General features: G+C 65.4%; 204 protein-coding genes, 1 tRNA gene, 6 rRNA genes, 4 pseudogenes and 3 riboswitches (1 of these 218 cut by a window edge). Of the genes and pseudogenes, 108 read left to right on the forward strand and 107 right to left on the reverse strand.

Annotation, left to right across the window (positions count from 1 at the left end):
* Positions 1 to 54: 54 nt before the first annotated feature.
* The 3 genes from AC3IT0_RS20585 to AC3IT0_RS20595 are packed head-to-tail and all read left to right on the forward strand — an operon-like array spanning position 55 to position 2,791.
* Positions 55 to 1,389, forward strand: coding sequence for an FAD-binding oxidoreductase (locus tag AC3IT0_RS20585; RefSeq protein WP_489321498.1), 1,335 nt, complete (start codon positions 55 to 57; stop codon positions 1,387 to 1,389).
* A 37-nt stretch (positions 1,390 to 1,426) separates the two neighbouring features.
* Positions 1,427 to 2,296, forward strand: coding sequence for a DUF4031 domain-containing protein (locus tag AC3IT0_RS20590; protein ID WP_489321499.1), 870 nt, complete (start codon positions 1,427 to 1,429; stop codon positions 2,294 to 2,296).
* Positions 2,297 to 2,356: 60 nt separating this feature from the next.
* The gene (locus tag AC3IT0_RS20595) at positions 2,357 to 2,791 is read left to right on the forward strand and encodes a VOC family protein (RefSeq protein ID WP_489321500.1); all 435 of its coding nucleotides are present in this window, start codon (positions 2,357 to 2,359) and stop codon (positions 2,789 to 2,791) included.
* Here the strand turns inward: AC3IT0_RS20595 and AC3IT0_RS20600 are convergent.
* The 3 genes and pseudogenes from AC3IT0_RS20600 to AC3IT0_RS20610 all read right to left on the reverse strand — a co-directional run.
* Entirely contained in the window at positions 2,788 to 3,189 is a 402-nt protein-coding gene (locus AC3IT0_RS20600) for a YccF domain-containing protein (RefSeq protein ID WP_489321501.1), read from the reverse strand. The two genes, AC3IT0_RS20595 and AC3IT0_RS20600, sit on opposite strands and share 4 nt — an antisense overlap.
* 89 nt (positions 3,190 to 3,278) lie before the next feature.
* Positions 3,279 to 3,878: a phosphoribosylanthranilate isomerase gene (locus AC3IT0_RS20605; RefSeq protein WP_489323856.1), complete on the reverse strand. Its 600-nt coding sequence runs from the start codon at positions 3,876 to 3,878 to the stop codon at positions 3,279 to 3,281.
* A gap of 138 nt (positions 3,879 to 4,016) precedes the next feature.
* Positions 4,017 to 4,670, reverse strand: a pseudogene (locus AC3IT0_RS20610) (aminoglycoside phosphotransferase family protein); the annotation flags it as partial.
* Between the two features lie 72 nt (positions 4,671 to 4,742).
* Here AC3IT0_RS20610 and AC3IT0_RS20615 point away from each other — a divergent pair.
* From AC3IT0_RS20615 to AC3IT0_RS20645, 7 genes are all read left to right on the forward strand, one after another.
* Positions 4,743 to 5,393, forward strand: coding sequence for a HutD/Ves family protein (locus AC3IT0_RS20615; protein ID WP_489321502.1), 651 nt, complete (start codon positions 4,743 to 4,745; stop codon positions 5,391 to 5,393).
* A gap of 85 nt (positions 5,394 to 5,478) precedes the next feature.
* Positions 5,479 to 6,009: a ferritin gene (locus AC3IT0_RS20620; protein ID WP_489321503.1), complete on the forward strand. Its 531-nt coding sequence runs from the start codon at positions 5,479 to 5,481 to the stop codon at positions 6,007 to 6,009.
* Between the two features lie 149 nt (positions 6,010 to 6,158).
* Positions 6,159 to 6,224: riboswitch (guanidine-III (ykkC-III) riboswitch) on the forward strand.
* Between the two features lie 9 nt (positions 6,225 to 6,233).
* Entirely contained in the window at positions 6,234 to 6,557 is a 324-nt protein-coding gene (locus AC3IT0_RS20625) for a DMT family transporter (RefSeq protein WP_489321504.1), read from the forward strand.
* Positions 6,557 to 6,922: a DMT family transporter gene (locus AC3IT0_RS20630; protein ID WP_489321505.1), complete on the forward strand. Its 366-nt coding sequence runs from the start codon at positions 6,557 to 6,559 to the stop codon at positions 6,920 to 6,922. The genes AC3IT0_RS20625 and AC3IT0_RS20630 overlap by 1 nt, the downstream gene beginning before the upstream one ends.
* 9 nt (positions 6,923 to 6,931) lie before the next feature.
* Positions 6,932 to 7,639, forward strand: coding sequence for a nucleoside/nucleotide kinase family protein (locus AC3IT0_RS20635; protein WP_489321506.1), 708 nt, complete (start codon positions 6,932 to 6,934; stop codon positions 7,637 to 7,639).
* A complete protein-coding gene (locus tag AC3IT0_RS20640) occupies positions 7,636 to 8,631 on the forward strand; it encodes an aldo/keto reductase (protein WP_489321507.1) in 996 nt (331 codons plus the stop codon). Before AC3IT0_RS20635 ends, AC3IT0_RS20640 begins: the two co-directional genes overlap by 4 nt.
* A 10-nt stretch (positions 8,632 to 8,641) precedes the next feature.
* Complete coding sequence (locus AC3IT0_RS20645; protein WP_489321508.1) at positions 8,642 to 9,292, forward strand: MBL fold metallo-hydrolase; 651 nt, start codon at positions 8,642 to 8,644, stop codon at positions 9,290 to 9,292.
* Between the two features lie 141 nt (positions 9,293 to 9,433).
* Here AC3IT0_RS20645 and AC3IT0_RS20650 read toward each other — a convergent pair whose 3' ends face one another.
* A complete protein-coding gene (locus AC3IT0_RS20650) occupies positions 9,434 to 11,392 on the reverse strand; it encodes a DEAD/DEAH box helicase (RefSeq protein ID WP_489321509.1) in 1,959 nt (652 codons plus the stop codon).
* A 324-nt stretch (positions 11,393 to 11,716) separates the two neighbouring features.
* On the opposite strand from AC3IT0_RS20650, the gene AC3IT0_RS20655 reads away from it, so the two are divergent.
* Positions 11,717 to 12,442, forward strand: a complete 726-nt coding sequence (locus tag AC3IT0_RS20655) for a class I SAM-dependent methyltransferase (RefSeq protein ID WP_489321510.1) — start codon at positions 11,717 to 11,719, stop codon at positions 12,440 to 12,442.
* Position 12,443: 1 nt separating this feature from the next.
* On the opposite strand, the gene AC3IT0_RS20660 is transcribed toward AC3IT0_RS20655, so the two are convergent.
* Positions 12,444 to 13,826 (reverse strand): MFS transporter, encoded by a 1,383-nt coding sequence (locus AC3IT0_RS20660; RefSeq protein WP_489321511.1) that lies wholly within the window; start codon positions 13,824 to 13,826, stop codon positions 12,444 to 12,446.
* 1 nt (position 13,827) lies between these two features.
* Positions 13,828 to 15,168: an MFS transporter gene (locus tag AC3IT0_RS20665; protein ID WP_489321512.1), complete on the reverse strand. Its 1,341-nt coding sequence runs from the start codon at positions 15,166 to 15,168 to the stop codon at positions 13,828 to 13,830.
* Between the two features lie 124 nt (positions 15,169 to 15,292).
* Here AC3IT0_RS20665 and AC3IT0_RS20670 point away from each other — a divergent pair, with 124 nt between their 5' ends.
* Positions 15,293 to 15,688, forward strand: coding sequence for a hypothetical protein (locus AC3IT0_RS20670; protein WP_489321513.1), 396 nt, complete (start codon positions 15,293 to 15,295; stop codon positions 15,686 to 15,688).
* 109 nt (positions 15,689 to 15,797) lie between these two features.
* On the forward strand, positions 15,798 to 16,721 hold the full coding sequence (gene trmB, locus AC3IT0_RS20675; protein WP_489321514.1) for a tRNA (guanosine(46)-N7)-methyltransferase TrmB: 924 nt from the start codon (positions 15,798 to 15,800) through the stop codon (positions 16,719 to 16,721).
* Positions 16,722 to 16,793: 72 nt separating this feature from the next.
* Here the strand turns inward: trmB and AC3IT0_RS20680 are convergent, their stop codons facing one another.
* Entirely contained in the window at positions 16,794 to 17,240 is a 447-nt protein-coding gene (locus AC3IT0_RS20680) for a hypothetical protein (RefSeq protein ID WP_489321515.1), read from the reverse strand.
* A gap of 63 nt (positions 17,241 to 17,303) precedes the next feature.
* Positions 17,304 to 18,893 carry a hypothetical protein gene (locus AC3IT0_RS20685; protein WP_489321516.1) on the reverse strand — a complete coding sequence of 530 codons (1,590 nt, stop codon included), beginning with the start codon at positions 18,891 to 18,893 and terminating at the stop codon, positions 17,304 to 17,306.
* Between the two features lie 179 nt (positions 18,894 to 19,072).
* On the opposite strand from AC3IT0_RS20685, the gene AC3IT0_RS20690 reads away from it, so the two are divergent.
* Positions 19,073 to 19,960: a DUF1206 domain-containing protein gene (locus AC3IT0_RS20690; protein ID WP_489321517.1), complete on the forward strand. Its 888-nt coding sequence runs from the start codon at positions 19,073 to 19,075 to the stop codon at positions 19,958 to 19,960.
* A 208-nt stretch (positions 19,961 to 20,168) separates the two neighbouring features.
* On the forward strand, positions 20,169 to 20,651 hold the full coding sequence (locus AC3IT0_RS20695) for a type II toxin-antitoxin system RatA family toxin (protein ID WP_489321518.1): 483 nt from the start codon (positions 20,169 to 20,171) through the stop codon (positions 20,649 to 20,651).
* On the opposite strand, the gene AC3IT0_RS20700 is transcribed toward AC3IT0_RS20695, so the two are convergent.
* Both AC3IT0_RS20700 and AC3IT0_RS20705 read right to left on the reverse strand, forming a co-directional pair.
* Positions 20,638 to 21,303 (reverse strand): anti-sigma factor family protein, encoded by a 666-nt coding sequence (locus AC3IT0_RS20700; protein ID WP_489321519.1) that lies wholly within the window; start codon positions 21,301 to 21,303, stop codon positions 20,638 to 20,640. The two genes, AC3IT0_RS20695 and AC3IT0_RS20700, sit on opposite strands and share 14 nt — an antisense overlap.
* On the reverse strand, positions 21,300 to 21,800 hold the full coding sequence (locus AC3IT0_RS20705) for a sigma-70 family RNA polymerase sigma factor (RefSeq protein ID WP_489321520.1): 501 nt from the start codon (positions 21,798 to 21,800) through the stop codon (positions 21,300 to 21,302). Before AC3IT0_RS20705 ends, AC3IT0_RS20700 begins: the two co-directional genes overlap by 4 nt.
* A 217-nt stretch (positions 21,801 to 22,017) precedes the next feature.
* Here AC3IT0_RS20705 and AC3IT0_RS20710 point away from each other — a divergent pair, with 217 nt between their 5' ends.
* Positions 22,018 to 22,542 (forward strand): COG4315 family predicted lipoprotein, encoded by a 525-nt coding sequence (locus tag AC3IT0_RS20710; protein WP_489321521.1) that lies wholly within the window; start codon positions 22,018 to 22,020, stop codon positions 22,540 to 22,542.
* 44 nt (positions 22,543 to 22,586) lie between these two features.
* Here AC3IT0_RS20710 and AC3IT0_RS20715 read toward each other — a convergent pair whose 3' ends face one another.
* The 3 genes from AC3IT0_RS20715 to AC3IT0_RS20725 form a co-directional block, all read right to left on the reverse strand.
* On the reverse strand, positions 22,587 to 23,381 hold the full coding sequence (locus tag AC3IT0_RS20715; protein WP_489321522.1) for a hypothetical protein: 795 nt from the start codon (positions 23,379 to 23,381) through the stop codon (positions 22,587 to 22,589).
* Positions 23,374 to 23,952, reverse strand: coding sequence for an RNA polymerase sigma factor (locus AC3IT0_RS20720; protein WP_489321523.1), 579 nt, complete (start codon positions 23,950 to 23,952; stop codon positions 23,374 to 23,376). Before AC3IT0_RS20720 ends, AC3IT0_RS20715 begins: the two co-directional genes overlap by 8 nt.
* A 141-nt stretch (positions 23,953 to 24,093) precedes the next feature.
* Positions 24,094 to 24,762 (reverse strand): protein tyrosine phosphatase, encoded by a 669-nt coding sequence (locus tag AC3IT0_RS20725; protein ID WP_489321524.1) that lies wholly within the window; start codon positions 24,760 to 24,762, stop codon positions 24,094 to 24,096.
* Between the two features lie 153 nt (positions 24,763 to 24,915).
* On the opposite strand from AC3IT0_RS20725, the gene AC3IT0_RS20730 reads away from it, so the two are divergent.
* Entirely contained in the window at positions 24,916 to 25,509 is a 594-nt protein-coding gene (locus AC3IT0_RS20730) for a DUF5655 domain-containing protein (protein WP_489321525.1), read from the forward strand.
* A gap of 57 nt (positions 25,510 to 25,566) precedes the next feature.
* Here AC3IT0_RS20730 and AC3IT0_RS20735 read toward each other — a convergent pair whose 3' ends face one another.
* Positions 25,567 to 26,418: a DMP19 family protein gene (locus AC3IT0_RS20735; RefSeq protein ID WP_489321526.1), complete on the reverse strand. Its 852-nt coding sequence runs from the start codon at positions 26,416 to 26,418 to the stop codon at positions 25,567 to 25,569.
* A gap of 191 nt (positions 26,419 to 26,609) precedes the next feature.
* Between AC3IT0_RS20735 and AC3IT0_RS20740 the strand changes: the two genes are divergently transcribed.
* Positions 26,610 to 30,059: a DEAD/DEAH box helicase gene (locus AC3IT0_RS20740; protein ID WP_489321527.1), complete on the forward strand. Its 3,450-nt coding sequence runs from the start codon at positions 26,610 to 26,612 to the stop codon at positions 30,057 to 30,059.
* Positions 30,060 to 30,073: 14 nt separating this feature from the next.
* Here the strand turns inward: AC3IT0_RS20740 and AC3IT0_RS20745 are convergent, their stop codons facing one another.
* Positions 30,074 to 30,532 (reverse strand): HNH endonuclease family protein, encoded by a 459-nt coding sequence (locus tag AC3IT0_RS20745; RefSeq protein ID WP_489321528.1) that lies wholly within the window; start codon positions 30,530 to 30,532, stop codon positions 30,074 to 30,076.
* A 156-nt stretch (positions 30,533 to 30,688) separates the two neighbouring features.
* Between AC3IT0_RS20745 and AC3IT0_RS20750 the strand changes: the two genes are divergently transcribed.
* The 3 genes from AC3IT0_RS20750 to AC3IT0_RS20760 all read left to right on the forward strand — a co-directional run bounded on the left by AC3IT0_RS20750 (position 30,689) and on the right by AC3IT0_RS20760 (position 34,377).
* Positions 30,689 to 31,741 carry a tyrosine-type recombinase/integrase gene (locus tag AC3IT0_RS20750; RefSeq protein ID WP_489321529.1) on the forward strand — a complete coding sequence of 351 codons (1,053 nt, stop codon included), beginning with the start codon at positions 30,689 to 30,691 and terminating at the stop codon, positions 31,739 to 31,741.
* Positions 31,742 to 31,928: 187 nt separating this feature from the next.
* Positions 31,929 to 33,809, forward strand: a complete 1,881-nt coding sequence (locus AC3IT0_RS20755) for a tyrosine-type recombinase/integrase (RefSeq protein WP_489321530.1) — start codon at positions 31,929 to 31,931, stop codon at positions 33,807 to 33,809.
* Positions 33,796 to 34,377 (forward strand): DUF6262 family protein, encoded by a 582-nt coding sequence (locus AC3IT0_RS20760; RefSeq protein ID WP_489321531.1) that lies wholly within the window; start codon positions 33,796 to 33,798, stop codon positions 34,375 to 34,377. Before AC3IT0_RS20755 ends, AC3IT0_RS20760 begins: the two co-directional genes overlap by 14 nt.
* A 173-nt stretch (positions 34,378 to 34,550) precedes the next feature.
* On the opposite strand, the gene AC3IT0_RS20765 is transcribed toward AC3IT0_RS20760, so the two are convergent.
* From AC3IT0_RS20765 to AC3IT0_RS20780, 4 genes are all read right to left on the reverse strand, one after another.
* Positions 34,551 to 35,108, reverse strand: a complete 558-nt coding sequence (locus tag AC3IT0_RS20765; protein ID WP_489321532.1) for a hypothetical protein — start codon at positions 35,106 to 35,108, stop codon at positions 34,551 to 34,553.
* A gap of 18 nt (positions 35,109 to 35,126) precedes the next feature.
* Positions 35,127 to 35,702 (reverse strand): hypothetical protein, encoded by a 576-nt coding sequence (locus tag AC3IT0_RS20770; RefSeq protein WP_489321533.1) that lies wholly within the window; start codon positions 35,700 to 35,702, stop codon positions 35,127 to 35,129.
* 334 nt (positions 35,703 to 36,036) lie between these two features.
* Positions 36,037 to 36,870 (reverse strand): HNH endonuclease family protein, encoded by an 834-nt coding sequence (locus AC3IT0_RS20775; protein ID WP_489323857.1) that lies wholly within the window; start codon positions 36,868 to 36,870, stop codon positions 36,037 to 36,039.
* Positions 36,870 to 37,259 carry a hypothetical protein gene (locus AC3IT0_RS20780; protein WP_489321534.1) on the reverse strand — a complete coding sequence of 130 codons (390 nt, stop codon included), beginning with the start codon at positions 37,257 to 37,259 and terminating at the stop codon, positions 36,870 to 36,872. The genes AC3IT0_RS20775 and AC3IT0_RS20780 overlap by 1 nt, the downstream gene beginning before the upstream one ends.
* Before the next feature lie 232 nt (positions 37,260 to 37,491).
* Between AC3IT0_RS20780 and AC3IT0_RS20785 the strand changes: the two genes are divergently transcribed.
* Both AC3IT0_RS20785 and AC3IT0_RS20790 read left to right on the forward strand, forming a co-directional pair.
* A complete protein-coding gene (locus AC3IT0_RS20785; protein ID WP_489321535.1) occupies positions 37,492 to 39,081 on the forward strand; it encodes an HNH endonuclease signature motif containing protein in 1,590 nt (529 codons plus the stop codon).
* Between the two features lie 91 nt (positions 39,082 to 39,172).
* The gene (locus tag AC3IT0_RS20790) at positions 39,173 to 40,201 is read left to right on the forward strand and encodes a glycoside hydrolase family protein (protein ID WP_489321536.1); all 1,029 of its coding nucleotides are present in this window, start codon (positions 39,173 to 39,175) and stop codon (positions 40,199 to 40,201) included.
* Here the strand turns inward: AC3IT0_RS20790 and gdhA are convergent.
* The 3 genes from gdhA to AC3IT0_RS20805 all read right to left on the reverse strand — a co-directional run bounded on the left by gdhA (position 40,194) and on the right by AC3IT0_RS20805 (position 44,162).
* Entirely contained in the window at positions 40,194 to 41,531 is a 1,338-nt protein-coding gene (gene gdhA, locus AC3IT0_RS20795) for an NADP-specific glutamate dehydrogenase (RefSeq protein ID WP_489321537.1), read from the reverse strand. The two genes, AC3IT0_RS20790 and gdhA, sit on opposite strands and share 8 nt — an antisense overlap.
* Positions 41,532 to 41,678: 147 nt before the next feature.
* Entirely contained in the window at positions 41,679 to 42,113 is a 435-nt protein-coding gene (locus tag AC3IT0_RS20800) for a hypothetical protein (RefSeq protein WP_489321538.1), read from the reverse strand.
* Positions 42,114 to 42,134: 21 nt separating this feature from the next.
* Positions 42,135 to 44,162, reverse strand: a complete 2,028-nt coding sequence (locus AC3IT0_RS20805) for a primary-amine oxidase (RefSeq protein WP_489321539.1) — start codon at positions 44,160 to 44,162, stop codon at positions 42,135 to 42,137.
* 122 nt (positions 44,163 to 44,284) lie between these two features.
* Here AC3IT0_RS20805 and AC3IT0_RS20810 point away from each other — a divergent pair, with 122 nt between their 5' ends.
* Both AC3IT0_RS20810 and AC3IT0_RS20815 read left to right on the forward strand, forming a co-directional pair.
* Positions 44,285 to 44,875, forward strand: coding sequence for a TetR/AcrR family transcriptional regulator (locus tag AC3IT0_RS20810; RefSeq protein ID WP_489321540.1), 591 nt, complete (start codon positions 44,285 to 44,287; stop codon positions 44,873 to 44,875).
* 148 nt (positions 44,876 to 45,023) lie between these two features.
* Positions 45,024 to 45,983 (forward strand): AraC-like ligand-binding domain-containing protein, encoded by a 960-nt coding sequence (locus AC3IT0_RS20815; protein ID WP_489321541.1) that lies wholly within the window; start codon positions 45,024 to 45,026, stop codon positions 45,981 to 45,983.
* Positions 45,984 to 46,046: 63 nt separating this feature from the next.
* Here AC3IT0_RS20815 and AC3IT0_RS20820 read toward each other — a convergent pair whose 3' ends face one another.
* The gene (locus tag AC3IT0_RS20820; RefSeq protein WP_489321542.1) at positions 46,047 to 47,522 is read right to left on the reverse strand and encodes an APC family permease; all 1,476 of its coding nucleotides are present in this window, start codon (positions 47,520 to 47,522) and stop codon (positions 46,047 to 46,049) included.
* Positions 47,523 to 47,817: 295 nt separating this feature from the next.
* Here AC3IT0_RS20820 and AC3IT0_RS20825 point away from each other — a divergent pair, with 295 nt between their 5' ends.
* Complete coding sequence (locus AC3IT0_RS20825; protein ID WP_489321543.1) at positions 47,818 to 49,230, forward strand: aldehyde dehydrogenase family protein; 1,413 nt, start codon at positions 47,818 to 47,820, stop codon at positions 49,228 to 49,230.
* Positions 49,231 to 49,333: 103 nt separating this feature from the next.
* Complete coding sequence (locus AC3IT0_RS20830; protein ID WP_489321544.1) at positions 49,334 to 50,191, forward strand: prephenate dehydratase; 858 nt, start codon at positions 49,334 to 49,336, stop codon at positions 50,189 to 50,191.
* A gap of 9 nt (positions 50,192 to 50,200) precedes the next feature.
* Here the strand turns inward: AC3IT0_RS20830 and betT are convergent, their stop codons facing one another.
* Both betT and AC3IT0_RS20840 read right to left on the reverse strand, forming a co-directional pair.
* Positions 50,201 to 52,480: a choline BCCT transporter BetT gene (gene betT, locus AC3IT0_RS20835; protein ID WP_489321545.1), complete on the reverse strand. Its 2,280-nt coding sequence runs from the start codon at positions 52,478 to 52,480 to the stop codon at positions 50,201 to 50,203.
* 60 nt (positions 52,481 to 52,540) lie between these two features.
* Complete coding sequence (locus AC3IT0_RS20840) at positions 52,541 to 54,442, reverse strand: FAD-binding monooxygenase (protein ID WP_489321546.1); 1,902 nt, start codon at positions 54,440 to 54,442, stop codon at positions 52,541 to 52,543.
* Positions 54,443 to 54,628: 186 nt separating this feature from the next.
* Here AC3IT0_RS20840 and AC3IT0_RS20845 point away from each other — a divergent pair, with 186 nt between their 5' ends.
* From AC3IT0_RS20845 to AC3IT0_RS20885, 9 genes are all read left to right on the forward strand, one after another.
* On the forward strand, positions 54,629 to 55,354 hold the full coding sequence (locus AC3IT0_RS20845) for an IclR family transcriptional regulator (RefSeq protein ID WP_489321547.1): 726 nt from the start codon (positions 54,629 to 54,631) through the stop codon (positions 55,352 to 55,354).
* Between the two features lie 90 nt (positions 55,355 to 55,444).
* Positions 55,445 to 56,932 (forward strand): fumarylacetoacetate hydrolase family protein, encoded by a 1,488-nt coding sequence (locus tag AC3IT0_RS20850; protein ID WP_489321548.1) that lies wholly within the window; start codon positions 55,445 to 55,447, stop codon positions 56,930 to 56,932.
* Entirely contained in the window at positions 56,925 to 57,599 is a 675-nt protein-coding gene (locus tag AC3IT0_RS20855; protein WP_489321549.1) for a GntR family transcriptional regulator, read from the forward strand. The genes AC3IT0_RS20850 and AC3IT0_RS20855 overlap by 8 nt, the downstream gene beginning before the upstream one ends.
* Positions 57,600 to 57,623: 24 nt before the next feature.
* Positions 57,624 to 59,138: a 5-carboxymethyl-2-hydroxymuconate semialdehyde dehydrogenase gene (hpaE, locus tag AC3IT0_RS20860; RefSeq protein ID WP_489321550.1), complete on the forward strand. Its 1,515-nt coding sequence runs from the start codon at positions 57,624 to 57,626 to the stop codon at positions 59,136 to 59,138.
* A gap of 38 nt (positions 59,139 to 59,176) precedes the next feature.
* Positions 59,177 to 60,262 (forward strand): 3,4-dihydroxyphenylacetate 2,3-dioxygenase, encoded by a 1,086-nt coding sequence (gene hpaD / locus AC3IT0_RS20865; protein WP_489321551.1) that lies wholly within the window; start codon positions 59,177 to 59,179, stop codon positions 60,260 to 60,262.
* Positions 60,263 to 60,264: 2 nt separating this feature from the next.
* Positions 60,265 to 61,050, forward strand: a complete 786-nt coding sequence (gene hpaH / locus AC3IT0_RS20870) for a 2-oxo-hept-4-ene-1,7-dioate hydratase (protein WP_489321552.1) — start codon at positions 60,265 to 60,267, stop codon at positions 61,048 to 61,050.
* Positions 61,035 to 61,841, forward strand: a complete 807-nt coding sequence (locus tag AC3IT0_RS20875) for an HpcH/HpaI aldolase family protein (protein ID WP_489321553.1) — start codon at positions 61,035 to 61,037, stop codon at positions 61,839 to 61,841. Before hpaH ends, AC3IT0_RS20875 begins: the two co-directional genes overlap by 16 nt.
* Before the next feature lie 58 nt (positions 61,842 to 61,899).
* A complete protein-coding gene (locus tag AC3IT0_RS20880) occupies positions 61,900 to 63,417 on the forward strand; it encodes an NAD-dependent succinate-semialdehyde dehydrogenase (RefSeq protein WP_489321554.1) in 1,518 nt (505 codons plus the stop codon).
* 70 nt (positions 63,418 to 63,487) lie between these two features.
* Positions 63,488 to 64,888: an MFS transporter gene (locus AC3IT0_RS20885; RefSeq protein WP_489321555.1), complete on the forward strand. Its 1,401-nt coding sequence runs from the start codon at positions 63,488 to 63,490 to the stop codon at positions 64,886 to 64,888.
* A gap of 51 nt (positions 64,889 to 64,939) precedes the next feature.
* On the opposite strand, the gene katG is transcribed toward AC3IT0_RS20885, so the two are convergent.
* From katG to AC3IT0_RS20925, 8 genes are all read right to left on the reverse strand, one after another.
* The gene (gene katG, locus AC3IT0_RS20890; RefSeq protein ID WP_489321556.1) at positions 64,940 to 67,234 is read right to left on the reverse strand and encodes a catalase/peroxidase HPI; all 2,295 of its coding nucleotides are present in this window, start codon (positions 67,232 to 67,234) and stop codon (positions 64,940 to 64,942) included.
* 153 nt (positions 67,235 to 67,387) lie between these two features.
* Positions 67,388 to 67,759 (reverse strand): hypothetical protein, encoded by a 372-nt coding sequence (locus AC3IT0_RS20895; protein ID WP_489323858.1) that lies wholly within the window; start codon positions 67,757 to 67,759, stop codon positions 67,388 to 67,390.
* Between the two features lie 116 nt (positions 67,760 to 67,875).
* Positions 67,876 to 68,301: a heat shock protein transcriptional repressor HspR gene (locus tag AC3IT0_RS20900; protein ID WP_489321557.1), complete on the reverse strand. Its 426-nt coding sequence runs from the start codon at positions 68,299 to 68,301 to the stop codon at positions 67,876 to 67,878.
* A 15-nt stretch (positions 68,302 to 68,316) separates the two neighbouring features.
* On the reverse strand, positions 68,317 to 69,291 hold the full coding sequence (locus tag AC3IT0_RS20905) for a DnaJ C-terminal domain-containing protein (protein ID WP_489321558.1): 975 nt from the start codon (positions 69,289 to 69,291) through the stop codon (positions 68,317 to 68,319).
* A 95-nt stretch (positions 69,292 to 69,386) separates the two neighbouring features.
* Positions 69,387 to 70,058 (reverse strand): nucleotide exchange factor GrpE, encoded by a 672-nt coding sequence (locus tag AC3IT0_RS20910; RefSeq protein ID WP_489321559.1) that lies wholly within the window; start codon positions 70,056 to 70,058, stop codon positions 69,387 to 69,389.
* A gap of 2 nt (positions 70,059 to 70,060) precedes the next feature.
* Positions 70,061 to 71,941 carry a molecular chaperone DnaK gene (gene dnaK, locus AC3IT0_RS20915; RefSeq protein ID WP_489321560.1) on the reverse strand — a complete coding sequence of 627 codons (1,881 nt, stop codon included), beginning with the start codon at positions 71,939 to 71,941 and terminating at the stop codon, positions 70,061 to 70,063.
* 222 nt (positions 71,942 to 72,163) lie between these two features.
* Positions 72,164 to 72,388, reverse strand: a complete 225-nt coding sequence (locus tag AC3IT0_RS20920) for a hypothetical protein (protein WP_489321561.1) — start codon at positions 72,386 to 72,388, stop codon at positions 72,164 to 72,166.
* Positions 72,389 to 72,502: 114 nt separating this feature from the next.
* A complete protein-coding gene (locus AC3IT0_RS20925; RefSeq protein WP_489321562.1) occupies positions 72,503 to 73,234 on the reverse strand; it encodes a TetR/AcrR family transcriptional regulator in 732 nt (243 codons plus the stop codon).
* A gap of 127 nt (positions 73,235 to 73,361) precedes the next feature.
* On the opposite strand from AC3IT0_RS20925, the gene AC3IT0_RS20930 reads away from it, so the two are divergent.
* The 7 genes from AC3IT0_RS20930 (at position 73,362) to AC3IT0_RS20960 (ending at position 80,348) form a co-directional block, all read left to right on the forward strand.
* Positions 73,362 to 74,291 (forward strand): NAD-dependent epimerase/dehydratase family protein, encoded by a 930-nt coding sequence (locus AC3IT0_RS20930; RefSeq protein WP_489321563.1) that lies wholly within the window; start codon positions 73,362 to 73,364, stop codon positions 74,289 to 74,291.
* Between the two features lie 65 nt (positions 74,292 to 74,356).
* The gene (locus tag AC3IT0_RS20935; RefSeq protein ID WP_489321564.1) at positions 74,357 to 75,178 is read left to right on the forward strand and encodes a methyltransferase domain-containing protein; all 822 of its coding nucleotides are present in this window, start codon (positions 74,357 to 74,359) and stop codon (positions 75,176 to 75,178) included.
* Positions 75,179 to 75,252: 74 nt separating this feature from the next.
* Positions 75,253 to 75,732, forward strand: a complete 480-nt coding sequence (locus AC3IT0_RS20940; RefSeq protein ID WP_489321565.1) for a hypothetical protein — start codon at positions 75,253 to 75,255, stop codon at positions 75,730 to 75,732.
* 177 nt (positions 75,733 to 75,909) lie between these two features.
* Positions 75,910 to 76,533 (forward strand): LysE family transporter, encoded by a 624-nt coding sequence (locus tag AC3IT0_RS20945; protein WP_489321566.1) that lies wholly within the window; start codon positions 75,910 to 75,912, stop codon positions 76,531 to 76,533.
* Positions 76,534 to 76,609: 76 nt separating this feature from the next.
* Positions 76,610 to 77,551 carry a bile acid:sodium symporter family protein gene (locus AC3IT0_RS20950; RefSeq protein WP_489323859.1) on the forward strand — a complete coding sequence of 314 codons (942 nt, stop codon included), beginning with the start codon at positions 76,610 to 76,612 and terminating at the stop codon, positions 77,549 to 77,551.
* Between the two features lie 128 nt (positions 77,552 to 77,679).
* A complete protein-coding gene (locus AC3IT0_RS20955; RefSeq protein ID WP_489321567.1) occupies positions 77,680 to 78,240 on the forward strand; it encodes a low molecular weight protein-tyrosine-phosphatase in 561 nt (186 codons plus the stop codon).
* Positions 78,237 to 80,348 carry a chorismate-binding protein gene (locus AC3IT0_RS20960; RefSeq protein WP_489321568.1) on the forward strand — a complete coding sequence of 704 codons (2,112 nt, stop codon included), beginning with the start codon at positions 78,237 to 78,239 and terminating at the stop codon, positions 80,346 to 80,348. The genes AC3IT0_RS20955 and AC3IT0_RS20960 overlap by 4 nt, the downstream gene beginning before the upstream one ends.
* A 12-nt stretch (positions 80,349 to 80,360) precedes the next feature.
* Here the strand turns inward: AC3IT0_RS20960 and cls are convergent, their stop codons facing one another.
* Entirely contained in the window at positions 80,361 to 81,800 is a 1,440-nt protein-coding gene (cls, locus tag AC3IT0_RS20965) for a cardiolipin synthase (RefSeq protein ID WP_489323860.1), read from the reverse strand.
* Between the two features lie 129 nt (positions 81,801 to 81,929).
* Here cls and AC3IT0_RS20970 point away from each other — a divergent pair, with 129 nt between their 5' ends.
* From AC3IT0_RS20970 to AC3IT0_RS21045, 16 genes and pseudogenes are all read left to right on the forward strand, one after another.
* Positions 81,930 to 82,871 (forward strand): aminodeoxychorismate lyase, encoded by a 942-nt coding sequence (locus AC3IT0_RS20970; protein ID WP_489321569.1) that lies wholly within the window; start codon positions 81,930 to 81,932, stop codon positions 82,869 to 82,871.
* A gap of 367 nt (positions 82,872 to 83,238) precedes the next feature.
* Positions 83,239 to 84,987 (forward strand): GMC oxidoreductase, encoded by a 1,749-nt coding sequence (locus AC3IT0_RS20975; protein ID WP_489321570.1) that lies wholly within the window; start codon positions 83,239 to 83,241, stop codon positions 84,985 to 84,987.
* Positions 84,984 to 85,388: a PAS domain-containing protein gene (locus AC3IT0_RS20980; RefSeq protein WP_489321571.1), complete on the forward strand. Its 405-nt coding sequence runs from the start codon at positions 84,984 to 84,986 to the stop codon at positions 85,386 to 85,388. The genes AC3IT0_RS20975 and AC3IT0_RS20980 overlap by 4 nt, the downstream gene beginning before the upstream one ends.
* On the forward strand, positions 85,381 to 85,944 hold the full coding sequence (locus tag AC3IT0_RS20985) for a cupin domain-containing protein (RefSeq protein ID WP_489321572.1): 564 nt from the start codon (positions 85,381 to 85,383) through the stop codon (positions 85,942 to 85,944). Before AC3IT0_RS20980 ends, AC3IT0_RS20985 begins: the two co-directional genes overlap by 8 nt.
* 88 nt (positions 85,945 to 86,032) lie before the next feature.
* Positions 86,033 to 86,497 (forward strand): NUDIX hydrolase, encoded by a 465-nt coding sequence (locus AC3IT0_RS20990; RefSeq protein WP_489321573.1) that lies wholly within the window; start codon positions 86,033 to 86,035, stop codon positions 86,495 to 86,497.
* A gap of 1 nt (position 86,498) precedes the next feature.
* A complete protein-coding gene (locus AC3IT0_RS20995; RefSeq protein ID WP_489323861.1) occupies positions 86,499 to 87,041 on the forward strand; it encodes a GNAT family N-acetyltransferase in 543 nt (180 codons plus the stop codon).
* A 132-nt stretch (positions 87,042 to 87,173) separates the two neighbouring features.
* Entirely contained in the window at positions 87,174 to 88,370 is a 1,197-nt protein-coding gene (locus tag AC3IT0_RS21000) for an acetyl-CoA C-acetyltransferase (protein ID WP_489321574.1), read from the forward strand.
* Between the two features lie 203 nt (positions 88,371 to 88,573).
* Positions 88,574 to 89,617 carry a LacI family DNA-binding transcriptional regulator gene (locus AC3IT0_RS21005; RefSeq protein WP_489321575.1) on the forward strand — a complete coding sequence of 348 codons (1,044 nt, stop codon included), beginning with the start codon at positions 88,574 to 88,576 and terminating at the stop codon, positions 89,615 to 89,617.
* Positions 89,614 to 90,588 (forward strand): ABC transporter permease, encoded by a 975-nt coding sequence (locus AC3IT0_RS21010; protein WP_489321576.1) that lies wholly within the window; start codon positions 89,614 to 89,616, stop codon positions 90,586 to 90,588. Before AC3IT0_RS21005 ends, AC3IT0_RS21010 begins: the two co-directional genes overlap by 4 nt.
* A 7-nt stretch (positions 90,589 to 90,595) precedes the next feature.
* A complete protein-coding gene (locus tag AC3IT0_RS21015; protein ID WP_489321577.1) occupies positions 90,596 to 91,555 on the forward strand; it encodes a carbohydrate ABC transporter permease in 960 nt (319 codons plus the stop codon).
* A 108-nt stretch (positions 91,556 to 91,663) separates the two neighbouring features.
* Positions 91,664 to 93,271, forward strand: a complete 1,608-nt coding sequence (locus AC3IT0_RS21020) for an ABC transporter substrate-binding protein (RefSeq protein WP_489321578.1) — start codon at positions 91,664 to 91,666, stop codon at positions 93,269 to 93,271.
* Positions 93,272 to 93,406: 135 nt separating this feature from the next.
* On the forward strand, positions 93,407 to 94,915 hold the full coding sequence (locus AC3IT0_RS21025; RefSeq protein WP_489321579.1) for a glycoside hydrolase family 32 protein: 1,509 nt from the start codon (positions 93,407 to 93,409) through the stop codon (positions 94,913 to 94,915).
* A gap of 129 nt (positions 94,916 to 95,044) precedes the next feature.
* Positions 95,045 to 95,521 carry a glycoside hydrolase family 32 protein gene (locus tag AC3IT0_RS21030; RefSeq protein ID WP_489321580.1) on the forward strand — a complete coding sequence of 159 codons (477 nt, stop codon included), beginning with the start codon at positions 95,045 to 95,047 and terminating at the stop codon, positions 95,519 to 95,521.
* Positions 95,497 to 95,796: pseudogene (locus tag AC3IT0_RS21035) on the forward strand (ABC transporter permease); the annotation flags it as partial. The gene AC3IT0_RS21030 and the pseudogene AC3IT0_RS21035, both read left to right, overlap by 25 nt.
* Positions 95,793 to 96,587, forward strand: a complete 795-nt coding sequence (locus AC3IT0_RS21040) for an ATP-binding cassette domain-containing protein (protein WP_489321581.1) — start codon at positions 95,793 to 95,795, stop codon at positions 96,585 to 96,587. The pseudogene AC3IT0_RS21035 and the gene AC3IT0_RS21040, both read left to right, overlap by 4 nt.
* A gap of 80 nt (positions 96,588 to 96,667) precedes the next feature.
* Positions 96,668 to 97,609 carry a carbohydrate kinase family protein gene (locus AC3IT0_RS21045; RefSeq protein ID WP_489321582.1) on the forward strand — a complete coding sequence of 314 codons (942 nt, stop codon included), beginning with the start codon at positions 96,668 to 96,670 and terminating at the stop codon, positions 97,607 to 97,609.
* Between the two features lie 2 nt (positions 97,610 to 97,611).
* On the opposite strand, the gene AC3IT0_RS21050 is transcribed toward AC3IT0_RS21045, so the two are convergent.
* Entirely contained in the window at positions 97,612 to 98,106 is a 495-nt protein-coding gene (locus tag AC3IT0_RS21050; protein ID WP_489321583.1) for a hypothetical protein, read from the reverse strand.
* Between the two features lie 125 nt (positions 98,107 to 98,231).
* Positions 98,232 to 98,347: riboswitch (SAM riboswitch) on the forward strand.
* Positions 98,348 to 98,360: 13 nt separating this feature from the next.
* Between AC3IT0_RS21050 and AC3IT0_RS21055 the strand changes: the two genes are divergently transcribed.
* Genes AC3IT0_RS21055 through AC3IT0_RS21065 form a run of 3 tightly spaced genes read left to right on the forward strand, consistent with a single transcriptional unit; the run spans position 98,361 to position 100,233 of the window.
* The gene (locus tag AC3IT0_RS21055; RefSeq protein ID WP_489321584.1) at positions 98,361 to 98,618 is read left to right on the forward strand and encodes a DUF1737 domain-containing protein; all 258 of its coding nucleotides are present in this window, start codon (positions 98,361 to 98,363) and stop codon (positions 98,616 to 98,618) included.
* A complete protein-coding gene (locus AC3IT0_RS21060; RefSeq protein ID WP_489321585.1) occupies positions 98,615 to 99,028 on the forward strand; it encodes a rhodanese-like domain-containing protein in 414 nt (137 codons plus the stop codon). Before AC3IT0_RS21055 ends, AC3IT0_RS21060 begins: the two co-directional genes overlap by 4 nt.
* Complete coding sequence (locus AC3IT0_RS21065; RefSeq protein ID WP_489321586.1) at positions 99,025 to 100,233, forward strand: O-succinylhomoserine sulfhydrylase; 1,209 nt, start codon at positions 99,025 to 99,027, stop codon at positions 100,231 to 100,233. The genes AC3IT0_RS21060 and AC3IT0_RS21065 overlap by 4 nt, the downstream gene beginning before the upstream one ends.
* A gap of 206 nt (positions 100,234 to 100,439) precedes the next feature.
* On the opposite strand, the gene AC3IT0_RS21070 is transcribed toward AC3IT0_RS21065, so the two are convergent.
* A complete protein-coding gene (locus tag AC3IT0_RS21070; RefSeq protein WP_489321587.1) occupies positions 100,440 to 101,354 on the reverse strand; it encodes a LysR family transcriptional regulator ArgP in 915 nt (304 codons plus the stop codon).
* A gap of 69 nt (positions 101,355 to 101,423) precedes the next feature.
* On the opposite strand from AC3IT0_RS21070, the gene AC3IT0_RS21075 reads away from it, so the two are divergent.
* Complete coding sequence (locus AC3IT0_RS21075) at positions 101,424 to 102,047, forward strand: LysE/ArgO family amino acid transporter (protein WP_489321588.1); 624 nt, start codon at positions 101,424 to 101,426, stop codon at positions 102,045 to 102,047.
* Between the two features lie 95 nt (positions 102,048 to 102,142).
* On the opposite strand, the gene AC3IT0_RS21080 is transcribed toward AC3IT0_RS21075, so the two are convergent.
* Positions 102,143 to 103,369, reverse strand: coding sequence for a glutamate--cysteine ligase 2 (locus AC3IT0_RS21080; protein ID WP_489321589.1), 1,227 nt, complete (start codon positions 103,367 to 103,369; stop codon positions 102,143 to 102,145).
* Positions 103,370 to 103,520: 151 nt separating this feature from the next.
* Positions 103,521 to 105,044, reverse strand: a complete 1,524-nt coding sequence (locus AC3IT0_RS21085) for a UDP-N-acetylglucosamine 1-carboxyvinyltransferase (RefSeq protein WP_489321590.1) — start codon at positions 105,042 to 105,044, stop codon at positions 103,521 to 103,523.
* Between the two features lie 251 nt (positions 105,045 to 105,295).
* On the opposite strand from AC3IT0_RS21085, the gene AC3IT0_RS21090 reads away from it, so the two are divergent.
* Positions 105,296 to 106,069, forward strand: coding sequence for a glycoside hydrolase family 25 domain-containing protein (locus AC3IT0_RS21090; protein ID WP_489323862.1), 774 nt, complete (start codon positions 105,296 to 105,298; stop codon positions 106,067 to 106,069).
* 34 nt (positions 106,070 to 106,103) lie between these two features.
* On the opposite strand, the gene AC3IT0_RS21095 is transcribed toward AC3IT0_RS21090, so the two are convergent.
* From AC3IT0_RS21095 to AC3IT0_RS21105, 3 genes are read right to left on the reverse strand one after another with little or no spacing between them, the layout of a single operon-like run.
* A complete protein-coding gene (locus AC3IT0_RS21095; protein WP_489321591.1) occupies positions 106,104 to 106,898 on the reverse strand; it encodes an energy-coupling factor transporter transmembrane component T family protein in 795 nt (264 codons plus the stop codon).
* The gene (locus tag AC3IT0_RS21100) at positions 106,895 to 108,508 is read right to left on the reverse strand and encodes an ABC transporter ATP-binding protein (protein ID WP_489321592.1); all 1,614 of its coding nucleotides are present in this window, start codon (positions 108,506 to 108,508) and stop codon (positions 106,895 to 106,897) included. The genes AC3IT0_RS21095 and AC3IT0_RS21100 overlap by 4 nt, the downstream gene beginning before the upstream one ends.
* Positions 108,508 to 109,158, reverse strand: a complete 651-nt coding sequence (locus AC3IT0_RS21105; RefSeq protein ID WP_489321593.1) for an ECF transporter S component — start codon at positions 109,156 to 109,158, stop codon at positions 108,508 to 108,510. Before AC3IT0_RS21105 ends, AC3IT0_RS21100 begins: the two co-directional genes overlap by 1 nt.
* Before the next feature lie 65 nt (positions 109,159 to 109,223).
* Positions 109,224 to 109,365: riboswitch (TPP riboswitch) on the reverse strand.
* A 57-nt stretch (positions 109,366 to 109,422) separates the two neighbouring features.
* Here AC3IT0_RS21105 and AC3IT0_RS21110 point away from each other — a divergent pair.
* Together AC3IT0_RS21110 and AC3IT0_RS21115 are read left to right on the forward strand one after the other, a co-directional pair.
* The gene (locus AC3IT0_RS21110) at positions 109,423 to 109,965 is read left to right on the forward strand and encodes a heme-degrading domain-containing protein (RefSeq protein ID WP_489321594.1); all 543 of its coding nucleotides are present in this window, start codon (positions 109,423 to 109,425) and stop codon (positions 109,963 to 109,965) included.
* A gap of 41 nt (positions 109,966 to 110,006) precedes the next feature.
* The gene (locus AC3IT0_RS21115) at positions 110,007 to 110,270 is read left to right on the forward strand and encodes a DUF4235 domain-containing protein (RefSeq protein ID WP_252568651.1); all 264 of its coding nucleotides are present in this window, start codon (positions 110,007 to 110,009) and stop codon (positions 110,268 to 110,270) included.
* A gap of 30 nt (positions 110,271 to 110,300) precedes the next feature.
* Here the strand turns inward: AC3IT0_RS21115 and mnhG are convergent, their stop codons facing one another.
* Genes mnhG through AC3IT0_RS21145 form a run of 6 tightly spaced genes read right to left on the reverse strand, consistent with a single transcriptional unit; the run spans position 110,301 to position 116,732 of the window.
* Positions 110,301 to 110,723 (reverse strand): monovalent cation/H(+) antiporter subunit G, encoded by a 423-nt coding sequence (mnhG, locus tag AC3IT0_RS21120; RefSeq protein WP_489321595.1) that lies wholly within the window; start codon positions 110,721 to 110,723, stop codon positions 110,301 to 110,303.
* Positions 110,713 to 110,991 (reverse strand): MrpF/PhaF family protein, encoded by a 279-nt coding sequence (locus AC3IT0_RS21125; RefSeq protein WP_056341351.1) that lies wholly within the window; start codon positions 110,989 to 110,991, stop codon positions 110,713 to 110,715. The genes mnhG and AC3IT0_RS21125 overlap by 11 nt, the downstream gene beginning before the upstream one ends.
* Positions 110,988 to 111,533 (reverse strand): Na+/H+ antiporter subunit E, encoded by a 546-nt coding sequence (locus AC3IT0_RS21130; protein ID WP_489321596.1) that lies wholly within the window; start codon positions 111,531 to 111,533, stop codon positions 110,988 to 110,990. Before AC3IT0_RS21130 ends, AC3IT0_RS21125 begins: the two co-directional genes overlap by 4 nt.
* Positions 111,530 to 113,137 (reverse strand): Na+/H+ antiporter subunit D, encoded by a 1,608-nt coding sequence (locus tag AC3IT0_RS21135; RefSeq protein ID WP_489321597.1) that lies wholly within the window; start codon positions 113,135 to 113,137, stop codon positions 111,530 to 111,532. Before AC3IT0_RS21135 ends, AC3IT0_RS21130 begins: the two co-directional genes overlap by 4 nt.
* Entirely contained in the window at positions 113,134 to 113,727 is a 594-nt protein-coding gene (locus tag AC3IT0_RS21140; RefSeq protein ID WP_489321598.1) for a Na(+)/H(+) antiporter subunit C, read from the reverse strand. The genes AC3IT0_RS21135 and AC3IT0_RS21140 overlap by 4 nt, the downstream gene beginning before the upstream one ends.
* Positions 113,724 to 116,732: a Na+/H+ antiporter subunit A gene (locus AC3IT0_RS21145; RefSeq protein ID WP_489321599.1), complete on the reverse strand. Its 3,009-nt coding sequence runs from the start codon at positions 116,730 to 116,732 to the stop codon at positions 113,724 to 113,726. The genes AC3IT0_RS21140 and AC3IT0_RS21145 overlap by 4 nt, the downstream gene beginning before the upstream one ends.
* A 192-nt stretch (positions 116,733 to 116,924) precedes the next feature.
* Here AC3IT0_RS21145 and AC3IT0_RS21150 point away from each other — a divergent pair, with 192 nt between their 5' ends.
* The 3 genes from AC3IT0_RS21150 (at position 116,925) to AC3IT0_RS21160 (ending at position 120,177) form a co-directional block, all read left to right on the forward strand.
* The gene (locus AC3IT0_RS21150) at positions 116,925 to 118,328 is read left to right on the forward strand and encodes an MFS transporter (protein ID WP_489321600.1); all 1,404 of its coding nucleotides are present in this window, start codon (positions 116,925 to 116,927) and stop codon (positions 118,326 to 118,328) included.
* Positions 118,329 to 118,507: 179 nt separating this feature from the next.
* Complete coding sequence (locus AC3IT0_RS21155; RefSeq protein ID WP_489321601.1) at positions 118,508 to 118,990, forward strand: cation:proton antiporter regulatory subunit; 483 nt, start codon at positions 118,508 to 118,510, stop codon at positions 118,988 to 118,990.
* A gap of 5 nt (positions 118,991 to 118,995) precedes the next feature.
* On the forward strand, positions 118,996 to 120,177 hold the full coding sequence (locus AC3IT0_RS21160; protein WP_489321602.1) for a cation:proton antiporter: 1,182 nt from the start codon (positions 118,996 to 118,998) through the stop codon (positions 120,175 to 120,177).
* 37 nt (positions 120,178 to 120,214) lie between these two features.
* Here AC3IT0_RS21160 and dcd read toward each other — a convergent pair whose 3' ends face one another.
* Positions 120,215 to 120,790: a dCTP deaminase gene (gene dcd, locus AC3IT0_RS21165; RefSeq protein WP_489321603.1), complete on the reverse strand. Its 576-nt coding sequence runs from the start codon at positions 120,788 to 120,790 to the stop codon at positions 120,215 to 120,217.
* A gap of 171 nt (positions 120,791 to 120,961) precedes the next feature.
* Between dcd and AC3IT0_RS21170 the strand changes: the two genes are divergently transcribed.
* Positions 120,962 to 122,662 (forward strand): CAP domain-containing protein, encoded by a 1,701-nt coding sequence (locus AC3IT0_RS21170; protein ID WP_489321604.1) that lies wholly within the window; start codon positions 120,962 to 120,964, stop codon positions 122,660 to 122,662.
* Between the two features lie 3 nt (positions 122,663 to 122,665).
* On the opposite strand, the gene AC3IT0_RS21175 is transcribed toward AC3IT0_RS21170, so the two are convergent.
* Positions 122,666 to 123,109 (reverse strand): SRPBCC family protein, encoded by a 444-nt coding sequence (locus AC3IT0_RS21175; RefSeq protein ID WP_489321605.1) that lies wholly within the window; start codon positions 123,107 to 123,109, stop codon positions 122,666 to 122,668.
* A 252-nt stretch (positions 123,110 to 123,361) separates the two neighbouring features.
* On the opposite strand from AC3IT0_RS21175, the gene AC3IT0_RS21180 reads away from it, so the two are divergent.
* The 3 genes from AC3IT0_RS21180 (at position 123,362) to AC3IT0_RS21190 (ending at position 124,894) form a co-directional block, all read left to right on the forward strand.
* Positions 123,362 to 123,435: transfer RNA gene (locus AC3IT0_RS21180), tRNA-Gly, on the forward strand.
* A 170-nt stretch (positions 123,436 to 123,605) separates the two neighbouring features.
* Positions 123,606 to 123,743: a hypothetical protein gene (locus AC3IT0_RS21185; RefSeq protein WP_489321606.1), complete on the forward strand. Its 138-nt coding sequence runs from the start codon at positions 123,606 to 123,608 to the stop codon at positions 123,741 to 123,743.
* Entirely contained in the window at positions 123,740 to 124,894 is a 1,155-nt protein-coding gene (locus tag AC3IT0_RS21190; RefSeq protein ID WP_489321607.1) for a N(5)-(carboxyethyl)ornithine synthase, read from the forward strand. The genes AC3IT0_RS21185 and AC3IT0_RS21190 overlap by 4 nt, the downstream gene beginning before the upstream one ends.
* A 53-nt stretch (positions 124,895 to 124,947) precedes the next feature.
* Here the strand turns inward: AC3IT0_RS21190 and AC3IT0_RS21195 are convergent, their stop codons facing one another.
* Positions 124,948 to 126,336 (reverse strand): MFS transporter, encoded by a 1,389-nt coding sequence (locus AC3IT0_RS21195; protein WP_489321608.1) that lies wholly within the window; start codon positions 126,334 to 126,336, stop codon positions 124,948 to 124,950.
* A 156-nt stretch (positions 126,337 to 126,492) separates the two neighbouring features.
* On the opposite strand from AC3IT0_RS21195, the gene AC3IT0_RS21200 reads away from it, so the two are divergent.
* Both AC3IT0_RS21200 and AC3IT0_RS21205 read left to right on the forward strand, forming a co-directional pair.
* Positions 126,493 to 127,347, forward strand: coding sequence for a LysR family transcriptional regulator (locus AC3IT0_RS21200; RefSeq protein ID WP_489321609.1), 855 nt, complete (start codon positions 126,493 to 126,495; stop codon positions 127,345 to 127,347).
* 156 nt (positions 127,348 to 127,503) lie between these two features.
* Complete coding sequence (locus AC3IT0_RS21205; protein WP_489321610.1) at positions 127,504 to 127,818, forward strand: hypothetical protein; 315 nt, start codon at positions 127,504 to 127,506, stop codon at positions 127,816 to 127,818.
* 133 nt (positions 127,819 to 127,951) lie between these two features.
* Here AC3IT0_RS21205 and AC3IT0_RS21210 read toward each other — a convergent pair whose 3' ends face one another.
* Together AC3IT0_RS21210 and AC3IT0_RS21215 are read right to left on the reverse strand one after the other, a co-directional pair.
* Positions 127,952 to 131,437: a proline dehydrogenase family protein gene (locus AC3IT0_RS21210; protein ID WP_489321611.1), complete on the reverse strand. Its 3,486-nt coding sequence runs from the start codon at positions 131,435 to 131,437 to the stop codon at positions 127,952 to 127,954.
* A gap of 358 nt (positions 131,438 to 131,795) precedes the next feature.
* Complete coding sequence (locus AC3IT0_RS21215; protein ID WP_489321612.1) at positions 131,796 to 133,259, reverse strand: amino acid permease; 1,464 nt, start codon at positions 133,257 to 133,259, stop codon at positions 131,796 to 131,798.
* A gap of 154 nt (positions 133,260 to 133,413) precedes the next feature.
* Between AC3IT0_RS21215 and AC3IT0_RS21220 the strand changes: the two genes are divergently transcribed.
* The 3 genes from AC3IT0_RS21220 (at position 133,414) to AC3IT0_RS21230 (ending at position 135,852) form a co-directional block, all read left to right on the forward strand.
* Positions 133,414 to 134,340: a LysR substrate-binding domain-containing protein gene (locus AC3IT0_RS21220; RefSeq protein ID WP_489321613.1), complete on the forward strand. Its 927-nt coding sequence runs from the start codon at positions 133,414 to 133,416 to the stop codon at positions 134,338 to 134,340.
* Positions 134,341 to 134,448: 108 nt separating this feature from the next.
* On the forward strand, positions 134,449 to 134,874 hold the full coding sequence (gene panD, locus AC3IT0_RS21225; protein WP_489321615.1) for an aspartate 1-decarboxylase: 426 nt from the start codon (positions 134,449 to 134,451) through the stop codon (positions 134,872 to 134,874).
* Between the two features lie 51 nt (positions 134,875 to 134,925).
* Positions 134,926 to 135,852 (forward strand): AEC family transporter, encoded by a 927-nt coding sequence (locus tag AC3IT0_RS21230; RefSeq protein ID WP_489321616.1) that lies wholly within the window; start codon positions 134,926 to 134,928, stop codon positions 135,850 to 135,852.
* Between the two features lie 88 nt (positions 135,853 to 135,940).
* On the opposite strand, the gene AC3IT0_RS21235 is transcribed toward AC3IT0_RS21230, so the two are convergent.
* From AC3IT0_RS21235 to AC3IT0_RS21260, 6 genes are all read right to left on the reverse strand, one after another.
* A complete protein-coding gene (locus AC3IT0_RS21235) occupies positions 135,941 to 138,580 on the reverse strand; it encodes a trehalase-like domain-containing protein (RefSeq protein WP_489321617.1) in 2,640 nt (879 codons plus the stop codon).
* A gap of 269 nt (positions 138,581 to 138,849) precedes the next feature.
* Positions 138,850 to 139,935 carry a glycoside hydrolase family 130 protein gene (locus AC3IT0_RS21240; protein ID WP_489321618.1) on the reverse strand — a complete coding sequence of 362 codons (1,086 nt, stop codon included), beginning with the start codon at positions 139,933 to 139,935 and terminating at the stop codon, positions 138,850 to 138,852.
* A 3-nt stretch (positions 139,936 to 139,938) separates the two neighbouring features.
* Positions 139,939 to 140,871: a carbohydrate ABC transporter permease gene (locus AC3IT0_RS21245; RefSeq protein WP_489321619.1), complete on the reverse strand. Its 933-nt coding sequence runs from the start codon at positions 140,869 to 140,871 to the stop codon at positions 139,939 to 139,941.
* Between the two features lie 3 nt (positions 140,872 to 140,874).
* Entirely contained in the window at positions 140,875 to 141,840 is a 966-nt protein-coding gene (locus AC3IT0_RS21250; protein WP_489321620.1) for a carbohydrate ABC transporter permease, read from the reverse strand.
* A 12-nt stretch (positions 141,841 to 141,852) separates the two neighbouring features.
* Positions 141,853 to 143,154, reverse strand: coding sequence for an extracellular solute-binding protein (locus tag AC3IT0_RS21255; protein WP_489321621.1), 1,302 nt, complete (start codon positions 143,152 to 143,154; stop codon positions 141,853 to 141,855).
* Between the two features lie 57 nt (positions 143,155 to 143,211).
* Complete coding sequence (locus tag AC3IT0_RS21260; protein ID WP_489321622.1) at positions 143,212 to 144,249, reverse strand: LacI family DNA-binding transcriptional regulator; 1,038 nt, start codon at positions 144,247 to 144,249, stop codon at positions 143,212 to 143,214.
* A 278-nt stretch (positions 144,250 to 144,527) separates the two neighbouring features.
* Between AC3IT0_RS21260 and AC3IT0_RS21265 the strand changes: the two genes are divergently transcribed.
* Positions 144,528 to 145,550, forward strand: a complete 1,023-nt coding sequence (locus AC3IT0_RS21265) for a DUF808 domain-containing protein (RefSeq protein WP_489321623.1) — start codon at positions 144,528 to 144,530, stop codon at positions 145,548 to 145,550.
* A gap of 70 nt (positions 145,551 to 145,620) precedes the next feature.
* Here the strand turns inward: AC3IT0_RS21265 and AC3IT0_RS21270 are convergent, their stop codons facing one another.
* Entirely contained in the window at positions 145,621 to 146,610 is a 990-nt protein-coding gene (locus AC3IT0_RS21270; protein ID WP_489321624.1) for an LLM class flavin-dependent oxidoreductase, read from the reverse strand.
* A gap of 275 nt (positions 146,611 to 146,885) precedes the next feature.
* On the opposite strand from AC3IT0_RS21270, the pseudogene AC3IT0_RS21275 reads away from it, so the two are divergent.
* Positions 146,886 to 147,870: pseudogene (locus AC3IT0_RS21275) on the forward strand (ABC transporter substrate-binding protein).
* 212 nt (positions 147,871 to 148,082) lie between these two features.
* Here the strand turns inward: AC3IT0_RS21275 and AC3IT0_RS21280 are convergent.
* Both AC3IT0_RS21280 and AC3IT0_RS21285 read right to left on the reverse strand, forming a co-directional pair.
* Positions 148,083 to 148,286, reverse strand: coding sequence for a hypothetical protein (locus AC3IT0_RS21280; protein ID WP_489321625.1), 204 nt, complete (start codon positions 148,284 to 148,286; stop codon positions 148,083 to 148,085).
* Between the two features lie 46 nt (positions 148,287 to 148,332).
* Positions 148,333 to 148,929, reverse strand: coding sequence for a hypothetical protein (locus AC3IT0_RS21285; protein WP_489321626.1), 597 nt, complete (start codon positions 148,927 to 148,929; stop codon positions 148,333 to 148,335).
* 72 nt (positions 148,930 to 149,001) lie between these two features.
* Here AC3IT0_RS21285 and AC3IT0_RS21290 point away from each other — a divergent pair, with 72 nt between their 5' ends.
* A complete protein-coding gene (locus AC3IT0_RS21290) occupies positions 149,002 to 149,448 on the forward strand; it encodes a MarR family winged helix-turn-helix transcriptional regulator (RefSeq protein WP_489321627.1) in 447 nt (148 codons plus the stop codon).
* 645 nt (positions 149,449 to 150,093) lie between these two features.
* Here the strand turns inward: AC3IT0_RS21290 and AC3IT0_RS21295 are convergent.
* Both AC3IT0_RS21295 and AC3IT0_RS21300 read right to left on the reverse strand, forming a co-directional pair.
* Positions 150,094 to 150,240 carry a hypothetical protein gene (locus AC3IT0_RS21295; RefSeq protein WP_489321628.1) on the reverse strand — a complete coding sequence of 49 codons (147 nt, stop codon included), beginning with the start codon at positions 150,238 to 150,240 and terminating at the stop codon, positions 150,094 to 150,096.
* A gap of 27 nt (positions 150,241 to 150,267) precedes the next feature.
* Positions 150,268 to 150,534, reverse strand: a complete 267-nt coding sequence (locus AC3IT0_RS21300) for a methyltransferase domain-containing protein (RefSeq protein ID WP_489321629.1) — start codon at positions 150,532 to 150,534, stop codon at positions 150,268 to 150,270.
* 166 nt (positions 150,535 to 150,700) lie between these two features.
* Here AC3IT0_RS21300 and AC3IT0_RS21305 point away from each other — a divergent pair, with 166 nt between their 5' ends.
* The 4 genes and pseudogenes from AC3IT0_RS21305 (at position 150,701) to AC3IT0_RS21320 (ending at position 155,193) form a co-directional block, all read left to right on the forward strand.
* Positions 150,701 to 151,855, forward strand: a complete 1,155-nt coding sequence (locus AC3IT0_RS21305) for an FAD-dependent oxidoreductase (protein ID WP_489321630.1) — start codon at positions 150,701 to 150,703, stop codon at positions 151,853 to 151,855.
* A gap of 303 nt (positions 151,856 to 152,158) precedes the next feature.
* Positions 152,159 to 152,347 (forward strand): annotated as a pseudogene (locus AC3IT0_RS21310) (GNAT family N-acetyltransferase); the annotation flags it as partial.
* Positions 152,348 to 152,351: 4 nt separating this feature from the next.
* Positions 152,352 to 154,070 (forward strand): helicase HerA-like domain-containing protein, encoded by a 1,719-nt coding sequence (locus AC3IT0_RS21315; protein WP_489321631.1) that lies wholly within the window; start codon positions 152,352 to 152,354, stop codon positions 154,068 to 154,070.
* A gap of 130 nt (positions 154,071 to 154,200) precedes the next feature.
* A complete protein-coding gene (locus AC3IT0_RS21320) occupies positions 154,201 to 155,193 on the forward strand; it encodes a hypothetical protein (protein WP_489323863.1) in 993 nt (330 codons plus the stop codon).
* Between the two features lie 167 nt (positions 155,194 to 155,360).
* Here AC3IT0_RS21320 and AC3IT0_RS21325 read toward each other — a convergent pair whose 3' ends face one another.
* The 16 genes from AC3IT0_RS21325 to AC3IT0_RS21400 form a co-directional block, all read right to left on the reverse strand.
* Positions 155,361 to 156,182 (reverse strand): DUF559 domain-containing protein, encoded by an 822-nt coding sequence (locus AC3IT0_RS21325; RefSeq protein ID WP_489321632.1) that lies wholly within the window; start codon positions 156,180 to 156,182, stop codon positions 155,361 to 155,363.
* A 240-nt stretch (positions 156,183 to 156,422) separates the two neighbouring features.
* Entirely contained in the window at positions 156,423 to 158,459 is a 2,037-nt protein-coding gene (locus AC3IT0_RS21330) for an NHL domain-containing thioredoxin family protein (protein ID WP_489321633.1), read from the reverse strand.
* Positions 158,459 to 160,603, reverse strand: coding sequence for a bifunctional copper resistance protein CopD/cytochrome c oxidase assembly protein (locus AC3IT0_RS21335; RefSeq protein ID WP_489321634.1), 2,145 nt, complete (start codon positions 160,601 to 160,603; stop codon positions 158,459 to 158,461). The genes AC3IT0_RS21330 and AC3IT0_RS21335 overlap by 1 nt, the downstream gene beginning before the upstream one ends.
* Before the next feature lie 101 nt (positions 160,604 to 160,704).
* Entirely contained in the window at positions 160,705 to 160,992 is a 288-nt protein-coding gene (locus tag AC3IT0_RS21340) for an HU family DNA-binding protein (RefSeq protein WP_489321635.1), read from the reverse strand.
* Positions 160,993 to 161,490: 498 nt separating this feature from the next.
* Positions 161,491 to 161,607: ribosomal RNA gene (gene rrf / locus AC3IT0_RS21345) — 5S ribosomal RNA — on the reverse strand.
* A gap of 220 nt (positions 161,608 to 161,827) precedes the next feature.
* Positions 161,828 to 164,967 (reverse strand): 23S ribosomal RNA (locus tag AC3IT0_RS21350).
* Positions 164,968 to 165,470: 503 nt separating this feature from the next.
* Positions 165,471 to 166,996 (reverse strand): 16S ribosomal RNA (locus tag AC3IT0_RS21355).
* Together the 16S, 23S and 5S rRNA genes form the textbook arrangement of a ribosomal RNA operon.
* Positions 166,997 to 167,692: 696 nt before the next feature.
* Positions 167,693 to 168,088, reverse strand: coding sequence for a class I SAM-dependent methyltransferase (locus tag AC3IT0_RS21360; protein ID WP_489323864.1), 396 nt, complete (start codon positions 168,086 to 168,088; stop codon positions 167,693 to 167,695).
* Positions 168,066 to 168,248, reverse strand: coding sequence for a methyltransferase domain-containing protein (locus AC3IT0_RS21365; RefSeq protein WP_489323865.1), 183 nt, complete (start codon positions 168,246 to 168,248; stop codon positions 168,066 to 168,068). The genes AC3IT0_RS21360 and AC3IT0_RS21365 overlap by 23 nt, the downstream gene beginning before the upstream one ends.
* Before the next feature lie 609 nt (positions 168,249 to 168,857).
* Entirely contained in the window at positions 168,858 to 169,670 is an 813-nt protein-coding gene (locus tag AC3IT0_RS21370) for an ExeA family protein (protein WP_489321636.1), read from the reverse strand.
* Positions 169,667 to 170,479, reverse strand: coding sequence for a Mu transposase C-terminal domain-containing protein (locus tag AC3IT0_RS21375; RefSeq protein WP_489321637.1), 813 nt, complete (start codon positions 170,477 to 170,479; stop codon positions 169,667 to 169,669). The genes AC3IT0_RS21370 and AC3IT0_RS21375 overlap by 4 nt, the downstream gene beginning before the upstream one ends.
* An 87-nt stretch (positions 170,480 to 170,566) precedes the next feature.
* Positions 170,567 to 171,556 carry a tyrosine-type recombinase/integrase gene (locus AC3IT0_RS21380; protein ID WP_489321638.1) on the reverse strand — a complete coding sequence of 330 codons (990 nt, stop codon included), beginning with the start codon at positions 171,554 to 171,556 and terminating at the stop codon, positions 170,567 to 170,569.
* A complete protein-coding gene (locus AC3IT0_RS21385; protein ID WP_489321639.1) occupies positions 171,553 to 172,473 on the reverse strand; it encodes a tyrosine-type recombinase/integrase in 921 nt (306 codons plus the stop codon). The genes AC3IT0_RS21380 and AC3IT0_RS21385 overlap by 4 nt, the downstream gene beginning before the upstream one ends.
* Positions 172,473 to 173,690: a site-specific integrase gene (locus AC3IT0_RS21390; protein ID WP_489321640.1), complete on the reverse strand. Its 1,218-nt coding sequence runs from the start codon at positions 173,688 to 173,690 to the stop codon at positions 172,473 to 172,475. The genes AC3IT0_RS21385 and AC3IT0_RS21390 overlap by 1 nt, the downstream gene beginning before the upstream one ends.
* A gap of 77 nt (positions 173,691 to 173,767) precedes the next feature.
* Positions 173,768 to 174,502: a DDE-type integrase/transposase/recombinase gene (locus tag AC3IT0_RS21395; protein WP_489321641.1), complete on the reverse strand. Its 735-nt coding sequence runs from the start codon at positions 174,500 to 174,502 to the stop codon at positions 173,768 to 173,770.
* 48 nt (positions 174,503 to 174,550) lie between these two features.
* On the reverse strand, positions 174,551 to 175,015 hold the full coding sequence (locus AC3IT0_RS21400) for a hypothetical protein (RefSeq protein WP_489321642.1): 465 nt from the start codon (positions 175,013 to 175,015) through the stop codon (positions 174,551 to 174,553).
* A gap of 233 nt (positions 175,016 to 175,248) precedes the next feature.
* On the opposite strand from AC3IT0_RS21400, the gene AC3IT0_RS21405 reads away from it, so the two are divergent.
* Complete coding sequence (locus AC3IT0_RS21405; protein ID WP_489321643.1) at positions 175,249 to 175,515, forward strand: hypothetical protein; 267 nt, start codon at positions 175,249 to 175,251, stop codon at positions 175,513 to 175,515.
* 429 nt (positions 175,516 to 175,944) lie between these two features.
* On the forward strand, positions 175,945 to 176,364 hold the full coding sequence (locus tag AC3IT0_RS21410; RefSeq protein WP_489321644.1) for a hypothetical protein: 420 nt from the start codon (positions 175,945 to 175,947) through the stop codon (positions 176,362 to 176,364).
* A 126-nt stretch (positions 176,365 to 176,490) separates the two neighbouring features.
* Here AC3IT0_RS21410 and AC3IT0_RS21415 read toward each other — a convergent pair whose 3' ends face one another.
* The 9 genes from AC3IT0_RS21415 to AC3IT0_RS21455 form a co-directional block, all read right to left on the reverse strand.
* Positions 176,491 to 177,072, reverse strand: coding sequence for a dihydrofolate reductase family protein (locus AC3IT0_RS21415; RefSeq protein WP_489321645.1), 582 nt, complete (start codon positions 177,070 to 177,072; stop codon positions 176,491 to 176,493).
* Positions 177,073 to 177,333: 261 nt separating this feature from the next.
* Positions 177,334 to 177,450, reverse strand: a 5S ribosomal RNA gene (rrf, locus tag AC3IT0_RS21420).
* A 220-nt stretch (positions 177,451 to 177,670) separates the two neighbouring features.
* Positions 177,671 to 180,810 (reverse strand): 23S ribosomal RNA (locus AC3IT0_RS21425).
* Between the two features lie 510 nt (positions 180,811 to 181,320).
* A 16S ribosomal RNA gene (locus tag AC3IT0_RS21430) occupies positions 181,321 to 182,846 on the reverse strand.
* A gap of 643 nt (positions 182,847 to 183,489) precedes the next feature.
* Positions 183,490 to 183,795: a 30S ribosomal protein S14 gene (rpsN, locus tag AC3IT0_RS21435; protein WP_026266887.1), complete on the reverse strand. Its 306-nt coding sequence runs from the start codon at positions 183,793 to 183,795 to the stop codon at positions 183,490 to 183,492.
* Between the two features lie 4 nt (positions 183,796 to 183,799).
* The gene (gene rpmG, locus AC3IT0_RS21440; protein WP_013602737.1) at positions 183,800 to 183,967 is read right to left on the reverse strand and encodes a 50S ribosomal protein L33; all 168 of its coding nucleotides are present in this window, start codon (positions 183,965 to 183,967) and stop codon (positions 183,800 to 183,802) included.
* On the reverse strand, positions 183,967 to 184,203 hold the full coding sequence (gene rpmB / locus AC3IT0_RS21445; protein ID WP_011693744.1) for a 50S ribosomal protein L28: 237 nt from the start codon (positions 184,201 to 184,203) through the stop codon (positions 183,967 to 183,969). The genes rpmG and rpmB overlap by 1 nt, the downstream gene beginning before the upstream one ends.
* Positions 184,204 to 184,457: 254 nt before the next feature.
* Positions 184,458 to 185,219 carry an SGNH/GDSL hydrolase family protein gene (locus AC3IT0_RS21450; protein WP_489321646.1) on the reverse strand — a complete coding sequence of 254 codons (762 nt, stop codon included), beginning with the start codon at positions 185,217 to 185,219 and terminating at the stop codon, positions 184,458 to 184,460.
* A 2-nt stretch (positions 185,220 to 185,221) separates the two neighbouring features.
* Positions 185,222 to 185,713 (reverse strand): MarR family winged helix-turn-helix transcriptional regulator, encoded by a 492-nt coding sequence (locus tag AC3IT0_RS21455; RefSeq protein WP_489321647.1) that lies wholly within the window; start codon positions 185,711 to 185,713, stop codon positions 185,222 to 185,224.
* An 82-nt stretch (positions 185,714 to 185,795) separates the two neighbouring features.
* Here AC3IT0_RS21455 and AC3IT0_RS21460 point away from each other — a divergent pair, with 82 nt between their 5' ends.
* A complete protein-coding gene (locus tag AC3IT0_RS21460; protein ID WP_489323866.1) occupies positions 185,796 to 186,083 on the forward strand; it encodes a YciI family protein in 288 nt (95 codons plus the stop codon).
* Here the strand turns inward: AC3IT0_RS21460 and AC3IT0_RS21465 are convergent.
* Complete coding sequence (locus AC3IT0_RS21465; RefSeq protein ID WP_489321648.1) at positions 186,080 to 186,925, reverse strand: SGNH/GDSL hydrolase family protein; 846 nt, start codon at positions 186,923 to 186,925, stop codon at positions 186,080 to 186,082. The two genes, AC3IT0_RS21460 and AC3IT0_RS21465, sit on opposite strands and share 4 nt — an antisense overlap.
* Before the next feature lie 932 nt (positions 186,926 to 187,857).
* On the opposite strand from AC3IT0_RS21465, the gene AC3IT0_RS21470 reads away from it, so the two are divergent.
* Positions 187,858 to 188,247 carry a glycoside hydrolase family 16 protein gene (locus AC3IT0_RS21470; protein WP_489321649.1) on the forward strand — a complete coding sequence of 130 codons (390 nt, stop codon included), beginning with the start codon at positions 187,858 to 187,860 and terminating at the stop codon, positions 188,245 to 188,247.
* A gap of 129 nt (positions 188,248 to 188,376) precedes the next feature.
* Here AC3IT0_RS21470 and AC3IT0_RS21475 read toward each other — a convergent pair whose 3' ends face one another.
* The 5 genes from AC3IT0_RS21475 to AC3IT0_RS21495 are packed head-to-tail and all read right to left on the reverse strand — an operon-like array spanning position 188,377 to position 193,605.
* Positions 188,377 to 189,417, reverse strand: a complete 1,041-nt coding sequence (locus AC3IT0_RS21475) for a siderophore-interacting protein (RefSeq protein ID WP_489321650.1) — start codon at positions 189,415 to 189,417, stop codon at positions 188,377 to 188,379.
* Positions 189,414 to 190,241 carry an ABC transporter ATP-binding protein gene (locus AC3IT0_RS21480; RefSeq protein ID WP_489321651.1) on the reverse strand — a complete coding sequence of 276 codons (828 nt, stop codon included), beginning with the start codon at positions 190,239 to 190,241 and terminating at the stop codon, positions 189,414 to 189,416. The genes AC3IT0_RS21475 and AC3IT0_RS21480 overlap by 4 nt, the downstream gene beginning before the upstream one ends.
* A 1-nt stretch (position 190,242) precedes the next feature.
* Positions 190,243 to 191,322: a FecCD family ABC transporter permease gene (locus AC3IT0_RS21485; RefSeq protein WP_489323867.1), complete on the reverse strand. Its 1,080-nt coding sequence runs from the start codon at positions 191,320 to 191,322 to the stop codon at positions 190,243 to 190,245.
* 23 nt (positions 191,323 to 191,345) lie between these two features.
* Positions 191,346 to 192,503 carry a FecCD family ABC transporter permease gene (locus tag AC3IT0_RS21490; protein ID WP_489321652.1) on the reverse strand — a complete coding sequence of 386 codons (1,158 nt, stop codon included), beginning with the start codon at positions 192,501 to 192,503 and terminating at the stop codon, positions 191,346 to 191,348.
* A 10-nt stretch (positions 192,504 to 192,513) separates the two neighbouring features.
* Positions 192,514 to 193,605 (reverse strand): iron-siderophore ABC transporter substrate-binding protein, encoded by a 1,092-nt coding sequence (locus tag AC3IT0_RS21495; protein ID WP_489321653.1) that lies wholly within the window; start codon positions 193,603 to 193,605, stop codon positions 192,514 to 192,516.
* Between the two features lie 208 nt (positions 193,606 to 193,813).
* Between AC3IT0_RS21495 and AC3IT0_RS21500 the strand changes: the two genes are divergently transcribed.
* Together AC3IT0_RS21500 and AC3IT0_RS21505 are read left to right on the forward strand one after the other, a co-directional pair.
* Positions 193,814 to 195,787, forward strand: coding sequence for an MFS transporter (locus AC3IT0_RS21500; protein WP_489321654.1), 1,974 nt, complete (start codon positions 193,814 to 193,816; stop codon positions 195,785 to 195,787).
* Positions 195,784 to 196,329: a TetR/AcrR family transcriptional regulator gene (locus AC3IT0_RS21505; RefSeq protein ID WP_489321655.1), complete on the forward strand. Its 546-nt coding sequence runs from the start codon at positions 195,784 to 195,786 to the stop codon at positions 196,327 to 196,329. Before AC3IT0_RS21500 ends, AC3IT0_RS21505 begins: the two co-directional genes overlap by 4 nt.
* A gap of 120 nt (positions 196,330 to 196,449) precedes the next feature.
* Here the strand turns inward: AC3IT0_RS21505 and AC3IT0_RS21510 are convergent, their stop codons facing one another.
* The 3 genes from AC3IT0_RS21510 to AC3IT0_RS21520 are packed head-to-tail and all read right to left on the reverse strand — an operon-like array spanning position 196,450 to position 202,216.
* The gene (locus AC3IT0_RS21510; protein ID WP_489321656.1) at positions 196,450 to 199,881 is read right to left on the reverse strand and encodes an ATP-binding protein; all 3,432 of its coding nucleotides are present in this window, start codon (positions 199,879 to 199,881) and stop codon (positions 196,450 to 196,452) included.
* Positions 199,878 to 200,753, reverse strand: coding sequence for a DUF4194 domain-containing protein (locus AC3IT0_RS21515; protein WP_489321657.1), 876 nt, complete (start codon positions 200,751 to 200,753; stop codon positions 199,878 to 199,880). The genes AC3IT0_RS21510 and AC3IT0_RS21515 overlap by 4 nt, the downstream gene beginning before the upstream one ends.
* A gap of 2 nt (positions 200,754 to 200,755) precedes the next feature.
* Entirely contained in the window at positions 200,756 to 202,216 is a 1,461-nt protein-coding gene (locus AC3IT0_RS21520) for a DUF3375 family protein (RefSeq protein WP_489321658.1), read from the reverse strand.
* 152 nt (positions 202,217 to 202,368) lie between these two features.
* Here AC3IT0_RS21520 and AC3IT0_RS21525 point away from each other — a divergent pair, with 152 nt between their 5' ends.
* The 4 genes from AC3IT0_RS21525 (at position 202,369) to AC3IT0_RS21540 (ending at position 206,038) form a co-directional block, all read left to right on the forward strand.
* Positions 202,369 to 202,773 carry a PepSY domain-containing protein gene (locus AC3IT0_RS21525; protein ID WP_489321659.1) on the forward strand — a complete coding sequence of 135 codons (405 nt, stop codon included), beginning with the start codon at positions 202,369 to 202,371 and terminating at the stop codon, positions 202,771 to 202,773.
* Between the two features lie 172 nt (positions 202,774 to 202,945).
* Positions 202,946 to 203,245, forward strand: a complete 300-nt coding sequence (locus AC3IT0_RS21530; protein ID WP_489321660.1) for a hypothetical protein — start codon at positions 202,946 to 202,948, stop codon at positions 203,243 to 203,245.
* 63 nt (positions 203,246 to 203,308) lie between these two features.
* A complete protein-coding gene (locus tag AC3IT0_RS21535) occupies positions 203,309 to 205,324 on the forward strand; it encodes an acyl-CoA dehydrogenase family protein (protein WP_489321661.1) in 2,016 nt (671 codons plus the stop codon).
* Between the two features lie 51 nt (positions 205,325 to 205,375).
* A complete protein-coding gene (locus AC3IT0_RS21540; protein ID WP_489321662.1) occupies positions 205,376 to 206,038 on the forward strand; it encodes a hypothetical protein in 663 nt (220 codons plus the stop codon).
* On the opposite strand, the gene AC3IT0_RS21545 is transcribed toward AC3IT0_RS21540, so the two are convergent.
* Positions 206,035 to 206,436, reverse strand: a complete 402-nt coding sequence (locus AC3IT0_RS21545; RefSeq protein WP_489321663.1) for a YchJ family protein — start codon at positions 206,434 to 206,436, stop codon at positions 206,035 to 206,037. The two genes, AC3IT0_RS21540 and AC3IT0_RS21545, sit on opposite strands and share 4 nt — an antisense overlap.
* A gap of 230 nt (positions 206,437 to 206,666) precedes the next feature.
* Between AC3IT0_RS21545 and AC3IT0_RS21550 the strand changes: the two genes are divergently transcribed.
* The 3 genes from AC3IT0_RS21550 (at position 206,667) to AC3IT0_RS21560 (ending at position 209,741) form a co-directional block, all read left to right on the forward strand.
* Complete coding sequence (locus tag AC3IT0_RS21550) at positions 206,667 to 207,422, forward strand: hypothetical protein (RefSeq protein ID WP_489321664.1); 756 nt, start codon at positions 206,667 to 206,669, stop codon at positions 207,420 to 207,422.
* A 170-nt stretch (positions 207,423 to 207,592) separates the two neighbouring features.
* Complete coding sequence (locus tag AC3IT0_RS21555) at positions 207,593 to 208,657, forward strand: aldo/keto reductase (protein WP_489321665.1); 1,065 nt, start codon at positions 207,593 to 207,595, stop codon at positions 208,655 to 208,657.
* A gap of 79 nt (positions 208,658 to 208,736) precedes the next feature.
* Positions 208,737 to 209,741 (forward strand): aldo/keto reductase family protein, encoded by a 1,005-nt coding sequence (locus tag AC3IT0_RS21560; protein WP_489321666.1) that lies wholly within the window; start codon positions 208,737 to 208,739, stop codon positions 209,739 to 209,741.
* 26 nt (positions 209,742 to 209,767) lie between these two features.
* Here AC3IT0_RS21560 and AC3IT0_RS21565 read toward each other — a convergent pair whose 3' ends face one another.
* From AC3IT0_RS21565 to AC3IT0_RS21580, 4 genes are all read right to left on the reverse strand, one after another.
* Positions 209,768 to 210,274 carry an RpiB/LacA/LacB family sugar-phosphate isomerase gene (locus AC3IT0_RS21565; protein WP_489321667.1) on the reverse strand — a complete coding sequence of 169 codons (507 nt, stop codon included), beginning with the start codon at positions 210,272 to 210,274 and terminating at the stop codon, positions 209,768 to 209,770.
* On the reverse strand, positions 210,271 to 212,049 hold the full coding sequence (locus AC3IT0_RS21570; protein WP_489321668.1) for a dihydroxyacetone kinase family protein: 1,779 nt from the start codon (positions 212,047 to 212,049) through the stop codon (positions 210,271 to 210,273). The genes AC3IT0_RS21565 and AC3IT0_RS21570 overlap by 4 nt, the downstream gene beginning before the upstream one ends.
* 41 nt (positions 212,050 to 212,090) lie before the next feature.
* Positions 212,091 to 212,867 (reverse strand): SDR family NAD(P)-dependent oxidoreductase, encoded by a 777-nt coding sequence (locus tag AC3IT0_RS21575; RefSeq protein ID WP_489321669.1) that lies wholly within the window; start codon positions 212,865 to 212,867, stop codon positions 212,091 to 212,093.
* Between the two features lie 99 nt (positions 212,868 to 212,966).
* Positions 212,967 to 213,791 (reverse strand): sugar phosphate isomerase/epimerase family protein, encoded by an 825-nt coding sequence (locus AC3IT0_RS21580; protein ID WP_489321670.1) that lies wholly within the window; start codon positions 213,789 to 213,791, stop codon positions 212,967 to 212,969.
* A gap of 186 nt (positions 213,792 to 213,977) precedes the next feature.
* Here AC3IT0_RS21580 and AC3IT0_RS21585 point away from each other — a divergent pair, with 186 nt between their 5' ends.
* From AC3IT0_RS21585 to AC3IT0_RS21600, 4 genes are all read left to right on the forward strand, one after another.
* Entirely contained in the window at positions 213,978 to 215,315 is a 1,338-nt protein-coding gene (locus AC3IT0_RS21585) for an MFS transporter (protein ID WP_489321671.1), read from the forward strand.
* Positions 215,315 to 216,220 carry a transketolase gene (locus tag AC3IT0_RS21590; protein ID WP_489321672.1) on the forward strand — a complete coding sequence of 302 codons (906 nt, stop codon included), beginning with the start codon at positions 215,315 to 215,317 and terminating at the stop codon, positions 216,218 to 216,220. Before AC3IT0_RS21585 ends, AC3IT0_RS21590 begins: the two co-directional genes overlap by 1 nt.
* Entirely contained in the window at positions 216,217 to 217,224 is a 1,008-nt protein-coding gene (locus tag AC3IT0_RS21595) for a transketolase family protein (protein ID WP_489321673.1), read from the forward strand. The genes AC3IT0_RS21590 and AC3IT0_RS21595 overlap by 4 nt, the downstream gene beginning before the upstream one ends.
* 118 nt (positions 217,225 to 217,342) lie before the next feature.
* Complete coding sequence (locus tag AC3IT0_RS21600) at positions 217,343 to 218,002, forward strand: GntR family transcriptional regulator (protein WP_489321674.1); 660 nt, start codon at positions 217,343 to 217,345, stop codon at positions 218,000 to 218,002.
* Positions 218,003 to 218,219: 217 nt separating this feature from the next.
* On the opposite strand, the gene AC3IT0_RS21605 is transcribed toward AC3IT0_RS21600, so the two are convergent.
* Positions 218,220 to 218,627: a type II toxin-antitoxin system VapC family toxin gene (locus AC3IT0_RS21605; RefSeq protein ID WP_489321675.1), complete on the reverse strand. Its 408-nt coding sequence runs from the start codon at positions 218,625 to 218,627 to the stop codon at positions 218,220 to 218,222.
* The gene (locus tag AC3IT0_RS21610) at positions 218,624 to 218,860 is read right to left on the reverse strand and encodes a FitA-like ribbon-helix-helix domain-containing protein (protein WP_489321676.1); all 237 of its coding nucleotides are present in this window, start codon (positions 218,858 to 218,860) and stop codon (positions 218,624 to 218,626) included. The genes AC3IT0_RS21605 and AC3IT0_RS21610 overlap by 4 nt, the downstream gene beginning before the upstream one ends.
* A 111-nt stretch (positions 218,861 to 218,971) precedes the next feature.
* Here AC3IT0_RS21610 and AC3IT0_RS21615 point away from each other — a divergent pair, with 111 nt between their 5' ends.
* Positions 218,972 to 219,352 (forward strand): RNA-binding S4 domain-containing protein, encoded by a 381-nt coding sequence (locus tag AC3IT0_RS21615; protein WP_489321677.1) that lies wholly within the window; start codon positions 218,972 to 218,974, stop codon positions 219,350 to 219,352.
* On the opposite strand, the gene AC3IT0_RS21620 is transcribed toward AC3IT0_RS21615, so the two are convergent.
* The gene (locus tag AC3IT0_RS21620) at positions 219,349 to 219,849 is read right to left on the reverse strand and encodes a hypothetical protein (protein WP_489321678.1); all 501 of its coding nucleotides are present in this window, start codon (positions 219,847 to 219,849) and stop codon (positions 219,349 to 219,351) included. The two genes, AC3IT0_RS21615 and AC3IT0_RS21620, sit on opposite strands and share 4 nt — an antisense overlap.
* Before the next feature lie 125 nt (positions 219,850 to 219,974).
* Between AC3IT0_RS21620 and AC3IT0_RS21625 the strand changes: the two genes are divergently transcribed.
* Positions 219,975 to 220,592, forward strand: coding sequence for a uracil-DNA glycosylase family protein (locus AC3IT0_RS21625; RefSeq protein ID WP_489321679.1), 618 nt, complete (start codon positions 219,975 to 219,977; stop codon positions 220,590 to 220,592).
* A gap of 32 nt (positions 220,593 to 220,624) precedes the next feature.
* Complete coding sequence (locus AC3IT0_RS21630; protein WP_489321680.1) at positions 220,625 to 221,608, forward strand: prenyltransferase/squalene oxidase repeat-containing protein; 984 nt, start codon at positions 220,625 to 220,627, stop codon at positions 221,606 to 221,608.
* Here the strand turns inward: AC3IT0_RS21630 and AC3IT0_RS21635 are convergent.
* Positions 221,553 to 222,797, reverse strand: coding sequence for a type II toxin-antitoxin system HipA family toxin (locus AC3IT0_RS21635; RefSeq protein ID WP_489321681.1), 1,245 nt, complete (start codon positions 222,795 to 222,797; stop codon positions 221,553 to 221,555). The two genes, AC3IT0_RS21630 and AC3IT0_RS21635, sit on opposite strands and share 56 nt — an antisense overlap.
* The gene (locus AC3IT0_RS21640) at positions 222,794 to 223,060 is read right to left on the reverse strand and encodes a helix-turn-helix transcriptional regulator (protein ID WP_489321682.1); all 267 of its coding nucleotides are present in this window, start codon (positions 223,058 to 223,060) and stop codon (positions 222,794 to 222,796) included. Before AC3IT0_RS21640 ends, AC3IT0_RS21635 begins: the two co-directional genes overlap by 4 nt.
* A 183-nt stretch (positions 223,061 to 223,243) precedes the next feature.
* On the opposite strand from AC3IT0_RS21640, the gene AC3IT0_RS21645 reads away from it, so the two are divergent.
* The 3 genes from AC3IT0_RS21645 to AC3IT0_RS21655 all read left to right on the forward strand — a co-directional run.
* A complete protein-coding gene (locus AC3IT0_RS21645; RefSeq protein WP_489321683.1) occupies positions 223,244 to 223,969 on the forward strand; it encodes a FadR/GntR family transcriptional regulator in 726 nt (241 codons plus the stop codon).
* Between the two features lie 169 nt (positions 223,970 to 224,138).
* Positions 224,139 to 225,566 carry an aspartate ammonia-lyase gene (locus AC3IT0_RS21650; RefSeq protein ID WP_489321684.1) on the forward strand — a complete coding sequence of 476 codons (1,428 nt, stop codon included), beginning with the start codon at positions 224,139 to 224,141 and terminating at the stop codon, positions 225,564 to 225,566.
* 136 nt (positions 225,567 to 225,702) lie between these two features.
* Positions 225,703 to 226,826, forward strand: partial view of a dicarboxylate/amino acid:cation symporter gene (locus AC3IT0_RS21655; RefSeq protein WP_489321685.1) — the 5' portion only. The gene runs 172 nt beyond the window's last position; 1,124 of the gene's 1,296 nt are visible here — the first part of the coding sequence; it begins with the start codon at positions 225,703 to 225,705; the stop codon falls past the right edge of the window.

Raw genomic sequence — 226,826 nt, forward strand, 5'->3', positions numbered from 1 at the left:
GAAGTCCTACGCTATGGGGAGGGGAGGGGCCGCAGTCGCTGAGGAGCGTTTGTGATGAAGTGGATCAGGCCTGACAGCCCCGATTATGACCCGGCCCGGAAGGTTTTCAACGCCATGATTGACCGGCGTCCGGCCGTGATTGCCCAGTGTTCAAACGATGCGGACGTGGCCGAAGCCCTGCGCTACGGACGGCAAAATTCCCTCGCCATTGCTGTCCGGGCCGGCGGCCACTCGGTGGCCGGAATGTCCATGAACAACGACGGCCTGGTGATCGATGTCCGGCCCATGAAGTCGATTGACGTGAATCCGGAATCCGGCATTGTCACTGCGGGGGCGGGCCTGACCTGGGGCGAGTTCGATCGCGCCACCCAGGAGCATGCACTGGCCGTCACCGGCGGGCGCGCCTCCACCACCGGCGTCGCCGGCTTCACCCTGGGCGGCGGATCCGGGTGGCTGGAGCGGTCCTATGGGTTCGCGTGCGACAGCCTCGTCTCCGTGGACCTGGTGACGGCCGACGGCGAGCGCGTCACCGCGAGCGCCCGGGAAAACCCGGAACTCTTCTGGGCGCTCCATGGCGGCGGCGGGAATTTCGGCGTGGCGACGTCCTTCACGTTCCAGGCGCACCGGCTCGGCCCCGTGGTGCATGCCGGGATATGGATGTGGCCCGGTGAGGAGGCCATGGACGTCTCCCGTGCGTTCCGGGATCTGGCGCTGGCAGCCCCGGACGGCGTCGGGCTGGGGCTGCTGTACCTGACCGCGCCGCCAGAGCCGTTCGTACCGGCGCACCTGGTGGGAAAGTTGGCCGTCGCCATTGGCTACGTCTACGCGGGCGACCCCGAGGAGGGCTCCGAACATGCCCGGCCGTTCCGCGAACTCGGGCCCGCTATCGACCTCGTGGGAGACACTCCGTATGCAGAGTTCAACGGCTCGCTGGACGATCCGCCGGACCACTACAACTACTGGAGCGCGGACTACCACGACGAACTTCCCGATGCGGCCCTGGACCTGTTTGTCGAGTCTGCCCGGAACCTGCCCGATGCCACGTCCCAGCAGCTCATTGCCCGGTGGGGCGGCGCCGTCGGCGGGAACGCGGGGGCCGCCACACCGTTGATCAACCGGAACGCGGCCTGGGTGAGCCATCCGTTCGGCATATCCCCCACACCCGAGGAAGGCGAGCTGGCCAAGGCCTGGGTGAAGGACTTCCGCGGCAAGATCGCGCCGTATGCCACAGGTGGGGTGTGGCTCAATTTCATCGGCAACGAGGGTCAGGAGCGCATCCGGGCCGCGTTCGGCAACGGGAATTACGCCCGGCTGGCCAGGGTCAAACGGGACTTCGATCCGCGGAACGTTTTCCAGGGAAACCAGAACATCCTGCCGGCCGGCTCCTGACCGGCACTGCGGAGAGCCGCCGCACTAGACTTCCCCCATGGCGATTTACCTGGATCCGCCCGTGTGGCCAGCCCACGGCACGCACTTTTCGCACCTCATTTCGGACACGTCGCTGGCGGAGCTGCACGCGTTCGCCGCCGCGGCCGGCATCCCGGACCGGGCGTTCGACGGCGACCACTACGACGTTGCCGAGCGCCGGTTCGATGACCTGGCGGCCGCCGGCGCCATCCCGGTGGAAGCCCGGGTCCTGGTCCGCAAGCTCATCGGCAGCGGGCTGCGCATCCCGGCCCGGCAGCGCAACAAGTCCCTCAAAGTGCCGCTGCTGAACCGCTGGGAGGCCATCATGCCCGGCCACGACGCCCTCTTCCTTGACCTGCTGGACCGCTGGAGCGAGGATCACCGCCATTATCACGGCTGCACGCACCTGCTGGCAGTTTTGGAGGCTTTGGACCTGCTCACCGACCCCGCCGCGCCGCCGCGGACCGTGCTGCTCGCAGCCTGGTTCCACGATGCCGTGTACCGAGGGATCGCCGGCCAGGACGAGGAGGAATCGGCCCGTCTCGCCGAGGAGCGCCTCGCGGATGCGGGGCTTCCGGCCGCCGATGTCGAGGAAGTGGCGAGGCTCGTCAGGCTGACGTCGGACCACCGCCCGGAACCAGGGGACGACGACGGCGCCCTCCTCTGCGACGCGGACCTCTCCGTCCTCGGCGGCGAACCTGAGCCCTACGCCCGGTATGTGGCCGCCGTCCGGGAAGACTACGCGCACATCGGCGACGCCGACTTCGCGGCCGGCCGCGCCGCCGTCGTCCGTCATTTGCTGGAACTGGACCCCTTGTTCCACAGCGACCGCGCACGGGAACTGTGGCACGACGCCGCCCGCCGGAACCTGCAGGGCGAGCTGGCCTGACTCTTCGCGCCACCGCCCGCAGCCTTTACGGGCGCCCCCGGCCGGTGCAAGACTGCTCGGATGAACCTGCGCATCCAATCTGTCAGCGTCGACTCCACCGACCCCAAAGTGCCCGCCGATTTCTGGGAGAAGGCCCTGGGGTGGCGCCGCACCTACGAGGTGGACGACGAAATCGTACTGGAACCGCCCGCAGGCAGCCCGGCCGACGGTGTCAGCCCGGACCTGCTGTTCGTGAAGGTGCCCGAGGGGAAAGAGCTCAAGAACAGGCTGCACCTGGACCTGCGTCCGGATGACCAGGCCGAGGAAGTGCAGCGGCTGGAAGCCCTTGGCGCGTCGCGCATTTCTGTCGGGCAGGGGCCGGAGGTGACCTGGGTGGTCATGGCTGACCCGGACGGCAACGAGTTCTGTGTGCTGCGGGCGCTCCGGTCAGAAGAGCTCGAAGCCCAGGGACTGGTCCCCGGGTTTACCGAAACCCCGGGGAATGCCGCTGGCTAACGGTACGCGGTAACGAACGGCCTGTTGGTGGGCACGATCTGCTTGCCCAGCGGCATCAGGCTGACCGGGATGAGCTTGAGGTTGGCGATGGCCAGCGGGATGCCGATGATGGTGACCGCCATGGCAAAGGCTGTGACCACGTGGCCGATCGCGATCCATATGCCCGCCACCACGAGCCAGATGACGTTCCCCAGCAGCGGGAACACGCCCGTTCCGCCCGGCTTGTCCACCACCATGCGCCCGAACGGCCAGAGCGTGTACGCCGCGATGCGGAACGACGCGATGCCCCACGGGATGGTGACGATCAGCAGGCAGCAGATGATGCCCGCCAGGAAATAGCCGAGGGCAAGCCAGAGTCCACCGAATACAAGCCAGATGATGTTGAGCAGTGTCTTCATCTGTCCATTGTGCCCCGCGGGGTCTGACAAAAACGTAGGGGTCTGCCCTGATTAGCCCCTGAACTTGGGCCCTCAAACTGGACCGGACCTCAGCCTTTGGCGGCCTTCACAAAGGCGCGGATCTTCTCCAGGTCCTTCACTCCGCGGGAAATCTCGACGCCGGAGGAGACGTCCACGCCCCACGCGCCTGAGGCTGCAGTAGCGTGCGCCACGGTGTCTTGATCCAGCCCGCCGGCCAGAAGCCACTTGCGGTCCTGGAGCGCCGTCACGTCCACCATCGAGGCGTAGTCCCAAGCCTCTCCGGACCCGGGCACGGCGGCATCAATCAACAGGAGTTCCTCCCCCCAGTCGGCGAACGCGTCCGCAGTGGCTGCCATGGTGACCGCCCTGATCAGCTTCATGCCGGCGTCGTGCACTGTTGTGACGTCTTCCGGTGTAAGGTCCGCGTGGAGTTGGACCCACTCGAGTCCGGCGGAACGGGCGATGGCAATGGCATCGGCGACAGGTTCATGCCGGAAAACGCCGACGGCGGTCACGGTGGCTGGCACATCGGCCAGCAGCGCGGAAACCTGCGACGGCGAGACCACCCGCGGGCTGGCCGTCAGGACAAAGCCGACGGCGTCCGCCCCGGCCTCCACGGCTGCGCGGACTGATTCGGGCGTACTGAGACCACAGACTTTGACAAACATTTCCGGCTCCTTCAGGCTGTCTTCGCATAGTCCCCCGGAGGAGACTAACAGGCAAGTACCCTCCAGCCGCCACATGTCTGCCTCCGCCGGGCCGACAGTTCTGCCCAGCCCAGCGTAGAAAGCGTCCGCAAGCTCGGGCCCGAGGACGAACCGCTGGTGGCTGAGCCGCACCAGATCGTGCACCCACGGACGCGGTTCAGCCCGGCCAAAGTCGATGACCTTGATCTGGCCGTTGTCCTGCAGCCAGTTCCTTGGCTGGTAATCGCCGTGCGTTGCCACGAGCTGCACCGCGCCCGGCCGGAGGGCATCCAGCTCCTGCTCAAGGCTGTCGAGCTGCGATTCCGGCAGCAGCCCGTCGGCACGGCCCATCCACGCCCGGGTCTTTGCGGTGAGGGCCTTTGCGTAGGTGGACGAGTCCCCGGCGGGCCGGTGAATCCTCGCCAGCAGCGCCCCCGCCTGGCGGTACGTATCGGGATCGTCCTCGGCCGGTGTTCCCTCGACCAGGACCCCCGGCAGGAACTCCGTCACCAGGATCCCGGCCTCCGCCGAGGCATGCCGCAACGCCGGGACCCGGCCGTGGAGCCCGTCGAAACCGCCGGCATGGGCGGCGATCTCGCGGCGGATGTGGTGGCTTGTGGTGCTCGCCTTGACGATGAATTCCTCGCCCGACGGCGTGGCAATCTGCAGGACATTGGTGTCCTGGAGGGGCCAGGAGTAATCCTGCAGCACGCTGAATTCCCCAAGCCAGGCAGTCAGCAGCCGCCTTTGTTCCTCGGTGATCCCCTGGCGCATTTGCCCAGCATGCCACGCGTGGCGCGGACGCCGAAACACAGGAGGGGATGCCAAACAAACTAGGCTGGTCCGATGGAGATCATCCGCTTCGCAGAACTCAGGTCCGAACCGTGGCGCAACGGCGGCGGGGTGACCCGGGAGCTTGCCAGCCACCCGAAGGCCGCCTCGGCGCAGGACGGCGCCTGGGACTGGCGCGTCAGCATCGCCGACGTCAGCAAGGCCGGGGATTTCTCGGCGTTCCCGGGCATGGAACGTGTGCTGACCGTGATCGACGGCGAGCTGCTCCTTCTCACCGTGGACGGCGCAGAGCACCCGCTGGAAAAGTACCGGCCCTTCAGGTTCTCCGGCGAAGCCGCTGCGCACGGCGCCCTGCCCACGGGGGACATCCGCGACCTGAATGTCATCACCAGGACGGGCTCGTTCAAGGGTTTCACGTCCATCATCGAGCTCTCCAAGAAGCGCGCGCACCCGGTTTTTGAGGGCCAGCTCGCTGTGCTGCTGCAGGGCCAGGCCACTGTCAGCGCGGGCAACCTCAGCGTCAGCGCCGACGCCGCGGACGCCGAGCTGGGCACGGAACACGACGGCGACGAAGCCGCCCCCGCACCCGGGGAACCCGAGGCACTCAACCGCTATGACGCCGTCGTCGGCTCCGACAACCGGACCCCCGAAATCCTGGGCCGCGGCTTCCTGGCCGTGGTTTCGATCGACCGCGTGACGGCCTGATCCGGCGCTGGAGGCTAGCCTCGCCTTCGTTATCTGAGCCTTTCCACACTGGTCAGCGGCGTGCGGCGCTCCTAGACTCGGGCCTATGACCTCCACACCCTTTAACTCACTCCTGTCCACCCAGATCGGCAACGAGTTCGCGGCCTCGCAACAGTACGTTGCCGTGGCTACCTGGTTCGCCAACCAGGATCTCCCCCAGCTGGCCCGCTACTTCTACCGGCAGTCGGTGGAAGAGCGGAACCACGCCATGATGATGGTGCAGTACATGCTGGACCGCGACATCCCGTTCACCATCCCGGGCGTCCCCGACGTGCGCAACGACTTCGCCTCCGTGACCGAGCCGCTGGCCCTGGCGCTTGAGCAGGAGAAGGAAGTGACGGCCGCTATCGAGGCGCTGTTCCGTGCGGCCCGCACCGAGGACGACGCCCTGGGCGAGCAGTTCATGCTCTGGTTCCTCAAGGAGCAGGTGGAGGAGGTCGCCGCCATGACCACCCTCGTGAACATCGCCGAGCGCGCGGACAACCTGTTCGACATCGAGAACTTCATCGCCCGCGAAACCGTGGGCAACGGCGGCCGCGACTCGTCCGCACCGGAAACCGCCGGCGGCGCCCTCTAGTCACTGCTCCCCCTGACCCAACTAGGTAGCAGTAGATGTCGTTATGGGCGCTCATAACGACATCTACTGCTACCTACTTGGGCTGGAACCCCGGCGGTGAGGTTGGCCACCAACCCGGCCACCCGCCGTCGGGCGTTGCTATGCTGGAAACAAGGCTCCGCATAGGACCCTCCGGACGACGGTTCAGTACCCGGCACGCGACAAGACTGGCCAAAGGATCTGTCATGTCGTGGTTAATCCTCATTCTTTCCGGGGCGCTGGAAGCCGTCTGGGCCGCAGCTCTGCACCGGACATTCCGGGCATCCGGCCGGCGCCGGCTCGCGCCCGCCCTCCTCTTCCTGGTCTCCGTCCTCGCCAGCATGGCCGGCCTCGCCATCGCCATGCAGTCCATCCCCACCGGCACCGCCTACACCGTGTGGGTGGGCGTGGGCGTGGTGCTGACCTCGGCCTACGCGATCATCACCAAGGCGGAACGCCCGACGACGGCGCGCCTGCTGCTTCTCACCGGCATCACCGCGTGCGTGGTTGGCCTGAAGGTGGTGGCGTAATGAATAAGCGTTCCGCTGCCTGGCTAATGTTGCTCGCCTCGGCCGTGCTGGAAGCCGTCTGGGCCACCGCCCTGGGCTTGTCCGACGGCTTCACCCGCCCCGTGCCCACTCTTGTTTTCGGCGTAACGGCCACCCTGAGCATGATCGGCCTGGGCCTGGCCATCCGCAGCATTCCGCTCGGCACGGCCTACGCCGTCTGGGTGGGGATCGGAGCCGCCCTGACGGTGGGCTGGGCCATGGCCACCGGCGTCGAACCTTTCAGCGTGTTGAAGGTGCTGTTCATCGCCGGGATTGTGGGCTGCGCGGCGGGGCTGAAGGCCCTGCCTGCGCGCAGGAAAGCCGGGGAGTATCAGCGGCCGGTTTAGGCTTTTGCCATGGACTCCCCCGAGATAACGCAGGCTCTCGCCGCACTCAGACACAGGCTCGACGGCGGCCGGCGGATTGTTCTGGGCCTCACGGGCGCGCCCGGCTCCGGCAAGTCCACGTTCGCGGCCCGGCTGCAGCGGGAGTTCGGCGCCGACATCGCCGCCGTGGTGCCGATGGATGGCTTCCACCTGGGCAACGCGATCATCGACGGCACACCGCTGCGCCAGCGAAAAGGGGCAATGGACACGTTCGACGTCGGCGGGTACCTGTCGCTGTTGCAGCGGCTCGTGCGTCGGGATGAGGCAGTGGTGTACGCACCGGAGTTCCGGCGGACTTTGGACGAACCGGTGGCCGCATCGATCGCGGTCCCGGCCTCCGTGCCGCTGGTGATCACCGAGGGAAACTACCTTCTGGCGGAGACGCCTGAGTGGAAGCACGTCCGCGCGCAGCTGGATGAGGTCTGGTTCATGGATACCCCGCCCGCGCTGCGGCTGGCCAGGCTGGTGGACCGGCACGTGCAGTTCGGCATGGACCGGGCCGCGGCGGAGGCGTGGGCGGCGGGACCGGATGAGTCCAACGCCGTGGCGATCGAGGCCACGCGCCAGGCCGCCGACCGGATCATCCCGGGGACCAGGACACCGGCCAGGAATACTGGGGCAAGGGCCGGGGTTCTTGGCTGTGACACCCAGCCCACAAGGAATGGAACGCGCTCATGACTGCACCATCGGTACACCTCGGCGACGGCCTCACCGTCAGCCCCCTGGGATTCGGCGGAATGGCCCTCACCCCGGTCTACGGCGAGGTTGACCCGCACGATGCGCTCAAGACCCTGCACCATGCAGTGGATGCCGGCGTCAGCTTCATTGACACCGCGGACATCTACGGCGGAGGCAGCAACGAGGAACTGATCGCACAGCTGCTCAGGGACCGGCGGGGCGAGGTTCAGCTCGCCACCAAGTTTTCGCTGGTGGGCTCGCCGGCTGCTGGCTACACGGATGTCCGGGGAGATGCCGCCTATGTCCGGCAGGCCGTCGACGCCAGCCTGAAGCGGCTTGGCACGGACGTGATCGACCTCTACTACATGCACCGCCGTGACCTCCGCGTTCCGATTGTGGAAACCGTGGAGGCCATGGCGGGTCTGGTGCAGCAGGGCAAGGTCAAACATCTTGGCCTGTCAGAGGTGACCGCGCAGGAGCTGGCTGAAGCCCACTCCGTGCACCCCATCGCCGCGGTCCAAAGCGAATGGTCCATCTGGAGCCGCGACGTGGAACGCAACGTCGTTCCGGCCGCGGCCAGCCTGGGCGTGGGCTTTGTGCCGTATTCGCCACTGGGCCGGGGATTCCTCACCGGCACGGTGGACGCTTCCAGTTTGGGAGCCAACGACTTCCGACGCCGGATCCCGCGGTTCGCCGCGGACGCCTTTGACGCGAACCAGGGAGTCGTGGCGGCCGTGCGGACGGTCGCCGCCGAGCTGTCGGCAACACCCGCCCAGGTGGCACTCGCGTGGTTGCTCGAGCAGGGCAAACGGCTGGGACTGGCCGTGGTCCCCATCCCCGGCACGCGCAAAACGTACCGGATCGACGAAAACCTGGGCGCCCTGTCGTTGGACCTGACCCCGGCGCAACTGGACGCATTGGACCAGGCTGCGGACGCCGTCGTCGGCTCCCGCTCGGCGGACCCCAACTGGGTGTCCCAGGGGCGTGAATAGACTGAAGCCCATGGACACGCTGATTCATGACCTCCGCGACATCACCATCCGCAGCATCTCCGTCAGCGAGATGAACAACAACGTGTATCTGCTGACCGCCAAGGCCAGCGGCGCGCAGCTGTTGATTGATGCCGCGGACGACCTTCCGGCCATCGAGGCGATGCTAGCGGACTCGGCCGCGGATGCTGCGGCCACGCCCAAGCTGGTGCAGATTGCAACGACGCACCAGCATTGGGACCACGTCCGCGCCCTGCCGGCGTTGGTGGCGGCCACGGGTGCGCCAACCGTTGCCGGAAAGGACGACGCCGAGGCGTTGCCAGTACCGGTGGACCGGACCCTGGAGCACGGGGATACCTGCGCCGTGGGCGGTTTCGAGCTCACCGCCGTGCACCTGCGCGGCCATACCCCGGGATCCATCGCGTTTGTGTACCAGGACCCGGAAAGGCCGGCCCACATTTTCAGCGGGGATTCACTCTTCCCGGGCGGCGTGGGCAACACCCAGAAGGATCCCGCGCGGTTCACGTCGCTGCTCAACGACGTCACCGCGCGATTGTTCGAGGCCTACCCGGATGACACCGTGGTGCACCCGGGCCACGGCAGCCCCACCACGCTGGGTGCGGAACGCCCGCACCTGGAGGAGTGGCGCGCCCGCGGCTGGTAGGCCTTAACTCATCGAGTGCTCCGTAACTGCCGTTATGAACCTTCTAAACGGCGGTTACGGAGCACTCGATTGGTTATTAAGGTGGGCCCACGACCGCCGGGTTCCCTGACCGAGCTTGCGAGGTTAGGGAGCGGTTGGGGATTAGCGGCTGCGGCGCTCGTTCGAGGCCGGAGCCGACGCGCGGCGGGGACCGCTGCGTGCCGGACGGCCACTGCCGCCACCGTTGCCGCCACCGTTACCGGCGTACGAGCCACCGGACGTGCCGCCGGTGTTGGAGGACCAAACAGCCTTGTTGCCGGCGTTCCCGGCGTTTCCGCCGTTTCCACCGTTGCCCGAGGAGGCTCCGGCGCGCTGGCCGGATCCACCCTGGCCGGATCCACCCGAGCGGGCACCTACGCCGGCGCCTGCAGTGCGGGCCCCGGCTGCGCGCTGGCCCGTTGCCGGACGTCCGCCACGCTGTCCGCCGGTGGTAGCCGGACGGCCCGTGCCGCCACGGGGGGCATCGCTGCGGGTAACGCGTGATTCCGAACGGCCGTCTGAGCCGCGGCCGGCCGCTGCACGGCCACCTGCTGCGGGAACGTCGTTGCGGTGCGTGGAGGCTGTGGTTCCGCGGCCACGGGCGTTGCGGCGAGCAGCAGCTGCTGCAATGGCGCGGTCCTCGTTCTGCTCAGCTACACGGTCGAATGCTGCGCGTGCCTCGGTGCGGCCTTCGTAGGCAACGGCGCGGCGCTCGGCGCGGGGAAGATCCGTGCGGGGAGCTTCAGCGGAGACGCGTCCACGTCCACCTCGGCCGCCACGGCCACCAGCGGTGGGGCCTTCCTGGCTGCGCCGGGCGCGCTTGCGCTCGGCGTTGGCACCCGTGGAGGTGCCGCCACCCTGCTGTGCGGACTTCTTGGCGAGCAGGGCGGCGCGGGTACGCGGATCGATCTTGTCGGCCATTTCGCCCACGAGCTCAGCAACCAGCGGGGAGTTGGCGGTGACGCGCTCGAAGTTAACCTCGACGCCGGCAGCCTTCATCAGCTTCTTGACGTCGGACTGCTGCTCCGGGAGGGTCAGCGTGACAACGGTGCCATCCGAACCTGCACGGGCCGTACGGCCTGAGCGGTGGAGGTATGCCTTGTGCTCGGTGGGCGGATCCACGTGGATCACCAGTTCGACGTCGTCCACGTGGACGCCGCGGGCTGCGACGTCGGTGGCCACCAAGACGCGGACGTCACCGGAGGAAAACTCGGCCAGGTTGCGGTCACGGGCGTTCTGCGAGAGGTTGCCGTGCAGATCGACGGCGGGGATCCCGGCGTCGGTCAGGGTCTTGGCCAGCTTGCGGGCGTGGTGCTTGGTCCGCATAAAGAGGACGCGGCGGCCGGCGCCGGAGGCGAGCTCAACGATCAGCTGCTTCTTGACGGTCTGGTCGTTGACCACCAGGACGTGGTGCTCCATGGTGGTCACCGCGGCCTGCGGGTCGTCCACGGAGTGGGTCAGCGGGTTGGACAGGTAACGCTGGACGATCTTGTCCACGCCGTTGTCCAGGGTGGCGGAGAACAGCAGGCGCTGGCCCTGGCTGGGGGTCATGTCCATGAGCTTCTTGACCACCGGAAGGAAGCCGAGGTCGGCCATGTGGTCGGCCTCGTCCAGGACGGTGACCTCAACGGCTTCGAGGGTCAGGATGCGCTGGCGGATCAGGTCCTCCAGGCGGCCCGGGCAGGCGATGACAATGTCGACGCCGGCGCGCAGTGCCTTTTCCTGGCGGGCCTGGGAGATGCCGCCGTAGATCACGGTGGTGTTCAGGCCCATGGCCTTGGCCATCGGCTCGATGGTGGCGTTGATCTGGGTGGCCAGCTCGCGGGTCGGTGCGAGGACCAGGCCCATGGGGCGGCCGGGCTTGCGGAAGTGCTTGGCTTCCCGCTCAGCGAGTCGTGCTACAAGCGGGATGGCGAAAGCGATGGTCTTGCCGGAGCCGGTGCGGCCGCGGCCCAGGACGTCGCGTCCGGCCAGGGTGTCCGGGAGGGTCTTGACCTGGATGGGGAACGGCTCAACAATTCCCTGTGCGGTGAGGGTGTCGGCGAGTGCTTTGGGCGCGCCGAGGGCAGCAAAAGTAGTCATATATTTCAAGGTCTTTCAGGCGGTATCCGTGCGGATATCGGCCCCCGATGCCGGTTGGCTCAAGGGTTTCGCCGAAGAAAAGTCAGGTGATCAACCGTGCTGCTGCCCAATTCAGGGCGGCGGCTGGGACCAAATGGAACGCGTTCATCGACGCAGGATGTGCCTCTCACATGAAAAAACCCGCTTCCCAAAATCAAGGGACGAGCGGGCATCACTGCACATCAAGTCCCCTAAGCGTACCATCCCCGCGCCTGCAGCCCTGATTCCGGCTAGGTGGCGACCCGGACCGTTGCCTTCGGAGCCGGGCAAGGGCAGGCTTGAGTCATGACGGAACAGGGTGCGGACCACCACCACACAACGGACGACGGCGACACCCGCCTCAGTGACAAACCGCGGCGGAGTGCCGCCGAGGCGTGGGACGAAAGGTACCGGAGCAAGCCGAAGATCTGGAGCGGGAAGCCCAACCCGCAACTGGTCCGTGAAGGCGCGGGGCTGCGGCCGGGCAACGCCCTCGACCTTGGCTGCGGCGAAGGTGCCGATGCCATCTGGCTTGCCCAGCAGGGCTGGACCGTCACCGCCGTCGACGTTTCCGCCGTCGCACTGGAACGGGCAGCCACCCACGAGAAGGCTGCCCTGGACCGCGAAAGCGTGCACGCCCATGGAGCGGGCGAAATTCCCAGCCGCATCCACTGGGAACAGTGTGACCTGGAGGAGTGGCAACCCGCGGGAACGTATGATCTGGTGTCGTCCCAGTTCCTGCATTCCCCGCATCTGGCGTGGCAGGGCCCGCTGCGGACGGCGGCTGCGGCGGTCAAGCCGGGCGGCACGCTGCTGATCGTGGGCCATCATCCGGACCACCTGCCGCCGTGGGGAAACCACACCACGCCGGAGATGTTCTACACCCCGGCGCAGCTCGTGGCGGAGCTCGGCCTGGATTCGCCGGACTGGCAGCTGGAGGTCACCACCATTCGCGAGCGCTCGGCTTCGGGTCCGGACGGCGAGGAAGCCATCATCGGGGACACCGTCCTGCGCGCCACCCGGCTGGCCTGAGTCAGCGGGAAACCCGCGGCGCCACCGCAACCGCGGCGACGGCCACCACCGCCGTCAGTGCGAAGACCCCCGCGAACGATTCCGCCGTCGTCGTAAATGCCGCGAACACGATGCCCGTGGCGGCGAGCGCCAGCGCCCCGCCCAGGGAGTCCGAAATGGACATCGCCGAGCTGTTGAAGCCTTCGTTTTCCTTGGTGGACATGGCGAGCGTCATCACGCTGAGCCGCGGATACAGCAGCCCCATGCCGCCGCCGGCGAAGAGCCAGCCGGCAATCGCGACGGCGGCGGGCCAGTGGAGCGCCGTCGTCGCCAGCGCGAGGAGAATAGCTCCCAGCACCAGCGCTGCACCGATGCGCACCGCTGCCCGGTGCTGCAGCCGGGTACCCAGCCGGCCCTGGATGGCGGCAGCAGCCGCCCAGGACACCGCGCCTCCGGTGAGCGCCAACCCGGCGAACGTCGGCGGGAACTGGTACTCCTCGATCAGCAGGTACGGGAGGTACACCTCCGCCCCGAAAAAGGCCGCGCCGGCCAGCCCGCGGGTCAGGATCACGCTGGGCAGGCCGCGGCGGGCGAGCAGTGTTCCACGCGGTACCAGCGGCCGCACGGCTACGAGGGCAATCACGACGGCGGCCGCGGCCAGGAGTGCCGGGGCTGCGGGAATGCCCGCGATGGTGACTCCGGCGGAGAGGTTCAGGCCCAGCACAGCGAGCGCGGCGAGCGCCGCCCAGGCCAGCCGGCCCAGCGCCCAGGGCGGTACCGCGGCCTGCCCAGAAGGCCTGTCGATGCCGCGGAGCACCGGAACGATCATCACCACGGCGGGAACCACCAGCCCCACCACGCCCAGGAACACCCAGTGCCAGCTCAGGACTTCCGCCACGATGCCGGCCGCGAACGGGCCCACCAGGGACGGGATCACCCACGCGGCGGAGAAGGCGGCAAAGATCCCCGGGTGCAGGACCGCCGGGTAGACGCGTGCCACCACCACGTAGAGCGCAACCGTCAGCGCGCCGCCGCCAAGCCCCTGCACCAGGCGGCCGGCAACCAGCATGGGCATGGATACCGCCGTGCCCGCGATGATCAGGCCCAGCACGAACAACGCCACGGAGGCATAGAGCGGGACGGTTGGCCCGCGGCGGTCCGACCAGTTTCCGGCCGCCACCATGCCGATCACGCCCGTGGCCAGCGGACCGGCGAAGGCCAGCGCATACAGGCCGGCGCCGTCGAGCTCGCGGCTGACGACGGGCATGATGGTGGTCACCGCGAGCGATTCGAACGCCGCGAGGAACACCAGCGCACACGCGCCGATGGTCACCCACAGGTACGGCCGCTGCAGGATCCCGGCCGTGGCGGCGGAATGCGTGGCCGGCAGTGCGGGATCCTGCACGCTATTGGCCTGCGCGGTTCGAGTCGCCGATGTAGCGGTTCCGGCCCGCGCGGTAACCGAAGACCGCGGCCAGCGAACCGACCACCAGGAACAGCACCCCGGCGGCCGTGAACGATCCCGTGGCCTGGTGCAGCTGGCCCACCATCAGCGTGCCGGTGGAACCCAGCCCGTAACCCACGCCCTGCATCATCCCGGACAGGTGAGCGGCCGTGTGCCCATCGCGGGTCCGCAGCATGATCATAGTCAGGGCCACCGCGGTGAGGCTGCCCTGCCCCAGGCCGAGCAACCCGGTCCACACCCAGATGAGTTCCAGGGGTCCGAAGATGCTCAGCGCAAACCCGCCGCCGGTCATCAGCGCCACCACCACATTGATGGCCCGCTGGTCACGGAACCTCGCCGCCAGCGCGGGGGCGAACAGCGAGCCCATCATCTGGAGCACGATCGAAACAGAGACCATCAGGCCGGCCGTTCCGCCGTCCACGCCGCGTTCGCGCAGGATCGGTGCCAGCCAGGCAAAGACGCTGAAGGACATCATGGCCTGCAGCACCATAAAGATGGTCACCTGCCACGCCACCGCCGAACGCCACACGTTGACGCCGAGGTTGGCGGCCTGGTGCCGGACGGGGTGCTGGCGCAGTGCCACCGGAAGGAACAGCAAAAGTACGACGGCGGCAGGGACCGCCCAGAACCACAGCGCCGAGGTCCACTCCGCCGTCGCCGTGAAGACGGGGAAGGTAAAGCCGGCTCCGAGGGCGGCCGAGGCGCAGATCGCCGTGGTGTACAGCCCGCCCATGAGGCCCAGCCGGTGCGGGAAATCGCGCTTCACCAGCCCTGGCAGCAGCACGTTGCACAGGGCGATGGCGGCACCGCAGGCAGCCGTTCCCGCCAGCAAAGTGGGGAGGTGCCCGGCGCCGGGCACCAGGCCGCCGCTGTCCGCGGGCCGCAGCAGCAGCCCTCCCGTGAGCACTGCCATGGCCCCGAGCAGGACGCGTTCGGCGCCAAACCGGCGGGCCAGGACAGGGGCCAGCGGCGCGAAGACACCCAGGAGGGTGACGGGCACGGTGGTCAGCACCACGACAGCCCAGCCCGGCAGGCCGGCGTCGGACGTGATCTCCGGAAGAACCGCGGCGAAACTGGAGAAAACCGTGCGGAGGTTCAGCCCGATAAGCACCAGGCAGAGGCCCAGGTACACGAGCGCACGCCGGCTGCCCTGCGGGCTCTCCGGACCGCCGCCCGACTGGCCCGGAAGGCGCGTCGGGGCTGCCGGGGGGATGTCGTCGATTTCGGCGTCGATCAGCAGTCCAGGCACGTCAACGTTGTCAGCACGGGTCACGGGACCCATTCTGTCAGGCTTCGTTGCCAAGCCGAGTTATCCACATAGACCAGAAGGGGGCTGGTTGCCCGCCTGGAGTGACCCTACTTTGGGATCAGCCTGCGGTACCCAGCCACAACACTCGGGAGTAACCATGAGCCTCGCACCATTGCACGATCCGTCCATTGCGCCTTCCCCGGCCACGCCGAAGGCCCACGGCAGCGGCGAGGGCACAGCCAGCCTCGCTTTCAGCCTCATCGCCCCGGCGAGCATGTTTCTGACCGGGCCGTTCAGCCTAATGGCGGCCTTCTTTACGAGGCCTTCGGAGGGGCCTGGCCGGCTGGACTGGGTTGCACCGTTGGTGCTGTGGAGCTACCCGGCGCTGTTTGGCCTGCTCGCAATGACGCTCGGCGCTGTTTCGCTCCGCGTTTTTGTGCGTCGATCAAACGGTTGGCGCGCTGGGGTGGCTGCTTTGTGGATAACGGCGGCCGAGCTTGCAGTGGGCCTGGTGCTCGTGCTCAGGGACGGGGACTTAATGATCCTCTTCTGAGATTTCATGCCTGTCTCGCAGAGCGGCCGTTTCGAATTTCCATCTCGTCCGATTCTGAGCTCAGGTGACCGCCCAAGCTGTCGGCGCGGCCCCGGGTATTCTGGAAGGGATGAGCGAATCCCCAGAATCTCCCCAGCCTCCGCATGTCCCGCGCCCGGTGACGCCCGGAACCCAGGCGTCTTTCGGCACGTACGGCGGCAGGCCGGTGAGCTTTGTGCGCCGCGGCACCCGCCTTCAGGGGCGCCGCCAGACGGCGTGGGAAGAGCACTCGGACCGGTGGGCGCTGGACGTCCCCCGGCACGTTGCGAACACGTCGGTCCACCCGGACTACACGTTCGACGCTGAGGCCGAGTTCGGCCGCAAGGCACCGCTGATTGTGGAAATCGGTTCGGGGCTGGGCGATGCCATCTGCCACGCGGCCGAGGAAAACCCGGACACGGACTTCCTGGCCGTGGAGGTGTACACGCCGGGCCTGGCCAACACCATCATCAAGATCAACAGCCGCGGGCTGAATAACGTCCGAGTAGTGGAAGCCAACGCGCCCGAGGTCCTCGCCACCATGCTGCCCGCAGGTTCGGTCAGCGAACTGTGGGTATTTTTCCCCGATCCCTGGCACAAGTCACGGCACCACAAACGCCGCCTCATCCAGCCGGAGTTCGCCGAACTGGCAGCGCGGGCCCTGACGAAGGGCGGCCTGTGGCGGGTCGCCACGGACTGGTCCAACTACGCCGTCCACGTCCGCGACGTCTTGGCTGACTCGCCGGACTTCGAAAACCTCCACACCGGCGAGCGCCACGGGCCAGAAAGCCCGCTCACCCAGGTGTGGCAATCCGGCGTCGAAACCCTGGTGGGCGGCGCGCCCGTCCGCGAAGGCCGGGCGCCGGTGAGCACCGCGCACACCGGCCCCAACGAGGGCGTGGACGAAACAGGCGGCTGGGCGCCGCGCTTTGAAGGCCGGATCCGCACGAGTTTCGAGGCGAAGGCCCACGAGGCCGGGCGGCTGATCTTCGACCTCTGCTACCGCCGCCGCTGACCATCCAAATGTGGGTAGCACTAAGTGTCGCTTTGAGCGCTCATAACGGCAGTTAGCGCTACCCAGTTGGGGTCAGCTCACGCTGATGGCGGCGACGATCTCCTTGAGCATCCCCAGCCGCGGCTCGATCTCCGGGTTCACGTACGGCCAGATCACCACAACACCGATGAAACGGTTGTTCTCCCAGACACCCACAGTGGCCGCGACCCTCGCCTCGCCCGCGGGATCCGTGTATCCAACCACGACGGCGTACGAGGACTTACCGGGTACGTTCAGTTCGCCTTCGGTGAGGATGGTCCCGGCGCGGTCTTCAAGGTAGAAGCCTGACATCAGGTGTGCCCAGCCGTTGGCCTGAGCGGCTCCGGTCACGGAGGTGTCGTCCCTGATGACCGTTACCAGGACGCCGCCCAGCAGGCCATACTGTTCGGTGTTTGGCCCGGCGGCGGAGTCCGCCAGGACCTGGGTGTGCTCGGGGAAGTCTGCCGTGAACCCCAGCGGGGACTCGATATGAACGGACATGTTTGCTCCTTGGCGGTAAGTCTTGGCTGGGCTGGCTGGCACGTGCGGATCCGGCACGGGACGTCAGAGCTTCTCGAGCTTGGTGTCGTTCGGGACCTTATAGTACGTGGACACGTTGGTGGTTGCCTTGTTCTCCGTTTTGACCTCCACCTCGCCGGCCTTGAGGTCAATGCCGAACTCGTTGGACGCTGTCACCACGCTGTTCTGCTGGACGGTGGCGGAACCTGCCTCGTAGAGCTTGGCGGCGTCGTGGCCGGCAGCAACGGTGTCTCCCAACGCCACATTGCGCATGTAGCTGTCGATCACGGCCGCGTTCTCCGGCGAGTACTCAACATTGATCTTCACGGTTCCCTGCTGCCCTACCGTCACGCTGGACTCAGCCTTGGCGCCCTGGAGGTCGGGACCTGCACTGGCGCCCGCCGCAACTGTGCCCTCCATGGATAAGGCGATCGATTCCATGCTGCCGTTCTTATCCAGGTTCAGTTCCAGGCCGCCCTTGCCCGAGGCCTCGAACACCCTGCCGTCAAGGTCCAGTTTGCCCTGGGCCGACACCTCGGCGCTTGCGGTGGCGGTACCGTCCGTCAGGTTCCGCTCGTAGGCAAGATCCAGCTTCGCCGAGCCCGAAGCGGGGCCGGATTCACCCTCGGTTTCCAGGGAGAGGGTTCCCTTGGCTTTGTCGTCGTGGCCGGTGGAGCCGTTGCTGTCCGCAGCATCGTTGATGGTGTCAAGGATGTAGCCAGGCGGGTTGCCTGCCACATCCTTGATCTCACCGGCGCTGTCCGGCGGGAGATCCGTGTAAATCTGGTTGCGGGCGTCCATGGCCTCCTCCATGCTGCCGAATTTGTACTCGCGCGAGGCCTCCCCGTTCAGCGTGACCCCGGCCGTACCGGTGGTGTCGTTCACTCCCACGCCCACGTTTCCGTAGACCTTCAGGGTGGCCGAACCGTCTGCATTCTCTACGACGACGGTGCCTACCTCCGCGCCTGCGTGGAACCAGGCAACCCGGGCGTCAAGGGAGGCCTTGCCGGTCTCCGTGTACACGGGAGTTTCCGTCTTGGCGAGTTCCCGGAGGTGGGCACTTGCCTGATCCTGGGCGGACTGGGGAATACCGCCGTCCATCCTCATGAGGTCCTCGGCGAACGGGCCGTTCTCGTCTTCGCCTTCGATCAGGTATTTCCGGTCCTCCTGCGACAGGCTGGCCCACCACTTGGCCTGCTCCTCCGGGCTGGCCTTGAGCATGTCATCCAGGCCCTGTTGCAGCTCCTGGCGGTGGGCCTCAGCCGCTGCCGCCTTCGCTACCTGTTCCTCCAGCCAGTTCTGGGCGCGGGTGCCCAGGTCCTTGAGCCTGTCCAGGGCACTGGTCCCGCCACCGCCGCTGCCGCCACCGGTCTCGGCAGAGGACTTTTCCTGTTCGTTTGCGTGCTGCAGGAGCAGCTTGGAGTTGTGGCGGAGGCTGGATGCCACCCGCTCCAGGCTGGGACGGTGGTTGCCGGACCAGTCCTGCCGGAACAGCTCGCCGTCGGCGCCCTTCCATGGCGCGGACTGGATCTGGCCCTGCAGGGAGCTGGCCCGGCTGCTGAGCAGCGCTGCCGCCTTGTCAACGGCCTTCGCCAGCTCCCGCAGCTGGCTGACGTCCGCGCCGTAAAAAGTCATGGTGTCTCCCCCGAGAGAGTAAAAAGAGTTAGATCTATCGCCGGACATATCGTCGCACGGCGGTAAGCCCCCCGCGATGGGGAACACTCCCCATCGCGGGAGCCCCGAACCAGTCACCACGATCGGGCTAGTCCGGGCGCGCGGATCAGGACTGTTCGCGGCCCGCATGACGTGGCACGATGGGGCTTGTGCGGGGGCACACAAAATCTGCGCCGCCGCGGCGCTGGCCCGAAGGAACCGCCATCAAAAGAGAACTCAGGCAGGCCGCCGACACGGCGGAGGACGTCACCAACTCACGCGCCTTGGAGCTGCTGGCGAGGGTGGGTTTCGCGGTAAGCGGCCTCCTGCACTTCCTGGTGGGGGCCATCGCCATCCGCCTCGCCATGGGAGGCTCGGGAAGTGCCGACGTCAGCGGGGCTGTTTCCGAACTGGCCAGCCAGCCCGCTGGTCCCTTCCTCCTGTGGTCCAGCTTCGCCGCCTGCGCGGCGCTTGCCATCTGGCAGGCCAGCGACGCCGTCTTCGATTACAACCGGCTGCCCACCACGGAAAAGGCTCGTAAGAAGGCCAAAGCCGCAGCTCAGGCCGTGGTGTTCACCGGACTCTCCGTGACGCTTGCCAGCTTCGCCATGGGCACAGGGTCCGGAGGCGACAGCCAGCAATCCGCGAGCGACCTCACCGTCGCCGTGATAAAGGCCCCAGGCGGCGTAGTGCTGCTGGTCCTGGTGGGCCTGGGTGTTGCCATCACCGGGGCCTTCTACAGCATCCGCGGGATCATGAAGACCTTCGAGAAACACCTGACGATGCCCCCTTCCAGCTCTGCCCGGACGGCCGTCACGGTCCTGGGCGTGACCGGCTACGTCGCCAAGGGCATAGTCCTGCTGCTGACCGGGATGCTCATCACCATTGCCACCCTGCAGGCCCATCCGGATGAATCCACGGGCCTGGACGGTGGACTGAGGGCCCTGCGCGAACAGCCCTTCGGCGTGTACCTGCTGGCCGCCGTGGGCGCCGGCCTCATCTGCTACGGCGTGTTCATGGTGGTCCGGGCCCGCCTGGCCAAAATGTAGGGTTGGGCGCCGTCTCCGGGGCGCTGAATCTGCATCCATTGCTGAGCAGCGGCCCTTTTGAGCCCGGGTCAAAAGGGCCGGGGGCCCACGCCGGCAGGGTTCCCTTGCCGAGCTTGCGAGGCTAGGGGGCCGGTGGGGAGCAATCGATGGAGGGGCGCGGAATACCTGGACCCACCCGGCACACCCGGTCTCCGGTTAGGGTGGCCCCATGCCCCAGGTACGCGCCGAACGCCTCATCCGCCTCGATCCGGAGACAGTCTTTGCCCTCTCCCAGACCACCGGCGCGTTCCGGCTCAAGTGGGACCCGTTCATCTCGGCCCAAGGTTTCCTGAACAGCGCAACGTCCGCCGGAAAGGGCGTCCGGACACGGACCGTGTCCCGCCTGGGCTTGGTGATGGTGAGCGAATACGTTTCCTATGCGCCACCCAGGAACGTGGGCATGACCATGGTGTCCGGACCGTGGTTCTTCGGGAATTTCGGTGGCGGCTGGCGTTTCACCGCGGACGACGGCGGCACCCGCGCCGTCTGGAAGTACACCTTTTCGTGCCGCCCGGCCTGGTTGCGGCCGGTGGCGGAGCGGATGGGCGCCTGGCTTTTGGGCCGTGAGATCACGAAGAGGATCGACGCGTTTGCCCGGGCCTGCGAGGATCCGGCCCTGGTGGCCGAGTTCCGCGCCCTCACGGCACCGTAATCACAGCCACGGTGTGCTGGGTTTCGTCCCGCAGTTCCAGGCTGGCGATGCTGGCCAGCTGAACGGGCGTGGCGCCCATGACCTTCACCCTCCCGCTGGGCGTGGCGGTCCAGGCGCACGCCCGGTCCTCGCCGCCGTCGCGGTCCCGGATCCACAGCGAGAGCGTCCCGTCCAGCGGCAGTTTGCTGCCGTTCACGGCCAGCTCGGTGCCCCACGCCTTCCGGGCGAGGTCGATGCTGAACTGCAGGCCGTTGCCGGACTGGACCGAGTAGCTGGCGTCCGGCGCCGGCGGCCGGCTCAGCAGCGGGGCCGCGGCCAGGCCCAAGGCGAGGCACGCGGCGGCGACGGCGCCCACCAGCGCTGCCCACCGCCGTCGTAATTTACGACGCCGGGCGGCCAGTTCATCGAGGACCCTGCGGGACACTGAGCTGGCCGGCTCAGCGGCCACCCCGGGGCGGGCGGTCCCGGTCAGCGCCACCGCGTCCGGGACGGGAAGCGCGTCAAGCAGGGCCGGCAGGCTTTCGAGCTCGGCGAGTTCGGTCCGGCAGTCCGCGCAGCCTTCGAGGTGGGCTTCGAAGCGCTGCGAATCCGCAGGGTCAAGCCCGCCGAGCACGTACGCGCCCAGCAGGTGGTGCAGCTCGGAGGCGTTCACCGTTCCACCCCCATTTCGTCCAGGATGGTCCGCAGCGCCCTGACTGCGTAGTACGCGCGGGACTTCACGGTTCCGCTGGGAATGTTCAGCTGCACGGCGGCCTCGGTGACGGTGAAACGGCGGTAGTGGAGGGCCACGAGGACCTCCCGGTGTTCGGTGCTGAGCCGGAGCAGCGCCTCTTCCATCAGCACGCGGTTGAGGAGTTCATCCACGCGTTCCACGGCTTCGGCGGGATCGGCGAGTTCGCGTTCCATCACTTCGGCGGGGCGCCTTTGGGCTTTGCGGTAGTTGTCGATCATGATGTTCCGCGCGGTCCGGAACAGGTAGCTGCGCAGGCTTCCGGTGATGTCCGGGGCCTGCTGCCAGACGCGCAGCACGGTCTCCTGGACCACGTCCTCGGCCAGCTGCGGGTCCCGCGAGGCACTGAGCACAAAACGGCGCAGGGCGGAGCCGTGTTCGCGGTAGATCGCGGCCACCACGTCCTCGTCCAGCGGCATGCCGCCCTCCCGTCCCTGATCCAGTCCGCGGTTACAACCGCGTGCCACGGCTACGCATCCACAGTTGCGCCCGTCCACAGCGACGCTGCAGCTCCGCGTACATGCGATATAACGTCGGCGGACGGAAAACGGTTCACTTTGAACCATTCTTCACCCTGGTGCGTCGTACCGGTTAGCGTCCGGTGACCTACGCCGGGCCCCAGCCGAGGAGCATCCCATGAAACAGCATTTGTGCACAGGTCTTGCCGCAGCGGCTCTCATAGCCGCACTTTCCGGCTGCGGCGGCAGCCCCGGAACCACCACCACAACAACCGCCGCACCCACCACTCCGGCAGCCACCAGCCCGGCCGCCGGCTCCCCCACCACAGCAGCCGCCGTCGACCTCAAGACAGCATCCTCCAGCGCCGGAAACATCGTGGTTGATTCCGCTGGCATGAGCGTCTATTTCTTCACCAAGGACGTTAAGGATTCCGGCACCAGCGCGTGCACGGGAGCGTGCCTGACCGCGTGGCCACCGCTCCTCACCACCGCGGCCACACCTGCCGCCGAAGGCATCACCGGCACGCTCGGGACAATCACGACGCCGGACGGGGCCAAGCAGGTGACCCTGAATGGACTGCCGCTGTACTACTTCGCGCAGGACAAGAAGCCCGGCGACGTCCTGGGGCAGGGCGTCAACGACGTCTGGTATCTGGCCACCCCGGCCGGGGAAATGATCCGGACGGCAGCATCAGGCTACTGACGGTTCAGGCGTTACGGATGGACGGATTTTATAGGGGACCCGGCCTACGGGTGGATGCCGGGCAGCGGGACCGGAGGCGTGGGTGGCAGGGGCAGGGCCGGGGGCTGTCCCTCGCCGTTCAGCGGCCCACCCGGCACCCCCGGCACCCCTGGCGTGACGTTTTCAGGTAGGGGAAGGTCCGGCAGGGGCACTGCCGGACCTGAACCCGATGGCGTGGGAGCGGGCTGCGTGGACTGGCTGGAACCGGATCCCGGAGCGGCCGGAACCGGCACAGTGACAGCCGGCCCGGTGGGCCCCACGGCCGGGACGCCGGGCTGGCCCGGAACCGGAGCCGGGGTCTCCACCGGAGCCGGGGCAGGTCCGCCGCCAACAGTGGACACGAAGGATGTCACTGCGTGGTTGACCTGGCCGATGGTATCCCTGATCCCCTGGTCGGAGGCTACGGCAACGGCGCCGCCGGCCGCCAGGGAAATGGTCACGGACAGCGTCGTGAGGGTGATCCGGTGCTTGGCCCGACGGCGGGCGGCGAGGTCGTCGGTTGCCGCGAACTCCGGGACAACCGTTGTCGCAGGCATTACTCCCGTTGCCGGAACCACCGCCAGGTGACGGGTGGCTGCCACGTGGCTCGGTGCAGGCGTCGGGACAGCAGTCCGTGTCACGGCAGGTCTCATCAGTGCGGCAACTGCATCGGACGGCATCGGCCGCTCAGCTGCGAGCCCCTGGAGCTCCAGCAGAACGTTGCGGAGGCCGCCGTCGTCGTCCAGCCCTGCCTCCAGCAGCAGCCGGTCGACAGACGCGTCGTCGCGGGAACCGTTCCGTGAGCCTGCGGTGTCACTCATGATCTGCCTGGTTTCTTCTAAGAGTCTGGTCCTTGAGATTTTGCAGCGCCCTGCGTTGGAGCTGCTTGATGGCACCCTGGGACTTGCCCATGATGCCGGCCACCTGTTCGATGGAGAGGTCGGCCACCACCCGCAATGCCAGGACCTCGCGGTGTTCATCGGTCAGGCCCGCCAGCAGGTGGGCCGCGCCGCCGCTGTTTTCCAAGGCGTGGTCCTCCGCGGACGCCGTGCTGCGCCCGTCCTGCAGGGGGTCGTACGGGGTGAAGTCCGGCCGGCGTTCAACCCGCCGGTAGTAGTCCACCATCCGGGCGTGGGCGATGGAAAACACCAACGACTTGGCGCCCTGCAGCCCGCCGGTCAGCTCACCAATCTTGGGGAAAAACGCCAGGAACACGTCCTGGGTGACGGCTTCGGGATCATCCACGCCGCGGGCCTTGAGGTAACCCAGGACTGCCCCGGAAAAGGTTCGATAGACAGCGCCGAAGAGCACAGCCGGATCAGCGCCGGCTGTGTCTGCAAATGTATCTATGTCTTCTTCGGCCAAAGTGTCTAGCACCAGTGGCTCCTCCATCCCGGGCAGCGGATTCGCTCATCCCGGTATTCGGCGCGGTGTGCTCCGCTGCTGTCGGTCAGCTATCTGGCTGCCATGTGGACTGCGGGAATCCGGTCCGTCCGGAGCCGGTTCCCGCAGTCCACACTAGCTGAGCAGGTCCTAGTGGCCCGAAACGGCCGGAACGTCTACAACCTCGCCGGGCACGGCGGGAACAGCAGGAACGGCGGGAACGGAAGGCTCGCCGTCGACACCCGGAACGGCAGGTACGGCGGGAATAGCCGGCACTGCGGGCAGTTCGGGGCGCTCGGCGTTGACGGCGGCAGAACCTTCGGCAGCTGCCTCGGCGTCTACGGCAGCGCCGGCCTGGGCCACAACGGCGGCGCAGAAGCTCTCAACGTTGGCTTCGCCGTCGGCCTTAACCACCAGCGAGGAGAACCCTTCGGAGGAGGCGTTCAGTCCGCCGTTGGTGAAGGCGGTGCAGAGGCCCAGGGATGCGGCGCCGGCAGCGTCAGCAGCAGCGGTCGCGGCGGCGGAGATGTTGGCCCCGGCGGCAACCTTGTCTTCGGATACATCCGCGTTGGCGGAAGCATCAGCCGTGGTGTCCGCTGCGGCATCTGCGGCTGCTGCTGCAGAACCGGCGGCGTCGGCGACTGCTTCGCCGCCAAGCTTCGGGGCCGGGGCGCCGAGCAGTTCGTGGGCGGTCTGCTGCGCGTCGGTAGGGAGGACGCCGGAAGCAGCTGCGACGCCGGTTCCACCGACGGCCAGGGTGCCCGCGGCGAGAACTCCGGCGGCGATTTTGCTGGAGGCGAGAACAGTGAACAACGACATATGAGACTCCAAAACCTAGAGAACAATTCAGATCCGGCTCCGTGAGGAACCCTCAGCCCCTACATCGCTGGCCGGACCTGGAAAGTTACGGCGCCTCCCAAGTTTCTTTCCAGTGCCCCGCTTCGGACCCATGGACCGCACTAGCATCGAGGCATGGCGATCACTCCGGAACAGCAGAAAACGGCCAAGACCTGGCAGACCATGGTGGACAGCAACAAGGCTCTGCTCCTGCGAAAGACGGGGCACAACGTCGCCTACTGGGCCGAGCAGGCACGCGCCGCCGGGCTGAAGAACGACGCCGAGCTCCGCCACTGGATGCGCGACGAGCACGGCGTTACGGGCTACGCGCAGTACGCCGTGTCCTGGGAGCTGTTCGGGTACCCGGAATTCATGCTGCGCGACGCCGGCGACCTTATCGACGGCCAGTACATCAACCACCCGGAGCTGCGGCCCATCGCCGATTCGCTCCTGGCGTGGGCGGCGGTCACCGAGGGCGTGGAGATCCAGATGCGGAAGGGCTACGTCTCGTTGCACAGCCCCCGCCGGAAGTTCGCCCAGGTCACCAGGACCACCAACACCGCCGTGGACGTCGCCCTGCGCCTGGACGCGCCTGTAGCGGGCCGGTTGGAAGCCCTGAACGCCCGCGCCGACGACCCCTTCGACCGCCGCGTCCGGCTCACGTCTTTGGAACAGGTGGACGAGGAACTGCTGGAAATCCTTGCGAGGGCGCTGGACCAGAACACGTAAGCGCGGGCCGGGCGAACCCGGCCCGCGCTGTGCTGCCCCGCGCTGAGGTGCGGCGTGCTACGCGTCGATCATCTCGTCGTCGTCCGCTTCCTCGAACTCCACCGCGGCGACGATTTCCCGGGTCTCCGGGTTGATCATGAACGCCTCTTCGTCGTCCTCGACCATGATGAAGTCGCCGTGGTCCGTGGTGAAGTGCCAGGCCAGCGTCTTCTCGCCGTCGTGCATGTAGTTGGGGTCGCCCATGGTGATCTTCTCCAGCGTGTGGCCGGCGATGGCGCACAGTTCGCGGATGATGACCTCGAAATCCGGGGCATCCTCCAGTGCTTCCTCGTCGGCCGCGGCCTGGCGCTCCTTGAGGTTGGGGATGAGCGCAACCTGACGCTCGATGTAGGAGGCGAGTTCCTCGTCGTCGAGCACCAGCAGCCCCTCCTGGCGCAGGAGCCAGGCGGCGTTGAGGGAGGTGATGTTTTCGGTTTCGAACAGTTCCTCGAACTCGCCGTCGAGCTCTTCGATGGTGCGCACGGCGTCGTTGGACTCTTCCTGGGTGTCCAGGTCGCCGTCGAGGTAGCGCTCCTCGTCTTCCACGGACAAGGCATCAAACGCCGCAACGGTTCGGTTGAAGAGCTCCAGGTGGGCGGTTGCGCCCATGCCGGCGAGACCCTCGCGGATGAGCGGGTCCACCTCGTCGCGGTCCGCGGTGAACACGTACTGGGCGAAGCCGCCCTCCAGGGACTGCGTGACGTAGAAGTCCACGTAGTAGCTGCCGAGCGCCACGGGCGCCATCTCGCCGGCGTCGAGCAGTTTCCCGTACATGGCGTTCACCACGTGAACGTTGGCATCTACAACCTCCTCGCTGCCTGCATCGATGCTGGCCTTCGTCAGGACGACGGGGTTCTGGCTCATGGTCATGGGATTCCTCACTGCTGAATGCCGGGTGCTGCTAGGGACACTTTCACGCTACGTCGGCGGGGGCGGCGCCGTGTTGAGGCGGAAGTGAACGTCAGGCGAAGTTTCAGGCTCCCGCCGGGCGAACTAAGATGAAGCAGATAACCTCCGATCGGACACGGCACCCCCGTGGCCAGCTGAAAGTAGCGCGCACCATGCCATCCCAACCGGACGAGAGTGCGGCACTGGCAATACAGACCCCCGCCATTAACGACCGCTCCCTCGCGGCCGGGTTGGCGTATGCCATGGGCAGCCGCATCTCCGGGATATCGTTCGACGCCGCCACCGGGCTGATGCTGGGCAAAGTCCGGGGAGGTGCCGACGTCCCCTACTCCACCACGGCCAAGCTGGTCCGGAAAACGGGCGGCTGGAGCTGCACCGTGGGTGTCTGCAGCTGCCCCGTCCGCAAGGACTGCAAGCACGTGGCCGCGCTGCTGTTCGCCGCCGAGGACAACCCGGCCATCCGCGTCCAGCTCCTGGCCCCGGCTGAAGTTTCCCGGCTTTCCCGCCAACCCGCAAGCCTGGACCTGGCCGACTGGGAGCAGGCACTGAGCCCGCTCATTTCGCAGCCGGGCATCACGCAGTCCATCAGCGGCATCCCGCTGGCCCTCCAGTTCGAGATCGAGGAACCGGCCCCGCACTTCTCCTACACAGGCCGCCGCGACCCGCTCCGCAGCGTCCGCCAGCTCAAGGCCCGGCCCGTGATCATGGGCGCCAAGGGCAAGTGGATCCGCGGCGACGTCTCCTGGAACACCCTGAGCTACCTGAACTTCCGCCGCGAATGCAACGAGGCGCACATCGAGTGGATGCAGGCCTTCCTGGCCGCACACACCGCCGCCGCCAACCGGGTTCACAACTCCTCCGCTCTGTGGCTGGGCCTGAACACCTTCGCCGGGAAGAACATGTGGAGCCTGCTCACCGACGCCAAAAAGATCGGCCTCGCCCTGGTTCACAGCCGCGGCACTGAGCCGGTGCGGCTCGCGGAGTCTCCCGCCGCCGTCGGGCTTAATTTGAGCCGTTACGGCTCTGCCGTTAGTGCACCCTCAGGTTCCGCAACAACGCACGACGACGGCGGGCTGGAGCTCGCGCCCACCATCACCGTTGAGGGGGAAGAGGTTGATCCGGCGTCGGTGGGGACCATTGGCCGCCCCGCGCACGGCATTTTCCTGACCACGGGAGGAGAGTCGCTGCCCGGTGTTTCCGCGGACAGCGTGATCACGCTGGCGCCGCTGGAAAGCGGGCTGAGCGAGGAGCTGCTGACGTTCGTCACGGCCGGCAGCACCCTGCATATTCCGGCGAAGGACGAGACGCGCTTCCTTACCGGCTTCTACCCGAAGCTCAAGCAGGCCGCCCGGGTCACGGCGACGGACGATTCGGTGGCGCTGCCCGCCCTGGCCGTTCCCACCCTTTCGCTGCTGGCCAATTACGGCGCGGACCACCGCGTCCGGCTGCATTGGGAATGGCATTACAAGTCCGGGAACCTTGTCACGGCCCAGCCGTTGTGGCGGCACCCCGGCGACCACGGCTACCGCGACGACACCGCCGAGGCCCGCATCCTGGAGGGCATCGGCCAGCCGTGGAACGTTGTTCCCGCTCTGGGCGAATCGGCCACCGGCGGCTGGGGCACGCCGCGCCTGTCCGCGTCCGCCGAACTGAACGGCCTGGACACGCTGGCCTTCACCGAAGACGTCCTCCCCGAGCTCCGGAACGCCCCGGACGTTTCAGTGGATACTGCAGGGGACATCGCCGACTACCGCGAGGCCGAGGAAGCGCCGGTCGTTTCCATCTCCACCAAGGCCACGGAACAGCGCGACTGGTTCGACCTCGGCATCCAGATCTCCCTTGAGGGCCAGCCGGTGTCCTTCGCCGCAGTGTTCTCCGCGCTGGCCGCCGGGCAGACCAAGATGCTCCTGCCCAGCGGCGCCTACTTCTCGCTGGATCTCCCGGAACTGCACCAGCTGCGCGCCCTGATCGAGGAGGCCCGCTCGCTGCAGGACAACAAGGACGCGCCGCTGCAGATCAGCCGTTTCCAGGCCGGGCTGTGGGACGAGCTCGCGCAGCTTGGCATCGTGGATGAGCAGGCCGCTGCCTGGCGTTCCGCGGTGGGCGGTTTGCTCGAGGGCGGGATCGACGGGCTGCCGCTGCCTGCTTCTCTCAATGCCGAACTGCGGCCCTACCAGCTGGAGGGTTACAACTGGCTGAGCTTCCTGTACAAGCACAGCCTCGGCGGGATCCTCGCGGACGACATGGGCCTGGGTAAGACCGTGCAGGCACTCGCCCTGATGTGCGCTGCGAAGGAGCAGGCTGGTTTAGTCTCTGACGGGGCTGATTCTGTCGGGGCGCAGGTTCCAGCGCCCGACGGCGGGACTCCCTTTCTGGTGGTGGCCCCCACCAGCGTCGTGGGCAACTGGGCGGCGGAGGCCGCACGCTTCGCGCCCGGCCTCACAGTCCGCATCGTGAGCGAAACCTTTGCCAAGAACAGCCAGGATGCGGCCGTTGAACTCGGCGGCGCGGACATCGTGATCACGTCCTACGCGCTGTTCCGGATCGACTACGATTCCTACGCGTCCAAGACCTGGGCCGGGCTGGTGCTCGACGAAGCCCAGTTTGTGAAGAACCACCAGTCGAAGGCCTACCAGTGCGCCCGGAAGCTGCCGGCGGCGTTCAAGCTGGCCATCACCGGCACCCCGCTGGAAAACAACCTCATGGAGTTCTGGGCACTGACCTCCATCGTGGCGCCGGGCCTGTTCTCCAGCCCCAAACGGTTCGCCGAGTACTACCAGAAGCCGGTGGAAAAGAACGGCGACAAGGGGCAGTTGGACAAGCTCCGCCGTCGGGTCCGTCCGCTCATGATGCGCCGCACCAAGGACCAGGTCATCGAGGACCTGCCGCCCAAGCAGGAGCAGATCCTCGAGGTGGTGCTGAACCCGCGCCACCAGAAGGTCTACCAGACGCACCTGCAGCGCGAGCGGCAGAAGATCCTGGGCCTGATCGAGGACGTGAACAAGAACCGGTTCACCATCTTCCAGTCGCTGACCCTGCTCCGTCAGCTGAGCCTGGACGCCTCGTTGGTGGATCCGTCGCTGTCCGGCGTGCGCTCTTCGAAGCTGGATGTGCTGTTCGAGCAGCTGGAGGACCTGGTGGCGGAGGGCCACCGGGCGCTGATCTTCAGCCAGTTCACCGGGTTCCTGGGCAAGGTCCGTGAACGGCTTGTGGAGGAGAAGATCGAGTTCTGCTATCTCGACGGCGGCACGCGGAACCGTACCGACGTCGTCAACGAATTCAAGAACGGTAGCGCGCCGGTGTTCCTGATTTCGCTGAAGGCCGGCGGGTTTGGCCTGAACCTGACTGAGGCCGACTACGTGTTCCTGCTGGATCCCTGGTGGAACCCCGCGTCCGAGGCGCAGGCCGTGGACCGGACGCACCGGATCGGGCAGGCGCGGAATGTGATGGTGTACCGACTGGTGGCCAAGGACACGATCGAGGAAAAGGTCATGGCCCTGAAGGCCCGGAAGTCGCAGCTGTTCGCGGATGTGATGGAGGGCGACGCCCTGTCCAGCGGGTCGATCACGGCCGAGGACCTCGCGGGCCTGTTCAAGGACTGAGCGCGAACGGACACTTAAGCCCCCGCACCGTCACAGGCTGACAGGATACCGGCCATCGCGTCCTGCTCGGCCTGGGTGACCCACAGGCTGTACTTGGCCTTCACGGCGGTCTGGCGGGCTACGTATTCGCACCGGAACGCCTTGTTTGGCGGGAGCCAGGTGGCCGCATCTTTGTCGCCCTTGGCGCCGTTGGTAGGCCCGTCGGCAGCCATCAGGTTCAAGGGATCGTTGGCCAGCTGCCGGCGCTGTTCGGCGCTGAGCTGCTGGCCGCCTTTCTGCCAGGCGTCGCTCAGGGCGATGAGGTGGTCGATCTGGACGGCGGAGCTGGTGGTGTTGCCGCGGACGAAGTTGATGGTTGTGCCGGTGTAATTGTCGGCCAGGGTACCGGTGGCAACGACGCAGTTTTGTGTACCGGGCTTGAACGTCTCACCTTCGAGGTCCCTGGCGAGGATGTCGTTTCGGGTTATATGCACCCCTTAAAGCGAACGAGGCACGTTCGTTAGGAGAGTCCGACACGCCGTAGCTCTGCGTTATCCCACACTCTTTTGGGACGGTGGGGAACTATTCCTCCTATGACATGGAGGCTAGAGGTCGCATTACTTGACGAGGGCTGGAAAACAAGGCTCGTTGTGAACAGCGAAAGTTATGAACCGCATCCGGAGGCCCTGGGTTTCGTGGTCGCGCTCAACGCCGCAGAGCGATCACAGAACACGATCAAAACTTATCTGGCGCCCGTCGCGGCCTTCCTATCATGGGCCGAAGAACAGTGCGTTGACTGGCGGAAGGTCAATATCCTCGAACTGACACGGTACAAGCGACACCTGCAAGAGTCCCCAAGTAGGACCGGATTGCCACGCTCACCAGCCACCGTGGGCCTAGCGCTTACAGCCGTCGGGGAATTTCTGCGTTACTGCGCTGCTAACGGTCACATCGATCCTGCCGTTGCGAGCCGGTTAGTGGAGAACCGCTTGGTGCGGTCCCGGCGGGGCGTTGGAGAGAACGCCCAGTTCCGCCGGACCCGGATCAATGCTTTGCGTGTGAACCTCGTTGAACGTCCCCCTGAGGTGTTTAGCAATGAGCAGGTAGACACCATGCGGGCGGTGGCTGGTACGGCCCGCGACCGCTTCATGTTGAGGATGCTGCATGACGGCGGGCCACGCATCGGAGAAGCGTTGGGCCTGCGCGCCGAGGATGTTCACCTCCTGCCAAACTCTCGATCGCTCGGGTGTCCGGTGGCTGGGCCCCATTTTCACGTCCACCGCCGTCCTGACAACCAGAACAATGCTCTGGCGAAGTCCAGACGTTCACGCCACCTGCCTGTCGCCGACACGTTCATTGAGGACTACCGGGACTACCAGCACGAGCGGTTCATGCGCTTAGGCGACCGGCAGAGCAGCTACTTGTTCGTCAATTATGCTGGCCCGGAAGTCGCTCAGCCGATGACGTACTCCAATGCCTACAAGATAATCTCTCGCCTCGGTCGAAAATGTGGATTCCGGGCAACACCGCACATGTTCCGGCACTCGGCAGCGACTGCATGGGTCGAGGCAGGGAGCGGCGTCGACGTAGTGCGGCTGTTGCGGCCGTGCACGCCACGCGGGTGCAGAAATGACCGTCGTCGCCCTAGAAAGACCGATCGCGCCACCATCCACACGCCAATCGTGGGAGCAGTTCCTATCTGATTCTCTTGCTCCTTCGTGGCGAACAGACGAGTGGGATCCAGAGACATGGACATTCGTCGGGCTCCTGGGCACGGCCCAAACGGATGCACCAGCTTGTCTACGTCCTGGATGTCAGAACTTAGGTCACGGAACGAAACAGTGGTGCTCTGGTTGCCGGAAAGACCTTCGTCTGGCTGGAACTGATGAATTGCCACCGAAGGTTTGGAATCAAAGAGCCAGCCGTTTAAACAAAAAGGCGCGTAGTTTCTCGCTTGCTGCGCTCCGGCCAGCGGTTCGGGACGAGGTGCTCTTCGGACTTCAAGAGGGCGACCGGCAACAGTTGGCTATTCGCCCCGTTCAGGTAAGTCATTTAATTCAGAAAATTCCTGCTCGAATCGAAACCATCCTGGACCTGCCAGATTCCGGGCTGACTGCCATGCAACGGTCCTTGTTGCGCGCGATACAACAGCGAATTCGGCGCCTACGGACCATTTATGACGGAGATGACGGCACTGCGGGAGACGTCTGGGACTGCGCCGTTGTCGGGCTCCTCTCACGTCCCGACCAGCCTTATCCCGCCGTCACGGGCAAGCTCGATTTCACCGTGATTCGACAGCGTTGGCTTCGTGACCTCGCACTTACTGTCCTACGCGCCAAGCGGCCGCACGTGACCGATTGCCACCGCTACCTTCAAGCCGCTGCTATGGCCAGCGCCGTTCTGTCCGGCCGGCCCAACGGAAACGTCCCCACGAAGCTAAGCGCTGGCGACATGTCCGCAGTGTGTCAGACCTTCAAAACGGCTACGTCGAAGATGGGCAAGCCATACTCCGACAGCCATCGCCGCGCTTTGCTGGGATGGTGGCGTCGGCTCATTGACTTCGCTCGATCTGCCGGAATGATGGACCAGATCCCAGGGACATTCGCGGTACGCGACGACGACATGTTCGGTGAGATGGAGACGAACGAGGATGCCACCCGCGCAATCCCGGAGGAATGGATCGCGCACCTCGATATGTATCTGCATTCACTGGGCACGTCCTCCGGCTACGAACCAGCTGGTTGGTCCTCCGAGGACCTCCGCGAAATGTATCGGGTTTATTATCAGGTGCTTCGCGATACTGGACGAAGGCCGAGTGAGATCGCCCGGCTCCCAGATCATCCCCTTGAGATTACCAAGGGCCAGCCATCACTCATTTACGACAACCGCAAAGCCGGACGTCTCTCCCGGCGCTTACCCATCGACCCTTCAACCGCGGCCGTCATTGAGCAGTGGACTGCCAGACTCGCTACCCTGCACATCCCACACGGCTGCGAGGGGCTGCTCTTCCCAGCGCCTGGAGCGCGCAACCGAGCCCGGCGGGGGCATCTCAACGCCAACCAATTCCGCAGAGTATTCGCCGGTTGGATCCGCATGATTCCAACACCAGCCGGACTCTCCGAGACTGCAGCCGACTTTCCTATGGAGGACATCGAACCCTACGGATTCCGGCACGCCTATGCACAGAGGCACGCGGACAACGGAACGCCGATCGACGTCCTTCGTGACTTAATGGACCACAAGGAAATCGAGACCACGATGGGCTACTACCGGGTGACCTTGACCCGGAAACAGGAAGCCGTGCAGCTAGTCGCGCAACTGGCACTAGACAGACATGGATCACCTGCACCGTTCGCTTCTGAAATCGCCTACCAGCGAGCAAGTGTTGCCACTGCATACGGTAACTGCACCGAGCCAAGCAATGTGAAGGCTGGGGGTAAGAGTTGCCCTATACGGTTCCAGTGCAGCGGGTGCGGGTTCTACCGTCCGGATCCTTCCTACTTGGCCGCAATTGAGCAGCAGCTCGCCCAGCTCCAAGCCGACCATGCCGTCGCACTTGCAGCCGATGTCGCCCGATGGGTACTCGAAAATCTAGACGAGCAGATCAAGTCCTACGACCTCATCGCCGTAACAATGCGTGCGCAGTTGGCCGCGCTCAATGACCCTGAACGGCGGGCGATTGAGTCTGCGTGCACCGACCTTCGCAAAGCGCGCCAGGGCACTTTGGTCCCTGTCGAAATTCTCAGACGGAGGCCAGATGACGGCAACTGATGTATCCGCTCGGACCGAACGACTGATCGCCAAGCGCAGAGAGGCGTCTGCGGAGAAGCAGGCTCACACGCTGGAAACTATTGAGCGTCTCCTCGTGCGCGCGAGAAAAGTGACGTTCGTCGATGTGCAGCGTGCCGCAGGAGTATCGACATGGTTCGTCTACAACAATGCCGTTGTCCGTGCCGCTATTGAGGTGGCCATGCGCGATCAGCGTGGCGAGCAGGCGAACACCACCGCGAATGCAGCCGATGACCGCACTGTCAAAGGTTTGAGGGCAGAGCTGGCCGATGCCAGGGCAGAGATACGTGACCTCCGCGGCGAACGTGAGCGGCTCCGCCTCAGACTTCAGCGCAACCTTGGCGAACAAGTAAGCACCCTCGCGAAACAGGAGCTTCTGGAACGGCTAAGAGTGCTTGAGAACGAGAACAGGCAACTACAAAACACGCTTCTCACGTCGAGCACCGAGCATGCCGCAGCTCGGCGGGAACTAGAACAATCTCGAGCCGAGCTCGACGGCGCCAGGCTCGCACTGCGCCAGATGATGCGCACCCATTCAACATCGAATTAGCACGCAGGTCCCCATGTCCTATAAATCAAAGAACACATGAACAAGCTGGGGACGAACAGAGCAAGGGATTATCCGCAGCATTAAGGGTCACATCACCCGGCCTATATATCGGGAACTCAACAGCAAGACACTCTGCCATGGCCCTGCACTGAGCGTCGCGACCCGGCAAGAACTCAAGCGTGCGGCGTGGTGGTCATCTGCAGATCAGGGATGGGCACGGTGTCGCTGCCGATGTAGATCACGCTAGTTTGACCGTGTCTGGCCAAATGCGCCCGATAGCCGGGAATATGAAGTGTGATGGCGGTCTGGATGGTGCCGTCTATGGTCATTTCGGCGTCGCCCGTGATTCCGCGTGCGGCTAGTTGCTCCTGCTGTGAAGTGAGTTGCATTCCTCGTGGTTGGTCGGGGTCAGCGGCGGGACGGCCGACAGCCAGCTCGACATTCACGCTGAATTCGATCAAGGCGGAGCGCAAAAAGTCTCCGGGAGCGCCATGGGCTGGCGAAGGGGTCAATTCGCGGACGGTGCGGGCCCGCGCTGCGAGTTGGTTGTTGACCCGGTAGTCGATGTCGATGCACCAGATCCGATCATCTACGGCTCCACCGCTTATATCCAGCCGGGCGCCGGGCGGCGGGGCAGTGAGCACAGCAACAGCTTGCCCGAACTGGGCAAGCATCTCGGTCTGGCTGGGGATCCGCCGTGGTGGCGGATCCCCAGCATTGGTGAAATCCATACGGCTAGAGTACGCGCATCAGTAGATGGTGGCGTCGTCAAATGGCGAGCCGGAAACGCAAATCGTTCCGTCATTCAACATCGCCCAGCTTCCGCTGTTTACCTCTGCCCAAGAGTATCCGAGGGCCATATTGATGAGAGTGCGGTAGCCGGACCAGCTGGCCCCGCCCGTGTAGTTGGGCTTGTACCAGGGCTGCTCGCTGTATCCGGCGTTGTCATAGATGCCGACGTACCAGCCGTAGGCGATGACTGGGGCAATTACTGTGAATCCCGTGGCAATCGTGGCGTTCCGGTTGCCGATGCCTTTGTATTCGATCCAGGATGAGCCGCAGTTGCCATAGGCGACTCCGGCTGGGACAGCCAGCGCGGTCCTATGGAGCTGTGTGGCCGCGGTCTGGGGCTTCTGGCCGTAGCCCACGGTCACAACAGCATCCGCGGTGTTTGAGGTGGCTGCCGCGGCCTTGTTGGCCGGATGTGGCTTGGCTTGCCATTTCTGGAACGCTTCTGCCGGGAGCTGCAGCTTTTGGCCGTTTTCCAGCGTCAGAATGCCGCCGCCGGTGTTCGCAGAGGCGGACACCACTTGGTATGCCGTCATCCCCGCCTCCGGGGAGCTGTGAGTTCCTTCGGTTTCCGCGTTGGCCGGTGCCGCCAACAAGCTCAGCGAAACAGCCGCGACAATCGCGGCTGCGAGACTACCTTTGATAGCTTTTTGGCCACTCGGGCCCTTACTGTCATACCGGATTTCATAAGACTGCGAAATGACATGTGAATCCCCCGATTCAATTGGATACCTCCCCAATGAGGTATCTCTAACGTGAGGCTAGTGCCGGGCAAGAAAATTTACAATCTTTGGATAAACTACTTTTGCCAGCGGCTGGTTCCGAGTCCGGAACGTTGGACGGACGTCGACGGGGGTCAGCATCCGAGTGTTATCTCTGGCTTGACGAATTTGAAGCATCAAGTGGACGGGTCGCCTCGGTTACCGTAGGCAAACGCAGTTCCGGGCAGGATGACAGAACTTGCGCCATTGCGTCCTTCTCGGCTCCTGTTACCCAGAGCTCGTACTTGGCCTTCACCGCGATCTGACGGGCAACATAAGTGCAACGAAACTGCTTATTGGGAGGAAGCCAGGACGCAGCATCTGAAGCCCTCTTTTGCTGGTTGCTTCGGCCGTCTGCCGCGAGGAGGTTCAAAGGGTCATTGGCGAATGAGATCCGCTCATCGCGTGTAAGTTGTTGCGCGCCCTTTTGCCATGCATCACCAAGGGCAGAAACGTGATCGATTTGGACCGCCATCGAGGAAGTCGCGCCACGAGTGAACTGTATTTTCCGCGCGGTGTATGGGTCGTTCAGAATCCCAGACTTGACCACGCAGTGGGGCGCGGCTCTCACGGGGGGAGGCGTCTTGCACGCGATCGAGGTAAGGTCCCGCGACAGAATGTCTTCGCGTGTCGATAGCCCGTTATTAGCCCACTCAGCACCACTCTCGTCGGTCCACGCTTCGCCAAACTCACTTCGCGTATAGCCGGTCTTCGGCGCTCGACCCTTGACTGGCAGGGAATCCAGTGCAGCCAACGCGCTGCCGGGATGGCTCTCTTGGGCCGTAACAGGCTGGAGCGAAGGCAATGTCGCACAGCCACTCAGCACGAAAGTCGTCAGCACGACGACAAGCAAACGACTTATGTTCGTCGAAAGGTTGCGGCATTCGTCACGCACGTCGCTCAAAACAAAACGCCGTTCAGATGCCCTTCCACCGCCCACCATCACAGGGATTCCGCCGTTTCAGCTGTCATGGGAGTGCAGATAATTCTCGTGTCGCAGCCGTTTCGGTCGACGTCGGCCCAGGCGGGGCCGAATTCCTCGCGGGTGTAGCCGGTCTTGGGGGCACGCCCCTTCACCGGGATGGTTTCCAGCTGGGCGAGGGCCGTTGCCACGTCGGCCGGGCTCACAGATGATTCGCCGGAGTTGCCCGACGGCGGTGCTTCCCTGACAGCTTCGGCCACCTTGGTTGCGGCCTGCGTTGCGGCCTGGGCTGCGGCGTCACAACCGGTGAGGGCGCTGGCGAGAAGCAGAGTGGTGAACAGCGTCAGTGCTTTGGTGGCGGCGGAGCGGTTGATCGTTATGTCCTTCAGGAGTACGGCGGAGGTGAACACGCTACTAGCGCGGGACGTTCTGACCTGTCATGCCGGGGAGTGGGGTCTGTCACCCGACCCGTCATGCTGGCCCGCATGCTTGGGCCGACTGAGTGGGCCGACTGAGACTCGGAAAGCCTCGCCGGAGCACTCGAGAGCCGGAAAGCCCTGCGTTTGGGGGAGATTCCGAACTTCTTTTCGCGTGGTCACGCTGCCAACCTTAAATGTCGTACCCCCTCGACATGATGGAGGTATGGACAACACGGCAGCGGCAGAGATTCTGGAGACCATCTCGGCCTCTGCTTTGCAGCTGGCCGGTGTGCTTCGCGGGACGGCCGTGGATCCGGCCGCTGACCTGGCCGCAGGCCCTGCCTGCGGCCGGGCTGCAACTGGTCCGGATGGTGCCCCTTCAGTGACTGGTCCGTCCGCAACGTGTGGGGACCTGGCTCGCTGGCAGGCTGAGCTTTGCGTGACCGTCCTGTCGGGGACCGTGGAGTTGGAAGCCATGTTCGCTGCCGTGAAGGTCCATGCCGCCAGCGGTTACGACGAGGCCGCCCAGACCATCGCGGGCCCCATCACTTCGCCGCAGGAGCAGACCGCCCAGGACAGGGGCATCGTGGCCGAGGTTGCCTGCGCCCTGACAGTCAGCGAACGCACGGGTGACGCGCTGCTGGGCGAAGCGCACCGCCTGACCACCGCTCTGCCTTTGACGCTGGCCGCCCTGGAAGCAGGGACCATTTCGTGGCAGCACGCCCGGATCATGGTGGACGAAACAGGCAATCTGGATCCCGTCGGCGCGGCTGCGTTGGAGGCGCACTTCCTGGGCCCGGAGGCACCCAACCCGGCGCGGGGTTGCCTGGCCGGGGAGATGATCCCGTCCCGGTTCCGCGCCAAGGCCCGGACCTGGCGCGAACGCCACCACCCGGACAGCATCCAAACACGCCACACCCGCAGCGCGGCGGACCGGCGGCTGGAGTACTCCCCGGACCGTGACGGCATGGCCTGGCTCTCCGCCTACCTCCCGGCCGATCAGGCCTCCGGGATCTGGGACCGCGCCACCAGCGCCGCCCGCGCTCTGCAGGGACCCACCGAGTCCAGGACCCTCACCCAACTCCGTGCCGACAGCGCCGCGGCTTGGCTTCTGGGCGGGCAGGCCGATCTGATCCCGTCACCCAAGGCGCAAGTCCTGGTCACGGTGCCGGTCTTCGCGCTTATGGGCCTGACCGATGAACCCGCGATGCTCGATGGGTACGGGCCAATCCCGCCGTCCATGGCCCGCCACCTGATCGCCGACGGCGCCGATTCGTTCCACCGCGTCCTGACAGACCCCCGCGACGGCGCACCGCTGGAAATCGGCCGTGACAGCTACCGGATCCCCAAAGCGATGCGCCAATGGCTTAGATTGCGGGATGGAAAGTGCCCATTCCCCGGCTGCAGCAACCACTCTTTGGACAACGAAGCCGACCACCTTCTCGCCTGGGCCCACGGCGGCACCACCGGCATATCAAATCTCGGGCAGCCATGCCATCGGCATCACCGGTTGAGACACACCACCGGTTGGACACCCACCGCAGCCACCAAAGATGACCCACCGGGCTGGATATCTCCCACCGGACGGCACTACGCCAGCGAACACCCCGACTGGGAACCACCGACCTGGCCAGCCCAGGTCCTGGAGCAACCGAGGGACCTCGAACTTGGCCAGGCCCCGCCCAAATACACACAGCCCGAGGACATCCCGCCCGGTGACCCGCTGCCCGAGTGGACATGGCCGCATCAGCCGCCCGAGGACCCGCTCCCGGACGGGGCGCTCCTCCGCACGTCCGAGGACGTCACCTTATAACGGAACGACTTCCTTCAGTCCAGCTGCGGGAAAGCACTTTCCCGCATATGCTGTACGGAATTCTGACTGCCCATCCACCTGGAGATTCCCCGTGCACACCGAAGCCGCCGCTTCCCGTTTTTCCCGTGCAACTGCAGCACACAGCGTCGCGCCACTCAGCTGTGACGCCTTCAAATCTCCCTATCAGGATCCCGTCTGGGACGGCCCCACAGACCCCATTCTGGTATCCGACCATCTGACCGGCGACTGGGTGCTCTACTACACTCAACGCCGGGCAACGGAAACCGGCCTGACGGGTGTCGAGTGGGTGCACGGCACGGCAATCGGGGTGGCCCGCTCGTCCGATGGCGGCCTCAACTGGCAATATCAGGGCACGCTGGACGGACTGGTCCCGCCAGGAACTGAACTTCCCGCCACACTCTGGGCGCCCGACGTCGTCCGAATCGGTGACCAATGGATCATGTACCTGACGGTCCTCGCAGGCGTGCGGACCGATTGGACAGGCAACGCCGCCATCGTCCAGTTCGCCAGCGCGGACTTGGTCACCTGGGAATTCCTCGGTGCCATCGACCTGGATTCTCCGCGGGTCATCGACGCGGCAGTGGCCCTCTGCGGAGACGGTCTGCATCGGCTCTGGTACAAGGATGAATCCCGGGGATCCAACACCTACAGCGCGGCAAGCAGGACCCCGGCCGATCCGTCGTCGTGGGTTCTTGAAGGCCTGACCATCGGCGGGCGTCCGCACGAAGGACCCAAAGTCTTCAAGCTCGGCGGCCAGTTCTGGATGATCGTGGACGAATGGCGTGGCCAGGCGATCTACCGGTCCGAGGACGCCTCAGGCGACTGGACGCGGCAGGAATATTCTGAGGGGCTCATCCTGACGGCACCTGAAACGGCCGACGGCGGCCCGGTAGTAGGACGGCACGCGGACGTGGTGCCGCTGGAGGCCACGGCAGACGGTAAGGAGCGGGCACTCATCGTGTATTTCACCCATCCGCACTGGAACGGCGCGGATATCGACGGCATGACAGCGGACCCCAAGACCCGCCTCAGCCACGTCCGGGCCGCAGTGCTGGAAGTGCAGGACGGCACCCTGCTCTGCCGGCATGCCGTCAGATGAGACCCTGCGCCAGCATGGCGTCAGCTACCTTGACGAAGCCGCCGATGTTGGCACCGAGCACGTAGTTGCCCGGGTCGCCGTACTCGTCCGCGGTTGACGCGCAGCGGTGGTGGATCCCCACCATGATCTCCGTGAGCCGCTGTTCAGTGTGCTCGAAAGACCAGGAATCGCGGCTGGCGTTCTGCTGCATCTCAAGCGCCGACGTCGCCACGCCGCCTGCGTTCGCGGCCTTGCCCGGCCCGAACAGCACGCCAGCATCCTGGAACACCGAGACAGCGTCGCGGGTGGAGGGCATGTTCGCACCTTCGCCGATGGCGACCAAGCCGTTGCGGACCAAGCGAGCGGCAGCATCGCCGTCGAGCTCGTTCTGCGTGGCGCACGGGAGCGCCACCGTTGCGTCGACATCCCACACCGATCCGGCTTCAACATAGGAAACGCCGGGACGGCGGAGAGCGTAATCCTTGAGGCGTCCGCGTTCAACTTCCTTGACCTCGCGGAGGAGCGCGACGTCGATTCCCGCCTCATCCACGATGTAGCCGGAGGAATCGGAGCAGGCCACCACGCTGGCACCGAGCGCCTGCGCTTTGGCAATGGCGTTGATGGCCACGTTGCCGGAACCTGACACCACCACGCGCTGCCCGTCGAAGGACGATCCACGGGTTTTCAGCATCTCCTGGGTGAAGATGACAGTGCCGTAGCCGGTGGCTTCCGGCCGCACCAGCGAGCCGCCCCAGGACATGCCCTTGCCGGTGAGGACGCCGGATTCGTAGCGGTTGGTGATGCGCTTGTACTGCCCGAAGAGGTAGCCGATTTCGCGGCCGCCGACGCCGATATCCCCGGCCGGCACGTCGGTGTACTCGCCGATGTGGCGATACAGCTCGGTCATGAACGACTGGCAGAACCGCATCACTTCGGCATCGCTGCGGCCACGGGGATCGAAGTCCGAGCCGCCCTTGCCGCCGCCGATAGGCATGCCGGTGAGGGCGTTCTTGAAGATCTGCTCGAAGCCCAGGAACTTCACAATGCCCAAGTAGACAGAGGGGTGGAAGCGCAGGCCGCCTTTGTACGGGCCGAGGGCGGAGTTGAATTCAACCCGGAACCCACGGTTGATCTGCACGCGGCCGGAGTCGTCGGTCCACGGAACGCGGAAGATGATCTGGCGTTCGGGCTCGCAGAGCCGCTCCAGGATGGCCGCTTCGATCAGCTCGGGGTGCCGGTCGTGGACGGGACCAAGGCTCTCAAAAACCTCGGTCACTGCCTGGTGGAATTCAGCTTCACCAGGGTTCCGCGCCAGTACCGTATTCCGGATGGCCTCAAGCCGAGCGTCCACGCCGTCTCCTCAAATTCATTGAATATTCAACACAACATGGTATCAACGATTGCTCTTACTGAACTTTCTGCGTCGGTCGCAATAGGGTCTGCCACTAACCACGCACGATCAGCACCGCATAACCCGCCCCCTCACTCACTCTCTCGTTCAGAGGGTCGACCGGGCGCGCCGTAGCCGCGCAACAAGCGTTGCCGAGACGAACGCCGTCGTGATTTCGAGGCCGATGACCAGCAACAGTCCGGCGGCGCCGGAGGTATCAACAACGTTCGACGTCGGTCGGCCGCCATGGGCGTGTCCGGAGCCGCCCGCTCCCAGCAGCAATACGGCATGAAGGACCACCATGGCCAGCGCCGCAGCCGTGACCTGGTGGAGTGCTCCGACGCGGCTGTGGCGCCAGATGTGAACCGTGCAGGGGACGCAGACGGTGGCCAAGGCAATCATGAGGATTCCAAGCCAGGCGTCGTGATGTCCCGAGGCCGCAAACCACAGGTGAACGAGGCAGGAGACCGCCGTGAGGGCTGCACAGATTCGCGGGTGCAGGACGGGCCCGGCTGAGCGGACCCGCCCGGCGATTGTTGTCATTTTGGTGATCCGGATTGCGCTCTAGTGGCAGTGGCCGGCAGCCGGCTCGCTGTGGGCGTCGCCGTGAGCACCGCCGTCAGCATCGCCCACGGTGCCGGCTGCGCTGTGGCACGCTGCCGTGCCCGTGGAGTTGGCCGGCACATCCAGGACCGGGCTGCGGTCGAAGAAGCCCTCCGGGCGGAGCTTGAAGCCCACGGTGTCCACCGGCATGATGGGCCAGTCCTCCACCCGCGGGAAGTGCGTGAGTCCGAACGTGTGCCAGACCACGATGTCCTGGCCGTCGATGTCACGGTCCTGGGCAACATAGGCCGGGAGCCCCGCGCCGCCGGAGTGCTGGTTCACGAAGTCGCCGGTGGGGTATTGCTCACCGTCGGCGTAACGGGTGACCCACAGGTCCTTGGTGGCAAAAGCGGCACGCCGCGCGATGGATGACGCAGGGTCCGCGAGCAGGGTGGGCTGGTTTTGGGAGTGGAGCTTGTAGCCCACTGGTTCGCCCAGCCGGTTGCGCGACTCGGGGTTGGAGATGATCCAGGTCCGGCCACTGCGTGCATCGGCCTCACGGACGCCTTCGGACTCGCGGGCAAGCACGGTGCGCTTGCGGGAGAAGGCGTTGCCGCGCTCATTGCCTTCGCCCATGGCCTGGCGGACCACGTCTTCTTCTTCGACGCGGTTGGTGAAGCCGTCAATGGCCATGTCCAGGCGGGCACTGAAGAGGTGCTGGTGGAACGGCGCGCCAAGACCCGGCGCGAGCTGGGAGATGTTGTCCGAGCCGCCCTCGGGGAACGCGCTGGTGAAGACGACGCCGGTGGCTTTGGCTTCGAATTCGATGGTGCCGTCCAGGTAGAGGTACCAGTAGAAGCCGTAGTCGTAGTTGCCGATGGTGGTGAAGAAGGAAATCACCAGGCGGCGGTTGCGGCGGGTGTAATTGATGCCGGTCCAGAGGTCACTGTGCTTTGACAGGATGCCCCAGTCCTCCTCGTGCATGCAGATGCCGTTGCGGATCTCGCGGGGGTTCCCGAAGGAGTCGCTGATGACCGGGCTCAAATAGGTGATGTCGCCAAGGCAGTCGCAGCCCAGTTCCAAGGAGTTGGCGTACTGGCCCACCAGGTATTCACCGGTATCGAAGTAGTTCTGCCAGGACCGGATGGGCGACGGGTCGCCGTAGGGAACCACCATTTCAGCGATGGAGGCCCGGTTAATGATGGGCCGGATGCGGTCACCGTCCTGGAAGGCGATGTTGTGGAGCACAACGCCCTCGCGGACGTCGAAGCCGATGTCGAGGCTCCACTTCTCCCACTCCACATGGTTGCCGCCGGTGACCGTGAAACTGGGTCCCTCCGGCTGGGTGATGCTGATGGGCTTCTGCGTGGTGCGGAGCGGCCCGGTAAGCTCCGGATCGGTGTAGTTGCCGTGCTCCGTGGGAACCGGCATGACCTTGAGGTCCAGGACCTGGGTGACTTCCTTGCTGACCACATCCACATAGGCCACGAGGCCGTCCACGGGATGGGCCCAGGCGCTGTCCTCCGGGAATTCCTGCACGAATGCCAGGCCGCGCAGAATACGGCGGCCCTTTTCCTCGGGGTATTCGAAGACGCCGGCGGACAGCGGCGCAACGCGGACGTTGGCGACGTCAAGGCCGCGCTCCGCCAGTGCCTTGAGCCAGCGTTCGTCCGTAGCCAGCAGCGACTCGACCACCTCAAACTCCTCCTCCAGGACCGGGAGTTCGCCGGTCACCGCGGTGTCGAGTTCGACGGCGAACACCACCTCCTGGTGCGTCACCGAGACCACCGCGTCGGTGGGCGCAGCGCCGGAGACGTCGTGGATGAAGATGCGGAAGCGCCGGTCCCCGGCGGCAGGTGCGGCGGGAGCACCGCCGTCGGAATTCCCGGCGGCGGCGCTCCCCCGTGCGGGGTCCAGCAGCCCCAGGTAGGCGATGCGCTTCTGCGGCCCCAGGTGCCCGGCGGCGCGCAGGATGGCCTGGACCTGGGAAATTTCCTCGCCTGAGGCCAGGCGGTACGGGGCTGCGGAGTCAACTGGTGCAAGCGTCATGGATGACCTTTGTCCGGGACCGTTTCGGGTCGGGATTTTTATTTTCTATAGTTGTAGAGAATAAGCGTCCGTAAGATGGCTCACAAGGGCTTGAGCAAAAATATTTCCGGGGAGTGGCCGCGGTGCCAAAAATAGTTGACCATGACGAACGGCGCCTGGAACTGGTGGATGCCACCTGGCGGATCATCGCCCGCAACGGCCTCGAGGGCGCCACGATGCGCGAAATCGCACTGGAGGCAGGCTTCGCCAACGGGGCGCTCAAGCCCTACTTTCCCACCAAGGACACCCTGCTGGAGTTCGCCTTCGGCCACGTCTTCAACCGGACCAACCAGCGCATCGCCAAGGTCACGGAAGGCAAAACGGGACTGCCGGCACTGCGGGCCTTCAGCATGGAGGTCCTCCCGCTCGATGAAGAACGCATCAACGAAGCGCGGATCGTCATCCCGTTCTGGCAAAAGGCCATCAACGACCCCCAGAAGGCGGCACTCCACCAGCAGTCCATGGACGAGTGGCTGACCACCATGAGGCGCTACCTCGCAGAGGCGCGGGACAGCGGAGACGTCAGCGCCGCCGTCGACGACGCCGCGCTGGCCAGCCAATTGCTCAACATGCTGCTGGGAGCTCAAATCGCCGCCGCCCTGGCCCCTGCCGGACATCCGGGCCCCGGCCTGGAGGAGCAGCTCGAGGGTTTCCTTGCCCTGCTGACCCGGTAATCCGAGTGCGCCGTCCGCAATGACAAAAGTCTTTTTTCGCCAAACGTTGAAAAAAGACTTCATCCGGCGTTAATCTGTAAGGACTGTGTCGCAGGACACACCCCTGGGGGAATCAAGGTCAGATGGCCATCCGTCGTCAGGAACATCCATGCCAGCAGCTACAGCCCGGCCCGTCAGCCAAAACGTCATGTCCAGCGTTGCGTCCACTTTCGACCACTGGAAGCACCTCGTGGCGGAGTCCTTTGTGCCGCTCGCTGCGCAGACGTCGGACGTGGACGGCTTCCGCGGCTCTTTGAGGTCGAGGGTGCTGGACCGCATGTCCGTCGTCGAAGTCAGCGCGGCGTCGCACGAAGTCCACCGCACCCCCGCCCTCATCGCCCAGGCCAGCGAACGCTACTTCAAGCTCAACCTCCAACTGGAAGGCACCGGACTCCTGATCCAGGACAACCGCGAAGCCCTCCTGCTGCCCGGCGATCTGGCGATCTATGACACCAACCGGCCCTACACCCTCGCCTTCGAGGAACAGGCCCGGATGATGGTGGTGATGTTCCCGTGCGACGCCCTCTCGCTGCCCACCGACTATGTGGGCCAGTTGGCCGCCGTACGGATGGCCGGCAGCACCGGCCTCAGCGGGATCGTGGGGCAGTTCATCCGGCAGTTGTCCGAGAACCTGGACGTGCTCAGCGGACCAAGCGGCTCCCGGCTCGCCATGAACGCACTGGACCTGGTGTCCACCATGCTGCATGCCGAAATGGACATCGCCCCGGACCGGATGAAGCCCCAGATGCTGCTGGCGACGTCCGTACGAGAATACATCGAGGCCAACCTGTCCGATCCGGAGCTGTCGCCGGCCAGCATTGCGGCTGCGCACTTCATCTCCACCCGGCACCTGCACAACGTCTTCCACGAGTCAGGGACCACCGTGGCCAGTTGGATCAGGAGCCAGCGGCTTGACGGTGCCCGGCGCGACCTCCGGGATCCACTGCACGCAGGCAAGTCCGTGGGCGCCGTCGCCGCACACTGGGGCTTCCTGGATGCGGCACACTTCAGCCGTACCTTCCGCGACGCATTCGGCGTTTCACCGAGCGAATGGCGACGCAACAGCTAACGACAAGCAGGTCTACAGCTGTGGCCCGGCACGGAACTCCGTGCCGGGCCACATGCTTGGCTGCTAGCCGGCGGGCCCGAGGTCCGCGGCCTTGTGCCGCCGTTCAACCTGCGCTTCCACCAGCAGGCCGGCTGCGAACACCACCGGAACTGAGACGAGCAGGGCGGTGGCCGTTTCGGCACTTCCGCCGATCAGCGACGTGAAGTTGCTGACCACCAGGGACAGGACCCACGCCAGCAGCACGGAGGCGAGCGCCGGCGCAATGAGAGTCTGCCACGGCTGTCCGGCCGTCCGTTCACGGCGGAAGAACCCGACGACGGCCACTGAACACATGATGTACAGCACCAGGAGTGCCGCGACGGCCAGCCCGCTGAACCACGAGAACAGCGTCAGGACCGGGTCCAGGGCCAGGATGGCGAAGGGGACCACCAGGACGACGGCGGTGGCGGTCTGGATCCAGGCCGCCACAGCTGGTGCGCGGTGCCGGTTGGTCCGGGCCACGATGGCGGGCAGGGAACCGCGCAGCGCCAGTGAGTGGAGGTAGCGGTTGATGCCGTTGTGGAAGGCAATGATGCCGGCAAGCAGGGACGTAACCAGCAGGATCCCCGTGGCGATCCCGGCCCATGGCCCGAACAGTTCCACCATGGGAGCCAGCACGAAGGAAGTGGAGTCTCCGGATTCCAAGGCTGCGCCGGCCGCGCCAATCACCTGGGAGGGTCCGTAGTAGCTGACCAGCATCCAGGAGATGAAGGAGAAAAACACGGCAATGACGCCGACGGACAGGTACGTGGCACGGGCAACCGTGCGGTGCGCGTCCTTGGCCTCGGCGGAGTAAATCGCCGTGGATTCAAAGCCGAACATGGAGGCTACCGCAAACATGATGGCCACACCGGGGGCGCCGCTGGCGATGGCCTCCGGCGAGAACGACGCCGCAACGCTCAGCCCTTCGGACCCGCCGCCGCGGAAGAGGACGGTGAAGCCAAACATCAGCAGGACGGCGACTTCCAGGCCCACGAGGAGCGCCAGTACTTTGGCGCCGAGTTCGATGTTGAGGGAACCCAGAACCTGGACGCCGGCCATGGTGACCAGTGCCAGCAGCCACCACGGAACCGTCGCGCCCACGGAGGCCAGCAGGCCGGAAAAGGCTGCGCCGTAGAGTCCGTACATCGCGGCCTGCACGGTGCTGTAGGCCAGCAGGGCCAGCCAGGCCGCACCGGCGCCGACCTTGCGCCCGAAGGCGGCGGTGACGTAGGCGTAAAATGCGCCGTTTGCCTGGATTTTCCGGCTCATGGCCACAAACCCGACAGCGAAGATGACGATGACGATGCCCACCACCAGGTAGGCCCCCGGGGCGCCGGCACCATTGCCGAGCGCTGCCGCGAGCGGGGATGCCCCGACGATCCCCGTCAGGGGCGCCTGGGCGGACAGGACAAAGAACAGGATGCCCATCACGCCGATGCTGCCGGCGCGGAGGGCGGTGGAGTGCTCCGTGCGGGGAGCGGCCTCGGTGGTCCGGGACTCGGAATTCGAAATACTCATTGGATCCTTCTTAACGGTCATGAGCTCTTGGTGTAAGGGGTGCCGCGCAAAGGGACCGGCACTATGAAACCCAGCATGGCAGCGGGCACGGGCTGCGCCTTGTCCTGGAGTGATCAGTTGTTGTTCCTGAGCGCAGTGCGGTGCGCCAAGCGGCGCTCCCGGTGCAACCGTTCGCGCCAGGTCAAAGACCGTTCGCGGATACACAAGACCGCTTCACCGTGCGGCGGGCAGACTCTAGGCATAGCCCCAGGCCACGCCGGCCGGCGGGCATTGCCTACTCGAAGTGGAGTAACCCATGGAAACCTACGACGCCATGCTGGCCTCGATCACCGCAGCCCCCGGACAGGACACCCGGACCATGCTTGACCCCGCCACCGGCACCCCCGTCGGTACAGCCCCCGTCCACACCGTTGAGGACCTCGAGCGCGCCATCGCCGGTGCCCAGGCAGCGCAGCCGGCGTGGGCTGCCCTGGGTCACGACGCCCGGGGCGCCGCGCTGCTCAAGGCGGCCGACGCCGTCGAACGCTCCGCCGAAGAACTCGCCCACCTGCTCTCCCGCGAGCAGGGCAAACCCCTGAACGGCCCGAACGCCCGCTTCGAGGTCGGCGCGTGCGCCGCCTGGCTCCGCGCCGCCGCCACCACGCCCCTGGAAGCAGAGACCCTGGTGGACGACGGCGAAACGTATGCCGAACTGCACTACCGGCCCATCGGCGTCGTGGGTGCCATCGGCCCCTGGAACTGGCCCATGATGATCACCATCTGGCAGATCGCCCCAGCCCTGCGGATGGGCAACGCCGTGGTGGTCAAGCCCTCCGAATACACGCCGCTGTCCGTCCTGGCGCTGGTCAAGGTCCTCAACGAGGAGCTCCCCGAAGGCCTCCTCACGGTGGTGTCCGGCGGCCGCGACGTCGGCGCCCGCCTCGCCGAGCACCCTGCGATCGGCAAGATCATGTTCACCGGCTCCACCGCCACGGGCAAGGCCATCATCAAATCCTCCGCCGGCACCGTCAAGCGGCTCACCCTGGAACTCGGCGGCAACGACGCCGGCATCGTCCTGCCCGACGCGGACCCCAAAGCCATCGCCCAGGACCTGTTCTGGGGCGCCTTCATCAACACCGGCCAGACGTGTGCGGCCCTCAAACGCCTCTACGTCCACACCGACATCTACGACGCCGTCTGCGAGGAACTCACCGCCGTTGCCGCCGCCATGCCCATGGGCGTGGGGCTGGACGAGAACAACGTCCTCGGCCCGCTGCAGAACAAGGCCCAGTACAACATCGTGGCCGGGCTCGTGGAAGCAGCCCGCGAGTCCGGCGCCCGGATCCTGCTCGGCGGCAACCCCGACGCCGGCCAGCCCGGCTTCTTCTACCCCACCACCCTGGTAGCGGACATCGCCAACGACAACCCGCTCGTGTCCGAGGAACAGTTCGGCCCTGTCCTGCCCATCATCCGCTACAGCACTGTCGATGAAGCAGTGGAGAAGGCCAACGGGCTCGACGTCGGCCTCGGCGCCTCTGTCTGGTCTGCCGACCTTCCGGCCGCCCGCAAGGTCGCCGCCCGCCTGGAGGCCGGCAGCGTCTGGATCAACAAACACGGCGCCGTGGACCCGCGCGTCCCCTTCGGCGGGGCCAAGCAGTCCGGCTACGGCCTGGAATTCGGCGTCGAAGGCCTAAAGGCCCTCGGCGTCCCCCAGGTCATCAACGGCTAAATCCCGAAACGGAGCAGCGCGGACTGTCGATTTGAACCCACAGAACGACAGTCCGCGCTACTCAGTTGGGCGCCTGGGCGCCGGGCGTGAAACCATACGGACCATGGCCCAGAAAATTGCGTACCAGGGTGAGCCCGGCGCCAACTCCAATATCGCGTGCATGCAGATGTTCCCCCAGCTGGAAAGTGTTCCCTGCGCCAGCTTCGAGGACGCCTTTGAGCTGGTCTCCAGCGGTGAAGCCGAACTGGCGATGATTCCGATCGAGAACTCGATCGCCGGCCGGGTGGCGGACATCCACATCCTGCTCCCCCAGTCGCACCTGCAGATCGTGGGCGAGTTCTTCCTGCCCATCCACTTCGACCTGCTGGGAATCCCGGGCAGCACCATCGAAGGGGCTACCGAGGTCCACAGCCACATCCACGCCCTGGGCCAGTGCCGCCGCCTGATCCGGGAGGCCGGGCTGCGTCCAGTCATTGCCGGGGACACCGCCGGATCCGCCCGGGAGGTCCGGGAGTGGAACGATCCCACCAAGCTGTCCCTCGCTCCCCCGCTCGCGGCCGAGATCTACGGCCTCGAGGTGCTGGCGTCGCGGGTCGAGGACGACCCGTCTAACACCACCCGTTTTGTGGTCCTGGCGCGGGAAAAGGAATTGCCCACCCGGGAAGACCTGCCCGGACCGGCGGTGACCAGCTTTGTGTTCCGCGTCAGGAACGTCCCTTCGGCGCTGTTCAAGGCGCTGGGCGGGTTCGCCACGAACGGCGTGAACATGACCCGGCTGGAGAGCTACATGGTGGGTGACGAGTTTGCCGCCACCATGTTCATGGTGGATGTGGAGGGCCACCCCGAGGACCTGCCGCTGCGGCTGGCCCTCGAGGAGCTGGATTTCTTCACCACCGAAGTGCGCATCCTGGGCGTCTACCCCGCCGCCGACCATCGGACCGCCCGGGCGCTCAGCAGCTGAGCGCCGGCGTCACTCCCTGGCTGGCCGGCCCGCGCTGTCGCCGTCTTCCGCCGGCGTTCCGGCCGCAGGCTTTACCTGGGTGATGGACCCGGTGGCGGGCGGCATCGGCGGCGTGAGCACCGAAGCGTAGTCGTGCTGGCTCGAGTAGGTCAGGAAGCCCAGGTGGGCCTCGTAGCGGTCCAGGACGTCGTCGATGATTTGCTGGTGGGTCACGCCCATCAGGTCGTAGCCTTCGGAGCCGGTCAGCGCAAAGACCTCCACGCGGTAGTAGACGTCGGTTTCGCGGGACATCCGCCCGCCGAACATCGGCACCGGGGCTTCCACTGCCTGGACTGTGTAGTGGAAGTCGCGGTGGTCCGGGATGGTGACCACCAGCGCGTAGCTGGAGATGGCGGTGTCTTCGTTCGCGACGATGTCCAGGGTGGCCTGGTAGCCCTGCTTGGTGAACTCCCTGAGCACGTCGGCCAGCGCTGGTTGCACCGTGCGTTCCATAAACAGCGCCACCTGCTTCTTCGACGGGTAGGAGCGCATCCCGGCCAGCCGCTGGCGCCAGGTGCGTTCCGGCACCATGCCGCCATGCGCCGCCGTCGCCTGCCTTCGCAGCACCTGGCCCTCACGTTCTGCCCGTTCCATCCGCAGCGCTTTGGAGAAGGAGGCCATCACCAGCCACGCGATGACCGTCACCGGCAGGGCGAAGATCAGCGTGGCGTACTCCATGGTGGTCACGCCGCCGGCCACCAGCATCGCGATGGTCAGCACCGCGGTGAGTATCGCCCAGAAGATGCGCAGCCACTTGGCCCCGTCCTGGGACGGATCCGGGATGGAGGAGGAGAAGTTGGACATCACCATGGCGCCGGAGTTGGCGCTGGTGAGATAGAACAGCAGGCCGGACAACGTGCCCAACCCGATCAGGAACGAGGCGCCCGGGAACATCTCCAGCAGGGCATACCAGCCCTGTTCCGGGCTGTCGATGGCCAGCTGGGCGAACTCAGTGTTCCCGTTCAGGACCTCGTGCATGGCACTGTTCCCGAAGATGCTCACAATCAGGAAGTCGCAGAGCACCGGGGCAGTGATGGCCGCGATGACGAACTCGCGCAGGGTCCGCCCACGCGAGATGCGTGCCAGGAACAGGCCCACGAACGGGCCCCAGGCCAGCCAGAAGGCCCAGAAGAACAGGGTCCAGCCGGCCATCCACTCCGAACCGCCGTCCTCATAGGCAAAGGTCTGGAGGGTACGGTCAGGCAGGGTGAAGACGAAGCGGCCGACGTTCTCCACCAGGGAGTTCAGCAGGAACGAGGTCTGGCCGGTCACCAGGATATACAGCAGCATGGCCGCGGCACTCCAGATGTTCAGCTCCGCGATCCAGCGGATTCCTTTGTCAACGCCGGAGGTGCACGCGGCGATGGTGAGTACGACGGCGACAATCACCAGGGCGATCTGCAGCGCCAGGCCCTGCTCCAGGCCGAAGAGGATGGCGAAGCCCACGTTCAGCAGGACCACGCCGATCCCCATGGACGTGGCCACGCCGAAGACAGTGCCCACCAGGGCGACGATGTCGATCGCATCGCCGATGCCGCCCCGGACGCGTTTGCCCAGCAGCGGATACAGGGCCGCGCGGATGGACAGCGGCATGCCCCACCGGTACGCGAAGTACCCCATGGCCATGCCGAGCAGCGCATACATGGCCCAGCCGGCCACGCCGTAGTGGAACATGGTCCACACCACGGCGTCCTGGGCTGCGGCCGGGGTCTGGCCTGCGCCCACCGGCGGCATCATGTACTGGGTGATGGGTCCTGTCACCGAGTAGAAAAGCATGTCGATGCCGACGCCGGCGGCGAACAGCATGGCCACCCAGGTGAAGAGCTTGTACTGCGGCCGGGAGTGGTCCGGCCCCAGGCGGACTGAGCCTTCCTTGGACAGGGCCACCCACAGCACAAAACCGATCACCACGGTGACGGTGAGGACGTAGAACCAGCCGAGGTTCTCCGCGATCCAGGCCACCACTGTCTTCATGGTGGCCTGCGCGCCCATGGGCACCAGCATCGCCCAGACCGAGAAAGCAACGATAATGGCTGAAGCGATGATGAAGACGCGCCAGTTGACCTTGGGCTTGCGCTCTTCGATCAGTTCAGCTGGTCCGCGGCTCAGTTCCTGGCTCGAAACCGGCGGGCGGTTTTCGAATACCTGGCCGCTGCGCCTGCGGTCTGTTCCGCCAAGCTGACTTCGTGGAATCAACGCTTTCGGGGATGCTCCGTCTGCCGTACGCCGCGTGTCCTCTTCTTCAGCCATGAAATCTCATGCTAGTGCACGCAGCCTGAACGGGGCCCGGTCCGGGGCCCCGTTCCGCGGTCAGGCCCCCTTGGTCTGCGCGGCCGGCAGCAGGTGTTCGAAGAAGGCGGCGAGCTCCGCGGTGGCGGTCAATGGCAGGACGTTGGCGACGTACTGGTCCGGGCGGACCACCACCACTACACCGCCGCGGTCAAGGCCGCGCAGCTCGAAAATGTCGTGGTCCGGATCGGTGCCGTAGACCTTCTCCAGGTACGGGAGTTTGAACGGCCCCACCTCGGGTTTGAACACGGCCGGCACGGCACCGATGTCCACGATGGTGTGGTCCTGCTGGTAGATCACCTTCACGTCGAACCATGCGTCAAGATCAGCGCCCGACGGCGTCGCGGCCAGCGGTGAGTCCGGCGAGGTCGCGAGCCACCCGGCGAAGTCCGTGGTGGGCGACGGGGCACCCGCCACCGCCGGGTCGGCGAAAACGTAGATGCGCCAGCGGCCGTCCGCTGTTGCCTGGTGGCCCAGCTGGACCGGGTTGGTGTCGCAGACGCGCCGCACCGGCGCAGACTTGAAGCGCTTTCCGATCGGGAACCCGGCGGCGAGGCCCTGGTGCTTTGCCTCGGCCACGATCATGGAGGGCGTGTATTCGGTCATAAAGCCCGCTGGAAACTCTGCCGTCCGGACATAGAAGTCCTCGAGTTCGGAGGGGCTCTCGAATTCCTCGGGCTTCTTGGCCATCATGGTGGACCAGACTTTGTCGAAGTCGATGAGGTTCTTGGCAACTACCTGGCGTTCGGCCGAGTAGGTGGCGAGCAGGCTCTCGGGGCTGCGGCCTTCGAGCACGTGGCCAAGCTTCCAGCCGAGGTTGAAGCCGTCCTGCATGGAGACGTTCATGCCCTGGCCGGCCTTGGCGCTGTGCGTGTGGCACGCGTCGCCGGTGATGAACACCCGCGGCGTGCGGGTTCCCAGGTCCTCCGGCAGGACGTCGTCGAAGCGGTCCGTGAGGCGGTGGCCTACCTCGTAGACGCTGTGCCAGGCGACGTTGCGCACGTCCAGCGTGTAGGGGCTCATGATCTGGTTGGCTTTGGCGATGATCTGCTCAATGGTGGTCTTGCGCACGTGGCCGTTGTCGTCGTCGGGGACCACACCGAGGTCCACGTACATTCGGAAGAGGTGCCCGCCCTCGCGCGGGATCAGCAGGATGGAGCCGCCGTCGTGCGATTGGATGGCGCACTTGAGGCGGATGTCCGGGAAGTCGGTGGAGGCCAGGACGTCCATGACGCCCCAGGCGTGGTTGGCTTTGTCGCCAGCCATGTGGCAGCCGATCGCATCGCGCACTTTGCTGCGCGCACCGTCGGCACCCACCACGTAGTTTGCCTTAACAACTCGTTCCTGGCCTTCGTGCGGGCCTGCGGTATGCACGAGCTTCACGGTGACCGGATAGTCGCCGTCACCGGTGACTTCAAGGCCCTGGAAGTCGTAGCCGTAATCAGGTGTCATGCGTGTTGGCGCGTTGGCCATGAACTCCGCGAAGTAGTCGAGCACGCGGGCCTGATTGACGATCAAGTGCGGGAATTCGCTGATGCCGTGCGGGTCATCGAGGGTGCGGGCTGCCCGGACGATGTTCGAGGGCTGGGCCGGGTCGGGCTTCCAGAACGCCATCTCGGTGATGCGGTAGGCCTCGGCGATGATCCGCTCCGCGAAGCCGAACGCCTGGAACGTCTCCACGCTGCGGGCCTGGATGCCGTCGGCCTGGCCAATGGCGAGCCGGCCGGGCCGGCGCTCCACAATGCGGGTGGTGATGTCCGGGAACTGGGACAGTTGGGCCGCGGCGAGCATGCCCGCGGGGCCGGTGCCAACGATGAGCACGTCAACCTCGTCCGGGAGGTCCGCCGGGCGGTTAACGCCGACGCCGTCAACCGGCTGGACCCGTGGGTCTCCTGATACGTAGCCGTGGTGGTGGAAATGCACGGGCTTCCTCACTTCGTTGTATGGCTGACGCCGTCGTGTCGTGTTCGATATTAGAACACCATGTTCTAATATAGAATTTACAGCACTGACTATAGGTGCCGCCAAGAGCAAACGCAAACTTTTTGTGACCCCAGGCACAGATAGGCTCGTTGGCGGCATGACGGAACGACGGAGCGGAAGACCACTATGGCAAGCGCAGCACCTTCGGGCGAGAAGACAGCACCGGCCCATTCCCAGACCCTCTCGCGCGGGATCAGGATGCTGGAAATCCTGAGCGAGGAAACGGCTGCGCTCAGCATTGGCGAGGTCTCGGACCGGCTGGGCGTCCATCGCTCAGTCGCCTACCGGATCCTGCGAACCCTGGAGGACCACGGACTCGTCGCCCGGGACAGCACCGGGGGCCTGGTTCTGGGAACCGGATTGGCCACGCTGGCCCGCGGCGTTGCCCGCGACCTGCAGACGGCAGCGCTGCCGGAGCTGACATCCCTCGCCAACGGGCTTGGCATTACTGCTTTCCTGGTGGTTCTGGACCGTGGGGACTGCACCACGCTGACCAGCGTGGAACCGCGGCACAGCGCCGCCGTCGCACAGCGTCCCGGCACCCGGCATCCCTTGCACGCCGGCGCGCCGGGGTTGGCCATCCAGGCGATCCTGGATGATTCGCAGTGGCATGCGATTTCTCCGGGGCGGCCGCGGCGGCCGGAAGTGGCATCGGTGCACGAGCAGGGATTTGCCGTCAGCCACCACGAGGTCCTGCCGGGCGTGACGGGCGTGGCCGTCCCGCTGCGGCTGCGGCAGGGGCTGCAGCCCGCCGCCATCGCGGCGGTTTACCCCAGCGCCCAACTGCCCCCCGAGCAGGTTGCAAGCTCACTCCTGGAGGCTGCGCAGCGGATCAGCGAGCAACTCCACTAGCCTGCAGGACTTCACAAACAGGTCCTTGACGGATCCGATTCGAGGGTGCATAGTCATCGTATACGATTTCGTACTCGATGAGGAGAACTCTTGGAACAGGTCACCGACCACACCCTGGCCGCGGCCCGCAAGGTCATCGCGGTGCACATCAACTACCCCAGCCGGGCCGCCCAGCGCGGCCGCACGCCGGAGCAGCCCTCCTACTTCCTGAAGCCGTCGTCGTCGCTGGCAATCGGCTCGGCGGAAGCGCCGTCCACGGTGGAACGGCCGGCCGGCTGCGAGCTGCTGGGCTATGAGGGCGAGATCGCCCTGATCATTGGCAAGCCTGCCCGCCGGGTAGGCATCGAGGACGCGTGGAGCCATGTCGAGTGGGTCACGGCCAGCAACGACCTCGGCGTCTACGACCTCCGCTACGCGGACAAGGGCTCCAACGTCCGCTCCAAGGGTGGCGACGGCTTCACCCCGATCGGCCCGGGACTGATCGCCGCTGACACCGTGGACCCCGCCAGCCTTCGGATCCGCACCTGGCACAACGGCGACCTGGTCCAGGACGACACCACCGAGGATCTCCTCTTCCCGTTCGCCCGGCTCGTCGCGGACCTCTCCCAGCTGCTCACCCTCGAAGAGGGCGACATCATCCTCACCGGCACCCCGGCCGGCGCCTCCGTCGCCAAGCCCGGCGACGTCGTCGAGGTTGAGGTCACCGCCGGTGACTTCAGCAGCGGCCGTTTGTCCACGTCCGTCGTGGAAGGCACGACGGCGTTCGCTGACTTTGGTGCCCTGCCCAAGACCGATGACACCCAGCGCGAGGAGGCGTACGGTTCGCGCGAGGCCGCCGGGCTGGGCGCGGTGGCGGGTGCCGCCGTCGAATCCGTCCTGACGCCGGAATTGAAGAAAAAGCTCGAAAGCGTCGCCACCGCCACGCTGTCTTCCCAGCTGCGCAAGCGCGGCCTGAACAACGTCAGCATCGACGGACTGCAGGCCACCCGCGCGGACCGGCGGGTCGTCGGGCTCGCCCGGACCCTGCGCTACGTGCCCAACCGTGAGGACCTGTTCAAGACCCACGGCGGCGGCTTCAATGCCCAGAAACGCGCCATCGAATCCGTAAACGAGGGCGAAGTCCTGGTTATGGAGGCCCGCGGCGAAAAGGGCACAGGCACCTTGGGCGATGTCCTCGCGCTGCGCGCCCAAGTGCGCGGCGCCGCGGCCATCATTACCGACGGCGGCGTGCGGGACTACACCGCCGTGGCGGAACTGGACATGCCCACGTACTTCGCCAACCCGCATCCGGCCGTGCTCGGCCGCCGCCACGTTCCCTGGGACACTGACATCACCATCGCTTGCGGCGGGGCCACCGTGCAGCCGGGGGACATCATCGTGGCCGACGCCGACGGCATCCTGGTGATCCCGCCGGCACTCGCAGCGGAACTGGCGGACGACTGCATCGCCCAGGAACGCGAAGAGGAATTCATTTTCCAGATGGTCAAGGAAGGCCACGGCGTGGACGGCCTCTTCCCGATGAACGCCGAGTGGCGCGCCAAGTATGAGCAGTGGGAAAAGGACCCGTCCGATGACTAAAACAGCAACGGCTGCCACCACCAGCAAGGCCGAGCAGGCATACACGGCTGTGAAGGCCCGCATCGTGGACGGGTCCTACTCCCCCGGCTACCGGCTGGTCCTGGCCGCCATCGCCAAGGACCTGGGCGTCAGCGTGGTCCCTGTCCGGGAAGCCATCCGCCGGCTGGAGGCCGAAGGACTGGTGAAGTTCGAACGGAACGTCGGCGCCACTGTCTCCGGGATCGACCCCACCGAGTACCTCTACACCATGCAGACCCTGAGCATCGTGGAGGGCGCCGCCACCGCGCTGTCCGCACCGCTGATCGGCGGGCCGGACATTGCCCGGGCACGCGCTGTGAACGAGGACATGCGCGAATGCCTGCAGCACTTCGACCCCGTCAAGTTCACCCGGCTCAACCAGGACTTCCACAGCGTCCTGTTTGAACATTGCCCCAACCCGCACATCCTGGACCTCGTGCACCGGGGCTGGAACCGGCTCGCTTCTCTGCGGGCCTCCACGTTCCGATTTGTACCCGGCCGCGCCCACGCGTCCGTGGACGAACACGAGGCACTGCTCCGGCTCATCGAGACCGGCGCCGGCGCGGAAGAGATTGAAAAATTCGCCCGCCACCACCGCGCCGCCACCCTTGAGGCCTACCTGGCGCAGGCCCCCACAACCATCCGCTAGAACCACAGAAGTAAGGAACCAACAATGACGTTCACTGCTCCGGTAACCACCAGCCACTACGTGCCGCAGGACCTGCCCACCCACATCCAGCACTACATCAACGGCCAGTTCGTTGATTCCGTGAACGGGGCGACGTTCGATGTCCTGGACCCGGTCTCCAACCAGAATTACGCCACCGCAGCGGCCGGCCAGAAAGAAGACATCGACCTCGCCGTCGCCGCGGCCCGCGAAGCGTTCACGAGCGGACCATGGCCGAGGATGAAGCCGCGCGAACGTGCCCGCGTCCTGAACAGGATCGCCGACGCCGTCGAGGCCCAGGAAGCCCGCCTGGCCGAACTCGAAACCTTCGATACCGGCCTGCCGATCACCCAGGCCAAGGGCCAGGCCCTCCGCGCGGCCGAGAACTTCCGCTTCTTCGCGGACCTGATCGTGGCCCAGTTCGACGACGCCATGAAGGTCCCCGGCGCCCAGATCAACTACGTCAACCGCAAGCCGATCGGCGTCGCCGGCCTCATCACGCCGTGGAACACCCCGTTCATGCTGGAGTCCTGGAAGCTCGCACCGGCCCTGGCCACCGGCAACACCGTGGTCCTCAAGCCGGCCGAGTTCACCCCGCTTTCCGCCTCGCTGTGGGCGCAGATCTTCAAGGACGCCGGCTTGCCTGACGGTGTGTTCAATCTGGTCAACGGCCTCGGCGAGGAAGCCGGCGACGCCCTCGTCAAGCACCCTGACGTCCCGCTGATCTCCTTCACCGGCGAAACCACCACCGGCCAGACGATCTTCCGCAACGCCGCAGCCAACCTCAAGGGCCTGTCCATGGAACTCGGCGGCAAGTCACCCTGCGTGGTGTTCGCCGACGCCGACCTCGACGCCGCGATCGACTCCGCCCTGTTCGGGGTCTTCTCCCTTAACGGGGAACGCTGCACCGCCGGCTCCCGCATCCTCGTCGAACGCGCCATCTACGACGAATTCTGCGACAAGTACGCCGCCCGGGCCAAAAACATCGTGGTGGGCGATCCTCACGATCCCAAGACCGAAGTGGGTGCCCTGGTCCACCCCGAGCACTACGCGAAGGTGGCCTCCTACGTGGAAATCGGCAAAACCGAAGGCCGGCTCCTCGCCGGCGGCGGCCGCCCCGAGCACCTCCCCGAAGGGAACTACATCGCACCCACCGTATTCGCCGACGTCGCCCCCGACGCCCGGATCTTCCAGGAGGAAATCTTCGGCCCCGTCGTCGCCATCACCCCGTTCGAGAACGACGACGAAGCGCTGGCCCTGGCAAACAACACCAAGTACGGGCTCGCAGCCTACATCTGGACCCAGAACCTGACCCGCGCCCACAACTTCTCCCAGAACGTCGAGGCCGGCATGGTGTGGCTGAACAGCCACAACGTCCGCGACCTCCGCACCCCGTTCGGCGGTGTTAAATCCTCCGGCCTGGGCCACGAGGGCGGCTACCGCTCCATCGACTTCTACACCGACCAGCAGGCCGTGCACATCACCCTCGGTACCGTCCACACCCCCAAATTCGGCGCCTAACAGCGCGCTTACCCCCTCAACGCAGAGAGAGAATCACCATGACAAACTTCATCCCCACACCCACCGTCCCGGCTCCGGACATCGTCCGCTGCGCCTACATGGAAATCGTGGTCACCGACCTCGCCAAGTCCCGCGAGTTCTACGTGGACCTCCTGGGCCTGCACGTCACCGAGGAAGATGAGAACAACATCTACCTGCGCTCCCTCGAGGAGTTCATCCACCACAACCTGGTGCTCCGCAAGGGACCCATCGCCGCCGTCGCCGCCTTCGCCTACCGAGTGAAGTCCCCCGCCGAGGTGGACGCCGCCGAGGCCTACTACAAGGAACTGGGCTGCCGGGTAGAGCGCCGCAAGGAAGGCTTCACCAAGGGCATCGGCGATTCCGTCCGCGTCGAGGACCCGCTGGGCTTCCCTTACGAGTTCTTCTACGACGTGGAGCACGTGGAACGCCTCACCCAGCGCTACGACCTCTACAGCGCCGGTGAGCTGGTCCGCCTGGACCACTTCAACCAGGTCACCCCGGACGTGCCGCGCGGCCGCAAGTACCTCGAGGACCTCGGCTTCCGCGTCTCCGAGGACATCCAAGACTCCGACGGCGTCACGTACGCGGTCTGGATGCACCGCAAGCAGACCGTGCACGACACCGCCCTGACCGGCGGCAACGGCCCGCGCATGCACCACGTCGCGTTCGCCACGCACGAGAAGCACAACATCATCCAGATCTGCGACAAAATGGGCGCCCTGCGCATCAGTGACCGGATCGAACGCGGCCCCGGACGGCACGGCGTGTCCAACGCGTTCTACCTCTACATCCTGGACCCGGACGGCCACCGCATCGAGATCTACACCCAGGACTACTACACCGGCGACCCCGACAACCCCGTGGTCACCTGGGACGTCCACGACAACCAGCGCCGCGACTGGTGGGGCAACCCCGTGGTCCCGTCCTGGTACACCGAGGCCTCCCTCGTCCTGGACCTCGACGGCAACCCGCAACCCGTCGTCGTGCGTGAGGAAAAGAGCGAAATGGCGGTCACCGTGGGTGCCGACGGCTTCTCCTACACCCGCAAAGACGGTGCCCCCGAAGGAGACCGGACGGGCTTCAAGCTCGGGGCGCAGCTGTAGCCATGCTGGACGCGAAGACGATTGAGGCCATCGCCGACGAACTCCTGGCGGCCGCCCGGACCCGCACGCCGGTCCCCCGCCTCACGGCCCGCTACCCGGACATGACCGTGGAGGACTCCTATGCCGTGCAGCAGTTGTGGCGGCAGCGGAACCAGGACGCCGGGCGCACGCTGGTGGGCCGGAAGATCGGCCTCACGTCAAGGGCCATGCAGGCTGCCACGGGCATCACCGAGCCTGATTACGGCGCCATTTTTGATGACATGGTGCTGGACACCGGCTGTTCGGTGCAGTGGGACCAGTACACCCACCCGCGGGTGGAGGTGGAGCTCGCGTTCGTGTTGAAGTCCGGGCTCAAGGGTCCCGGCTGCACCATCTTCGATGTCCTCAACGCCACCGACTACGTCGTTCCGGCCCTCGAGATCCTGGACTCCCGGATCGAAATGGAGGGCCGGACTATCGTGGACACCATCGCGGACAACGCAGCGATGGGCGCCATGGTGATCGGCGGCAACCCCGTAAAGCCCGACGCCGTGGACCTCCGCTGGGTCGCGGCCATTCTGTACAAGAACCAGACGGTCGAGGAAACCGGCGTCGCCGCCGGGGTCCTGGACCACCCGGCCAACGGGGTGCACTGGCTCGCGAACAAGATCGCCGCGCACGGGGACTCGATGAAGGCCGGCGACATCATCCTCGCCGGGTCCTTCACCCGCCCGCTGTGGGTCTACAAGGGCGACACCGTCCACGCCGACTACGGACCCCTGGGGGTTGTGACATGCCGCTTCGAGTAGAGGACACGTTCCGGAAGGCGTTAGCGGAGACGGACCGTCCGCTGGCCGGAATGTGGGTCTGCTCCGGCAGCCCGCTGATCGCCGAACTCTGTGCCGGGTCCGGCCTGGACTGGCTCCTGATCGACGCCGAACACAGCCCCAACGGCCTCGAATCCATCCTCGCCCAGCTCCAGGCCGTCCACGGCTACCCCGTCCAGGTCCTGGTCCGGCCGCCGGTCAACGACACCGTGCTGATCAAGCAGTACCTGGACCTCGGCGTGCAGAACCTGCTGATCCCCATGGTGAACTCGGCGGCCGAGGCCGAGGCCGCCGTCGCCGCCACCCGCTACCCGCCGCACGGGGTCCGTGGCGTGGGCTCAGCCCTGGCCCGGGCCTCGCGCTGGAACAGGATCCCGGACTACCTCGCGCGGGCCGGCGAAACCGTCAGCGTCACGGTCCAGATCGAATCGACGGCTGCTGTCGAAGCCGTCGAGGAGATCCTGGCCGTGGACGGAGTGGACGCGATCTTCCTGGGACCCTCGGACCTCGCCGCCTCCATGGGCGTGCTGGGACAGCAGGAACACCCGGACGTGCGTGCCGCCGTCGAACACTGCCTCAAGGCAGCCACGGCGGCCGGGAAACCGGCGGGAGTGAACGCCTTCAACCCCGATACCGCCCGCAGCTACCTGTCCGCCGGGGCATCGTTTGTGCTCGTAGGCGCCGACGTCGCCCTCCTGGCCCGCGGCTCTGAAGCCCTCGCGGCAGCGTTCATCCCGGTAGTAGAGCCAGCCGAAACCAAAGCCAGCTACTAAACAAACACCCCCAATCCGGTGGTTGAGCTTGTCGAAACCCGAACCTTTGAGGAACATCATGACAGTTACTTCTGCGCTGCCCCCTGCCCTTCTGCCGGTCATCTCGCCGGAGCGCGAAGCTGCGCTGCTCGCCTCGGTCCCTACCGGCCTGCTGATCGGCGGGCAGTGGGTGGACGCGTCCGACGGCGGCACGTTCGACGTGCACGACCCCGCCACCGGCGAGGTGCTCGCCACCCTCGCCTCCGCCACCAGCGCGGACGCCGTCGCAGCGCTCGACGCCGCCGATGCTGTCCAGGCGTCCTGGGCGCGCACCCCACCGCGCGAAAGGGCCGAGATCCTGCGCCGCGCCTTTGACCTGGTCACCGAACGGGCAGAGGACTTCGCCCTGCTCATGACCCTGGAGATGGGCAAACCCGTGGCCGAAGCCCGCGGCGAAGTCACCTACGGTGCCGAGTTCCTGCGCTGGTTCTCCGAAGAAACCGTCCGTGACTACGGCCGCTACCTCACCACCCCCGAGGGCAAAAACAAGATCCTCGTCCAGCACAAACCCGTCGGCCCCTGCCTGCTCATCACACCCTGGAACTTCCCGCTCGCGATGGCCACCCGCAAGGTCGCCCCCGCCGTCGCCGCCGGCTGCACCATGGTCCTCAAACCCGCCAAACTCACCCCGCTCACCGCCCAGTACTTCGCGCAGACCATGCTCGACGCCGGCCTGCCCGCCGGCGTCCTGAACGTGGTCTCTTCCGCCAGCGCCTCGGGGATCTCGGGGCCCCTTTTGAAGGACTCCCGCCTGCGGAAAGTCTCCTTCACCGGCTCCACCCCCGTGGGCAAACGCCTCATGGCCGACGCCGCGCAGAACGTGCTCCGCACCTCCATGGAGCTCGGCGGCAACGCCCCGTTCATCGTCTTCGAAGACGCCGACCTGGACAAAGCCGTCGATGGCGCCATGGCCGCGAAAATGCGGAACATGGGCGAAGCCTGCACCGCCGCCAACCGCTTCCTCGTCCACGAAACCATCGCCACCGAATTCACCGCCAAGTTCGCCGCCGCCATGGGCGCCCTCACCACGGGCCGCGGCACCGACCCCGCCACCCAGGTCGGACCGCTCATCGACGCAGGAGCCCGCGACGACGTGCACGCCCTGGTGAGCGCCGCCGTCGACGCCGGCGCAACCGCCGTCACCGGCGGCACACTCCCGGACGGCGCGGGCTACTTCTACCCGCCCACCGTCCTCGCCAACGTGCCCAACGACGCCTCCATCCTCGGCCAGGAAATCTTCGGCCCCGTCGCCCCGGTCACCACCTTCACCACCGAGGAGGACGCCATCCGTCTCGCCAACAACAGCGAATACGGCCTCGCCTCCTACCTCTACAGCCGGGACTTCAACCGGCTCCTGCGCGTGGCCGAGCAGATCGAATTCGGCATGGTCGGCTTCAACGCCGGTGTCATCTCCAACGCCGCAGCCCCCTTCGGCGGGGTGAAGCAATCAGGCCTCGGCCGCGAAGGCGGATCAGAGGGCATCGCCGAATACACCACCACCCAATACATCGGCCTCGCCGACCCTTACGCGGACTGACTTCCAGGCCGCACTCAACAAACACCCCCACACGCGGACCACACCGTTGTGCCCGCAGGAAATGAGAACCATGAGCGCCCTGTCGCATCAACAGCGCAATTCGGCGCGGGAAAACCGCCGCGTCGCGTTTGCCACGATCATCGGAACCACCGTCGAGTGGTACGACTTCTTCATCTATGCCAACGCCGCCGGCCTGGTCTTCGCCAAGCTCTTCTTCGAACCCGCGGGCAACGACATTGCCCTGCTGATTTCCTTCGCCTCGGTTGGCCTGAGCTTCCTTTTCAGGCCACTCGGCGCCTTCCTTTCGGGGCACTTCGGCGACAGGCTGGGACGCCGGGCCATGCTGGTCCTCACCCTGATCCTCATGGGGGCCGCCACCACGTTGATCGGCGTCCTGCCGACGTATGAGACTGCTGGCCTTGCCGCTCCTGTCCTGCTGCTCCTGCTGCGCATCCTGCAGGGCATCTCCGCAGGCGGCGAATGGGGCGGCGCCGTCCTGATGGCCGTGGAGCACGCTCCCAAGACCAGGCGCGGCCTGTTCGGCTCATTCCCGCAGCTCGGCGTCCCCCTGGGCATGCTCCTTGCCTCCGGCGTCCTCAGCCTGATGTCCGGGGTCATCTCCCCGGGCGAGGCGTTTGTTGAGTGGGGCTGGCGTATCCCGTTCCTGCTCAGCTTTGTGCTGATCATCGTAGGCTTTGTGGTCCGCAGGAGCGTGGAGGAGAGCCCGGTATTTGAGGAAATTGCCGACCGGAAACAGCAGACCCGCGTCCCGATCGTTGAACTGTTCAAGAAGCACTGGCTGCTCGTGATCCTCGCGGCACTGGTTTTCGCCGGCAACAATGCCGCCGGCTACATGACCACCGGCGGCTACATCCTCAGCTACGCCACTGCTCCCAAGGGGCTGGCCATGGACCGTACCGAAGTGCTCCTGGCGGTCACGGCCTCCGCCGCGCTCTGGTTCGTCTTCACACTGATCTCCGGCTACCTGGCGGACAGCCTGGGCCGCAAGAAGACCTACCTCATCGGTTATGCCGTCCTGATACTCACGCTCTTCCCGCTGTTCTGGCTGATCAACACCGGCAACATCTGGGCCATGCTTTTGGGCCTGGCGCTGTTCAGCGTCGGGCTTGGACTCACTTACGGACCGCAGGCCGCGCTCTACAGCGAGCTGTTCCCGGCCTCCATCCGGTTCTCCGGGGTGGCCATCTCCTACGCCGTGGGCGCGATCATCGGCGGCGCTTTTGCGCCAACCATCGCCACGGCATTGGTCCAGGCCACCGGAACAACCATGTCCGTCTCGGCCTACCTGCTGATCGTTGCGCTGGTCTCGACGGGCGCAGTGCTGGTGATCCGCGACCGCAAGGGCATCGATCTGGGCATCGATAACCAGGCCGAGCAGGAGGTTGGCGCCACGATCTTCGACAAGCGGGTTCCCGCCCGGACCGAGGCCTCAGCCAGCATCAATAGTTAAGCCAGTCCGGGCCGGCGGGATATCCCGCCGGCCCGGACTGGGTAACCCGGCTCAGCTCAGGTCGAAGCGGTCGAGCTCCATGACCTTGGCCCAGGCAGCCACGAAGTCGTTGACGAACTTCTCCCTGGCGTCGTCACTCGCATAAACCTCGGACAGCGCACGGAGCTGGGAATTGGAGCCGAAGACCAGGTCTACCGGCGTGGCGGTCCACTTCAGTTCGTCCGTGGTGACGTCCCTGATTTCGTAGACGTCCTCCTCCCCCTCCGATGCCTTCCACCGGGTGCCCGGCGAGAGCAGGTTGACGAAGAAATCGTTCGTCAGGACCTGGGGCTTGCCGGTGAGGACGCCGTGGCTGGAACCGCCGACGTTGGCGCCGAGGACACGCATGCCGCCGATGAGGGCTGTCATTTCGGGCGCGGAAAGGTCCAGCAGGTACGCCTTGTCCAGCAGGAGGGTCTCCGGCTGAAGCTTCTCGCCGGGGCGCACGTAGTTGCGGAACCCGTCGGCCCGCGGCTGCAGGTACTGGACGGAGTCGACGTCGGTCTGGTCCTGGGATGTATCGGCCCGGCCGGGCCGGAACGGCACGGTCACGTCGAACCCGGCATCCTTCGCGGCCTTCTCCACGGCTGCGCAGCCGCCAAGGACAATCAGGTCTGCCAACGAGACCTTCTTGCCGTTGGTCTGGGCGGAGTTGAACTGCTGCTGCACCGTCTCGATCGCCTGCAGCGCAGCCGCCAACTTTTCGGGCTCGTTGACCTCCCACCCGCGCTGGGGTTCCAGCCGGATCCGTGCCCCGTTAGCACCGCCGCGTTTGTCCGTTTTGCGGAAGGTGGACGCCGCGGCCCAGGCCGTGCTGGCCAGCTGGGAGACAGATAGGCCTGAGTCCAGCAGCTGTGCTTTGAGCGAGGCAATGGCCTGCTCATCGATCAGCTCGTGGTCGACTGCAGGGATGGGGTCCTGCCATAGCTGGGGTGCAGGGATCCACGGTCCGAGCAGGTGGGGGCCGACGGGTCCCATGTCGCGGTGCAGCAGTTTGTACCAGGCCTTGGCGAACGCGAGCGCGAACTCGTCCGGGTTCTCCAGGAAGCGCCGCGAGATCTTCTCATAGGTGGGGTCGATGCGCAGCGAGAGGTCCGTGGTGAGCATTGTGGGCCGGTGCTTCTTATCCGGATCGTGCGCGTCCGGGATGATCTTCGGGCCGTCCTTGGCCACCCATTGCTTGGCACCGGCAGGGCTCTCGACGAGCTCCCACTCGTGCGCGAACAGGATCTCGAAGAAGCGGTTGCTCCACTGGGTCGGCTTGTCGGTCCAGGTGACCTCGAGGCCGGACGTGATGGTGTCCGCCCCCTTGCCGCTCTCGTAGGTGCTGAGCCAGCCCAGGCCCTGCGCCTCGAGGTCGCCGGCCTCCGGCTCGGGCCCGACGTGGTCGTCGGCGCTGCCGGCGCCGTGGGTCTTGCCGAACGTGTGGCCGCCGGCGATCAGTGCAACGGTCTCCTCATCGTTCATCGCCATGCGCTTGAAGGTTTCGCGGATGAAGGCTGCGGCTGCAGCTGGGTCCGGATTGCCCATCGGCCCCTCGGGGTTGACGTAGATCAGGCCCATTTCGGTGGCGCCGACGTCATCCGCCATCTTGCCTTCGCCCGTGTAGCGTTCGTCGCCGAGCCACGTGTCCTCGGGCCCCCAGAAAATCTCCTCGGGCTCCCACACGTCCTCCCGGCCGAAGGCGAAGCCAAAGGTCTTGAATCCCATCGACTCGAGGGCCACGTTGCCCGCAAGGACCAGCAGGTCGGCCCAGGAAAGTTTTTGGCCATACTTCTGCTTCACCGGCCAGAGCAGCCGCCGGGCCTTGTCGAGGTTGGCGTTGTCCGGCCAGCTGTTGAGGGGTGCGAACCGCTGGCTGCCGTCCCCGGCGCCGCCGCGGCCATCGTGGACGCGGTAGGTGCCGGCCGCGTGCCAGCTCAACCTGATCATGAGGCCGCCGTAGTGGCCGAAGTCCGCGGGCCACCAATCCTGGGAGGTGGTCAGGACCTTGATGATGTCCTGCTTGAGTGCCTCGACGTCGAGCTTCTGGAATTCCTCGCGGTAGCTGAACGAGGGGCCAAGCGGATTGCCCGCCGGGTGGTGGGCGTGGAGCACGGAGAGGTCCAGCTGGTTTGGCCACCAGTCCGCGACCGTCCGCGGCCGGTGCGCCTTCGGCTGCGGCGCGTCGATCGCCGGGTTTTCACTCTCGCTGCCGTGTGCCGTCGCGCTGTCGGGGGCAACGGGCAACCCGCCCTCGGCCCTGCCATCCGGAGTAGCGGTGCTTCCGGGGTTGGGGACCGGGGATTGTTCCTGACGATCGGTCATGTGCTTCCTTCCCTAGGCCGAGGCCGCGGTCGGACTCGGGCAACCGGTCTAACCCTCCTATTTGACCACAAGAGGACGCCGCGGGAGAGGCCCCGGGGCGGAAAATGTCCCTCTGCCCGGAGCATCAAAAGCCGGGCCCGAACCCGTCCCGGCTCACCCCATGGCCGGCGACACGCGTGTCCCGGTACTGAACTGCCGCCGGGCCCAGCGGGCAAGTTTTTTGCCCTTGCCCTTCCACCAGCTGTCCTCATCCTTGTCATGGTGCAGCCGGAAAATAATCGCCACGAGCACGAACATCGACATACACACGTCTGTCCAGGACCAGGACAGCGCGTCGATCAGCACGCTCATGCCGGTGGCAATGATGGAGGGAATGGCCAGCGTCCGGAAGACCGTGCTGGCAATGTAGCGCCGGTGCGACCTTGGCACGGACAGCGCCCGCACCATGTCAAAGCACACGCACACCACCACGACGGCCTGACCGATGGCAAGCAGGATCAGCCCAACACTGGACCCTGCGAACATAACGACTGAAGAACCAAACACGCGAAAACCCCCAAAGGCTCGAACCTGCGCTGTGAGACCTAGCTGAAGTTCCATTCAAGCCATTGGGGGCGATCCGGTCACGAGTAGTGGGTACTCTAATTTCCCAGCGGCCTGGGCCGCCAGACCACCACGGCTTGGGACCGCGCCCGGGGGCGCTGGCCCCGGGCCAGGCTCACCACATCGCCGGCGGCACCGGCCGCGAAGATCCGCGAATCAAGGGGATCACGACGGCGGCCCAGCTCCTCGGTCAGCTCGCTCACCCTGCGCTGCAGCGCGGCCACCTGGTTCTCAAGCTCAAGGATCCTTTTGATGCCTTCGAGCGAGACGCCTTCGTGGGACAGCCGCTGGACTTCGCGCAGCATGTTGATGTCCCGCTGCGAGTAGCGGCGCGACTTCCCGGGCGCCCGGCTGGGCGAAACAATGCCCAGCCGGTCATACTGCCGGAGCGTCTGCGGGTGCATATCCGCCAGTTCAGCCGCGACGGAGATCACGAAGATCGGCTGGTCAGCGCTGATGTCCACGGTCTGCTCCGTTGCTTAGAGCCGGGCCTTGGCGGCCAGGCCTTCACGGACATCGGCGTCGGCGGTGGCTTCGGCAAAGGCCTTCACGGCTGCTTCGGCTTCCTTGTTCAGGTTCTTCGGAACCGCGACGTCGATGGTCACCAGGAGGTCGCCGGTCACCTTGGCAGTCTTCACGCCATGGCCCTTGACCCGGAGTGTGCGCCCTGAGGGCGTACCGGCCGGAACGCGGACCCTGACGGTTTCGCCGTCGATGGTGGGGACCTGGATATCGGCGCCCAAAGCAGCTTCCGGGAAGGTGACCGGGACATGGATGCGGAGGTTGTCGCCGTCGCGCGTGTACAACTCGTGGGGTTTGACGGACACGGCCACCATGAGGTCGCCGTTGCCAGCGGGACCTGGCTGGCCCTTACCGCGGACGCGCACTTTCTGGCCGTCCTTGATGCCGGCGGGAACGCGTACGTCAATGACGTCACCGCTGGGTTCGCGCAGGCCGATGGTGGTGCCGCGGATGGACCCGGAGAAGGAAATGCTGGTGGTCGCCGTACGGTCGGCGCCCTTCTGCGGCGGGCGCTGGAATCCGGTCTGGCCGCCGAAGCCGCCGCCGAACAGGTCGGCGAACTCGGGCGGGATGCCGCCGGACGTGTTGAATCCACCGGGCTGGCGCCCCGCACCGCCGGTGAACAGGCCGCCGAACATGTCCTCGAACCCGCCGTTGCCGCCGGCCGTACGAGCGCCGGGAGCGAACCGCGCTCCGCCGCCCATGGCCCGGATGGCGTCGTACTGCTGGCGCTCGTCAGGATCCGAGAGCACGGAATAGGCCTCGGAGATGTCCTTGAACTTCTTCTCCGAAGCAGCGTCACCCGAGTTCGTATCCGGGTGGTGCTGGCGGGCAAGTTTCCGGTACGCCTTCTTGATGTCGGCGTCGGAAGCGTCCTTGGCGATACCAAGGATCGCGTAAAAGTCCTTGTCCACCCAATCCTGGCTAGCCAATGGCGTTTCCTTTCAAATCTCTGTGCCGAGATGGCAGTTCGCGGCAATGTTCTTGCGAATCACTGCCGCGAACTGCCATCTCGATGGGGTAAATGCTACGCAGGAACTGCGACGATAACCTGTGCTGCGCGGAGCACGCGGTCCCCTGACCGGTAGCCGGAGCGGAGCACCTGGCTGACCGTGTCAACCTCGACGTCCTCGCCCGGCTGCTGGATGAGGGCCTCGTGGATCGTGGGATCGAACTCCACTCCGGTCTCGTCAATGCGGACCAGGCCGTACGTCTTCAGCGCGTTCTCCAGCTTGGTGGCAATCGCGGCGAACGGGCCGTCGGTCAGGTCACCGTGCTGGCGGGCAGCGTCGACGTCGTCCAGTACCGGCAGCAGGGAGTTCAGGACGCCGATGACGGCCATCTCCCCTGCCACGGCCCGGTCGCGCTCAACACGCTTGCGGTAGTTGACGTATTCGGCCTGGAGGCGGAGGAGATCGTTCTTCAGCTCTGCAGCTTCAGCGTGTCCTGCACCCTGTGCCACCGATTCCTCGGCCGGCACCTCTATGCCGTTGAGGATTTCCTCGGCCTGGGCGAGTGCATCGCCGTCGCTGTCAACAGACTTGCCAACCGGGGACCCGCCCGCCGTCGCGTCAGAGGGCTGCTCGCCCTTCGGGTGCCGTGCCTGCCCAGTCACCGGATCAACCTTGCGGTGGTCCCGGATGACCGGCTCCTGGCTCGCGGATGAGTTGTGCTCTTCCTCGTTACCGTGGTGCGGCATGGCTACTTCTTCGCTTCGTCTTCGTCGATGATCTCGGCGTCGACGATGTCCTCGTCAGCCGCCTTCTCGCCGGCAGCAGCGCCACCAGCGGCGCCTTCGGCACCTGCGGCACCGGTGGCACCGTCCGGCGAACCGGCGTGGGCGTAGATGGCTTCGCCGAGCTTCGACTGCGAGGCCTGGAGCTTCTCGAACGCGGTCTTCACGGCTGCGTCATCTGTGCCCTCGAGGGCCTTCTTGAGGGCGTCGACGTCGGCCTGGACCTCGGTCTTGACCTCTTCGGGCAGCTTGTCGGAGTTGTCGGCGATCAGCTTGTCCACGGAGTACGCGAGCTGCTCTGCGGTGTTGCGGGTGTCGGTCGCCTCGCGGCGGGTCTTGTCCTCGGCTGCGTGCTCCTCGGCGTCCTTAACCATGCGCTCAATGTCTTCCTTGGAGAGCGCGGTGCCGCCGGTGATGGTCATGGACTGTTCCTTGCCGGTGCCCTTGTCCTTCGCGGAGACGTGGACGATGCCGTTGGCGTCGATATCGAACGTGACCTCGACCTGCGGGACGCCGCGCGGAGCCGGCGCGATGCCGGTCAGCTCGAACGTGCCAAGCGGCTTGTTGTCCCGGGTGAACTCGCGCTCGCCCTGGAAGACCTGGATGGCCACGGACGGCTGGTTGTCGTCAGCGGTGGTGAAGGTCTCGGACCGCTTGGTGGGGATTGCGGTGTTGCGCTCGATCAGGTGCGTCATCACGCCACCCTTGGTTTCGATGCCCAGGGACAGCGGGGTGACGTCGATCAGCAGGACGTCCTTGCGCTCGCCCTTCAGAACACCGGCCTGGAGTGCTGCGCCAACGGCAACAACCTCATCCGGGTTAACGCCCTTGTTCGGCTCCTTGCCGCCGGCCAGTTCCTTGACCAGCTCGTAGACAGCCGGCATACGGGTGGATCCGCCAACGAGGACGATGTGGTCGATCTCGGAAAGCTTGATGCCGGCTTCCTTGATGACGTCGTGGAACGGCTTCTTGGTGCGCTCCAGCAGGTCCTTGGTGAGTTCCTGGAACTTGGCGCGGGTCAGCTGCTCGTCCAGGTGGACCGGACCGTCGGGGGTGACCGACAGGTACTGGAGGGAGACGTTGGTGCTGGTGGAGGAAGAGAGTTCCTTCTTGGCCTGTTCAGAGGCTTCACGGAGGCGCTGCAGGGCGATCTTGTCCTTGGACAGGTCGATGCCCTTGACCTTGAGCTGGTTCAGCAGGTAGTCAACAACGCGCTGGTCCCAGTCGTCGCCGCCGAGGTGGTTTTCGCCCGCGGTGGAGCGGACCTGGATGGTGGAGAAGTTGTCTTCGTCTTTGCCAACCTCAAGGAGGGAGACGTCGAACGTTCCGCCGCCGAGGTCGAAGACCAGGATTAGTTCGTCTTCCTTGCCCTTGTCCAGGCCGTATGCCAGTGCAGCCGCGGTGGGCTCGTTGACAATGCGGAGGACCTTGAGTCCCGCGATTTCGCCGGCTTCCTTGGTGGCCTGGCGCTCGGCGTCGTTGAAGTAGGCCGGGACTGTGATAACAGCGTCGGTGACCTTTTCGCCCAGGTAGGACTCGGCGTCGTTCTTCAGCTTCATCAGGATACGGGCGGAGATTTCCTGCGGGGTGTACTTCTTGTCGTCAATACCGACACCCCAGTCGGTGCCCATGTGGCGCTTGACGGAGGCGATGGTGCGGTCGATGTTGTTGACGGCCTGGCGCTTGGCGATCTCGCCAACCAGGACTTCGCCGGTTTTGGAGAATGCAACGACGGACGGCGTGGTGCGGCCACCCTCGGCGTTGGCAATAACGGTGGGCTCGCCACCTTCGAGAACGGAGACGACGGAGTTAGTGGTTCCGAGGTCGATACCTACTGCACGTGACATGTGTTGCTTCCTTCTTTTCCTTGGAAACTTGCTGGCGCTCGTGTTGAGCGTTCTGCACTCAACTTTACTCGGGGCGCAAGCGATGTCAATCCAAAGTTGAGCGGAGTACGCTCAACTTTGGATTTTTAGGTAGCGGCACCCTCAGTCGAACCCCTGGAATTCCGGGGGTTTCAGGCGGGAATTCCGCTTCCCTGGCAATAGTTCGCTGTGCGTGAACGGCCGCTACGAGTTCTTGTCCTCGTCCACTTCGACCTCGCGGGCTGTTCCCACGGCACCGGCATCGCCGTAGTCACCGTCCGGGTATTCGCCTTCTTCGGACTGGTTCTCGGCGCCGCCCACGCCGGCCTCGCCGTAGTCGCCTCCCTCATACTGGCCGCCTTCACCCTCCAGCCCGGGTTCGGTGCTGCCTTTGCGGCGTTCTTCTTCAGGTGCGCTGTTCTCAGTCATGACGTGATCCCTCCTTTGAGTTCCGCGTCCATCCGGGCGCATTTGGAGTCTACTCAGCCGGAGGCGGGCTAAACAGGGGTGCTGGCAGACTCCGCGGCGTTCTGCGGATCCGCGTCAGGCACCGAGCCCGGCCACCCCTGCAAGGACGGCGAGGTGGTGTTCAAAGAGCTCGTCCCGGGCACGGAACGTGTCCGCTCCGTATTGGCCAAAAACCTCAAAACTCACGGCCCCGAAGAGCGACGTCCACACGAGTGCACCGTTCGCTTGGAGCTCATCCGGCATGGCGAGTCCGAGTTCGCTGCGGATCGCTTCCAGATCGGCGGACAAGGCAGAAGGTACGACGGCGGTGCGCGCCGTCGCGGTCAGCGCACCTGCCCGGTAGGCGCCGTCGAGAATGCCGATCAGGCGGTAGATCACCCGGGTTCCCGGGGTTGTGGTCTGGCCAGCGGGGGCCCGGTAGCCGGGGACCGGACTGCCAAAAAGGAGACCGTAGCGCGCCGGCTCCCGTAGTGCCCAGGTCCGGACCGCCCGGCCGAGCGCCTTGAACCTGCCGTCGAAGTCGCGCTCCGGCAATGCGTTTACGGCTGCATCCACGGCATCGCCGAGTTCGCTGTAGGCGTCCACCAGAAGCAGCGTGAGGAGCTCGTCGCGGCTGGCCACGTAGCGGTAGACCGCGGAGGAGACCACGCCAAGATCCCTTGCCACGGCGCGGAGGGACAGGGCTGCCGCGCCATGCGTTGCCAGGTGCTCTCTGCCCAGCCTGACGATGTCGGCAACGGTCTGGGCCCGGGCGCGCTCCCGCGGCGTCCGAAGGATAGTTTCCGCGGCCGCGGCAGGGTCATTCATTGGTCCAGCATCGCACAAAGCAGAGCAGTGTCAACAATTGAGAGCACCGCTCTTGACAGCTGCCGGCCGAAGGGGCACGCTATTGGGAGAGCGGTGCTCTCAATAACGAAAACCCTAAGGGGAAGTCATGAACGATGTATACGTAGTAACGGGCGCGGGGCCTGTGGGCTGGACGGTCGCAGAACAGCTCGCCAAGCAGGGGAAAACCGTCAGGATCCTCACCCGTTCCGGCAGCGGCCCCGAGCATCCGTTGGTGGAACGGGTCAGGGCAGACGCCCGGGACGCCGCCCAGGTACGGGATGCCTTCGCGGGCGCCACCGCCGTCTTCCACTGCATCCACGGCTCCTCCTACACCGCGGACGCCTGGCAAGCGGAACTTCCCCTAGCCGAACGCACGGTGCTGGCCGCGGCAGGCGAGGCGGGCGCCGTCGTCGTCTTCCCCGAAAGCCTCTATTCGTACAGCGAGCCCGGGCGCACCATGGCAGAGGCGGGTCCGCGGACTGCCACCGGCGGCAAGCGCGGCGTCCGGACCGCGCTGCTCACGGCGCGGGACGCCTCTGTGACCAACACTGTCAGCGTGGTGGCCGGTGACTTCTTTGGCCCTCGGGTGCGAACCTCGCATGCAGGCGAGCGCATGGTCCCCACCGTATTGGCCGGCAAGAAACTCCTGGTCATCGGGAGCGCCGATCAGCCCCATTCATTCACCTATGTACCCGATCTGGCGGCGGCAATGATCCATGCAGCGGGGACGCCGCCGCTGTGGAACAACGTGTGGCACGCCCCCACTGGTCCGGCGTTTACACAGAGACAGCTGGCAACGGCGTTCACCGAGGCCGCAGGGGTGGCGGCGCCGAAGGTGGGGGCCATACCGGGCTGGGCGCTCCGGGCCATGGGGGCGTTCTCGAAGGACATGCGGGAACTTGCGGAACTGCTCTACCAGTTCGAGGCGCCGTTCGTGATGGACTCGGCCGCCAGCGAGGCCGCGCTTGGGCTCCGCGCAACACCGCTGCCCGAGGCGGCGGCGGCCACGGTGCGCTGGTGGCGCGCGCAGGGGTGAGGCTCCGGCGGCCCACCCAAGTAGGGTTCCCCCTGTTTTTCACCGCGGAGGGGTAGCGTTTCATTATGAGTTCGCAGCAGCCTGACGCCGACGATGTGTACACGCACGGCCACCACGAGTCGGTGGTCCGCGCCCACGCCTCCAGGACCGCGGAGAACTCCGCGGCCTTCGTGATTCCCCACCTCACGACCGGGGTTTCAGTGCTCGACGTCGGCTGCGGCCCTGGGAGTATCACCTGCGATTTCGCGGGGCTGGTGTCGCCCGGAAAGGTCACCGGCCTGGACCGGTCACCGGACATCATCGCCCAGGCCACGGCACTGGCCGCCGAGCGCGGCGTCGCCAATGTGGAGTTCCTTGCCGGCAACATCTATGACCTCGACTTCGAGGACGAAACGTTCGACGTCGTCCATGCCCACCAGGTGCTCCAGCACCTGACCGACCCGGTGGAGGCGTTGCGCGAGATGCGCCGGGTGGCCAAGCCCGGCGGCATCGTGGCAGTGCGCGACGCCGATTTCCATGGCATGAGCTGGTACCCCGCCATCCCTGAGCTGGACGAGTGGATGGACCTGTACCAGCGGATCGCCCGACGCAATGGGGCGGAGCCCGATGCCGGCCGACGGCTCGTGTCCTGGGTGCAGTCCGCCGGCTTCGGGGATGTGGCGCCCACCAGCAGCAACTGGCTGTACGCCACCGGTCAACAGCGGAGGTGGCAGGCCCGGGTTTGGGGAGAACGCGTGCTGCATTCGGCCTTCGCGGAGCAGGCCCTCGAATACGGCTTCGCGAACCCGGCGGACCTGGCCCGGATTTCGGCTGGCTGGCACCGCTGGGGATCCACCGACGACGGCTGGTTCCTGATCCCGAACGGTGAGGTCATCGCCCGGGCTTAAATGCGTGCCTGCCGTTGTCCACATACGGCAGTTGCCCTGTTCCGGCGGCTGGTAGCCGCAAATAGCCTCGAACCATGATCATTCAAGCAGGCTTTGACCTCCAGATCCTTGTCCGCCCGCTCATTGTTCAGGAGGGAAGGGTCCTCCCCAAACTTGTGGTGATCGGCCTCGATGCCGACATGCAGCTGGACGGCATCAAGGTCGTCAGTGACGAGTTTGCAGGATCATTGATGCCTCATCACGAGGCGATCCTGGACTGGATGGACCTCGACTGGACCAGATATTTTGCCATTGCTCATGCAGGAATCTGGCCTGAAGGCGACTACTACTCCGAGTCTCCGATCCTCCGCGAGGCCAAAACGTTGAAAGCAACTGCGGCTCAGCGCGGGCTCCGAATGATCGGGCATTTTGGCCTGGACGAAACCGGATATATGTCTGACGGGCCACACTCGTACTTCGACCAGTACGGACTCAGCGCGGATCTCCCACCCACCATGTCCCACTGGGTGCATTCGAAGTACGGCAAATGTGACAATGAGCCCGAAACTCAATAAGACCTTTAGTTTCAAGGAGAGGCTGATCTGCAAACTAAAGTACTTGTTGGCTTCCAGACGCCACGTAGCCATTCCAGCACCGCTGGTGGTGGGGCTGACGTTGGTGACCGCCGATGAGGATCTCCAGTCCTTTGAGCCCGCGTCCACCCTGTGGTGAACAGGCCCTAAACTTGTCGGGTGCAATTCTCCCTTTGGCTCGCCCTCGCGGGCGCCGGCGTCCTGATCAGTTTCACGCCGGGCGCCGGTGCCATCAACACCATGAGCAACTCGCTGACGTCCGGATTCCGCCGCTCCATCTGGGGGATCCTTGGCCAGCAGGCAGCCCTGGTTGTCCACGTGGTGATCGTGGCGCTGGGCGTCGGCGTGCTGGTGGCAAGCTCCCCTGTGGCCTTCAATGTGATCCGTTACGCCGGAGCCGCTTACCTGGTGTATTTGGGCATACGTCAGTTCCTGAGCAAACCGGAACTGGACCAGGAACAGGCCGCCGCTCTCCGGAACGAGCCCGCCTGGTCAATGTTCCGGCGCGGCCTCTGGGTCAACCTGCTCAATCCGAAGGCCATCGTTTTCTTCCTCGCGTTTATGCCACAGTTCATCCGCCCGGAACAGCCGCTCCTGCCGCAGTATCTTGTGCTCACAGCCACCGTGGTGGTGATCGACATCCTGGTCATGTGGTTCTTCTTCGCCTTTGCCGCCAAATCCTTCCAGCGGTTCACGCACAACGCCCGTGGCCAGAACATCCTTAGCCGGATCTTCGGCGTGCTCTTTGTGGCGGTAGGCATCCTCCTCGCATTGATCCACTAGGCCTGGATCCACTGGCAAGCCTTCCGGCCGCAGATGTCTGACATTTTTGCCCGGAGCGTGGTCATGAAGTGGCCACCTGCCGGACATCAATGCCACGAAAATCGCGCGGCTTGCCGTCACGATCTTCCCTGCGCTGGTGGTCCTGGCAGGCGTCGCCGGATTCCTTATGCCGGCAGCGTTCCAGCCGCTGGGGCCCAGCGTCCCCTACCTGCTGGGCATCATCATGTTCTGCATGGGCCTGACCCTCACCCCGCCGGATTTTGCTTCAGTCGCGAAACGCCCGTGGGCAGTGGTCCTGGGCATCGTGGCGCACTATGTGATCATGCCCGGCGCGGGCTGGCTCATTGCCGTGGTGCTCCAGCTTCCGCCGGAGCTTGCCGTGGGCCTGATCCTGGTGGGCTGCGCACCATCCGGCACCGCCTCGAACGTTATGGCCTTCCTAGCCAAGGGGGAGGTGGCCCTCTCCGTAGCCGTCGCCTCGGTATCCACCCTGATCGCACCCGTGGTTACGCCGCTGCTGGTCCTATTCCTGGCCGGATCGTTCCTGGAAATCGACGCCGGGAGCATGGTCCTGGACATCGTCAAGACGGTGCTCCTGCCCGTCATCGCCGGGCTGCTGGCACGGCTGTTCTTCAAGAACCTCATCGCCAAGCTGCTGCCCACACTGCCCTGGGCATCCGCCGTCGTAATTTCCTTCATTGTTGCGATTGTTGTGGCGGGCAGCGCCTCCAAGATCCTGGCCGCGGGCGGCATTGTGTTCCTCGCGGTGGTCCTCCACAACGGCTTCGGCCTGGGCCTGGGCTACCTGGCCGGCAAGCTGGGCCGGCTGGACGATAAAGCACGCAGGGCCCTCGCCTTCGAAGTGGGCATGCAGAACTCCGGCTTGGCCGCCACGCTGGCCACCGCCCACTTCACCCCGCTGGCCGCACTGCCGTCCGCCGTTTTCTCGCTCTGGCACAACATCTCCGGCGCGATTGTGGAAGCATGGCTGGCGCGGCGAACGCTGCGTGACGCCTAGCGGGGCACCATTGAAGGCAGCCGCACGGACCTCATTCTTGACTGGGCTGGTCAATTTTCTTACGGGCCTGTCACGTCATGTGAATTTCGGCTGGCCAAGAATGCCCCCGGTCCCGCATGCTTAGCTCCATGAACTCATCGTCGAGCCCATACCGGATCATCGCTGTGTGCACGGGAAATATTTGCCGGTCTCCGATGGCCGAGATGATGCTGGCTGCGGCCTTCCAGGCCGCAGGGCTGGGCTCTGATGTGACAGTGGATTCGGCGGGAACTACCGGCTATGAGGCAGGGCGGCCCATCGATCCGCGCGCCGCCCGCCGGCTTGCCGCAACGCACCTGAGCTCAGAGCACCATATCGCCCGCGTCTGGCAGGCGGCGTGGTTCTGCGAGCGCGATCTCATCCTGGCACTGGACGTTGACCACTACGCCTGGCTGCGCGACGCCGCGCCGGACGCGCACTCCATGAACAAGGTCCGGATGCTCCGCAGCTTCGACCGCGCTGTCGTCGGCAGCGACCTCCTGGATCAGGGCATCGAGGATCCCTGGTACGGAGGCCATGCCGATTTTGACGCCGCCTGGGAACAGATCCGCGGCGCTGTGCCCGGCATCGTCGCGCACGTCCGCACGATCCTCGGCCAGGCGGCGCCGCGACAGCAGCTGATGCGGCAGCAGGTACGCTCTATTTCATGACCCCCGCACCTGTGATCATCGCCATTGACGGGCGATCCGGCGCAGGGAAAACCACTCTGGCCATCGAACTTGCCGCCCAGCTGCGGAACCATCACAAAGTCGCGCTCTTCCACCTTGAGGACATCTACCCGGGCTGGAATGGCCTCACCGCGGGCATCGAGCGCTACGTTTCCACCGTTCTCACGCCGTTGAGCCGCGCCGAGCCCGCCACTTGGACCAGCTGGGACTGGGACAGGCATTACGACGGCGACACCCGGGTCACGCTGCCCGCCGAGATCGTGATCATTGAGGGAGTGGGGGCGGCGGCTGCGGACGCCCGGCCCCTGCTGAGCGCTGTCATCTGGGCCGACTCGCCGGACGACACCCGCCGGAAGCGGGCCTTGGACCGCGACGGCGGCACGTATGAGCCGTTTTGGGACCAGTGGGCCGAGCAGGAGGAAGCCTGGCTCGCCGCCGACGACGTCCCCCACGAAGCCGACATCCGCGTCCTCAACAATGCCGACGGTTCCGCCACCGCCGACGTTATGCAGGCCCTCGCGTACCTGCCCGCCCTCGGACCGGCGCTTGGTCCCGAGCTTGCCGCCCGCCGCGGCCTCAGGCTGCGGGCCGAACGGCTGGACGCCAGGCCTGACGCCGCCGCCCTCTTCGAAAACCTCTACGGCGGCTCCGCGAACGCCGTCTGGCTGGACTCCTCCAACGCACCCCCGGAGCCGTCGCCCGCCACGGAGCCGTCGCCCGCCACCGAGCGCAGCCGCTTCAGCATCCTCGCGGACGACGGCGGGACGTACGGCCAGGCGGTGACGCACCGGTCGGGCGAAAGTGTCATCACGGCAGGCTCCGCCACGGCGCGCGTGCCAGGACCGTTCTTCCGCTGGCTGGACACCGTCTGGGGACGCCGGGCGGTCCGCACGCCGGAGGGCTACCCGGGCGACTTCACCCTGGGCTGGCTGGGCTGCCTGGGCTATGAGCTCAAGCGCGAAACCGGCGGAACCGACGTGGCGGCGCCTACTCCCGACGCGGCCCTCATCTTCGCGGGCCGGGCCGTCGTTTTGGACCACGTGGAAGGAACGGCCTGGCTCCTTGCCCTGGAAGCGCCGGACGCCGACCGCTGGCTGACCGACGCGCGCGCCGCCGTCGCCGAGGCCACGCCAAAAAACCCAGGCACCCCCATCCCAGGAACCCCAACCACCCACGCCGGCGGCAGCAACGGCGTCGTACGTCCCGTTGGGCCCGCGTTCGGCAGCCGCGACACGGAACTGTCCTACAAACAGAAAATCGCGGCCGCCCAGCACGAAATCCGTGAGGGCAACTCATACGAGGTGTGCCTGACCACCACGCTCACGGCCCGGCTGCCCGCCGCCGAGGCCGCCCCATGGCCCACGTATCTCGCGCTGCGGCGGAAGAATCCCGCGCCGTTCGCCAGCTACCTGCGGTTCGGCGGGCTGACTGTGGCCAGCACGTCGCCGGAGAGATTCCTGAGGATAACGTCCGACGGCGGCATGCGCGCCGAACCGATCAAGGGCACCCGCCGCAGGGGTTCTGATCCGGAGCGTGACAGGCGGCTTCGGGAGGACCTGGCGACCTCGCTGAAGGACCGCGCGGAAAACATCATGATTGTGGACCTGCTGCGGAACGACCTCAGCCACTTCGCGGAGCCCGGATCGGTGACGGTCAGCAGGCTGTGCGAGATCGAAAGCTACGCCACGGTGCACCAGATGGTCAGCACCATCGACGCGCGGCTCCTGCCCGGCTCGCCGCGGGCCGAGGCGGTGGCCGCATGTTTCCCGGCCGGTTCCATGACCGGCGCACCGAAAATCAGCACGATGGCCATCCTGGACCGGCTGGAGGAGGGCCCGCGCGGCCTGTATTCGGGCGCGATCGGCTACTTTTCCCTCAACGGGGCCACGGACCTGGCGGTGGCGATCCGCACGCTGGTAACCACGGCGGACGCCGGGGACGGCAGCGGACAACCGTCGACGGCGGAACTCACCCTCGGCGTCGGCGGCGCCATCACTGCCGACTCGGTGCCTGACGAGGAGTACGACGAAATCCGTGTGAAGGCGCACGGTGTGCTTTCCGCGCTGGGTGCGGAGTTCCCCACCGCCTGACCCCGCCCGGAGTTACTGGACGGTAGCCGTCAGCCGGGCCACGTTGTCGACGTACCGGGCCGCGAGGGGGCGCTGCAGCCAGTCCTCAAGCACGAGTTCGTTGGAAATGTCGCGGTACGTGTCTTCGACCGCGCGCATGTTGTTCACGGTTTCCGCGCCGAGCAGCATGACCGAGACCTCCATGTTCAGCGAGAAGGAGCGCATGTCCATGTTGCTGGAGCCCAGGACGGCCACTTCGTCGTCGATGGTGAAGTGCTTGGCGTGGAGCACAAAGGGCGCTTTGTAGAGGTAGATCCGGACGCCGGCTTCCAGCAGCGCCTCGTAATAGGAGCGCTGGGCGTGGTGGACCAGGAACTGATCGCCCTTCTCGGAAACGAATAGCTCCACGTCCACGCCCCGCTGGGCCGCTGTGGTGATGGCGTAGAGCAGGGAGTCATCGGGCACGAAATACGGGCTGCAGATGGAGATCCGGTGCTGGGCGGAGTAGATCAGGGTGTTGAAGAGGCGCAGGTTGTTTTCGGTGATGAACCCGGGACCACTGGGCACCACCTGGGCCGTGACGTTGCCCGGCTCGGGATTGGCCGGGAGCTGCAGCTGGTGTTCCAGGGACTCGTCGGTTTCACTCAGCCAGTCCGTGGCGAACACCACGTTGAGCGTGGGGACGATCGGTCCGCGCAGGCAGGCCATCAGCTCCACCCATTCGCGGCCGGCCTTGCGGTGTTTGGGGTTGTTGTAGGAGGGCTCGATCAGGTTCTGCGAGCCCGTGAAGGCAAGTTCGCCGTCGACCACCATGATCTTGCGGTGGTTCCGCAGGTCCGGGCGGCGCCACTGGCCGTGGATGGGCAGCACCGGGAGCATGCGCCTCCACTGGATCTTTCCCGCCCGCAGCCGTTTGAGCAGGTCGCGGTAACCTTTGACCCTGAGCGTGCCGATGTGGTCAAACAGGACGCGCACTTCAACGCCCCGCTCGGCGGCCTCCTCCAGCGCGGTCAGCAGGTCATCGGTGACGTGGTCCGAGCTCATGATGTAGAACTCGGCGTTGACGAACGTCCTGGCTTTACGCACGGCCTCGGTCATGGCCAGGATCGAGTCCGGATAGCCCGGAATGAGGTCCACGGAATTGCCGTCCACCATGGGGAGGGAGCCCAGCCGCCGGTTCAATTCACCGGCGGACGTCACCCATTCGGGCCCCTTGTATTCGCTGACGACGTCGGCGAGCGAAGAGATGCCGGACCGCACCCGGGTATTGATGATCTCCTGCTGCTGGCGGCGTCGGCTGGAGAGCTTGAAGTTTCCGAACAGCAGGAAAAGGATCAGGCCCAGGAACGGCACAAAGAAAATGCCCAGAAGCCAGGCCATAGCCGTGGTGGGGCGCCTGTTGCCGGGGATGATGCCGATGGCCAAAACCCGGATCACCAGGTCCGCAATGCTGAGCACCACCACCACCCACATCGGCGCGGTACCGACAAGCGAAACTGGCCACAGCACTGGCATACCCCCGGGTTGCGTGCACCCGCGGACCGGTTCCGGCGGGGGCAATGTCCACAGCTTAGCGGCGACCGGCCCTACTAAGCTGGAGCCATGACTTCTCCTGCGCCCGTGGTGCTCGTTTTCCTTGATCCCGCGTTCCCGGACGGCCGGCTGGCCGACGCTTCGCAGCCCCAGCTGATGGCCACGGACCAGGGCGCCACCCGCGGCGACGGCGTGTTCGAATCGATGCTTGCGGTGGGCGGCGCCGTCCGGAAGCTGCAGGCGCACCTTGACCGGCTCGGCGGGTCAGCGGACGCCCTGGACCTGGTGATCCCGGCGCAGGAGCCGTGGCGGGCGGCGATCGCCGCCGGCGTCGACGAGCACCGCACGCAGCACCCCGCGCCGTCGCCCGCCGAGGACGAACTGGTGGTCAAACTCGTGGTCACCCGCGGCCCGGAAGGCGCAAAGTCCCCCACGTGCTGGGTTCAGGTCTCCCCCGTAGGCGCCCTGGGACGCCGCCAGCGCGAAACAGGGATCGACGTCATCCTCCTGGACCGCGGCTACGACAGCGACGCGGCCGAACGTGCCCCCTGGCTGCTGCTCGGCGCCAAGACCCTGTCCTATGCCACGAACATGGCCGCCCTGCGGTACGCCCACAAACAGGGCGCCGACGACGTCATCTTCACGTCCTCCGATGGCCGGGTCCTGGAGGGCCCCACATCCACTGTGCTGCTGGCGCATCTGGAAACCTCCGACGACGGCGCCGGCGCCACCCGCACGGTGCGCCGGCTCATCACCCCGCAGCTGGACAGCGGGATCCTCCCCGGGACCTCCCAGGGGGCCCTGTTCGCGGCGGCCAAGGCAGCCGGCTGGGAGCTCGGGTACGGGCCGCTGGAACCGCAGGACCTGCTGGACGCCGACGCCGTGTGGCTGATTTCCAGCATCAGGCTGCTCGCGCCGGTGAACCACATTGACGGCAAAGAGATCGGGACCCCTGCCGTCCAGAAGCAGCTGACGGCCGAACTCAACGCATTGTTCGCCGGGATTCAGTAGGCGTTCCGGGACCACAGACCCACGCCCGCAGCATGGAAGCGGACGGCTGGATCAAGATCCACGACAACATCTTGGTGGGCCGATAGGAGCGGAGCAGACTGAGTCCGGATATCTTGCCGCCTTGTCATGCCTTATCGACTTTATGTGACAAGCGATTATCGGATACAAATCGATACTGAACCAGCAATTACTGGCTTGAATTGGATTACCGCATCTTTCATCGCAGGATTCTATTGTGAACGCATTCCATCAGTGGTTCACTAATGCCAGTGATCCCTGCTGGGGCGGGTGAACTCCCTCTCTGCCCGGCGGGGCACCCTGTTTTCACTGTGCCGTGAAAGCAGCCAGGCTGATGGAGGGCATCATTGTGAGTGCAGTTTCTTCGTCCCAGAATTTCAACCACGGGTTTCCCACGCCCGGACCCCAGGACCCCTCGCCGCAGAAGGTCATGGACCATGTGTTTTTCCTAAGCGAAGGGGAATGGAAAAACGTCCGTGAGGAAGAGCAATTCGACCACATCATCATCGGCAGTGGATTCTGCGGCTACGCCTTCGCCGAGCGGGCGCTGACGGTCAACCCACATGCGCGGATCCTGATCATCGAGCGGGGCCCGTTCTTCCTGCCCCAGCATTTCCAGAACCTGCCGCTGCCCTACCGGGAGACGCTGGGCGGACTCTCCGAGACGTTCCCCTGGACCCTGGCCGCCGCCACCGCCACCCAGCCCGCCGGCAAGATCTCCTGGCAGCACGGCATGGTCCCGTTCTACGGCGGCCGCTCCATCATGTGGAGTGCCTGGTGCCCCCGCCCGGAGGAAGACGAGATGCGGGGCTGGCCCCGCGCCGTCATGGACGCCGCCAAGGCCCACTTCACCACGGCGGAGGACCTGCTCAACGTCATCCCGGCCGACCAGATCGACGCCGGAGTGTCCGCCGACGTCGTCGATCTCATCAATAACACCCGACCGGTCTACGGGACCATGCAGAAGGCCCTGCAGGAACGGCTCGCCGCCGGCCTGCACAAGATCGACTCCGCCACCCGCTCCATGGCGGCACCTCTGGCGGCAGCGTCCGGCACCACCTCGGGCATCGACTTCGCGAAGTTCTCGACGCCGGCGGTGCTGCTCGAGCTTTCGGACAGGCAGCAGTTCCTTGCCTCGCAGGGCAAGGGCTCGCCGCTGCGCGTTGTCACGGACTGCACCGTGAAGTCCGTGATCCAGCAGGACGGCCGGGCCACTGCCCTGGATACGAGCCGCGGCGTGGTGAACATCGGCGACGCCAACCTGGTCCTGGCCATGGGCACGCTTCCCCCGGCCACGCTGGTGCTCAACTCCTTCCCCCGGGTCCCGGGGGCCGGCGAACACTTCAGCGCCCACTTCATCACCTCGGTGGTGGCCCGGGTCCCGCGCAAGGACTACGACTTCAGCGAAGCCCTCGGCGAGCTGGAACTGGCAGCCATCTACATGGCAGGCAAGAGCCCGGCCGGCATGCAGTACCACGTGCAGCTCTCCGTTCTCTCGGACCGGAAACCGGCCGCAAACGCCCAGAAGTCCGAGCGCTACGCCCCTGACGTGGTCGCCACGGCGTCCATGGCACAGCTGCTGTCCTCGGAGGATCACCTGGTGTTTGTCTGTGCGGTGCTCGGCGAGCTGGACGAATCGAATCCGGAGAACCACCTGCGCCTCTCCGGCGGCGCGGACACCACCACCAATGTGACCCTGCAGGTGCTGGCCAACGCCACCGACGACGCCACCTGGGACACCATGGACGAAGGCACCTTCCAGATGCTGGAGCGTGTGCTTTCCCCGGACGGGGCGAACCACGTGGAGTACTGGCACGGCGACCCGAACACCGGAAGCTGGGCCGCCGACCGTCCGGGGATCCCCGAACGCCGCGTCCCGGGCCTGGTGCACGAAAGCTCGAGCCTGCCGATCGGCGAGGAGGAGGACGCCGCCGTCGGGATCGACTACCGGCTCCGCGGCGTCGAGAACGTCTTTGTCTCCGGCGGCTCGCTTTGGCCCACCGGCGGCTCCTGGAACCCGACCATGACCATGGTGGCCCTGGCGCAGGATCTTGCCGAAAAGCTGGAGGCCGACGGCGGCGCGGGAGTTGCGCCGTGACCGCCGCCCAGGCGCTGGATCCGGCCGTCCTGCCGACGGTGCCACCGATGACCGTGGCCGATGTGCTGGACAAGCAGGACGGCGTCTACTGGGTGGTCAAGGACGCGAACTCGGTGTTCCTGTGGGTCAACCAGAACTTCGCCGATCTGGTGGGCATGAGCAAGGCCGAGCTGATCGGCCACCAGGACTCGCGCGCGGAACACGTGGCGCACGACAAGGAGGTCATGGCCAGCGGAAAGCCGCTGCTGAACTTCCACGAAACCATCGAAGTGCCCCTCAAGGACGGCGGCATGGTGAACGTGGACATCGTGACGCAGAAGGGTCTCCTGAGGTCCCTGGACACCGGTGCGATCATCGGGATCACGGTGTGCTTCTCGCTGGCGGATCCGCCCAGTGAGTGACATCGGCGCAGGCGGAACGGACTTGGGTGACTCGGACTTAGGTGGCCTATACGCAAAGGACTGGATCAAGCGGCTGGACATGACGCCGTCGGGGGTTGGCGGCTGGTTCGCATCGGCCATGGTGAGCAATGAGAACATTGCCGGCCCGGCACTGCCTCCGCGTTTCGGCGGCGGTGACCATCCTCTCTACAGCTCCAACTGGTACCTGCTGGAAGTCGGCGAAGTGCTGCAGCTGCACACGCTGAAGCAGGACGAGCTGTGGTTCTTCCATCTGGGCACGCCCATCCGGCTGCACGTCTTCTCGCAGGAGGACGGGTACTCGGAGACAGTATTCGGCCCGGATCCGGAGGCCGGCCAGATCCTGCACGGGGCAGCGCCGCACTCCACCTGGTTCGGCGCGGAACTGGCGGGGCCCGGGTTTGTGCTGGTCAGCTGCAGCCTGTCGCCGGGCTATGAGTCAACGGATTCGGCGAAACCGACGGCGGAGGAAGTAGGGGCGCTCGTGAGTGAGTTCCCTGGGCAGGCGGAGCTGATCCGGCGGCTGGCGGCGCAGTAAGGGACCCGGCAGGACGGGCGCCGATCCGGCGCCTGTCCTGCCGGGTCCCGCTCTGTCGGTATCATGAGTGCCTACACCGGGAGGCCACGTGACCGTTCGCAGTGCAGGGATACTGCTCTACCGGCGTGCCGGGGCCAGCGGGCTGGAAGTGTGGATAGCGCACATGGGCGGACCGTTCTGGGCCCGCAAACAAACCCAGTCCTGGTCGGTTCCCAAGGGCGAGTACCTTCCCGACGAAGATCCGCTGGCGGCCGCCCGGCGTGAGTTTGCCGAAGAGATCGGCACGCCGCCGCCAACTGCTGACTACTTTGAGCTGGGCGCTTTCAGGCAACCGTCGGGGAAGATCATCACGGTGTTCGCAGCGGAGTCTGACTTCCAGCCCGAACGGATTCTCAGCAACACCTTTCCGCTGGAGTGGCCCAAGGGATCCGGCATTATCCACGACTTTCCCGAGGTGGACGATGCCCGGTGGGTCACGGAAGATGAGGCCCGCAGCAAGCTGGTCAAGGGCCAGCTTCCCATCCTGGACGCCCTCAGGGGGCGGCTTGAATAGCATGGCACCGCTCGTCCCGGGCATCGGGATCCGGCTGCTGCGGCGGAGCGACGCGGCCGGCCTGAGCGAGGCCTACCTCCGCAACCGCCACCACCTCGCGGCGTGGGAACCGGAGCGGGACGACGCCTTCTTCACTCCCAGGCATCAACTGGAAATCATCCGGGCCAAGCTCGCGCAGAATTCCGTGGGCCAGGAAGTTCCGTGGGTCTTGGTGGACCACGACAATCCCGCTCACATCGTCGGCGCCGTCACCCTCACCGGCATCGTCCGTGGGCCGTTCCTCAACGCCAACCTCGGGTACTGGGTTGATTCCACGCTCAACCGGAGGGGCATCGGTTCCGCTGCTGTCCGCTTCGCCACGGAACACGCCCGGACAGGACTGGGCCTCCACCGGGTCCAGGCGGCAACGCTGCTCCACAATGTGCCCTCACGCAAGATCCTCAAACGCGCCGGGTTTCGGGAAATCGGCGTGGCGCCGCAGTACCTGAAGATCGCGGGCCGGTGGGAAGACCACCTGCTCCACCAAATAATCCTCCACTCGTGAAACCAAGGCAGCCGAAGCCATCGTACTTGAAGCCATGGCAACTGAAGCACCTCAAGGATGCACGTTGCAGCCCCTCAGCCTTCGCCTAAGCTGGCCTTAGGTACTCCTGAACCCACGCTCGAAAGGCACACCATGAGCAACGACGCTCACATCCCCGTCATCCTGGGCGGCGCCCGCACGCCTTTCGGCAAGTTCCGGGGCAGCCTCTCCGGGCTCACCTCCAGCGAGCTGGGTGCCCACGCCATCCGGAACGCACTGGAACGGTCCGGGGTGGCGCCGGAACAGATCCAGGCCGTCATCGTTGGCCAGGTTATCCAGGCGGGCGCTGGCCAGGGACCCGCCCGGCAAGCCAGCCTCGCGGCCGGCATCGGCTGGGACGTGCCCACCGTGACCATCAACAAACTCTGCCTGTCCGGCCTGACCGCCGTGATCGATGCCGCCCGGATGATCCGCGCGGGAGAAGCTGATTTCATTGTGGCGGCGGGCCAGGAATCCATGACCAACGCCCCGCACCTGCTCCCCCGGCTCCGAAGTGGCGTGGCGATCGGCGATGCGCCGCTACTGGATTCGGTGAACTTTGACGGCCTGCAGGACCCCGTTTCCGGCGAACTGATGGGCTCCGCCACCGACGCCGGGAACGCCCGCCTGGGCATCAGCCGCCAAGACCAGGACGCCGTCGCCGCCCTTTCGCACCAGCGGGCGGAGGCCGCTAGGGCGGCCGGCATCCTGGCCGAGGAGATCGCCCCGGTGGAGGTCCCGCAGCGCCGGGGACCCGCCGTCGTGATTGATGCCGACGAAGGCATCCGCGCCGGCACCACCATTGAGACGCTCGCGGCACTGAAGCCCGCCTTCTCCAAGGACCCGGCGGCCACCATCACCGCCGGTTCTGCCTCCCCGCTGTCGGACGGCGCTGCCGCCGTGGTGGTCGCCAGCAAGGCAGCAGCGGAAGCGGCCGGCCTCAGCTGGATCGCGGAGATCGGCAGCCACGGCCAGACCGCCGGCCCGGACGGATCCCTGCACTCCCAGCCGTCCCGCGCCATTGAGCGGGCCCTGAAACTGGAAGGGCTGACCATTGGCGACGTTGACCTCATTGAGATCAACGAAGCCTTCGCCTCGGTGGTACTGCAGTCCGCCAAAGACCTGGGGATCGACGCTGACAGGATCAACGCCGACGGCGGCGCGATCGCCTTGGGCCATCCGGTGGGCGCTTCCGGGGCCCGCCTCGTGCTGCATCAGGCACTCGCGCTGAACCGTCGCGGCGGCGGGACAGGTGTGGTTGCGTTGTGCGGCGGCGGTGGCCAAGGCGACGCCCTGATCCTCAGAGCCTGACCCCCGCTTCCAAAGCAACGCGGGGTCACTTAACGCCCCTTCGGAGCCGCCGGAGCGGCATTAAGTGACCCCGCGTTGCCGCGTAAAGGGCGCGCTGGCCAGAGTGGCTAAAAAAATTCTGTTGACGCTGGGTGTGACGCAGGCTACTCTTTTCCAAGAGTTATACGAATAACCCACATCACTAGAAGCCCAAGGAGGTGCTCATGGCTGGATTGCGGCCTAAGTCCGGACCCACGATGCATGATGTCGCTGCTGCGGCCGGCGTCTCGCAGGCCACCGTATCCCTGGTGCTGAACTCGGCCTCCGGCTCGCGTTTCTCCGAGGACACCCGGAAACGCGTTCGGGAGGCCGTAGACAAGCTGGGCTACCGCACCAACGCCCACGCCAAAACGCTTCGAGACGGTGTGGCCGGCATGATCGGATTCGTCGGGGACTCAGTTGCCACCTCGCCGTTTGCCGGCGCCATCATCGAAGGAGCCCAGGAACGCGCCTGGGAAGAGGGCCTTCTCCTGCTGACGATGAATACCAGCGGAGATAAAGCCCTTGAAGCCGCCTCGCTGGACGCCATGCTCTCCTACAAGGTGGCCGGCGTGGTTTACGGCGCCATGTACCACCGCCGCCTCGATGTTCCGGAGGCGCTGGCAGCCGTTCCATCAGTGGTGCTCAACTCCCAAGACCGGGCCGGCCGGATCCCCAGTGTCGCCCCGGATGAGGTGCGCGGTGGCTACACAGCCACCCGGCGCCTTCTCGATGCGGGGCATTCCCGAATAGCTCTCATCAACATCGAGACGCTGGAGAGCGGACTTCCTGCCGCCGTCGGGCGTTATGAGGGGTACCAGAAAGCGATGCACGATGCGGGCCTGGAGCCTGATCCCAGCATGATTCGCTTTGGCGGAGGCGGCGAGGAAGACGGCTACAAGTACGCGATGGAACTGCTCACCGGCAGCAAGCCACCCACCGCAATTTTCTGCGCGAACGACCGCGGTGCCTGGGGCGCCTACCAAGCGGTATCGGATCTGCGCCTCTCGATCCCCGCGGATGTCTCCATTGTGGGGTTCGACAATCAGGCCATCCTGGCGCCGCACCTGCGGCCCGGGCTGACCACCCTCGAGCTGCCGTTCGGCGCCATGGGCCGGCGCGCGGTGGAGCTCATCCTCCAAGGTGCGGAACCCGATGGCCGGGTCGAGCTCATGGACTGCCCCCTGATCGAACGGAACTCAGTGACCCATCCCAAGGAGATGCCATGAGCCGCACCATCCCGGCCCGACGTGGGCGTCCTGCTGCGGCACCGACGCCGCAGCGAAAAAATTCTCTTTCGCTGCGCCTGAAGAGAATTTCCCGGGCCTGGCAGTTATACGTATTACTAACCCCGGCGATCATTTACATTCTCGTCTTCAAGTACTGGCCGATGTACGGCGTGCAGATCGCGTTCAAAAACTACAACCCGGCGGACGGCTTCACGGACAGCCCTTGGGTGGGCCTGACGCACTTCATCAGGTTTGTGAACTCCTATCAGTTCGGCCAGGTGGTCGGCAACACCCTGTGGATCGCCGTCCTGGGCCTGCTGGTGGCCTTTCCCATCCCGATCATCCTCGCGCTGCTGGTCAACCAGCTCCAGAGCGAGAAGTTCAAGAAGTTCACCCAGACGGTGCTTTACTCGCCGGCATTTATCTCCACGGTGGTGGTGGTGGGAATCATGTTCGTGGTGCTCTCCCCGCGGTCCGGGCTGGTGAACAATGCCATCCAGCTGGGCGGCGGTGAGCCGATTTTCTTTATGGGATCGGCGGAGTGGTTCCGTCCCATTTACGTGATCTCGGATGTGTGGCAGAATGCCGGCTTCTCGATGATCGTGTACCTCGCGGCACTGGCGGCCATCGATCCGGCGCTCCACGATGCGGCAAAGGTCGACGGTGCTTCCAAGCTCCAGCGCATCCGGCACATTGACCTCCCGGGCATCATGCCGGTGGTGACCATCCTGTTCATCCTGGCCATCGGCAACCTGCTCAACGTCGGCTTCGAGAAGGCACTGCTGATGCAGACGCCCCTGAATATCTCGACCTCGGAGATCATCCAGACCTACGTTTACCACGCGGGCCTGCAGCAGGCGCAGTTCAGCTACTCGGCCGCCATCGGCCTGTTCAACTCCCTCCTCAACCTTGCGCTGCTCCTCGTCTTCAACACGATTGCGCGCCGGGCCAACCAAGCGACCCTGTGGTGATGCCGAAATGTCTCTGACAACCAACCCCCGCGCTACCGAGAACACGGTCCGGCCACTCAGCCAGGTCCGGCCCAAGCCGTCGCTGCGCGACAAATATGGTGATCGTGCCTTCAACATCGCCGCCAGCGCTGTCCTGCTGCTCTCCATTCTGGCCGTGGTGTATCCGCTGTACTTCATCGTCATCGCGTCCATCAGCGACCCGAACGCTGTCTACGAAGGAAAAGTCTGGCTGTTCCCGTCGGGCGTCACCACCGAAGGCTACGAACGGATCTTCGCAGACAGCCGCATCTGGAATGGCCTGGGGAACACCCTCCTCTATACGGTGCTGGGCACCGCCATCAGCGTCACCACCATCCTGTGCGGGGCGTACGCCTTGTCCCGCAAGGACATGCCTGGCCGCAAAATCCTGATGCTCCTGTTCGTCATCACCATGTTCTTCGACGGCGGTCTCATCACCAAGTACCTGGTGGTCCGTGACCTGGGCATGCTGGACACCGTCTGGGCAGTGGTCCTGCCCGGCGCGGTGGGTGTCTGGAACCTGATCATCGCCAGGTCCTTCTTCGAGCACACCATCCCGAACGAACTGCGCGAAGCCGCCCAGATGGACGGGGCAACCGACTTCAAGTTCTTCTTCAAGATGGTGCTCCCACTGTCCAAACCGCTGATCATGCTCATGATCATGGTCCACGTGGTGGCGCACTGGAACTCGTTCTTCGACGCACTGATCTTCCTCAACGACGACTCCAAATACCCCCTGCAGCTCGTCCTGCGGAACATCCTCATCCAGTCCGATGTCTCCTCCACCGGCACCACCGGCGGAGACATCGAATCCTATGCCGCCGCGCAAAGGATCGCAGAGCTCACCAAGTACGCCATGATCGTCGTCTCGAGCCTGCCCCTCATGATTGCCCTGCCATTCATGCAGAAGCACTTCACCAAGGGCGCCATGATTGGCGCCGTCAAGTAGCAGTCCCCCACGCTGCCCACCCCACCGGGCAGACGCCGTCGGGAATCATCAGCAACATTCCCCGCTCAAAATCCTCCCCCGGAAACTCCACCTTAGATAGGAATGACCATGGCATTTAGCCGCAATTATGCAGCGCTCGGCGCCCTCCTGGCCGGAGCGTTGACGTTCACCGCCTGCTCCGGCGGCGGTTCAGGCACCACGGAGATCAAGGACGCCTCCGCCGATTTCGGTTTCCAGGAAACAGGCTTTCCAATTGTCAGCCAGCAGCTCGACCTGACGTTCTCGGGCTCCAAGGCGGCCCTCGCCCCTGACTACAACACGATGACGGTTGTTAAGGAATGGGAAAAGGCCACCAACATCCATATCAACTGGGAAAATCTTCCCGACCCGGTCTTCCAGGAGAAAAAGAACCTGATCCTGGCCAGCGGTGACCTGCCGGATGCGTTCTTCAATACCGGCCTGACCGACGGCGAAATCGCCACCTACTCCGCCAGCGGCACCCTTATCCCGCTCGAAGGCCTGATCGAGAAGAACGCCCCCAATCTCTCGAAGTTGCTCTCCGAACGGCCGGACATCAAGGCAGCCATCACCTCCTCGGACGGGCACATCTACTCGCTGCCCTCGGTCGAAGAGCTTGGCTTGGTCCAGTTCCCGAACGAACTGATCATCAACACTTCCTGGTTGAAGAAGCTCAACATCCCCATGCCGAAGACCGTTGATGAGTTCCACGACGCCCTGCTCGCATTCAAGACACAGGACGCATCGGGCACCGGCAAAACCATCCCGTTGAGCTTCCGGCCCGGCGGCTGGACCGGCGACATCGTTGACCTGATCGCGGCCCTTGGCGGAGTTCCGGACAACATGGACCACCGCATCGTCCAGGACGACAGAGTCATCTTCACCGCCACCCAGGACGGCTACAAAAAAGCCCTTGCCACCCTCCACGAGTGGTACAAGGAAGGCCTGATCGACCCCGAGTCCTTCTCCCAGGATGACAAGGCGTACCTGGCCAAGGGCAAGGCCGCCACGGAAAACCTCGGCTCCTTCGTCTGGTGGGAAATCCCCGAAATGGTCGGAGCGGACCGCGCCAACAACTACGCCATCGCCCCCGTCCTGGAAGGCGTGGACGGCAAGCGCATCGCCAGCCAGTCCAACAACCAGGAGATCGCCCGCGGAGCGTTCGCCATCACCCGGGCCAACAAGTACCCGGCCGCGACCATGCGCTGGGCGGACAACCTTTACGATCCCATCCAGTCAGCCCAGGCCAACTGGGGACCGATCGGCGAGACCCTGCAGAAGGACGCCAACGGCCTACTAGTGCAGATCCCTGCAGCGGCCGGAACCAGCGAAGGCGAACGCCGCCAGAAGGTCGCCCCGGGCGGCCCGAAGGCAAACACCGCTGAGAACTTCAAGACCGTCGTCGCTCCCGAGCCCCGCGCAGCGGAACGCCAGAAGACCGTCAACGAACTCTACAAGCCCTTCGCCGGCAACGACGGCTATCCCCCGGTGGCCCTCTCCAACGAAGAACTGCAGCAGATCAGCACCATCCAGACGGACATCACCTCCCTCGTGAAGCAGAACATGGCCAAGTGGATCGTCTCCGGCGGCATCGAGCAGGAATGGGACGGCTACGTCTCCCAACTCAAGAACGTCGGCGTCGACAAAATGATCGAGGTCTACCAGCAGGCCTACGACCGCTACAAGAAGAACTCCTAGCTGCGGAGATGGTGGCCGGCGCCCTTGCGCCGGCCACCATGCACCAGCCACCCTGCGCCGGCCACCATGCAGAGCCGGTTGCTGCCGGATCGACCCATTGATGCCACTCCTGCCAAGAAATGAGAAGCCACCTACATGACTGCCGCGACCACCACGACAGCCGACACCTTCCGGCCGGCCCTGCACTACGCTGCCCGCAATACCTGGCTCAATGACCCCAACGGCCTGATTTACCACGATGGCGTCTATCACCTCTACTACCAGAACAATCCGCTGGGCAACGTGTGGGGAAACCTGTCCTGGGGTCACGCCACCTCCACCGACCTGCTCACCTGGACCGAGCACCCGGTGGCCATCTCGTGCGACGAAAACGAAGACATCTTTTCCGGCAGCATCGTCTTTGACCGGGACAACACCAGCGGCTTCGGCAGCGGCTCCGTGGCGCCGCTTGTGGCCGTGTACACCAGCTATTTCAAAGAAGGCTCGGCGCATGTTGGCCTGCAGGCTCAGTCCCTGGCCTACAGCCTGGACGGCGGCTACACCTGGACTAAACACACGGATAATCCCGTCCTCAACCGGGGATCGGCCGAGTTCCGTGATCCGAAGGTCATCAGGTACGACGGCGACGGTGGCAGTTACTGGATTATGCTCGCCGTCGAAGCAAAGGACTTCCAGGTGGTCCTGTACAAGTCCGATGACCTGAAGAACTGGGAGTTCCTCAGCACCTTCGGCCCGGCCAACGCCACGGGCGGCGTCTGGGAGTGCCCGGACCTGTTCCCCCTGCCTGTGGACGGCGACCCTGAAAACCTCAAATGGGTCCTGGTTGTGAACCTCAACCCCGGCGGACCCAACAACGGCTCGGCCGGCCAATACTTCGTCGGCGACTTCGACGGCGCCACGTTCACGTCCGCCACCACCGTCACCGAAGGCCTCCAGGACCCTGACCGGTTGGGCGAGTACCAGTGGCTGGACTGGGGCCGGGACTACTACGCCGCGGTCTCTTTCAGTGACGTCCCGGACAACCGCCGCCTCATGATCGGGTGGATGAACAACTGGCAATACGCAAACCAGATCCCAACATCGCCCTGGCGCAGCCCCATGACCCTGGTCCGCGAAATATCACTCGGTACGGTAGACGGGAACCTCCGCCTTGCCCAGCACGCTGCGGGTGATTGGGCAGCGCTGGCCGGCGCGTCCACGACCCTCAGCCTCACGGAAACCGCCATTGCTCCAGGCAGCCAGGTATTGGCCGGGGCGGGCGGCGCAGTCCAGCGCATCGACGTCACCTTCACACCGGGAAGTGCGGAGGAATTCGGCCTCATTCTCCGCGGCAACGGCACCGAGGGAACACGCGTCGGCATCAGGCCCGCTGAAGGCTCCCTGATCATCGACCGGCGCGAATCCGGGCAGGCCGACTTCCACGAATCCTTCCCGTCCATCGACACCGCCCCCATCCGGGCAACGGACGGATCCTACGGGCTCGCGATCTTCGTGGACCGCTGCTCCGTTGAAGTCTTTGCCCAAGGCGGCCAGGTCACCATGACCGATTTGATCTTCCCGGCAGAAACCAGCACGGACATCGCCGTCTACGCCACCGGGGGCACCGCCACTCTGAAAGACCTCACCGCAACCGTCTACGGCTGAAGCAGCGGAAGGCAGCAGAACCACACCGAAAGACAACCCACCCCTCACCCACTGTCCTGTGGGCAACGTTGTGCTGCCTAAAAACAACGTGGCCCATGGGGTACGCGCACCGAAGGGCGTCATCAGAAGATGAAGAAAACGATTACCCGCAGGACCGTTTCTGTGCTGACCTTGGCCGGACTCACGCTCGCCGCGGCCATGGCAGGTTCCCTCCCGGCCTCGGCCGCTACCAGCCCCGGCGACGAGCAGTACCGGCCAGCCATCCATTTCACGCCGGAAAAGAACTGGATGAATGACCCCAACGGAATGGTCTTCCACAAGGGCGTCTATCACCTGTACTACCAGCACAACCCGTACGGCAGCACGTGGGGAAACCTGTCTTGGGGGCACGCAACATCCAAGGACCTTGTCCACTGGGAAGAACAGCCGCTCGCGATCTCCACCGACGCGCAGGAAGATATCTTCTCCGGCAGCGTCGTCGTGGACACCAACAACACATCAGCTTTCGGGAGCATCGATAACCCGCCCTTGATCGCGATCTACACGAGCGCCTTTAAAGCGGGCACGCCATACAGTGGCCTGCAAGCCCGGCCGTCCTGGCCGTAGGCGCGTGGATCCAGATCGGCCGGACAAACGCAGCCAGCCCGAACGCCGGGGTGGATCTGAATCTTGACTCGATCACCGCCGTCGTGATTGGCGGAACCAGCCTCTTCGGCGGGCGCGGCTCCGTGTGGGGAACCCTTTTGGGCGCCTTGATCGTGGGCGTGTTCCGCAACGGGCTATCCCTGGCAGGCCTCGACGTGCTGTAGACCCTTGCAGTGGGCGTCCTCATCATCCTCGCTGTGTCCATCGACCAGTGGATCCGAAAGGTTAAGTCATGACCGCCACCCACTTGGAGCCGGCCAACACCGAGGTCCGCCAGCTCATCCTGCAGGCCCGGAACCTCGTCAAGACTTTCGGCAGGGTGGTGGGTCTGGACGGCGTCAGCCTGGACCTATACCCCGGCGAAGTCCTCGCGATCATCGGTGACAACGGCGCCGGCAAATCAACGCTGATCAAGTGCCTCACCGGAGCAGAGGTCCCGGACTCCGGCGAGCTCTTTGTCTCTGGACAGCCGGTCCACTTCAAACGCCCGCAGGACGCCCGCGCCCACGGCATCGAGACGGTGTACCAGAACCTCGCTGTTTCACCGGCGCTCGATGTGGCTTCAAACTTGTTCCTGGGCCGGGAAGAACGCGTGCCCGGTTCGCTGGGAAAGATCTTCCGGGTCCTCGACACCAAAGGCATGCGCACAAAGGCAAAGCAGGAGCTGACCCGGCTGGGCATCTCCACCCTCCAGGACGTGACAGTGCCAGTGGAGAACCTGTCCGGCGGCCAGCGCCAGGCCGTCGCCGTGGCCCGCGCGGCGGCATTCGGTTCAAAGGTTGTGGTCCTGGATGAGCCGACGGCGGCACTCGGCGTGCGTGAATCCAATCAGGTCCTGCAACTGGTGCGGGATCTCCGGGACCGTGGACTGCCGGTCATCCTGATCAGCCACAACATGCCCCACGTGTTTGACGTGGCGGATCGGATCCACATCCAGCGCCTCGGCAAATGCGCGGCCACCATCACACCGCAATCCCACACCATGACTGACGCCGTCGCCATCATGACAGGTGCAGCCACGGCCTGATCGGCGGACTGTGTCCCTGCAAATACTCCGTCCGCGGGCCCGTGACAAGGCCCGCGGACGGAGCCATGAAAGGTCCCTCCATGCTCAAGACCCACTCCAGTGCTGCTTCCCCGGCCATCCCTGACGTCATTGTCATCGGCGAAGCGCTAACCGACGTCGTCCCCGCCCCGGACGGAAACGTCGAGTACCCGGGCGGATCGCCGATGAACGTGGCCTACGGCCTTGGCCGGCTCGGCATCAGCACAGCGCTCCTGACCTCCATTGGCGACGACCACCGCGGCGCCGCGATCGAAGCTCACCTGTCCAGCGCCGGCGTCGCGCTCCTTCCCGGTTCCACGTCCCAGGCCCGCACGTCCTCCGCCACCGCCACCCTGGCTGCCGACGGTTCCGCAGAGTACCGCTTCGACATCCGCTGGGACCTCCCGCCCATCGCTCTGCCTTTTCTCCCCAAGGTGCTGCACACAGGTTCGATTGCCACTTTCCTGGCTCCAGGCGCGGCCGCCGTTAAGGCACTCCTGGAGCAATCCCACCGTGCGTGCCTGGTCACGTACGATCCCAACATCCGGCCGGCGCTCCTGGGCAGCCAGGCCGAAGCCCGGTCGATTTTTGAGGGACTCGTTCCACTCACAGACGTGGTCAAGCTCAGTGATGAAGACGCCCGCTGGCTCTACCCGGCACTGGATCCCGAGGCCGCCGCAGCCCGGATCCTGAGCCTCGGCGCGGGACTGGCCGTGGTCACCTGCGGCTCCGCGGGGTCACTGCTGGCATCTCCGGCGGCGAAAGTTCACGTCCCCGCGAACACCTCGGTGGTTGCGGACACCATCGGAGCCGGGGACTCCTACATGGCGGCACTCATTTACGGTCTGCTGGCCCGCGGGACGGACGGCCTGGCCCCGGCGGTGATGGAATCCCTCGGGCGTACGGCTTCACACGCCGCGGCAATTACGGTCCGCCGGACGGGCGCCAACCCGCCCACTCTGGCGGAACTCCACCACATGCTCACCCCCGTCAGCCGGCCATAGCGTCACGGGGCAAGCACCGTGAGCGGCACCAGGCGCTCCGCGCAGGCCACCCGGACCAGGGTCTGCGGCCCCTGTGCCGCCCGGTTGTTCACCCCGGTGTCGTCGCACCAGTCCAGGTTGTAGGGGTAGGCGGTGACCCCGGCTTCCCCGGGAGCCATGCCCGCCGGGACGGTGAACACAAAAGAGAACGCGCCGTCGTCGGACATTGGAGCGAGCTCTTCCAGCACCTTGGTGCCGTACGGATCGAGGAATTCCACCTGGATCTGCGCGTCCGCCCCGTAGCGGGCATCGCAGGTGGTGTCCGGGGCACTGACGGTGACCCGGTCGCCGGGTTTGGCGGCGGCCGGCGAGACGGAAAACTCCGGCGGCATGCAGGGCGGCGGCGCGAAAATGTTCCGGCAGCTTGTCGCCCCCACCAGCACCGGCACGGCGCACAGCGCCACGGCCAAAACGCGCGCCCAGGCGCCCGTCAGTGAACGCCCCCGAACCTTCCCCATGACCCGATTGTCCCGTCAGCGCGGGGGTTACGGAAGCACGGCGGGGTCACGGAAGCGCGCGTTGGTTACGGAAGATGACGACGGCGGCACCGCAGCCGGGCGGGCCGGGTGCTACGTTTTTGGGGAGTAATGAGAACCGGCGCCAAGCCCTGACTGGCCGGTCGGCAACCCTCCCTTTCGCGGCGGGGTGCCTCAGGTGAATACTCGGCATATCGACCCATTCGAGCTGCAAGCGTGAAAGAAGGAGATCCGTCGTGTCTGACGCACCTGCCCGTGAAGAGAAACTGTCCTACCGGCTCATTACCGGGCCGGATGACCGGACGTTCTGTGAACGGATTTCCGCTGCCCTCACCGAAGGCTATGTGCTGCACGGCAGCCCGGCAGCAACGTTTAACGGCTCCGCCGTGATTGTGGCCCAGGCCTTGGTCCTCCCGATTGCCATTGCCAGCGCGGACGCCGCAGTTGCCACCGCAGTAGGGGACATTGAATTCTCCGGCGAGGGCCACGCGTGAGCTACGCCGGAGACCTCACCCCGCAGCAGGCCTGGGCCAAACTCGAACAGGGCGCCATCCTGGTGGATGTCCGCACCGAAGGCGAATGGGCCCACATCGGCATCCCCGACACCAAGGCCACCGACAACGATCCCCTGTTCATTTCGTGGACGTTCCCCGGCGGCATTCCGAACCCGGCTTTCCTCACCGACCTGGCGCAGCAGGCGCCGGAGGACGACGGCACGGAGCTGGTTTTCCTCTGCCGCTCGGGCCAGCGCTCCATCGCCGCCGCCATCGCCGCGACGCAGGCCGGCTTCACCTCCTACAACGTCCTGGAGGGTTTCGAAGGCGAGCCGGACCGCTACGGCGAGCGCACCGTCAACGGCTGGAAGAACCGCGGCCTGCCCACCAACCTGGGAATAGCCAAGTGAGCTTCAACGAAGACGCCGCCGGCTGGAGCGCGGAGACGCAGGCGGTCCGCGGCGGCCTGGACCGCACCAACTTCCAGGAGACCACCGAGCCGGTCTTTCTGAACTCGGGCTTCGTCTACGAGTCCGCTGCCGCCGCCGAGCGCGCCTTCACCGGCGAGGACGAACGCTTCGTCTACTCCCGCTACGGCAACCCGTCCGTGGCCACCTTCCAGGAACGCCTCCGCCTGCTCGAAGGCACCGAGGCGTGCTTTGCGACGGCGTCGGGTATGTCAGCGGTGTTCACCGCCCTAGGTGCCCTGTTGGCGGCCGGGGACCGGGTGGTCGCAGCGCGTTCACTGTTCGGTTCCTGCTTTGTGATCCTCAACGAGATCCTGCCGCGCTGGGGTGTGGAAACCGTGTTCGTTGACGGCCCGGACCTCGAGCAATGGCGCGCTGCCCTGTCGGAGCCCACCACGGCCGTGTTCTTCGAATCGCCGTCCAACCCGATGCAGGAAATCGTGGACATCGCCGCGGTCAGCGAGCTGGCGCACGCCGCCGGGGCCACCGTCGTCGTCGACAATGTCTTTGCCACTCCCCTGCTGCAGCGCTGCGGCCAGCTGGGCGCGGACGTGATTGTGTACTCCGGCACCAAGCACATCGACGGCCAGGGACGTGTCCTGGGCGGCGCCATCCTGGGCACCAAGGAGTTCATCGACGGCCCCGTCAAGCAGCTCATGCGGCACACCGGCCCGGCCCTCTCCGCGTTCAACGCCTGGGTGCTCACCAAGGGCCTGGAAACCATGGCGCTGCGCGTGAACCACTCCTCCGCGTCCGCGCTGCGGCTGGCCACATGGCTCGAACAGCAGCCGGCGGTCGGCTGGGTCAAGTACCCGCTGCTCAAGTCCCACCCTCAGTACGAGCTCGCCGCCAAGCAGATGAAGGCCGGCGGCACCGTCCTCACGTTGGAACTTGCGACGACGGGTGGCCGCTCGGGCAAGGAAGCCGCCTTTGCGCTGCTGGACGCCTTGCGGATCATCGACATCTCCAACAACCTGGGCGATGCGAAGTCCCTCATCACGCATCCGGCCACCACCACGCACCGCGCCATGGGTCCCGAGGGCCGCGCCGCCATCGGCCTCAGCGACGGCGTGGTGCGGCTGTCCGTGGGTCTGGAGAACGTGGACGACCTCATCGGCGACCTGGAGCAGGCCCTCAAGCACATCTGACCCTGCGTGGCCTGGTTCTGATTGGCGCGAACGGACACTTGTGGCCCTCACTCAGGCGCGAACGGACACTTGTGGCCCTGTTTCCTACGTCTTTTGGGGCCCCACCTGTCCCTTCGCGCCGGGAGGCGACCTTCCCGTGGACTTCAGCCGGTTCCGCTTGTCCGTGCCCCGGTACGTGCCCGCGCCCCGCTTTGCTCTGCGCCGACTCAGGCGTCTGGCTGGCCGTCTGGCTGGCGCAGCTCCCTGGCGGCCGTTCCACGGACCACGCCAGTCAGCTGGTTGAGCACCGGAGAGTCGATCTTCCAGCGCTGCCAGTACAACGACACGTCAACGGGATTGGCGGGGGCCAGCTCCACGAGGGCGCCGCTGCGGAGGTCCGCCAGGCACTGTTGCTCCGGCAGCAGCCCCCATCCCAGTCCCAGCCGGATGGCCTGGGCGAATTCGGCCGACGACGGCACATAGTGCCGCGGCGCGGCCAGTTCCGCGCCGGTCATCGTGCGGAAAAACCCGTCCTGCAGGTCATCCTTGCGGTCAAAATCCACCACCGGGGCCCGGCTCCCTGCCACAAGTTCCGGCCCGTCCGGCCACCAGCGCAGCAAGTACGCGGGGCTTGCCACCGCGCGGTACCGCAGGGAACCCAGCGGTTCCACACTGCAGCCCTGGACCGGCTCCGGCGTTGCGGTTACCGCAGCCATCACCGATCCCGTCCGCAGGAGCTGGGTGGAATGCTGCTCATCCTCCCGGCGGAGTTCAAAGCACGCGCCGAGGTCCGGCGGAAGACTTGCCAGTGCGGGCATGAACCAGGTGGAGAGCGAGTCCGCGTTCACCACCAAGGGGATGGGCGCCGTCGGACGGTCCCGGCTTCCGCCAAGCTCCTGCTGGGCGTCCCATTCGAGCTGCCGGACCTGCCGGGCGAACCGCAGGATGGCTTCCCCTGCCGTGGTGGGCCGGGCGGGGTTGGTGCGCTGCAGGAGGATCTGGCCGGCCGCGTCCTCCATCGCCTTGAGCCGCTGGGAAATAGCCGACGGCGTGACGTACAGGCTGCGCGCCGCCGCCTCCAGAGTGCCTTCGTCCACGACCGCCGCGAAGGTCCGGAGCTGCTCAAACTGAAACATCTTCATTAGCCTTCCTTAAGAGAGCTAAGAATAATTAGCTGGAGTAATCCTACATCCGGCCGTACGTTGGAGGATATGGATCTGACTGCATTTATCGCCCCCACCGCGCTGGGCTTCGGCACGGGCCTGGCCCTCATCGTGGCCATCGGCAGCCAGAACGCCTTTGTCCTCCGGCAGGGCATCCGCGGTGAGCATGTGGCCGCCGTCGTCCTGGTCTGCAGCTTTTCCGATGCGCTGCTCATCGCCGCGGGCATCGCCGGAGTGGGGGCGCTGCTCCAGGCGAGTCCCGTGATCGTGGACGTGGTCCGGTTTGCCGGCGCCGCCTTCCTGGTGGGCTACGGTGTCATCGCGGCGCGCCGCGCGGTGCGTCCGGGGGCGTTGACGGCATCGGGGCGGCAGCCCGCCGTCGGCCTCGGCGCCGCACTCAGCACGGTAATGGCCCTGACGTGGCTCAATCCGCATGTCTACCTGGACACCGTGCTGCTGCTCGGGTCGGTGGCCAACCAGCAGGCGCAGGATTTTCGATGGTGGTTCGGGGGCGGCGCCATCGCCGCCAGCGTCGCCTGGTTCAGTGCGCTGGGTTTCGGAGCGCGGGTCCTGCGTCCCTTCTTTGCGCGGCCCGCCTCGTGGCGCATCCTGGACGGGCTCGTCGCCGCGGTCATGCTCACGCTGGGCGTGCGACTGGCAGTCGGTGCGTGACGTCGTCGCTTCTTGGCGCGAACGGACACTTGGGGCCCGTCACAGCGCAAGAACAGGGCCATATCTGCCCGTTCGCGCAAAGCCTCAGGGAGAACTCAGGACAGGCGCACGCGCAGCAGCTCCGGGACCTCGTCCGCCTCACGCAACCCGGAGGTGCCGCGCATCGTGACACCCACGGCGTGGGCAACCACGGCCCCCAGCCCGCCGTCGTCGGGCGCTGATGCTTCCATCACCGCGTCCCGCACCCTGCGCTGTTCGGTGGAGCCGGTGCCGCGGGCAATGATGTCCTCGATGCCCTGCCGGGCCAGGGAAAGTTCGTCCTGCTCGGCGAGGACCGGAGCCAGATAGTCCACCAAGGATCGCACCACGTCGACGGCGGGCGCCGGCCTGAACGTGCCAAAATCCAGCAACTCACCGTTCAGGCCACTGCTGCTCGCCTGCCATGCCGCCATCCGCAGCAGCACCGTGGGCACCGGGGCCGGCTCCACGCCGTCGCGCCATTCACGGCTGGCCGATTCGACCAAGGCCCGCACCAGCACCGCGATCAGGGCAGCGTCCTCGGCACGGAGGCAGACGTCGGCCACCCGGACCTCAACCGTGGGGTGGTTCCGGGACAGGCGGGCGTCAAAGTAGATCATGCCTTCATCCAGCAGCACGCCGCTGTCCAGCAGACGCGTGACTACCCTCCGATATGCGGAGTACGTGCTGAAAATGGCCGAAGGGCCGGACATAGGCCATCGGTTCCAGGCCTGGGTTCGGTAGCTCTCGAATCCTGTGGGCATCCCGTTCCAGAACGGCGAATTCGCGCTCACTGCCGTGAGTACTGCCAGCTTGTCCCGGATCCTGTCCAGCACGGCCACGCCCTCGTCCTTGGATTCGATGAACGTGTGGACGTGGAAGCCGCAGGTCAGCTGCTCCTGCGCGGTCAGGCCGAAGCGTTCCAGCATCCGGGCATAACGGGCGTCCGGGGTGGTGTGGCTTGCAAGGCCAAACGGAGACGTGGCCAGCGCGGCGACCCTTGCACCGTTTTTGGTGGCCGCCTGGTCCGCCAGCAGCCGGCCGGCCCGGATCTGCTGCAGCAGTTCTGCGTACTCAAGGCAGGGACGGGTCTGGGTCTCGATCTGCTCAAGCTTCAGCTCGGCAGTCAGGCCAGTCCAGTCGTCGTGAGCGGTTTCCACCTTGGCTGCCAGCGCATAGGGACGTTCCGGGGCGTCGTCGGCTGCCACCCGGCGGCCGGACAGCATCGCGTCCGCGAGGGCAAGCGGCTCCCCCGTGTCCGGATCAACGATCAGGAGCTCTTCTTCGACGCCGAATGTCCGCATGCTTATATTGTGCTGCAACGCCCGCCAGGTTGACCCGGTTACTGCCGATCATGACGAAGCGCGAACCGGCAGATAAAGCGCTCAAATCCGCCTCCAGGGGTCGTTATCTGCCAGTTCGCGCCAGGCGGAGGGCCGCAAGTGTACGTTCGCGTCAGTCCTGGAAGTACTCCACCTTGGCGCCGATCGTGTTGAGCCGTTCCGCCAGCTCCTCGTAGCCACGCTCGATCACGTAGATGTTCCGCAGCTCCGAAACACCCCGCGCCGCGAGCATGGCCAGCAGCAGGCAGGCGGCGGGGCGGAGTGCCGGCGGGCAGCCAACCTCGGCGGCCCGCCATTTCGTGGGGCCGTTGACGTAGATCCGGTGCGGGTCCAGCAGCTGCACCTGGGCGCCGAGCCTGTTCAGTTCCGTGAGGTAGATGGCCCGGTTCTCATAGACCCAGTCGTGGATCATGGTCTGGCCATGGGCGTTGGCGGCGATGACCGCGAAAAACGGCAGGTTGTCGATGTTCAGGCCAGGGAACGGCATCGGGTGGATCTTGTCCTCGGGCGCCCGCAGCTCGGACGGCTTGGTGGTCACATCCACCAGCCGGGTGCGTCCGTTGCGCGCCACGTACTCGCCGGAAATCTCCAGCTGCTGGCCCATCTGCTCCAGCGTGGCCAGCTCGATCTCCATGAACTCGATGGGGACGCGGCGAATGGTCACCTCTGAGTTGGTGACAATCCCGGCCGTGATGAGGCTCATGGCCTCAATGGGGTCCTCGGACGGGAAATACTCAATGTCGACGTCGATGAGCGGCTGCCCGGTGATCTTCAGCGTGGTGGTGCCCACGCCGTCGATCGTCACGCCCAGCATCTCAAGGTAGAAGCAGAGGTCCTGGACCATGTAGTTGGGGCTGGCATTGCGGATGACGGTGGTGCCGCGGCGGTGCGCCGCCGCCATGATCGCGTTCTCGGTGACAGTGTCCCCGCGCTCCGTCAGCACAAAGGACCGGTCGTGAGTGTCCGGCCGCGGAGCCTGCACGGCGTAGAAACCGGCAGTGGCTTCCACGGAGAGCCCGAACTGGCGCAGCGCCTGCATGTGCGGCTCCACGGTGCGGGTGCCCAGATCGCAACCGCCGGCATACGGCAAGCGGTATTCCGCGGATTCGTCCAGGAGCGGGCCCAGGAGCATGATCACGCTGCGCGTGCGGCGCGCAGCGTCCACATCCATGGCCTCAAGGTCCAGGACGGCGGGGCGGTGGAGCTGGAGGTCGGTGTCGTTAAGCCAGGTGCATTCGACGCCGATGCTGGTCAGGACCTCAACGATCCGGTTGACCTCTTCGATCCGGGCGAGGCGGCGCAGGACGGTGGTGCCGCGGTTGATCAGGCTGGCGCATAGCAGCGCCACACCGGCGTTTTTGCTGCTGTTGACATCCACCGCCCCGGAGAGGGTGCGGCCACCTTCAATCCGCAGGTGCGTCATCTGTGGTTTGCCCACTTTGACGATGCTGCGGTCGAGAATCGCTTCGAGCCGCTGGATCATCTTCAGGCTCAGGTTCTGCTTGCCCTGCTCCATCCGGGCGACGGCGCTCTGGCTGGTTCCCAGCGCGCCGGCGAGCTGGCCCTGGGTCCAGCCCTTCTCGGTCCGGGCGTCCCTGAGTGTGGCGGCGATGTGCTCGGCGGTTTCCTGAATCATAAACAAAAAATATCACAGATGAGCTATTTTATGGGATGTGAATCGGAGTGGCGACTGAACTCCCAGAAAATACCCGATTCATGAGATAGCCGCTCCTTGATGCTTGTCCTTGACCCCGCCACTCGCTCGGCGGGAGACTGAAGCATCGGGTTCGCCCGATAAGCGGAGGAATGCCCTGCAGGAGGCCTGCCATGTATGGGAATGCGGCTACAGCATCCCGCGCTTTAGCGTGTGCCATCTTGTGCCTGCTCATGGCCCTTTGCGGGATTGTCGTGGCGCCGGCGTCCGTGGCCGCCCCTTCACCGGGCGAGGGCGCCGAGCAAGCACTGGGTAACGATGTCTCGTGGCCTCAGTGCAACAAGGCGCTTCCCGCCGCTCCAGCTTTCGGGATCGTGGGCGTCAACAATGGCCTGGCCAGCACCACTAACCCCTGCCTCGCCGAACTGCTCCGCTGGGCCAAAGCCATCACTGTGAACCCGACCGATCAGCCGTCCGTGGCCCTTTACGTCAACACCGCCAACCCGGGGCACGCTGGCTCCTGGTGGCCCGCCAGTAACAACTACCCCGCAGCCCAAGCTGTATCCAACCCCTACGGCACCTGCAAGGACAAGGACGTTGCCCAGGCATGCGCATACATGTACGGCTACGCCAAGGCGTACGACGACGCCTACATCCGCGGCATCAGCAGCCCCTCGGACTACCTGTGGTGGCTCGATGTTGAAACAGGCAACAGCTGGTCCCACGACAAGAATGCCAACCGTGCCGTCCTGGAAGGTATGACCGACTTTTTTCACAGCATCGGCGCCGACGTCGGCATCTACTCCTCGGCCTATCAATGGGGACAAATCGTGGGCACCGTCAGCACCTCCAGCAACCTTTATGCCCTGCCCAGCTGGCTGGCAGGCGCCCGCACGGCCTTCGGAGCCACGGCCAACTGCTCGAATGCGCCGCTAACACCCGGCGGCACAGTCACCCTGACCCAGTTCGTCTCCAGGGGCTTCGACTACGACCACTCGTGCATTTAGGAGGCGCTTTGCGCAGTTGACGAACACTCCCGGACTAGCGCCAGACGAAGTTCCAGGTCCCCATCCCGGCCGCGGCAACCACAGCGGCCGCGGCGATCAGCACGCCGCCCACCAACACCCAGGCGTCAAGCATCGAATATGTGGATTCCCGGGCCCACGTCCGCTGCCCGGTGCCGAAACCGCGTGCTTCCATGGTGACGGCCAGCCGGGACGCGCGGCGGATGGCCTGGACCAGGAGCCCGAAGCTCTGCCCGAGGGTGGCCCGCAGCCGTTGCAGCGGGCTGCCCTGCGAGCCGACGCCGCGGGCCCGCCGCGCCATGCCGATGGTCTGCCACTCCTCGGCCATCAGCCCCACCAGGCGCATCGCGGCCAGCGTGCCAAGGACAAACCGGTGCGGCAGCCGGGCCTTCTGGGCCAAGGCATCGGCAAGGTCGGTGGGGTCTGTGCAGGTCATGAGCAGGATCGCCGGCAGGGCAATCGCGAGGCCGCGCAGCATAAAACCGATTCCCAGCTGGAGGGAACCTTCGCTGATGGACCAGATCCCGACGTCGAGCAGTACAGCGCCGCTGTCTGCCGCGACGATCGCCGTGCTCCAACCGCCCAGGGCTGCCGCGATGATGAGCGGCCAGCCGCGCTGCCACAACAGGCGCAGGGTGAGACCGGCCAGGGGCAAGAGCGCCAGCTCAGCCGCAAGCGCCACCGAGGCGGACACCCAGTCGATGGAGAGCGCCAGCACCAGGGTGATAAGGAAAACGACGGCGAACTTGGCCAGCGGGTTGGCGCGCGTCAGCAGCGCGTGGTTGCCGCGGAGGGTCAGGGCATCCCTCACGCCGCACCTGCTTCCTGGCGGGCGCCGCCGCGTGAGGCCGGGCCAAGCCGCAGTTCGGCCCCGCCCAGGACGGCGCTGAATTCCTGGTCGTGGGTCACGGAAACCACGGAGGTTCCCGCGTCGAGCAATTCCGAGAGGAACGACGCGAGCTCGGCCCACGTGTTGGCGTCCTGGCCAAAGGTCGGCTCATCGAGCACCAGCACACGAGGGTGGGCCGCGAGGACCGTGGCCACCGACAGGCGCCGCTTTTCGCCGCCGGACAGCGTGTACGGATTGGCGTCCACCAGGTGCGTCAGGCGCAGCCGTTCCAGCAGCTCATCAACCCGCTCCTCGCCATGCCCCAGGTGCCGCGGACCGAACATCAGCTCGTCCAGCACACGGCCCGTAACGAACTGGTGCTCGGGCTCCTGGAACACGGTTCCGATGCGGGAAATCAGCTGGTTGGCTTTCCACTGGAAGGGATCGATCCCGGCCCCCTCGGAAAGCTCGACGGCGGCGGAAACCTTCCCCGCCACCGGCGCCAGAAGTCCGGCGAGCGTCAGCGCAAACGTGGACTTGCCGGCGCCGTTGGGTCCCGTGACGGTGAGTGCCTGGCCGGAGCGGACCTGTGCCGCGATGCCCTGCTGCACCGGCACGGGCGGGATGGTCCGGAAGCCGCGGCGCCGCGGACGCTCGCGGGAGACGGCAAGGTCCTCGGCGACCAGCAGCATGTCACCGGAGCCTGCGGACCGCCGGCGCCGGGTTTCCGGGACATACCCGGGCACCCAGACGCCCGCGCCGATCAGCATCTCCCGCGCCGCCGCGAGCACCTGGTCCGGCGGCCCGTCCAGCAGAACCGCGGGCGTAGCGGCGGAAGCCGCGGAGCCCGTTGCCGAGCCCGGCTGGAGCACTACAATCCGGTCCACCAGGTCCTTCCAGACGGACACGCGGTGTTCCACCACAACGAGTGTGGCGCCGGTTTTGTCCAGACTGCGGCCCACGGCGTCGCGGACCTCCAGCACGCCGGCGGGATCGAGGTTTGCGGTGGGCTCATCCAGCAGGATCAGCCCGGGCCGCATCGCGAGGATCCCGGCCAGCGCCAGGCGCTGCTTCTGCCCGCCGGACAGGGCCGACGTCGGGTGGTCCAGCGGGAGCCCGCCGGCACCTGGCCCGCCGTCGGCGTTCAAACCAGAACCGTCGGCACTCCGCAGCCCGACGTCGTCGAGCGCCTCATGGACGCGCCGCCAGATCTCGTCCCGCGGAACGGCGAGGTTCTCGGCGCCGAAGGCGACGTCGTCACCCAAGCGGGAAAGAACCACCTGCGTTTCGGGGTCCTGCTGCATCAGGCCCGAACGGCCGCGCTGCCCGCGGGGCACCACGCCGTCAATCAGCAGCGAACCGGTCTCGTCGGCGTCGTCCCCTTCGTCCCCCAGCACCCCTGCGAGCGCGTGCAGCAGCGTTGACTTGCCCGCACCCGAGGGGCCCAGCAGCAGCACCCGCTCGCCGGGCGCGATGTCGAGGTCGAGCCCGTGGACGGCGGGGGCGGAACGTCCGGCATGCCGCCAGCCCCAGCCACGGGCGGACACCGCGGCGGGGCGCACTCCGGAAGCGCCGGCGTCGGAAGCGGTCATCAGTTGAAGACGGGCTCCGAAGCTGCCTTCCGGGACGCGAACGAGCTCAGCACGCCGGTCTTGGCCAGGCCGCGGGTGGCGATCCAGGACAGCGCGCCAGCAATGACCGCGCCGGAAATGGTGCAGAACACGATGTACGCGAGCTTGTCGCCGGGCTCGTAGGCGATGTTCCAGCCCCACGGCAGGAACGAGTCATTGAGGCCGCAGAACAGGCCCGCCCCGGCACCGGCAAGCAGCGCGGCGATGAGGTTGTACTTCTGGTGCAGGAAGGACCTGAACCGGAAGTTGCCGTACACCAGCAGGAAGAACACCAGCTCGGCGCCCAGGCCCTGCAGGAGGCCGGAGATCAGCACCGTGGAGCCGTACTGCGAGCCCATGATGAGCTCGCCGGTGGCGGCCACCGCTTCGCAGAAGAGCGCCGCGCCGGGCTTGCGGATGATGAGCATGCCCAGCACCGCCGGGATCATCCAGCCGCCGGCGATCAGGCCGGTCAGCGGAGGGTAAACGGCGTTCATGGGGGCGGAGACGATGCCGGCGCCCTGGGACCAGGCCCAGAAGATCACGCCGCCGGTGATGGCGATGAGGGCCGCCACCACGATGTCCACTACGCGCCAGGTATTGCCGGTCTTTTTGGTTGCTGCAGTTGTCATTTGGTCCTCCTGAGGAACAGGAGGGGAAAGTGCCCCGGCGGGCGGCGCTGCCGCCGTTTCCCGGGCACTTCGAGAACTCGACTCCCTTGCGCCGGTACTAACCGGATCAGGTTCGAGGGTCTGCGGCTGTCCGCACTCTCAGCGCCCACCTGCGGTTCCCTGGCAATGCCAGTGATGCCCGACGGCGGCGCTCCCCTGTCGTTAATAAATCTGCCCTGATGGGCGTGCTCCAGTTTACACCGCGGCCGGGGTAGATTGTGGGCCATGACTGCCAATATCCCGACTGTGACCGCGTTCAATCCCGACTCGAGAGTGGCCCAGCCTGCCGGGGCGCTGGAGGCCCTGATCGCCCGGATCGAAGGCGAGATCAGCGAGCTGCAGTTTCCCCGTTTCAGCAAGGACGACTCCCTCAACCTCGGGCTGCTCCTGGTGGAGCTGGGGAAAACGCGCCGGCTTCCCATCGCGATCGACATCACCAAGGGTGACCAGGTCCTGTTCCACGTGGCCCTGGACGGCGCCACCCCGGACAACGAGCGCTGGATCCGGGCGAAACAGCGCACCGGTGCCAGGTATGAGGTCCCGTCGTTGCTGGTGGGCCTCCGCGGCAGGCTGCACGGCGGCCGGATCGAGGACCACGGCTGGTTCGACGAGTCCACCTACGCCCCGCACGGCGGCTGCTTCCCGGTCTACGTCACCGGCGTGGGTGCGGTGGCCACGGTGACGGTCTCGGGGCTGCCCCAACAGCAGGACCACGATCTCGTGGTGGAGGCCCTGCGGGAGATTCTGGAGTCCATGCGGCCGGGTTAGGCTAAGGACAGTCCCGGATCCGCTCACAAGGAGTTCAACGAATGAACCTGTTCATCAAGCTGCTCGGCACGGCAATCAGCATCGGCGCCGGGTTCGTCGGCACCAAGATGGTCAACACCGTGTGGGAAAAGTCCACCGGCAGGAAGCCTCCCACCGGCAAGGATGAAGACACCCCCACGAGCCTCCGCTCGGCTCTCACGTTCGCGCTCATTTCGGCTTCGGTCAGCACCATCATCCAGGTGCTCGCCAACCGCGGCACGCAGCGGGCCATCACCCGCTTCGCCAAGTCCCAGGACATCGTCTAGCCTGGCAACCAGTCCGGCGGTGAGTGCCGCTCAGTCCTGCCGGCCGCCGTCGGACGCTTCATCCCGGGAGGACTCATCCCGGGCCGATTGGGCCGCCTTCTGGACCACGGCTTCGAGTTCATCGGAGCTGAGGAGCTCGCGGTGCAGGTGTTTGGTGCGGTAACCGGCGCGGCCCACCATGTGCGCGGAAACCGGCACGGTCAGCAGCTGGAAAATCCAGGCCACCAGCAGCACCGGCCACACCCACCAGGTGCGCAGCTGCAGGCCGATCGCCGTCAGGAGCAGGAACAGGCCCAGCACCTGGGGCTTGGTGGCCGCGTGCATCCGGCTCAGCAGGTCCGGGAAGCGGAGCAGGCCCACGGCGGCGGCGAGCGACATGAGGGCGCCCACCACCAGGAACACCGCCGACACGGTGTCGATGACGCTGTCAACCACACTGGCCTCAGGACTCATTGGCCTGCTCCCGCCGGTCGGCCACGAAGCGCGCAACGGTCACCGAACCGATGAAGCCGACCACGGACAGCGCCACCAGCAGCATCAGGTTGTTCAGGTGCCGGTTGACGGCCATGTCGATGCACAGGGCGGCGCCGAGGATCGCTAGCAGGACGTCGGAGGCCAGCACCCTGTCCAGCAGCGACGGGCCGCGGGAGATCCTGATGATGGCTCCTGCCGCCGCCAGCGAAAGAATGACTGCCGTGACAGCCAGGACGGTCTGCATCATGCTGCGGCCTCCTGCCGGATTGCTTCGAGTTCTTCGCGGGTGCCCATGATCCTGATCAGTCCTGCCTCGATGGAGCGGACCTCCTTGCGCAGGCTTTCCACCTCTTCCGGGGTGCTGACGTTGAGCGCGTGGAGGTACAGAGTGGACGTTGACCGGTCCACCTCCACCACCAGGGAGCCGGGGATCAGCGAGATCACGTGCCCGGTGGCGGTGACCATCAGGTCCTGGTGGCTCCGCAACGGCACCGCGACGACGGAGTTGATGACCCGCGGGCCGCGGACAACGGCCAGATACATCACGTCGACGCTGGCCGCCGCCACCCGTCCCATGAAACGCAGGGCAAAAGGCACGGCGTGAAGAATGTTGAAGCGGCCGCTGAGTTCCACCGGCGGCAGGTAGAACATCCGGGCCACGAGCACGGCCAGCAACGCGCCGAAGAGCAGGTTGCCGGGGCTGAAGTCCTGCCACAGGGCGCCCCAGACAATCACCAGCCACACCAGCAGGGGCAGTTCCTGGCGCAGGGAAATACGGCGGCGGCTCATTTGCCCCCTCCGTTTTTCAGGGCCAGCGGGGGAACTTCCGTGTCCTCGCCGAGCACGGCCTGGATGTAGGCGGACCTGTCCAGCATTTCGTGGGCGGCCTGGTCCGAGACCGTGAACAGCGGGCCGGCGAAGACCGTGAGTGACACGCCCAGGGCCACCAGGCCCAGGGTTGAGCCCACCATGGTGCGGGGCAGCAGCGTGACGTTTTTGCGGCCGGCGCGGCTGCCGGTGTCCGAATCCTCGGGCTCAGCCAGCAGGACGGGGTCCGGGTGCTCGGCGTCCGAGGGCTTGCGCCAGAACGCGCGGTTCCAGACCCTCGCAACAGCCAGCAGGGTCAGGAGGCTGGTGACCACGCCGCCGATCACCAGGGCGTAGGCCAGGGGCGTGCCGAGTTCGATGCCCGCCTGGATGAGCCCCACCTTCCCCAGGAAGCCGGAGAACGGCGGGATCCCGGCCAGGTTCATGGCGGGGATAAAGAAGAGCAGGGCCAGGATGGGCGACAGCTTGGCCAGGCCCGCCAGCCGGTCCACGGAGGAGCTGCCGCCGCGGCGTTCGATCAGCCCCGTGACCAGGAAGAGGCTGGTCTGGATGGTGATGTGGTGGGCCACGTAGAACACCGCGGCGCCCAGCCCGGCCACCGAGGACATGGCCAGGCCGAACACCATGTAGCCGATGTGGCTCACCAGGGTGAAGGACAACAGACGTTTGATGTCGCTCTGGGCCAAGGCGCCAAGGATTCCCACCACCATGGTCAGCAGCGCCGCCACCATCAGCGGAGTGTTCAGGCTGTCCCCGGGGAAAAGCAGGGTTTCAGTGCGCACCATCGCGTACACGCCGACCTTGGTCAGCAGGCCCGCGAACACGGCAGTGACCGGCGCCGGCGCCGTGGGGTATGAGTCAGGCAGCCAGAACGACAGCGGGAACACGGCCGCCTTGATGCCGAAAGCCACCAGCAGCATCACGTGCAGCAGGGTCCGGGTTCCCTCGTCCAGGTCCGCGAGCTTGATGGCGAGGTCGGCCATGTTCACGGTTCCGGTGGCGCCGTAGACCATGGCGATGGAGATCAGGAACAGCACCGAGGACACCACGGAGACCACCACGTACGTGACGCCGGCGCGGATGCGGGGGCCGGTTCCGCCCAGTGTCATCAGCACATAGCTTGCCGTCAGCAGGATCTCGAATCCGACATACAGGTTGAACAGGTCCCCGGACAGGAACGCGTTGGAGACCCCTGCCACCAGGATCAGATAGGTGGGGTGGAAGATCGACACCGGGGCGTCCTGGTCGCCGTCGGCCATGCCCTGCCCGGTGGCGTAGACCAGCACCGCGAGGCTGATGGCGGAGGACACCACGAGCATGAGGGACGAGAACTGGTCCACCACCATGGTGATGCCCCACGGCGGCAGCCAGCCACCGATGTTCACGGCAGCGGTTCCGCCGTCCCACACGGAAGCCAGCAGCAGGCACTCCAGCAGGAGGGTCAGGGACAGCACGCCGATGCTCACCGCGCGCTGGGCGCGGGAGTGCCGGATCAGCAGGAAGGCCAGGGCGGCACCGAGGATGGGAAGTACGACGGCGAGCGGGGCAAAGCTTGCGATGTTCACTTCACACCTCCTTCGGGACCAGGGGTTACGTTCCGCGAGCCGGGTTGCTCTTCGGCGGCGGCAGCCCCGGCAGGAATCTCCTTGGCCCCGGCGGTAACGGAACCCCCGGCCTCAGCCGGGCCGTCCGCAGCCGTGGGGTGGTCCGAGACTGCGTTCCCATCGCTGCCCAGCATGGTCAGGGGAAACTCCGAAGTTTCGGCCGGAATCAGGGCGTCGTCCTCGGCGTCGAACCGGGGTGTCTCGGCGACGCGGAGGTCCTCGATGTCGTCCTGGATCTCATCCTGGCGGGCCAGGACCCAGGTGCGGTAGATGATGCCGAGCATAAAGGCCGTCACCGCGAAGGAGATCACGATCGACGTGAGGATCAGGGCCTGCGGAAGCGGGTCCGAGTACTCCTGGGCGCCGGTGTCCTTGTTGTACAGCGGCGCCAGGCCGGCATAACCGCCGGTCGCGAGGATCAGCAGGTTGGTGGCGTTGGCCAGCAGCATCAGCCCGAGCAGCACCCGGGTGAGGCTGCGTTCCAGGATCAGGTAGATGCCGCACGCATACAGGGCACCCATCACGGTCAGCAGGGTCAGGTTGACGCTCATCCTTGGCCCCTCGCCGTGGTTTCGGCGGGGACGCCCGCGGGCTCCTGGTCCTCGGCAGGCGCAGTTCTCTGCTCTTCAAAGTGTTCGTCGATCTCGGAGCCCAGGCTGCGCAGCACGTCCAGCACCAGGCCGATCACCACGATGTACACGCCGATGTCGAAGATGGTGGACGTGACGAACTTGATGTCCCCGAACACCGGCAGCCAGAGTTCAATGATGGCGGTCTGGAATACCTGGCCGCCGAGCAGCAGCGGCACCACGCCGGACGCCGCAGCGGTGGCGAGCCCGATCCCCAGCAGCGTTCCGGCGCCGACGGGCGTGGCCTCGCGCAGTTCGAACCGGCCGCCGGCCAGGTAGCGGATGGCCAGGGCAAGTCCGGCAGTCAGGCCGCCGGCGAAGCCGCCGCCGGGCAGGTTGTGGCCGGCCAGGAGGAGGTAGAGCGAGAAGATGATCAGGGAGTGGAAGATCAGCCGGGTGACCACTTCAAAGATGATGGAGCGGCGTTCCGGTGCCAGCGTCCGCCCTGCCACGATCCAGGCGTCCCGGGCGGAGGCGGCGAATTTGCGGCTGATGGCCAGCGCCGCGGCTTCCCGCGACCCGGGATCCACCGCAACCTGGCGGCCTACGCTGCCCTCGGCAATGGTCTCAGAGACCCTGCTGCGGTCGCCGCGGCCGCGGACAAAGATGAGGCTGGCAACACCTGTGGCGGCCAGGGCAAGGACTGATATTTCCCCGAACGTGTCCCAGGCGCGGATGTCCACCAGGGTGACGTTGACGATGTTCAGCCCGCCGCCTCCTTCATACGCGAGGCGCGGGAATTCCAGGGACACGGGGATGGCCACCCGGGCGCCCATGGCGTGGATCGCGGCGAAGACCATGGTGACGCCGAAAGCCGCCCCGATGATCACGCGGATCACCCGGTACTTGCCGCCGGTGCGGTCGCGGAGTTCCGCAGGCAGGCTGCGCATGGCCAGGACAAAGGCCACCAGGATGATGGTTTCCACAAGCATCTGCGTGAGGGCCAGGTCCGGGGCGCCCTGGAGCGCGAACATCAGGGCGATCCCGTATCCGGTCACGGAGACCATCAGCACGGCGAGGAACCGTTTGTTGGCCTTGACCGCCGCCAGCGCGCCGATCACAATTCCTGCCCCGACCACGGGCTGCAGCGGTGAGTAGGGATCGATGAAGTACAGGTTGTCCGGAAGCGGCTTGCCCACCAGCACCATGGCCGTCAGCGGCAGCGCGAACGCCATGGTGAGGATCACGGCGAGGTAGAAGTACAGGGAACCACGCTGCGTGCGGCCCGTGATCCAGACCGCGGTGTCGTCCAGGGCGCCGATAGTGAGCTGGTACATGCGGTCGCCGTCGATCCAGCCCGGAACGCGGGACTGTGCGCGGGCCACCAAGGTCCGTCCTAAGTACATCGCCAGGCCAAGGGCGAACGTGAGGGCGGTCAGTCCCAGCGCCGGAGTAAAACCGTGCCACAGCGCAAGGTGGCCGGCCTGCTCGGCCGGTGTGCCGGCGTCGGACGCGGTGGAGGCGAACAGCGCGGCGTAGGGCTGGACCCAGGCGTCCACCGGCGCCGGCCAGAGGCCGTAGACGATGCTGAGGAGGCTGAGGACGGCCGGGGCTGCCAGGAAGGAAGGCTTGACCGCCTTGAACGTTGTCCGCTCAATTCCCGGCTTCACCGCGAACGCTCCCCACATAAAGCGCGCGCTGTAGGCGAACGTCAGAATGGACCCGAGGACGATGCCCACGAGCACCACCATGCTCCAGGCCTCCCGGCCGGACGCGTGGTGGACAAAGGCCTCCAGGACTGATTCCTTGGCCACAAATCCGGCGAGCAACGGGACGCCGGCCATCGAGGCGGCACCGATGCCGGCCACAATTCCCAGCGCCCGGGACTGCCCGAACACGCCGGACAGCTGGCGCACATCGCGGGTACCGGCCTGGTGGTCGATGATGCCCACCACCAGGAACAGGGCGGCCTTGAACAGTCCGTGGGCCAGGAGCATGGCGAGGCCGGCAAGGGCTGCGTCCGGGGTGCCCAGCCCCACCACCATGGTCAGGAACCCCAGTTGGCTGACGGTGCCGTAGGCCAGGATGAGCTTGATGTCGGTCTGCCGGAGCGCCCGGTAGCCGCCCACCAGCATGGTGGCCAGGCCCAGCCCCAGCACAATGGACTGCCAGTAGGCGGTGTCGGAAAATCCAGGGGCGAGCCGCGCTACCAGGTAGATCCCGGCCTTCACCATGGCCGCCGCGTGGAGGTACGCGCTCACCGGTGTGGGGGCCGCCATGGCGCCCGGAAGCCAGAAATGGAAGGGAACCAGCGCGGACTTGCTGATGGCGCCCGCCAGGATTAGTACGACGGCGGCCGCCACGATTGCGCCGGACGCTCCGCTGATCAGGGTGGGAGCCTGCGCCAGGATCGCCGAGATCCGGTATGTGCCGGCACTGTGGCCCAGCATGATCAGGCCCACCAGCATGGCCAGCCCGCCCGCGGTGGTGACCATAAGGGCCTGCAGCGCCGAACGGCGGGCCGCCAGCCTGGTGCGGGCGAAGCCGATCAGCAGGTAGGACAGGATGGTGGTGAGTTCCCAGAAGATGAACATCAGAAGAAGGTCGTCAGCGATCACCAGGCCGAACATCACTCCCGCGAAGGCGAGGAACTGGGCGCCGAAGCCTCCGAGGTCCTGGTCCTTGAGGCTGAAGTACCGGGCGCAATAGACGAGCACGAACGCGCCGATGCCCAGGATGAGGAGCGACATCACCCAGGCAAGGGGATCGAGCCGGAAGGCGAATTCAAGATCCAGCCCGGGGATCCAGGGGAAGACTTCCGAGACCGCGCCGGCGTCCGAGTACACGGCGCCGTGCTGGAACAGCAGCCAGGCAAACGAAGCAGCGGGTACGGCGGCCAGCGCATAGAAAGCGTTGCGGCCCCATGCCCTGAAGAGAAACGGCGCCACGGCAGCCACCGCAAAGTGCACGGCAAGGACTGTGATCACTGGTATCTCCGCAACGTCAGGGATTCGATTGTCAAAAGTTAGGGCAGGCGGTCATTCGTCAGGTTCGGTGGCCACAGTTTATCAACGCACCACTGACACTTTTCCCGCACCGGACCGCGCGTCCCTGGAATTTCCCGGGTGTCCGGCGTACCATCACCGCCACGTTCGCCAGGGGCGGATACGATTCAGCGTATGAACACCGCCAGCGCTCCTGAGGCCATGCAGCCGTCATCGGATCTCGCCTCGGGGACCGAGGCCACCGGCAAGGGCCGAGTCCTCGCCTGGGCCGCCTGGGACTGGGGATCTGCGGCCTTCAACGCGGTCATGACGACCTTCGTCTTCACCGTCTATCTCACGTCCAATGCGTTCGGCGGCGAAGACCAGGCTTCGGCCGTTCTTGGCGGTGCGCTGGCTATTGCAGGTTTCGCCATCGCGCTGCTCGCTCCGGTGACGGGGCAGCGCTCGGACACCGGAGGGCGCCGCAAGCTGTGGCTGGGGGTCAACACGGCCGCCGTCGCCATCCTGACGGGTCTGTGCTTCTTTGTGTTCCCACGGCCGGAGTTCCTGCTGCTGGGCGTTTCGCTGATCGCGCTGGGGAATGTGTTCTTTGAGTTCGCCGGCGTCAACTACAACGCCATGCTGGCCCAGATTTCCACCCCGAAAAACATCGGCAAGGTCAGCGGATTCGGCTGGGGCATGGGCTACCTGGGCGGCATTGTGGCCCTGCTGATTGTGCTGCAGCTCTTTGTGCAGCCGAGCTTCGACTGGTTCGGGGCCTCCACCGAGAACAGCCTGAACATCCGGCTTGTGGCCGTGTTCTCCGCCCTGTGGTTCTTCATCTTTGCCCTGCCGGTGCTGTTCGCGGTCCCGGAGCTGCCGCGGCCGGCGCGGGCCCAGCCGCTGGGCTTCCTGGCCTCCTATGGCCTGCTGATCCGCCGGATCAAGGCAATCTACGCCACCAGCCCGCACACCATTTACTTCCTCCTGGCCAGCGCAGTGTTCCGGGACGGCCTCGCGGCCGTGTTCACGTTCGGCGGGATCATCGCGGCCGGGACGTTCGGCTTCGAGTTGTCCCAGGTCATCTTCTTCGCCATCTTCGGCAATGTGGTGGCTGCCATGGGGGCGGTCATCGGCGGGTTCCTGGACGACCGGGTGGGGCCCAAGGCCGTGATTGTGGGTTCCCTCGTGGGGCTGCTGATCGCCGGGACCATGATCCTGGTCCTCGGCAACGAAAACTACATCTTCTTTGGCACGGAGTGGTCCGGCAGCACTACCTTCTGGATATTTGGGCTGTTCCTGTGCCTCTTTGTGGGCCCGGCCCAGTCCTCGTCGCGGGCTTACCTGGCCCGGTTGGCTCCCCAGGGCGAGTCGGGCGAGCTGTTCGGCCTCTACGCCACTACGGGCCGTGCGGTCAGTTTCCTAGCCCCGGCGCTGTTCACCCTGTGCATCGTGCTGGCCACGCCGCTGGTTGCGCCCGGCGAGGCGCAGCGGTGGGGGATCCTGGGCATCATGGTGGTGCTGCTCGCCGGGCTGCTGGTCCTGCTACCGGTGAAGTCGCCGGACAAGACCGCCATCGCCGTAGTCCCCGCCTCGTAGCGCGAACGGACACTTAAGCCCCCCGCCTCCCTGCGCGAACGGACATTTAAGCCCCTGCCTCCCGCGCGAACGGACACTTAAGCCTCGGTGGGCGGTGTGGGCCAAGGGCCGCAAGTGTCCGCTCGCGCCGCGTTGCGCACACCCACCCGAAACCGGCCTGCGGAGACTAGGCTGGCTGTATGAACGTGGACGAGACTGACCTCCCCGGCATGGGCCGGCGGAAGGACTTTATGACGGCTTCCGGTCGCCGCATCGGCGTGGTGGAGCTGCGGGAGGGCACGATGGAACTCATCGTTTCCACTTGGGACGATCCCGACACCTGCCAGGCGTCGATTCCCCTGACCGGCGATGAGGCGTCCACCCTGGGTAACCTCCTGGGCGGGCAGCACCTGGCCATGAAGCTAACTGAAGAGCACCGGGAGATCCCGGGCATCGTGACCCGGCAGTTCTCCATCGCGCCCGAATCCCCGTTCCAGAACCAGCCCATGGGGAAGGCCTGCATCCGCACGCGCTGCGGAGTCTCGATCGTGGCGATCATGCGCGAAGGCGAAGTGCTCCCGTCGCCGGGACCCGACGTCGTACTTCACTCCGGTGACCTCCTCGTTGCAGTTGGAACGCAAGAAGGCCTCGATTCGGCGGCCGACATCCTGCGCAACGGCTGAGCGCCATGGACCCGCTGGCCCTGACCCTCATTGAACTGGGGGCCGTTGTGTTCTGCCTTGGCCTGTTGGCCAGGCTGGCCGGACGGATCGGAATGTCACCCATCCCGCTCTACCTCGTTGGCGGACTCGCCTTCGGCGCAGGCGGCGTAGTCAAACTCGAAGGCATGCAGGAATTCGCACATCTCTCCGGCGAAATCGGTGTGATCCTGCTGCTGCTTATGCTCGGCTTGGAATATACGGCTGCCGAGCTTTTCACCGGTCTGCGCAGGTCCTGGCAGGCCGGTGTTCTTGACCTGGTGCTGAATTTCATCCCCGGCGCGGCCCTGGCGCTCCTGCTGGGATGGGGCATGGTGGGCGCAATGGTCATGGGCGGTGTGACCTACATATCGTCCTCAGGGATCGCCGCGAAAGTCATTACGGATCTCGGCCGGATCGGTAACCGCGAAACGCCTGTGGTGCTGTCCATCCTGGTGTTCGAGGATCTGGCCATGGCCGTGTACCTGCCGATCCTTACTGCAACCCTCGCCGGTGTCGGTTTCCTGGGCGGGCTCACCACCGTGGGGATCTCCCTGGCCGTTGTCACCGTGGTGTTGATGCTGGCGCTCCGCCACGGCCACCGGGTGTCCCAGGCCGTGCACAGCGAAAATTCCGAGGTGTTCCTGCTCAACCTCCTCGGCGCCGCACTGTTGGTGGCCGGCGTCGCGTCAGCCCTGCAGGTTTCGGCCGCAGTGGGCGCGTTTATGCTGGGCATCGCCATCTCGGGCGCCACGGCGCATAGCGCCACCCGGATCCTGGAACCGCTGCGGGATCTCTTCGCGGCCCTCTTCTTTGTGGCCTTCGGACTCAACACCGACCCGTCGACCATCCCGCCCGTGCTCGGCTGGGCGCTGGTACTGGCGGTCGTCACCGCAGCCACCAAGATGCTCACCGGCATCTGGGCCGCCAAGCGGGCTGGGATTGGCCGGCCCGGACGCTTCCGTGCGGGCGCTGCCCTGATAGCCCGCGGCGAGTTCTCCATCGTGATCGCCGGGCTGGCCGTAGCGTCAGGCGTAGTCCCGGGAGACCTCGCCGCCTTGGCAACCGCCTATGTGCTGATCATGGCCATCCTCGGGCCGTTGGCCGCACGCTACGTGGAACCGGTACTGAAGGCGTTCGGCGGGCCGGTCCGGTTGGCCGCGAAGGCGTAGCCCCCGCGCCAAGACCTCACCCCTTGATGGAAAAGGCTCAGACCGCGGTGCGGTGGAAGTTCAGGTGGCTGCGGCTGGCTGTCGGCCCGCGCTGGCCCTGGTAGCGGTTGCCGTATTCGCCGGAGCCGTACGGGAACTCAGCAGCAGAGGTCAGCCGGAAGAAGCACAGCTGGCCGATCTTCATGCCGGGCCAGAGCTTGATGGGCAGCGTGGCCATGTTGGACAACTCCAGCGTGACGTGGCCGGAAAATCCCGGATCAATGAACCCGGCCGTGGAGTGCGTCAGCAGGCCCAGGCGGCCCAGGGAGGATTTGCCTTCCAACCGGGCGGCAATGTCATCCGGCAGCGTGACGGTCTCGTACGTGGAGCCCAGGACAAATTCGCCGGGGTGCAGAATGAACGGCTCACCGCTGTCCACCTCCACCAGCCGCGTCAGCTCGGGCTGGTCTTCCGCGGGGTCGATATGCGCGTACTTGTGGTTGTCGAAAAGGCGGAAAAACCGGTCAATCCGCACGTCCACCGACGACGGCTGGACCATCACGGGATCGTACGGTTCGAGGACGATCCGTTGGGAGTCTAGTTCGGCACGAATGTCGCGGTCAGAGATCAGCACGCCTCCCAAAATACCGCATTATCCACAGCCCACAGTTTTTCGTTGTTGCTGTCGCCTACTGGGGCTAATGTTGCCTCAGAATGTCAGCCGCCGGATGGTCTCCCGGTTGGTACAACTGAAACTGATCTGGGGTTGGTTTTGAAAAAATTTGCGGCGCCCGCCGCTGTGGCAATGCTGTTCGCACTCGCACTCGTTTCCCCGGCCGCCGGCATGTATTCCGGCCCGCCGGTTAAGGAGCCGTCAGTACAGGCAGGTGCCTTGGGGCCGCGCGCGGTCACGTTGGGCCCGGCGGGAACAGCGGACGACGACGGCGCTGCGGCCAACGCGGACCCCGGCACAGGTTCTCCGCTCGCCCCAGCCGTGGAACCGGTGATCACACCGGCGTCACCCGCCGGGGAAGGCACGCCAGGGACCGCAGAGATACCGCGAGCGGCGACGGTTGCTGCACCCGTGACCACCACCACGTCCGAACCAATCGCGCCCGAACCGCCCTCACTGCCACCCCTCTGGGCCCCCGAATCTGAACTGGCCCACAACAAGACCTCGGCCCCAGCCCCGCCCAACCCGCCGGCCTCCGCAACGGAATCCCTCACTACCGAATCCCTTGGCACCGAGGCCCTGGTGCCGGACAGCAACACGGCCGCCATCCTCACGGTTTTCAACGAAATCAACAAGTACCGGGTGTCCAAGGACCTGGCCCCAGTCAAGTACCACCCCACGGTGGCCGGCATGGCGCAGGAATGGTCCAACAGCATCGCGTCCCGGGACGTCATTGAGCACCGCGCCAGCTTCTGGACCGACCCCCGCGCCCTGAACCCGACCAGCGCCGGTGAGGTCATTGCCATCCGCACGGACCGCAACGCGGCGCAGTTGGTGGAGTGGTGGAAAAACTCCGAGGGCCACAACGCCATGCTGCTAGACCCGCGGTTCAACGTCATGGGCGCCGGGATCTCCTATACGAACAGCCTGTACACCATCTGGGGCGTGGTAAACTTCTTCGGCTACACCACCCTGCCCGCCGGCACCATCACGTCGCCCGGAGGCAGCTCCGCCGGCGGGGGCGCTTTCCCCGCCCCGGCACCCACCATGTGCGATCCGGCCGTCAAACACATGCCGCCTACTCTGGATCTGAGCAGCGCGGCGATCAACAGTGCCGCTGATCTGGTGACCATTAACGCGTCAGGCCAGCTCATCAACCGCCCCTCCACCGGGAACAGGACCTTTGGTGCTGCCAAGGTCATCGGTTCCGGCTTCGAAACGGCCAAGGAAGTGTTCACCCCGGACTGGGACCGCGACGGGGCCTATGACCTCCTGACGCAGTGGAACGATGGTCGGCTGACGCTCCACCCGGGGTTCGCCGGCGGCGGCTTCGGCGCTTCGGTCACCCTCGGCCAGTCCGGCTGGGCGACGTTGACGCTGGCCGTCGGCGGCTGGTGCGCCAACAACCGGCTCCCCCAGCTCGTCGCGTTGGATACCGACGGAAACCTGTTCCTCTACCCGAACGTTGGCCTCGCCGACCTGTCCTCACGCACCCTCATGGCGGCCGGCGTGACGGCCAGGAAGCTGAGCATGGTGGATTATGACGCCGACGGTTTCCAGGATCTCCTGGCCATAAAGTCCGACGGCGGCGTGCAGCTCTACCGCGGAGCCGGCACTCCGGCGCCACGCACCGAAACCCGGCCCATCGTGACCACCGGCTGGCAGGATGTCACCGGGATCCGGCCGCTGCGGGACGTGACAGCCCTGAACTCCTCGGGAGTGGCACTGCGCCGGGCCAACGATGTTGTGCAGTACTGGGACCTGAGCGCCGGAACCCTGGCGTCGCCGTCGAACATCACCGGAAGCTGGGCGGGCCAGCGGCTGGCGCAGTAGCCCTCAGGCCGCGGTCCGCACTTCCAGGACATCCTTGAGCCGCGCGAGCTGGGACACTTCGGCTTTGATGGCGCGCTGGATGCCGGTGTTCATCAGGCCCAGGAGGCCTTTGGGCTGGTACTCGAGGGCGAACCTGACCCGGGTGCCGGCCGGTTCGGTGCTGAGGTAGTACCCGCCGGTGGGCTGTGACCGACCGGTGATCACGCGGAACTGGATCTCGGCGCCCAGCCTGGCCTGCGTTATTTCGAAGTCGGCGGGGATGGCCCGTCCTGACCGGCCCGTCATGGTCTGCCGGTAGACGGCGCCTTTGGTTCCGGCGGCACCTGACATCAGGCCGATGCTGCGGATGCCCTTGCGCCATTGGGGAAGGTTCATTCCGTCCACCAGGAATGTATACACGGTCATGGCGTCGCACCGGATCAGCACCTCGTGCTCTGCAAATGCCATGGGCGTCCTTCGTTAGCGGCCGGTCAGGTAGTAGCCCGCCCCACCCCCATGACACCGCAGCTAACGCGTTCAGAGTAGCCACTCGGCCCGCCCCGGACCTAGCCACCGACGGCGCCGTTATTGAAGAGTTACTGGATGACGCGGCGGGTAGCGGCCATCCCGGCGGACACGGGTCCGGTGCGTGGTCATGGTTGCTGGCGCGGGATCGCATCTGCGCTAAGCTAAGTTCTGCCCCGCTCAAAACGGGGCGATGCGGCTGTAGCTCAATGGTAGAGCGCTAGCTTCCCAAGCTTGATACGCGGGTCCGATTCCCGTCAGCCGCTCCACGTCTTTTGCACCATTGTTTTCTCACCGTTGCAGCGATGCCTAGCCGCTCTTGGCCTTCCCGATGTCCCGTTCCACGGCCTCATTCTGCAGCCATCACCCGGTGGCCGTTAGGCCCCGCCATGTATCGTCAGAAGTCAGGAACCTCTTCGGTTCCGCTACAGGAGCAAACATGGCTGACAAGTCCCCGCGTCAAGCAGCATCCAAAAAAGCCGGCAAGTCCATCAAGGAAAAGCGCGCCGACAAGCGGGCCGCCGGAGCGCCGGCCTCCTCCCTGGACGTCACGTCCAAGGCCGCAAAAAAGAAGTGAGTGGCCACCAGAGCCACCTGACCCTGGGCGTTCTGGCCTCCACCCGGAAACCGGACGAACGCCGCCTCCCCATCCACCCCCTGCATTTCGAGCGGATCGCTCCGGAACTGCGCCAGCGCATCATCCTGGAGCAGGGCTACGGCGAGCGCTTCGGCGTCCCGGATGACCACCTCTCAACCCTCGTGGGCAAAATGGCCACGAAGGAAGCGCTGCTTGCGGAGGCCGACGTCGTACTCCTGCCCAAACCGCAGCCGGAGGATCTCGCGGACCTGCGGGACGGGCAGATCCTTTGGGGCTGGCCGCACTGTGTCCAGGACCGCGCCATCACCCAGCTGGCCATCGACAAGAAGCTCACGCTCATCGCCTTCGAAGCCATGAACCACTGGGCGAGCGACGGCGGTTTTGGGCTGCACGTGTTCCACAAGAACAACGAGCTGGCCGGGTACTGCTCGGTGCTTCATGCGCTCTCGCTCACCGGATCCACGGGTGTCTACGGCCGCCGGCTCAGTGCCGTGGTGATCGGCTTCGGCGCTACTGCCCGCGGCGCCGTGACCGCGCTGAACGCGCATGGCATCCACGATGTCCAGGTGCTCACCAACCGCGGAGTTGCGGCGGTTGGCGCCCCGATCCACTCGGTCAACATCGTCCAGTTTGATCACGACGACGAAGCCCCCTTCCTGAGCCAGGTCATCACCGAGCGGGGCCGGGTCCCGCTGGCGCCGTTCCTGGCCGAGAGCGACATCGTGGTCAACTGCACGCTGCAGGATCCAAACAATCCGCTGACGTATCTGCGGACTGAGGACCTCGCGGCGTTCAGCCCGGGCAGCCTGATCGTGGACGTTTCGTGCGATGAGGGCATGGGCTTCAGCTGGGCGCGGTCCACCACGTTCGCCGATCCGATGTTCACCATCGGCGACCACATCAGCTACTACGCGGTGGACCACAGCCCTTCCTACCTCTGGAATTCCTCCAGCTGGGAGATCAGCCAGGCCCTGCTGCCGTTCCTTGAGACGGTCATCGGCGGCCCGGCGGCGTGGGACGGGAACGAAACCATTTCCCGCGCCATCGAAATCCGCGAGGGTGTGGTCCTCAACAAGGATGTGTTGGAGTTCCAGCGGCGCGGGGCCGAGTACCCGCATCTGCCCGCTTAGGGTCGGCCACTTGGGGCCGCGGCCACTGCGCCGCGGCCCTTTACGCCGTAACCTTACGCCGCGGCCACCCGGCGGACGATCCGCAGCGGGTGGCGGCGGTCCTTGAGGTCCACCCTGAGCGCCAGCGCGCCCTTTCGGGCCAGGACGACGGCGACAGTCACCGCGGCGAGCGCCGGCACCCCGCCGGACACCATGAGTGCCACGTGCGGGTCCACGTGCTCGGCGATCCACCCGAGCATGGGCCCGCCGATCGCCTGGCCGCCGATCAGCACCATGATGTACAGGCTCATGACCCGGCCCCGGATGCCCATGTTGGAGCTGATTTGGACGAGCTGGTTGGAGCCGGTGAGGAACATCAGGCACCAGAATCCGGACAGGACCATCACCACGCTGAACCACACCATGGACGGCGCCAGGGCTGCCAGGCACAGCATCAGGCCATACATTCCGGCGCAGAACACCACGGAGCGGAGCCGCAACTGGCGGCGCCGCGTGGACGCGACTGCACCGGCCAACGCTCCGAGGGCCACCAGGGCGTTCAGCAGGCCATAGCCGCCGGCGCCGACGTCGAACACGTGGTCCGCGAACGCGGCGAGCAGGACGGGCAGGCTCATGGCGAAGACGGAGATGAAGCCGGCCATCAGCCACGGCCAGTAAATGGTGGGCTTGCTGAGCGCATACTGCAGGCCCTCCCGCAGCATGCCCTTCTTCTTTGGCGCGGGAGCGCTGACGAACAGCTGGTCCTTGCGCAGGAGCAGCAGCATGGCCACTGTTGAGCAGCACGCCAGAGCATTCGCGGCGAACGCCCAGCCGGCGCCGACAGCGGTAAGCAGCAGGCCCGCCAGTGCCGGACCGATCAGGCCGCCCAGCTGGAACGTCGTTGAGTTGACGCTGATGGCGTTCCGGAGGTACTTGGGGCCCACCAGTTCGTTGACGAACACCTGGCGTGCGGGCTGATCCAGTACCGTGACCAGGCCCAGCAGCAGCGCGATGACGTACACGTGCCACACTTCGATGGCGCCGGTCAGGGCAAGCACCGCGAGCGCGGCAGCGAGGACCGCCGCGAGGCTCTGGCACAGAATGAGGATCCGGCGCTTGGCGAACCGGTCCGCCATCATGCCGCCCCATGGCCCCAAGAGCAGCGACGGCATGAACTGCAGCGCCACGGTGATGCCCACGGCGGTGACGGAACCGGACAGCTCCAGCACCAGCCAGTCCTGGGCGATCCGCTGCATCCAGAGGGCGATCACGGCGACAAAGTGCCCGATCGCGAAGATGCGGAAATTGGGGACTTTCAGCGAGATAAACGTGTGCCGCCAGGGAAGGTGTTCACTGACGACGGCGATTGGTTGGGTCTGGGTGGAGGCGGCGGTAGCGGACGCGGAGGCGGAGTCGATGACGGGCTGGCTGACGGTTGCCGACGTTGGCGGTGGGGGTGCCACAGGGATGTCCTCAGGGAAGCGGGCGGACTGGGATGCTTCCCACGCTAGGCTGGTTCCGGGCGATTATGCAGCCCTATCGCAGCTATAACTACCATTACAAAGCGTAATAACACCCACTCTGACGTGGGCAGTCAGCCGAAGCCAAAGGAGTCCACTGTGTACGAACCCACCCAGCTCCGTTCCTTCCTGGCGGTAGCCGAAACGCTCAGCTTCACCAAGGCAGCGGAGCGCCTTGGCCTGGCACAGCCGACCGTTAGCCAGCATGTCCGCAAGCTGGAGGCGGCGGCGAAGCGCATCCTCATCAGCAGGGACACCCGCGATGTCCGGCTCACGGACAATGGTGACGCGATGGCCGGCTTCGCCCGCACCATCCTTTCGGCCCACGATGCCGCCACCCGTTACTTCCACGGCTCGGCCATGCGGGGCCGGCTGCGGTTCGGCACAGCGGACGACCTGGCCATCACCGGCCTCCCCCGGATCCTTCGGGAGTTCCGCCAGGTGTATCCACAGATCAACCTCGAGCTCACCGTTGGCCAGAGCGACCAGCTGTACAAGAAACTCAATGCCGGCCAGCTGGACCTGGTGTTTGTGAAGTGGGTGGCGGGCGTCAAGGACGGCACCGTGGTCCAGCACGACACCTTTTCCTGGGTGGGGCTGGAGCAGACGTCCCTGGAGCCCGGGCATCCCGTACCGCTGATCTCCTACCCCTCCCCCAGCCTCAGCCGGAAGCTGGCCATCGACGCACTGGAATCCAGCGGCCGGACCTGGCGGATCACGTGCACTACCCGGCAGATCAGTGGCGTCCTGGCGGCACTGCGGGCAGGCATCGGCGTTGCCGTGATGCCGACGTCGCTGGTTCCCGAAGACCTCAAGATCATCACCCGCCGGTTCGACCTGCCTCCGGTGGGCGATGTGGATTTCACCCTGATCCGCAACCCGCTGGCCAACGCAGAAGTGATCGACGCGCTGACCCAGACCATCGTCGGACGGACGCTCAAGAAGTCGGTTTGACCGAATTTGCCGCAGGAATCAGCGCTGCCAACGAACCATTGAAGTAAAAGCCCGCCTCGCCTATGCTGGATTACCCATGGGTCAAGCAGTGGCCGGTTCAACACTACGAGTGCGCCATGCAGCCCATGATGCGGCCGCACTCGGGATAGGCAGCCAATGACGACAGCCGAGAACACCCATTTACACACGGTCTATACCCAGCGACACAGCACTGTACGGCCGCTGGTCACGCATCATTCTGGCCACAACGCCGGTATTTCGCGGGCCGCCGAGTACATCGGCAAGCCCACGTGCGACAAATGTGGCACGGATGAATTCATCTATCTCGAGTCCTACATTCCACCGGTTTACCGGCGTGACGGGGCGGTCAGGACACTGGGCGAAGTCGCCTACACCTGCACCCGTTGTGAAGATTTCTCAGCCCACAATGTTCCCGCATCGTGGACTCCCCCAGGCTGGTATCTGGGCTAATTACGAACGGTCTCCAGGCTCGCCCAGCGCAGCCAACCGATCACTACTCAACTATTCAACAGCGAAGGCCCGGCAACCGCCCCGATGGCGGCCACCGGGCCTTTTCGTGTTGTTGTTCGGGTTTCGGTCGGCCCTAGATCAGCGCATCCGAAAGGTGGTTCGGCGTGCCGAAGCGGTGCGCCGTAATACTGATCGCCTGCTCATGCAGGAACGGCAGCAGCTCAACACGTCCGGCCTCGGTGACCGCGTGGGCGTAGATCGCCAGGTCCGGGCGCCCGTCCGTGGCCTCCGCGAGGGCGATGGCGTCGCCGCCGATCAGGCGGATCCGCGCGCCGGACAGTTTGCCCGCCGCGGCGAGGCGGGCCGCCGAGACCAGCCAGCCGGCGTCGGACTCTACAGTGACCGTGATGTCCAGCCCGGTGAGCACGGCGCGCAGCTGGGCCGGAAGTTCGACGGCGGTGGACACGGTCAGTGCCGAGCCTGCCAGGACTCCGGCCGCCACGGTCCGCGCCAGGTGGGCCAGCGGGGCACCTTCGGAGAGCCGCACGGTGACCGGGAGCGCACGGTAGCGGAAGATGTTCCGTTCCGCGCTCAGGCCGGACACGTCCTTGGCCGTTCCGAACTCGTCGGCCCAGGCCTGGGCGTCGGACGCCAGAGAGCGCTGCAGCGATTCAAGCTCGGCCGGCTGCAGAGCGCTGGCGGCGGCGTTCAGGATGCGGCCGACGCCCGCGTTGGTGACGGCCCGCGTGGCGGAGGCTTCCGTACTGACCCAGTCGCCGAGGCCGGCGAGGTAGTTGGGTCCGCCGGCTTTGGTCCCGGCGCCGATGGCGGATTTCTTCCAGCCGCCGAACGGCTGGCGCTGCACGATGGCTCCGGTGATGCCGCGGTTCACGTAGAGGTTGCCGGCCTGGATGGAGTCCAGCCAGATGCCGAGCTCGTCCGGGTTCAGGGAGTGCAGGCCGGCGGTGAGGCCGTACTCGATCTGGTTCTGGATGGCGATGGCCTCCTCCAGCGTGTCAGCGGTCATCACGCCGAGGACCGGTCCGAAGAATTCGGTGAGGTGGAAGTAGGATCCGCGGCGGACGCCGTACCGCACGCCGGGGCTCCACAGGCGGCCGGTTTCGTCGAGCTTGCGCGGTTCCACGGCCCAGGTTTCGCCTTCGCCGAGGGTGGTGAGGGCGTTGAGGAGCTTGCCGTTGGCGGGCTCGATGATGGGGCCCATCTGGCTGGTGGGGTCCTGCGGGTGGCCCACCTTCAGCGACGTGACGGCGTCGACGAGCTGGTTGTGGAAGCGCTTGGACTTGGCCACAGAGCCCACCAGGATCACCAGTGAGGCTGCGGAGCACTTCTGGCCGGCGTGGCCGAACGCGGAGTACGCGACGTCCTTGGCGGCCAGGTCCAGGTCAGCGCTGGGAGTGACGATGATGGCGTTCTTGCCGCTGGTCTCGGCCAGGAGCGGCAGGTCCTTGCGGAAGGAGCGGAAGAGTTCGGCGGTTTCGTAGCCGCCGGTCAGGATCACGCGGTTCACGGCCGGGTGGGAGATCAGCTGCTGGCCGAGTTCACGCTCGCCGAGCTGGACCATGGTCAGCACGTCCTTCGGGACGCCGGCTTCCCAGAGCGCTTCGATCATCACGGCACCGCTGCGGCGGGCCTGCTTCGCGGGTTTGATCACGACGGCTGAGCCGGCGGCGAGTGCCGCGAGGGTGGACCCTGCCGGGATGGCCACCGGGAAGTTCCATGGCGGCGTCACGACGGTGAGATTCGCCGGGACGAACGTGGCGCCGTCGACCTTATCCAGCTTCCGGGCGGACTCGGCGTAGTAGTGCGCGAAGTCCACGGCTTCGCTGACCTCGGGATCGCCCTGGTCGATGGTCTTGCCGGTCTCGCTGGCCATGACCTCCAGGAGGTCGGCGCGGCGGGCCTCGAGGACGTCGCCGGCGCGGTGCAGGATCTCGGCGCGCTCGTCGCCGGTCAGGGCGCCCCAGGCCTTGCCCTTCTCAACGGCAGTGGCGATGACTTTGTGCAGCGTCTCCGCGTCCGTGATGGTGGCGGCTTCGACGGCGGCGTTGCCCAGCGTGGAGGACGGTACACGGTCCAGGATGGCCCGGCCCCAGGTGCGGTTGGCGGGCAGCGACGGGTCGGTGTCCGGGGTGTTTGCGAACGAGTCGTGCGGCAGGGGCTGCGGCGGGAGGCTGCGGTTCTGCTGCCGGTTGGCCGGGGGGACGTCGTCGTCGAGCGTGTCCAGGGAGGCGAGGAAGCGCTGCTTCTCGCGCTCGAACAGCACTTCGTTTTCACTGAGCTCGAACACGGCGGACATGAAGTTGTCCTGGCTGGCGCCCTCTTCGAGGCGGCGGATCAGGTAGGCGATCGCGACGTCGAACTCGGCCGGGTGCACCACCGGGGTGTAGAGCAGGAGCGAGCCAACGTCCTTCTTGACCGCTTCAGCCTGGCCCTGGGCCATGCCCAGCAGCATCTCGAATTCGATGCCGGACTCCACGCCGCGCTGCTTGGCGAGCAGCCAGGCGAAGGCGATGTCGAAGAGGTTGTGGCCGGCCACGCCGATGCGGACGTTGTTGATCCGGTCCGGGTGCAGCGAGTAGTTGATGACGCGCTTGTAGTTGGTGTCAGAATCCTGCTTGGTGTGCCAGGTGGCCAGCGGCCAGTCGTGCAGCGAGGATTCCACCTGCTCCATGGGCAGGTTGGCGCCCTTGACCACGCGGACCTTGATGGCTGCGCCGCCGTTGGCGCGTCGTTCGGCGGCCCAGTGCTGGAGCCGGATCATGGCGGCTAGGGCGTCCGGGAGGTAGGCCTGCAGCACGATGCCGGCCTCCAGGTTCTTGAACTCGGGCTTGTCCAGGATCCGGGTGAACACCGCGATGGTCATGTCCAGGTCCTTGTATTCCTCCATGTCCAGGTTGATGAACTTGGCCTTCTTCCCGGCACCGGCCCCCGCGAACGACGCGGCCTTGGTGAACAGCGGGGTGAGCTTCTCGACCACGTGCTCCACGGCCTCGTCGAACGCCCAGGCGGAGTGCGGGGCCACGGTGGAGGAAACCTTGATGGAGACGTAGTCCACGTCCGGGCGGGACAGGAGCGCGTGGGTGCCTTTGAGCCGGCGGGAGGCCTCATGCTCACCCAGAACGGCCTCGCCGAGGAGGTTCACGTTGAGCTTGATGCCGTCCTTGCGGATCTTGGCGATGGCCGGGCCCAGCTTGGCGTCGGTGGCGTCGACGATCAGGTGGCCCACCATTTCGCGGAGCACGCGGCGGGCGATCGGGATGACCATCTGCGGCAGGACCGGGGCCATGGCGCCGCCCAGGCGGACGGCGCTGCGCATGTACCAGGGCAGGAATGCCGGGACCTTGGGCGCCAGGGCAGCCAGGTTGCGGGCCGCGACGTGAAGATCTTCGGGACGGACTACGCCATCCACGAAGCCCACCGTAAAGTCCAGGCCGTTCGGATCCTTCAGCACACCGGCGAGCTGCTCGGCCGAGGCATCAACAGGAACTTTCGAAGCCTCGGTCAGCCAGCGGCGCACCAGTGTGATGGTGTCCGCCGCGAGGGCACGGGCCTGCGGGACGTCTGTCTGTCCGGCGGCTTCCGTTGCAGTGTGAGTCATGGTTCGCTCGCTCTTTCCTTGGTATGGAAGGGGTCTTATCCATCAGTATGAGCTTGCAATCACATAAGATAAAGCGATGTTTCCTAAGCAATACAGGTTAGGAAACCCAACGCTTTGATTTGCCGTCCGAGCGGTCAGGAAATCCCCACTTTCTGGGCAAACCCTCTCTCACTTCCTGCACGTTTTGACCCAACCCTCTCTCACTTCCTGCACGTTTTGAGGCAACCCTCTCTCGCTCAAGAAAAACGACCGAACCCTCCCCCACGGGACGTGAGAGAGGGTTCGTCAATTTCGCCCGGAAAGTGAGAGAGCGTTTGAGGAAAACCTGCTTTAAGTGAGAGAGCGTTTGGGGTAAGGGTCAGCTGAGGGGGCGGTGCATCTCCACAATCTCCTCGTGGCGCGGGCTGTCCGGGTTCATCAGGGAGTGCTTGCGGCCGTAGAAGAAGTAAATGGCCAGGCCGATGACGAGCCACACGCCGAACCGGGCCCAGGTCTCCCAGTGCAGCTGCAGCATCAGGAACCCGGACGCCAGCACACCGAAAGCCGGGATGACCGGCATCAGCGGCAGGCGGAAGGTGCGCGGGGCGTCAGGCTTCTTGTACCGGATGACAATCACTGCGAAGCAGACGACGACGAACGCGGCCAGAATGCCGATGTTGGTGAGGTCCGCGACGGCCTTGATGGGGAACACACCGGCCAGCAGGGCTGAGGCGACGCCGGCAATCCAGGTGACGCGCTGTGGCGTGCCGTGCCGGTCCGTCTTGGCGAACCAGCCGGGCAGGAGTCCGTCGCGGCTCATGGAGAACCACACTCGGGTCACGCCCAGGAGGAAGGTCAGCATCACCGTAAGGATGGACAGCACGGCGAAGACCGAGATGATGGTCGCGATCACGGGCAGGCCCACGCCGGTGAACGCTGAGGCAAAGCCCGCCTTCGGATCAATGTCCTGGTAGTTCTGCATGCCGGTCAGCACCAGGGTGGCCGCGACATAGAGCAGCATGGCGATGATCAGGGACAGGATGATGGCCTTCGGCATGTGCTTCTTGCCGTCTGTCGCTTCCTCCGCCGCGGTACTCATGGCGTCGTACCCGAAGACTGCGAAGAAGACGGTGGCGGCACCGGCCAGGACAGGCCCGAACCCGCTGGGCATAAACGGGTTGTAGTTGTTGGTGTCGATGTAGAAGACGCCCAGGCCGATGATGAAGAGGATCAGGAGGACCTTGATGGCGACGGCGACCAGTTCGAACCGGCCGAAGGCCTTGGTCCCGCGGGAGAGGATCCACGTCACGATCAGGCAGACCACAATGGCGGGAATGTTGACGATGCCGCCCTTGCCCTCGTCCGGCGTCGAGGTCATCCAGACGGGCATGTGGATGCCCAGGCCGGAGAGGAAGGCGTCGAAGTACCCCGAGATGCCGATGGCCACCACGGCCACGATGGCAATGTATTCGAGCAGCAGGTCCCAGCCGATAAACCAGCCGATCACCTCGCCCAGGGCAACGTAGCCGTACGTGTAGGCCGAGCCGGCCCGGGGAATCATCCCCGCAAACTCGGCGTAGGAAAGGGCAGCCGCGGCAGACGCCAAACCCGCTACCAGGAACGAAATCAGCACCGCGGGCCCCACACCCGGTGTATCCTCGCTGCCTGCTGCCACCAGCCCGGCGAGGGAGAAGATGCCGACGCCGATGATGCCGCCGACGCCGATGGCCGTCAGCTGCCACAGCCCAAGCGACTTGAACAGGCCGCTGTGTTTGTTTTCTTCTTCGATGTCATCGATGGGCTTGCGCCGCATAATCGACTGGGTCATGTCTCGAGTGGTCATCAGGAACTCCTGCGTGGGGTGCGGCCCCAACACGGCGCCCCGGCGTGGGGCTGTGACGGGGGTAACTCAGGTACACCAGTATGCAAGCGCAGTTGCGTTAGATAAAGTGACTACTTCTAACCAATATTCATTAGATTCATCAAGGAATGTGGCCATGCTCGATGTCCGGCGCCTGCGGCTTCTCCGCGAACTGAAGATCCGGGGCACGCTGGCGGAGGTGGCGGAGGCACTCCAGTACAGCCCGTCGTCGGTCTCCCAGCAGCTTGCCCTGCTGGAAAAGGAAGTGGGCGTGGAACTGCTCCGGAAAACGGGGCGGCGCGTGCAGCTGACGCCGCAGGCCGAAGTCCTGGTGGCCCACACCGCCCAGCTCCTCGAAACCATGGAGCAGGCAGAGGCGGACCTGGCGGCGTCGCTGACCACTGTCACGGGAACGGTCCGGATTGCGGTGTTCCAGTCCGCGGCCCTGGCACTGATGCCGGACACGCTCTCGCGGATGGCTGCGGAGTATCCGGAGGTCCGGATCGAAATGATCCAGCGTGAACCCGAAACGGCCCTTCATGAGACATGGGCGCGCGATTTTGACCTGGTCATCGCCGAACAGTATCCGGGCCACGCCGCCCCGCGGTACCCGGAACTGGACCGCATCAAGCTGACCACCGACGCGATACGGCTGGCCGTTCCGCCGGCGGCTCCCGGCCGGCCGCCCATCACGTCGCTGGAGGATACTGCCGAGCTGCCCTGGGTGATGGAGCCCCGCGGCGCGGCCTCCCGGCACTGGGCGGAGCAGGCGTGCCGGAGTGCCGGGTTCGAGCCCGATGTGCGCTTCGAAACAGCCGATCTCCAGGCGCAGATCAGGCTGATCGAGTCCGGAAATGCCGTGGCACTGATGCCGGACCTCGTCTGGACCGGCCGCGGCACCACCGCCCGGCTGCTGGACCTGCCGGGCAATCCGCACCGGACCGTGTTCACGTCGGTGCGCCGCTCCGGCGCGCAGCGGCCCGCCATCCTCGCCGCCCGCGAGACGCTGGCCGCCACCGCCACCTCGGTAGCAAGGACGGACGACGGCGGCGCATCCAGTTAGGTGCCGGATGGCCCGGGCACCTGCCGGTCAGGTGGGGGAAACGCCCTCCGGTGCCGTGTTTAGTGCGTCACAGCGCGATCGGGGTGCCGGCGCTAGACTTGGCAAGTTATGAATCGCACAATGTTCAAGTCCAAAATCCACCGGGCCACCGTCACGCATGCCGACCTGCACTACGTAGGATCGGTCACCGTTGACCTGGACCTGCTGGATGCTGCCGATATCCTTCCCGGCGAGCTCGTGGCAATCGTGGACGTGACCAACGGTGCGCGCCTGGAGACCTACACCATCGCCGGCGAGCGGGGCTCCGGTGTCATTGGCATCAACGGGGCAGCCGCGCACCTGATGCACGAGAACGACATCGTCATCCTGATCACCTATGCCCAGATGACCACGGAAGAGGCCAATGCCTACGCGCCGAAGGTTATCCATGTGGATCAGGACAACAAGATTGTCCAGATCGGAAACGACCCCGCCGAGTGCCACACACCGGGCCTAATGCGTCCGCCGTTCGCCCTTAACAACGCCGCCCTGTAGCCGGAGCGTGAGTCCGGGCAGACACCGCCGCCGCAGCCTGGGAGGCTTTTCTTGGTAGGCGTGCTGCAGGGCTTCTTTGTTGTCTGGTTCATCATCATGGTGGGCTGGTTTGTGGGCCGCCAACGGATCCTGGGCGACAACGCCCGCCAGGTCCTCAGCGGCCTGACCTTCTTTGTGGCCAGCCCTGCCCTCCTCTTCGAGACGCTCAGCAAGGCGCAGCTGAGGGAAGTCTTCGCGGAACCGTTGCTGGTCACGGCGGTGTCCGCCGTCTGCACCGCCCTTGTCTTCTTCAGCATCGTGAAGTTCGTCCTGAAGCGCGCGCTGCCGGAAGCGCTGATGTCCTCGATGGCCGCTTCCCTGGCCAACTCCGCGAACCTTGGTATTCCCATCGCGGTATATGTTCTGGGCGACGCCAGGTACGTGGCGCCGCTGCTGATCTTCCAACTGGCGTTCTTCACACCCATTTTCCTGATGATCCTGGACGCCAGCACCAGCTCACACCGCACCACGCCCTGGGGCTTCATCCTGATGATCCTGCGGAACCCGATGATTGTTGGCTCCGGCCTGGGCCTGCTGGTGGCAGGGACGGGCTGGGAGGTTCCGCCGCTGCTCCTGGAGCCGATCCACCTCATCGGCGGTGCCGCGATTCCGGCCATGCTGATCGCTTTCGGCATGAGCCTGAACGGCAGCAGGCCATTGCAGGCCGCGGCCGGCCGGCGCGTGGACACCCTTCTGGCCAGCGCCTTCAAACTTGTGGTCCAGCCCGCCATCGCCTACGTTTTTGCCCGCTTTGCCCTCGGCGTCGAAGGCCCTGCCCTGTTCGCGGCCGTGGTGGTGGCGTCCCTCCCCACGGCGCAGAACGTCTTTGTTGCGGCCAGCCGCTACCAGACCGGCATCACCGTGGCCAAGGACACCGTCCTGATCACCACGGTGGTGGCGGTACCCGCCATGATCGGCGTGGCGCTGCTGCTCAACTGACGAGCGGCTTGCGCCCGGCGGACAAACCAGCGCGAACGGACAGTTGAGGCCCCTCCCAGCTGGGCCTCAAGTGTACGTTCGCGCCGGGTCAGGGCCTTTTGGCCTCGGGTTTGTGCCGGTCCAGGATCCGGGCGCAGCGGATGAACCCCAGGTGCGAGTAGGCCTGCGGATGGTTCCCCAGGTGCGTCTCCGTGCCGGGATCGTATTCCTCGGGCAGCAGGCCGGTGGGGCCGAAAAGGTTCACCAGCTGGTCGAACAGGTCCCAGGCCTCCTCGATCCTGCCTACCGCAACGTACGCCTCGATCAGCCAGGTGGTGCAGATGTGGAAGCCGCCCTCCAATCCCGGCAGGCCGTCGTCGTACCTGTACCGGAACACGGTGGGGCCCACCCGCAGTTCCCGTTCCACGGCGGTGACGGTGTCCAGGAACCGCTGGTCGGTGACATCCAGCAGGCCGGAGAGCCCGATGTGCAGCACGGCTGCATCCAGGTCGGGGCTGTCGTAGGCCACCGTGTAGGACCGCGCCGAATCGTCCCAGCCTTCGCGCAGGACCTCCTCCCGGATGGTCCGGGCCGTCGGTTCCCACGACGGATCCGGCGCCCTGCCGTGCCGGGCGGCGGTCCGGAGTGCACGGTCCAGCGTCACCCAGCACATCACCTTGGTGTAGACATGGTGCCGAGGGGGACGCCGGGCTTCCCAGATGCCGTGGTCAGGCTCATGCCACCGGACCAGCACGGCGGCCGCCATCTGCACCAACAGGTCCCAGTGGCAATCCTTGAGGCCACCATTCCGCGAGCTGACGCCGTGGATCAGTTCAGCCACCGGCCCGAAGACATCCAGCTGGACCTGGTGGTCCGCGGCGTTGCCGATCCGGACCGGCCGGGACCCCGCATACCCGGGCAGGCTGTCGATGACGGCCTCCGTGGACAGCGGCGCCCCCGTCACGGAGTACAGGGGATGCAGCCACTCCGGGCCCGGCGCATGTTCAAGGATCCGGCCCAGCCAGCTGAGGAACCCGGCCGCCTCAGCTGTTGAGCCCAGGTCCACCAGCGCGTTCACCGTCATGGACCCGTCCCGCAGCCAGCAGTAGCGGTAATCCCAGTTCCGGGTGCCGCCGATTCCCTCGGGCAGCGAGGTGGTGGGCGCGGCCAGCACGGCACCGGTGGGCTCGTGCACGAGGGCGCGGAGGACCAGCGCTGAGCGGCGGACCAGCGATGGCTTCACCGATGGCAGCTCCAGTTCCTGCACCCAGCGGCGGGAGTGGAGCGCCACCCCCGCCCGCCGGCCGGTCTCCCCGCCGGGGTCCGCCAGCGCGGGCTCGGTGTCGCCGCAGCGCAGGTTGAGGACCACCGGCCCGTCCTGGAGGTTGACCGAAGCGGTGGCGGTGGCGTGGAGGCCGTCCGAGGTGATGGTGAAACTGACGCCCGGGGCAAAAAGGAAGATGGGTTCGGAAGTTCCCACCACATGGAGTTCATCGCCGCGGGCCTCCATGCTGAACGGCGCGTTGGCGTAGTCCGGCCGGGGCGCGAAGACGATCTTGGCGCCGCCGGTGCCGGAGAGCACCCGGACCAGGCTGGTGATCCCCTCCGGCGCCGGCTCCAGATAGTCCGTGACGGTCACGTCCGCCCAGCGTGTCTCCACGATCATCGTGCTGTCCACGTAGCGCTGGCCCAGCACCTGCGAGGCCTTGAGCGGCTCGACGGAAAAGTGCCCGGCGGCGTCGCCGCCCAGGATGTGGGCGAACAGCGACCCTGAATCCGGGAGCGGGTGGCTCATCCAGCAGACCTTGGCATCCGGCGTGACCAAAGCGGTGGAGGATCCGTTGCCGATCATCGTGTGGCGTTCGAGCCCTACCGCGTCCTCGCCGAAAAGCCATGCCCGCCGCAGCTCGAACAGGAGGGCCAGGACGCGGGCGAAGGATTCCGGGTCCCGCAGCCGGTGGGGCGCACGGGTCTCCCCCGGGCCCACGCGCAACCCCAGGTCCGGGCCGCGGAGCGTGGCGATGGCCAGTTCGTCGCTGTAGGCGTCGCCGGCGTACAACGCGGCACCGGCGCCCAGCCGGGACCGGAGGGTTTCCAGGGCGTCCGCCTTGGCCGGTTCCAGCACCGAGAGGTCCAGGACCGACCCGTCCACGATGAAGAACAGCCCATGGGCCTTGGCGATCTCCCGCGCCGATTCCGTCACCGCCTGCACCACCTCCGGCGAGGCCGGCCGGGTGTGCACGGACACGGCCACTGGCTTCCGCTCGATCCAGATGCCCTCCTGGAAACCCACGGTCTCAGAAAGTGCGGTGCTCACCTTGTGGAGCGTGGCTTCTGTGGCGAGGTCCTGGACGTGGGCGAAGGCCATGTCCGACTCCGCGCCGTGCGATCCGATCAGATGCACCTCCGCGGGCAGCCGTGACACCGCGGCGAGGTCACGCAGCGAGCGCCCTGAAATGACGGCGGCATGGGTGTTGGGCAGGGCGGCCAGGGCGCGGAGCGCGATCGCAGCGTTCCCCAGGGGCAGCGTCTCGGTGGAGATTCCCTCCGCATCGCACAGTGTTCCGCCGTAATTGCAGGCCACCAGCAGCCCGGGAACGCGCGCCAGGACCTTCAGTTCGGCCAGGAGGGTGGGGGTGAAACCCTCGTCCGCCAGGTCCGACTGGATGACGGTCCGCAGCAGGCCCAGCGGCAGCGACCTGGTCAGCAGGGCGGAATCCGCCACACTCTGGCTCAACGGGGTAGCCATGCGTGCACTCCTTCAGCAGAGCCTGGCCCGGAAAGGCCGGAGGGTCCGCACACCATGTTTCCGCCGGGCGGTTTCGCCTGAATGTCCCGGCTATTGCCACCGTGTAAAGTCCGACGGCGGGCCCGCCCTCCGCCGCCGGCCTCACGTCACGTCGTGTCACGCAGCGCAGGCTTTGACGCCCGACGACGGCGCCCCACCGCGCAGATCCGCGGCAGGGCGCCGTCGTGCTTTCCAAAAGCTGCCGTGCGTGACGGCGGGCGTCACTAACGTCAGACCCGGTCCAGTTTGGCCACGCCGATTTTGGAGTCCGCCATCCCGTAGAACACAAACAGCTGGTCGCCGATTTTTTCGATCGCGGTGGGGAACACCACGTTCGGGACGATCCCCGAGATCTCGTCCTCGGTTTCGGGCGCCAACAAAGGCTTGTCGCTGCGGGCGATGACCTTGGACGGGTCCTCCGCGGACAGGATCATGGCCGCCGCGGTGTAGTTGACGTTCTGCTGCTGGTCGAAGGCCGAGGCGGCCATCTTTCCGGCAACGCCGTGGTGGATCAGGAGCCAGCCTTCGTCCACGCTGATGGGGGGCGGGCCGCCGCCGATCTTCAGCTCCTCGAACGGGAATTCGCTGAGGGCCACCAGGCGGTGCTTGCCCATGTGGACCAGGTTGCGCAGGTCGCGCTCGACGTCGGCCACGGCCACGTAGGAGATCCAGATGCCGGGGCGGTTGTCCGTGACGCCGGCGGGCAGGTGTTCTCCTTCGCCGGGACGGATCCAGCCCAGGTCCCACATGGGGCGGTGCAGCATGGCGTAGGAGGGCACGCCGTCGGGATCGTTCACCGGCTCCGGGAAGAACACCGCGTCCTTGTTGGGAAACAGGTTCAGGTCCATGGAGAGGTCTGCCTGGTACTCGAAGAAGCAGGGGCCTAGGCGTTCCCAGGTCCGGAGGTCCTCGGAGTGGGCGAAGGCGAGGCGGGGACCCAGGGGGCCATAGGCCACGTAGGTCATGAGGTGCTTGCCAAGGGCGGGCACCCAGGTGGTGCGCGGATCCTCGGTACCGGCGTTGTTCATGCCGCGTTCCCAGCCCTCGTCAGGGGCCAGGACCACGCCTTCGCGCTCCACGCCGGTGGGCACGCCGTCGTCGTTGATGACCACTTTGGCGAGGCCCACGCGGGACACGTTGCCCGTGGCCACCAGCCGTGGCAGCAGGTACAGCTCGCCGTCCGGGCCGCGGCCGCTGGCGGGGTTGAGGACGCCCTCGGCCTCGAAGTCGTTGCCGGGCTCTGGGGTCATGATGACGCCGGCGCGGGTGAGGGTGAAGGGGACAGTGGGGAGTACGGAAGTGTGGGGGGAAGTCATGGATTAGCCCTTTACGCTGGAACCGATATTGGTGGAAATGAACTGGCGCTGGAAGAAAATGAAGAGTGCGACGGCGGGGGCCGCCAGGACGCAGGCACCGGCGAGGATGGCGCCGAACGGGTTACCGGCCTGGCCGGCGATGTTGGAGATGAAGTTGGCCAGTGACACGGCCAGGGGCTGGAGGGACTGCTCCTTGGTGACCAGGAACGGCCACAGGAATTCGTTCCATGGGCCGATGAAGGTCAGCAGCACGGCGGTGACGATGGCCGGACGGACCAGCGGGATGGCGATCTGCCACAGGATCCGCAGTTCCGAGGCGCCATCGATCCGGGCCGCCTCAAACAGGGTTGAGGGCAGTTGGAGGAAGTACTGGCGGAACACAAACACCGCCGTGGAGTTGATGGCGAACGGCAGGATCATGCCCAGGTAGCTGTCCGCGAGGCCGTAGTCGCGGACGATCATGACGTAGAGCGGGATGAGCAGCAGCTGGAACGGGATCATCTGGACCAGCAGCATCATGCCGAACACCACGCCGCGGCCGCGGAACTTCATCTGCGCCAGGGCATAGCCCACCAGCAGCCCGAAAATCACCGTGAAGAGGATGACACCGCCGGTGAAGATGCCGGAGTTGAGCAGGCCGCGGAACAGGTTGATGGACTCGTTGATCTGCACATAGTTGGCGCCGGTGATGTTGGCCGGGTTCGGAAACGCGCCGAAAATCGACGTGTCCGGGGCAGTCTGCAGCGAACCGATGAGCATGTAATAGAACGGGAAGAGGAACACGAAGGCGCCCACGCCCAGCAGGATGAAGCTGGCCACGCCCAGGTTGCGGCGCTTTTCGACGCCCGAGTCGGGACGCAGGGCGGGCTCCGGTTGCTTCGGGAGCCGGCCGGCGTCGTCGTCGTTCTTCGCGTTTTGTGCGTTGGTGACGGACATTTCTCAGTCCTCCTTCCCGCCCACGAGGCGTTTCTGGATCAGGGCGATCAGCAGGACGCCGATCACCAGCACCACGCCCAGCGCGGCCGCGACGTCGGGATTGCCCTGCAGGATGCCCCGCTGGTACATGATGAACACCGGAGAGGCCGAGGCCCCGTCCGGACCGCCGCCGCCGGTCAGCAGGTACGGTTCGGTGAAGAGGTTCGCGCCGGTGATGGTGGCCAGCAGCGTGACCAGGACGCTGGCGGGCCGGACGCCGGGAACGGTGATGTTCCAGAACTGGACCCACTTGTTGCCGCCGTCCACGGCCGCTGATTCGTACAGCTCATCGGGGATGTTCTGCAGCGCCGCGAGGTAGAGCAGGATGAAGAAACCCAGCTGTTTCCACGTCACGTACAGGGCCACGGTGGGCATGGCCAGCCATGAATTCACCAGCCAGGACGGGGTTGGGGCCAGGGGCCCCAGCAGCGCGTTCAGGAGCCCGTTTTGCTGGAAAAGGAACAGCCAGACCCCGACGACGGCGACGCTCGCCGTCACGTACGGGACGTAGTAGCTGAGGCGGAAGAACGTCTTGAGCCGGGTCACGCGGTTCAGCGCGTTGGCCAGGAGCAGGGACAGGCCCACCGTGAGCGGGACGTTGATGACTAGGAAGACGAGGATATTCAGGAACGAGCGCTGGACTGCGGGGTCCGACAGGACGGTGATGTAGTTCTCGAACCCCACGAACGGCCGCTCCACCTTGACCCGCGGTGCTGTGAAGAAGAAATCGTGGAAGGAAATGTAGACGGCGTAGCCGAGGGGAAACGCCAGGACGGCCAGGATGTAGATGACGTAAGGGGCGCTGAACAGCAGGCCCAGCGGCTGGGGGCCCAGGAAGTTCTTACGCTTCCTGGGCACCAGCCGCCGGTCCGCCGTTCCACCAGCCGGTTTCCCCGTGACGGGGTTCCCACTAGAAGAGCGGAGCGACATTGGGGGTCACCGCTACTTCTGGGCTACCAGTTGGTTGATCTTGTCCGCCGCGCCCTTGAACGCGGTGTCGATGCTTTCGTTCCCGAAGATCACGGCCTTGGCGTAGGCGGTGCGGAAGGTCTGCCAGACTTCAACCGAGTTGGCGACGTTGGGGACCTCCACGGTCCGCGCTGCCTGCTCGGCGAACTGGGTGTAGGCCGGGTTCTTGGCGAAGTAGTCCGCGTAGACCGTGGGCAGGTCCTTGCGCATGGGCATCTGGCCGGTGTCGGTCAGCAGCTTGCCGTCCTGCTCCTCGCCGGTGGCGAACTTCATGACCTCCCAGGCCGTGCCCTGGTTCTCGCACGCGGAGTACATGGCCACGTTCTTGGCGTCGGAGAAGGTTGAGGTATCAGCCTTGGCCGTGGCAGCCGGGACCGGGACTGCGCCCCAGTTCACCTTGTCCTTGTAGGCCGCGATGGCCCACGGACCGGCCATCGACATGGCCGCTTTGCCCTCGGCGAAGGAGTCGCCCTGGTAGACCTCCTTGGAGGCGAGGTTCTCCTTGTAGAGGGTCTCGAACATGGTGGCTACCTGCTTGCCCTCCGCGCTGTCGAACGTGGCCTTGCCGTCCTTCACCAGCGGGGTGCCGTCGGAGTTGGCGGCGTAGAAGGAGTAGAAGTCGAACCAGGACTGGAAGAAGTCACTGGCCGGTGACGGCCAGATGGCGTTGGTGGCAGCACCCGAGGACACCAGGGTCCGGGCGGTGTCCAGCAGTTCCTGGTGGGATCCCAGCTTCGGGTTCTCCGGATCCAGCCCTGCCTTGGCGAACGTGTCCTTGTTGTAGAAGAGGACTACGGGATTGGACTTCCAGGGCAGCTGGTACATCTTGCCGTCCGAGGACTTGTACTGGTCCGCCAGGTCACCCGTGCGGTCCTTGATGTACTGGAGCCCGTCCGGGAATTCATCCAGGGCCACCAGACCGCCCTGCTTCTGGAACTGCGGAACGGCCACAGGCGCGGTGTTGAAGACCAGGCAGGGAGCGTTGCCCGCGGTGATGGCGGCGCCGATGACCTCTTCGGAGCTCTTGCCGGCAGGGATCTCCTGCGCCTCGATCTTCTCCTCCGGGTGTGCGGCATTCCAGGATTCCACCATGGACTTGCCCCACTTAACCTCGAACTCGTTGTTGGAGTACCAGATCTTGATGGGGCCCTTGGCGGTGGTGGCGGAGCCTCCGTCGCCACCCCCTCCGCCGCCGCCGCAGGCAGCCAGGCCCGCCCCCATGACGGTCAGGGCGGCTACTGACAATATTCGCGTGGCCTTGGTAAAGCGCTTCATTGCGACTCCTTGGTGCTGGTCCCGGTGGGGATCTGCTGCGGGTTGGTGTGGGGCTGGCTAGGTGGCTGGTTTTGGGGTTACGGATGGGGCGGGGCCGGTGGAGCCGCGGACCAGCAGGGACGGTGCCTGCAGGTCCGTGTCCTCACCGGAGTGCGTGCCGTTGAGCTGGTCCAGGAGGGCCTGCGCGGCAACTCTGCCCCAGCGCATGGGGTCGGTGGAGATGGTCGTGAGGGGCGGGTTGAGGTATTGGGTGAACTCGGCGTTGTCGTAGCCGGTGACGGACAGGTCACCCGGGACGCTCAGTCCCTGGGACTGGGCGAAGGACTGGCCGGACGTGGCCATGAGGTCGTTCGCATAGACAATCGCGGTGGGGCGGTCCGGCCGGCGGAGCAGTTCCGCGGTGGCGGCCACTCCCCCGGGGGCCGTGAAGTCTGCCTCGGCGAACAGGTCCGCCGCCAGACCGGCAGCTGCCATGGCCGATTCCCAGGCCTGGCGGCGGCTGCGGCCGTGGATGTATTCCTGGGCACCGCCCACATGGCCGATCCGGACGTGCCCCAGGGCGATCAGGTGTTCGACGGCGGCCTTGATGCCATCTGTGTCATCCATGGACACCGCGGGGAAGGGTGAGTCCGAATCCGGCCTGTTGAGCGTCACCGCCGGCAGCTTGAGCTCGCGCAGCAGGCTGATCCGGGAATCCTTGTGCCGCACATCGGTCAGGATCACGCCGTCCACGCGGCCGCCGTCGGCCAGTTTGCGGTAGGCCCGCTCTTCGGCGCCGGGGGCGGTGGCAACGCTCAGGACCAGCGTGTAATCGTGCTCGGCCAGGGTGGTCTCGATGCCGGCAATGAACGCCGGGAAGAACGGGTCCGTACCGAGGAGCTTGGGATCGCGGGCCACTACCAGGCCCAAAGCGTAGGCCTTCGCGGAGGACAGGCCCTTGGCGCGGAGGCTCGGCTTCCAGCCAAGCTCTTTGGCGACCCGCAGGATCCGGCCCCGGGTGGCGTCGCTGACGCCGGGCTGGCCGTTGAGCGCATACGAGACAGCACCCTTGCTGACGCCGGCCGCGTGGGCGACGTCGCTGATGGTTACTGCCATGATGTGGGGCCCTTCAGGTTGCGGGTCCCGTGACTCGCGCCACTGAACCGGTTCAGTAACCTTTACTAAACCGGTTCAGTAAAGCATTGTCAAGGGGGCCTAACTTGTGAGGGCGCTCCGCGGCTCATCTCGCCGCCCTGGTCCAAGCCGGCGCCACGTTTCCAGTAACAGGCATTCTCGATAGGCTGCCCGCCGCCATAGACTCGGAGCATGCCAATCACGCGCCTCGACCGAGGCATCCACGCCCAGCCGTCCGCCCTCAAGCACGAGGGCGAGCTGTGAGCGGCGGTCTCGTCGCCCTGCTGGACGACATCGCAGCCCTGGCCCGCATAGCGGCCGCCTCAGTGGACGACATCGCTGCCGGGGCCGCCAAGGCTGGGGCCAAGGCAGCCGGCGTGGTGATCGACGACGCCGCGGTCACCCCGCAGTACGTGTCCGGGGCGGACCCGTCCCGCGAACTGCCGATGATTAAGCGGATCTTCTGGGGCTCGCTCCGGAACAAACTGCTGATCATCCTGCCGGCCCTGCTGCTGGTCAGTGCCTTCGTCCCGTGGGCCATCCCGTTCATCCTTATGCTGGGCGGTACGTACCTTTGCTACGAGGGCGCCGAGAAGGTCTGGCACAAGCTCCGCGGAGACCACTCGGACGAAAAGGCGCCGGCGGTCGAACGGGGCCCCGAGGCAGAGGCTAAGGTCACCAAGGGCGCCATCACCACCGACTTCATCCTGTCCTGCGAGATCATGGTCATCTCGATGTATGAGGTGACCGGTGAGTCCTTGTGGGTCCGGGCGCTCATCCTGGTCGCCGTAGCGCTCGTGATCACGGTGCTCGTTTACGGTGCCGTCGCTCTCATTGTCAAGATGGACGACATCGGCCTGCACCTGGCAGCCAAGGACTCCGCGGGCTCCCAGCGCGTCGGCGGGCTGCTCGTCAAGGGGATGCCCGCCGTGCTGGCCGCAATCACCCTGATCGGGACGATCGCCATGCTTTGGGTTGGTGGCCACATCATGCTGCAGGGAGCATACGACCTCGGCTGGCACGCGCCCTATGACTTCGTCCATGTCCTCGAGCACCCCTTCGCGGAGATCGCGGTGGTGGGCGGCTTCCTGGCCTGGCTCGTGAACACCTTGTGCTCCGCCGTCCTCGGACTCGCCTGGGGCCTCGTCGTTATGGCTATCGTGGGTCCGCTGCTCAAAGTGCTCCCGTTCGGCAAAAAGAAAAGCGGCCACGAGGAGGGCGACATCCGTGCCGCAGTCGCCGGCTATCGGCCGACGAAACGTCACGTCGATCCCTCCTCTTAGCTCGTACCTACAGCCCTGTCCGCTGCAAATCGCGTCACGCAGGGCACGCTTTTGACGTACGACGGCGGGACTAGACCCGGGCCAGCCCGGCAACCTCCGCCAGCAGCTCCACGGAGCGGATCCTGGCCTCGGTGCCGGTGTTCTGGTGCGCCACGATCAGTTCGTCGGCGTCGGAGTGCTTGGCGAACCCGTCCAGGTAGTCGAGCACTACGTCCGGGGTGCCGATGGCGGAGTACGTCATCATCTGCGAGACGTGCTGGCCCTGCGGGGAGTCCAGGATCATGTCCGCCTCGTCGTCGGTGAACTCACGCCCGCCGCCAAAGAACAGCCCGACGCGGGCGCGGAGTGTGGCCCGGAATGCCGCCTGCGCTTCGGCGGCGGAATCGGCGGCAACCACGTTGACGCCGGCGATCACGTGCGGAGCGTCCAGCTGGGCAGACGGCTTGAACTCACGGCGGTAGACGGCCACAGCGTCCTGCAGCGCGTTGGGCGCGAAATGCGAGGCGAACGCGTACGGCAGGCCCAGCTGGGCAGCCAGGCGCGCTCCGAACAGCGACGAACCCAGGATGTACAGCGGCACGTTGGTGCCCTTGCCGGGGGTGGCCTCCACGCCCTGGATCCGCGTGGGACCGGTGAGGTAGCCCTGCAGTTCCAGGACGTCCTGCGGGAACGTATCCGCGGACATGGGGTCCCGGCGCAGCGCGCGCATGGTGTTCTGGTCGCTGCCGGGGGCGCGGCCCAGGCCAAGGTCGATCCGACCCGGGTGCAGCGTTTCCAGCGTGCCGAACTGCTCGGCGATGGTCAGCGGCGAGTGGTTGGGCAGCATGATTCCGCCGGCGCCGAGCCTGATGGTCTTGGTGTGCGCGGCCACGTGGGCGATCAGGACGCTGGTGGCCGACGACGCGATGGCGGACATGTTGTGGTGCTCGGCGTACCAGATCCGCCGGTAGCCAAGCTCCTCTGCGCGCTGTGCCATGGCCACGCTGCCCGCGAAGCTCTCCGCCGCCGTCTGGCCTTTGCCGATTGTTGCCAGGTCAAGGATGGAGAGGGGAAGCGTCACGTCGGTGCCGGCCTTTCAATGCGTTGCGTGGGGGTAGCCGGCCGGGTCGCGGCGGGCACACTGTGGACAACGACGGCGGCGCCCGGGTTATTTCTGCGGGCTGCGGCGGGGTGCCCCACGACCCCGTTTGTGACCGCCGCGGTCGCCCGGTGAACTGCCGTTTCTCCCGGTATCGCACCGTTTCGGCAGTCTTTGATCCCGCACCCGCGCTCCCGGATAGTTGCTGCCAAGAACACCGTTCCGTTCCGAAAATCAGCAACGTGCAAGGGGAAACCATGGCGAAAATCAAGACAAGGCAGGCTGCCGGCGCAGCACTCGCAGCAGTCACCCTCCTGGCGCTGGCCGCCTGCTCGGACCCGGGCGCGACGGCGGCGACAGCACCGTCGTCGGGCTCTACGGCGAGCGCGGCAGGCAAGACGTTCAACCTGGCCCCGGAGCAGAACCGCGTCAAGGTGACCGTGGATCAGAAGGCTGCCGCGCTGGTGCCCGACGCCATCAAGGCCGACGGCAAACTGACCGTGGTCAGTACCGGCGGCACGGCCCCGCTGAGCCTGTTCGCCACTGACAACAAGACACTTATCGGCAGCGAAGTGGACATCGCTTATGCGGTGGGCGAGACGCTGGGGCTGACAGTCGAGGTGCTGCCTGTGGCCTGGGCCGACTGGCCGCTGGGCGTTGAATCCGGCAAGTACGAGGCCGTGCTCTCCAACGTCACCGTCACCGAGACCCGCAAGGAGAAGTTCGACTTCGCCAGCTACCGCAACGACCTCCTGGGCTTCTACGCCAAGACCGATTCCACCATCGGCGAGATCAAGGAAGCCAAGGACGTTGCCAGCAAGCGCATCATCGTCGGCTCGGGGCACCAACCAGGAAGCGATCCTGGTGCGCTGGGACGAGGAGAACAAGGCCAAGGGGCTCGCGCCGGTTGAGTTCCAGTATTGCGACGACGACTCCGCCTCCACGCTGGCACTCCAGTCCGGCCGTGCGGACCTGACGTTCGGGCCCAACGCCGGGGCGGCCTACAAGGCCGCGAAGGACGGCAAGACCAAGGAAGCGGGCACGCTCAACGGTGGCTGGCCGCTGACCGCCGAAATCTCCTTCACCACGCAGAAGGGCAACGGCCTGGCCGTGGCTGCCCAGGCTGCCCTCAACCAGCTGATCGGGAATGGCAGCTACGCCGAGATTCTGGACCGGTGGGGCCTGTCCTCGGAGGCCATCAAGACCTCCGAACTGAACCCGGCCGGCCTGCCCAAGAAGTAGGCCCGCCAACGAATGCATCGATTGCTCCGTAGCCGCCCTTTTGGGACCTCAAAAGGGCCGGCACGGAGCAATCAATGCATTTGTGGGTTAAATGGTCCGGTGAGTGCCGCCTCCTCCCTTCGTCCCAGCCTGGCTTCCGACGCCGCGTGGATCGCCGAGCTCCGCGCGGTCGTGATGCGTCCGGAACCTGACTCCGTGTGGATTGAGCACTTCTATCTCGAGCCGGTCTTCCACGGCCAAGGCTCGGCGGCGGGGTGCTGCGCGAGGCGAAATGTGGTCCCGGGGCCGAACGGCCCCTCCGTTGTCTTGACGACTAACTCCACCGTCGGGTCAGTCGCGATGATGCTTCGCTCGAGGTCGAGGAAGAAGCCGTACACGGCCTCGACCGGCCGCCTGATCTCGATCGCTGATTGCATGCCCGTCATCTATTTCACTTCCTCAGGAAGACTCTAGGAGAACTGCTCAGTCGTCGGGGCCTTTCGTCCCAATTGTGCGCCGCCAAGTCCGACCCTGGCTATGAGTCCATCCGGCGATTGTGGAGGCCGCGACGAGTGCCGCGGGTGCGGCGTACCATCGCGACCAGCGGAGTTGGCCCACGTAGGTGCCGACGAACATGGCCGCGATGACGGAGGTGGCCACCTGGCCGGCCGCCCGGCGCGCCGGGCGGGCATCTGCTGCCGGGCTGCGGCCCGCCCAGCCGGTCAGCGCCAAACCCGCGAAGGCGCTGAAGATGCCCAGGACGGTCGGCCAGCCGCCAGCATCGGCCAGGCTGCGCCCGCCAGGGAACAGGTTGCGCCCCTGGTTGACGACTGCGTACCGCGCCACCACGGCGAAGTGCACCGCGTGGGCCGCCATGAAGGCCAGGTATGCCGCGCGCGTGATGCGGGCTGCCCGGGGCCCTGGACCCTGGGTGAGTTGCGCGGCCGAAAAGAGCAGTGCTGATGTGCGTGCGGTGAGGCGGACGGCCCGATACCAGCCGGCCGCCGAGGGCACCGGATGCCTCGAGCCGCCGACGTCGTGCGTGTCCGCTTCCAGCGCCGGTGCCATCTTCGTTGTCATATCCTTAGGATCAGTCAATCATTGTGTGTTGTCAATGGTTGACAAAGATTTAGTTTCCGGTAGGATCAGGTCGTGCCAGACACCACTCCCACCGAGCCCAAGCCCGAGCACGATGACATCCGAGAGGCGTGGCAGGGGCTGATGGCCCTGGTCCTGGACCAGCGCTGGCGCTGGTCCGAGGTCGCGGCGAAGGTGGGTGTTTCCCAAGCGGGCCTTCGCGCGATCCTCGCGATCGATCCGGACGAGCCCCGCCCGATGCGAGACCTCGCAGCGGCCATGAACTGCGACGCATCCTACGCGACCAGTCTCGTCGACGACCTCGAGCGGGCCGGCGTGGCCGAGCGTCGTCCTGACCCCACGGATCGGCGGGTCAAGACCATCGTGCTGACCGGGCTGGGCCGTCAGGTACTCCGGACCGTGCAGGACGAACTGTTCGCCCCGCCACCCCAACTGGCAAGACTCACCCCGGACGAGCAGGCGACGCTTGCGCGCCTGCTCCACCAGGCCACGGGCGCCTGAACACCCGCAGGCCGGCGGCGAGCGGCGCATCGCGTTGGAGGTCGGTGGTCTGGGACCCGTCGGCCTTCGAGACCCGCATGCAGCCGCGCCCGCAGGCTGGGCCCTGGACGTGGCGCGCGAAGCACGAACCCTCACGTGCCCAATTTGAAGGACGATCAGCTATAGCCGAAACCGGACGATCGACGGCAATTCGAACGACTCAAGACGTTCGGGCAAGCCCGTCGTCGCGGCCAGCGGGTCCAGGATCTCACCCTCGCGTTTCTTGCCCGCCCGCGAGTACTCCAGGCCCTGCTTCTTCGTGATCTCCCGGCGCCCACTCATCGTCAATGACTGACCCATCCGCCAAGCCACCGCAGCGCCCGGGCAGTGGCCGGCATTTCGCGAGCACTTATCAAGTGAGGGCATGCACCCCGTTTCGCGAGCACTTTAGGTGAGTCTTGTCGCCGGGTAGCGGTGATGGTGTCACGTCGTCGATAATCATGATGCGGCCGCCGTTCCGGTGCTTCCTTGCCTGATAACAAGAAGCATCGGAGACGACGGCCGCGTTGGTCCCGTCAACACGCTGCGCACGTCAACCCGCCACGAGCCAAAGGTTGAATAACAAGCTCAGTCGTGCCGGTCATTGCCGTACCTGTGCGTTTGGCGTCAGCGGGTGCGTGCAAGGAAGGAGAGGCTCATGGCGCCGTACTTCGTGGTCGCAGTACGGGCGCTGTCGGAGAGGAACTCGTAGGGGTTCCTCCTTAGCCGTTCGAGGCCGTGGGTGAAAGTGACATGGGGAAAACCGGCGTTCATTCTGAGGCCCTCGGCCTTTTCGAGCTGTTACTCCGTCATGTCAAGGCCCACCACTTGGCCACCCTCGCCCACCTCAACGGCGGCGGCGAAGACGTCCATGCCGGACCCGGAGCCCAGGTCCAAGACCTTTTCTCCGGGCAAGAGGTCCGCCAGATCGAAGAAGTACCCGACACCGGCAAAGGATTCGACGGCGCCAGCCGGGATCGCGTCAAGGAACCTCGGCGGGTAGCCCAACTGCTCGGCAAGATTCCGTTCTACCTTGAAGTGGTATTTGCCGGTGGGGTTCTGCGCCACCGCCCGGTAGACCTCCTTGACCTACGCTCCGCCTGAGCTTGTTATTAACCTTTGGCTCGTGGCGGGTTGACGTGCGCGGCGACGGGATGCCGACCACAGTGCAACGCGCAAAGCCGTTCGCGAAGCACGCAGTCGCGAGAACAGTGCCGGCTGAAGGGAGCAGGACATGAAGGCCATCATCGCGGGAGCGGGCATTGCCGGACTGTCCGCAGCCAGTTTCCTGGCCGCCCGGGGGTGGGCCGTGACGGTCCTCGAACGCGCCGACGGACCCCGGCAGGAGGGATACATGATCGATTTCTTCGGTCCTGGCTTCGAGGCCGCAGGAAAGCTCGGCGTGCTGCCCCGGCTCAGGGAGCTCGGCTACCTCGTGGCCCGGCTGGACTACGTGGACGCCAAGGGCCGGAGCCGGGCCCACCTGGACGTCGGCAGCTTCGCGTCGATGATGGACGGCAACCTGGTCAGCATCCTGCGCCCCGATCTGGAACTGGCCCTGCGCGAGGCCCTGCCGCCAACGGCGGAGCTGGTGTTCTCAGCCGGCATTGCAGCCGTTGAGCAACGGGCGGACCGCGTCCGTGTGGGGCTCACCGACGGCAGGAACCTTGAGGCCGATCTGCTGATCGGCGCGGACGGAATCCACTCACAGACCCGCGCTTTGGTCTTCGGGCCGGAAGCTGACTACTTCACCTTCCTGGGCTTCCACGTCGGGGCCTTCAGCTTCCGCGACGCACGGGCCGACGCGGTGCCCGCCAACCACTACACCGCCACCGACACCCCCGGCCGGGCGCTCTTCTTCTACAGGCTCCGGGACGGGTCCGTGTCCGTGCTCGGCGTACACCGCACCGACACCCCCGCCCGCCCGGCCAACCCCCAGGCCGAATTCAGGCACAGGTACCGGGACCTTGGGGACCTGGCCGGTCCGGCCCTGGAGCACTGCCCGGAACGGTTCTACTACGACCAGGTGGCCCAGATCCGGATGCCCGCATGGCACCGCGGTCGTGTGGTCCTCCTGGGCGACGCCGCGGCAGCCGTATCCCTTCTGGCCGGCCAAGGCGCCTCGCTGGCGGTGGCCGGCGCCCTGGCCCTGGCCGAGGAACTGGACCGGCACCCGGAGATGTCCGCGGCCCTGGACGCCTTCGAGGCACGGTGGCGCCCGGTCGTGGCCGACCACCAGCGCGCCGGCAAGGCAGCCGCCAGCTGGTTCGTACCGGCAAACCGCAGGGGGCTGTGGATGCGCCGGATGTTCCTGCGCCTCATCCGCGTCCCGGGAATCAGCCCCCTCGTCAGCCGCACCGTACTCGGCCGGGGCGGCACCGCATCGTGATCTCTGGCCCGGCGCCACCCGGCATCCGGGACTGGCGACGTTTCCGAACCCCGCCGGTTGGCTGCGCCTCAGCACTTACCGTCCGGGACCGGTGGCGCCGGCCGTTCCGCTGCCGCCTTGCGCAACGGGCTCACCGTCCCGTCTGTACCGTAGTCACCCTCGGCGTACTGGCCGATTTCCGACTCCGCGGTGCGGCCAGGAACCGTTTCGGCAACACCGAGATCGGCCTTGGCGTAGCATCCGGATTCGACAACGTTCGCATTGAGGGGTTGAGGCAGGCCGCCAATATCACCGGCGGCACCGAAGCTGGAGTCGCTGGCGGCCCGCCGGGGCTACCGTCGCATCTTCCTGACCACAGGTCCGCGCCAGCCCGAAGCCAAGGACCTCTACCTCACCACGGGATATGAGCCCCAGTTCGACCTGGACCAGGATCCGGAATTAATCGGGTCGCTCGCGTTCACCAAGAATCTCCCGGCCGCCCCGCTAAGCTAGCGGCATGGCCAACAAAACCACTGCTGAAAAGCTCGCCACCATCCAGAAGGGCTACACCCTGGAAGGTGCCACCATCGAGTTGGGCGCCGCCATTGTCGACGGCGAACTCCACAAGGAAGCCCAGGTCCGCCTGCCGCTGTCCATGATGAACAGGCACGGCCTGGTGGCCGGCGCCACCGGCACCGGCAAGACCGTCACGCTCCACATGATGGCCGAGCAGCTCTCCGCGGCCGGAGTTCCGGTATTCCTCGCGGACATCAAGGGTGACCTGTCCGGCCTGGCCACGGCAGCCGCCGGCAGCGAGAAGCTGAAGGCGCGCACCGACAGCATCGGGCAGGCCTGGGCCGGAAAGACGTTCCCGGTGGAGTTCCTGGCCCTGGGCGGCGACGGCAACGGCATTCCGGTCCGTGCCACCATCACCTCGTTTGGCCCCATCCTGCTCTCGCGCGTGATGGAGCTCAACGACACCCAGGAATCCAGCCTGCAGCTGGTCTTCCACTTTGCGGACAAAAACAACCTTGAGCTGATCGACCTCAAGGACCTCCGCGCCGTCATCCAGTTCCTCACCTCGGACGAAGGCAAGGACGAGCTGGAGGAGCTGGGCGGCCTGTCCAAGGCCACCGCCGGCGTCATCCTCCGCGAGCTCGTGAACCTCGAAGCGCAGGGCCTGGAAAGGTTCTTCGGCGAGCCTGAGTTCGACACGGCCGAGCTACTCCGGACCGCCCCGGACGGGCGCGGCGTCATCACCTGCCTGGAGCTGCCCACACTGCAGACCAAGCCGATGCTGTTCTCGACCTTCCTGATGTGGCTGCTGGCGGACCTGTTCGAGGACCTCCCCGAGGCCGGCGACCTCGATAAGCCCAAGCTGGTATTCTTCCTCGATGAGGCCCACCTTCTGTTCAATGGCGCATCCAAGGCCTTCCTGAACGCCATCACCACCACCGTCCGGCTGATCCGGTCCAAGGGTGTGGGGATCTTCTTCGTCACCCAGACCCCCAAGGACGTCCCCGCCGATGTCCTGGGGCAGCTGGCCAACCGCATCCAGCACGCCCTCCGCGCCTTCACCCCCGAGGACGCCAAGGCCCTGAAAGCCACGGTCTCCACGTTCCCGGTCAGCGACTACGACCTCGAGGAAACCCTCACGTCCGCGGGCATCGGCGAGGCCGTCGTTACCGTCATGAATGAGAGGGGCGCCCCGACGCCGGTTGCCCACACCCGCCTGCGCGCCCCGGAGTCCGTCATGGGCCCCAGCACCGACGAGCTCATCAAAAGCACCGTGGGCGGGTCCGCCCTGCTCGCCAAGTACGGGACCGCAGTGGACAACGTCTCCGCGTACGAGAAACTCACCGGCAAGGCCGCTGCGCCCACCGGCGGAGCCGCGCCGGGTCAGCCCCCGGTTCCGGCCGGCGCCGGTGTGCCGGGGCCGTCAGCTTCCGGACAGGCCGACGTCGACGCCGAGGCCCGCAGGATCGAGGAGGAAATCCTGGGCCGGCCCAGCAGCCGTCCCGCGCCGGCCCCGGACCGTTCGGCTGGGGATGCGCCCTCGCGGCGCGCACCGGAGCCCGCGGCCCCTGCCGGCGGCGGAATGGTGGGCGACCTCGCCGGAGCACTCGGCGGGGCACTGGGCGGCGGGCTGAAGAGCATGGTCCGTTCCCTGGGCACGCAGCTTGGCCGGGAGCTGCTCCGCGGCGTCTTCGGCACCTCGTCCCGGCGCCGCCGGTAGGCAAAACCGGACGATGTCCCGCCCTGGACTTCCCGCCGTCGGGCCTCAGGAAAGCCGCCGCACCGCGCTACACGGGGCGGCGGCGACACCTGTGTTCAGCGGGCTTGCAGGTAACGTAAGTGACGTGCAGATGAGTCAGGCGTTGGTGAGGATGGCAGCAGGGTGGCTGCTTGGCCTCATGCTTGCCGTGGCCGCGGCCATCGTTGGGGTCAACGTGGTGAACAATACGGTGGCGAGTCCACAGCAGCCTGTCCGGGAGTATCTGGACGCCCTCCGCGAGGGTGACGGCGGCAAGGCGCTGGGCCTGCTGCGTGCCACGGTGCCGCCCAGCAACGCCGCCATGCTCGACGGCACAGCGCTGCAGACGGCCTCGTCCCGGCTGGCGAACGTCACCATCGGCGATGCCGAGGAACGCGCAGGCAACCAGGTCATGGTGCCCGTGCAGTACACGATCGACGGCAGCAGGCTGCGCACCGATTTCGTGCTGGAGAAGACCGGCACGGAATGGCTGTTCTTTAACACGTGGGCGTTTCTGCCGTCGCGGCTGCCCACGGTGGGCCTGACGGTGGTGAACGCCAGCGAAGCCAATCTCAACGGCGTCCCGGTGAATATGCCCCAAGGCAGGAACTCGTTCGCCGTGTTCTATCCGGGCGAATACGAAGCCTCCCTGAACGGTGAATACTTCGCCGCGCCCGCCACACGCGCCACGGTGACGACCCGCGATGTCCCCGCGGCTCCGTTGAACCTGCTGACCGAGGCCACCGACCAGCTGCGGAAGGATGTGGGCGCGAAGGTGCAGGAGTTTCTGGACACCTGCGCCGCCGAAGCCGTAAAGCAGCAAAAGCTGCAGCCGGACTGCCCCTTCTACTTCGCCAGCACCAACAACGTGGACGACGGCACCATCAGGTGGTCCATCACGGAGTATCCGGAGATCTCCATCGAGCCCTTTGACGGCCGCTGGGTGGTTGCTCCCCTTGACGGGAAGGCCAAGGTGGAGGCGGTCCAGCAGAGTTCGTTCACGGGCGCCTGGTTCCCGCTCAACGAAGAGGTGGACTTCAGCTTCACCACCCGACTGGACGTCGCCGGCGACACCATCAGGGTCACCCCGCTCCTGAGCTACTAGCGCCTTGCACCTGGCCCGGTACCTGCACCTTGAGGCTCGGGGAGTGTCACGCACAGCATGCTTTTGCTGCCCCTGCGCGCAGCAGCCCCTGAGTTTCCGGGGTTTTCCCGCCACCGCCAGCCCAAAAGCCTGCCCTGCGTGACGGGAGGGCCGCGTGACGGGAGCCGTTACCGGCGCCGCGCCAGCACTGACAAGACCTGCGCCACCATGTCCGCCGGCGAGTAGACAACATCCGCGTAGTAGTACCGCAGCGCCGTGTAGCCCTGGACCACCGACTCGTTGTTCCGGCGGTGGTCCTTCTTCACCTGGGTCCACTCAGCATGCTGCCGGCCGTCCAGCTCCACCACCAGCCAGCCTTCCAAGAGGAGATCAACCTGGCCCACACGCTCAAGATAGGCCTGGGCTTCCACGCGGATCCCGGCCTGCCGGAAGTAGGTCCGGGCCAGGGTTTCCAGCAGCGAGTCCGCACCACGGTCCACCCACCGCAGTACCTCACGCGCAGGGCCGTTCCGCTTTCCCGGCAGCCTGGCGCGCAGAAAATCCACGGTCATTTCTCCCCGCCGAACGGCAGACTCCACCATCACCAAGGACTCGGCAAAGGGCAGGCATCTCAGCGCGTGGATGATGACATCGGCCAGCGCGGCCACGGGCCTGTCGGGCTGCGGCGGCAGCAACAGCCCGGCATGGTGGATCCCGCTGCCGGTGACAGCATCGGCCCTGCGGTGATGCACATGCAGCGCGCCCGAGGACGGCAGTGACCACAACCCATGGCGGGGAGCGGCGCTGGAACAGGTCAGGAGTTGGCGGTTACGCAACAGGCCCACAAGCTCAGCCGGCGCCGTCGGAAGGGCATAGAGTCCACGGTCCGGCTGGAGGAGCTGTCCGCCCCGGACTGCCCGGCGCAACGTCGCATCATCGACTCCAAGGCTGCCCAGAGTGGGGCGCCTGGCTGCTCCGCCGCACAGTTGAAGGGCTTTCTGCACATCCATGTGGCCATGCTGCCGCCGCGAGGGGCACGGCCGCATCCCGCCGTCGTCGTATGTGGAAAAACCCCGGGCGTCACGCCCAGCACGCTTTTGGCGGCGGCTGAGTCGCAAACCCCGGAAATCCGCGGCCCGCGCCAGCCGGGAACCGCAAAAGGCTGCCTCCCGTGACGCGAAGTCACGGCAGGCAGCCTCCTCACCCGGCCTCAGCGAGCCGGCGCTGCAAAGCATTAATGGCGGCGGCGCTTAGTCCATTCCGCGCAGGTCCAGGACCAGTTCGGTGTCGCCGTCGTCCGTCAGGAGAACCGGGATGCCCCAGTCCTGCTGGTACAGGTGGCAGGCGGCGTGGTCCGGGATCTCGCCGTCCGCATCCTCCGGGCCGTCGCAGGCGGCGGCGCGGGCGGTGATGTGCAGGACACCCTCCGGGATGCCGGACGCCAGCTCCAGGGCGCGGAGCAGGCCCACGGAGGTTCCTCCGCCGGAGACAAGCAGCTCCGGCGGGGTGGAGGAGATCTTCAGCTGCGTGGGATCGCCCCAGCGGTCGTCGAGCTTCTGCCCGGTGGGCGCGGTGAATCGCACGGTCAGTTCCAGGAGCCCAGGGGCAACCGGGCTCTTGGGCCGGTGGGTCTGCGAGGCGCCCTCGTCCACCTGCTGGGCTTCCTTGGGGATGGGCACGTAGACCAGCTGGTGCTTGTTTGCCTCAACCACTACCAGCAGCGGCTCCGAGCCTACACCGTGCGTGTGGTCCACAATCACGTCGGAGGGTTCCGCGAGTCCGCGGGCCAGCGTGGACACGGTCCCGGCGGCGGGGTCGTAGCGCCGCACGGCACCGTTGTAGGTGTCGGCGATGGCAATGGAGCCGTCAGGCAGGACGGTGACGCCGAGGGGGTGCTGGAGGCGTGCCTCGGCCGCGGGGCCGTCGCGGAAGCCGAAGTCGAACAGGCCCTTGCCCACGGCAGTCGCCACCGTGACCGTGCCGCCGTCGTCAATGGCCAGCTTGCGGAGGGCGGACGTTTCGGAGTCCGCCACCCAGATGTTGCCGTCGGCGTCCTCGGCCAGGCCGGAGGGCTGCGCGAACCAGGCTTCGTGGGCGGGGCCGTCCAGGAGGCCCTCGAGGCCGTTGCCGGCAATAATTGCCACGGCGCCGGTGAGGGGGTCGAAGCTGAAAATCTGGTGCGTGCCAGCCATGGCGATCACCACGGCGTGGAGCTTGGTGGACCAGACGACGTCCCACGGCGAGCTGAGGGACACCTCCAGCGGGTGCTCGCTGAGCTGGCCCGTGAAACCGGCGGCGTCCTCGTCCACCCGGGCGGGGCCGGTTTCCAGCAGGCGCTGCACGCCGTTGCCAACAATCGTCGTGGCCTTGCCGTCCGCCAGCGAGAGTCCCCGGAGGCGGTGGTTGACGGAGTCGGCAATCACGACGTCGTAGCCCGCCTTCGCTGCCACGTCTTCCGGAAGCAGCACGAGGCCCTGCGGCTCGTTGAACCGTGCGGTCGGCTCGACGGAGTCGACGGCGGCGGCCGGGCCGTCAGCGTGGCCCCTGGATCCGGAGCCGAAGGTCGCCAGGATGGATTCGAAGTCGGTGCCCAGCTCCACCAAGCGGTGGTGGCCGGTGTCGGTTACCAGCCAGGAACCGTCGGTGGCGGTATCAGCGGCGGCGGAAGTGCCGCCGTCGGACGTTCCCTGCTCGCCTGAACCGCGACCGGTTGAACCGCGTCCGGCCGGCAGGAACAGCGCCTTGCCGGGGAAGCGCAGCGTGCCCGAGGTGGCTTCCGGCGCCACGTACGGGCCGGAGCCGCGGTGCAGCGTGCCCTTGGCCTCGTGCTCGGCGATCAGCTCGGGGATGAGCACGGCCAGGCCGTCAGCGTGGCCCTCACCGGACAGGTGCGCCACGATGTAGCCCTCGGGGTCGATGACCACCAGGGTGGGCCAGGCGCGGGCGGTGTACGCCTTCCAGGTCTCCAGCTCAGGATCGTCCAGGACGGGGTGGTGGATCTCGTAGCGTTCCACGGCGGCGGCCAGGGCCACGGGATCAGCTTCGTGTTCAAACTTGGGCGAGTGCACACCCACGGTGACCAGGACGTCGGAGTACTGCTCCTCGAGCGGGCGCAGCTCATCGAGGACGTGCAGGCAGTTGATGCAGCAGAAAGTCCAGAAGTCGAGCAGCACGATTTTGCCGCGCAGGGCTTCGAGGTCCAGCGATTTGCCGCCGGTGTTGAGCCAGTTGCGGCCCACCAGTTCGGAGGCGCGGACCCGGAGTTGGGTGCGTACGGTTTCGCTCATCAGCGTCCTTCCAGCTTGTTGCGTTCAGCCAACTTGGCGTCGCGTTCAGCCAATTTGGCAAACATATCGTTGTAAGCAGTGAGATCGGCGTCGTTATTCCTGTCCGCCGCCCGATCGGTGCGGCGGGTCTCCCGTTCATCGGAGCGGGACCACATGATGGCGACGCCGATGGCCACCAGGAGGGTGGGCACTTCGCCGATGCCCCAGGCCACGGCCCCGCCCATTTGCTGGTCCAGGAGAGCGGAGGGTCCCCAGGCGCGGCCAAGATTGCCGAAGTAGTCGGCCGCCAGCAGGCTGGTGCCGCCCATGATCGCGACGCCGAAGAACGCGTGGAAGCCCATGGTCGCCAGCAGCAGGAGCAGGCGCATGGGATACGGTGCGCGGCGGGGCAGCGGGTCCGTGCCGATCATGCTCAGGATGAAGATGTAACCCGTGAGCGTGAAGTGCAGGATCATGAGCTCGTGGCCCACATGGTCTCGCATTGCAAAACCGAAAGCGTCCGAGTAGTAGAACAGCACGATGGACCCCGCGAAATTGGCCGCCGCGAAGATGGGGTGCGTGACCAATTGGGAGAACTTGGAATGGATAAACACGAGCAGCCACTCGCGCGTCCCACGGGAGCCGTCGCCGCGGGCAGGCAATGCCCGCAGGGCCAGCGTCACCGGGGCACCGAGCACCAGGAAGATGGGTGCCACCATGGTGAGCGCCATGTGGTCCACCATGTGCGCGGAGAAGAGGATCCTGCCATAGACCGACGGCGGCCCTGACGTGATGTAGGTCAGGACCAGGAGGCCGATCACCCAGTTCACGGCGCGGAACCACTGCCACTTGTCGCCGCGCCGAACCACCTTGGCGACGCCCAGGAAGTAGGCCACCAGCCCGAAGAGCACCACCGCCACCCAAAGCCAGTCAAAGCGCCACTCCGTCAGCCAGCGTTCCGGCGTCAGTTCAGGCGGCAGCTCGTAGCCGGTGAGGATGAATGCCGGCGACCCGTCTGGCTCAAACGTGGTGGGCTGCGGCGGGGCCGACCGGCTCAGGGCGACGGCCACGCCGGAGGTGGCTCCCATAACGAGGAGTTCCACGAGCACCAGCTGCCACAGCACGCGGCGGGAGGACATCGCCGAGCCTTTGCGGCCAAGCTGGGGGATGACCCATTGCCGGTGCATGAAGCCGATCCCGCCAAGGACCAGGGTGGCCGCCGATTTCGCGAGGATCAGCTGGCCGTAGGGGGAACCAAAGAGGTCACTCCAGTTGGTGATGCGGATGCTGGCATTGATGACGCCGGAAGCAAAGACGAGCACAAACGCAAAGCCTGCCAGGGATGAGAAACGCCGCAGCGTCGGTTCGGTGATGTCGGCGGCGCCGGGCTTTGAGCCCGTCAGGATTCCGGACAGCAATGCCAGGACGACGATGCCGCCAACCCAGGCGCTGACGCCCACGAGGTGCAGGCCCAGGGAGTTGATGGCGCCTTCGTGGTCCGACGAGCTTGAGGAGTGGCCGATCAGCGCGGCGGGAACCAGCCCGGCCAGCGCCAGGATCAGCGTGAGCGCGAGACCCACAAGGGATCTGACGCCGAAAAGCGCGGTAGTCACGAAGGCCGCGATGACGGTTACCGTCAGCCAGGCCCGGCCAGTGTCGATGCCCGACATGAAGTACACCAGGGCGCGGGTGAACTCGGCGTCCCCGCCGACGGCCTGGCCCGCAACGTCTGCGTAGGTGAGCACCAGTACGGCAACTGCTGACAGCGTCCAGGCGGCGCCCGCTGCGGCGGCAATGGCCAGGGCCCGGGCGAAGGCCGGGTGTTCCGGGGTGTCGCCGCTATGGGCCCGGGACCGGGGGCCCGTTGTTCTGGGGAGGATGCCGACGGCGAAGATCAGTCCGCCGATCACTGTCGCCAGTGCCACGTTGTGGATGGCCTTGCTGACGGGAAGTCCCCAGCGGACCAGGGCTCCCGGGTCGGAGACCTCACGGGCAGCGGCGGCGCCGGAGAAGAAGAGTGCCGCCGTCAGTCCCAGGAAGAGGGCGGCAAAGCCCGCGAGCTGCCACGGCCGGGAAATCCCCACGACGCCGCCAGTCCTGGCCGAGGCGCGCCTGTCGGGGCCTGGCTGGGGTGCTGTGGGACGGGATTTTGCTGCAGAAGGCACCTATCTATTGTCCGCTACGGGTGCCCGCGCGGCGAATCGGCTTAAAGCAAAGGAGCGGCAACCCTGAGGTTGCCGCTCCTTTGCTGCTGTGCCGAAGAAGACTACTTCTTCTTGGCGACTGCAGCCTTCAGCTTCGAGCCGGCGGTCAGCTTGACGCTGTGGCCTGCCGCGATCTGGATGGTCTCGCCGGTCTGCGGGTTGCGGCCGGTGCGTGCTGCACGGTCGGTGCGCTCAACTGCGAGCCAGCCCGGGATGGTGATCTTCTCGCCGGCAGCGACGGAAGTCTCGAATACTTCGAACAGTGCATCGAGGACGGAGTTGACGGCTGACTGGCTGGTGCCGGCCTTGCCTGCTACCTCTGAAACAAGTTCACTACGGTTCTTAGCCATTGATGTCCTCCTGGACGGTCACGATTTCTGGAGCCTGAACGCGGCATGCGTGCAAGCCACTGTTCGAAAACTTACCAGCTTGGGCCCGCGAGGTCCGCAAATTCCGCGTGTTTCCGCCACTTTTTGACTAAAATCACCGGATTTCCGGGGAATTGCGGGGGAATTGCGCCCACAGCGGACGCTCTCTCTCTTTTTGCGGGATTCCGCGCGACGCTCTATCACTTCGCGTTGCTTGGTTGTGTGGTGTACGACGGCGGCCGTGTTGGGTGGGTGCCGCGGCGTTGGGTGGGGTGCCGCGGCGTTGGGTGGGGTGCCGCGGCGTTGGGTGGGGTGCCGCGGCGTTGGGTGGGGTGCCGCGGCGTTGGGTGGGGTGCCGGCGGGCGGTGGTGTGCCGGAATTCACGGCAGGCAGCACGAAGGCGGTGTTTTTGGTTTTGGGTGGTTAATGTGGGAGAGCCCCCCAACCTGGTGGTTGGGGGGCTCTCGACCTGTAATGATGTTCCGGCGGTGACCTACTCTCCCACACCCTCCCGGGTGCAGTACCATCGGCGCTGTGGGTCTTAGCTTCCGGGTTCGGAATGGGACCGGGCGTTTCCCCCACGCTATGACCGCCGTAACCCTTGCTCCGCACCCTGCCGGCTGTGCCGTGGGGTGGGAAAACTTTGTGGTTACAACATTGTGGTGTTGTTATTTTGTTGTGTTTTTGTTCCCTGGACAACGTGCCGTCGTATGGACGGGTTTGTTGTTTGGGAACCACATAGTGGACGCAAGCAGTCTTGTTTCTTTTTACCACCCCGTGGTGCAAACCTCTTTTGACTAGGTTTGCGGGGTGGTGTGTGGTGTAAGTTATCGGCCTATTAGTACCGGTCAGCTTCACGAGTCGTTAGTCCTCGCTTCCACATCCGGCCTATCAACCCAGTGGTCTGGCTGGGGGCCTCTCACACACAAGGTGTATGGAAATCTCATCTCGAAGCGAGCTTCCCGCTTAGATGCTTTCAGCGGTTATCCCATCCGAACGTAGCTAATCAGCGGTGCACTTGGCAGTACAACTGACACACCAGAGGTTCGTCCGTCCCGGTCCTCTCGTACTAAGGACAGCCCTTCTCAAATTTCCTGCGCGCGCAGCGGATAGGGACCGAACTGTCTCACGACGTTCTAAACCCAGCTCGCGTACCGCTTTAATGGGCGAACAGCCCAACCCTTGGGACCTACTCCAGCCCCAGGATGCGACGAGCCGACATCGAGGTGCCAAACCATGCCGTCGATATGGACTCTTGGGCAAGATCAGCCTGTTATCCCCGAGGTACCTTTTATCCGTTGAGCGACGGCCATTCCACAATGTACCGCCGGATCACTAGTCCCGACTTTCGTCCCTGCTCGAGATGTCTCTCTCACAGTCAAGCTCCCTTGTGCACTTACACTCGACACCTGATTGCCAACCAGGCTGAGGGAACCTTTGGGCGCCTCCGTTACTTTTTAGGAGGCAACCGCCCCAGTTAAACTACCCATCAGGCACTGTCCCTGACCCGGATTACGGGCCGAAGTTAGATGTCCAAAGTGACCAGAGTGGTATTTCAACGATGACTCCACCCGAACTGGCGTCCGGGCTTCAACGTCTCCCACCTATCCTACACAAGCCACTCCGAACACCAATACCAAACTATAGTAAAGGTCTCGGGGTCTTTCCGTCCTGCTGCGCGTAACGAGCATCTTTACTCGTACTGCAATTTCGCCGAGTTTATGGTTGAGACAGCGGGGAAGTCGTTACTCCATTCGTGCAGGTCGGAACTTACCCGACAAGGAATTTCGCTACCTTAGGATGGTTATAGTTACCACCGCCGTTTACTGGGGCTTGAATTCTCAGCTTCGCCCTTGCGGGCTAACCGGTCCTCTTAACCTTCCAGCACCGGGCAGGAGTCAGTCCGTATACATCGTCTTGCGACTTCGCACGGACCTGTGTTTTTAGTAAACAGTCGCTTCCCCCTGGTCTCTGCGGCCCCGATCCCCTCCCACCAGCGTGTGGTGTTCAAGGTTGGGGCCCCCCTTCTCCCGAAGTTACGGGGGCATTTTGCCGAGTTCCTTAACCATAATTCTCTCGATCGCCTTAGTATTCTCTACCTGATCACCTGTGTCGGTTTGGGGTACGGGCGGCTAAAACCTCGCGTCGATGCTTTTCTCGGCAGCATAGGATCACCAAATCCCCCCGTGAGGGGGTCCCATCAGATCTCAGGCATCATGAACGGCGGATTTGCCTACCGTTCGCCCTACATCCTTAGACCGGGACAACCATCGCCCGGCTTGGCTACCTTCCTGCGTCACACCTGTTAATACGCTTGCCTCCCAGGATCAGGTCCCGCGCTCCACCAAAACCCACGTCACCCCGAAGGGTGGGCGGGCAGGTCTCGGGCGGTTAGTATCCCCTGTTCAACATGGACGGTTTTTCGCCGGTACGGGAATATCAACCCGTTGTCCATCGACTACGCCTGTCGGCCTCGCCTTAGGTCCCGACTTACCCAGGGCAGATTAGCTTGACCCTGGAACCCTTGATCATTCGGCGGACGGGTTTCTCACCCGTCTTTCGCTACTCATGCCTGCATTCTCACTCGTGTAGGCTCCACCGCTGGTTTACACCGCGACTTCACTGCCCACACGACGCTCCCCTACCACTCCAGACACCTGAACCGGATCCACGAGGGACCGGCTGGGTTATTGCCTGAAATCCACAACTTCGGCGGTGTACTTGAGCCCCGCTACATTGTCGGCGCGGAATCACTTGACCAGTGAGCTATTACGCACTCTTTTAAGGATGGCTGCTTCTAAGCCAACCTCCTGGTTGTCTTCGCAACTCCACATCCTTTCCCACTTAGCACACGCTTAGGGGCCTTAGTTGGTGGTCTGGGCTGTTTCCCTCTCGACTATGAAGCTTATCCCCCACAGTCTCACTGCTGCGCTCTCACTTACCGGCATTCGGAGTTTGGCTGACGTCAGTAACCTTGTAGGGCCCATTAGCCATCCAGTAGCTCTACCTCCAGCAAGAAACACGCAACGCTGCACCTAAATGCATTTCGGGGAGAACCAGCTATCACGAAGTTTGATTGGCCTTTCACCCCTACCCACAGCTCATCCCCTCCATTTTCAACTGAAGTGGGTTCGGTCCTCCACGACGTCTTACCGTCGCTTCAACCTGGCCATGGGTAGATCACTTCGCTTCGGGTCTAGATCACGCCACTGCAACGCCCTATTCAGACTCGCTTTCGCTACGGCTTCCCCACACGGGTTAACCTCGCGACGTAACACTAACTCGCAGGCTCATTCTTCAAAAGGCACGCCGTCACAACTACAAGGCTGCTCCGACGGATTGTAAGCACACGGTTTCAGGTACTGTTTCACTCCCCTCCCGGGGTACTTTTCACCTTTCCCTCACGGTACTGGTCCGCTATCGGTCATTAGGGAGTATTTAGGCTTATCAGGTGGTCCTGACAGATTCACACGGGATTTCTCGGGCCCCGTGCTACTTGGGATACTCTCCAGGCGGCACAAAACATTTCGGTTACGGGGCTCACACCCTCTCTGGCCGGCCTTTCAAGACCGTTCACCTATGCCTGCACATCACACCCCACCAGTCCGGCAGAACTGGTACGGAAAGTCCCACAACCCCGCCCATGCAACGCCCGCCGGCTATCACACATGGAACGGTTTAGCCTGATCCGCGTTCGCTCGCCACTACTAACGGAATCACTATTGTTTTCTCTTCCTGCGGGTACTGAGATGTTTCACTTCCCCGCGTTCCCTCCACGCACCCTATGTGTTCAGATGCGGGTCACCAGGCGACTCGCGCCCCTGGCGGGGTTTCCCCATTCGGACACCCTGGGATCACAGTCCGGTTATCGACTCCCCCAGGCTTATCGCAGATTCCTACGTCCTTCTTCGGCTCCTAATGCCAAGGCATCCACCGTGTGCTCTTAAAAACTTGACCACAAAAGATCAAAAACGCTAATTTTCGAGAGAACCACAGAAACCACCCACACCCCAAAAGAGTGCGGACAGATCCAGGTTCATAATTCTTGGAAATTGCTTCTTATAAAAGATGCTCGCGTCCACTATGTAGTTCTCAAACAACAACCCCATACCACACACCCCACACACACCCCTCCCCGAAGGAAGAAGCACCATGCATGATCGGTGCAGCCAGGAAACCAGAAACAAACAAGTACCGGGAAAACCCGGCCCTGTTGCCTCAGGACCCAACAGTGTGCCAAACACTACCCGGCAACCCATCCCGGCCGCGTTCCAGAACACCATCCCCCGAAAGGAACACTGTTCGTACTTGCTGCCGGCATGTGCCACCAGGCACCTATTTGTTGATATTCCACCCTTGAGCACCCGCCGCAGAACTTGCGTCTGCGCAACGGGCATATACTCCTGACAACCCCTCCACACCCGCATACACGGGGCAAGGTGACTGTAGGTGCTCCTTAGAAAGGAGGTGATCCAGCCGCACCTTCCGGTACGGCTACCTTGTTACGACTTAGTCCCAATCGCCAGTCCCACCTTCGACAGCTCCCTCCCACAAGGGGTTAGGCCACCGGCTTCGGGTGTTACCAACTTTCGTGACTTGACGGGCGGTGTGTACAAGGCCCGGGAACGTATTCACCGCAGCGTTGCTGATCTGCGATTACTAGCGACTCCGACTTCATGGGGTCGAGTTGCAGACCCCAATCCGAACTGAGACCGGCTTTTTGGGATTAGCTCCACCTCACAGTATCGCAACCCTTTGTACCGGCCATTGTAGCATGCGTGAAGCCCAAGACATAAGGGGCATGATGATTTGACGTCGTCCCCACCTTCCTCCGAGTTGACCCCGGCAGTCTCCTATGAGTCCCCGCCATCACGCGCTGGCAACATAGAACGAGGGTTGCGCTCGTTGCGGGACTTAACCCAACATCTCACGACACGAGCTGACGACAACCATGCACCACCTGTAAACCGACCGCAAGCGGGGCACCTGTTTCCAGGCATTTCCGGTTCATGTCAAGCCTTGGTAAGGTTCTTCGCGTTGCATCGAATTAATCCGCATGCTCCGCCGCTTGTGCGGGCCCCCGTCAATTCCTTTGAGTTTTAGCCTTGCGGCCGTACTCCCCAGGCGGGGCACTTAATGCGTTAGCTACGGCGCGGAAAACGTGGAATGTCCCCCACACCTAGTGCCCAACGTTTACGGCATGGACTACCAGGGTATCTAATCCTGTTCGCTCCCCATGCTTTCGCTCCTCAGCGTCAGTTAATGCCCAGAGACCTGCCTTCGCCATCGGTGTTCCTCCTGATATCTGCGCATTTCACCGCTACACCAGGAATTCCAGTCTCCCCTACATCACTCTAGTCTGCCCGTACCCACCGCAGATCCGGAGTTGAGCCCCGGACTTTCACGGCAGACGCGACAAACCGCCTACGAGCTCTTTACGCCCAATAATTCCGGATAACGCTTGCGCCCTACGTATTACCGCGGCTGCTGGCACGTAGTTAGCCGGCGCTTCTTCTGCAGGTACCGTCACTTTCGCTTCTTCCCTACTGAAAGAGGTTTACAACCCGAAGGCCGTCATCCCTCACGCGGCGTCGCTGCATCAGGCTTTCGCCCATTGTGCAATATTCCCCACTGCTGCCTCCCGTAGGAGTCTGGGCCGTGTCTCAGTCCCAGTGTGGCCGGTCACCCTCTCAGGCCGGCTACCCGTCGTCGCCTTGGTGAGCCATTACCTCACCAACAAGCTGATAGGCCGCGAGTCCATCCAAAACCACAATAAAGCTTTCCACCCCCCACCATGCGATGAGGAGTCATATCCGGTATTAGACCCAGTTTCCCAGGCTTATCCCAGAGTTAAGGGCAGGTTACTCACGTGTTACTCACCCGTTCGCCACTAATCACCGGTGCAAGCACCGGGTCATCGTTCGACTTGCATGTGTTAAGCACGCCGCCAGCGTTCATCCTGAGCCAGGATCAAACTCTCCGTTGAAGAAAAACAGACACAACCACCAACCCCGGAAATAACAGGATAAAATGGCTGCACAAAATTTGAAACCAGCTAAAAACACCAGACCACACCACGGGGTGGCGGGCCCGGCAAATTCAACCAATTCAATACAATAAATTGGTATCAACAAACTTGGCACACTATTGAGTTCTCAAACAACAGACACACCCGGCACCACCACAACCAACATATCGGCCGTGGATCGCTCCGGAGCAACTTTTCAAACTTACCCGGTTTCCCGCCCCGATGCAAATCCATATTCCAGGACCCGCACCAGCAGAAAACACATCCCCACCAAACAAAGGCGCTCAAAAGAACAACCAACATTTGGTCTTGAATTAGGGGGTTTGGCCGCCCGCGGTAACCAGCTCTTCGCTGTTCCCCTCGCGGCGACTTAGAAAACAATACACCCACCCACCCCCCACCGCAAATCCACCCCCACAACCGCCCCTAAACCCCCAGAATCCGCGTCGTAGCGGGGAATCTGGAGGGCTCACCGGGGTCCCGACGCACTAATCGGCCAGAACGGGTTCCTGTCGGCTGGATCACATCAAGCGAGGATTGGCCAGCAGCCGAGACGGCCGAGGCTGTATGTCCTTTCCGGTGGCAGGTCGGACACTCTGCAATGTTGTCGTTTCGCCCTATCGTGCGCCTGCACGACCCTCCCGGCACTGTCTCCTAAGAACGGCTCAGGCGTGCGCTGATAGCGGCATGCGGCCGATGACCAGGATCAGTTCGTCTCTGATGCGAGATGGCTTCGAAGCCGGCTGCACCAAGCATCATGGTGAGGTCTCCCACGGGCCAGGAGTATGCAGGCGTTATAGCGTGTGGAAATCCCGCGATTTCCTCTCCTTCAAACAGGCCTAATAGGAGAAGTCCGCCAGGAGTCAGGCACCGTGCCAGCTCCTGGAGAACAGAGGCCACCTGGTCGGGTTCAAAGTGGATTAGCGAGTACCAAGCCAGGATGCCGGATGCGTAACCTTCCGGGACTCCGAGGCTAGTGAGGGTGGCGACGCGGAATGGGATGCCTGGGAAGCGCGCTTTTGCTTGCTCAATGGAACGCCGGCACCAAATCGATTCCTTCGACCGCGGCGCCGTGGTCCGCGAGGAACTTGGTCCACTGGCCGGGCCCGCATCCTACGTCCAGCACTGGCCCCATCAAGGGCGCAACCCAACCAGCTATGAGCTTCCGGTCAGCTGGATGCGTGGACTCGACAGCGCCAAATCGGGCCATGTACTCAGCAGCCTCCAGGAGAGTCGACGCGACCACTCCGGAATCGGAAATCCCTCCTTGGGGACGAAGACCCTAGGAAAACGGTCAACTTTTTGTCGGCTGAGCCGGCGGCCCGGCTGCCTGGCGCTGGCGATGACTTCCCTGACGGTGAGGATCTTCTTCGGGCTCATCCAGCCTTGCGCGGGTTTGTGATGCCCGTCAGCCTGCTTAGCTAGCCGTGCCAGCAAATCCGCCGGCGCGCTTCGAACCGAGGGAATAACCACCCGAACCTGATTTACGCACAAGGTCCGATCGCGCCGTGCGCCCCAGATCGTTGAACTCTTCTTCGCAGACAAGGACGGAGTTCAGGTGGGAGAACTCCCCTCAGCGGTGTTGCACCCATGGTTTTCGCCATGTCCTTCTCCACGAGGAACGGCTGGTGCGCCGCTGGCGCGCACCTACAGGGCGTGAGTGCCGCTTGGCCCTCAGGTGTTAGGCGTCGCGTTATTTGACGATGGCGGCGTCGGTTTTTGTGACGATGGGCCGTGCACGAAAACGCCCCGCGGGCTGTTTCCGGCGGGGCGTTCGTCGTCGGCCTGACGTGGTGGCCGTCATTGGTGACGGCGGGTTTTACTCGCTGTTCTCGGTGATCGCGGACTGCGTGGCGGAGAGGTCCACGATGGCCTTGTTGCCGGCGTAGGTCGCGATCAGGGCGGAAACGGCGAGGTTGTTGACCGCCCGCGGGTAGCCGCGTGATGCCTGGTGGATCGCGGCGACGGCGTCGTCGGAGAACAGGGTGTCGGATCTGCCGGCGAATTTGAGGTGGTGGCGGATGTAGTCCGCGGTCTCGGCCAGGTCCATGCCGTTGATCGCGAACCTGGTGGAGATCCTTTGGTCCAGGGCGGCCAGGACCGCGAGTTTGAGCCGGCGGCGCAGGGTGGGCTGGCCGACGAGCAGCAGCGCGAAGTGCGAGCCGGTGTCCATCCCGGTATTCGTGAGCATCCGCAGGGACTCAAGCTCGGTGTTGCCGAGCAGGTGCGCCTCGTCGATCACGACCACGGGCAGGCGGGCGCGTTCGTCCAGTTCCCCGGCGAGCAGGGACGCGGTCTGGTGCGCGAGGACTCCGGAGTAGAACGCTGGCTGCCCGCCCAGGGCGGTGACGATCTGGGACTGGATGCCGCGCATGCCGATCGTGGGGTCCGCGATGTAGATGACCTGGTGGCGGGATGCTTCGAGTTGTGCAAGGGCTGCTCTGACAGCGACGGTCTTGCCGGCGCCGACCTCGCCGGTGACCACGCCCATCTGGCGCTGGGCGACGCACCATTGGATCCGGGCGACCGCCTCGCGGTGCCCGGGGTGGGGGTGCAGTGCCTGGACCGGGATGGAGCGGCCGAAGGGCATGGCTGTGAAGCCGTAGTGGGATTGCAGGTTTGAGATGCTCATTGGGGTCCTCCATTGGTTCCGGTCGCGCCGACGCCGGCGGCCATTTTCTCGAAGCTGATCGGGGCGCCGGTCAGGGTGGTTTTGTGGCGGGTTTCGACCAGGCGCAGGTAGTCGATCCCGGAGCCTGCGTTCCTCGCGCCGGTGTCGGCGTCTTTGGCGGCGTTGACGGCTTTGGGGTGGACGTGTCGGCGGATCTCGAGCAGGACCGCTTCCCCGGCAGGGATCCCGCCGGCGGCGGTCACCGCGACCGGGCCGGTCAGATCGAACGGGTCATAGACCAGCTCGATGCGGGTGCCGGCGAGCATGGGGTCGACCTGGTAGGTGTTGCCCTGCAGGGACACCGTCGCGGTCTTGGTGACCTTGCGGGTCACGGACCAGCGGAACGCTTCGGCGATCACGTCCGGATCCCGGCGGTCCGGGCGCCGGTTTTCCCAGCCCGCGTCCCAGCGGGCCAGCGGCGTCATCGCGGTGGTGGAGTGAACGGTGCGGTGGTAGACCATCTGCACCCAGGACGTGAATAAGGCGTTCAGCTCCGCCAACGAGGTGATCGCGGTCCCGTCGGGATCCTCTCCGGGGTTCCCGACCGGGCCGGTGCCCGGAACTTTCGTCTGGACCGGGGCGTCGATCACGGTGATCTCGGAGAGGAACTGGGAGCTCACGGTGTTGAAGAAGCGCTCGATCTTGCCCCTGCCCTGGGGCCGGTAAGGCCGGGAATGGATCAGCTTCATGCCCAGCCGGGCGCAGATCCTCGCCAGTGACGCGTCGACAAAGGCAGACCCGTTGTCGACATTGTGCCGACGTCGGCACAATGTCGATTATGCCGACCTTCGCGTTATGCCAACGTTTTCTCGTTGTCCCTGTTCAGCGAGGTGAGAGGGGCGGATTTGTCGGCATAATCAGAGGGCCTCGAGGAAGGCCAGGATCGGGTCCGGAGGACGATAGCGGCCCGGGGCGGTGTCCGCTGGCGTGACGCGGGCGATGGCTCGTTCCTTTTGCGACATGTCCGCGTGCAGGTAGGCGTTGGTCGAGGAGACTTGCGAGTGGCCCAGCCAGAGCGCTATGACCGTGACGTCCACCCCGGCGAGGAGAAGCCGCATGGCCGCCGTATGGCGCAGGGTGTGGGCGCTCACGTGCTTCGTCCTCATCGATAGGCAAGTTGTTCCTGCCGTGGCGGCGTAACGGGTGATCCGATGTTCGATGGCGTCACGGCTGAGTTTCCTGCCGGTGCTTGCGGGGAAGAGCGGATCCGCAGGCGACCCTCCGCGTTCACGCAGCCACGCCCGAAGAACACTAACGGTGGAGGGCACGAGCGGGGTGCGCCGCTCTTTCCGTCCCTTCCCGATGCAGTGGATGTTCGCCCCGGCACCCAGAGACGCATCGGCGCAGGTGAGCCCGGCGAGTTCCGAGATCCGCAACCCGGTCTGGATGGCCAGCAGGATCATGGCGTGGTCGCGCCGCCCGGTCCAGGTGTCCTTGCTGCACGAGTCCAGGAGTGCGTCGACCTCGGCTTCGTTGAGGAAGGTCACCAGGTTCCGGTCGAAGCGTTTGGGCCCGATAGCGAGCACACGTTGGATTGAGGCTGCGTGCTCCGGGTGCCGCAGGGCCGCATAGGTGAAGAGCGAATGGATGGCGGCCAACCGGTTGTTGCGGGTCCGCACGCTGTTGTGCCGGTCCGCTTCCAGATGGGTCAGGAAGGCGGCCACGAGAGGGGCGTCGAGGTCGCCGATATCGAGTCCGCTGGGTGGTTTATGTAGCTTATCGCTGGCGTAGCGGAGCAGGAGCCGGAAGCTCGTTCGGTAGGCATCAATGGTGTGGGGGCTGGCGCCACGCTGGCCAAGGAGCCGGTCGGTGAAGAAGGCCTGCAGGGTGGGGGCCAGCGCGGTCATGACCGCGCCCCGAATCGTCGGTCCAGCCGTTCGGCGGCCAACACCATCAGTTCCGGGGCGGCTGAGAGGTACCAGTAGGTCCCCGCTGGGCTGACATGGCCGAGATAGGTCGACAAAACAGCCATGCCGGCGCCAACATCGGCTCCGGCCCGGTGCCAATCGATCAGGGTTTGGACGGCGAAACTGTGCCTTAGATCGTGGATGCGTGGCTTCACGGTGGCGGTACGCAGCCCGATCCCGGTCATGATGTCGTTGAAGGTGTGCTCAACGCTGCTTGTGCTCAGACCGGTTCCCGCCGGCGTGAGGAAGAATGCCGCGGTCCGGGGCGTGGGGCAGAGCCTGTCCCGGCGTTGGGCGTAGGAGGCCAGAGCTGCCGTGGTGCTCGGATGCAGCGGAACCAGCCTTGCCCATTCGAATTTGGCATGCCTGATCGTGAGCACGCCGGTGCTGAGGTTGACGTCCTCGCGGTTGAGCCCGAGCGCTTCCCCGAGCCGTATCCCCGTCACGGCAATGAGACCGAACAGGGTTTCGTGCGTAACGGCCCGCAGTTCCGGGCGGAGCTGCCCCGCCCCGTCCAGCAGGGCACCAATCTCCTCGGCTGACCAAAGGTATGGGGTGGGCCGTTGCTGGCGGGCACCGAACACATCCAGTGGCGGGATTTCCGTTGCAGGGTCGATGCTTTTCAAGTAGCGAGCGAACCCGCGGACAGAGCCGAGCCGGTGGGCCCAGGTGATGGGCTGGACGCCCTGGCAGTCCCGCGCCCAGGCAATGGCCAACTCGCTCGTTAACACGGTGGCGCCGGACGCCTCGAGGAAGGCCACGAACCGGGGCAGGTCATAGCCTTCCTGCCTGAGCTTGTAGCCCAGATCCCGCCGGAGTCTGAGGTAGTCATTGGCATGGCCGAGGAGCTCTCCCATCACCGTTCACCTCCCGGCCATGGCCGGGCCAGGGCCCGGAGCCCATCAATATCCAGACGGGCGTAGAGGGCGGTGCTCGTCAGGCTCCCATGCCGGAGCACCTGGGCGATCTCGGGCAGGGGAACGCCGGAGTTGACCATCTCACAGGCCAGGGTATGGCGCAGACGGTGTGAACCGACCGGGGCGAGTCCGGCCCGGTGGCAGGCTCGGCGCACAACCAACGAGATCCCGCCCCGGCCCAGGGCCTCAACGGGCGCCAACGATCGCAGGAAGACCGCCCGATGAGAGGTTCGCGGGCGTCCCCGCCGGAGATAGCAGGTAATCGCCTGGCCCACATCAACGGGGATCGGGAGCCGGTCATCACGGCGGCCCTTTCCATGGACCACGACCAGCCCCGCGCGCCAGTCGATGTCCTCGAGGCTCAGCGCGGCGACCTCACTGGCCCGCAGGCCCAGGCGGAGGAGGATGACCAGGATGGCATAGTCCCGCCGGCCCTCGTTTTCCCGCCGGTCACAGGAATCCAGGAGCCTTCGGGCATCCGCGGCGCTGATTCCCGCAGCCAACGGTGAACGGCGGCGTCCGGTAATGGCAAGGGCAGCTCCCGAGAGGTCGGTGGAGACCAGTCCTTCGGTGAAACAAAAGCGCAGGAACGAGCGCACGGCCACTACGAAGAACTGGGTGGAACCGACCGAGACCTTCGCGGCTTCGGTGCGCACGGCATCGGTCACATCCTTGGTCCTCAGATCGGCCAGGGCGCCCGCTGGCGTCTGCTGGGCTAGGAATCGGCGGGCCCGCAGCACGTAGGCGGCCGCCGTGCACTGGGCCAGTCCCCGCTCGGAGAGCAGGAACTTCTCGAACGAGGACAGGAGCACATCGATCGGCGATCCCGGCACAGGCGCCTCGATCTCGGCCTGGACCACGCCTTGTTCAACGAGGACCTCGATCATGGTGTTGAAAACGCGGGGCGGATACGGCGAAATGCGCCCCGCGAAGTGTCTGGCCGCGACGAACTGGCGGACGCACCCGCCCGTCACATCCACAGCTGTCATTGACCGTTCCTGAAGCCAGCGGCTCCAGTCGGCCACCATCCTCAGTTCACTGGCGATCGTTAACGGCGTGTAGCCCAGGTCCTTCAACTTGGATCTGAAAGCAGACGCGAACGGGGCCAACGGCCCCGTCATTCGGACCTTGCTGACCTTGGTTGCAGGCATGGCCATGACTTCCTCCTTCATCCGGATATCGATGCAAGAAGGATCGCGCAGACCTCGCGATTATGCCGACAATTCCCGAAATCTCACCCCGCTGAACAGGGACAACGAGAAAACATCGGCATAACGCGAAGGTCGGCATAATCGACATAGGCCGCGTCGGGGATTCCGTGGGTCTGCAGGGCCGGGCGCAGCGCGGCCGAGAGCCGGACGGCGTCTTCGGCGAACGCCCAGCGGGCCGCGGTGACCAGGCGGGAGTGGTCGTCCAGGAACGCGAACAGGTAGGTTTTCCGGCCGCCGATCCGGGGACCGTGGAGCCCGTCACCGACCCAGATCTCGTTCGGCCGGGTTGCTTCGAACCGGCCGGTGGCCTGCGCGGGCGTGCCGGTGGGGATCTCCAGGGTGCGGAAGTGGCGCAGCAGTGTCGACTCGGACGGCGCGTCGCCGAGGGTCTCGGTCATGATCCGCCGCACCTGGGCCGCGGTGCGGTGCGGACGCTCCAGCTTCAGCGTCGCTGCCAGTGACAGCACGGTCTCCGGGGTCACCGGGCCGGCGGCCCTTTCCCGCGGCTTGAGTCCGTCGAATCCCTCGCGCTGCCAGGCGCTGATCCACCGGTCCAGGGTCTCGCGGGAGTAGCGCACGGCCTGCCCGGACGGGCCGGTGTGCTCTGCGGCAGCCAGGGCACGGACCATGGGCCCGCGCTGGCGGGAAGTCAGCGACGTGTCCGCGGCATCGCGGATGAGCTGATAGCGGAACAACGCGATCTTTTCCGCCCGGTCCTTGCGGGCCAGGGGACCGCGCTGCGGCTCGGATTCCGTCATGGGTCATTGTCCTTTTCAAGAGGTCAGGAAACGATGGCCCCGGCAGGATCAGCCGGCGCTCCTCCCACCCTTACCGCCCGGGGAACCAGGCATAAGGGCCAGCTCGTGTTGCTCCCGGTCCTGCCATCGGCCGGCGCTGAAGAAGAACGGACCCGCAACGGCGAGCCCTGCCGTTTGCCACGCCACGGTGGCGACGGAAAACCGGGCCGCGAGCACGCCCGCATACGCCGCCACCGCAGCCAGCGCCCGGCCGGCCGGTGCCGGGGCGGCCGCGGGCCAGAGTCCGGCCGCGTCCGCGCCGTCACGGTGGGAAAGGGCGGTGAACACTTCGGCGATCGGGCCGGCGGAAGCGGCGAATGCGCGCAGCCAGCCGCGCACCGTGGACGCCGGTCGGCCCAGCCGCGCCGCGATCACCCGGTGCCCTGCCCCGCTGACAGCCTTGGCCTCGATGGCGGAGGCGATCACTTCGGCCGTATCGGCCCGCCGGGCCGCCAGATCCACGCCCAACAGCACATGCGTGGCCGAACAATCCGCGCATCGCCCCCGGCGCGGACGCCCGCGCACCAGGGCCAGGTCCGTGCCGGTGCCGTGCCGGATCAGTCGTTCCCGTGCCCAGCCCCACGGCCGCAGCCTGCCCCTGCACCCCGGACAGGCCAACCGCCCGCCAGCCAGATCCGACTCGACAGAGACAGCCTCATGACTTACCGTGAGCATCGGCGCGGCCTTTACGCGTCAGAACGGCCGGCGTGGTGCTTCGAAACTCCCACACCGGCCGTTCGCCTTATCCGGACATCGTCAGCCTGACGCCGCCGACGGCACTAAATCAAGACACCACCGGAAAAACCTGCATCGTCATCGCCAGAGACGCCCCCACCGCCAAACACTGCGACGCGCAACACTCAGGCCAGCGAAGGCCTCTCAAGTACGAAAGGGTCGATGCGGCGGCGAAGGACATCGTCTTCCCGCGGAACGGTCCTGACGAAGACGTCGTGCTCAAGTTCCGTGATGGCTAGGACGCCAATCGGCCCACCTGGGACCTGAAGTCGCCGGTTTCAAGCAGGCTTTGGGTGATGTGGTTGGTGAGGTTGCGGAACCCGAGGGCGGAGCCGCTTTGGTGTTCGAGTCGTCCGACCGAGCGTGGTGACCCTTGGTCAACGCGGCAGGAACGCCGGTGCCGGTCGCGTCGATGAGTCGCTGCATCGCGGGCATGCGCTTTAGAACGTGCTCTCAGACGGTACGGCTCAAGCAAGTTCTGCGGGTCGGTCACAACGCTCTACGCTGACCACATGTCGGGCGCCGGCGCCAAAATCAGGCAGGGCGCAAGAGCGGTGCTGCAGAGAAGAGCCGCTGATGGCGCCGCCGGAGCAGGGGAGTCCCCGAATGACGAAGTACCTCCCCGGTGAGGCCAGGCCATGGTGTTCCCCGATTAGGACTTCGAGGCGGTGCTCGAAGCCTCGCGTGCCGTCATCGGCGGGGCCAAAGCGGCAGGCGTGTACGTCTTCGGCGGCGGGATCGATGAGGACGTAGACCCAGCGCTCGTCGCCGGTGACAGCACCGTCACCGAGGGCACGTATTCAGGCCACAAGGTGCCCAACGACGGCTACAATTCTCAAGCTGCCCTCGCGGGAGGCGGCACTCGAGTGGGCCGCGAAGATCGCCGTCGCCTGCCGCTGCTTGCAGGAGGTCCGGAGGAGCGCGCCTTCTACGAGCGCCTGGCCGAGAGATGTCTGCTCGTACGATACGACCGGGCTGGATGCGGGCTGTCTCCCTGCCCCGCTACCGACGCGCCGGCACTCGCGGTCAGGGGCGCAAAGTTAGGGACGAGCCTGCTCACGGAGATCAAAACGGCTCTTCACAGTTGAGGGTGTAATCGCTGGCTGGGTGTTGGCTGGCGCGTCCGTCCCGGGCAGCGAGGCGCAAACGCAGCCGGAGGCCCGAACTTGTGTCACCGTTCGCAGTGGACTTCTTCGCGCACCCGCTCAGATCGGTCAACGGCGCACCCGATAGCGCAGGTGAAGCACCCGGTTGCCCTGAATCACCACGTCGGGATCCTCCAACAGGTGCTGTGCGTGGACCGACCCGAAGTAGCGCTTGCCGGACCCGAACACGACGGGTACGACATCCATGCGCACCTCGTCGACCAGGCCCGCGGCAAGCACCTGGCCACCGACGTCGCCAGCGGCGACCTCGACGATGCGGTCACCCGCGAGCTCCAGCGCCTTGGCCATGGCTGCCTCGACGCCGTCGACGAAGTGAAACGGCGCCTCGGGGTCCCAGCCCTCGGGCTTCGGCCGGTGCGTCACGACGACCACGTGGTCGACCCCGCCCGGAGGCTTCCCGTCCCAGCCGTCCGTCATGTCGAAGACGTGGCGGCCGACGATTGTCGCCCCGATCTGGTCCCAGTACGGCCGGGTGTAGTCGTAGGACGTCTGCGACACCTTCACCTCGCCGCTCTCGTCCAACGGGACGTCACCGCTGGACAACCAGTCGAACAGCGGTCCGGGCTGGTCGTTCTCGTCCGCGATGAAGCCGTCCACCGACACCGAGCTGTACATGACCACCTTGCCCACGGGGCTCTCCTTTGCTTTGGGGTGCCCCATATTAGCAAAACCTCGGCGTCCTAGACGCGTTGCCTGGTGTGCGACGGCGGTGTGTTGGGTGGGGTGCCGCGGCGTTGGGTGGGGTGCCGCGGCGTTGGGTGGGGTGCCGGCGGGCGGTGGTGTGCCGGAATTCACGGCAGGCAGCACGAAGGCGGTGTTTTTGGTTTTGGGTGGTTAATGTGGGAGAGCCCCCCAACCTGGTGGTTGGGGGGCTCTCGACCTGTAATGATGTTCCGGCGGTGACCTACTCTCCCACACCCTCCCGGGTGCAGTACCATCGGCGCTGTGGGTCTTAGCTTCCGGGTTCGGAATGGGACCGGGCGTTTCCCCCACGCTATGACCGCCGTAACCCTTGCTCCGCACCCTGCCGGCTGTGCCGTGGGGTGGGAAAACTTTGTGGTTACAACATTGTGGTGTTGTTATTTTGTTGTGTTTTTGTTCCCTGGACAACGTGCCGTCGTATGGACGGGTTTGTTGTTTGGGAACCACATAGTGGACGCAAGCAGTCTTGTTTCTTTTTACCACCCCGTGGTGCAAACCTCTTTTGACTAGGTTTGCGGGGTGGTGTGTGGTGTAAGTTATCGGCCTATTAGTACCGGTCAGCTTCACGAGTCGTTAGTCCTCGCTTCCACATCCGGCCTATCAACCCAGTGGTCTGGCTGGGGGCCTCTCACACACAAGGTGTATGGAAATCTCATCTCGAAGCGAGCTTCCCGCTTAGATGCTTTCAGCGGTTATCCCATCCGAACGTAGCTAATCAGCGGTGCACTTGGCAGTACAACTGACACACCAGAGGTTCGTCCGTCCCGGTCCTCTCGTACTAAGGACAGCCCTTCTCAAATTTCCTGCGCGCGCAGCGGATAGGGACCGAACTGTCTCACGACGTTCTAAACCCAGCTCGCGTACCGCTTTAATGGGCGAACAGCCCAACCCTTGGGACCTACTCCAGCCCCAGGATGCGACGAGCCGACATCGAGGTGCCAAACCATGCCGTCGATATGGACTCTTGGGCAAGATCAGCCTGTTATCCCCGAGGTACCTTTTATCCGTTGAGCGACGGCCATTCCACAATGTACCGCCGGATCACTAGTCCCGACTTTCGTCCCTGCTCGAGATGTCTCTCTCACAGTCAAGCTCCCTTGTGCACTTACACTCGACACCTGATTGCCAACCAGGCTGAGGGAACCTTTGGGCGCCTCCGTTACTTTTTAGGAGGCAACCGCCCCAGTTAAACTACCCATCAGGCACTGTCCCTGACCCGGATTACGGGCCGAAGTTAGATGTCCAAAGTGACCAGAGTGGTATTTCAACGATGACTCCACCCGAACTGGCGTCCGGGCTTCAACGTCTCCCACCTATCCTACACAAGCCACTCCGAACACCAATACCAAACTATAGTAAAGGTCTCGGGGTCTTTCCGTCCTGCTGCGCGTAACGAGCATCTTTACTCGTACTGCAATTTCGCCGAGTTTATGGTTGAGACAGCGGGGAAGTCGTTACTCCATTCGTGCAGGTCGGAACTTACCCGACAAGGAATTTCGCTACCTTAGGATGGTTATAGTTACCACCGCCGTTTACTGGGGCTTGAATTCTCAGCTTCGCCCTTGCGGGCTAACCGGTCCTCTTAACCTTCCAGCACCGGGCAGGAGTCAGTCCGTATACATCGTCTTGCGACTTCGCACGGACCTGTGTTTTTAGTAAACAGTCGCTTCCCCCTGGTCTCTGCGGCCCCGATCCCCTCCCACCAGCGTGTGGTGTTCAAGGTTGGGGCCCCCCTTCTCCCGAAGTTACGGGGGCATTTTGCCGAGTTCCTTAACCATAATTCTCTCGATCGCCTTAGTATTCTCTACCTGATCACCTGTGTCGGTTTGGGGTACGGGCGGCTAAAACCTCGCGTCGATGCTTTTCTCGGCAGCATAGGATCACCAAATCCCCCCGTGAGGGGGTCCCATCAGATCTCAGGCATCATGAACGGCGGATTTGCCTACCGTTCGCCCTACATCCTTAGACCGGGACAACCATCGCCCGGCTTGGCTACCTTCCTGCGTCACACCTGTTAATACGCTTGCCTCCCAGGATCAGGTCCCGCGCTCCACCAAAACCCACGTCACCCCGAAGGGTGGGCGGGCAGGTCTCGGGCGGTTAGTATCCCCTGTTCAACATGGACGGTTTTTCGCCGGTACGGGAATATCAACCCGTTGTCCATCGACTACGCCTGTCGGCCTCGCCTTAGGTCCCGACTTACCCAGGGCAGATTAGCTTGACCCTGGAACCCTTGATCATTCGGCGGACGGGTTTCTCACCCGTCTTTCGCTACTCATGCCTGCATTCTCACTCGTGTAGGCTCCACCGCTGGTTTACACCGCGACTTCACTGCCCACACGACGCTCCCCTACCACTCCAGACACCTGAACCGGATCCACGAGGGACCGGCTGGGTTATTGCCTGAAATCCACAACTTCGGCGGTGTACTTGAGCCCCGCTACATTGTCGGCGCGGAATCACTTGACCAGTGAGCTATTACGCACTCTTTTAAGGATGGCTGCTTCTAAGCCAACCTCCTGGTTGTCTTCGCAACTCCACATCCTTTCCCACTTAGCACACGCTTAGGGGCCTTAGTTGGTGGTCTGGGCTGTTTCCCTCTCGACTATGAAGCTTATCCCCCACAGTCTCACTGCTGCGCTCTCACTTACCGGCATTCGGAGTTTGGCTGACGTCAGTAACCTTGTAGGGCCCATTAGCCATCCAGTAGCTCTACCTCCAGCAAGAAACACGCAACGCTGCACCTAAATGCATTTCGGGGAGAACCAGCTATCACGAAGTTTGATTGGCCTTTCACCCCTACCCACAGCTCATCCCCTCCATTTTCAACTGAAGTGGGTTCGGTCCTCCACGACGTCTTACCGTCGCTTCAACCTGGCCATGGGTAGATCACTTCGCTTCGGGTCTAGATCACGCCACTGCAACGCCCTATTCAGACTCGCTTTCGCTACGGCTTCCCCACACGGGTTAACCTCGCGACGTAACACTAACTCGCAGGCTCATTCTTCAAAAGGCACGCCGTCACAACTACAAGGCTGCTCCGACGGATTGTAAGCACACGGTTTCAGGTACTGTTTCACTCCCCTCCCGGGGTACTTTTCACCTTTCCCTCACGGTACTGGTCCGCTATCGGTCATTAGGGAGTATTTAGGCTTATCAGGTGGTCCTGACAGATTCACACGGGATTTCTCGGGCCCCGTGCTACTTGGGATACTCTCCAGGCGGCACAAAACATTTCGGTTACGGGGCTCACACCCTCTCTGGCCGGCCTTTCAAGACCGTTCACCTATGCCTGCACATCACACCCCACCAGTCCGGCAGAACTGGTACGGAAAGTCCCACAACCCCGCCCATGCAACGCCCGCCGGCTATCACACATGGAACGGTTTAGCCTGATCCGCGTTCGCTCGCCACTACTAACGGAATCACTATTGTTTTCTCTTCCTGCGGGTACTGAGATGTTTCACTTCCCCGCGTTCCCTCCACGCACCCTATGTGTTCAGATGCGGGTCACCAGGCGACTCGCGCCCCTGGCGGGGTTTCCCCATTCGGACACCCTGGGATCACAGTCCGGTTATCGACTCCCCCAGGCTTATCGCAGATTCCTACGTCCTTCTTCGGCTCCTAATGCCAAGGCATCCACCGTGTGCTCTTAAAAACTTGACCACAAAAGATCAAAAAAACTAATTTTCGAGAGAACCACAGAAACCACCCACACCCCAAAAGAGTGCGGACAGATCCAGGTTCATAATTCTTGGAAATTGCTTCTTATAAAAGATGCTCGCGTCCACTATGTAGTTCTCAAACAACAACCCCATACCACACACCCCACACACACCCCTCCCCGAAGGAAGAAGCACCATGCATGATCGGTGCAGCCAGGAAACCAGAAACAAACAAGTACCGGGAAAACCCGGCCCTGTTGCCTCAGGACCCAACAGTGTGCCAAACACTAAACCACCCACCCCCAACCCGCACCGTTCCAGGCAGAGACGGCCATCCCGAAGGACAACCAACCACCGTACTGGGCGAGGAAAGAAACAAGCGGCCGCTATTTGTTGATATTCCACCCTTGAGCACCCGCCGCAGAACTTGCGTCTGCGCAACGGGCATATACTCCTGACAACCCCTCCACACCCGCATACACGGGGCAAGGTGACTGTAGGTGCTCCTTAGAAAGGAGGTGATCCAGCCGCACCTTCCGGTACGGCTACCTTGTTACGACTTAGTCCCAATCGCCAGTCCCACCTTCGACAGCTCCCTCCCACAAGGGGTTAGGCCACCGGCTTCGGGTGTTACCAACTTTCGTGACTTGACGGGCGGTGTGTACAAGGCCCGGGAACGTATTCACCGCAGCGTTGCTGATCTGCGATTACTAGCGACTCCGACTTCATGGGGTCGAGTTGCAGACCCCAATCCGAACTGAGACCGGCTTTTTGGGATTAGCTCCACCTCACAGTATCGCAACCCTTTGTACCGGCCATTGTAGCATGCGTGAAGCCCAAGACATAAGGGGCATGATGATTTGACGTCGTCCCCACCTTCCTCCGAGTTGACCCCGGCAGTCTCCTATGAGTCCCCGCCATCACGCGCTGGCAACATAGAACGAGGGTTGCGCTCGTTGCGGGACTTAACCCAACATCTCACGACACGAGCTGACGACAACCATGCACCACCTGTAAACCGACCGCAAGCGGGGCACCTGTTTCCAGGCATTTCCGGTTCATGTCAAGCCTTGGTAAGGTTCTTCGCGTTGCATCGAATTAATCCGCATGCTCCGCCGCTTGTGCGGGCCCCCGTCAATTCCTTTGAGTTTTAGCCTTGCGGCCGTACTCCCCAGGCGGGGCACTTAATGCGTTAGCTACGGCGCGGAAAACGTGGAATGTCCCCCACACCTAGTGCCCAACGTTTACGGCATGGACTACCAGGGTATCTAATCCTGTTCGCTCCCCATGCTTTCGCTCCTCAGCGTCAGTTAATGCCCAGAGACCTGCCTTCGCCATCGGTGTTCCTCCTGATATCTGCGCATTTCACCGCTACACCAGGAATTCCAGTCTCCCCTACATCACTCTAGTCTGCCCGTACCCACCGCAGATCCGGAGTTGAGCCCCGGACTTTCACGGCAGACGCGACAAACCGCCTACGAGCTCTTTACGCCCAATAATTCCGGATAACGCTTGCGCCCTACGTATTACCGCGGCTGCTGGCACGTAGTTAGCCGGCGCTTCTTCTGCAGGTACCGTCACTTTCGCTTCTTCCCTACTGAAAGAGGTTTACAACCCGAAGGCCGTCATCCCTCACGCGGCGTCGCTGCATCAGGCTTTCGCCCATTGTGCAATATTCCCCACTGCTGCCTCCCGTAGGAGTCTGGGCCGTGTCTCAGTCCCAGTGTGGCCGGTCACCCTCTCAGGCCGGCTACCCGTCGTCGCCTTGGTGAGCCATTACCTCACCAACAAGCTGATAGGCCGCGAGTCCATCCAAAACCACAATAAAGCTTTCCACCCCCCACCATGCGATGAGGAGTCATATCCGGTATTAGACCCAGTTTCCCAGGCTTATCCCAGAGTTAAGGGCAGGTTACTCACGTGTTACTCACCCGTTCGCCACTAATCACCGGCGCAAGCACCGGGTCATCGTTCGACTTGCATGTGTTAAGCACGCCGCCAGCGTTCATCCTGAGCCAGGATCAAACTCTCCGTTGAAGAAAAACAGACACAACCACCAACCCCGGAAATAACAGGATAAAATGGCTGCACAAAATTTGAAACCAGCTAAAAACACCAGACCACACCACGGGGTGGCGGGCCCGGCAAATTCAACCAATTCAATACAATAAATTGGTATCAACAAACTTGGCACACTATTGAGTTCTCAAACAACAGACACACCCGGCACCACCACAACCAACATATCGGCCGTGGATCGCTCCGGAGCAACTTTTCAAAGTTACCCGGTTTCCCGCCCCGATGCAAATCCATATTCCAGGACCCGCACCAGCAGAAAACACATCCCCACCAAACAAAGGCGCTCAAAAGAACAACCAACATTTGGTCTTGAATTAGGGGGTTTGGCCGCCCGCGGTAACCAGCTCTTCGCTGTTCCCCTCGCGGCGACTTAGAAAACAATACACCCACCCACCCCCCACCGCAAATCCACCCCCACAACCGCCCCTAACCCCGCCATTCCGGGCCCAAAGCCGGCATTGGCACCCGAAACCGGGCGCCGTCGTCGTACGTCAGGTCTGTGAGCTGCAGCACAACGGCCGCCGGAAGCCTTAAATGCAGAAGGGCCGGCAACCAAACGGTTGCCGGCCCTTCTCAAGCAGCTGGAATCAGCGGTGCTGGATTACCAGGAAGACTTGGTGATGCCCGGGAGCTCACCGCGGTGAGCCATGTCGCGGAAGCGAACACGGGAGATACCGAACTTCTGGAAGGTACCGCGGGGACGGCCGTCGATGATGTCGCGGTTACGCAGACGGACGGGCGACGCGTTGCGGGGAAGCTTCTGCAGGCCGAGGCGTGCTGCTTCGCGAACTTCGTCGGTCGAGTTGGGGTCAACCAGAGCCTTCTTCAGTTCGAGGCGCTTTGCAGCGTAACGCTCAACGATGACTTTACGCTGTTCGTTCTTTGCGATCATTGACTTCTTAGCCATGTGTTTAGCGCTCCTCTCGGAATTCGACGTGCTGACGGATCTTGGGATCGTACTTCTTCAGAACCATACGGTCCGGGTCGTTACGACGGTTCTTCCGCGTCACGTAGGTGTAACCCGTGCCCGCAGTCGACTTGAGCTTGATGATCGGACGTACGTCCTTGTCCTTAGCCATTAGAGCTTCACTCCCCGAGCAAGGATGGCGGCGACGACTACGTCGATGCCGCGTACGTCGATGGTCTTGATGCCACGAGCAGAAACCTGCAGCGTGACGTTACGGCGCAGGGACGGAACCCAGTAGCGCTTCTTCTGGATGTTCGGATCGAACCGACGCTTGTTGCGACGGTGCGAGTGCGAAATGCTGTGCCCAAAGCCCGGCTCGGCTCCGGTCACTTGGCAGTGTGCTGCCATGACTTCTCCTCAAGAATTGAATGTAATGATCCGCATATCTGCTGCAGGATCATGCGGCTAAGTGCGACCCAAAGTGATCAGGGTGAACGGTTAGTCACGCAACTTGAGCCCCTAACTACCGGCTACCCTGGAGAAAATTACCGGGCCACCGGAGCAATTGCGCACGCTCCGCGCACTTAGCGCTCACCAAGTCTACGAGTTCACGCAATTAAAGACCAATCCGAGGCTCGGACAGTGTATAAGGAGGCGTCGCTTCAGAGCCGGATGAGCTGCGCGTACTTGGGCGCCAGGCCGTCGCCCGAGGACTTGCCGGTGACGCGGCGGACCACCCATGGGCCGGCGAATTCGCGGACCCAGCGGGCGTTGGCGCGGATGGCTTCGGCCCGGTTCAGTTCGGGCACCGGGGTCATGGGCGGGACCTCGATCGAGTGGTCGTGCTCCAGGACGGTGAGGACGCGTTTGGCCATGTTGGCGTGCCCGGCGGCGGACATGTGCATCCGGTCCTGGGCCCACATGCCCCAGTCGTAGTACTCGGTGAAGCGCCAGTAGTCCACGAGCAGTGCCCCGTGGTCGCCGGCGATGCCGCGGACCAGTTCGTTGTAGATGGCGGTGCGGCCGCGCATAGTGCTGAAGACCTTCGAGCCGCGTGCGTCGAAGCCGGTGAACATCACCACTGTGGCGCCGGTGGCCGCCAGCTTGCGGATGCCGGCGTCGTACTCCGCCAGCAGATCGTCGATGTCGATCTTGGGCCGCAGAATGTCGTTGGCACCTGCGTAAATGGTCACCAGGGTGGGGTTAAGTTCGACGGCGGCGTCCACCTGTTCTGCCATGATCTGGCGGAGCTTCCTGCCGCGGATGGCCAGGTTGGCGTAGCCGAAGCCGGGATCCGCCGCGCCCAACTGCTCCGCCACGCGATCCGCCCACCCGCGGACACCGTTGGGGCGGCCGGGATCGCCATCCCCGACCCCCTCCGTGAAAGAGTCGCCGAGCGCTACATACCGGGTCGAAAAGTCCATGGCTAGGACTGGCCGTCAGTGTCGCGCAGGATCCAGTGGCCATCGTCCAGCCGGGCAACGATCTTTTCGCCGATGCGGGCAAGGTCATTGACATCACGTTCCGTCAGGGCGTCCAGGAACTTGGTGCGCACCGCCTCCACGTGCCCCGGTGCGAGTGCCACCAAAGTGGCCATCCCGACGTCGGACAGGTGTGCGGTGGTGACGCGGGCATCGCGGGGGTGCGGACGCCGCTCCAGCCATCCGCGCTTCTCCAGTTTGGCCACCACGTGCGAGAGCCGGGACAGCGACGAACTGGTGCGGGCGGCCAGCTGGCTCATCGGCAGGAAGCGGCCCTCGGCTTCGGACAGCATGGCCATAACGTTGTAATCAAAGAGGGACACCTTGCCGGCGGTGTGGAGCTGGTTGTCCAGGGCAGCCGGCAGCAGCGTGTTGATGCTCAGGAGTGCCAGCCAGGCACGGCGTTCGTCGGCGTTGAGCCAGCGCGGTTCGGTCATGCGTCCATTCTAGAAGCAGAGCGTGGTTGAGATTTCAAGTGACGCTCCAGTTCCGGTGGACGCATCCGAGTACGCTGACCGTATGTATGTTGTGTCGCTGACCTACAAGGTGCCCGAAGACATCGTGGAGTTCCATCTGAACGGCCACGTTGAATGGCTGAAGAAGGCCTTTGACGACGGCGTTTTTGTCGCCGCCGGGCGCAAGGTCCCCCGGACGGGCGGTCTGCTGCTGTCCAGGACGGACCGTCCAACGTTGGAGGCGAGCCTGGCCAAGGACCCCTTTTACGTCAACGGCGTGGCGGAGTTCGAAATCATGGAATTCGCGGCCAACAGGGTGGCGCCTGGCTTCGAGAACCTGCTGGATACCTAAGACTCCGCGGTTGCCCGGGTTTTGTCCGCCAGCTTCTTCAGTCCACGCTTCCGCGGCACCTTGACGGGTTCTGGCCAACGCGGCGCGAGGGTATCCCCCAGCGTGACGCCCCTGATTTTGCGGCCAAAAAGCGGCAGCACCCAGTCATTCACCCAACGCCGCTGCCGCTGCTCCCACTCCCGCAGGCTGAGCCGCGCCGGCAGGTCCCAGTCCTTGAGCCGGATTTTGTGGGGCACCCCGAGCTGGTCCAGCACCTGCCCTGCGAGGTACTTGTGGCCCGCCTTGGACATGTGGAGGCGGTCCGAGTCCCACATCCGGCGGTCATGGAAGGCGTCCAGGCACCAGTAATCCACCAGGACCGTCCCGTATTCCGCGGCGATCTCACGGACCCGCTCGTTGTAGACCGTGTTCCGCTTCTTCAGCAGCTCCAGAACGGCCGAGACTTTGACATCGAAGCCGGTGAACAGGACCACCGTGGCCCCGGTCCCGGCGAGTCGCGCCACGAGGTCCTCGTACTCGTCCATCAAGGCGGCCATGTCCGTGCCGATGTCCAGGATGTCGTTTCCGCCGGCGTACAGGGTGATCAGCGTGGGCTTCATGGCCAGTGCCGGTTCCAGCTGCTCGGTGATGACCTGACGCAGGCGCTTGCTCCTGATGGCCAGGTTGGCATATTCCCACCCCGGCTCAGCCTTGGCCAGTTTCTCCGCCACCCGGTCAGCCCACCCCCGGACCCCGTTGGGCAGCCGCTCATCCCGGTCCCCAACACCTTCTGTAAACGAGTCCCCCAAAGCGACAAACACCCGCCGGCCCTCACGGTCCGAAAGTAAAGGATTAGAACCCATCCACTGAAAGTAACCGCCCAAAGAAACGCCAAGGTAAACGGACAGCAACAGGATGTGCAGAAGGGTTGAGATCTAGAGGCAGAGTGCGAGGGAGCGTTTGCGAACCAGGGCCGGGTGCAAGGTGTGTCCAGCTGCTCAGCCTTTGTCACATTTTTGCGGCCGAAGGTCACGGTCAGGTAACGTTGGCGGCTGGCCCCAATGCAGGGCCCCGGGCGCCCGATCACTGGACCCCGGATGCGCCCCTTCGGCGCCTGCTAGCTCCGGCCCTGCCAAGGGGCCCAAGGATGCTTTCCGCACTCGGCACCGTCTCAGGTGCATCAGTCGTTTCTTCCAGTCCTAAGCCCGGAGGTATCTTGTTCAAGAAAATAGCCATCGTAATGACCATGGGTGCTGTGTCCCTGACGGGATGCGGCCTAGCCCCTACGACCAATGGGGCGTCTGCCCCATCCTCGGCTGGCCGTGCGTCCGCACCTGCCACTCCAGCCCCAACTGCCGCAGCCACGGCGTCTTCAGCCGCAGCATCTCCGGCGCCCACGGCTTCGAGCAGCGGCCAGACCCCCGCTTCGGCGGCGGCAACCCCGGCGACAGCCGTCACCCCGCCGGCGCCCGCGCTTGCAGCTGCCCCGGCCCCGGCCCAGCCGTTGCCCGCAGCCGGCCAGGCTCTCGCCACGACGGGTGACGGTGCGCAGGCAGCTGCCGCCTTCGGTTGGGGCCCGGTCCTGACGGGCGACGAATTCTCCAACACCGGCGCACCGGACCGGACAAAATGGAGTGTCTACAATAGTGCAGGGCACGCAGGCAAAGGCCTGCGCAGCCCCCAGGCTTGGTCGGTTGCCAACGGCGTGGCCACTGTTAGCGGAGACGCAGCCGGCACCACGGGCGGCATGTCGGCAAAGTTCGCGCAACAAAAGTATGGTCGCTGGGAAACGCGCATGAAAACCAATGCACGGGACCCGAAATACCACCCGGTCCTGATCCTCAACAACAACGATGCCCCGAACTGTGCCGAGATCGATTATGCCGAGGGCAGCTCAGTCACCTCCCTGATGAGGTTCTTCCTGCACTACGCCTGTGGTGGAGCGGATTTCCAGACCACAACGGCGACGCCCGTCGATGGCACACAGTGGCACAACTACGCGGTGGAGTGGACCCCGGCCGCCATCACCGGATACGTCGACGGAGTGAAGACCTTCACCGACACGAACCCGGCGCACCAGCCCTCGGTCGCCATGAAACAGACATTGCAGCTGGATTGGTTCCCGGACGGCTCCGCCACCAAGCCCTCGCAGATGCAGGTCGATTGGGTCCGCGTATACAAGTGAGAGAGCGTTAGGAAAAAACCCACAGGAAGTGAGAGAGCGTTTGGCCGTGAAGGCCCAACGAGCCGCAGCCGCTGTCTTGCGTAGGGGCGCGGTTGCGGCGCACCCAACCGCCGCATACGACGGAAGGCTTTAGACCTCGGCTTTGCCCTGCCGCCAGTACCCCATGAAGGCAACCTGCTTCCGGTCGATCCCGACGTCGCGCACCAGGTACCGCCGCATGTCCTTGATGACGGCTGCCTCACCGGCGATCCAGGCGTAGAAAGGCATGGCGCCTGCGGGCATGTCCGGGTTCTTGGTGGCACCGATCGCCGCGGTGTCCATCCGCGCAGGGGTCTCCCAGAGGATGTCTACATCCACGTTGACGTCCTCCGGCTCGGGGCCCGCGCCGCCGTCGGACGCCTTGATCGCCACCCAGCCCGGCACCGGAACGGCCAGGCGGACGGCTTCCTGGAGCATCTCCCCGTGGGGGCGGGACCGCCCGATGGCCGCGCCGCGGGCAAGCCAGGTGATCTCGACGCCGGCGGGCGTCTTGAGGTCCAGGAAGTCACCCGCCTCCGGCACCTCAAGGAAAGCGTGGCCGGTCATGTACGCGGGAAGGCTTTCGAGGATGGCGGAGATCGCGGGGATGGCGGTTTCGTCGCCGGCAAGGAGGACGCGCTGGGCCATGCCCGGCCGCCATTCGATGCCGGAGTAGATCTCCGCGGTCACGCAGTGTGCGGCCCGGTTGTTGGGGCCGATGATGGTGATGGCGTCGCCCGGCTTGGCGTTGAGGGCCCAGTTCGCGGCCGGGCCGCCATTGCCTTCGGCGTCAAAGTGCATCACGAAGTCCACATCGATCTCCGGGTACACCGATTCCAGCCGTGACCGGCGCACGGTGTAGGTCCGCATGGAGCCGCGCACGGAGGGGTCCATGGCCAGCCATTCCCGGTACCAGCCGGCCTGCGCCATTTCGAACACCGGCAGGGGCAGCTTTGTGCCGTCCTCGTCCAGGGACGGGATCATGAGTTTGATCCGCAGGTCCATGGTGTCCCCGTGGACGCCGAAGTCACGCAGCGAATACCCGCCGAAGGTGATCCGGCGGAAGTTGGGGCTCAGCTCCTGCACCGAGGAAACGGTCACCTCGAAGGCCAGGGTCATGGGCTCGGTGGCGGCGATGTCGCGGGTCTTCATGAAACGAGCTCCAGTTCGTTGACGGCTTCGTTGACGGTGGCGTGGTGACGGCCGATGGGAATAATCAGGGGGGTGCCCGAGACCGGATCGGGAATCACCCGGGACTCAAGGCCGAAGACCTCGCGGACCAGCTTTTCGGTGACAACAGTTATGGGGTCACCGAGGGCCACGATCTCGCCGCCCTTCATGGCGATGACATGGTCCGCGTAGCGTGCCGCCAGGTTCAGGTCGTGCAGGACGATGGCCACGGTGGTGCCGCGCTTGCGGTTCAGATCCGTGACCAGGTCCAGGACTTCCACCTGGTGCGCCAGGTCCAGGTAAGTTGTGGGTTCATCCAGCAGGAGCACGTCGGTTTCCTGGGCCAGCGCCATGGCGATCCAGACGCGCTGGCGCTGGCCGCCGGAGAGTTCATCGACGTTCCGCTCAGCGAGTTCCAGCGTTTCTGTCGCTTCGAGCGCGCGCTGCACGGCGGCGTCGTCCTCGGTGCTCCAGCTGCGGAAGAAGCCCTGGTGCGGATACCGGCCGCGGCCCACGAGGTCGCGGACAGCGATGCCGTCCGGCGCGGTGGGGTGCTGCGGGAGGAGCCCCAGGGTGCGCGCCAGTTCACGGGCGGGGCGGGCGTGGATGTCCTTGCCGTCGAGCGTGACCACACCGGCGGCCGGTTTGAGGAGGCGGGAGAGGCCGCGGAGGAGCGTGGACTTGCCGCAGGCGTTGGCGCCCACGATCATGGTCACTTTGCCCTCGGGGATTTCCGCCGTGAGGCCGTCCACCACGCAGCGCTGGTCGTATTTGAGGGTGAGGTCCTGGGCGCTGAGAACGGCCATGTCAGGCATCCTTTCGGTTGGCCGTGACCAGAAGCCACAGCAGGAACGGGGCACCGAGCGCGCCGGTGATAACACCGACGGGCAGCACGGTGCCGTCCAGCAGCAAGGGGGCGAGGTTGGCCGCGACGTAGTCGGCGGTGAGGACAATCACCGCACCCACCAGGGCCGACGCCGGGAGGCTGGCTTTGCGGGTGAAGCGCCGCGCGATGGGGCCCGCCAGGAAGGCGACGAACGAGACCGGCCCGGCAGCCGCCGTCGCCACCGCGGCGAGTGCGACGGCGGTGACCACCACAGCGAGGCGGGTGAACCCGACGCGGATGCCCAGCCCGGCCGCGGCGTCGTCGCCGAGTTCCAGGATGCGCAGCGGCCCGGCAAGGGCGATGACGGCGGGGACCAGGACCAGCAGCGCCAGTGAGAGCATGCCCGCCCGGTCCCAGTTGGCGGAGTTGAGGGAGCCGTTGAGCCAGACGAGTGCGTCGGCCGCCGTGCGGATGTCCGCGCGGGTCATCATGAAGTTGACCACAGCATGCAGGGCGGCGGCGATGCCCACACCGGCCAGAATCAGCCGGTTGCCCGCGGCGTTCCCCCGGTTGCCGCCGCCTGAGCCCAGCGACGGTCCGCGGGAGATGGCGTAGATCAGGGCTGCGATGCCCAGCGCGCCACCGAGTGCCGCTCCGGACACGGCTGGACCTGTGGCGCCGAAGATCACGATGGCGGTGACCGCGGCGGCGCTGGCTCCGTAGCTGATGCCGATCACGTCCGGGCTGGCCAGCGGGTTGCGGAGCATGGTCTGGAACAGGCCGCCGGAGAGGCCGAACGCGGCACCGATCATCACGCCGATGACGGCCCGGGGCAGCTTGTTCTCCATAACAATGAAGCTTGCGCCCGGGATTTTCTCGCCGCCGGTCAGGTGTCCGATGAGGATCTTGAAAAAGTCGGGGATAGTCACGGTGTAGCTGCCCAGGAGGACGTACACGGCGAAGATAACCACGACGCCGAGGGCCAGGAAAAAGGTCGGGGTCAGCACGCGAGATGGCAGTTCATGCCAATGTTTGCGGGTGCGATTGCCGTCAAGTGCCATCTCGGCGGGGGTTTCGAGCGTGGTCACAGCCCGGCCCCCTTGCCGCGGCGGATGAGCCAGACGAAGACCGGCGCACCAACAAGTGCGGTCATGATCCCGGCCGGAACCTCGCCGGGGAGCAGCACAACCCGGCCGATGATGTCCGCGCCGAGCAACAGTGCCGGGGCGAGGACCAGCGAGAACGGTAGGATCCAGCGGTAGTCGGGCCCGGTGAGTGACCGGACCGCGTGCGGAATGACCAGGCCAACAAAGCCGATCGGCCCGGCCAATGCGGTCGCGGAACCGCACAGCAGCACGATGCCCAGGGCGGTGACGCCCCGGGTCAGTCCCACCCGCTGGCCGAGGCCCCGGGCGGTGTCGTCACCCAACGCGAGGCTGTTGAGGATGCGGCCGGTGCCAAGAACAATAAGTGCCCCGACGGCCAGGAACGGGAGGCCCGGGAGCACCACTGCCCAGTCGCGGCCGGAGATTCCGCCCACCTGCCAGAAACGGAAGCGGTCCAGGGTGTCCTGGCTGGAAACGAGAATGACGCTCATCAGGGAATAGAGCCCTGCGCTGAGCGCGGCGCCGGCGAGGGCGAGCTTGACCGGCGTCGCACCGTCCCTGCCCATGGACGCGACGAGGTAAACAACGACGGCGGCGGCTCCGGCGCCGAGGAAAGCGAACCAGATATAGCCGCTCAGGGAGGTGACGCCGAAAAGGTAGATGCCGGTGACCACGGCCAGCGCGGCTCCGGCGTTGACGCCCATGATGCCCGGATCGGCCAGCGGATTGCGGGCAACGCCCTGCATGGCGGCGCCGGCCAGGCCCAGGGCACCGCCGACGAGCACGCCCAGGACGGTGCGGGGGATGCGCGCGTGGACCACGGCGTGGTCCCCGTTGGCGGCGTCGAACTGGGTGAGCGCCTGCCACACCGTGGCCAGGGAAAGGCCCCGGGCGCCGATCGCCAAGGAAGCGGCAGCCAACAAAGAAAGTACGACGACGGCGGCCAGCAGCCAGGCGGCCTGCCTGGTTCTGGCGTTCCCGGCGGCGCTAGCCAATCCACCGGCGCTAGCCAATCCACCGGCGCTAGCCAATCGACCGGCGCGAACGGACACTTGAGGCCCTTGTTGCGACCCGGCCGGGGCCCCAAGTGTCCGTTCGCGCTGTTCGGCGGGTGCCGTCGTCGTACTTTCCGTCATGGAACGGTGCTTACTTCACTGCGTCCGCGGCGGTGGCGAGCTGCGGGAGGAACGTGTCCAGCGCCCACGGCAGGCTCAGCGGCGAGGAGGCGGAGATTGCCAGGACAAGGCTCTTGTCCGCGTCGGCAACGAATGCGCCGTTCTTGATGGCCGGAATCTGGCCCAGAAGGGGGTCGCTCTTCACAGCCGCACCGGTCGCGGCATCCTCAACGGAGCTCAGGAAGATATCGGCCTCAAGTTCGTTGGCCTTCTCGGCGGACCATGTCACGAAGAAGTCCTTTGAGCCGGCGGAAGCCTTCTCGGCGACCGGGGCCAGTTTCATCCCGATGGCTGACAGGAACTTCGGACGGTTGTCATTGGCAGTGTAAAAGCCCGTAGCCGTGAGGTCGGCGGGATCGGTGTAACCGTAGATGTAGCTCTTGCCGGCGATCTGCGGGTACTTGGCAGCTTCAGCCTTGACGGTGGCCTCGGTATCGGCGATGAGCTTGGTTGCCTCGGCGTTCTTGCCCAAGGCCTTGCCGATGATGGAGGTTGCATCCTGCCATGAGGTTCCGTAAGCAACCTCGGGGTGGGCCACCACGGGTGCGATCTCGGTGAGCTTCTTGTAGTCCTCCTCGGTCAGGCCGGAGTAGGCGGCCAGGATGACGTCAGGGGTGAGTTTGGCGATTTCCGTGAAGTTGATGCCGTCAGCCTCGGAGAACTGGACCGGGGCCTTGTCGGAACCGAAGCCCGCGCCGAGTTCTTTCAGCGCCGCGTCCTTCCAGGGAGTGGAGCCCTGCTCGTTGCCGCCCCATTCGTTCTTGGGGACGCCCACCGGAACAACGCCGAGGGCAAGGGCAACGTCGTCGTTGACCCAGGAAACGGTGACTACGCGCTTGGGCTGTTCCTTGACGGTGGTTTCACCGAAGGCGTGCTTGATGGTGACCGGGAACTGCGAGCTGCTGGAGCTGGAGGTGCTGGCGTCCGATGTGGAGGACGCGGGGCCGGTCGAGCAGGCGGACAGCGTGAGTGCCGCGGCGGCCAGAACGACCGTTGCCTTGCCGGCTGACTTGAACAGCGTGCGGCGGGTGGCGCTCGGGCCGGAGAAGAGGGGGGAAGTCACGGAACTCCTTAGGTGAATGATGCGAACCTAAGTAAGGGTAGCCTAGCCTGCTCACAATTAGAAAAGCTTTGTATTGCGTAATTGCCCATGTGACGCAACATATAGCCGCAGGTCATTGCCGGCAGGGGGTGAACGGTGGTTCACTTTTAAGGGGTAAACGCGCGTTCACCATGACGCCCCTTCCCGGTCCACACCTGAAAGCTTGCTGATGCCGCGTTCCAACACCCTCGCCACCAAACGCAACCCGTCCCCGTCCGCCATCACCGCCGTCCTGGCCCTTAGCGGCACGGTGGTGGCCCTCATGCAAACGCTGGTTGTGCCGCTCCTTCCGGATTTCCCCCGGATCCTGGGCGTCACTGCCGACGACGCCTCCTGGCTGGTGACCGCCACCCTGCTCGCCAGCGCCGTGGCAACGCCCATCGTGTCCCGCAGCGCGGACATGTACGGCAAACGCAAGATGATGGTGGTTTGCCTGGCGATCATGGTGGCCGGTTCGGTCATTGCCGCGGTTGGCGGATCCTTCCTGTGGCTGGTCATCGGCAGGACGCTCCAGGGCTTCGCGTCGGCCCTGATTCCGGTGGGCATCAGCATCATGCGCGATGAGCTGCCCAGGGAGAAGATGGGCTCCGCGGTTGCCTTGATGAGCGCCACCCTGGGAATCGGCAGCGCGTTGGGCCTGCCCTTGGCCGGAGTGCTGTACGAGAGCCTGGGGTGGGCGTCGATCTTCTGGGTTTCCGCTGCCGCCGGCGCACTGCTGCTTGTTGCCGTGGCCCTGGTGGTCCCCGAGTCCAAGGTCCGGACACCCGGGCGCTTCGACTACGCGGGAGCGCTGGTGCTCTCCGCAGCCCTGGCGGCCCTGCTGCTGGCGATCTCCAAGGGCGGCGCCTGGGGCTGGGGATCCGAGCCGGTGCTGTTGCTGTTCCTCACCGCGGCCATCCTGCTGGCGGTCTGGGTCCCGTATGAACTGAAAGTCCGCCAGCCGATGGTTGACCTGCGGACCTCTGCCCGCCGCCCCGTGCTGATGACCAATCTGGCCTCGTTGCTGATCGGCTTCGCCATGTTCGCCAACATGCTCCTCACCACCCAGCAGCTCCAGATGCCCGCCGTCACCGGTTACGGCTTCGAACTGAATGTGATCACCGCGGGGCTGTGCATGGTCCCCTCCGGGCTGGCCATGGTGGTGTTCGCGCCGCTGTCCGGACGCATCATCCGGATCTTCGGCGGCAAGACTGCGCTCATGGCCGGGGCCCTGGTGCTGGTTGCGGGCTACGTGGGCCGGGTCTTCTTCTACGATTCCATCGCCTGGGTGATTATCGGATCAACTGTGGTGGGCGTGGGCACGGCCATCGCGTACGCGGCCATGCCCACGCTGATCATGGGTGCCGTGCCTATTACGGAAACGGCGTCCGCGAACGGCCTGAACAGCCTGGTCCGAGCCATCGGCACCTCAACCTCGAGTGCGGCAATCGCCGCCGTCTTCACCTCGGTCACGCTGACGGTTGGTGACACCCGGCTCCCTTCATTCGACGCGTTCAAGGACATTTTCTGGCTGGCTGCCCTGGCCTCGGGGGCATCGATGCTGGCCGCAGTCTTCATCCCCCGAGCCGCCGGGGTCCGCCGCCCACCGGTTTCCGCGGCCGGCGCTGCCGAACTGGTGGTGCAGGGGCGCGTCCTGGCACCCGACCACCGCCCCCTCACCCCCGCCGTCGTCACCGTCCTCCAGACCGACGGCGAGCCGGTGGACTGGAGCCGGGTGGACACGGAAGGAAACTACTCCGTCGCGCTGCCGGGCGCCGGGAAGTACCTGATGGTGGCCAATACTGCCGGCTGGGCGCCCATGGCCGAGGTCTTTGATTTCGACGGCCGCACCCTGCACCAGAACTTCCTGCTTCGGGACCGGCTGGAAGTGGGCGGAACGGTCACCGCCGGCAACGAGCCGCTGGCAGGCGCAGTGCTGTCGCTCCTGGAAGCCAGTGGCGGGCACGTGGCCACCACCCGGACGGATGACGACGGCGGGTACGCCTTCCCCCTGCCCGTCGCCGGCCGCTATGTCGTGAGTATGCTTCATCCGGTGACACACCAGGCGATGGCGCAGAAGCTCGCGATCGACAACCGCTCCACGACGCTGGACTTCGCCGTACCGGCTGTGGCGGAAATCTCCGGAGAGCGGGTGGGAGCGTGAGCAGCCCCAGCCACGACGCGATCCTCAGCTCCGCCGGCCGCCTTTTCGGGGAACGCGGCTACCGCGCCGTCACGGTGCGGGACATCGCCGCAGAGGCCGGCGTTTCCGCCGCGCTGGTCATGAAACTGTTCCTCTCCAAGGAAAAGCTCTACGCCGCCGTCCGGCCCGACGAGTCGCAGCTCGCCGAACTGGAGGTCCCGACGTCGGAACTCGGCAGGGCCCTCGTGTTCCGGGTGCTGATGCGCCGGGAACGCGGGGCGCAGGAGCCGTGGGCCATCATCCCGTTCGCCGTGTTGGACTCCCCCGACCCCGAGGCCGCGCGGACCGAGATCCGCGAACGCTACGTCGCCTCCCTGGCCCAGCTGATCGGGGACACAACGCCGGACCGCCGGTTCGCGTCCACCGTGGTGGCCCTGATGACCGGCTTCGGCGAGACCGTCCGCACCCTGGGCCTTTTCGACGGCTGGGACTTTGACGAACTGGTGGCGCACTACGGAGCAATCGTCCAGGCCCAGATCGACGCCTGCACCGCTGCCAACTGAACGCTCTCTCACTAAACGCAGGTTTTCCATCAACGCTCTCTCACTTTCTTGAGGCAAGTGAGAGAGCCTTGGTGAAAAAGGCCCCAAAGGTGAGAGAGCGTCCGGGTCAGCGGTCAGCGGTCAGCGGAGCACGATGTCCACGGGGTTCGCCTCGGACCGCCACTGACCTTCCGCGCCGGGCCGGGGCCGGATCACCGGGGCGGTGAGCACGCCGGAGCGGTTGGTCCGCTTGTCCCGCAGGATCTCCGTCACGGAGCCCAGGTGCCGGGACAGGTCAATCACGTTCTCCGGAGCGGCCAGCAGCAGCTGGAATCCGAACTCGTGCAGCGCCTTAATCCCGGCGCCGGCAAACTCCTCCGAGGCGAGCACAAACGCCTCATCCATCATCACGGTGCCGTACGTGGTGAACCCCTGCTCGGCGATGCCCAGCTGGTAGCTGAGCGCCGCGGCCATGATGAACGCCGTGAAGCGCTGCCGCTCGCCGCCGGACATGGAGCCGGTGTCGGCGTGCATGTAAACGTCGGTCCGTTTGCCGGTTTCCCGGTGCTCCTTGCACTGGATGAACAGGTGCCCGCGGACGTCCAGCACTTCGGCGCGCCAGCGCCGGTCCTCCGGCGTGGGCGAGCCGAGCCGCTTAACGAGCGTTTCGAGTGTCTTGTACCGGGCGGTGAGCTCGGCGTCGTCGTCCCCGCTGGCGTCCGCAGCACCGCGGGCGGGCCGCGTGTGCCGGGCTTTCAGCGCGTTCTGGATGGCGTCCTTGAACTGCTTGGCCGTGGCCGGCAGGGTCTGCTTGATGTCCAGTTCCAGGAAGCTGCCCTCGTGGAAGTTGACCTCGGACAGGATGCCGTTGAGCGGCAGGATGCGGCTGGTGATGGAGCGCCGTTCCTCATCCAGCAGGTGCAGAAGCGTACTGAACGATTCGTGCGTGCGCTGGTTGAAGAACTGCCGGAACTCGGACTCCTGGGCAGGCAGGCCGTCGCTGATGATGGCGTGGTAGCGGCCCTCGAACTCCCCCGCCGCACCGATGGACGTGCCGTGGTCCGCGGAGATCGCGGACCCCCACTCGCGCACAAAACCCTCAAAGATCCGGGTCAGCCGCTCGGAGGTTGCCTGCCCGCGCGTCTCGGCGGCGTGCAGCTCCCCGAGCAGCACCGTCCGGACGCGGTTGGCCAGGTTGTCCAGCTCATGCATCTCGCTGACGTCACCGAAGTCGGTGAAGTACGGTTCCAGCGCGGTGACGGTGGCGTCCGACGGCGGCGCCTGCTCCAGGCGGGTCCGCGCGGCTTCCAGCAGCGAATCGGCAGCGCTCAGCTGCCGGTCCAGTGCCTTGTATTCGCTTTGCAGGACTGCTGCGGCTTCGGTGCTGGCCTGGTGTTTCTGCCGCGCCGTTTCGATGTTGGCCCGCAGTGGTTCCAGGTCGGCCTGGGCCTCGAGGGCATCCTTGAGCCGTTGTTCAATCCGGGTGAGTTCATCGGCAGCGACGGCGGCCGAAACCTGTTCCCAGGGCCGGTGGTCCTCCGCGATTCGACGGAGGGCATCGAGCTGCCGGCTCATGCCCTGGTGCGACTCTTCACGGCTCTGCGCCAGCTCGGCGGCCTTGGCGAGTTCCTGCTGCAGGTCCTCCACCTGGGCGGCCACGAGCTCCAGCTTGGCGGCGTTGTCGAACCCGAGTACGTAGTCCTGGCGGCTGGTGAACCGGTCGTCCTTCTCCACCGTGTGCCGGTTGCGTTTGACCACACCGCCCAGGCTCAGGCCCTTGTCCAGGGCGGCCAGCTCGTTGGGGTCCTCGACGCACGGGTAGGCGAAATCGAGGGCGATCCGCTCCCGGATCCATTCCCCGGCGTCCGCCACAGCGCCGCTGGCGAGGATGTCCAGCTTGGTGAGCAGGTCGCCGTCGTGCGCGTCCTCCACGGCGAGGGCGCCGCCCGCGAGCGGCTTGGACACGTCCACTGCGCGCAAGGCGCCGCGTACCTTGTTGTCGTTCAGGTAGCGGGTCACCGCGGCGAAATGCTCGCCGGGGACCAGCAACGTGGTGGCGAGGTTCCGGAGGGCGCGCTCCGCGGCCGGCCGCCACTGTTCCTCCCCCTCGGCGAGGTCCATCAGCTCGCCGCCGAACGGCATCCGGTCTTCAGGAACGCCGGTAGCCGCGGCGATTGCCGCACGGTTTTCAATGCTCGACGGCGGCAGCAGGGACTTGCGCGTCTTCAGGGACAGCAGCTCCTGCTGGGCTGCGGCCAGCTCACGCTTTTTGGTGGCGTGGCCGTCGAAGGCTTCGAAGCGGAGCTCCTGCAGGGCCTGCGAGTCATCCTTGAGCTCGGCCGACCTGGCGGCAGCCTGCTCGTGGGCCTGTTCCCAGCCCTCAGCGGTCCACTCCAGCTGCAGGCCGGCGTCGGAGAGGGCCTTGCGGGCCGCTTCCTCCACCTGCTCGCGGAGCCGCAGACCCACCTTGGCGTTGTCCAGCGACTGCTCGATCGCGGAGATCGCATTGCCGCCCTGGTTGTTATAGTCGGTCTCGAGCTGGCGCAGTTCCTTGGCCAGCCCGTCCCTGACGGACCGCTCGGCGCCGAGCTCCTTGGCCTTCGCCTGGGCCAGTTCCTTGAACCGGGCCAGCGTTTTCTGGTGCACAGTGACGGCGAGCTGCTGCTTGTAGGCCTCGAACTCCTCGCCCGACAGCTCACGGAGCCGGTTCGCGTCCAGGAGTGACTGCGCGTATTCCTTGTTCAGGCCGGGCACGGGGGCCAGCTGGTCCCGCTGCTGCCGCACATCCTCCAGCCGCTGCCGGATGGACATCAGGTTGCTGAATTCCTCCACAACGTCGTCCGCTGCGGCGAGGGTGGCGGGGGCGTCCAGGACCTGGTCGCGGAAGAAGGTATTGACGCTGCCGCCGAGGCCCTTGCCGGCCTGGATCACCCGCAGCAGGGGCAGGGCCTGGTCCGAACTGATGCCCAGGAGCCTGCGGAAACGCTCCGCGAAGGCCTTGTGGACGTCGAAGATCTGGGCGTCCGGGAAGATCGTCTCCAGCGCGGCCTTGGTGAAGCGCTTTTCCGCGATGTCCTCGATGGCTGGCAGGTCCAGGGGCTTGCTGTCGATCAGGTAGAAACGCCCGACGCTGGACTCCGTGCCGTTTTTGGGTAGGTCGAACAGAGCGGACACCGTGATGCGGGTGCCCGCGGCGTTATCGAACGTCAGCGCGACGGCGGACCACGTGGCACCGGGGCGCTGGAACGCACTGGCCGAGCCTTCGCCCACCGCTTTGTCGCCCACCTTGCCGCGCATGTACGTGAAAGTGGTCCTCTTGTCCTCCACAGCACCGCCGGCACGCTGGGCGGCGGCCTCGTTTGAGCGCGGCCGGGCATCAAACACGCGCAGCATGGCATCAAACAGCGTGGACTTGCCCACGCCCGAGTTGCCCGTCAGCAGGGTTCCGTTGCGATCCACGTGCATAGTGTGCGCCCCGTGGAACGTGCCCCAGTTGACCACCTGCACCAAGGCAAGGCGCATCTGGCCCGGGTTCGTGAGCTCTCCCATCGGCAGCATGGTTGCGATGCTCACTTGGCTTCCTCTGTGTCGTCGTCGGTTTCGGTGGGTTCAGCTACGGGGTCCGCGGCGAGCTCTATCAGGGGTTCTGTGCCTGTGGGGTCTGTGGTGGCTGCTACCAGGGCCTCGATTTGGGCTGGGATGTCGCCGATGTTTTCGAAGGGGAGGGCCAACGGGAGGGCGTTGGAGATGGTGTAGACATCGTCCAGGCCCGTGGTGAGGAGCAGTTGGCGGGCAAGGAGCTTGGTGATGGCGCGGGTGACCACGTCGGAATCCCGCAGTGCGTCCTGCTGTCCGGCGGGCTGGTAGTGGGCCACGAGGTCAGCGATTTCCTCGCGTGTGATGGTGGCATCGGTCTGGGCCGTGACGTGGCGGTCCAGCAGCATCCGCAGGCGGAGCAGCACGATGGTCTCCACGCGGCTCAGGGCACGCTGTTGGCGCAGGATGCTCGATCGGCCGCTGCCGCCGATGGCCTCCGGATCCACCGGACGCAGGACGGCGATCTTGCGCTCGTGGTCCAGCTGCAGGGTCAGGAACAGCTCGGACAGGCGGCTGCGCAGGATGGTCTGGTTGTCCAGCAGGGTGGTCCACAGCTTCTCGTCCCGGCCGCCGTCGACATACGGGCCCTTCAACAGCTTCACCAGCGCCTGGCGCACCTTCATCGAGAGAACGCCGGTGTCGCCGGGAAACAACGCCGCGCCGTCCACAAACGTGTCGCGGGGCGAATGTCCGGCGCCCCTGGTGATTGAGCTTGTCGAAATCTCCTGGGTTTCGCTCCCCACCTGCCCCCTAACGTCGCTAGCTCGGCCAGGGAACCCGGCAGGCGTGGCCCCAGGCTCAACCATCGGAGCTTCGGACTCAACCGCCGTCGTAATTTCTTCAGTCATCGTCAATCCTTCTTGAGGGTGACCACCGGCAGGTACGCCGTGCGGGTGGTGCCGTCGATCTGTTCGTAGTCCAGGCCGTCCCAGCCGTCGCGGTCAAAGGCCGCGCCGTCCTGGAGGGCGTGCGAGAGGAGTGCGCGGATGGAGTTGATGTGCTGTTCCTCCGGCGGGAGCTGTCCCCAGGCCTCGGCCAGGGTGGACGCGCCGGCGACGGCGGCCCGGATGGCCTCGGGGCGTGCCTTGCCTGTTCTCGGCGAGCGCACACGGTCGGAGTCGCTGAAGGCGATGGGGTCGGCCAGCTTGGGCGGGACGGCGAACTCGTCCGGGTCGTAGAGCTTGACCATGGCCAGCGATTCGAACCCGGCGTTGAACAGCACCGGACCGCGGACCAGGCCCGGCCGTTCACGTTCGTAGGGCAGGGCCCTGATGGCCTGCTCGGCCTCGCGCAGCACCTTCCGGAGGCGGACGGACTGGCGGAAGTCGTCGCTCTGGACGTACGTGTTCAGGCTTTCACTGAGTTTGCCGTAGATCCGCTGGATCTGGCTGTGCTGGTGGCGGAGCTCGGCCACTAGGTTCTTGAGCGTCTCGCGGTCCTCCGGCGAAAGGTCGTCCGCGAACTGCCGGCTGAGGACCTCGCCGATGGCCGACCGGAACCGGAGCTGCTGCTGCGGGTCTTCCAGGAACGCGGTGAAGGAGCGGAACGTCCTGCCCTCCGGGCTCTGCCGCAGCCGTTTGTCCGCGTCGAGCACCTGCGCCATGGTGGCGCCTTTGCTCAGCGACTCCTCGATGATCTGGTTGCGCAGCTCGCCCACGAGTTCCTCGATGCGGTCGCGCATCTTTTTGTAGTCGGCGGGCAGGCTGGCGGCGAGGTCAAGGATGTTCCCGGCGGCTTCCACGGCTTCGTCGTCGTCCAGCAGGCCGTCAAAGTCGCCGGAGCTGATGTCCTGGATCAGCTGCCGCCGTTCCCCGATCTCGTCCTCAAGGGATTCGAGCCGGGCACTCTGGTCCGGATTGGTCTCATTGGCCAGCTTCTCCACGTCACCCAGCAGGGTGCCCAGCCGGGAACCGTTCAGTGTGGACCGCTCGCTGGAGAGGCTGTCCAGGAAGGCGAGCACGCGGGCGGCCGCCTCGGTGACCTCGTAAACGATCTGCCCCGACTGGTTGCGGCGGGTCAGGAAATGCTTGCGCGTCCACTCGTCCGCGTAGTTCCTGCCGGACGACGTGCCGATGGCGGCGCCACCCAGACCGGGTTCCTGGCGCCGGAGCTGCTCAAGGAAGGAGTCGACGTCGGCGTGGAACTCCTCGAGCGGAAGCTGCGGACGGGTGCGGGTGAAGGATGCCTGCAGCACCGCGATCACCCAGGGCGCCGAGCGCGTCAGGGCCCAGGCGGGTCCCTTCGTGAGGAGTTCGAGGTCCCGGAGCCGGGCACTGATCGCGTCAGCGGATGACCTGGCGGAGCGGGGCACGCACTCTCCTTCTGCTGCTGGGGGATGGTTGGGCGGCGCGGATCGCGAAAATCTGCCAACTACAAGGTTAACGCAGGCCCCGTTACCGATTAATCGTTGTACGTTTCTGGCCGCGGGAGCACACTGTTTAGATCATCTGAGAGGAGTTTGTCATGCGTGAAAAAGCGGTGCTGATCACGGGGCTGGCGGCTGCGGCTGTCATTCTGGGTGGCGCGACAGTGGCGGTCGCCGCGAGCACCCGGACCAGCGGAGATCAGCCCTTGAGCAAGATCGGGGTCAACGTCGACCGGTCAGTGCCGGTGTCCACCGTCCCGGGACCCGAGCGGGACGACGATTCCAATCTGGCACCACTGGACACTGCGGACCGTGACCAGGCCGCGAACGCAGCGCTGGCAAGGGTGGGCCAGGGCAGTGTCATCGAGGTGGAACGGGAAAATGACGGGAACGTCGCGTACGAAGTTGAAGTCCGGCTCGACAACGGTTCCCAGGTTGAAGTGGGGCTCGGCGCCGACTTCGCGGTCCTGAACCAGGCCGCCCCGGAGTTCGACGACGATTAAAGGCAAACGCGGACAGTGACTTCCGCGACCGCTCCGTGACCTACGTCCCGGTAGCATCTCAATCCCATATCGACCCGCTCCCGAGGTGCGCCGGGTCTGGCTGAGTCCTGCGGCAACCCCCTACGCTCATGCTACTGATCTCAACCGAAGCAACGGCGCAGCAGGGGGAACAATGCAGTTCGACTTAAGTGCAGTGGAAACGGCCACCATGGTGTTCATCGGAACCCTGGTGTTTGCCTTGGTCTTGGTGGCCTTCGTCCTGACAGCTGGCTTCATGGCCCTGGTGATGGTTGGGGTAGGTAAGCTCGCCTGGTTCCTCGTCTCCACGACGCTGCTGACGGTGGTCCACGGGATCAACAGCGGCTGGGACAAGCTGGTCCACCACGCCTCCACCGGATCCCCTGCGGAGTTCCAGGGCCAGCCATCCCCTAGCACTGGAAGCTACCCGCGGGTAATGTTGAGAGACAGCTGAAGGGTTCTCCAACCCGGCGGATCCATGGCTTGAACCGGCCATCCCGGGCAGAGGAGATACCCCATGAGCTCCGCCACTGACAGTCCCGCCACGAACCCACCTGCCACCGACGCCCCCGACGCGGGAGTCCCCGTCGCCGCGGGCAATATCGGGCCCGAAGCTACCGCAGCGGACGCCCGGGCACTCGCTGAAGCCTCCCGCGAGCTCGACTGGGACCGGCCCAGCTTCGCCAAGGGACTCTACCTGGGCAATTTCGACCTCGGCCTCATCCACCCCTGGCCGAAGGCAAAGGCCGATGACGTGGAACGCGGCGAAGCATTTATGCAGCGCCTCACCGAGTTCGCGCGCACCATGTCCGGCCGCGTGATCGAACGCGAGGCCAGGATCCCGGACGAGTACCTCCAGGGCCTGGCAGACCTTGGCGTGTTTGGCATGAAGATCCCGCAGGAGTACGGCGGACTCGGCTTGTCCCTGGTCTACTACGGCCGGGCCCTGGGGTTGCTCGGCAGCGTCCACCCCAGCATTGGCGCCCTGATCTCCGCGCACCAGTCAATCGGCGTCCCCGAGCCGGTGAAGGTCTTTGGTACGCCGGAACAGAAACGCGAGTACTTGCCGCGCTGCGCCGCCGGCGCCATCACCGCTTTCCTCCTGACGGAGCCGGACGTGGGCAGCGATCCCGCCCGGATGGGCAGCACCGCTGTTCCCACGGACGACGGCGGGAGTTACGTTCTGGACGGCGTGAAACTTTGGACCACCAACGGTGTGATCGCCGAGCTGGTGGTGGTGATGGCCGTGGTGCCGGCCCGCACCGATGCGGACGGCACCGAGCATAAGGGCGGCATCAGCGCCTTTGTGGTGGAAATGGACTCCCCCGGCATCACCGTGGAGAACCGCAACACCTTTATGGGACTGCGCGGCATCGAAAACGGCGTCACCCGATTCCACCAGGTGCGGGTGCCGGCGGCGAACAGGCTGGGACGTGAGGGCCAGGGCCTGAAGATCGCGCTCACCACGCTCAACACGGGCCGACTCGCCCTGCCCGCGTTGTGCGTGGCGTCCGGCCGCTGGAGCCTGAAGATCGCCCGGGAATGGTCCAACGCCCGCTCTCAGTGGGGCCAACCGGTGGGCAAACACGAGGCTGTAGGCAAGAAGATCGCCTTCATCGCCGCGTCCGCCTTTGCCCTGGATGCCGTGTTCGAATTGTCCGCCGAACTGGCTGATGCCGGGCAAAAGGACGTGCGGATCGAGGCGGCCCTGGCCAAGCTGTGGTCAACAGAGATCAGTTGCCGGATCGCCGACGAGCTGGTCCAGATCCGCGGCGGCCGTGGCTTCGAGACGGCGGAGTCCCTGGAAGCCCGGGGCGAACGCGCGGTTCCGGCCGAGCAGCAGCTGCGCGACCTCCGGATCAACCGGATCTTTGAGGGCTCCTCGGAGATCATGAAACTCCTCATTGCCCGCGAAGCCGTGGACGCGCACCTGGCCGCCGCCGGCGACCTTGCATCCGTGGACGCGAGCCTCCAGGACAAGGCGAGGGCCGCCGTCGGGGCTTCAGGTTTTTATGCCCGCTGGCTGCCCAAACTGGTGGCCGGCGCCGGAATGGATCCCCGGTCCTACAGTGACTTCGGCAGGCTGGCCAAGCAGCTGCGCTTTGTGGAACGGTCCTCGCGCCGGCTGGCCCGCCAGACGTTCTACGGCATGGGCCGCTGGCAGGCGAAGCTGGAGTACAAGCAGGCCTTCCTGGGCCGGGTGGTGGACATCGGCGCCGAGCTGTTCGCCATGGCCGCCTGCTGTTCCCGTGCCGAGATGATCCTTCGCACCACGCCGGAACGTGCCGCCAGCGCCTACGAACTGGCAGAGGCATTTTGCGAGCAGGCCCGCGTCCGGATTGACGAGTATTTTGACGAGCTGTGGCGCAACACGGACGACGGCGACCACGTCCTTTCGCGCAAGGTCCTGGCCGGGGACTACACGTGGCTTGAGGCGGGCGTCCTGGATCCGTCGGAGGGCACCGGCCCGTGGATCGCCGATGCCACGCCGGGGGCGTCCAGCAAGGAGAACCTGCACCGGAGGTACCGCTAGCAACTGCTAAGCACCCTTGTTATCGCTGGTCAGCAGTGGTGGAGTTGACCCATGAGCAACCAAACGGACCCAGAGGACTACCCGACCGACGCTCCGGTGCTGGATCCACGCCTGACGGATCCGCGCCTGACCGACCAGCAGACGGCCGTAGCCAGGGAGAAGGAACAGTTCGGCGGCATCAAGGTGGGCTCGGCCTTTTTCGGCTGGCTCGCTGCCACCGGCATGGCCGTCCTGCTCACAGCCTTTGTGGCCGCCGCGGGAACCGCCGTGGGGCTGGCAAATAACACCGACGTGAACGACGCCGTCAACCAGGTGACGACGAACGGCACCGTCGGCTTGATAGGCATTATTGTCCTGCTGGTGGTCCTGTTCATCTCCTACTACTCCGGCGGCTATGTTGCCGGCCGGATGGCACGGTTCAACGGCGCCCGGCAGGGTCTTATGGTGTGGATCTGGGCGGTGATTGCTGCGGTCGTGATTGCCCTGCTCGGCATCATGGCCGGCCAGCAGTTCAACGTCCTGGCCAACCTGAACAGCTTCCCCCGGATCCCCATCTACGAAGGCGAACTCACGCTCACCAGCATCATTGCCGCCGTCGTGGTGGCCCTCGTCGCGCTGGGGGGCGCCGTGCTCGGTGGCCTGGCGGGCATGCGTTTTCACCGCAAGGTGGACCGGGCCGGCTTCGTCCCGGACGAAACGTACAGCGGGAGCTAAGCGAGCATCACGGCGTCGACGTAGTACCAGTGGCGGTTCTCCCGGACAAAGCGGCTGGTTTCGTGGTGGACTCCGCATTCGCCGTCGAGCCGGAAATGGGCCTTGAACTCCACGGTGCCCTCAGAATCCAGCGGGCCGCCGCGGCTCGTGGACAGGATGTCCAAGCGGCGCCACTCCATGGCAGGGTCCAGTTCCAGGTCCGACGGCGCGGTGTCCGGATACCAGGTTTTCCGGAGGTATTCGGCGTTCAGCAGGACAAACGCACTGTAGCGGGAGCGCATCAGCTGCTCCGCCGTGGCGGCTTCGGCAGCACCAATGTGGAAGCGCCCGCAGCAGTCCGCGTATGGCTCGCCGGAGAGGCAAACGCAGTTGCCGGCGTGGATCGGGTTCTCGGTCATGGTGCTCCTGTCGCGGTTGTCCGAACAACGGTCCGGCGGCCTCGTGGCCCCCTTTCCGACTATAGGCTCAGGAGCCGTTGTAATATCCGGTAACAGCTTCGAAACAACCTCGGACGAACCCCGCCCGGAGCCCGCAGGGCCGAAAAATAGTCCGTAAGGTGGTGGAGGGCTGTTGCCCGTGGTGATGGGTGCCGGGACGGGCTGCGCCGCCGGCAGAGAGGAGAGATGACGTGGGAGATTCAACGACGATCGCTCTCAACCTGACTTTTTTCGGCACGCTCGGCCTGGCGTTCCTGATGTTCCTGGGCCTGTTCCTGCTGGTGGTCCTCACCCTGTTGCTCGCCGGCGTCGGGCGGCTGTTTGTGCTGACCGTAATGGCCCTCTTTGGGCGCCTCCCGAAAAACGAAACCCTCCCCTTGGTCAGGCTGACCGGGGCGCCCGGGCCGCCGTCGGACGCGCCCGTTGCAACGCACGACGACGGCGCTGCCGCCTCCACTGCCGGCAAGATTGCGCCGCGCGACTGGCGCAAGGCTCTTCGAGACCGCCGCAACCTCCTGAAACCTTCCGAGCTCCGGCCCCGCTTCCACAATGCGGTGGAGCATCACCCACTGCTCACCGCGGCCCGCAAGGAACCGCCCGTGCTGGCCGAGGACTGGGCTGCCGCAGTGGCCGAGGCGGATGCCCGGGCCATGGCGCGGGCCCGGGCTGCCGCCCCCGAAATCAAGATCTCGGTGCGCGATCTTCCCGGCCCCTCCGTTCCCGCAGCGAAGGTGGAAGCGGTGGCTCCGTTGGTGGAGTCGGCGCTGCATCAGGACAACCCTGGGCGCGACAACCCCAACCGGGAGAACACCGCCATTGGGGCTGCCCGCTCCTTCACGAAGCCGCCCGCCCCCGCGCCGCTGTCCCTGCTGGACACCGGCTCGCTGGTGTCACTGTCCGGCCACGCGACGGTCCTCAAAGCCAAGCTGCCTGCCGACCGGAGCTGAGGACCGCGCGGCTCCCGGGCCGTCACAAATCGTCATCGCCCTGGTCCGCGTTACCCCGTGCTACGAAAAGCGAAGGACTGTGGCATGTTCCTGCGGCCTGGCCCCGAATTTGGGTAGCGTCGTGACGATCCACAGCAATCCGCGTGGGTAACGATCGTGAGGAGCCGGGGATGAGCCTCAGCGAACTTCGTGTGTTCGGGCGGTCCGGCACGCCCATCAGCCCGCTCACACTGGGCACCATGAACTTTGGCGAAGGGCCGGGCGGCGCATCCGGCGGCGCCCAGGCAGGCGGCGCCCCCACCGGTGCCGATGAAAGCATCCGCATCATCCAGACCGCTCTTGATGCCGGCATCACCGCGGTGGACACGGCGGATGTTTACTCCCAGGGTGAGTCCGAACAGGTGGTGGGCCGCGCGCTCCGGGGCCGCCGCGACGACGTTTTCCTGGCCACCAAGTTCCACGGTCAGATGAGCGCCAACCCCGCCCACTCCGGGAACTCCCGGCGCTGGATCATGCAGGCGGTGGAGGGCAGCCTCCGCCGGCTGCAGACGGACCGGATCGACCTGTACCAAGCGCACCGGCCGGACTACAACACCGACGTGCTCGAAACCATCACCGCCCTGAACGACCTCATCCGGCAGGGAAAGATCCTCTACTACGGCACGTCGGTGTTCACCCCGGCGCAGCTCGTGGAGGCCCAGTGGCTGGCCACCACCAACCACCTGATCCCGCCCGTAGCCAACCAGGTCCCGTATTCGATGCTGGTCCGCGGCAACGAACGCGACGTCCTTCCCGTTGCGCAGCAGTACGGCCTGGGCGTGCTCGCCTACGGTCCGCTGGCCGGGGGCTGGTTGTCCGGCGAGTTTGTCCTCGATGCGGGGAAACCGCCAACCCGGGTCCATTCGCTCCCGGGACGCTACGACATTTCCGGGCCTTCCAGCGAACGGAAGCTGCTTGCTGCGGACGCGCTGGCCAGGCTGGCCGACAAGCTGGAGATTTCGCTCGTGGAATTGTCCATCGGGTTTGCGCTGAACCACCCTGCCGTCAGCACTGTGATCATCGGTCCGCGCACCGAAGACCATCTCAAGGCGTATCTCAAGGCAGCGGACACCCTCCTGGGCGAGTCCGTGCTGGACGCGATCGACGAACTGGTGCCGCCCGGGACCAACTTCGTGGAGCGCGACGCCGGGGCAATAGTCCCGTCCCTGGAGTACGCGGAACTCCGCCGCCGCTGATCGCGGTGGCCGCCGCACCGCCGTCGTGCGTTGCGGAAAGCCCTTTCCCTGAGCAACTATCTCGGCTAGCGTGGAAACCATGGAATTCAGATACCTCGGAAACAGCGGCCTCAAAGTCTCGGAAATCACGTTCGGCAACTGGCTCACGCACGGCTCTCAGGTGGAGAACGACGTCGCCACCCAGTGCGTACGGGCAGCGCTCGACGCCGGCATCAGCACCTTTGACACGGCGGATGTCTACGCCAACACCGCCGCGGAAACAGTCCTCGGCGAGGCGCTGAAGGGCGAGCGCCGCGAGTCCCTGGAGATCTTCACCAAGGTCTACGGCCCCACCGGCCCCAAGGGTAAAAACGATGTTGGCCTGTCCCGCAAGCACATCATGGACTCGATCAACGGCTCGCTCCGCCGGCTCCAGACTGACTATGTGGACCTCTACCAGGCACACCGCTATGACTTCGAGACGCCGCTGGAAGAAACCATGCAGGCGTTCGCGGACATCGTCCGGCAGGGCAAGGCGCTGTACATCGGCGTCAGCGAGTGGACGGCGGATCAGCTCCGCGCGGGCCACGCCCTGTCCAAAGACCTGGGTTTCCAGCTGATCTCGAACCAGCCTCAGTACTCCATGCTGTGGCGGGTCATTGAAGCCGACGTTGTGCCGGCGTCCGAGGAGCTGGGCGTGTCCCAGATTGTCTGGTCCCCCATGGCGCAGGGCGTGCTGAGCGGCAAGTACCTGCCCGGCCAGCCTGCCCCCGCGGGCAGCCGCGCCACGGATGACAAGGGTGGCGCCAAGATGATCGAGCACTGGATGCGGGACGACGTCCTCACCGGTGTCCAGGACCTCAAGCCGGTCGCCGCGGAAGCCGGGCTGTCCATGCCCCAACTCGCGGTTGCCTGGGTGCTGCAGAACCCGAACGTTGCCTCCGCCATCGTGGGTGCGTCGCGCCCTGAGCAGCTCGCAGACACCGTGGCGGCCGCGGGTGTGATGCTGGAGCCGCAGACCATGAAGAAGATCGACGACGCCATCGGCGCACTCGCGGAACGCGATCCGGCGCAGACCAAGTCCCCCGCCACCCGCGAAGCGTAGGCTGCCGGGGTGGTGCTGCGATATGCTCAGCAGCCCTCGAAGTCCGTGAGTACCTTGACCTTGTCCGCCGAAGCAGAGCTCGGATCAAATGTGTAGCCGATCCATTCGCCGGCCAGCCTGCTGGCCAGTTCCACGCCCACAACCCGCTGCCCCATGGTGAGGACCTGGCAGTCGTTGGACAGGACGGACCGCTCCACCGAGAAGGAATCGTGGGCCGTGGTGGCGCGGATTCCGTCCACCTTGTTGGCGGCGATGGCGACGCCGATTCCCGTGCCGCAGAACAGAATGGCACGGTCGGCATGCCCGTCGCGGATCAGCTCTCCCGCCGCGATGCCAACGTACGGGTAGGGCCTGACGAAGTCCTCCGGTGCGTCGCTCCGATTGACCCCGATGTCGATGATTTCACTGATTCTCGGGTCGGCCTGCAGATCGGCCAGGATGCGATTTTTGTAGTCGACGCCTGCCTCATCGGCGCCGAGGACCAGGCGCAGTCCCGGCGTTGCTGGAGTGGGGGTTGCTGGATCCGTGGTCATGAAAGCGCCCTTGCGGTCTGGCTGGATGTGATGGGTGATTGGCTGGAGCCGGGCTGGCCGGAACCTGCAAGGAACGGCCCCATCACAGTGAAAATCATCGCCAGGGACGTGGCACCGGGATCCGGTGTGCCCAGGCTCTTCTCGGCCAGCGGACGGGCACGACCCTTCAAGGGGCGAAGCAATGCTGTGGCCTCGGCCGCGGCAGTTGCTTCACGCGCGGCGTCAACCCAGGCCTGGCGCGGGTCTGCGCCTCTTGCTGCCAGCCGGGTGAAGGTTTCGGTGAACGGCAGCAGCGCATCCACCATGGTCTTGTCGCCCAGTCCGGCTTTACCCAATTCAGTGATCCTGGCAGCAAAAGCGCTCATGCCGGCCGCCAGTCCGGCGGAGTCAGGAGTCCGCTGGTTCCCCAGCGATTCGCCCAGCGCCCGCAGCCCCGCGCCCCACAGAACCCCGGAAGTACCGCCGGCCTTATCCGCCCAGGCGTCACCGGCAGCGATCAGGACCGAGCCCGCCCCGGCACCTCGGGTACCGGCAGCGGCGCCTGCTGTGGCGGCGGCGTCGATCCCGCGGACCATTCCTCGGCCGTGGTCGCCGTCGCCGGCGACGGCATCGAGGTCACCAAGCCGCGACTCGGCCGCATGTAGTGATTGGCGGGCGGCTTCGAGCGCCGCAACGCACTGGACGGCGTAGGCGCGGGAGTCGCCGTCGGCCTCGAATGGCACGTCGGCGGTCCCGGCGTCGGACGTTTCCTGGCCGGAGGCGTCCCCTGACTGGACGGCGGCAGTTCCCCGGCGGTAGGCAGGGGTTTCCGCAGGCGCCGTCCAGAGCGGTTCCAGCTCCTCGTCCAGCCAGGTGATGGTGAGGGAGACGCCGGACATGTCGAGGCTGGTGACGAGCTCCCCCACCTCGGGCATCACCAGGGTGTAGCCGGCGTCGCGGAGGAGCGCGGCCACTGTCAGCCAGAGGACAAAGAGCTCCTCGTGCTTGGTGGACCCCAGCCCGTTGAGGATCACTGCAAGCCGGTCGCCGGCGCCGGGCGGGGTTTCGGCCAGCAGCCGGGACACAAATTCCTGGCCGAGTTCCTTGGCGGACGGCAAATCGGTGTCGAACAGGCCGGGCTCGCCGTGGATTCCCAGGCCGAGCCCCATCTGCTTGTCCTGGAGCGTAAACAGCGGGGCGTCCGCGCCGGGGAACGTACAGCCGTGGAAAGCGCTGCCGATGGTCCGCGTCAGGCTGTTGGCCTTCCGGCCCAGGCGGACGACGTCGGCCAGGTCAGCGCCCGCTTCAGCGGCAGCACCCATGATCTTGAAGACCGTGAAGTCACCGGCGATGCCGCGGCGTTTGTCGGATTCCGACGGCGGCGCACTGGCGATGTCGTCCGTGACCAGGACGTTCTCAACCTGGATCCCTTCGGCGGTGAGGCGTTCGCTGGCCATGCCGAAGTTCATCACGTCCCCGGCGTAGTTGCCGTAGGTGAAGACAAAGCCGGCGCCCGAATCAGCGGACTTGGCCACGGCGTAGGCCTGCTGCGCCGAAGGCGACGTGAAGATGTTGCCCACCACGGCGCCGTCGACCAGTCCGGTGCCGATCAGCCCGGCGAACGCCGGGTAGTGTCCGGACCCGCCGCCGGCGAGGACCGCCACTTTGGGCTTGGCGGGGCGGTGGCGCCGCACGGCGCCGCCGGAGACCTGACGCACCAGCCCGGAGTGGATGTCGCAGAATCCAGCAAGGGCCTCTTCTGCGAATTCGGAGGGATTGTTGAAAATCTTGGTCATGGTGGGCTCTCTGACGTGGAGTTAGTCTTTGGGGCGGGCTGCTAGTGGATGTGGCTTCCGCCGTTGATGTCGATAGTGGTTCCGGTGAGGTACGCGGATTCCTCGGAGGACAGGAACGTGATGACGGCCGCGATCTCTTCGGTGGTGGCGTTGCGGCCCAGGGGAATGCCGGCGTTGATGGCAGCTTCCTGCTCGTCGGTGCTGCCCACGCGGATGTTGGTGTCCACGGCGCCGGGAGTGATGGCGTTCACGGTGACACCGGTGGCGCCGATTTCCCGGGCCAGCGCCTTAGTGAGGCCCAGGATCGCGGCCTTGGCCGCGGAGTAGGGGACCTTGCCGAACACGCCGCCGCCGCGCTGCGCAGACACCGAGGACATGTTGACGATCCGGCCCCAGCCGTTGGCGATCATGTCCGGCAGGAACGCCTTGCTGACCAAGTAGGTGCCGGTGGCGTTGACGTCCATAACCTTGTGCCAGAGGTCCAGTGTGGTCTCCAGGAAGGGGACCGGGGAGGTGATGCCGGCGATGTTGGCGAGGGCTCCGACCGGGGGCAGGATGCCGGCGGTGATATCTGCCTTGACCGCCGCATAGGCGGAGCTGACGGAGCCTTCGTTGGCGACGTCGATCTCGTGGCCGAAGGCCGGCACGTTGAATTCATTGCCGATTTCGGCGGCGACCTTGGCGGACTTCTCGCCGTCGAGGTCCAGGATCACCACGGCCCAGCCCTGGCTGGCGTAGCGGCGGGCGGTGGTGATGCCGATCCCGCGGTCCGAGGTGGCCCCGGTGAGGACGGCGGTGCGCTGGATGGTGGTGGTCATGATGCTCCTTGGGTGGTGTGTTGTGTCTGTTGATGGAATCGATTGCTCCAAGAGCGCCGTTTTGACGGTCCAAAACGGCCGTTACGGAGCAATCGATGGTCAGATGAGGTCGGTGATGTAGCTGGCCGCCTTGGCGGCGGCAGCGGGACGTTCGTCGTGGGTGACGTCGCGGGTTTCGAGCTCGAGGGAGAAATGGCCGGTGTAGCCGCCGGCCGCCAGCTCGCGCAGCCCGGCGGCGAAGTCCGCTTGGCCGTTGCCGATGCTGAGGTTGATGTTGCCCGGCACCGCATCACGGAGATGGACGTGGGAAATCCGGCCCTGGTGGCGTTCGAGGTACTCAAGCGGACGTTCGCTGGCCGCGACGATATGGCTGAAGTCCATGACAATTCCGACGCCGGTACCCGCCAGCCGCCGGGCAAGCAGTTCCGCGCGTTCAAGATTCCAGCAGAACCGCAGGAAGTGCAGGGATTCGGTCCAGAGTTCGACGCCGAACTCCGCTGCACGCTGCCCGGCGTGGATGAGTTGGGCCGCAATTTCGTCCAGGTCCTCGTCAAGGCTCCGGACCGGTTCGTGGCTCAGCGCTCCGCAGGGGAGGACCAGCGCTTTCGCGCCGGTGTTGGCCGTGAGGGTGAGCAACGCCTCCAGGTGCCGTTCGCGGGCAGTCTGCGCTCCGCCGTCGAGCACTGCGTTGAGGTCGCCGATATCTCCGTTGACGGAACGGACCCGCAGCCCGGAGGCGGCAACTTCCGCGGTCACAGCGGTGACGGCAGCCTCGTCGAGGTTGTACGGGACGTGGTCGCACACTCCCGGGAGGGCGCCGAGGTCGATCTCTTGGAAGCCCAGGCCGTTGATGGTGCGCAGGGCGGCCGGCAGGTCCTGATGCCTGAAACTGATGGACGAGCAGCCGAGTCGGGAGTTGAACATCGTCGTTGATCCTCTGAACGAGTGGTGGTGATGTGAATCACTGTAGGTTAATTCATTGTCAACAGTCAACCTCCAACATTGACTGTTGACAATGAAGCATGATCCGGGTCACACTGGCATATCATTTGTTAACAGTCGACAGCGGCGGCGCGGAAGCGTTCCCCGCTCTTCGAAAGGGATTGAGCAATGAGCAACGAAGCTCTGAAAATGCGCGGCCACGTGCATGGCACAAAGGACGCAAAGCGCGTCGCTATCGGGTCCGGTGTTGGCGCCGTCATCGAGACGTATGACTTCATCGGGTTCGGCACTGCGGCCGCACTCTACTTCGGCACTGCGTTCTTCCCCACCGGCGATCCGGTGACGGGCACGCTGGCCGCATTCGCCACGCTGGGCGTCGGCTTTGCCGCCCGCCCCATCGGCGGCATCATCGGCGGCCACCTGGGCGACAAGGTGGGCCGCAAGCCCGTCCTCGTAGCCTCACTGATCCTCATGGGCGTGGCCACGTTCCTCATCGGCCTCCTGCCCACGTATGAGCAGGTTGGCCTGCTGGCTCCCGCACTTCTGGTGTTCGTCCGCATAGTCCAGGGCCTGGCGTTCGGCGCGGAGTGGGGCGGCGCCATCCTGATGAGCTACGAACACGCGCCCTGGAAGTCCAAGGGCAAGTACACCGGCATCGTGCAGGCGGGCTTCCCCGTGGGCCTGCTCCTGGCAAACCTCGTTTTCCTTGTCAGCGTGAATCTGGGCGGCGAACTCGCCTGGCGCGTTCCGTTCCTGGCCAGCATCGTGCTCGTCGCCGTCGGCCTGATCATCCGTTCGAAAGTGCCGGAATCCCCGGTCTTCGACGAGGTCAAGGAGAGCGGCTCCATCGTCAAGTCGCCGATCATCGAGGTCATCAAGACGGACTGGCGCAGCATCGTCCGCGGCATCGGCCTGCGCATCGCGGAGACCGCCGGTTACGCCGTATCGATCACCTACATGATTTCCTACCTTCACTCCCAGCAGCTGGCTGACAAGACCCAGACCCTGGTGGCCCTCTGCATCGCGTCGGCCATCGGCATCTTCGCCACGATGGCCTGGGCCCGGCTCACGGACAGGATCGGCCGCCGGCCACTCTACATCTGGTCCACAGCCTTCGCCGTACTGTTCGGCATCCCTATGTTCCTGCTGGTGAACACCGGAATGTTCATCTTCGTCATCGCCACCCTTGCCATCTCTTACGCTGTCTGCCAGAACTCGCTCGCCGGCGCCCAGGGCGCATGGTTCCCCGAACTGTTCCAGGCCAAGACGCGCTCCTCCGGTGCCTCACTGGCCTACCAGATCTCCGCCATGGTCTCTGGATTCACCCCCTTCATCACCACGCTGCTGTTCGTTGCCCTCGGCTGGATGGGCCCCGCCCTCCTCTTCAGCTTCTACGCAGCCATCGGCCTCTGGGCCGCCCTCGTTACCCGGGAAACCTGGGGCAGGCGCGAACGGCAGCTGGCAGATGAGGCCACCAAAAGCACCCCGCAGGCCGTGACCGTCTGATGACCACCACAGAAGAAGTTCAGATGACCGCCATACAAGAAGCCATGGCCACCACTACAGAACGGGTTGAGAGTGTTTCAGCCGCGGCGTACCGGATCCGGCACCACGCCTTGAACATGGGCGAAGTCCAGGGCCAGGGCTACGTCGGCCAGGCCCTAGGGGCAGCGGACATGCTGGCCGCCGTGTACTCGGACCAGCTTCGCTTCCGCGCCGGGGACCCGGAGTGGGAGGGCCGTGACCGGTTCCTGCTCTCCACCGGCCACTATGCGATCGGTCACTACGCCGCACTGGCGGAAGCCGGCATCGTCCCGGTAGAGGAGCTCGAGACCTATGGCTCGGACGATTCGAGGCTGCCGATGTCCGGGATGTCCACCTACACCCCCGGCATGGAAATCTCCGGCGGGTCCCTGGGCCACGGCCTGCCCATCGCCGTCGGCATGGCCCTGGGCCTGCGCTACCAAGCCTCCGACGCCAGGATCTACAACTTCCTCTCCGACGGCGAACTCGACGAAGGCTCCACCTGGGAAGCGGCCATGGGCGCCCACCACCACCAGCTCGGGAACCTCACAGCCATGGTGGACATCAATGCCCTGCAGGCCGACGGTAAAACGGACACCGTGCTCCGCACCGAGCCCGTGACCGAAAAGTGGGAAGCGTTCGGTTGGTACACCCAGCGCGTGGACGGGAACGACGTCGGCGCGTTGCTCGCAGCGTTCGACAACGCAGCCGCCCAGGCCGCCGCCGTCGGCCGTCCTTCCGTGATCCTCTGCGACACCAAGGTGGGACGCGGCGTCCCCCTGCTGGAGGAACGCGAGAAGGCGCACTTCATGCGCATCGAAGAACACGAATGGCAGACCTGCCGCGAACAGCTCACCGCCGGATACGAAGGAAAGGCTGCCCGATGAGCACCACCACCGCAGCACCAGCCGCAGCCCCGAAGCTGAAGACGTCGGCGATGATCGCGTCCTTCGCGGACCCCGGCCAGAAAACCGCCGCTGCCCCGTTCGGGCACGCCCTGGTCAAAGCCGCGCAGGACAACGACAAAATCGTGGGCCTCACCGCGGACCTTGGCAAATACACCGACATGCACATCTTCGCCCAGGCCTACCCCGAACGGTTCTTCCAGGTGGGGATGGCCGAACAGCTCCTCTTCGGTGCCGCCGCCGGCCTCGCCGAAACCGGGCTGATCCCGTTTGCGTCCACCTACTCCGTGTTCGCCGCCCGCCGCGCCTACGACTTCCTCTGCCTCGATTCCGCCGAACCCAACCTGAACGTCAACATCGTCGGAGGGCTCCCGGGCCTTACCACCGGCTACGGACCCAGCCACCAGGCCACCGAGGACATGGCCATCTTCCGCGGCATGCCCAACCTGACCATCGTGGACCCCTGCGACTCGATCGACATCGAACAGGCCGTCCCCCAACTCGCCGCCAGCGACGGACCCACCTACCTGCGCCTGCTCCGCGGCAACGTGCCCACGGTCCTGGACGAATACGACTACACCTTCGAGCTCGGCAAAGCCAAGGTTTTGCGCGGCGGCAACGACGTTGTCTTCATCTCCTCCGGGCTGATGACCATGCGCGCCCTGCAGGCAGCGAAAGTCCTCGCGGCACACAACGTGGACGTCGCCGTCGTCCACACACCCACCATCAAACCGTTCGACGCCGCCACCGTCCTGGCCGAAATCAACACCGACCGCCTCGCCGTGACCTTGGAAAACCACAGCGTGACCGGCGGCCTCTTCGAAACCGTCGCTTCCGCCGTCGTCACCGCGGGGCTCGGCAAGAGGGTAGTGCCGGTGGCGCTGCCGGATGAGTTCCTCGACGCCGGCGCCCTGCCCACCCTCCACGACCGCTACGGACTCACCGTCGAAAAAATCGTCGCGAAAGTCCTCGCCGAACTGAAGTAGAAGCGTTTCGCCGGAAGCGCGGAGCCGTCCCGGCCGGCGCCGCGCTTCTGGCGTACCATCGACACTTAACACATATCGACTGTAAACAGTTGACCACTGACATTGAGGAAGTACCACGATGGCCGGAGCAACAGCATCGCTGCTGGGACTGCAAAAGAAGAGCCTTCGCGAGCAGGCCCTCTCGGCACTGCGCGCAGCCATCACCAGCGGCGAGCTGGAGCCGGGGCGGCATCTGGTGGAAACCGAGCTGTCGGAAATGCTCCAGATCAGCCGCGGCACGTTACGGGAAGCGCTGCGCCAACTCGAACAGGAAGGCCTCCTCTCCCCCGGGCCCCGGGGCCGGCTTTCCGTCCGGCACCTGGATGAGAAGGAAATCCGCGACATCTACACCGTGCGGGCAGCCCTTGAATCTCTAGCGGCCCGAACCCTGTGCGAGCTCCCGGACCGCCAGCACGTCATCACCTCGCTACGGGCCGCCATTGAGGCCATGGCCGCCGCCGAGAAGGCCAGCCTGCAGGAACGCATCGAGTCGGACCTGGAATTTCACCGGACGCTGTGCCGCCTGACCGGCAATGAAACCCTGCTGCATTCCTGGGAGTCCCTGGAGGGGTCCATCCGGATGTCGATCATGTTCGCGGGCCGGGACAAGGGCGTGAAAAACATGAGCGTGGACCGGCACTACGACATCGTCACCGCGATCGAGACCGGCGACGCCTCGCTGGCCCGGCACACAATCCGTGAGCACATGGACACCGCCGCCGCGAACCTCGTGGCATAGGGCGCTGTACCCTGGTTAGTCCACTTTTCAGCAGTCCACAACCGCGCCGGCGGAGATGTTCAATGTGGCGTCCGTGATGGCGCCCGCCCTGTCGGAGGCGAGGGAAGGGGTTCGATGATGCCGCCGGTGACAATCGTGACCACGCGGATGCCGGATTTCCCGAGCTCCAGGGCCCATTATCGGCGAAGCCCCTCCAAGAGCGGCCCTCTGCGGGCTCTCAGTTAGAACCAGCCATGGTGCGGAAGGTACAGCAGGGTCCGGGCGCCGCGGCAAGGCGCCGGTCCAGTGTCAGCAGCGGAACATCAAGTTTCTCTGCGAGCGCCACAAATGCCGCATCGTAGGAAGTCACAGAACCGCGCAGCTCCCAACTGCGGTCAGCCAACATATGGAATGGCCATATATTGATGGGCAACGCCTTGAGGTCCGAAAAGGCCGCCGCTGCAGCCGGGCCCGGAATGATGCCGTTGAGTTCCAGCCTTCTGAGCACATTGCAGGCCTCGACAAGCACGCTATCCGGGGCATCGAGCTCATGCGTGGCTAGCTGTCCGCGGATCCAGCTTCCCTCCGAACCAGCGTCCAGGAGCGCTGAGACCACAGCAGATGAATCCACCACCAACTGGCTCACGTACGGTCGGCATTCCTGGCCGCAAGGATCTGGTCGGCGGGGACGTGCAGCCCCTCAAGCTCTACCCGCTGGGCGACACCGGCGATAAAGTCCACCGGACTTTGCCGGTAGGCCAACTCCGCGAGTTCAGCGCTGAGGAACTCCTGCAGGGACTTTCCGGACCTCGCTGCTTTCTCGGCCAGCTTGGCCCGCACCTCTTCCGGGACATTCCTCACTGTGATCGCGACACTCATGGAACCAGCCTAGCCTAAGTGCATGCAAAATGCATGCATTCCGGCTTGAAGTCCCGCAGGACCTCAGTGTGTGTGGCCACAAGTGCCGACGCCGTATACTCGGTGCCAGCCATGACCAGCCTTCCGTCCGCCCCCGCCAGCGTCCGCATCGATGCGTGGCTCTGGGCAATCCGCGCCTACAAGACACGCTCGGCCGCCACCGCTTCGTGCCGGGCCGGGCATGTGCGGCTGAACGGGAGCCCGGCCAAAGCCTCGGCCACTCTGGTCACCGGCGACACCGTCACGGTGCGGATGTCCGGCTTCGAACGCACGCTCGAGGTCCGCCGCCTGATCGCCAAACGCGTGGGCGCAGAGGCTGCTTCGCACTGCTTCACCGACCACACGCCGCCGAGACCTGTGGCGCCGGCACTGGGGCTACCCCAGCGGGACCGCGGTGCGGGGCGTCCCACTAAGAAGGACCGCCGCGAGATGGAACGGCTTAAAGGCTCTTAGGTCCGGACGCGCGCCTGCACGAGATTCGCGAACGGCAGCCGCCCGTGGTCCGCTACAAAGGCTGCGTGATACGCGGCCTCGGCTTGGTTCACTTCTTCGGCCGGCACCTCTTTCCACGCCATGATGAGTTCATCCGTGTGGGTCAGCTGCCAGATGAGGCGGCCGTCCCAATGGCCCGGCGGCCTGCCCCGCCCAAAATCCAGGAACTCCTTGATCTGGTTCCGGAGGCCGCGGTTGCCCTTGCTTCCCGGCCCGGCTTTGCCGACATAAAGAATGTCCGCGCCGTCCACCCATTCAGCCAGGATGGCTTCCGCAGGCAGGGTGGGATTCTTTTTCTTGAAGGTCCCGGCGGCGCTCATTTTCAGGAAGTGCGGCTCGAACTCATTCGGCCGAAGAACGGCGAACACGCCGGTGCCCTGCGGAACCCTCATGATCTCAAGGCTGTCGAAGCTCCGGAAGCCGGCGAAACCGTCGGACTTGAGCGTTTTCCTGTTCATCAAGATGACGTTACCCGGCCAGGCACCGGTCCGGAGCCAACTTTGCACTGCGCACCTAAACGTCCAAAAGCGTAGAGTGGGTCTAGACGCCTGTTTCTGGACGCCGTGCTGCTGAGGGAGAGATCGTGACGATTGACTGGGACGACAAAAAGGCCCTGCTACAGGAACCAAACATCGCGGCGGTAACGCAGCTCTGCGATGAACTGATGGAAAAGAAGCCAGGGTCCGTCGTCCCGTACATCGACCCCGTGCACGATGAGGACGAATGCCGGATCGTCAGCCTCCACGTCAGTCCCGGCAAGGGCACCGAATCGGGCTTCGTCTCGCATTTCAACGACGACGAAGCCGCCCGCCGGGCAACCCAGATTTACGAACTTGCCGAGCTTGACCCGCGCTACGTGATGCCGTGGAACGCGTACCCGTGGGTGCGGGATCCGGAGCTTCCATCGGCGCTGAACGTCCAGGAGAAGACTGACGGCCTGCGGCCCTTCCGGCAGTTCCTGAAGATCAACCGCCGGGTCTCCGCAGTCATTGCCCACGGCACGGACGCCTCCACGTTCCTCACCCTCTTCGAGAAGACTTACCATTCTTCCCTGAAGAACAGCGGCATCAAGATCTATAAGGCCAGCGCGCTCGGCGGGCGGGCCTTTGCTGTTTCTGAAGCGAAGCAGGAGGATCTCCTCGCCAAGAGCGTGGACGTCTACAAGGACGCCATGCAGCGGGCAGGCATCCAGCATCTCTAGTTCTCTTCCCGACGGAACCCTAGGGTTGAGCGATGGACGTACTCGACTGGCTGCTCGACTCCGACCCCTCGATCCGCTGGCAGGTCCTCCGCGACCTTGCTGACGCTCCGGCGGAGGACATCAACGCCGAACGGGCCCGCGTGGCTACCGAAGGCTGGGGAACCCGGATGCTCTCGCTGCAGGGCGAGGACGGGCAGTGGGACGGTGGCACGTACTACCCGTCACCGTCCGACTCCGAGGAAGACCAGCCTTGGACCGCCACCACCTACAGCCTGCTGCTCCTCCGCGAGTTCGGACTCGAACCGGACGGCGGGGAGGCCGGCCATGCAATCAGCCTCGTCCGCCGGAACAGCCGCTGGGAAGAAGGCGGCCAGCCCTTCTTCGACGGCGAGGCGGAGCCATGCATCAACGGAATGGTCGTCACGCTGGGAGCCTACTTCGGGCAGAACGTCGACGGCGTGGTGACGCGGCTGCTGGATGATCAGCTGGCCGACGGCGGCTGGAACTGTGAGGCAGAACGAGGATCCACGCGGTCATCCTTCGGGTCCACCATCAACGTCCTTGAAGGCCTCCTGGAATACGAGAGCGCCACCGGCGGGACACCGGCCTCCGGCTCAGCCCGGCAACGCGGCGAAGAATATCTGCTGGAGCGCGGCCTGCTCCGGCGCAAGAGCACTGGCAAATTGATCAACGAGAATTGGTTGAAGTTTTCCTATCCGACCCGCTGGTACTACGACGTTCTCCGCGGCCTCGAGTACTTCCGGGCCGGAGGCAGCGTGCCGGACGAACGCATCGCGGAGGCGATCGAGGTGGTGCGCTCGAAACGGCAGCCAGACGGCACGTGGCCGTTGGAGAACACCCATCCCGGACGGATCCATTTCGCCTTGGAAGACGGCGACGGACGCCCAAGCCGCTGGAATACCCTCCGGGCCCTGCGAGTCCTCAAGTGGTCCGAAAACTTCACCCCTCCAGCAGCCTCCGCCGGTGTTTCAGCTCCTTCACCCACGCCCTGGTGACCATGCCAGGGAACGGCGAGCCGCCGTCGTCGTTCTTCGCCGGACCTCCGAGCGCGGCAAACGCGGTGCCCGCCTCCAGATCGGCGATCAGCGGACCTGACGCCTTCAGCGCGAGCTCCAGCACCTGGGCAGCCGTGCGGTCACTCAGCCCCAGATTCTTCGCCCAGCCCAGAAAGTGCCGGCGCGAGATCCCGCTCCGCTTTCCGCTCAGGGTCAGCGCCAACGTCTTGTCCCCGTAGACCACTGTGGAGGGGATGTCGTAGGCCGGGGCGATGGTCCACTCGCCATGCGGCTGCTGGACCATGGAAACGTTCTTGGCGTGCAGGTCCCCGTTGCCGCTCAGCCACGCAAACGCCCCCTGGATGGCCAGGTTCCGGAGTGCCGGGAGAGGCGCCGAGCAGTAGTCGGCCAGAGCATGGCAGACCTGGCCATAAGCCACGTTGTACTTGTCCGCCGGGTAAAGCTTCAGGACCTGGGCCCCGTCCTCCACCGCCAGCCGCCGGACGTCGTCGGGCCCGCCGCCGGGGACGGGCACCCTGTCGAAGCGCTCCACGAGAAGCCCGGGCCGGCCCGCGACGTCCCGGATCAGCCGGACCCGGCTCAGCGGAATCCGCAGCCTGGCCGCATACCGGAACATCACCAGCTCGTTCTCCACCACATGAGGGAATTCGGGGGCGTTGAGTTTGAGGATGAACCGCCTGCCGGCGCTGGCCACGGGGAGCGAGATCATGCCGGCGGACAACTTGTCCTGCACACCGGCAAGCGCCACGGGGTCGATCAGGTCCGGATCACCGAGCAACTTGTCGAAGTCAACCGGAAGCTTGGGATCCAGCTGGACTGCGTGCTCGTCCGGATCCAGCGACTCCCCATGGCCCACGATCTGGACGTCGCCCACCGGGTTCCCGCCGGCGGCGATGAGAAGGGACAGGTCGTCGTCGGCACTGGTCTTGATGGAGCGCCGCAGCGCGTTGAGCCGGCGGCCCTCCGGCAGGAGGCCGGTGAAATAGGGCGGCGCCGCCCCCGCCGCTGAATCGACGGGCGCGGCGGTGAGCGGCAGGGAACTGGCGACGGCGGGTCCCCCCGAAGCGAGGTACGCCGGCACGTAGCTGAACCGGGTGCCGCCGTCGTGCCGTTCAAGCCGCGCGGCGAGCACCCCGGCCTTATAGATGTCGGCGATGCGGTGCCTCATCGCTGAGTTTCCTGGCTACTGGCGTGGCCTGCGAGCGCCCGTGCACCCTTGCCGGTCCTGGTGGTGAGCCGGAGCTCCAGGCCCAGCGTGTCCAGGACGGCCAACAGGGAATCCAGCTGGACGCTTGGCTTGCCCTGCTCGACGAACCTGACGAAGCGCTCGGAGACGCCGGCCATGTCGGCGAGGTCCTGTTGGGTCAGGCCCAGCGATATGCGCCGCGAGCGGACGTCAGTGGCCAGCAACTCGGTGAAGGCTTCTTCCATGGGCGCTCCAATGGGTACGATCGTTCCGTTTTGCTGACAATTGCGAGCCTACTCCGGGTGCGGAAGATTGAACAGGTGCAGACCGGCACGAACGTACCGGCAAGCGAGTGGACCCCACCACCCCCGCCGCAAGCCGTGGCGCGCACCTTGACACCACTTAGTGACAAGTGCCATAGTCGTCACATGGACCTGTTGGACAGCTGGACAGCTAGACAAGATCGCGTGGTGCGGGTGGGCGCTGCCGAAGCCGTCTTCGCCTCACTCCGGGGGGCCATCGAAGGCGGCAAGATTCCCGTCGGTACCCGTCTTGACTCGGAAACTTCGCTGGCCAAGCAGTACGGCGTGAGCCGCACGATGGTCCGGGAAGCCCTGCGTTCATGCACCGCACTCGGGCTCACCGCCACGCACACCGGCAAGGGCACGTTCGTCATCGCTGACCGGGTTGCCCCTGACCTTAAGCTCGGCAAATATTCCGCCCGCGCCCTGGTAGAGGCGCGGCCGCACATCGAAGTTCCTGCAGCGGGCCTTGCCGCCGAGCGACGCAGCAACGAAGATGTGGAGGCACTTCGGGAAATTCTCCAGGAGATGTCCCGCGCGGATGATCTGCAGCAGTGGGTGCTCCTGAACACCGAGTTCCATGCCACAATCGCCCGGTGCAGCGGAAACGGCGTCTTTGAACAGTTTTTGTCCGACATTGTCGATGCAATGGCGAACCAGTCGAACACGCTCAACCTCGTGGCGGACCGGCGAGCCGAGTCCGGTGAAGAACATGCCCGCATCTTCGAAGCCATCGAGAGCGGCTCGGTAGAAGGTGCACGCGAAGCGATGACCCAGCACTTGCATGGCGTGGAATGCGCTTTGAGCACTGTTGTCCCCGGAGGAAAGACGCCGTCCGGCCTCATCCCTTAGTCCACCGGCCCCTAAGTCCCCCGACCTGCCCGCCCTCCTCCTGAGTGTGCCGGCTATCCCGCCATACTGTTCGCTGCCCGCCTACTCTGTGGTGCCGCTCAAACGTGCCTCCCGCACACACTGAACGTATTCCGTCCAAGCCCGCCAACGAAGCCCTCTGAGGACCAGAATGACCACCAGCCAGACCGCCATTGATGCCGTAACCGAGACCCGGTCCGAGCATGACCTCCTGGGTGACCGCGATGTCCCCGCGAACGCCTACTGGGGCGTCCACACGCTCCGGGCCGTGGAAAACTTCCCCATCACGGGGCAGCCGCTGTCCTCCAACATGCACCTGGTCCGGGGACTGGCCGCCGTGAAGCTCGCCGCCGCCCGCACCAACCGCGAGCTGGGACTGCTGGACGCCGAACGCGGCCAGGCGATCGAGCAGTCGTGCACCGACGTGATGAACGGCCAGCTCTGCGAGCAGTTCGTGGTGGACGTGATCCAGGGCGGCGCCGGAACCTCGTCAAACATGAACGCCAACGAGGTCATCGCCAACCGTGCCCTCGAAATCCTCGGCCACCCCAAAGGCGACTACGCCCGCCTGCACCCCAACGACCACGTGAACCTCAGCCAGTCCACCAACGATGTCTACCCCACCGCCGTGAAACTGGGCACCATCTTCGCCGGCCGGGAACTGCTGGACGCGCTGGCTGAACTCGAAGAGGCCTTCGCCGCCAAGGCACTGGAATTCCGCACCGTGGTGAAGATGGGCCGCACGCAGCTGCAGGACGCCGTCCCCATGACGCTGGGCCAGGAGTTCGGTACGTACGCCATCACCATCGGCGAGGACCGGCTGCGCCTGGCCGAGGCGGAACTGCTCATCCACGAAATCAACCTCGGCGCCACCGCCATCGGCACCGGCCTGAACGCCCCCGCCGGCTACGCGGAGGCAGCCTGCCGGCACCTGGCCGAGGTCACCGGGCTCCCCCTGGTCACCGCCGTCGACCTCATCGAAGCCACCCAGGACGTGGGCGCCTTCGTGCACCTGTCCGGCGTCCTCAAGCGCGTGGCCGTGAAGCTCTCCAAGATCTGCAACGACCTCCGCCTGCTCTCCTCCGGCCCCCGTGCCGGCTTCGGCGAGATCAACCTGCCCGCCGTCCAGTCCGGTTCCTCGATCATGCCGGGCAAGATCAACCCGGTCATCCCGGAAGTGGTCAGCCAGGTGGCCTACGAGGTCATCGGCAACGACGTCACCATCACCATGGCCGCCGAGGCCGGGCAGCTCCAGCTCAACGCCTTCGAACCCATCATTGTCCACAGCCTCCACAAGAGCATCTCCCACCTCGAAGCAGCCTGCCGCACCCTCACGGCACGCTGCGTCCGGGGCATCACCGCCAACACCGAGCACCTCCGGCTCACCGTGGAACAGTCAATCGGCCTGGTCACCGCCCTGAACCCCCACCTTGGCTACGCCACCGCCACAGCCATCGCGCAGGAGGCTCTCGCCACCGGCAAGGGTGTGGCCGAGCTCGTGCTCGAACACGGCCTGCTCACCGCCGCCCAGCTCCAGGAACTCCTCAGCCCCGAACGCCTGGCCAACCTCAGTAAGTAGTTCCACCCGCACGTCCCTCCGATCACCATCCTGATCCGGGGCACATCGTTGTGCCCAAAATCCCGCCGGGGCTCAAGGCTCAAAGACGAGGACCCTTCCAGAGGGCTGAATCTCGGCATCTATCAAAGGACTGACTTTGAAAAACAAATCAACGAAATGGATCCTGGCCTCGCTCCTGATGGGAATCATCAGCGGCCTGGTGTTCCACTGGCTTCTCCCCGCGGATGTGCGGGACGCCTTCGTTGCCGTCTTCGACACGGTGACACACATGTTCCTGAACCTGATCAAGATGATCATTGCCCCGCTGATCTTCGCCACCCTGGTCTCCGGCATCGCCGGAGCTGCGAAATCAGCGGGTGTGGGAAAGCTCTTCGGCCGTTCGATGGTCTGGTTCCTCTCCGCCTCAGTCCTGGTGGGCGCCTTTGGCTTCATCATGGCCCACCTGCTCAACGTGGGCTCAGGCCTTCACCTCGTGCCCACCGGTGATGCCGGGCTGGAGTCCAAGCCGCTCGACTTCCAGGCTTTTATCACCAACATCATCCCCACCAGCGTCTTCTCGGCCCTGACCACGAACAACCCGCTCCAGATCCTGGTGTTCGGCGCGCTTTTCGGCATCGCCCTGCTGAACCTCCGGAAAAAGGGCCACTCCTCCATCGCTGACGCGATCGACGAACTGATGAAGGTCATGTTGAAGGTCACCGGCTATGTGATGCTGGCAGCCCCGGTGGGCGTTTTCGCCGGAATCGCCTCGGCATTCACGGCGAAGGGCCTCGACGCGTTCGCCACCTACGCCTCATTCATCGGCGGTTTCTATGTTTCGCTCTCGGCCCTGTGGGTCGTTATGATCGCCGTCGCCACGGCCTTCCTCGGCCGGGCGGCCTTCCGCCTGGTGCGAATGGTCCGCGAACCCATGGTCATAGCGTTCGCCACGTCCAGCAGCGAAGCGGCGCTGCCCAAACTCATCGAAGGCCTGACCAAGTTCGGCATCGAAAAGCGCACCACCGGCTTCGTGCTGCCGCTGGGGTACTCGTTCAATGTTGACGGTTCCATGATGTACATGACCTTCGCTTCGGTCTTCCTCATCAACGCCTACGGTATCGATATGGATCTGGGCCAGCAGATCGCCATGACGGCCATGCTCCTGCTCAGCAGCAAAGGCATGGCCGGCGTGCCACGGGGTTCACTTGTGGTGGTTGCTGCCGTCATCCCCGGCTTCGGGGTCCCGGCCGCCGGTATCGCGGTCCTGCTGGTAGTGGACCA

It is taken from the genome of Pseudarthrobacter sp. KH_020_B, from assembly GCF_057840185.1.

Coding starts and splice junctions, on each gene's coding strand:
- AC3IT0_RS20585 (WP_489321498.1), top strand. CDS start 55: ATGAAGTGGATCAGGCCTGACAGCCCCGATTATGACCCGGCCCGGAAG.
- AC3IT0_RS20590 (WP_489321499.1), top strand. CDS start 1,427: ATGGCGATTTACCTGGATCCGCCCGTGTGGCCAGCCCACGGCACGCAC.
- AC3IT0_RS20595 (WP_489321500.1), top strand. CDS start 2,357: ATGAACCTGCGCATCCAATCTGTCAGCGTCGACTCCACCGACCCCAAA.
- AC3IT0_RS20600 (WP_489321501.1), bottom strand. CDS start 3,189: ATGAAGACACTGCTCAACATCATCTGGCTTGTATTCGGTGGACTCTGG.
- AC3IT0_RS20605 (WP_489323856.1), bottom strand. CDS start 3,878: ATGTTTGTCAAAGTCTGTGGTCTCAGTACGCCCGAATCAGTCCGCGCA.
- AC3IT0_RS20615 (WP_489321502.1), top strand. CDS start 4,743: ATGGAGATCATCCGCTTCGCAGAACTCAGGTCCGAACCGTGGCGCAAC.
- AC3IT0_RS20620 (WP_489321503.1), top strand. CDS start 5,479: ATGACCTCCACACCCTTTAACTCACTCCTGTCCACCCAGATCGGCAAC.
- AC3IT0_RS20625 (WP_489321504.1), top strand. CDS start 6,234: ATGTCGTGGTTAATCCTCATTCTTTCCGGGGCGCTGGAAGCCGTCTGG.
- AC3IT0_RS20630 (WP_489321505.1), top strand. CDS start 6,557: ATGAATAAGCGTTCCGCTGCCTGGCTAATGTTGCTCGCCTCGGCCGTG.
- AC3IT0_RS20635 (WP_489321506.1), top strand. CDS start 6,932: ATGGACTCCCCCGAGATAACGCAGGCTCTCGCCGCACTCAGACACAGG.
- AC3IT0_RS20640 (WP_489321507.1), top strand. CDS start 7,636: ATGACTGCACCATCGGTACACCTCGGCGACGGCCTCACCGTCAGCCCC.
- AC3IT0_RS20645 (WP_489321508.1), top strand. CDS start 8,642: ATGGACACGCTGATTCATGACCTCCGCGACATCACCATCCGCAGCATC.
- AC3IT0_RS20650 (WP_489321509.1), bottom strand. CDS start 11,392: ATGACTACTTTTGCTGCCCTCGGCGCGCCCAAAGCACTCGCCGACACC.
- AC3IT0_RS20655 (WP_489321510.1), top strand. CDS start 11,717: ATGACGGAACAGGGTGCGGACCACCACCACACAACGGACGACGGCGAC.
- AC3IT0_RS20665 (WP_489321512.1), bottom strand. CDS start 15,168: ATGGGTCCCGTGACCCGTGCTGACAACGTTGACGTGCCTGGACTGCTG.
- AC3IT0_RS20670 (WP_489321513.1), top strand. CDS start 15,293: ATGAGCCTCGCACCATTGCACGATCCGTCCATTGCGCCTTCCCCGGCC.
- trmB (WP_489321514.1), top strand. CDS start 15,798: ATGAGCGAATCCCCAGAATCTCCCCAGCCTCCGCATGTCCCGCGCCCG.
- AC3IT0_RS20680 (WP_489321515.1), bottom strand. CDS start 17,240: ATGTCCGTTCATATCGAGTCCCCGCTGGGGTTCACGGCAGACTTCCCC.
- AC3IT0_RS20685 (WP_489321516.1), bottom strand. CDS start 18,893: ATGACTTTTTACGGCGCGGACGTCAGCCAGCTGCGGGAGCTGGCGAAG.
- AC3IT0_RS20690 (WP_489321517.1), top strand. CDS start 19,073: ATGGGGCTTGTGCGGGGGCACACAAAATCTGCGCCGCCGCGGCGCTGG.
- AC3IT0_RS20695 (WP_489321518.1), top strand. CDS start 20,169: ATGCCCCAGGTACGCGCCGAACGCCTCATCCGCCTCGATCCGGAGACA.
- AC3IT0_RS20705 (WP_489321520.1), bottom strand. CDS start 21,800: ATGCCGCTGGACGAGGACGTGGTGGCCGCGATCTACCGCGAACACGGC.
- AC3IT0_RS20710 (WP_489321521.1), top strand. CDS start 22,018: ATGAAACAGCATTTGTGCACAGGTCTTGCCGCAGCGGCTCTCATAGCC.
- AC3IT0_RS20715 (WP_489321522.1), bottom strand. CDS start 23,381: ATGAGTGACACCGCAGGCTCACGGAACGGTTCCCGCGACGACGCGTCT.
- AC3IT0_RS20720 (WP_489321523.1), bottom strand. CDS start 23,952: ATGGAGGAGCCACTGGTGCTAGACACTTTGGCCGAAGAAGACATAGAT.
- AC3IT0_RS20725 (WP_489321524.1), bottom strand. CDS start 24,762: ATGTCGTTGTTCACTGTTCTCGCCTCCAGCAAAATCGCCGCCGGAGTT.
- AC3IT0_RS20730 (WP_489321525.1), top strand. CDS start 24,916: ATGGCGATCACTCCGGAACAGCAGAAAACGGCCAAGACCTGGCAGACC.
- AC3IT0_RS20735 (WP_489321526.1), bottom strand. CDS start 26,418: ATGACCATGAGCCAGAACCCCGTCGTCCTGACGAAGGCCAGCATCGAT.
- AC3IT0_RS20740 (WP_489321527.1), top strand. CDS start 26,610: ATGCCATCCCAACCGGACGAGAGTGCGGCACTGGCAATACAGACCCCC.
- AC3IT0_RS20760 (WP_489321531.1), top strand. CDS start 33,796: ATGACGGCAACTGATGTATCCGCTCGGACCGAACGACTGATCGCCAAG.
- AC3IT0_RS20765 (WP_489321532.1), bottom strand. CDS start 35,108: ATGGATTTCACCAATGCTGGGGATCCGCCACCACGGCGGATCCCCAGC.
- AC3IT0_RS20770 (WP_489321533.1), bottom strand. CDS start 35,702: ATGACGGCATACCAAGTGGTGTCCGCCTCTGCGAACACCGGCGGCGGC.
- AC3IT0_RS20775 (WP_489323857.1), bottom strand. CDS start 36,870: ATGGTGGGCGGTGGAAGGGCATCTGAACGGCGTTTTGTTTTGAGCGAC.
- AC3IT0_RS20785 (WP_489321535.1), top strand. CDS start 37,492: ATGGACAACACGGCAGCGGCAGAGATTCTGGAGACCATCTCGGCCTCT.
- AC3IT0_RS20800 (WP_489321538.1), bottom strand. CDS start 42,113: ATGACAACAATCGCCGGGCGGGTCCGCTCAGCCGGGCCCGTCCTGCAC.
- AC3IT0_RS20805 (WP_489321539.1), bottom strand. CDS start 44,162: ATGACGCTTGCACCAGTTGACTCCGCAGCCCCGTACCGCCTGGCCTCA.
- AC3IT0_RS20815 (WP_489321541.1), top strand. CDS start 45,024: ATGCCAGCAGCTACAGCCCGGCCCGTCAGCCAAAACGTCATGTCCAGC.
- AC3IT0_RS20820 (WP_489321542.1), bottom strand. CDS start 47,522: ATGAGTATTTCGAATTCCGAGTCCCGGACCACCGAGGCCGCTCCCCGC.
- AC3IT0_RS20825 (WP_489321543.1), top strand. CDS start 47,818: ATGGAAACCTACGACGCCATGCTGGCCTCGATCACCGCAGCCCCCGGA.
- AC3IT0_RS20830 (WP_489321544.1), top strand. CDS start 49,334: ATGGCCCAGAAAATTGCGTACCAGGGTGAGCCCGGCGCCAACTCCAAT.
- betT (WP_489321545.1), bottom strand. CDS start 52,480: ATGGCTGAAGAAGAGGACACGCGGCGTACGGCAGACGGAGCATCCCCG.
- AC3IT0_RS20845 (WP_489321547.1), top strand. CDS start 54,629: ATGGCAAGCGCAGCACCTTCGGGCGAGAAGACAGCACCGGCCCATTCC.
- AC3IT0_RS20855 (WP_489321549.1), top strand. CDS start 56,925: ATGACTAAAACAGCAACGGCTGCCACCACCAGCAAGGCCGAGCAGGCA.
- hpaE (WP_489321550.1), top strand. CDS start 57,624: ATGACGTTCACTGCTCCGGTAACCACCAGCCACTACGTGCCGCAGGAC.
- hpaD (WP_489321551.1), top strand. CDS start 59,177: ATGACAAACTTCATCCCCACACCCACCGTCCCGGCTCCGGACATCGTC.
- hpaH (WP_489321552.1), top strand. CDS start 60,265: ATGCTGGACGCGAAGACGATTGAGGCCATCGCCGACGAACTCCTGGCG.
- AC3IT0_RS20875 (WP_489321553.1), top strand. CDS start 61,035: ATGCCGCTTCGAGTAGAGGACACGTTCCGGAAGGCGTTAGCGGAGACG.
- AC3IT0_RS20880 (WP_489321554.1), top strand. CDS start 61,900: ATGACAGTTACTTCTGCGCTGCCCCCTGCCCTTCTGCCGGTCATCTCG.
- AC3IT0_RS20885 (WP_489321555.1), top strand. CDS start 63,488: ATGAGCGCCCTGTCGCATCAACAGCGCAATTCGGCGCGGGAAAACCGC.
- katG (WP_489321556.1), bottom strand. CDS start 67,234: ATGACCGATCGTCAGGAACAATCCCCGGTCCCCAACCCCGGAAGCACC.
- AC3IT0_RS20895 (WP_489323858.1), bottom strand. CDS start 67,759: ATGTTCGCAGGGTCCAGTGTTGGGCTGATCCTGCTTGCCATCGGTCAG.
- AC3IT0_RS20910 (WP_489321559.1), bottom strand. CDS start 70,058: ATGCCGCACCACGGTAACGAGGAAGAGCACAACTCATCCGCGAGCCAG.
- dnaK (WP_489321560.1), bottom strand. CDS start 71,941: ATGTCACGTGCAGTAGGTATCGACCTCGGAACCACTAACTCCGTCGTC.
- AC3IT0_RS20920 (WP_489321561.1), bottom strand. CDS start 72,388: ATGACTGAGAACAGCGCACCTGAAGAAGAACGCCGCAAAGGCAGCACC.
- AC3IT0_RS20925 (WP_489321562.1), bottom strand. CDS start 73,234: ATGAATGACCCTGCCGCGGCCGCGGAAACTATCCTTCGGACGCCGCGG.
- AC3IT0_RS20930 (WP_489321563.1), top strand. CDS start 73,362: ATGAACGATGTATACGTAGTAACGGGCGCGGGGCCTGTGGGCTGGACG.
- AC3IT0_RS20935 (WP_489321564.1), top strand. CDS start 74,357: ATGAGTTCGCAGCAGCCTGACGCCGACGATGTGTACACGCACGGCCAC.
- AC3IT0_RS20940 (WP_489321565.1), top strand. CDS start 75,253: ATGATCATTCAAGCAGGCTTTGACCTCCAGATCCTTGTCCGCCCGCTC.
- AC3IT0_RS20955 (WP_489321567.1), top strand. CDS start 77,680: ATGAACTCATCGTCGAGCCCATACCGGATCATCGCTGTGTGCACGGGA.
- AC3IT0_RS20960 (WP_489321568.1), top strand. CDS start 78,237: ATGACCCCCGCACCTGTGATCATCGCCATTGACGGGCGATCCGGCGCA.
- cls (WP_489323860.1), bottom strand. CDS start 81,800: ATGTGGGTGGTGGTGGTGCTCAGCATTGCGGACCTGGTGATCCGGGTT.
- AC3IT0_RS20970 (WP_489321569.1), top strand. CDS start 81,930: ATGACTTCTCCTGCGCCCGTGGTGCTCGTTTTCCTTGATCCCGCGTTC.
- AC3IT0_RS20995 (WP_489323861.1), top strand. CDS start 86,499: ATGGCACCGCTCGTCCCGGGCATCGGGATCCGGCTGCTGCGGCGGAGC.
- AC3IT0_RS21000 (WP_489321574.1), top strand. CDS start 87,174: ATGAGCAACGACGCTCACATCCCCGTCATCCTGGGCGGCGCCCGCACG.
- AC3IT0_RS21005 (WP_489321575.1), top strand. CDS start 88,574: ATGGCTGGATTGCGGCCTAAGTCCGGACCCACGATGCATGATGTCGCT.
- AC3IT0_RS21010 (WP_489321576.1), top strand. CDS start 89,614: ATGAGCCGCACCATCCCGGCCCGACGTGGGCGTCCTGCTGCGGCACCG.
- AC3IT0_RS21015 (WP_489321577.1), top strand. CDS start 90,596: ATGTCTCTGACAACCAACCCCCGCGCTACCGAGAACACGGTCCGGCCA.
- AC3IT0_RS21020 (WP_489321578.1), top strand. CDS start 91,664: ATGGCATTTAGCCGCAATTATGCAGCGCTCGGCGCCCTCCTGGCCGGA.
- AC3IT0_RS21025 (WP_489321579.1), top strand. CDS start 93,407: ATGACTGCCGCGACCACCACGACAGCCGACACCTTCCGGCCGGCCCTG.
- AC3IT0_RS21030 (WP_489321580.1), top strand. CDS start 95,045: ATGAAGAAAACGATTACCCGCAGGACCGTTTCTGTGCTGACCTTGGCC.
- AC3IT0_RS21040 (WP_489321581.1), top strand. CDS start 95,793: ATGACCGCCACCCACTTGGAGCCGGCCAACACCGAGGTCCGCCAGCTC.
- AC3IT0_RS21045 (WP_489321582.1), top strand. CDS start 96,668: ATGCTCAAGACCCACTCCAGTGCTGCTTCCCCGGCCATCCCTGACGTC.
- AC3IT0_RS21050 (WP_489321583.1), bottom strand. CDS start 98,106: ATGGGGAAGGTTCGGGGGCGTTCACTGACGGGCGCCTGGGCGCGCGTT.
- AC3IT0_RS21070 (WP_489321587.1), bottom strand. CDS start 101,354: ATGAAGATGTTTCAGTTTGAGCAGCTCCGGACCTTCGCGGCGGTCGTG.
- AC3IT0_RS21075 (WP_489321588.1), top strand. CDS start 101,424: ATGGATCTGACTGCATTTATCGCCCCCACCGCGCTGGGCTTCGGCACG.
- AC3IT0_RS21080 (WP_489321589.1), bottom strand. CDS start 103,369: ATGCGGACATTCGGCGTCGAAGAAGAGCTCCTGATCGTTGATCCGGAC.
- AC3IT0_RS21085 (WP_489321590.1), bottom strand. CDS start 105,044: ATGATTCAGGAAACCGCCGAGCACATCGCCGCCACACTCAGGGACGCC.
- AC3IT0_RS21090 (WP_489323862.1), top strand. CDS start 105,296: ATGGCCCTTTGCGGGATTGTCGTGGCGCCGGCGTCCGTGGCCGCCCCT.
- AC3IT0_RS21100 (WP_489321592.1), bottom strand. CDS start 108,508: ATGACCGCTTCCGACGCCGGCGCTTCCGGAGTGCGCCCCGCCGCGGTG.
- AC3IT0_RS21105 (WP_489321593.1), bottom strand. CDS start 109,158: ATGACAACTGCAGCAACCAAAAAGACCGGCAATACCTGGCGCGTAGTG.
- AC3IT0_RS21110 (WP_489321594.1), top strand. CDS start 109,423: ATGACTGCCAATATCCCGACTGTGACCGCGTTCAATCCCGACTCGAGA.
- AC3IT0_RS21115 (WP_252568651.1), top strand. CDS start 110,007: ATGAACCTGTTCATCAAGCTGCTCGGCACGGCAATCAGCATCGGCGCC.
- mnhG (WP_489321595.1), bottom strand. CDS start 110,723: ATGAGTCCTGAGGCCAGTGTGGTTGACAGCGTCATCGACACCGTGTCG.
- AC3IT0_RS21125 (WP_056341351.1), bottom strand. CDS start 110,991: ATGATGCAGACCGTCCTGGCTGTCACGGCAGTCATTCTTTCGCTGGCG.
- AC3IT0_RS21130 (WP_489321596.1), bottom strand. CDS start 111,533: ATGAGCCGCCGCCGTATTTCCCTGCGCCAGGAACTGCCCCTGCTGGTG.
- AC3IT0_RS21140 (WP_489321598.1), bottom strand. CDS start 113,727: ATGAGCGTCAACCTGACCCTGCTGACCGTGATGGGTGCCCTGTATGCG.
- AC3IT0_RS21150 (WP_489321600.1), top strand. CDS start 116,925: ATGAACACCGCCAGCGCTCCTGAGGCCATGCAGCCGTCATCGGATCTC.
- AC3IT0_RS21155 (WP_489321601.1), top strand. CDS start 118,508: ATGAACGTGGACGAGACTGACCTCCCCGGCATGGGCCGGCGGAAGGAC.
- AC3IT0_RS21160 (WP_489321602.1), top strand. CDS start 118,996: ATGGACCCGCTGGCCCTGACCCTCATTGAACTGGGGGCCGTTGTGTTC.
- AC3IT0_RS21170 (WP_489321604.1), top strand. CDS start 120,962: ATGCTGTTCGCACTCGCACTCGTTTCCCCGGCCGCCGGCATGTATTCC.
- AC3IT0_RS21175 (WP_489321605.1), bottom strand. CDS start 123,109: ATGGCATTTGCAGAGCACGAGGTGCTGATCCGGTGCGACGCCATGACC.
- AC3IT0_RS21185 (WP_489321606.1), top strand. CDS start 123,606: ATGGCTGACAAGTCCCCGCGTCAAGCAGCATCCAAAAAAGCCGGCAAG.
- AC3IT0_RS21205 (WP_489321610.1), top strand. CDS start 127,504: ATGACGACAGCCGAGAACACCCATTTACACACGGTCTATACCCAGCGA.
- AC3IT0_RS21210 (WP_489321611.1), bottom strand. CDS start 131,437: ATGACTCACACTGCAACGGAAGCCGCCGGACAGACAGACGTCCCGCAG.
- AC3IT0_RS21215 (WP_489321612.1), bottom strand. CDS start 133,259: ATGACCACTCGAGACATGACCCAGTCGATTATGCGGCGCAAGCCCATC.
- AC3IT0_RS21220 (WP_489321613.1), top strand. CDS start 133,414: ATGCTCGATGTCCGGCGCCTGCGGCTTCTCCGCGAACTGAAGATCCGG.
- panD (WP_489321615.1), top strand. CDS start 134,449: ATGAATCGCACAATGTTCAAGTCCAAAATCCACCGGGCCACCGTCACG.
- AC3IT0_RS21235 (WP_489321617.1), bottom strand. CDS start 138,580: ATGGCTACCCCGTTGAGCCAGAGTGTGGCGGATTCCGCCCTGCTGACC.
- AC3IT0_RS21240 (WP_489321618.1), bottom strand. CDS start 139,935: ATGACTTCCCCCCACACTTCCGTACTCCCCACTGTCCCCTTCACCCTC.
- AC3IT0_RS21245 (WP_489321619.1), bottom strand. CDS start 140,871: ATGTCCGTCACCAACGCACAAAACGCGAAGAACGACGACGACGCCGGC.
- AC3IT0_RS21250 (WP_489321620.1), bottom strand. CDS start 141,840: ATGTCGCTCCGCTCTTCTAGTGGGAACCCCGTCACGGGGAAACCGGCT.
- AC3IT0_RS21255 (WP_489321621.1), bottom strand. CDS start 143,154: ATGAAGCGCTTTACCAAGGCCACGCGAATATTGTCAGTAGCCGCCCTG.
- AC3IT0_RS21260 (WP_489321622.1), bottom strand. CDS start 144,249: ATGGCAGTAACCATCAGCGACGTCGCCCACGCGGCCGGCGTCAGCAAG.
- AC3IT0_RS21280 (WP_489321625.1), bottom strand. CDS start 148,286: ATGCAATCAGCGATCGAGATCAGGCGGCCGGTCGAGGCCGTGTACGGC.
- AC3IT0_RS21285 (WP_489321626.1), bottom strand. CDS start 148,929: ATGACAACGAAGATGGCACCGGCGCTGGAAGCGGACACGCACGACGTC.
- AC3IT0_RS21295 (WP_489321628.1), bottom strand. CDS start 150,240: ATGAACGCCGGTTTTCCCCATGTCACTTTCACCCACGGCCTCGAACGG.
- AC3IT0_RS21305 (WP_489321630.1), top strand. CDS start 150,701: ATGAAGGCCATCATCGCGGGAGCGGGCATTGCCGGACTGTCCGCAGCC.
- AC3IT0_RS21315 (WP_489321631.1), top strand. CDS start 152,352: ATGGCCAACAAAACCACTGCTGAAAAGCTCGCCACCATCCAGAAGGGC.
- AC3IT0_RS21320 (WP_489323863.1), top strand. CDS start 154,201: ATGAGTCAGGCGTTGGTGAGGATGGCAGCAGGGTGGCTGCTTGGCCTC.
- AC3IT0_RS21325 (WP_489321632.1), bottom strand. CDS start 156,182: ATGGATGTGCAGAAAGCCCTTCAACTGTGCGGCGGAGCAGCCAGGCGC.
- AC3IT0_RS21330 (WP_489321633.1), bottom strand. CDS start 158,459: ATGAGCGAAACCGTACGCACCCAACTCCGGGTCCGCGCCTCCGAACTG.
- AC3IT0_RS21340 (WP_489321635.1), bottom strand. CDS start 160,992: ATGGCTAAGAACCGTAGTGAACTTGTTTCAGAGGTAGCAGGCAAGGCC.
- AC3IT0_RS21365 (WP_489323865.1), bottom strand. CDS start 168,248: ATGGCCCGATTTGGCGCTGTCGAGTCCACGCATCCAGCTGACCGGAAG.
- AC3IT0_RS21370 (WP_489321636.1), bottom strand. CDS start 169,670: ATGAGCATCTCAAACCTGCAATCCCACTACGGCTTCACAGCCATGCCC.
- AC3IT0_RS21380 (WP_489321638.1), bottom strand. CDS start 171,556: ATGACCGCGCTGGCCCCCACCCTGCAGGCCTTCTTCACCGACCGGCTC.
- AC3IT0_RS21385 (WP_489321639.1), bottom strand. CDS start 172,473: ATGGGAGAGCTCCTCGGCCATGCCAATGACTACCTCAGACTCCGGCGG.
- AC3IT0_RS21390 (WP_489321640.1), bottom strand. CDS start 173,690: ATGGCCATGCCTGCAACCAAGGTCAGCAAGGTCCGAATGACGGGGCCG.
- AC3IT0_RS21395 (WP_489321641.1), bottom strand. CDS start 174,502: ATGACGGAATCCGAGCCGCAGCGCGGTCCCCTGGCCCGCAAGGACCGG.
- rpsN (WP_026266887.1), bottom strand. CDS start 183,795: ATGGCTAAGAAGTCAATGATCGCAAAGAACGAACAGCGTAAAGTCATC.
- rpmG (WP_013602737.1), bottom strand. CDS start 183,967: ATGGCTAAGGACAAGGACGTACGTCCGATCATCAAGCTCAAGTCGACT.
- rpmB (WP_011693744.1), bottom strand. CDS start 184,203: ATGGCAGCACACTGCCAAGTGACCGGAGCCGAGCCGGGCTTTGGGCAC.
- AC3IT0_RS21450 (WP_489321646.1), bottom strand. CDS start 185,219: ATGGACTTTTCGACCCGGTATGTAGCGCTCGGCGACTCTTTCACGGAG.
- AC3IT0_RS21455 (WP_489321647.1), bottom strand. CDS start 185,713: ATGACCGAACCGCGCTGGCTCAACGCCGACGAACGCCGTGCCTGGCTG.
- AC3IT0_RS21460 (WP_489323866.1), top strand. CDS start 185,796: ATGTATGTTGTGTCGCTGACCTACAAGGTGCCCGAAGACATCGTGGAG.
- AC3IT0_RS21465 (WP_489321648.1), bottom strand. CDS start 186,925: ATGGGTTCTAATCCTTTACTTTCGGACCGTGAGGGCCGGCGGGTGTTT.
- AC3IT0_RS21470 (WP_489321649.1), top strand. CDS start 187,858: ATGAAAACCAATGCACGGGACCCGAAATACCACCCGGTCCTGATCCTC.
- AC3IT0_RS21475 (WP_489321650.1), bottom strand. CDS start 189,417: ATGAAGACCCGCGACATCGCCGCCACCGAGCCCATGACCCTGGCCTTC.
- AC3IT0_RS21480 (WP_489321651.1), bottom strand. CDS start 190,241: ATGGCCGTTCTCAGCGCCCAGGACCTCACCCTCAAATACGACCAGCGC.
- AC3IT0_RS21485 (WP_489323867.1), bottom strand. CDS start 191,322: ATGGCACTTGACGGCAATCGCACCCGCAAACATTGGCATGAACTGCCA.
- AC3IT0_RS21490 (WP_489321652.1), bottom strand. CDS start 192,503: ATGACGGAAAGTACGACGACGGCACCCGCCGAACAGCGCGAACGGACA.
- AC3IT0_RS21500 (WP_489321654.1), top strand. CDS start 193,814: ATGCCGCGTTCCAACACCCTCGCCACCAAACGCAACCCGTCCCCGTCC.
- AC3IT0_RS21515 (WP_489321657.1), bottom strand. CDS start 200,753: ATGACTGAAGAAATTACGACGGCGGTTGAGTCCGAAGCTCCGATGGTT.
- AC3IT0_RS21525 (WP_489321659.1), top strand. CDS start 202,369: ATGCGTGAAAAAGCGGTGCTGATCACGGGGCTGGCGGCTGCGGCTGTC.
- AC3IT0_RS21530 (WP_489321660.1), top strand. CDS start 202,946: ATGCAGTTCGACTTAAGTGCAGTGGAAACGGCCACCATGGTGTTCATC.
- AC3IT0_RS21535 (WP_489321661.1), top strand. CDS start 203,309: ATGAGCTCCGCCACTGACAGTCCCGCCACGAACCCACCTGCCACCGAC.
- AC3IT0_RS21540 (WP_489321662.1), top strand. CDS start 205,376: ATGAGCAACCAAACGGACCCAGAGGACTACCCGACCGACGCTCCGGTG.
- AC3IT0_RS21545 (WP_489321663.1), bottom strand. CDS start 206,436: ATGACCGAGAACCCGATCCACGCCGGCAACTGCGTTTGCCTCTCCGGC.
- AC3IT0_RS21555 (WP_489321665.1), top strand. CDS start 207,593: ATGAGCCTCAGCGAACTTCGTGTGTTCGGGCGGTCCGGCACGCCCATC.
- AC3IT0_RS21560 (WP_489321666.1), top strand. CDS start 208,737: ATGGAATTCAGATACCTCGGAAACAGCGGCCTCAAAGTCTCGGAAATC.
- AC3IT0_RS21565 (WP_489321667.1), bottom strand. CDS start 210,274: ATGACCACGGATCCAGCAACCCCCACTCCAGCAACGCCGGGACTGCGC.
- AC3IT0_RS21570 (WP_489321668.1), bottom strand. CDS start 212,049: ATGACCAAGATTTTCAACAATCCCTCCGAATTCGCAGAAGAGGCCCTT.
- AC3IT0_RS21575 (WP_489321669.1), bottom strand. CDS start 212,867: ATGACCACCACCATCCAGCGCACCGCCGTCCTCACCGGGGCCACCTCG.
- AC3IT0_RS21580 (WP_489321670.1), bottom strand. CDS start 213,791: ATGTTCAACTCCCGACTCGGCTGCTCGTCCATCAGTTTCAGGCATCAG.
- AC3IT0_RS21585 (WP_489321671.1), top strand. CDS start 213,978: ATGAGCAACGAAGCTCTGAAAATGCGCGGCCACGTGCATGGCACAAAG.
- AC3IT0_RS21590 (WP_489321672.1), top strand. CDS start 215,315: ATGACCACCACAGAAGAAGTTCAGATGACCGCCATACAAGAAGCCATG.
- AC3IT0_RS21595 (WP_489321673.1), top strand. CDS start 216,217: ATGAGCACCACCACCGCAGCACCAGCCGCAGCCCCGAAGCTGAAGACG.
- AC3IT0_RS21600 (WP_489321674.1), top strand. CDS start 217,343: ATGGCCGGAGCAACAGCATCGCTGCTGGGACTGCAAAAGAAGAGCCTT.
- AC3IT0_RS21610 (WP_489321676.1), bottom strand. CDS start 218,860: ATGAGTGTCGCGATCACAGTGAGGAATGTCCCGGAAGAGGTGCGGGCC.
- AC3IT0_RS21615 (WP_489321677.1), top strand. CDS start 218,972: ATGACCAGCCTTCCGTCCGCCCCCGCCAGCGTCCGCATCGATGCGTGG.
- AC3IT0_RS21620 (WP_489321678.1), bottom strand. CDS start 219,849: ATGAACAGGAAAACGCTCAAGTCCGACGGTTTCGCCGGCTTCCGGAGC.
- AC3IT0_RS21630 (WP_489321680.1), top strand. CDS start 220,625: ATGGACGTACTCGACTGGCTGCTCGACTCCGACCCCTCGATCCGCTGG.
- AC3IT0_RS21635 (WP_489321681.1), bottom strand. CDS start 222,797: ATGAGGCACCGCATCGCCGACATCTATAAGGCCGGGGTGCTCGCCGCG.
- AC3IT0_RS21640 (WP_489321682.1), bottom strand. CDS start 223,060: ATGGAAGAAGCCTTCACCGAGTTGCTGGCCACTGACGTCCGCTCGCGG.
- AC3IT0_RS21645 (WP_489321683.1), top strand. CDS start 223,244: ATGGACCTGTTGGACAGCTGGACAGCTAGACAAGATCGCGTGGTGCGG.
- AC3IT0_RS21650 (WP_489321684.1), top strand. CDS start 224,139: ATGACCACCAGCCAGACCGCCATTGATGCCGTAACCGAGACCCGGTCC.